Genomic DNA, 230,686 nt, shown 5'->3' with positions numbered 1-230,686 from the left:
GAATCTAGGTGACCCATCCCCAACTTGTTTCACCCCCTCCCGTCACGTCACCGGAAAAGTTGTTACCTTGGTTACTTGTACGTTAACGAGATGCGTTATTTAGAAAGGTGTCGAGATGACCTCCAAGAACCCGAACCTGAACCCGAACGACCCGAACAAGCTGCCGCACGACGCGAACAACCTGCCGACCGAGCGCATCGGTAACGCTGAGGACCGCATCGGCCGCGGCGAGCCGATCGACGAAACCCGCGTCAGCGAGTCCCGCATCGTCCCGGACGAGGAGAACACCGCCCGCACCGAGACCACCGCTGCGGCAAACCGTCCGGCGACCACGACCGGTGGCTCCACCGCCGCTCAGGAGACCGAGAACGGCGGCGGCAACTGGTGGAAGTGGCTGCTGGGTCTGCTCGCCCTGCTGCTGCTCGGCTGGCTGATCTACGCTCTGGTTTCCGGCAACGGCGACGAGGGCGACGCTGACCCGTCCACCACCACCGTTGGCACCACCACCGTCGACGAGACCACCACCGAGGCTCCGGCTGGCGAGGCTAGCCCGGCTGAGGGTGCTGAGGACGCTGCCGGCGATGCTGGTGACGCCGCAGGCGACGCTGCTGATAGCGCTGGCGATGCCGCTGGTGACGCTGCCGACACCGCAGGCGACGCTGCTGATGAGGCTGAGGACGCTGCCGGTGACGCCGTAGAGAACGCCACCAACTAAGCGCGAAAGGCTTCTGCCCCGCTCCCCTGTCGTTGGGGAGCGGGGCGTTGTCGTATCTGAAACCCAAAGAAAACTGACAAACAAATATGAGCTCCCCTACCGGGGAGCTCATTGTCGTCGAGAAGCGATTTACTGCGCCGTGTCTGTCAGGGGGTTCTTGACCCAGCTCATCATGTCGCGCAGCTTAGCGCCGGTCGTCTCGATCGGGTGCTGTGCGATCTGGTCGCGCAGGCCCTCGAGCTCCTTATTGCCGCCGTCGACGTTGGCGACAAGGCGGCGGGTGAATTCGCCGGACTGGATGTCCTTGAGCACCTCACGCATACGGTCCTTAGCCCCCTCGTCCACGACGCGCGGGCCGGAGAGGTAGCCGCCGAACTCGGCAGTGTCCGAAACGGAGTAGTTCATGTTTCCGATGCCGCCTTCGTAGATCAGATCAACGATCAGCTTCAGTTCGTGCAGGCACTCGAAGTACGCCATCTCCGGCTCGTAGCCAGCCTCGGTCAGGACGTCGAAGCCGTTCATGATCAGCTCCTCCAGGCCACCACACAGCACAGCCTGCTCGCCGAAGAGGTCGGTGACGGTCTCAGCTTCGAAGGTGGTCGGGATGACGCCCGCACGTGCGCCACCAATCGCGGCTGCGTACGACAGGGCCAGCTCACGGCCGTTGCCGTTCGGGTCCTGCTCGACGGCGATCAAGCAGGGCACGCCCTTGCCGTCGACGAAGGTGCGGCGGACCAGGTGACCCGGGCCCTTCGGCGCGACCATGCCGATGGTGATGTTCTCTGCCGGCTCGATGAGCTTGAAGTGAATGTTCAAGCCGTGGCCGAAGAACAAAGCGTCCCCCTCGTTGAGGTTCGGCTCAATGTCGTTTTTGAAGATCTCAGCCTGGGAGGTGTCCGGGGCCAGCAGCATGATGACGTCAGCCCAAGCAGCTGCGTCCGCGTTGGACTTGACCTCGAAACCAGCTTCCTTTGCCTTCTCAGCGGACTTGGAGCCGTCGCGCAGACCGATGACGACCTCGACACCAGACTCGCGCAGGTTCTGAGCGTGCGCGTGACCCTGGGAGCCGTAGCCGATGATAGCGACCTTGCGGCCCTGGATGATGGACAGATCGGCATCGTCGTCGTAGAAGACCTCAATAGCCATGGTGAGAAACCTTTCGTCGGGATATGTGCCTATCCCACTATACGGGAGGGGCGTTTCAAATTTACTTAGAGGGTGCCAGCGTCTTCGCGCCGCGGTTGAGCGCAACACGTCCAGACTGAACCAGTTCGCGGATACCGAAGGGCTCGAGCACCTCAAGCAGAGCCTTCAGCTTGCTCGACGTACCGGTCGCCTCGATGACCACCGAATCCGGCGACACATCCACCACGCGGGCGCGGAAAATATTCGCGGCATCGACAACCTGCGGTCGGTTGCTGTTGTTCGCGTTGACCTTCACCAGCATCAGGGAGCGCGCGATGAACTTGTCCTCTTCCAGGCGGATCACCTTGATCACGTGGATCAGCTTGTGCAGCTGCTTCGTGATCTGCTCCACGGCATGTTCGGAGGCGTCCACAACCACCGTGATGCGGTTGATCCCCTCAGTCTCCGTCTTGGCTGTGGCCAAGGAGACCAGGTTGAAGCCGCGGCGGGTGAACATGGCGGTGACGCGGGTGATGATTCCGTCGACATCCTGAACCAGCACAGACAGGACGCTGCGGGTCACATCGTCATAAAGATCGTTGGTAGTCATTGCTAGTTCTCCTCGTTCACTTCTTGCACGGTTTCGTGGATGTCGGCGGGTGATTCACCGGCGGAGATTTCTTCGTCGAAAAGCGGGCGCAGATCACGCGCGTACTGGATCTCAGAGTTCGAGCTACCGGCGGAAATCATCGGCCACACCTGAGCGTCCTCGCCCACCACAAAGTCGATGACCACCGGACGGTCATTGATCTCGCGGGCGCGCTGGATCGCGGGCAGCACCTCATCCTCCGTGGTCACACGGATCGCTTCAGCACCGAGCGCAGACGCGAGACCCAGGAAATCCGGCACGTACGTGGTGTCCTGGTGCAGCTTCGTGTGGGAGTAGTGGCCCTCGTAGAACAGCGTTTGCCACTGACGGACCATGCCCAGGTTGCCGTTGTTGATCAGGGCGACCTTGAACGGGAAGCCCTCCACCGCCGCAGTGGTGATCTCCTGGTTGGTCATCTGGAAACAACCGTCACCGTCGATCGCCCAGACTTCCTTGTCCGGGCACGCGGCTTTCGCACCGAGCGCTGCCGGAACAGAAAAGCCCATGGTGCCCAGGCCACCGGAGTTGAGCCAGGTCCGCGGGTGCTCGAAGTCGATGAACTGGGCAGCCCACATCTGGTGCTGGCCCACACCAGCAACGTAGATGGCTTCGGGCCCGACTTCCTTGGACAAAGTCTCAATGACGTACTGCGGGGACAGAGACCCGTCCGACTGCGGGTCGTATCCGCGCGGGAAGCGCTGCTTCATGTCGCCCAGGTAACCCTTCCACTCGTCGATCTTCGGAGCGGAAATCTTCTTCGATTTCTTGAAGACATCCGTGAACTCGGAGAGCACCTGGCGGGCATCGCCCACGATAGGCACGTCCACAGCCCGGATTTTGCCGATTTCGGCCGGGTCCACATCGGCGTGGATGACCTGCGCGTCGGGAGCGAAGCGGTCCGGGTCGCCGGTCACACGGTCGTCGAAACGCGCGCCGATAGTGATGAGCAGGTCAGCCTTCTGCAGCGCGGCTACCGCCGGAACGGTGCCGTGCATGCCCGGCATTCCCATGAACAGCTCATGGTGGGACGGGAAAGCCCCGAGAGCCATGAGCGTGGTGACAACCGGGACGCCGGTCAGTTCGGCGAATTCGCGCAGCTCCTTGTGTGCGCCCGCCTTGATGATGCCGCCGCCGGCATAGATCACCGGCTTCTTCGCCTCGGCGATCAGCTTCGCCGCCTGGGTGATCTGGCGCGAGTGCGGCTTTGTCGTGGGCTTGTAGCCCGGCAGGTCCACAGCCGGGGGCCAGGCAAAGTCGAGCTCCGCGTTCTGCACGTCCTTCGGAAAGTCGACCAGGACCGGGCCCGGGCGGCCGGTGCTGGCGAGGTGGAACGCTTCGGCGAGCGCACCCGGGATCTCGTCCGGGTGGCTCACCATGATGTTGTGCTTGGTGATCGGCATGGTGATCCCGCGGATGTCCGCCTCCTGGAAGGCGTCGGTGCCCAACAGCGAGGAACCGACCTGACCGGTGATGGCGACAAGCGGCACGGAGTCCAGGTACGCGTCCGCCAGCGCGGTGACGAGGTTGGTGGCACCCGGTCCTGACGTGGCCAGGCACACACCGACCTTGCCGGATGCCCAGGCGTAACCTTCTGCGGCGTGACCCGCGCCCTGTTCGTGCCGCACCAAAACGTGGCGCAGTTTCTCAGCGGAGAACAAAGCCTCGTACAGCGGCAGCACTGCTCCGCCCGGGATACCGAAGATGACTTCAGTGCCGAGCTCTTCGAGACTGCGGACGATCGCTTCCGCTCCCGTCATCCTCTCCGACTGTTTGCTTTGTGACGCTGCCACTTTTCTCGAACTCCTTTATGAGTTGTGCGGTGTCTACCAGAACAAAACCCCCGCTTTAGATTAGCGGGGGCGCTTGTCGTTTCCGACCTCAGGCAGTGACGTACTTCACGCGTAGGCCGAGCGCCGCGCTGGTACTACCACTAGGTCGAATGTGAACATGCCTAGATCATACACATCTCCCAGGTCTCTATAGGCAATAACGGGATAGGGTTAAAACTGCTATGCCGTTTCAACTAATTTTCAACCAGGTGTGGAGCTGGATCGCCGACACAGGCATCAACCTTGCGCTCCTGATCATCCTCGCGATGCTCGTGCCGCGTGCAGGGCGTTTGGCAAACCGGATCGTCGAGAAGCGGATCCAAGCTTCCCAGGACGAAGACGAGGGCAAGTCCTCGCTGGCAATTGCCGGAGTAGGCATTTACATCATCCAGATCATCGCCTACTTCCTCATCCTGGTTTTCCTCTTGCAGCAGATCGGGTTCTCGCTCGCCGGCGCTGCCATCCCCGCCACCGTGATCTCCGCCGCTGTCGGTTTCGGCTCGCAGCAGATCATCGCCGACTTCGTCGCAGGGTTCTTCATCCTGTCCGAGAAACAGTACGGCGTGGGCGACCTCGTCACCTTCCAGGGCAACGGCGTGGATCTCACGGGCACCGTCATCCAGATCACCATGCGCTCCACGCAGGTGCGCACGCTGGAGGAGTACACGGTGACCATCCCGAACTCCGCCGCCCAGGTGTGCATTAACAATTCCAACCACTGGTCGCGGGCGCTAGTCGTCGTCCCGGTCCCGCTGCTGGGTTCGCGCGACACCGAGGAAGTCATCGCACGCGCCGACAGCGCCGCCCGCCGCGCCATCGCCGACCCGGAGATCGAACCGCTCATCCGGGGCGAACTGCTCTCCCAACCGGGTTTGAACTTGAACGCTCCCACGACTGTGGGAATGCCGTGGACACTGGACATCCGGTATATGATCCGCTGCTCCCCTGGCGACCAGTTCCCCATCGAGCGAGCCATCAACGTCTATGTTCTCGAAGAGTTCTTCGATGAGTACGGTTCAGCTACCCCCGTCAGCGGCGAGACCACGGATGACCCTGACAACCCAAAGACGTCCGCCTTCGCACCCGCATTCGCGTCGAAACGCTACGCCTCGGACTGGGGCCTCGAAGGCGCTGAAGAGGCTCACACGACAGTGATCCCCGCGAACCGAACCGGCATCACCGCCGGTGACACGGAGATTCCGGAGGCAGACAACGACCCAGCTGCCCAAGATCAGACTCAACGCAGGCACGCGCTTGGCACACTCGGCGGACGCGTCCGCGCGTCCACCGGAGCGCTCATCACAGCCTTCATCGTGCTGCTCATCTTCCGCGGGTTGACCATGTCCGCTGCCGAAGATAGCGAAGCGCGATCCGGTGTTCTCGCCCCGCCACGGGTGAACCCGACATCAACTGTGCCGGAAGAATCAACAACGCCGACTGAAACGAAGCAGCCGCCGACTACGGAGCAGACACCGGCAACCGAGCAGACCCAGGCGCCGACGTCGGAGCAGCAGCAACAACGGCAGAACCAGCAACAGCCGGAGCAACAGCCGGCCACGACACCCGCGCAGCAGCCCACTCAGCAGCAGCCCAGCGAAGCCCCGTCCCAGCCGACGGGCGCTCCGCAAGAGGCAGAGCAGACCGAGCAGACGCAAAACTAGCTGACCCTACCGGTACTTGGCTGTGTTTTAGAGAGTGTCCGGGGCATTCGATAGCATGTCTCCCATGACTTCCGAAGGCCGCACCTTCACACCCGAACGCACCCACGTGCTCGCGGTCGGGCTCATCATGGGTATCGCTCTCATCGGCATTTCTTGGGCACCGCAGTACCTGGGCTGGCTGCTCATCTTCCCCATTCTGTTCTTGGCGTGGGTGTTCACCGCCAAGACTCATGTCAGTGACCACGGGCTGGAGTTGACGTACCTATTCAGGAAGAACGTCTCCATCGACTGGGACGATTTGGAGGGTGTCAGTTTCGAAGGTGCCGGTGCGAAAGCAACTGTGGCCGACGGCAGCCAGTACGCCATGCCAGGAGTAACGTTCAACTCACTGCCCGCGCTGTCAGAGGCCTCCGGCGGACGGATCACCGACGTGATCACCGAAGCCGCTGAAGCCGCAGACGGGATGGTCGAAGTTACAGACCAGGAAGGCAACTCGGTGCTCATCACGAAAGAGGAATACGAGCGCCGAGACAACGCACACGACAGCTAAAGGAGCAAGCACGTGTCTCACGCGATCCCCCTTCGTTCTCGGGTCACCACCGCTGGCCGTCAGGCCGCCGGTGCCCGTGCTCTGTGGAAAGCCACAGGCACGAAGGACAACGAGTTCGGCCGCCCCATCGTGGCCATTGTGAACTCTTATACCCAGTTTGTGCCCGGGCATGTGCACCTGAAGAACGTCGGTGACATCGTCGCTGAGGCGGTGCGTGAAGCTGGCGGTGTGCCCAAGGAATTCAACACCATCGCGGTGGACGACGGGATTGCCATGGGCCACGGCGGCATGCTCTACTCTCTGCCCAGCCGCGAGATCATCTCCGACTCCGTGGAGTACATGGTCAACGCCCACACTGTCGATGCGATGGTGTGCATTTCCAACTGCGACAAGATCACCCCAGGCATGCTCAACGCCGCCATGCGTTTGAACATACCCGCCGTGTTCGTCTCCGGCGGCCCGATGGAGGCCGGTAAGGCTGTCGTCATTGACGGCGTGGCGCAGTCCGGCAAGAAGACCAACCTTGTTGACGCGATCTCCTATTCGGCGAACGACGACATCTCCGATGAGGACTTGGACCGCATCGTGGAGTCCGCTTGTCCCACCTGCGGTTCTTGTTCGGGCATGTTCACCGCGAACTCGATGAACTGCCTGACCGAGGCTCTCGGCCTGTCCCTGCCGGGCAACGGCAGCACCTTGGCCACGCACACTGCCCGCCGCCAGCTCTTCGAACGCGCCGGCCGCACGATCATGGACATCACCCGTCAGTACTACGGCGAGGGCGATGAGTCGGTGCTGCCGCGCAGCATTGCTAACCGCGATGCTTTCCGCAACGCCATGGCACTGGACATGGCTATGGGTGGCTCCTCCAACACCATCCTGCACACCTTGGCCGCTGCTCAGGAGGGCGAGGTCAACTTCGACCTCAAGGACATCGACGAGTTGTCGCACGAGATTCCCTGCATCTCGAAGGTCGCCCCGAACGGCACCGCACACATGGAAGATGTCCACCGTGCAGGCGGCATCCCCGCCATCTTGGGTGAGCTCAACCGCGCCGGCAAATTGCACACCGACGTTCGCTCTGTCGTTTATGAGAACCTGCAGGACTGGCTCGACGACTGGGATATCCGCGGCGGCAAAGCGACCGACGAAGCTAAGGAACTCTTCCTCGCTGCCCCCGGCGGTGTGCGCTCCACCGAAGCGTTCTCCCAGTCCAACCGCTGGGACGAACTGGACACCGACTCGGTCAATGGCGTCATCCACGACTTCGACCACCCCTTCAGCGCTGATGGCGGACTGGTGGTCCTGCGCGGCAATCTCGCGGAGGACGGGGCGGTTTTGAAGACCGCTGGCGTGGAGGAGGAACTCTGGGAGTTCTCCGGCCCCGCCCGTGTCGTTGACTCGCAGGAACAGGCCGTCTCAATGATCCTGTCCCGCGAGGTTCAGCCGGGTGAAGTCGTGGTGATCCGCTACGAGGGTCCGGCGGGTGGCCCCGGCATGCAGGAAATGCTCCACCCGACGTCCTTCCTCAAGGGCGCTGGCTTGGGCAAGAAGTGCGCGCTGATCACCGACGGCCGCTTCTCCGGCGGCACGTCGGGGTTGTCCATCGGCCACATCTCCCCCGAGGCCGCGCACGGCGGATTGATCGGCTTGATTGAAAACGGTGACCAGATTTCCATCTCTGTGCGTGACCGCAAGCTGACTCTCGATGTTGACGAGGATGAGCTGGATCGCCGCCGCCAGGCCATGGAGGCTTCGGAGAACCCGTGGACACCTACTCGCACCCGGCACGTGACGAAGGCGCTGCGGGCGTACAGCAAGATGGCCACGTCTGCAGACAAGGGCGCTGTTCGGCGCGTCGATTAGCATGCCTGTAGTTTTCGTCCTGCTCGGCGCGCTCATCGGCGCAATCAACCTCGGGCACAGCTTTTACCTGGCGGCGAACGAGACGCTTCTCGACGTCGGTGTGTTCCGCGACGCCGGCAATGCGTTAGTCAACGGCGATCCGCTTTACGACGGTTTTCCCACCCGCTCGGGCTTCGCCTTCATCTACCCGCCGTTTGCCGCGTTGCTGTTCGTGCCGCTGACCTGGCTGCCCGAAGTAGCGATGGACATTGCCTGGAACACCGCGATCATTCTGGCCATCTTCGCCGTCATCGGGATGGCCTGCCACCGCCTCGGACTGGAGCGATGGTGGATGTGGGCGATCGGGCTGACGGGGTTGTCCACGCTGCTGGACACCGTGTACATGAACCTCTACTACGGCCAGATCAATGTGTTCTTGATCCTGCTGGTGGCAGCGGATGTGCTCGGGTACACCCCGAAGAAGATTCGCGGCATTGGCGTGGGCATCGCAGCCGGGATCAAGCTCACCCCGGCCGCGTACGGTGTCATTTTTCTGGTGCGCAAAGACTGGTGGTCTGTGGCGCGCTCCGCCGGGTTCTTCGCTCTCACGGCGCTGATCGGGTTCGCTCTACGGCCGAAGGAGTCCATCTACTTCTGGACGGAGCAGTTTTTCGCCACCGATCGTGGCGGCGACGTGTTCTACCCGCCCAACCAGGGTGTCGGCGGCATGCTCTCGCGCGGTTTACTCAGCGCAGGGACCGTCGAGTCGCTCGCGCCTTTCATTCTGCTGACATTCGCCTTGCTGTCGATCTTCATTGCGTACCGCCTCGAGCAGCGCGGCCGCAGTGTCGAAGCGCTCCTCGTCGTGGTGCTGGGCATTTCGCTGGGCGCACCGATCGCGGTTTCGCACCACTGGGTGGGAGTCATTCTCATCCTCCCGCTCATCTTCGCTGCCCGAGAGAAGAACCTGCGTGTCCTACTCGCGGTTGCAGCAGGTGCGCTGATCTCGCCGAGCTACACGATTATCGACGAGAGCGAGGCGCAGGTGTGGGCGTGGCCGCTGTGGCTCAACACCAACATCATCGGGTTGATGGGGTTGACGGTCTTCATCGCCTACTTGGCGGTAGCGCTACAGGAACCACCACATGAGGAACGCCGCAGCGACGCCGAAGGCGGCGCAGATCCAGGAACTGGTCATGGGGCGGCGGGCCCAGCTGCGGCCGAAGTCGACGCTGAACAGGCCCGGTCCGGTGAACTGGACGGACGCAGCCATGCCCAGAAGGGCGATCGCTAGCCACACAGCAGGGTTCCAGGTGAACGCGTTCGCACCGTTCTCCGACACCGTGATCAGGTGGAGGGATTCAAAACCAGTGGCAGCAATGGCAAGCATCGCGGCGACTGGAGTGAGCAGACCGAGTACCAGGAACACGCCCGCCGCCAACTGCAGCGTTGGCAAGGCGATGGCGAGGATGCTCGGATAGCTGTACCCGGCGAACTGCTCCTCTAGCCCCGGCAGACCTGGGTTGCCGCCCAGCTGGAAGAAGGTCTCCACGCCCGAGAGGATCAACAGGGCACCGAGGACGAGACGGAGAATCAACGCACCGACATCGATCGTGCCGCGGCCGACAGGTGCTTCGGCCGCGGGTTCTACAACCGCTGGAGCTGCAGGCACCGTGCCGACCGGAGCCGCGGGGCCGTTGACTTCAACGTCGACCGGCCGAGCCAAAGGCTCGCGGGCACCGATACTGACAGACTCGCCTACGGCGGGAGACGCTGCCACTGGCTCGCCCACTTGAGTTTCCGGCTGCGGCGTGGGTGCCGACGGAAACACCTCAGTGGGCGCGGCCTTGCCCGTCCGGTCATACACAGAGGGAGCCTCGGGAACGTCACCGAAGTCATCCAGCTCGTTCACGGGCTCGAGGTTCTTGCGGTAGGAGGTGCTGCCTGAATCAGTCATGCACTTCAATCTAGGCCAGCACTGGCCCCAAACCCGCGAAGCTAACCGCGTGTGCGTGAAGCTGTAGCGCCACCCCAGATGTTGATGGAAGTACCGTCGACGGTCGAGGAGATATCGTCGATAAGCGAAAGCTCCTCATCGCTGAACGCGAGATTATTCACCGCGTCGAGGTTGTCGTCGAGCTGCGCAACGCTGGACGCACCGATGAGCGTGCTGGTCACACTGCGTTCGCCTTGGTCGCGCAGAACCCAGGCAATAGCCATTTGTGCCAGCGTCTGGCCGCGCTTCTCAGCGATAGCGTTGAGCTTGCGCACCGCCTCGAGGTTGGACTCGGAAAGCATTCCGTCGCGAATGGATTTGCCCGCAGCCGCGCGGGAATCTTTCGGGATCCCGTCGAGGTAGCGGTCGGTGAGTAGACCCTGCGCCAGCGGCGAGAACGCGATCACGCCCAAACCATTCTCGGCGGCCGTGCCTAGCAAACCATCCTCCACCCAGCGGTTGAAGATGCTGTAGCTCGGTTGATGGATAAGCAGCGGGCACCCCTCCCCCGCCATCAACTCAGCGGCTTCCTCTGTCAGCTCGGGGCCGTAGGACGAAATGCCGACGTACAACGCTTTTCCAGACGCGACGATATCGCGCAGCGCATACATCGTCTCCGCCAGTGGCGTGTCCGGGTCCGGGCGGTGGTGGTAGAAGATGTCCACGTAGTCCAGCCCGAGACGCTCAAGCGACTGATCCAGCGACGACATGAGGTACTTGCGGGACCCGCCGAATCCATAGGGACCGTCCCACATGTTCCAGCCAGCTTTCGACGAGATGATCAACTCGTCGCGGTGACTGCTGAAATCCTCACGGAGGATCCTGCCGGCGTTGATCTCTGCGGAGCCGTTCGGCGGACCGTAGTTGTTGGCCAGATCGAAGTGGGTCACACCGCGGTCGAACGCGCGGCGCATAATGGCACGCTGCGTCTCTAGCGGTTTGTCATCGCCGAAGTTGTGCCAGAACCCCAGCGACACAGGCGGCAGTTTCAACCCAGAGTTGCCGCACCGCCTGAACCAGTTCTCGCCTCCGCGGGCATAGCGGTCAGGGTCTGCTGTGTAAGAACTCATGCTCACCAATTGTGCCAGACATCTGGTACTCTCGGACCGCTCGAATTCTCCCTCAAAATAAGGCTTTTCATGCAGAAATCATTCAAAATGGCGCTCGCCCTTGTCGGTCTGACTGTCGGAGCCGGCTTCGCCTCCGGACAAGAAGTCATCCAGTACTTCCTCTCTTTCGGCTACTGGGGCATCGTGGGTGCCGCCGTAGCCGGTGTGACCATCGCCGTCTTCAGTGCCTGGATCTACCAGCTCGGGTCCTACTACCTAGCGGAGGACCACAGTGCGGTCTTCCGCAGCGTCTCGCGCCCATGGGTGGCGCGCTACATGGACATCACCACAATGTTCACCTTGTTCTGCATCGGTTTCGTCATGGTGGCCGGTGCCGGCTCGAACATGGAGCAGCAGTTCGGCTTCCCCACCTGGGTCGGTTCCGCGATCATGGTGGTTTTGCTCTTGCTGTCGGGCCTGTTGGACATCGACAAGCTCACCAACGTGATCTCCTTCATCACCCCGCTGCTGATCATCTGTCTCCTCGGCGCGTTCGTGATCACCGTGATGAACATGCCGGACAACCTCAGCAGCATCAACGAGCTCGCGCAGCAGAACCAGCACGCTTCGGGAACCTTCGGTAACTGGCTTGTCACCGCACTCAACTACGCCACGCTGGTGCTCATCATGGACGCCTCCATGATGCTGGTGTTCGCCGGTTCCCACCTCAACCCGGCGCAGGCCGGCAAGGGCGGCCTGCTCGGCGGAATCATGTTCGCTGTGTTGCTGATGATCTTGGTGTTCGTGCTCTTCTTCAACATGGAGCACGTCATGGATGCGGACCTGCCGCTGCTAAAGGTCTTCGACTCCATGCACCCAACTGTTGGCACCGTGGTCTCCGTGGTCATCTACCTGATGATTTACAACACTGCCGTCGGTCTTTTCTACGCGCTCGGCCGTCGCCTCAGCCACGACAAACCGGCGAAGTTCCGCCCCTACTACTTCATCGTCGTGCTCATCGGTTTCGCCCTGTCCTTCATCGGCTTCGCGGACCTGGTCGGATGGGTCTACCCAGTCCTGGGGTACCTCGGTCTCATCCTGGCGATCATCATGGGTGTGGCGTGGTTCCGCGACCGCCAGAACATTAAGGATGAGGCTGGGCGCCGCGAGCGCCTCGCCGAGCTAGCGGAAACACAGCTCGACCCGGACTCGGACGACCTCACGCACGAGGAACGGGCCGAGGTCGAAGAACTGGCATCCGACTCCCATGTCGGCGACCAAGAATTGTGGCAGTCCGTGCAGGAAGAGGTCGCAGCTGATCTCGACGCGGATGACTCCAGCGACTTCGCACTAGCCGACGTCCCCGCTCTCGACCCGGAATCGGATGCCTACGACGGCGCGCCCGAGACCCCGGGCGATGAAATTCACTGGAAGTCCTACGAAGAGATGTACAAGACCGGCGAGTTCCCCGCGGTCAACCCCGACACGAGGTAGGAGGTCGACGTTTAGTCGGCCCTACCCTGGGTGCCACCGAAGTTACAGCCGCGGCCAGGGGCGCCACTTCTCGGGCACACCTGCCATACGGCGCTGCACATCTGCGAGCGTCTCGCGGTTGACCTGGGTGCTTGCCCAGCTGTCGCCGTCAGAAAAGACGTTAGTGCTTTCCATGCACCATGACGATCCCTGGTGTCGTAAACGCTCGGCAAAGCGCCCGCTGACCACGTGTCGTACGATCTCCTCGAGCTGATCAGCTGCCTCGTCCCACACCTCGTCGCAGGCGTCGCAACCGCAGGACGGGAAAGGCCAGCAGGAAACCGCGCCGGCGTGAAGATGAATGCCCGGTAGACCGGAATAGACGAAAGTCAACGGCGCGGTCTGCGGTGCCAACGGTGTCAAACGCACGGCACGCACCACGGTGGGAGCTGGCTGTTGATGAAGAGAATCCAGCAGGGGGTAGTGATCTACCGCCACGTTGTATTGAGCAATGAGGTAATCCACCAGAGCGTCAGCGACAGGGTGCAGCGGAGCGAACCGTTCCGGATGCGTCAGCAGCTCGTAGGATTCATCCGGCGGCGAACCCTCCCACCTACGTCCGTAGGGAATTACGCGCCCTGACTCATCGCGAATCTCGACAGGCCCGATGTACGGACGCTGGTAGCGTTCCACGGCTACGCGAGCTTCTTCGCGATGATCTCGTTGATCGACTTAGGGTCGGCCTTGCCCTGGGTCGCCTTCATGACCGCACCCACAATCGCGCCGGTGACCTTCGTGTTGCCGGCCTTGTACTTTTCCACGATATCCGGGTTCGCCGCGAGAGCTTCGTCGACTGCGGCTTCGATTGCGCCGTCGTCACGCACGACCTCGAGCCCGCGCTTGTCGACGACTTCGTCCACGCGGCCTTCACCCGCAATGACACCGTCAATGGTTTGACGGCCAAGCTTGGTGGTCAGCTTGCCTTCCTTCACCAGCTGCACCACCCGAGCCACATCGGCGGGCTCGACACCGAGGGAGTCCAAGTCGCGGCCAGCCTCGTTGGCCTTACCGGCGATGTAGGACACCCACCATGCGCGGGCTTCGTCCGGCGTCGTACCTGCCTCGACGGTGTCGACGATGAGATCGAGCGCGCCAGCATTGACCAGGTCGCGGAATTCCTTCTCCGGCAGCTGCCACTCCTCCTGGATGCGCGCGCGGCGCACCCACGGCAGCTCCGGCAGAGTCGCCCGGATCTCCTCGACCCACTCCGGCTTCGCAATCACCGGCGGCAGATCCGGGTCGTTGAAGTAGCGGTACTCGCTCGCCTCCTCCTTCGGGCGGCCCTTGGAGGTGGAGCCGTCAGTCTCCTGGTAGTGGCGGGTCTCCTGGACAATCTCTCCGCCGGCTTCGAGCACACCTGCGTGGCGCTGCATCTCGTAGCGCACCGCCTGCTCGACGGACTTGAGCGAGTTAATATTCTTCGTCTCGGTGCGGGTGCCGAATTCCTCCTGGCCCTTGGGGCGCAGGGAGACGTTCGCATCGCAGCGCATCGAGCCCTGGTCCATGCGCGCGTCGGACACGCCGAGCGCCTTGACCAGCTCGCGCAGCGCACCGACGTACGCACGGGCGACCTCTGGAGCGCGCTCCCCGGCGCCGACGATCGGCTTGGTCACGATCTCGATCAGCGGGATGCCCGCGCGGTTGCAGTCCACCAAAGACGCCGTCGCGCCGGAGATGCGGCCCGACGCGGAACCCAGGTGGGTCAGCTTGCCGGTGTCCTCCTCCATGTGGGCGCGCTCGATCTCGACGCGCCACTCGGTGCCGTCGTCGAGCACGACGTCGAGGTAGCCGTCGTACGCGATCGGTTCGTCGTACTGCGAGATCTGGTAGTTCTTCGGCTGGTCCGGGTAGAAGTAATTCTTGCGCGCGAAGCGGGACGACTCGGCGATCTTGCAATTGAGCGCCAGACCGATCTTGATGGCCCATTCCACGCCCTTGGCGTTGACCACCGGCAGAGCGCCCGGCAGACCGAGCGACACCGGGTCGATATTGGTATTCGGCTCCGCACCGAAGTGGGCCGAGGAGGTGGAGAACATCTTGGTCTCCGTGGACAGCTCCACGTGCACCTCGAGACCCATCACTGGGTCGTACTTTTCCAGGACGTCGCTGTAATCCATCAGGTCGTACGCAGTCATGGTTGCCAAGTGTAGTGCCCTTAGCCCTTCGCCGAGACGATAGCTCCTCTTACGCTTCCACCTGCGCCTTGTCTGGCTGCCCGGACTGCTCCTTTTTGTCCTTTGCGCGGAAAAGCAGCGCCAGGATCGCGCCGGAAATGTTGTGCCACACGGAGAACACCGCGCCCGGCAGCGCGGCCAGCGGGCTGAGATACGCCGCGGCGAGGGTGGCCGCCATACCCGAATTCTGCATGCCGACCTCCACGGCCATCGTGCGCGAGGATGCCTCCGGCTGGCCCGTCACCTTGCCGGTGACATAGCCGAGGATGTAGCCGAGACCGTTGTGCAGCACGACGGCGAGAAGCACGATGAGCCCCGCCTGCGCGAGCTTGTCGCGGGAGCCCGCCACGACGATGGCCACGATCGCCGCGATCGCCAACACGGAGACCCACGGCAGCGCCGGCAAGACCGCCGCGACAAATCGCGGTGCCAGCAAACGGACGAGCAGGCCGAGACCGACCGGCAGGATGACCATCTTCACGATCGACCACGCCATCGGCCCAGCGCTGACATCCATGTGCTCGCCCGCCAACCACAGGGTGAGCAGCGGCGTGAAGATCGGCGCGAGCAGCGTCGACACCGATGTCATGGTCACCGACAACGCGACATCGCCGCGCGCCAGGTAAGAGACCACATTCGACGAGGTTCCGCCCGGCGCGCAGCCGACCAGGATCACGCCCGCGGCGATCTCCGGCGGCAGGCGCAGCGCCCACGTCAGCGCGACAGCAGCAAGCGGCATGATCACGAACTGCGCCACCACGCCGATCACGACCGGCAGAGGCTTCTTGGCCACGAACACGAAGTCGTTGCCCGTCAGCGTCAGACCCATGCCGAACATGACCACGCCGAGCAGCCACGTCGTCCACCCGGAAATCGGTTCAACGACCCCGGGCGCGGCGAAGCCGATCACGCCGCCGGCGATCACCAGCAACGGGAAGCCGAGGGTGGCGACGAACGCCGAGCGCTCTTCCGCGCGCCGGCTCTGGGCAAGATTCATAGATTCCATACTGTGGACTATAGCGTCCATATAGCGGGATTCCTGCAACAGGGGGTCAAGCCGTTGCCTCCCACACCTCGCGGTAGCTCGCCGCAAGCGATTCGACGGTCTCATGCGCGTTCAGCCCGCTCGGATTCCCCACCACCCACACGGGCACGCCCGCGATCATCCCGCTTTGCAACCCGCGCTGCGCTTTCCTCCTCCCGAATGCGCCGCGGTACGCACCGATGCCCGCGAACATCACGGCGCCAGGGCGATGCTTATCGACGACAGCCTCAAGCCTCTCCCCTCCCTCCACCAACTCTTCTGTGGCCAGGTCGGACGCTTTCGGTGTCATACGGGCAACGAGGTTGGTGAAGCCGATCCCCCGCTCTGCGAGCATCTTTGCGTCCTGTTCCGACAACCCCTCGCTGGCGTACACCCGGTACGGGGTGATGCCCGCTTTGTCGAGCGCAGGCCAGAAGCGGTTGCCCGGGTGTGCGAACGGCGCGTCCACTTCCTCGGACAGCGTTCCGGGATTGATGCCCACGATGAGCAGACGGCAAGGATTGGGAATCCGGTCATGCATGTTTTCCGACCTTAGTGCGGCATTCCGTTATTTCACTGCGGCCATGAGCGCTACATTGAACATATGTGGACCGATGAAGTGCAAAAACTCAAGAAGGAACGAAACGCCGTTATTCTGGCGCATAACTACCAGATCCCGGAGATCCAGGACATCGCGGATTTCACCGGCGATTCCCTAGCGCTGTCCCGGATTGCGGCCGACACGGACGCCGATGTCATCGTCTTCTGCGGCGTGCACTTCATGGCGGAAAGCGCGAAGATCCTCAGCCCCGACAAGACCGTGCTCATCCCGGACGAAGCCGCCGGTTGTTCCCTCGCCGATTCGATCACCGCCGAGCAGCTGCGCGAGTGGAAGGCCGAGCACCCGGGCGCCGTGGTGGTCAGCTACGTCAACACCACAGCGGATGTGAAGGCCCTCACCGATGTGTGCTGCACGTCCTCCAATGCCGTCGACGTGGTCAATTCCATCGACCCCGACGCAGAGATCCTCTTCTGTCCGGATCAATTCCTCGGCGCGCACGTCAAACGGCAAACCGGCCGCGAGAATATCCGCATCTGGGCCGGCGAATGCCACGTGCACGCCGGCATCAACGGCAAGGAGCTCGCCGACCAGGCAGCCGCGCACCCGGATGCTCCCCTGTACATCCACCCGGAGTGCGGTTGCGCGAATTCAGCGATCTATCTCGCCAGCGAGGGCGTCATCGCCCCGGAGCGCGTGCACATGCTCTCCACCGGCGGCATGCTGGACCAGGCGGACCGGGACACTGAAGGCACAGTCCTCGTGGCTACCGAGGTGGGCATGCTCCACCAACTGCAGAAGAAATCCCCGCTGGCGGACTTCCAGCCCGTCAACCCCCAGGCCTCCTGCAAATACATGAAAATGATCACCCCGGAGAAACTCGTGGCCAGCCTTCGGGACATGCGCGACGAAGTCACTGTGCCCGAGGAGACCGCCGCGAAGGCGCGCCAGTCGCTGGAGCGCATGATCGCCATCGGCAACCCGGGCAGCGGAGAGTGACCCGCGGATGAGTGCACCACTGAATAAAGACGCCGCGCTGCGCCTCATCCGCCTCGGCCTCGAGGAAGATTTCACGCACGGCCCCGACGCCACGACCGAGGCGACTGTCGACGCCGACGCCCACCTCACCGCCATCGTCGTCCCACGCACACCCGGCGTGGTCGCGGGCCTGGACACCGTCGCGTGGACCATGCACGAAGTCAGCCCAGACATCGACGTGGCGGTCCACGCGGCCGACGGCGACCTAGTCGCGCCAGGCGACCGTCTCGCGACAGTCTCCGGCCCCGCGCGGTCGATCCTCTCTGCTGAACGCACGGCACTGAATCTGCTCACCTACGCCAGCGGCATCGCTACCCGCACGCACGAGTGGACCCGACAGCTCGCAGGAACCGGCACCAGAGTCCGCGATTCCCGCAAGACCTTGCCCGGATACCGCGACCTAGCTAAATACGCGGTGCGGTGCGGCGGCGGAGTCAACCACCGAATGAGCCTGGGCGACGCCGTTCTCATCAAGGACAATCACGTTGCCAGCGTCGGAACCGTGGCAGAAGCGTACCGGCGCACCACCGCCGCCTTCCCGGACCTGCCCCGCGAAGTTGAAGTCGACGACCTCGGCCAGCTTGAAGCAGTCCTGGCATTCACACCAGATCTGGTCATGCTGGATAATTTCGGCGTGGAGGCGACACGGGAAGCCGTCGATAAGCGCGATGCCCTGTCCCCCGGGACGAAGCTGGAATCCTCGGGCGGATTGACGCTCGACCGAGCCCGCGCCTACGCGGAGACCGGCGTGGATTTTCTCGCGGTCGGCGCGCTCACGCACTCGGTTGCCATCCTCGACATCGGACTGGACGCCGTATAGCAGTGATAGCCGCCGTTATGTAGCATGATCGGCGTTATGAATGATTTGAAATCCTCCCGGGCACCGATCGTGCTCGGGCTTATTCTTTTATTCCTCGTCGCCGCCGCGCTGGCCTTTCCGCGCGTTGTCGACGCCACCACGACACCCGAAGAGTCCCAGGTGCCCGACAACCCTGTGGAGTTGGGCAGCATTGGCGTGCCCGACGAGAACGGCGGGCAGCTTGTGTGCAGCAACCCGGCGGGCTTCGCGGAAAGCACGAAGGCGTGGGATTGCGATTCGACGCGCATTCTTGGCCGCTCCGAACCGGCACCCAACAACGCAGAGAAAGCCCTCGCCCGCTTCTACCGCAGAGTGACACTCGACCGGAACGTGGAAACCGGCAACGTCGGGTCCCCGCGTGAAGGCGTGCATGTGAAGCGCACCGAGGCAGACGCCGAACGCCATCTCGTGGCCGTCTCCATTGCCGACGGGCAGACCACCCGCTACTTCTCTTTCGGCGGGGACGACGCAGAAGAGCTCGCCCAACGTTTGATCGACTCCGCTGACGTGAACACTGATAGTTCCGCTGACGATTCCGAGGAAACGGAGGGCGACTAGTGACCGACAAAATGAACCTCATCCTCCGCATCGCAGGAATCCTGATCCTCCTCGCCTCCGCTGTCTGGTCGGTTATCTACTTCAGCCAGCTCCCCTTCAACGCAACGATCGCGGCAATGAGCGCATTGCTCGCGGCGCTGTGGTTACTGCTGGCGTGGCTTCTGCTGCGCAACCACCCGGGTCGCCCTGTTCATTCCTCTCCCGCCTTCATCTTCGCGGGGTTCGTCTCAGGTATGGCTCTGTGCGCCCCTTCAGTGACCACGAATGAATCCATCATCGCCTTCAAGGATTGGCTGGGCTTGGGCAGTTTGGGATTCGCTCTGCTGAGCCCCACAGCCGAGGAGCTATTCAAATTCGCCACGGTGTTCATCCTGAGCACCATGATCTTCCGCATCCGCCGCCCCATTGAGGCCGTGACCATCGCGATTGCCGTCGGTTTCGGCTTCGCGGCGCTGGAGAACGCCACCTACATCTTGAAAGCGGCGCTCGACAACCTCAACTCCGATGTCGAGGGCTCGCTCATGGGGTATGCCGCCCGGACCGTCCCTGGACCATGGGGCCACTCGCTCTACCTCGGTCTCTCGGCATGGGGCCTCGGCGTCTTCTTGTGCCGCACGGACAAATCTCTCGGCTGGCGCATCGGCCAACTGGTCATCTGGTACTTCCTCGGATTCGCCATTCACTCGATCTTCAACGCCTCAACCGAGCTACCCGGCGAGATCGTCCCGCTGGTGGCGTTGATCGCGGTCATTGCGTTCACCTGGATCGGCGGAATCTGGCTCTACCTACACACCCGCAAGATCGGCCGCCGAGACATCGCGGAGACGACTGAGGGGACTGAATCCGCCTCGCATGGAGCTTCCGCAGCGACTGTTGAGGAAGTTTCAGCCCGAGAAGCCAGGCAGCGGTCTTAAGCGCGCAGCCGCGCCTGAAGCGCGGTCTTAACCTCGGGCCACTCGGTGTCCAAGATGGAGTAGACGCACGTGTCGCGCACGAGGCCGCTTTTGAGGATCTTGTGGCGACGTAGTACCCCGTCGAGCTTGGCACCGAGGCTCTCGATCGCGGCGCGCGACTGCCGGTTCATGAAGTGCGTGCGGATCTCCACGCGCAGGCACCCCAGGTCCTCGAACGCGCGCTGCAGCATGAGGAGCTTCGCCGCTTTATTGAACGGCGCACCCTGAGCGTCTTTAGTGATCCACGTCGACCCGATCTCGATGCTTCGGTTCACGGGATCCGGGTGCAGGAACGTGGTCACGCCGATGGCGTTGTCGGCCGGGTCGACGATCGCCCACGGGGCGCGCTCGCCGCGCTCCTGATCGGCGAGGTTCTTCTCGATGTATTCCGGCACGCCGCCAGGCGTGGGAATGTGGTCCTGGTACCACAGGTCACACAAGTCCCCGACGGCTAACGCCAGAGCCGCCGCATGATCGAGGCTCAACGGTTCGAGAGTGACCCACTGGTTGCTCAGGGTGGGGTTGTCGCAAAAATTCACTGCGTCCTCCGGAAATAGTCGACGGTCCGTGCCACGCCTTCGTCGAGGCAGACGGTGGGCTCCCACCCGAGTATCTCCTTCGCGCGGGCGGCGGAGAGGGCGGAGCGGGGGACGTCGCCAAGCCGCGGCGGGAAATTCTGGGGCGCATCGGGCGCGCCCGCATGTTTGGCTACCAACGTGTGCAATTCGCGGTCAGTCGTCTCCACAGAGGTGCCGATATTGAAGCGCACCCCGTCGCCGCGCTCACCCGCCGCGAGGACGAATGCGCGCGCGACATCGCCCACGTAAACATAGTCGCGCGTGTTCGTGCCGCCGCCGAAAATCTTCGTCGGACGGCCATGCAAGAGGTTCTCCGAGAAAATCGCCACGACCCCGGCTTCGCCGTGCGGGTTCTGCCGCGGGCCGTACACATTCGCCGGCGCGATGAAACTCGCTTGCATTCCGTACAGATGGCGATAAATGCCCAGGTATTGCTCACCAGCGAGCTTCGACGCGGCATACGGCGAGTGCGGGTCGACCGGGAAGGACTCGTCGACGGGAAACTCGCTGGGTGTGCCGTAAATCGAGCCGCCCGACGAGGTGTGCACGATCTTGCGCACGCCAGCCTTCCGCGCGGCTTCCGCGACATTGATCGTGCCCAGAATATTCGCCTGCGCATCGAGGATCGGGTCTTCGACGGATTTGCGCACGTCGATCTGCGCGGCGAGGTGGAAGATCACTTCAGGAGCAAGCTTATCGACGACATCTGCTAGCCCCTTATCCCCCACGTCCCCCTCGACGAGCTCGACTGCAGTCTGGTGGCTGATGTTTTCGAGCCGACCGCTGCTCAAATTGTCCAGCACGGCGACCTCGTGGCCTGCCATGACGAGCTGATCGACGAGATGAGATCCAATGAAGCCGGCACCGCCGGTGACGAGAGTTCGCACGCGGTGATTCTAACTGACGGCTATCCGAACATGGACCGCGCCGTGCGGATACGGCGCTCCGGCACGCGCTTGAGGTTCTCCACCGCATCGCCGAGCGGGACGAGCGTGATGTCCTCGCCGCGCAGCGCGACCGTCGTGCCGAAATTGCCCTCGTGCGCCGCGCGCGCGGCGTGCACGCCGTAACGTGTCGCCAGCACCCGGTCGTAGGCCGTCGGCGTGCCGCCGCGCTGCGTGTGGCCGAGCACCGTCGTGCGCACGTCGTAGCCCAGGCGGCGGTGGATCTCGTCGCCGATGATCTGGCCCATGCCAGTGAATGTCTTGTGGCCGAATTCGTCTTCTTCGCCAAGTCCCGCGTCCATCGTGCCTTCCTTCGGCACGGCGCCCTCGGCGACGACGATGATGCCGTATTTCTCCCCCATCTGGAAGCGGCGCTCCATCGCCTTGCAGATGTCCTCGATATCGAAGGGGTCCTCAGGAATCACCGTGTAGTGCGCGCCGCCGGCCATACCCGCGTGCAGGGCGATCCAGCCGACGTGGCGGCCCATCACCTCGACGATGAGGATGCGGTTGTGCGATTCCGCCGTGGTGTGCAGACGGTCGATCGCGTCCGTGGCCACCGACACCGCGGTGTCGAAGCCGAAGGTGTAGTCGGTGGCGTTGACGTCGTTATCGATCGTCTTCGGCACGCCCACCACCGGAATGCCGTTGTCGGAGAGCCACTTGGCACCCTTGAGCGTGCCTTCGCCGCCGATCGGGATCAGCGCGTCGATGCCCGCGTCGTCGAGGTTCGCCTTGATCTGGTCGATGCCCGCCTTGAATTTATCCGGGTGGAGGCGGCCGGTGCCCAGGATCGTGCCGCCGCGCAGCAGGATAGAGTCGATGAACGCGTCGTCGTACAAGTCCGTGCGCAGGTCGTCCATGAGACCCACCCAGCCGTCCTGGTAACCGACGACCGTGGACCCGAATTCTGAGCTGGCGGTACGGACGATGGCACGGATGACAGCATTGAGGCCGGGGCAGTCGCCGCCGGAGGTGAGAGTGGCTAGGCGCATGCGCTCCACACTAGCGCGATTGCGCGGGGATGTCCGTACGAAGAAAGACCGACGCGGCCGCCCCGATGGCCAGCACGATCGCCGACAGCAAGATCGCAGGTCCAGCGGTAGAAGCGACCTGGCCGGAGGCAAGGACTGCGCCGGTCAACGCCACGCCGACGACGCTGCCGATCTGGCGCAGCGTGTTGTACACCCCGCTGGCCGCCCCGGCGGCGTAATCCGGCACATTGCGCATCGTCGTGGTGGCATTGGGCGCCCAGACGAAGGCGCTGCCAAGTCCCAACAGCGCGGTCACAAGCGCGAACCAACGGTAGTCGGCAGCAGAAACTGTGATGGACCAGGCGATGATGAGAGCGGCCACCATCGTCGCAAAGCCCGCAGTGCACAAAAGTCTGGCGCTGATTTTGTCTGACAGCGCTCCGGCCCACGGGGTGAGCAGCATGGCCACCACCGACATCGGGGCCGTGAGTAGGCCGGCGGTCTGTGCGCTGACACCTGCGACGGTTTGCAGCCAGTACATGACCGGGATGAACATCGCCGCGACCGCGAAACCCATGGCGACAATGGCAGAGGTGCCCAGGACGAAGTTGCGGTCACGGTAGAGCTCACGGGGAACAAATGAAGACGATCGCGCCAGGAAAAGCACCACGATCGCGCCCCCGACCAGCGGGATCCACGAGCCGAAGTGGATGCCGTACACCAACGCGCCAAGGCCGACGAAAGACATCGCCGCAGCGCCGACAGGGATGAGTGCGGAAGTTGGAGCGAGACGCGGAAGCCAGAAGGCGGCCAGGACGAGGCCGACCCCGGCAATGCCGGCCTGCAGGATGAAGGTTGAGCGCCAACCGAAACTGCCCACGAAAACTCCGCCAACAATAGGGCCGAGCAGCGATCCGACCGAGCCGACAACGCCCCAGAATCCGAATGCCTTACCCCTGCCGTCGGAAGGGAAAATGCGATTGATCAAGCCGAATGCCTGCGGCAGGAAAATCGCGGAACCAAGGCCTTGCAGCGCACGGGCTATCACAATGACCGGCCACGACCATGACACCGCCGCGAGCACCAGGCTGGCTGCGTACGTGCCCAACCCAGCGAGGTAGACAGCGCGCTGGCCGTACTTGTCCCCCAGCCTGCCGGTCACCGGCATCGGCACGACCGTGCACAACAGGTAGATGCTGGTGAGCCACACCGCGCCGGACACTTCAGCCGGAAGGTGCGGTGTGATCACCGGGATGAGGCCCTGATCGAACATGATCAGGAAATACCCGATCGTCAGCGCCGACAGCGCGAACCAGGGCCGCGAACCGTGCAAGAAACCTACGCCCTGCCGGCCTCAAAAGCGGCGCCGACGCGGTAGAGGCGCTCATCGGCGAAGGCTGGAGCAATGAGCTGGAGGCCCACCGGCAGCCCAGTGTCGGACGCCGTGCCGGCAGGCACGCTCATGCCGGGCAGGCCCGCGAGGTTGAGTGGCAGCGTGAACAGGTCGAAGTTGTACATCGCCAGCGGGTCATCCACCTTGTCACCGAGTTTGAAGGCCGTCGTCGGAGTGGCCGGGCCAGCAATGACGTCTACCTGTGCGAAGGCCTTCTGGAAGTCCTGCGCAACAAGGGTGCGAATGCGCTGGGCCTGCAGGTAGTAGGCGTCGTAGTAACCGACCGACAGTGCGTAGGTGCCCAGAATGATACGGCGCTTGACCTCGTCGCCGAAGCCGTCGCCGCGGGTGCGCGCCATGACCTCCTCGGCGGATCCTTCACCCTTGCGCTGGCCGTACCGCATGCCGTCGAAACGTGCCAGGTTCGACGAGACCTCGGAGGTCTGGATGATGTAGTACGCACCCATGACGTGCTCGAAATTCGGGCAGTCTACTTCGACAATCTCCGCGCCCTGCTTCTCCAGTTGAGCGAATGCTGCGTCGATAGCCTCGACGACGCCAGATTGAGTGCCCTCACCGCCGAACTGCTTCACGCGGCCCACCTTGACGCCAGACAGGTCGCCGGACGCACCCTGTTTCGCAGCTTCGACCACAGAGCTGACGGGGCGGTCCACGCTGGTCGCGTCGTACTCGTCGTGGCCGGCAATGACCTCGTGCAGCAGCGCCGCGTCGAGAACAGAGTTGGCGCATGGGCCGCACTGGTCCAGGGAGGAGGCATTGGCGATCATGCCGTACCGGGATACAGCACCGTAGGTCGGCTTCACACCGACAGTGCCGGTGAGCGACGCCGGCTGGCGGATCGAGCCGCCGGTGTCGGTGCCGATGCCCAGCGGAGCCTGGTTGGAAGCCAGCGCTGCAGCTGTGCCGCCGCCGGAACCGCCTGGAGTGCGCTCCAGGTCGTGCGGGTTGCGGGTGATCTTGTACGCGGAGTTCTCGGTCGAGGAGCCCATGGCGAACTCGTCGAGGTTCGTCTTGCCCAGGATCGGGATCTTTGCCTCGCGGATCTTGGTCACGATCGTGGCGTCGTACGGGCTCATGTAGCCCTCGAGCATCTTCGAGGCCGCAGTTGTGGGAGCGTCGGTGGTGACAAACAGGTCTTTCAGCGCCAGCGGCACGCCAGCCAGCGGGGAGGCAGGTTCTTTACCGGCGGCGACCTGCGCGTCGACCTCATCAGCGACCTGCAATGCTTCTTCTGCCCCGATGTGCAGGAAGGCGCCGATGTCGCCGTCGGTCTGAGCGATCTTGTCCAGGAACGCTTGCGTGACCTCGCGGGAGGTCACCTCACCAGCTTGGATCTTTTCTGCCAGTTCGTGTGCGGACAGTTCGGTCCAGTTCGCCATTGTTTACTCCTCCCCCAGAATCTGCGGAACCATGAAGCGGTCTTCTTCGACCTCTGGTGCCTGGTCGAGCGCCTGCTCTTGAGTCAGGGTGGGGCGCACAATGTCGGGGCGCATGCCCGCGTCAATGGAGTGCGGGTGGCTCATCGGCTCCACGCCCTCAGTGTCCACGGCCTGCACTGCTGACACGGCTTCCACAATGGTGTCCAGCTGGCCTGCTAGCTGATCCAGTTCTTCCTCGCTCACGGCGATGCGTGCCAGACGCGCGATGCCTGCGACCTCGTCGCGGGAAATTCCTGAGGCTTCAGCCACGTTGTCCCACCTTCTTCAATCTTCGGGTTGTGGTTAACGCGCCTTATCTTACGTCAAGCTGGGTTCATCATCCGCGAGCGGTAAGCCGCACCTTAAGCGATGCCCATCCGCCCACCGGGTGAACCTCCCGCTCCCCATCGCCGGCTGGCGAAAGCTCCGCCGCGGCGCACAGCTCCTCAGTCAACGCCTGTAGCTCAATCACCGAGAGCTCCTTGCCCGGGCAGGCGTGCGGGCCAGCACCCCACACCAGGTTCTCCCCCGCGTTCTTCTCCGGGTCGAAGCCGTCAACGTCCGGGAAAGTCTCAGGGTCGCGGTTCGCCGCTGTCCAGTGAATGCGCACCCGCTGCCCCTCGGGAAGATCGACCCCGCCAAGAGTCACGGGGCACGTGGTGACGCGGCGGTTGCTCACAAACGGGGAGTCTGCGCGAAGCATCTCATCGACCATCGCGGTGAACTCGACGCGAAAAACACCCTGACGCAGACGCTCCTGCAACTCTGGGCGTGCGAGGAGGGCCTCCACGATGACTCCTACGCAGTAGGCCATAGAGCTCAGATCCCCGGCCGTCCAGTTGCGGAGCACAGAGACGACCTCCTCGAACTCCAGCGGGCGCCCCAAACTCTCGTCGTGAACAAGGCGTGAGGTCACAGAATCATCGGGATTCTCTCGCAACGGTTCGACGACGGAACGAATAATGTCATCGAAACGCCGTGCGACTTCGGCCGTGCGCTCGAGTTGCCCGGAGCGGGTGGCAGCGTTGTTATCTGCCACCCATACGACGAGCTCGTCGTTGACTGCAGAAGGCCATCCAAGCCAGGCCGTCATCGCGCGCACTGCGTACTGCGTGCCCAGGTCTCCTACCGCATCTGCAGTGCCGTGCGCGAGCGCATCATTGATGATCTCGCGTGCGATCTCCCGCAGAACGGGTTCGAGCCCTTCGACTGCAGGGGCATCCAGGTAGCGCTCGATCATTTCGCGGACTTTAGCGTGCTGCTCGCCGTCGAGCCCGTTGGGCAGCTGCATGAAGCGCGACACTGCGGATGAGTAATGTTCGGGATTCTCAGCGACTTCGCGAGCGAGGTCGTGGCCGGCGACAACGACCTCATCGCCGTCCTTCGCCAATTTGTTCCCAGCACTGTGGAGGGCGTCTGCATATTGTCGGGGTTCGGTTCCTGCAAACGTCGATTCGTGCAGTTCGTGGGGCTGCATCTTGTACCTCTCATGCGGTTGGGGGTGTCTAAAACCCGATCGTACGCCCGCCCACGATTCTGCGAGTTGATATAAATAAGGCCATGTCCTACCTAATCCGCGTGGTTCTTCCTGACACCCCTGGCAGCCTTGGTGAGCTGGCAGAGGCTTTCGGCATGGCTGATGCGAACATCAAATCAGTGGATATCGTGGAGTCCACCTACGCGGACGGCCAGCCGGTGGTCACCGACGATATCGTCGTCGATCTGCCCACAGGCGGCATGGTCGACTCGATCATTACTGCCGCAGCTGCACTGGATGGCGTTGAGGTCGATTCGATCCGGCCATTCACCGGCCGCGTCGACCGCCGCGGTCAAGTGGAAATGCTTGCCCGGGTGGCTGGTCAAGTCCACAACCTTCCAAAAGCGATGGAGGAGCTTGTGTCAGTCATGCCCCAGGCGTTGACTTCTTCATGGGCAGTCGTACTGCGCGAGACCGGAGACGGCATCGAGCGCGTCGCAGCGTCGCAAGCAGCGCCAGCCGACGACGGCTCTGTGCCTGCGCTTATCGACGCACCCGAGGCCCGCATCCTCCGCGACGACATCGACACGTGGGTACCCGAATCCTGGTGGCTGCTGGACTCCACCTTGGCAATCACGCCGCTGGCATCGTCGGGCCTTTTCCTTGTCATCGGCCGCACTGGCGGGCCGGACTTCCTCGCCTCCGAGGTGACACACATTGGGGACCTGGGGGCGATTGTGGGCGCGCTCGTCCGCTAGCGCGAGCTACGTCTACTTAAGGCAGACGCCCGCCTTACCCCATCGCGAAGCTTGTATGCCGACGAGTACAGCGGACCACGCAGCCAGCAACCACCAAATGAACACTGGGACATCGCCATTCCAGCTCGCTCTTCGCGCCAAAAGACAGACGACGAGAATGACGCTGCTCATGGTCAGCAGGGAGATAACGCGGGAGCGGCGGACTTCGTAGCGACCGTCAAGCTTTGCGATCCAGCCAGTGTCATGAAGCGAGCCGACGTGGTGGTAGCCGGCACCGGCGGAACTAACGACGCAGGATCGCACCACGGACGGGATGCGTAATGGCGGCGATGCGTTCGACAGATTCGTCCCAACCGTGACCGATGAGTGAGTCAGCGCCGCGCTCCCACTGGTAGGAGCACTCGCGGCCCAAGACATACAGAACCCCCAAAGACGACGGAACCGAGGCTCGTTTCATTTGGCGCGTTGGACCGGTTCAAGGACTCGATGCCGTCCACGCCCCAGAAGTCTCCGGAGGACGTGTGACGGGGCGCAACTGATTCGAACGCGGCGACGCGTGTTTCGACTGCCTCTAAACGATCCCTCGGTTCTCGGCGTTCCACGCCAATAGAATCCGTTTCCGATCTGTCAGAATTTTGATGTTCCACACTCGACAAGTAAGGAATCGTCGCGTAACAATCAGCAAATAAACAAAAAGCGCGCCGAAGCGCGCTTGGAACTGCGGCGGACAGAAAACCACCGGGGCGAACGAGCACGTCCGCCCCGATCCCCCTTTGGGTAATGCCTTAGATGAAGCGGGCGATACCCGGCGCAAGTTCCGTCGCACCGGACTTCACGGATGCGATTTCCTGCCGGGGTGCCTCCGCCTGTGCCGGAGCCGGCGCTTCTGCGGGATGCTGTACAGGCTGTGCCGGCTGAAGCGCATCCGCAGGCGCGGGCGCTGGGGCATCTTCCGGAGCAGGCGCCGGGGCCTGCTCCGGAGCGGGTGCGGGCACCTCCTCGGGCGCAGGGGCCGGTGCTGGCTGCGGCAGCTGAGGCGGTTGCGGCAGCTGAGGCGGCTGCGGCGGCTCGAAGCCACCTTCAGAGCTCAAAGCGGCACCCGCGGCGAAGCTGGATCCAGCGAGAGCCAGGGCGCCGGCGGTGATACCAATGATTACACCAATGCGGCGAGAGTCGGCGTGACTCTCTGGAGCAGCAGCGACGTTTGCGACGCTACCCAGACACAAAGTGCAAGCGACGGTGGCGGCAACGAGTTTATTTCTCATCTCATTCCTTAATCCCTTAATCGGGCGTGCGTGATGTGGAAGGTTTCCTTTTAAACGATCCAGAATCTATCAGACGGTCAACAGCTCATCAACATTTACTCAGCGATTTGCAAGATTTCGCCAGAGTGCGTCGAGTGCGCCAGAAAGGCCAGGTACGGATAGTCCGGAGCCGGGCCTTTTAACTAACCTCGATACGGTTTAGATGTAGGCGGGAACCAAGGGGGTCTTCTCGGTCGCGCCAGATTGAACAGACTGCACGGGCTGACGCGGAGTTTCAATTGGCGCCGCAGGCTGAGCGGGGGCGACAGGCTGCTCGACAACGGGCTGCCCGACAGCGGGTTGCTCAACGGCAGGCTGTTCCTCGACCGGTTCCTCCGGCACCGGAGGCTGCTCGGGCTCTGGCTGCGGCGGCACCGCAGTGTTATCCATGGCGGACGAGGCAGCGACTCCCAATCCGACGACTGCGGCAGTTCCGGCAATGACAGCGAGGGCGATACCGAGGCTACTTTGAGCTTGGGCATCGGCTTCCGGAACCGAGACCGCTGCTCCAGTCGCGAGAGATCCAGCAATGACAAGGGAAAGCAACTTCTTCTTCATGCCCATGAAATTACCAGCCACTTGTCACTTCAACAACAGAAACACTTATTCGCCACAATTATTTACTCCTTGCTATTCTGCATCACCGGTCTCAAGGAGTGTCCGGAACTGATCTTCGTCGAGGATTGTGATGCCAAGGTCCCGCGCCTTTGTCTCCTTGGACCCCGCGTTCTCCCCGACCACTACGTAGTCAGTCTTCTTCGACACGGAGCCAGCCGCCTTGCCGCCGCGCGAGAGGATCGCTTCTTTCGCACCGTCGCGACTGAAGTTCTCCAGCGATCCGGTCACCACAACCGTCAACCCCTCGAGGGTCTGCTCGAGATCGGAGGCTTCGTCCTCCATGTTCACTCCGGCGGCCTCCCACTTGCGCACAATGTCGCAGTGCCAGTCGACCTCGAACCACTCCTTGAAGGACTCGGCGATGATGCTGCCCACGCCGTCAGTGCCGGCGAGGTCGTCGACGGAAGCGTCGAGAAGCTTTTCCATGCTTCCGTAGCGCGATGCGAGCGCCCGGGCAGCTGTCGGACCGACGTGGCGGATCGACAACGCGACGAGGACACGCCACAGCTCTTTTTCCTTGGCCTGCTCGAGATTGGCCAGCAGCTTCTTGCCGGAAGCGTTCACTGTGCCGGCCTTGGTGGTGTACACCGAGGACTTCTCAAGGTCGGATTCGGTGAGGGTGAAAAGGTCGCCTTCGTCGATAAGCACGCCCGAAGCGATGAGGTCTTGCGCACCCTTCTCGCCGAGAGCCTCAATGTCGAACGCGCCGCGGGACGCGAGGTACTCCAAGCGTTGGCCGAGCTGAGCGGGACACGAGCGGGTGTTCGGGCAGCGCCAGTCAGCATCGCCTTCCTTGGCGGGAGCAAGCTTCGTGCCACACACCGGGCAATTCTCCGGGAAGACGAACTCCTTCTCAGTGCCGTCACGCAGGTCGGCGACAGGGCCAAGGACCTCCGGGATGATCTCCCCAGCCTTGCGGACGACGACGGTGTCGCCGATCAGCACACCCTTGCGCTTGACCTCGTGCTGGTTGTGCAGCGTGGCCATGGATACCGTCGATCCGGACACAAACACCGGCTCGAGCACAGCGAACGGCGTCGCGCGGCCGGTGCGGCCGACAGAGACGGCGATGTCCTTGAGCTTCGTGGTCACCTCTTCCGGCGGGTATTTGTAGGCGATCGCCCAACGCGGGGCGCGGGAAGTAAATCCGAGCTGGCGCTGGGCAGCTAGATCGTCGACCTTGATCACCAAGCCGTCCATCTCGTGGATCGCGTCGTGGCGGTGATCGGCCCAGTACTCGACGGTTTTCTGCACTTCCTCGGCAGTCTCCGCTCGCTTGGTGTATTCACTGACGGGCAGACCCCACGCCGCGAGCTTCTCGTAGGCATCATGCTGCGAGGAGAACTCAACCCCCTCGCGGGCGCCGATGCCGTGGCAGATCATGCGCAGCTTACGGTTGCGGACCTTCTCCGGATCCTTCTGACGCAGGCCGCCGGCTGCCGTGTTGCGGGGGTTAGCAAAAGGCTTGCCGCCTTCCTTTTGGCGCAGCTCGTTGAGCTCCGGGAAGTCCTCCGGGCGGATGAACACCTCACCGCGGACCTCCAACAATGCCGGGAAGTCACCGGTGAGCTCGTGCGGAATGTCGTCGATGACGCGGGCGTTAGCGGTGATGTTCTCCCCCACCCTGCCATCGCCGCGAGTGGCAGCGCGGGTAAATTGGCCGTTTTCGTAGACCAAGTCAATGGACACACCGTCGATCTTCAGCTCAGTGAGATACGGCCCTGGGGTCTTGGTCAACCAGTCGGCCAATTCCTCAGCGGAGAACACATTGTCCAAGCTCATCATCGGCTCAAGGTGCTCGACATCCTCGAATGCCGTGCTCGTGGGTGCCGCGCCGACTTCCTTTGTTGGCGAGTCAGGCACAGCGAGCTCCGGGTGATCCTCCTCCAGCTGCTGCAACCGGCGGAACATCTCGTCGAACTCCGCGTCCGCGATCACGGGGGCGCCGTTGTAATAGAGGTCGCGGTGATGGCGGACCTCCTTCGCCAGCTCGTTCCACTGGCGCAGCAGGTCTTCACTAACTTGAGCTTCAGTCACGGAATTCAAGTGTAGAGATGACTCACCACTGAGGGTCGTTAACGTCAACGCCTTCCGCAGCAGCCTGCGCCTCGACCAGCTCGAGAAGAAAGTCCTGCGCGCCTGCGTAGGCGTCGTGGAAGCGTGCGTCGGCCACGTACATCCGCGCGAGGATGAGTTGGCGCGACGGTGTCGCCTCGTACCACTGGCCGATCATTGCCCGGTGTCGGTCGACGATCTGCCGCGCTTGCGCGGATCCCGGCGCGACCCCGCCATCGCGGGCGGCGACAAGGTCAGCTGCGAACTCTTCCTGCTCACGCTGCAGACGGGCGAAGTCCTCCTTCACCATGCCGGCCAGCACCTCCTGGGACTGAGCCCACTCGGCCGTGTCACCCCAGCGCTGCTCTGCCTCCTCCTGGTACTCCGGCATCTTCTCCCCGAGGTACGCCGTCATGGCGTCCATGTCGATGGTCCCGTTCTCAGATTGCGCAATCAACTTGTCCACTGCAGCGATCTGCTCACGCATGACGCTGAGCTGCCCACCCAGCACGTCACGATGTTTCAGGAGCGCAGTGTGAAGGGTGTGGGCAGGGGCGTCGATAAGCACTGCGATGCTCTCGAGCGCGATGCCGACACCGCGGTAGAGCGCGATTGCGGCCGCGCGTTCGATGTCCGCGTCGCAGTACTCGCGGTAGCCAGCGCTCGTGCGTTCTGGTGCCAGTAGGCCAAGGCTCTCCCAGTGGCGCAAGGCCTTCGCGCTCACACCCACAATGTCTGCGACTTCGCTGATGGAGTAGCTCATACGACAAGTGTGAACCTTGACCCTGGGGCAAGGTCAATGGGGTTGTCCGTGTGCTCATTAGAATGAGGGGCATGGCTGCCACCTTCAACGCCTCGCGCATGCTCTCCTTTGATTTGGAGACCACGTCCGCGAACCCGCGCGAAGCGAGAATTGTCACCTCAGCGCTGGTGCGTATCGACGGCTCTTCCATGACCGCCAACGAAACCCTCGCCGACCCAGGTGTAGACATCCCGGAGCAGGCGGCGCGCATCCACGGCATCACCACGGAAAAAGCACGCGCTGAGGGGCGGCCCCATGACGACGTGCTCCAGGAGACGGTAGCCGCGATCAAGCAAGCGTGGGATGAAGGCTTGACCTTGGTCGTCTTCAATGCGCCCTATGACCTGTCCGTGCTGCGCGCACTCACCGGCGATTTCACGGTGACGGGGCCGGTGTTCGACCCACTGCTCATTGACCGCGCGATGGACCGTTACCGCAAGGGCGGTAAGCGAAACTTGGGTGCGTTGTCGGAGTTCTACGGGGTGAGCTTAGACAACGCGCACGAGGCGACATCGGATGCTACCGCTGCCGCGCGCATCGCGTGGAAACAGGTGAACAAGGTCTGGCCGCAGCTGTCCCAGATGGAACTCGACGAACTCATGGAATTCCAGGCCGTGCAGCACTTCGAAATTCAAACGGAGTTCCGTAAATTCTGCGAATCCCGCGGGCGGGACACCACAGGCATCACCACAGCCTGGCCGATGCTCAACTAGGCGCAGTTCAGCTCAGCTAACCGAGGTACTGCTGCGCCTGGCCGACGAACTCACTGACGCCCTGTTCGTCACCGCCGTTTTCGACGTAGTCGCTCGTGCCGTCAGTGAACTCGAAAACCAGCGACCCAGACATCGGTTCCTGGGTGATCCGGGCGATGTCCTCCACCGGACGGGTCTTCTCCTCGCTACCGTTGCTGTAGCTCAAGGTTGTGGCATCGAGCCGCGCATAACGGGTAGAACCCAAGAAGAAGAACGGCAACGCAAAACCCATTGCGATGGGAAAAGCAATGATGTAGCTATCAAGCAACTCCCCGAAGACGAAAAATAGCGGCACCGCCATAAGCGCGAGCACCCACATGTGATTCTGGCTCTTTTCCCACGAAAGCTTTGCCTCGCTCATGGAAGTCAGACTACCCGTCAACGACGGAACCTGCCCGAGATCTAGATTGCATCATTGCCACGTCATGCAACTATGACCTGGTCTTTTACGACGTTTCCGCGGCGCCTATGTCAACTAGATCTTGGGGCCAGCGCCTCCACCATCTCCACCGCGGCGCGATAGTTGTGGGCAGTGGCCAGCAAGGTCGGGGCAGGCTCGGCGTACACGTCGAATCCGTGCTGCGCCGGGTCGAGCTGTATCCGGTCGAAGAGCGCGAAGACGTCGTTCGGTTCCATCACCGGGAACGCAGCCCGGGCACCGCGGTCGAGAGCTTCGCCCAGCCCGTCGGTATCCACCGCACGCCCGACGGTGAACCAATCCGCGCCGCACACTGGCCGCGACGCGTTGAGCAGGTGCGGACCGAACACCCCCAAGCGTTCGAGGACGTCGTCTTCACTCACCGGCGGGATGTCCTCATAGTCCGTCGTTCCCTGCAACGCACCGCGCACAACCGCGTCGAGCTTCGGCTCATCGAGCTGCAAGACAGTCGTTGCACCCATGCGCTTTTCGACGTCCCGTCTGTGCTCCCCCACAGCCTCCACCAGCGCGTCAGTGATGTCGCGGAGAGCCCCGTGATCCGTGATCATGCGGTGCCCGTTCGGCATCTCAATCTCAGCGGCAAGCGTCCATGGGCCAACCAGCTGGATTTTGAGCGCCGGCACTTTGCCCGCCCACAGTTCCTCAAGCAGGTCGAGATCGCGCATCCACTGGTCGCGAGCGCGCATGGTCGCAATCTGCGGGCGGGCGTGAATCTGCCAACTGCGCGGACCAATGTCGACGTTGAGGGGAAGCAACGCGGCAGTACGGCCGATGACATCAGATCCGGCTCCGCGCTCCGGGAGGTGGGGAATGTGCGGCAGCGGGCTTTCGGACAGCACCACGTCTGCCGCGGCGACGAGGTCGGTGCCGGGGACAGGGCCCAGTCCGAAGGCTGTGGGAGCGGCATCGGCAGGATCAGCCATGGATGCGCCTGTTCTGCTCCCGCAAGCCAGCTACGAAATCTTCGGCGCTGGGGCGGTGGCTGCCGACACCGATCTTGACGGTGCGCCCATCATGAAAGGAGAGCACGACGGCGCGGGTGGAGCGGTTGACGTCGACAAGCGTCGTCGACGCGTCGGGCGCGAGCGTCCCCCACGGCTTTGTCACGCGCTCATCTGCGGGGAGGTCTTCCACGCTCGCTCCCTTGATGCGGGTGAGCGGAATCTCGTCCTGGGGGCGCGGGTAGCGGCCGAACCGGAGCACATCCCCGTCGATGTGGAGGAAGGTGCCGATGCGGTGAACCACCGTGGTGACGACGGCGATGATAAGCAGAAGGAGGATGCCGATGACCGTTGGTAACCCCTGCGTTGCGATGAGTCCGATGACCCCGCCCGCGATGAGCACGAGTGCCCCGAGCAGGCCCAGGCGCCACGGAAGCGACAGGGGGTTGATCCAGATGAGGTGCTTGTCCACGTTAGTGAGGATAGCGGAGCTGAAGAGCAGCCCCGGACCTACTCGGTACCGCAGATCGTGCCGGACCCGAGCACGACATCGCCCTCGCCGTCGGGATCCGGCAGATAGAGCACGGCGGCCTGGCCGCGTGCCACGCCAGAGAGCGGCTCGGCCAGCTCGAGGGTCATCGTGTCAGCGTCCAGGTCAACATGGGCGGTGCAGGACACAACTCCCCCATGCGCGCGGATCTGCACGAGTGCCTCGAAGGTGCCGGCCATCGCCTCGTGCAGGATCTTGAGTCGGTCGGCGTGAATAGTGCGCACGTGGAGTGCGGCGCGCGGGCCGACAGTGACTGTGCCGGTCGCGGCGTCGATATCAGTGACGTAGCGCGGCTGGCCATCGGCAGCGGGAACACGGATGTTCAAGCCCTTGCGCTGGCCAATCGTGTACTGGAAAGCGCCGTCGTGCTCCTTGAGTTCCGCACCCGACTCGTCGACGATCATGCCGGGGCGCATGCCAATGGATCGGCCGAGGAAGGCCTGAGTGTTTCCGTCGGGGATGAAGCAGATGTCGTAGGAGTCGGGCTTTGCCGCCGTCGAAAAGCCGTGGGCGGCCGCTTCCTCGCGGATCTGGGGCTTCTCAGTGTCGCCGACCGGGAAGATGCAGCGGTCGAGCTCGTCGCGGGTCATCACGCCAAGCACGTAAGACTGATCTTTCTGCGGGTCGATGGAGCGGCGCAGGTTACCGGCGCCGTCGATCAACGCGTAGTGCCCTGTCGCGATCGCATCGAAGCCGAGCTGGAGTGCGCGCTCGAGAAGTGCTGCGAACTTGATTTTCTCGTTGCAGCGCAGGCACGGGTTCGGTGTCTCACCGCGGGCGTAACTGTCGACGAAATCGTCGATGACGTCTTCCTTGAAGCGGTCCGAGAAGTCCCACACGTAGAAAGGTATGCCCAGTTTGTCGCAGACCCGGCGCGCGTCAGCGGAGTCCTCGAGCGAGCAGCATCCGCGTGCGGACTCGCGGGTCTGCTGCGCGTCCTTGCTCAAGGCGAGGTGAACGCCGACGACGTCGTGCCCGGCACGCACAAGACGCGCCGCCGCCACAGAGGAATCGACGCCGCCGCTCATTGCTGCCAAAACTCGCACGGTGCGAGAGTGTAGTCGCCCACGTCGCGGAGACGAAACGGCTGAGCCGGCGCACATCCGTCTGTAGTCTCGACCTTCATGGCGCACGACAGCGAATTCCATGAGATCGACACCGGCGTCGCCGAGATCATTCACGAGCCGGACGGGTCGATGCTGCTCATGGTCAACGGGGTGCCCAGCTCGCATATAGTCCCCGGCGAGCCGGAGCGTCTCGATTTCGAGTACATGCGGTGGATCGCCGCGGCAGTGGAGACCCGGACTTGGGAGAAGCCGCGGCTGACGCACCTGGGCGGCGGGGGCTGCACACTCGCGCGCTACTTCGCGCACGTGTGGCCGCATTCGCGCAACACGGTCGTGGAATGGGACATGGACTTGGCGGTGCTAGCCCGGGACAAGTTCGACATCCCGCGCAAACCCGCAGTGAAAATCCGTGTCGGTGACGCACGCGAAGAGACCGACGGTTTCGTCGACGCCAGCCGCGACGTGATCATCCGCGACGTGTTCGAGTCCGCGACCACACCGCGCAGCTTGACGACGGTCGAGTTCTACCAGGCCTGCTCACGTTCCCTCTCCGCGGACGGCCTGTACGTGGCTAACTGCGGCTCCCACGGCGACCTGAAGGAAGCACGCGAAGAGCTTGCGGGAATGGCGGAGGTCTTCGAGCACCTGGCCGTGATCGCGGATCCGCCGATGCTCAAAGGCCGGCGGTACGGAAACATCGTGCTGCTCGGCTCAGCGGTGGAGATAGAAGAAACCCCCGAGCTGACCAAACGGTTGCTCGGGGGTGCCGTTCCTGCCCACTTCAAAGATGACTCGTGGGCGAGGAACCTCGCGTCTTCTGGTGTCGTTCGGCGGGACCCGCCTATTGCCTAGAACGCTGCTACGTATTGGCCTTTACTTGTTGGCGTTGTCTAGCAGGATGAGCAGGTCACCGACGGAGTACTCGCTGTCGAGCATCATTTTGTTCAGGTCCTCGACCGGCAGCTCGCCGTTCTCCAGCTGGATGCGGGCGGTGTCGGCGATGTTGCGAGCATCCTGCGGGTCGAAACCGAAGGTCTTCGCAGCTTCCTCCACCTGCTGGCTCTCCACAATCCCGGAGGTCAACCCCAGGATCGCGGCGACGAGCGCGGTGTTGTTCTTCTCCAGGACCTCCAGCGAGTCAGAGATCTCGCTTTCGATTTCGGTGTCCTGGAACTGTTCGAGCACACCGCCAGTGGCGTTCAATTCGCCGGCACTGAAACGGGCGAATTGGCCCTGGTTACCGTTGAACATATTCGTGTCCACCGGGGTGTTGATGCCGGAGATGCGGCCGTTGTCGGAGCGCTGCCAGATGTCCACCTTGTCCCAGCCGCCGACGGGGCGCGGTGCCTTGTTCTGCCAGGCCGCCAGCCACAGCGGGTAGTTGGAGAACTCGTCGGTGTCCCCCATCTTCTCTTCCCAGAAGTAGCGGTAGGTGTAGATGATCGGGGTGCGGCCGGTCTCACTCTCCACGATCTCCATAAAGGTGCGGGTCCAGTCCTGGAGTTCTTCCGGACTCAGATCTTCATCGACCTCGAGGTCCAGCACCGGCGGCAGCGCGGTCTGCGGGCCGGTGTTGACCACGTTGGAGAAGTGGTGCGCCTGCGCAGAAGCATCACGGGCCGGGCGGGCAAAGTGGTACGCGCCGACAGCCAGGCCGTTATCCGCTGCTTCTTGAACGAACTTGTGGAAGGACTTGTCAGTGAAGTCGGTTCCTTCAGTCGCCTTCACAAAGGCGAAGCGTTGATTGTCACCCTTGACGGCATCCCAATCGATAGGTGTTTCTCCCCCGGTGTTCTGGTGGTTGGAGACATCCACGCCGTTGACGAAGTTGGCGTCGGTGTTGGCGTTGACCGGGCCGGCCACGAGTGCTGTGGCAAACAGGGCAACGGCACCGAAAAGGGCAGCAGGGCGCAAGGATCGAGTCATCATAGGTGCAACGGTAAACCACAAACGTCACAAGATTCACATACGACACGCAAATTTACCTGTGACCCATGAATTAAAACGTGGCGCGCTCAATGACCTCCGGAAGAGCAGCCACCACAGCGTCTACATCCTCTCGCATTGTCGTCCGCCCAAGCGTGAACCGCAACGCGCCGTCAGATCCCACACCCATCGCCTCAAGCACGTGGCTGGGCTGGTTCACCCCGCTGTTGCAGGCGGAACCGGTGGAGGCTTCGATGCCGAGGCCGTCGAGAAGCATGATCATCGCATCGCCGTTCGCACCGGGGAACGTGAAGTGGGCGTGCCCTGGAAGGGCGGGCTCGGTCGTCGTCACGCGTGCGGTGCTTATCTCTGCCGTGACGCCGCTGATCAGTCGGTCTCGCAGTGAACTGACTCGCGCGCGTTCGCTTTCCATCTCCCCGACGGCTTCTTTCAGCGCCGCCGCGGTAGCGATGGCAGATGCTGCGTCGACGGTGCCGGGGCGGATCCCGCGTTCCTGTCCCCCGCCGTGGATGACAGGTTCGAGCTTCGGGCTGCGGCGGGCAAGCAGAAGACCCACGCCACGTGGCCCGCCGAATTTGTGGGCGGATGCCGCTAGCGTGCTGAATTGGTGCGCGTGAAAGTCGACGGGTATATGCCCCACGACTTGCACCGCGTCGACGTGCACAGGAGTGCCGGCGGCCGCGGCACACGCCGCGATGTCCTCTACAGGCTGGATTGCCCCGGTCTCGTTGTTCGCCCACATGCACGTCGCCAGGGCGGCGGGCTGATCGAGAATCTCGGTCGGCTCGACGTGACCGGAGACGCTTACCGGGAGTAGCTCGACCTCAGCGCCCGGCAGCTTTTCGACGGCTTCCCGCACCGCCGGATGCTCAATCCCCGTCGAGATGACGCGGTGGGACGGGCTGGCGTGGAACAACCCCTGAACGGCCAGGTTGTCTGCTTCCGTGCCGGATCCGGTGAAGATGACCTCGATCGGGTCAGCGCCGAGCAGCGCCGCGATAGTCTCCCGAGCCTCGGACAGGACAGCGTTCGCTGCGCGGCCGGAACCGTATTGCGAAGCCGGATTGAGTAGGTGGGCGTGCTCCGCCCAGGCATCCACCGCCACCTGACGGATGGGCGTGGTGGCGGCGTGGTCGAAGTACCTAACGGCGGTTCTCAAGGGCCTTGATGAGCTCGGGAACGAAATCCTCGATGTCGGCGACGACACCGATGTCCGCAATGGCGAAGATCGGCTCGTCGCGCTCCTGGTTCACAGCCACGATCGTTCCGGAAGTCTGCATACCGGAGGTGTGCTGGATCGCACCGGAGATGCCCAGGGCGATGTACAGGTCCGGGGACACAGTCGCACCGGTCTGGCCGATCTGCGTTTCGGGGGCGGCCCAGCCTAGGTCGACGATGTCGCGGGTGGAGCCGGTAGCGGCACCGAGAACGTCGGCAAGCTTCTCCACGTAGTCGCTATAGCCTTCCTCCGAGGCGACACCGCGGCCGCCGGAGACAACGGTCGACGCGGCGGTGAGCTCCGGGCGGTCAGCGCGAGCCTTCGGGGTGAAGCCCTTCACGGTCACATCGCGGTCGGTCTTGGCGGGCAACGGCATCGAGGCGAGCTCGCCTGCAGCCTCCTGGGGCTGGGCTTTCACGGAGCCAGGGCGCAGAGTGAAGATCGGGGTCTCTCCCCCGGCCACGGCAGTGGTGGTGTAGCTGCCGCCGAAAATCTCGTGGTGGCCCGCTTTGTTCGCCTCGATAACGGTGACATTGGCCAGCACACCGGCGCCAAGTCGCGCGCCGAGACGGCCGGCAATCTCGTTGCCGCTCACTGTCGCCGCGATGACGATCGGCGCGGGGTTGGCGGCACCGAGAGCCTGGAGCGCGTCGACCTCTGGGGTGATCAGACGCTCGTCATAATCCTCCGTAGATGCGTCGATGACCTGGGCGGCACCGAGGCGAGCGAGTTCTGGCGCAAGGTGCTCGGCGACGCCAGGTTTGCCAACGACCACGACGGACACGACCCCCAGGTCGCGGGCGGCGGTGATCAGCTCGCCGGTGATGGGACTGAGTTCACGGCCCGCTTCCGAGCCGGCGTGTTCTGCAAGTACGTACACGTGCATGATGTGGGCTCCTTAGATCAGGTTGCGGGCGGCCAGGTGCTCAACCACCTGAGCTGCGATGTCGTCGGCAGGGCCTTCCAGCAGCTCACCGGCAGTGCGCGGCGGCACCTCGGTCGCGCTGGTGACGGCGGTAGCGGACGGAACAGCCTCCAGGCCGATGTCGGCGGCGCTGTAGCGAGTGATCTCGTGCTTCTTGGCAGCCTTCATTCCCTTGAAGTTGGGGAAGCGCGGCTTGTCGGACTGCTCAGTGACGGCCACCACTGCCGGAAGCGCTGCTGCGACCTCCCAGGTTCCGCGCTCGTCATCGCGGGTGCCGTGGATCTGTTGTGCCTCGATGCGCAGGTTGTACGCCTGCGTCAGCGCCGGCACCTGGCGGTACTCGGCGAGCATGCCGGGCAGCACCCCGGTGGAGCCGTCGGAGGACTGGTTGCCCATGATCACTAGAGAGAGGTCCTCGATGGTGCTGAGCACACTGTTCAGGGCCCATGCAGTGGCGATGGCGTCGGAGCCGGCCAAGGAGTCGTCGATAAGCGAAATGGCGTCATCGGCGCCCATTGCGATCGCTTTGCGCAATGCTTCTTCGCAGCCCTCCGGCCCCATCGTGACGGCAACAACCTTGTAACCATCGTTGTCGTCGCGCAGGCGCAGGGCAGCCTCGACGGCGTATTCGCTGATCTCGTCGAGCACGTTGTCGGCGCTGGAGCGGTCGAGCGTGTTGTCGGCCGCGAGGGTCTTTGTCGACCACGTGTCGGGCACGTTTTTCACTAGAACGGCAATAGTGGACATGGGTGCGAGCCTAGCGCACCCGCGCATCACATAGATATGCAGTGGCCGTGTCGCCGATGCGCGCGATGACCACCGCCATCGGTGAGCTGCCTTTGAGTTTCATTTTGTTGCGCAGCTGGTCAGGGTCAACATCGACACCACGCACGAGAATCTCCAGTGCGCCCGCACCATGAGCCTGCAGGGCCGGTTTCAGCTTCTTCAGCGGCACTTCCTCGATGAATGGAAATCCGGAGTGGTGCTCCGGAACCGCGTCGCCCGTGAGGAACGCGATGTGCGGATCGAGCATCGCCAGATCGTGCTTGGCCGCCCAGTGGCGCACCAGGCCAGCGCGGATGACGGCACCGTCGGGCTCGATAATGAAGCGCCGCGGCGTACCGACGTCCACAGCCTCCCCGGCCCCATCCGTGATCCGTTCGGTGAACCCCGGCTGGATCACCACTGCTTCCCGTTTCGCGGGGTCAAGGCCGGGAGTGTAGAGACAGGCTTCCTTCACGGCCCCGTTCTCGCTGACGATACTGACCAGGCCGGGCCACTGCGAATAATCGATGCCGGGTGCGCACTTGACGGCCATTTCGGCGTAGGGATAGGCCTCAAGCAGGTCCGGCAGCGGCGGGATGAGCTTAGCCGGGTCGGTGATCCGGCGTCCGTCCTTGCGCCGGGCGGGATCGGCGACAATGACGCGTCCTGGACCAGAGCCACTGCACATCCGGCGCGTCGGGCCCGCACTGCTCGCGGGAGTGGTGACGGGATGCAGCGCATCAGCCACAGCCACATGCGGCCCCACGTTGTGGCGTGCCATGAGCACGCGCGAGAAGTCGATGTCTGTGCCCAGCCAATCCATGCCCTGCGCTGTGACTGCGGGGGCTTCGGTGCCGATGGAACACGTCACGTCGTGCACCAACGAGGCCCCGGCGCGGGCGATGCGTTCGGCGCGCACCTGGGCGACAGTGTGCGGGGTGGCCTGCTGAGCCGCATTCGTATCGGTCAGCCAGGATGCTGCGTTGGCTGCGGCGGGGAGCTTTGAGGCGAGCGCGCGCTGGGCGGTCACCAGTTCCATGACGGCGCGGGAGTGCTCGCCGAAGACAGGCTGGAGCCTCTGGCGGTCAGCAAGGACGGACTTCTTTGTCAGCTCCAACTCCCCCGCTGCGTCGGCGATCGCGTCGAGCCGGCTGGCGAGGAAGCGGACCTCCTCGGGGTTAAAGCTCAAATTTCTTGCCCATCCGGTTGACCGGGTGGGACTCGAACAGCTCCCGGTAGCGGGGAATGTCGACGGGGTCGCCGACAACCGCTTCGATCTCTTTGCCCTTGACGTTGTCCATGATTTCGTCGACGGAGGCGAATTCGGAGATGTCGTACAGCTGCGCCCACGTTGACGGTGCGAATCGGACAAGGCCTTGGCGCCACCCGTCGATGAGCAAGCTCGGCGGGAACCAGTTCGCATCACTTGCCTCACCTGTGGCTACGTCAGGCTCTTGACCGTGCGGAAGCTCGGCGACGAAGGTGAATGTGTCGAACCACGTGCCTTTCTCGCTCTTGCCCACCCAACGGCCGGAAGGTTTGAGCAAAGTCGCATCGACATCCAGGCCGGTTTCTTCCAGCACTTCTGTGAAGGAGAGTTCGTGGCTTTCCAACCGCTTGCGGATTTGGTGGAAGGGGCGGGCGTCTTGGAGGAGTTTGTCGTTGTCGTCGACAAGCAACAGCGTGCCTGTTTCCTCGAAAAGCTCACGCACAGCGGCGAACATGAGCGCATGGGCTTGGCGCGGCTTGACGTCGAGCTGCTTGGCCAAGTCGTGCACGCTACGGCCGGACCAGAGTTCTTTCGCGTCCTCCTTGTCGGCCGGGAAGTCGCGGATATCCACTCCACCGCCGGGAAAGACCGTCATACCAGGGTAATTGCGCATCGTGAGAACGCGCTCTTGCATCCAGACCTCTAAGCCCGCAATGCCGTCGCGCACGAGGATCACTGTGGCCGCCAAACGGCCGTAGTTGATCCCCTTCATGTCCTCCTCGTTGCGTGAGCCCATTATGCCCTCCGGTGCGCTCCAGCACGGCGGGTCCTGCGGGCGAAGAAACGGCCGTCTTCCTTCGTCAACGTGATCGGTTGGTGGTAGGCCTTCGTCAGGTTCTCACTGGTGAGAACGTCATCGACCAGCCCTTGTGCAACGACATCGCCTTCGCTGAGCAGCATCGCGTGGGTGAAGCCGTAGGGAATCTCCTCGACGTGGTGGGTGATCATCACGATCGCCGGGGCATCAGGGTCGAGCGCGAGATCACCCAAATACGCCACAAGATCCTCGCGGCCACCAAGGTCAAGTCCCGCTCCCGGCTCATCCATGATGAGCAACTCGGGGTTGACCATGATCGCGCGCGCAATGAGGACACGCTTCTTTTCACCGTCCGACAGTGTGCCCCAGCGGCGGCCCAGCAGGTGGAACGCGCCCGCGTGGTCGAGGGAGTCGTGGACCTGCTCATAGTCCACCTCGCCGTACTCCTCGCGCCAGCGGCCCACAACGGCGTAACCGCCGGAGAGCACGAGATCTTCCACCAGCTCGTCGGCGGGAACACGATCACCCAGCTCAGAGGTGGTCATTCCGATCACGGCGCGCAGATCGCGCATGTCCGTTCTGCCCAGCTGCTCCCCCAGCACGAAGGCGGTGCCTGAGGACGGATGCTCCTGGGCTGCCGCCATCCGGATCAACGACGTCTTTCCCGCGCCGTTGGGCCCGATGACGACCCACCGTTCATCCAGCTCAACTTTCCAGTCCACGGGCCCTACCAACACGTTGCCGCCGCGGCGGAAATCCACTCCGCGGAAGTCGATGAGCAGGTCTGGATCCGTCTGGGGTTCCTCTGGTCGATTCTGGGCAGTTTGATCAGTCACGCCCCCTATTGTGGCGTATTTTCCTGCCCGGTGGTGTGACCCTGACTTCGCTAGTGTGGGAGCCATGGCTATCGGACGCTTGGGTATCGACGATGTGAGGCCCCGCACCACCGACGGGGCACTACCGACGAAGGCAGTTGTTGGGGAGGTCGTGCCGATCTCCGCGCTGGTGTGGCGCGAGGGACACGACGCTATCGCGGCGACAGTGGTGATCACTGCCCCGGACGGTTCGTCCCGCTCCGTGCTTATGACACCGGAGGAAAACCGCCCCGACTACTGCCACGCGGTGTTCACTCCCGATATGGAAGGCCTGTGGCGCTTCCGGGTTGAGGCTTGGTCTGATCCGGTGGCAACGTGGCGCAACGCAGTGACCAAGAAGTCCGCAGCAGGCCAGTCCGCCGAAGAGATGTCGAACGACCTCATTCACGGCGTTGAGCTTTTCGAGCGTGCAGCGGCCGAGGGCGATTCCTCCCGGCGCGAATTGCTCACCGCTGCCGCAACAGCCTTGTCGTCCGATGCACCGTTGCGTGAGCGTCTTGCCCCGGCGCTTGCCGACGATGTTGCCCAGTCCCTCCACTCCCGCCCCGTCCGCGACCTGATCACCCAGGGCCCGGAGTGCGAAATCCTCGTCGAGCGCAGCAAGGCCCTGTTCAGCTCGTGGTACGAGCTCTTCCCCCGCTCCACCGGCGGGTGGGATGAACAAGGCCGCCCCGTCCACGGCACTTTCGCCACTACTGCGGAGGCTCTGCCGCGCGTCGCGGCGATGGGCTTTGACACCGTCTACTTCCCGCCGATCCACCCCATCGGCGAAGTCAACCGTAAGGGCCCGAACAACACTCTGGTGGCTGAGGACGGCGATGTGGGCTCCCCGTGGGCGATCGGTTCCGTATTGGGCGGCCACGACGCGGTCCACCCGGAGCTGGGTACGACCGAGGATCTGCGGGCGCTGTTGGACCGGGCTGAAGAGTTGGGCTTGGAAGTCGCGCTCGACTTCGCTCTCCAGGCCGCGCCCGACCACCCGTGGGCCAAGGAGCACCCTGACTTCTTCACCGTGCTGGCGGACGGCACCATCGCGTTTGCCGAGAACCCGCCCAAGAAGTACCAGGACATCTACCCCATCAACTTCGACAACGCCTCTGATGTCATCTACGAAGAGATCTACCGCGCGTTGATGACGTGGGTGGACCTGGGCATCACCACCTTCCGCGTGGACAACCCGCACACGAAACCGGTTGACTTCTGGCACTGGTTGATCGCCAAAGTCCACGAGACACACCCTGAGGTGATCTTCTTGGCCGAGGCGTTCACCCGCCCGCCGCGCCTGCTCGGCCTGGCCAAGGCCGGGTTCTCGCAGTCCTACACCTACTTCCCGTGGAAGACCACGAAAAAGGAGCTGACGGGCTTCGCACAAGACTGCGTGCGCTTCGCCGACATCTCTCGCCCGTCCTTCTGGGTGAACACCCCGGACATTCTCCAGGCCTTCATCCAGACCGGGAACCGGGCGGCATTTGCCATCCGTGCCACCCTGGCATCGACCTTGAGCCCGCTGTGGGGCATGTACTCCGGTTTCGAGCTGTACGAGCACGAGCCGGTCGCCCCGGGCAGCGAGGAATATCTCGACTCCGAGAAGTACCAGCTCCGCCCGCGCGACTTCGCTGGTGCTGAGGAGCGCGGAGACTCGCTTGCCCCCTACATCACTCTGCTCAACCAGATCCGCAAGGACCACCCTGCCCTGCAGCAGTTGCGCAACCTGCACTTCCACACCGCAGACAACGACCAGGTGATCGCGTACTCCAAGTTCGACGCAGCCACCGGCGACTGCATCCTCGTCGTGGTCAACCTCGACCCGACCTATCCGCAGGAGTGCAACGTCACGCTGAACATGGAGGCCCTCGGCTTGACACCCAGCGCCACGTTCCCGGTGCACGACCTCGTCTCTGGCGCCGACTACGAGTGGACCATGCGCAACTACGTGCGCTTGAGCCCGATGGAGAATGTCGCGCACATCTTCAGGCTCCCGCTTATCGATGCATCCCTGCGCGAGCGCCTCGCCTTCCGCGATCTCGCAGACGCTGACTACCGCCCCTAACGCTTTAAACCCCGACAAAGGACTACCATGACCTCCCCCGATCCGCAGCTGCTCATCCCCGAGGCAGACCGTCAGCGCCTGATCGAGTGCAAGCACCACGCTCCCCACGACTTCTACGGCTGGCACTCGACACCATCCGGCTCCGTGATCCGTGCCCGCGTGCTCGGCGCGACCGCAGTGGACGTGCTCATCCACAACCAAGGCCTGCCCATGACCCCCATCGGGGACGACATTTGGGTACTCGGGCTCGAAGATGACCTCGCGCCGGATTACCGCCTGCAGATCACCTACCCGGAGGGTGACCCGGTGATCACGGCGGACCCGTACCACTTCCTGCCCACGCTCACGTCGTTCGACCTGCACCTTCTCGGTGAGGGCCGCCACGAGCGCCTGTGGGAAGTCCTCGGCGCGAACCAGCACACCTACCACACCCCGATGGGCGATGTTTCCGGTACCTCGTTCGCTGTATGGGCCCCGAACGCACAGGGCGTTGCCGTCGTCGGTGACTTCTGCAACTGGAACCCGAACCAGTACCCGATGCGCACCCTGGGCTCGACGGGCGTGTGGGAGATCTTCATTCCGGACCTCGCGCCGGGCACCCAGTACAAGTTCACTGTCCAGGGTGTGGATGGTGTCGCACGCGACAAGGCCGACCCGCTGGCCAAGCAGACAATGACCCCGCCGGAGACGGTGTCGGTCATCGCCGGCGAGAGCACCTACGAGTGGCGCGATCACGAGTGGATGGCGGCCCGTCCGGGCATTGACGCTACGAACGCCCCGATGAGCGTCTACGAGTGCCACGTCGGCTCCTGGCGCGTCGGTTACGGCTACCGCGAGCTGGCCAAGGAGCTTGTCCCCTACTTGGTCGAGAACGGTTTCACCCATGTGGAGCTCCTGCCTGTCGCCGAGCACCCCTTCGGTGGATCCTGGGGGTACCAGGTCACCGGCTACTACGCACCGACCGCGCGCTGGGGCACCCCGGATGACTTCCGCTATCTCGTAGACACCCTCCACCAGGCCGGCATCGGCGTGATCGTTGACTGGGTGCCCGCGCACTTCCCGAAGGACGATTGGGCCCTGGGTCGTTTCGACGGTACCGCCCTCTACGAGCACCCGGACTGGCGCCGCGGCGAGCAGAAAGACTGGGGCACCTACGTCTTCGACTTCGGCCGCAACGAGGTGCGCAACTTCCTCGTGGCCAACGCTCTGTACTGGTTCGAGGAGTTCCACCTCGACGGCATGCGTGTCGATGCGGTGGCCTCGATGCTGTACCTGGACTACTCCCGCGAGCCGGGCGAGTGGCTGCCCAATGAGTTCGGCGGCCGCGAGAACCTCGACGCAGTTCAGTTCCTCCAGGAGTTCAACGCCACCGTGCACCGTTCCCACCCCGGTGTGCTCACCATCGCCGAAGAGTCCACTGCGTGGCCGGGTGTCACGGCGCAGACCTCTGCCGACGGCCTAGGTTTCTCCCTGAAGTGGAACATGGGTTGGATGAATGACACCCTCGAGTACTTCTCCCTCGACCCGATACACCGCTCCTTCCACCACAACGAGGTCACGTTCTCCCTCGTCTATGCCTTCTCCGAGAGCTACGTGCTCCCCTTCTCCCACGACGAGGTGGTCCACGGAAAGGGATCCCTGTGGGAGCGCATGCCGGGTGATGAGTGGAACAAGGCCGCCGGTGTGCGCACCCTGTTCGGCTACATGTTCTCCCACCCGGGCAAGCAGCTGATGTTCATGGGCTGCGAGTTCGGCCAGCAGACCGAATGGGCTGAAGCCGGCTCCGTCAACTGGGACAACTTGCAAGACTGGGGCGCCGAATACCACGAGGGCATCCGCACACTCGTCCGCGACCTCAACCACCTGTACAAGGACACCCCGGCACTGTTCAGCCAGGACAATACCCCCATGGGTTTCCAGTGGATCAAGGGCGACGACGCAGAGCACAACGTCCTGGCCTACATCCGCTGGGGCGTGGACTCTGTGCCGGTGCTGGCCGTGGTCAACCTGTCCGGCGCCCCGCAGACGGATTACCGCCTTGGTCTACCCCGCGCTGGCGAGTGGGAACTCATCCTCAATACCGACGACGCGAAGTACAAGGGTGCTGGTAATGAGCTGCCGGACACTGTCGCCACCGAGGACCGTGAATGGGACACCTTCGAGCAGTCCGCAACCTTCCACATCCCGGCTATGAGCGTGCAGTACTACACGCTGCGGTAAGCGCGGGTGAGGTAAGCAGGGCGAGGGACGTGAGTTAACCCTCGCCCAAATGCTTTTCGACGCTAGCCACCTTGCCCTCAATCTGCCCCGTGTACCCAGGGCGGATGTCGGCCTTGATCACCAGCGACACGCGCGGAGACACTTCCTGCACGGCTTCAGTGGCGCGTTTGACCACGTCCATCACCTCGTCCCACTCTCCTTCGACGAGCGTGAACATCGCGTTCGTCTCATTAGGCAGACCCGAATCGCGCACGATTTTCACCGCGCGTGAGACCGCCTCAGACATCGCGGCAGTGTTGTCGGGAGTTTCGGTCGGGGCAACGGAGAACGCGAGAATCATGGCCCTAAGCTTAGCGGGATCGCTTATCTACGCTCCCAGCAATGGCGGTGCCAATGCCTCCGGTCATCCCCTTGCCTGCCGGTGTCGCGCGGCCATGCGACGATATGCGCCACCCCGGGCGGAATGTTCTGATTGCAGCGGGGGCACACGTAGAACTTCGTCGCCGAAGCAGATCCGATCTGGCGCACCAAGTAGATGTCCCCGTGCGGGCCTTCTTCCTCCCGCGTGCCCCAATAGGTGCCGCCGTCGCGAGGGAGGCTGCGGCCCGGCATGTACGCTCCCCTGTCGCGCCGATTTCTCCGTGGCATGGGCTGCTTCCTACCTCGCGGTCCTAGAACAGGCGCAGTTCGTTGGATTCGATGCCGCGCAGTTCGTCATAGTCGAGCGTGACGCACCGGATTCCGCGGTCCTCGGCGAGTGTCTTCGCTTGCGGCTTGATCTCTTGCGCGGCGAACACGCCCTTGACCGGACCGACGAGGCTGTCGCGGCCGAGCATGTCCAAATAGCGGCTGAGCTGCTCGACGCCGTCGATGCCGCCGCGGCGCTTGACCTCAACGGCGACTGCCACACCCTCGCCGTCGCGGGCCATGATGTCCACCGGACCGAGCGGGGTTGGGTACTCGCGGCGGACCAGGGTGAAACCGTCGCCCAGTGTAGTGATGTGCTCTGCCAAAAGCTCCTGGAGATGCGCCTCCACGCCGTCCTTGACCAACCCCGGATCGGTGCCCAAGTCGTAGGACAAGTCCTCATGGATCTCTTCGAGAGTCACGCGCAGCTGCTCGCCCTTCGGGTTCTCCACCACCCACAACTGGGCCCCCGTGTCCTCGTCGTCGACGTCGAGAATCGGCTCTTCTGTAATCGTGCACGGCGGAGTCATCCAGTTCAGCGGCTTGTAGGCACGGTCGTCCGCGTGCACCGACAACGACCCGTCAGCTTTGATCATGATCAACCGGTCCGCCAAGGGCAAGTGTGCGTCGAGGCGGCCGACGTAGTCCACAGAGCAACGGGCAATAACGAGACGCATGGGTTCCAGCCTAGCGGGCTTAGGTCTGCGCCTTGAAAGCGCGGTTGCGCAGGTGCTCGATATCAGCACGCACATGGCGTTTATCCGGGGCAGACTCCAGCCATGAGATCAGCGCCATCGACGCATGGCACTCCGTGGCGAACTCGTAGTCGTTGCCATCCGCAGAAAAAAGAACAACCACCTCGACCCCGGGCATGAAATCCCGCTCGGTCTCAGTGGCTTTTCTGCGCCCGGTAATGGAAATGTCGTTGCGCGTGAGTACCTCATCCGCCCCGAAAGACAGGGAGCGCAGCTTGTAGAAGCGCATGTGGTCGCCGGAGTACGTGATCACGCCGTGGCGCCAACCGTGCGTCCCCTGCGCCGGTAGCACCCGGATCAGCGCCTGAGTGCCGTTGTTGCGCACCGTCAGAAACCGCCACACCGCCGCGCAGACGGCGATGACCGCCACCACGATAAGGAGGGACCCGACGATCTTCATAAAGAGCCAGTGTAACCGCCAGATTGTTCACAGTGAATAGACGAAAGTTTGACCACCCCCGCACGCAAAGGGTTAACCCCCGTCCAGACTGGCCTGGACGGGGGTTCAACCCGATAAATCGCGAGTGCGCGTACTACGCGCTGCCAATGCGGCGAAGAGCAGCCTGCTCAGAATCGTGGCGCGCCTTCTGGGCCGGATCCTCGTCGTCGAACTGCTCGTTGCTGTCCACCTCAGAGGCGAACTTCGCGGAGTCAGCCAAGACGGTGACCTTGTTTCCCACCACGGAAACGAACCCGCCCTGGACAGCGGCGACGACTTTGTCGCCGTCGGCCGGGCTGATGGTCACTACACCATCTTCTTTGAGCTGGCCAAGGAAAGGCTCGTGGCCGGGCATGAAGCCGATCTCACCATCGGTGGTCTGGACGGTGACAATGGATGCCTCGCCGGACCACAGCATGCGATCAACGGAGACCAGTTCTGCGGTGATTTCAGCCATGAGCTTCTCCTATTTCTCTTGCAGCTTCTTGTACTGAGCTTCGACGTCCTCGAGGCCACCAAGGTTGTTGAAGGCCTGCTCCGGGTAGTGGTCGAACTCGCCCTCAGCCAGCTTGTCAAAGGCCTCGATGGTCTCCTCGAGCGGGACGTACGAGCCCTCGTCGCCGGTGAACTTCTTCGCAACGAAGAAGTTCTGGCCGAGGAAGCGCTGGATCTTACGGGCGCGCATAACGGTGATCTTGTCCTCTTCGGACAGCTCGTCCATACCGAGGATGGCGATGATGTCCTGCAGCTCCTTGTTCTTCTGCAGGATGTTGATCACCTTCTGAGCGACACCGTAGTGGCGCTCGCCGACGATACCCGGCTCCAGGATGCGGGAGGTCGAGGTCAGCGGGTCCACAGCCGGGTAAATACCCTTCGAGGCGATGGAACGCGACAGCTCGGTCGTCGCATCCAGGTGGGCGAAGGTCGTCGCCGGGGCCGGGTCGGTGTAGTCATCCGCAGGCACGTAAACGGCCTGCAGGGACGTAATCGAACGGCCCTTGGTGGAGGTAATGCGCTCCTGGAGGACACCCATCTCGTCGGCAAGCGTCGGCTGGTAGCCCACAGCGGACGGCATGCGGCCGAGCAGCGTGGACACCTCAGAACCTGCCTGGGTGAAACGGAAGATGTTGTCGATGAACAGCAGCACGTCCTGGTTCTGCACATCGCGGAAGTACTCCGCCATGGTCAGGCCGGACAGGGCCACGCGCATACGAACCCCCGGCGGCTCATCCATCTGGCCGAAGACAAGGGCGGTATCCGGAAGGACGCCCATGTCCTCCATTTCCAGGAAGAGGTCCGTACCCTCACGGGTGCGCTCGCCGACACCGGCGAAGACCGACGTACCCGAGAACTCGCGAGCGATACGGGTAATCATCTCCTGGATCAGAACGGTCTTACCCACACCGGCACCGCCGAACAGGCCGATCTTTCCGCCCTTGACGTACGGGGTGAGCAGGTCGATGACCTTAATACCGGTCTCCAGGATCTCGGTCTTACCCTCGAGGTCCTTGAACTCCGGCGGCTCACGGTGGATACCCCAACGATCGCCGTCCTTGCCCACAGAAGGATCATCCAAGCACTCGCCGAGCGCGTTGAAGACGTGGCCCTTAACCTGGTCACCAACCGGAACCGAAATCGGGTTACCGGAGTCGCGGACCTGCGCGCCACGGACGAGGCCATCGGTCGGAGCCATGGCGATCGTGCGGACAAGGCCGTCGTTGAGGAACTGCGCCACCTCGAGGATGACAGTCTTAGCCACTGCATCGAGCTCAATGTCGACCTCGAGTGCGTTGTAGAGTTCAGGCAGCTCGCCGCGCGGGAACTCCACGTCGACGACTGCACCGATGACGCGGACGACGCGGCCGTTATCCGAACCAGCCGGCTTGCGCTCATCAGCGGAAGCCTGGTTGGCGGCACCGGAGGCTGCGACGTTGTCCTCAGCCCCGGTCGGCTCGTCGTTACGCTCATCGTGAGATAGAGCTGTAGTCATGATTTAGTCACTTTCTCCGCTACCGGACAACGCTCCAGCGCCGCCGATAATCTCGGTGATTTCCTGAGTAATTTTTGCCTGACGCAACTGGTTGGCTTCACGGGACAGCCCGTTAGCCAACTCCGTCGCGTTGTCCGTCGCATTCTTCATCGCGGTACGGCGCGATGCAGACTCCGCCGCCGACGCCTCCAGGAAGATCGAGTAGAGCGTCCTGGACACGTACGCTGGGAGAAGGCTCTCCATGAGCGTCTCAGCGTCCGGCTCGAACTCCATGTCCGGCATGGTCTCGCCTGACGTGGTGAACAAGTCCTCTTGCTCGAACTCTACGTCCTCGAAGACGGGCTCGATGGGCAGCAGCTGGTGAGCCGTTGCCTCTTGCGACAGCATGGAGACGAACTTGGTGTAAACCACGTGGACCTGGTCGAAGCCTCGGATGGCCTGGCCTTCCGGCGCGCGGATGCCCTCGCGCCACTTGACCTCACCTTCCGAGGTGGCTTCAAAACCGCCGACCATGTGGTGGCGCACGTCGTGCGTACCCTCCCACGTCGGGTCCTGGGACCAACCAGTCCACTCCCCCGCGATCTCCTGATCACGGAAGTCGTAGTGGGTCACACCCTTGCCGCCGGTGACGTAGCGGACAACCTCGTAGCCGGCGTCGCGGAGCATGCGCTCCAGCTCGCCAGCCTTCTTGAGCACGTTGTGGTTGTAACCGCCGGCCATACCGCGGTCAGAGGTGACCACCAGCATTGCGGCGACCTTGGCGTTTTCGCGCTGGCGAAGCATCGGGTGGTCCAGGTTGGTCGCAGCGACAAGCCGCTCCATGACATCCTGCATCTCGTTGGCGTACGGCTGAGCCGCCTCCACGCGACGCTGGGCCTTGGTAATGCGCGATGTTGCGATCAGTTCCTGGGCTTTGGTGATCTTCTTCGTCGAGTTGACCGACTTGATGCGGTCACGCAGTTCGCGAAGTGTTGCCATAGTGTGTGCTCCTCCTCTCTCTTAAGTCGTGTTTCTCTAGGTTCTTTAGCCCAGAACAGCGCGAGTCTGAACTAATCCTTCTTCTGCGACTTGCGAGAGACGTTGAGCTGCTGCTTCGAGATGTCGCTCTCGTCCATAGCATCAGCCTCCGGCTCGCGCACGACACGCTCGCCGCCGGAGGTCTGGAAGTTCTGGGCGAAGCTCTCGTTGACGCGGGCCAGGGTCTCCTTCGACTCGTCGGACAGGGCTGCGCCGCCGTCGACCTGCTCGTAGACCTCAGGGGCCTCAGCGCGGATCGTCTCGTGCAGCTCTGCCTCATAACGGCGGACATCTTCGACGGGAACGGAGTCGAATGCGCCCTCGTTAGCGAGGTGGATGGAGATGATCTGGAACTCGACCGGCTGGGGGGAGTTCTCCGGCTGCTTCAGCAGCTCGACGAGGCGCTGGCCGCGCTCGAGCTGGCGCTTGGAAGCGTCATCCAGGTCGGACGCGAACGCTGCGAAAGACTCGAGGTCGCGGTATGCGGCCAAGTCCAGACGGAGGTTACCCGCGACCTTCTTCATGCCCTTGGTCTGTGCGGCACCACCGACACGGGAGACGGAAATACCGACGTCAATGGCCGGGCGGACACCCTGGTTGAACAGGTCGGACTGCAGGAAGCACTGACCGTCCGTAATCGAGATGACGTTGGTCGGAATGAAGGCACCGACATCGTTCGCCTTGGTCTCGATGATCGGAAGGGCCGTCAGAGAGCCGGCGCCGAGCTCGTCGTTAAGCTTGGCAGCGCGCTCCAGCAGACGGGAGTGCAGGTAGAAGACGTCACCCGGGTATGCCTCGCGGCCCGGCGGGCGGCGCAGCAGCAGCGAGATGGCGCGGTAGGCCTCAGCCTGCTTGGTCAGGTCATCGTAGACCACCAGAACGTGGTTGCCCTGGTACATCCAGTGCTGGCCCAGAGCAGCACCGGCGAACGGTGCCAGCCACTTGAAGCCTGCGGAGTCGGATGCCGGAGCGGCAACGATGGTGGTGTACTCGAGTGCGCCGTGCTCCTCGAGGGTGCGGCGCACACCAGCAATGGTCGAGCCCTTCTGGCCGATGGCAACGTAGATGCAGCGGACCTGCTTCGTCTTATCACCGGTCTCCCAGTAGGCCTTCTGGTTGAGGATGGTGTCGATGCAGACCGCGGTCTTACCGGTCTTACGGTCACCAATGATCAGCTGGCGCTGGCCGCGGCCGATCGGCGTCATGGCGTCAATCGCCTTGATGCCAGTCTGCATCGGCTCCTCAACCGGCTGACGGTCGAGCACGCCTGCCGCCTGAAGCTCGAGCACACGCTCTTCGTCAGCCTCAATCGGACCCAGGCCGTCAATCGGCTGGCCCAGGGGGTTGATCACGCGGCCGAGGAATGCCTCCCCGACCGGGATGGACAGGACCTCACCGGTCCTGGAAACTTTGTCGCCTTCGTAGATCGTCTCGAAGTCACCCAGGACCACCACGCCGACGGTGTCGGTGTCGAGGTTCTGTGCGACGCCGATGACGCCGTTGGAGAACTCAAGCAGCTCGTTGGTCATGCAGCTCGGCAGCCCGGAAACCTGGGCAATACCATCTGCAGCCGACGTCACCACGCCGACCTCCTCACGGGAGGCCTCCGCGGAGTAGCTCGAGGTGTAGTTCGCTATCGCGCTACGGATCTCATCGGAGGAGATCGTCAGCTCCGCCATAATCTTTCCTGCTCTCGGTAGATTCTTCCAGCAATTTCGTTTTAGTAAGCCGTGTTGGCTGCCATGTCGGCACGCATGCGCTCAAGTTTTCCGCGCGTGGAGCCGTCAATGAGTTCATCGCCAACGCGGATGGTCACACCACCGAGGAGGCTGGGGTCAACCTCAGTGTGAATGGCCATCTCGCGGCCGTAAATCTGTCCAAGCTTTTCTGCCAGTGCCTCGCGCTGAGAATCAGTCAGCTCAGTTGCAGCGGTCACTGCCGCAAACTCCCGACCTGTCAGTTCGGCCGACGCGCGGGCGATGCCTGCGATGTCGTCGACCGGATTGTCCTCTGGGCGGCCGACCACCTGCAGCGCCAACGCTTCGGTGTACATAGACACCTTGCCGTAGAGCACGCTGGCCAAAAGCTGACGCTTCTGGTCCGTGGTGGCGGTGCGGTCAGACAGCAGCTGGGTGAGTTCGCTCTCGCGCTCAAAGAGACGAGACAGCTGGAAGAGCTCGGATTCGACCTCGCCCAACTTGTTCTCGCTCTCTGCGCCGCGCAGGAGTGCCCTGCGGCCCAAGTGCACGAGTCCCTCACGGAATTCGCGCGGGGCGGACCACTCGCGTGCGCTTGCCTCGCGCAGCACCTCAAGCGTTGCTTCAGCGACCTTGCCGCTGAAGATCTCGCTCATGATGCCAACACGCTGCTCTTCGGCGAGCGAAGAGTCAGCCACGGCGATGCGCAGCGCACGGTTCTTGTCCAGCTGGTCCACAACAAGGAACAGCTCGGTGCCCACCTGGGCTGCGACGGATACGGACTCGCCTGCGTCGGCTTTGTCGCGGATGATCGCGTCCAGTTTCTCTGCGACGGCCGACTGTGCTTCGCGGCTAGCTGCTCTCATCGACGCCTCACTTTCCGGATGCCGAGCGTGCGGACACGGTGTCCAGCTGGCTCAAGAAACTGTCGATGGTGTTGGAACGGCGGGTGGAATCCGACAGTTCCTCGCCGAGGAGCTCCTCTGCGAGGTTGATGGAGTTCTGGCCGATTTCGTTGCGCAGCTCAGCAATGACCTGCTCACGGGAGGCCATCAGCTGCTTCTCACCAGCTTCGACAATGCGACGGGACTCAGCCTCAGCGTTGGCGCGTGCCTGTGCTTCGATTTCCTTGCCCTTTTCGCGGGCAGCTTCGCGGATCTCGTTAGCTTCGGCGCGTGCCTGTGCCAGCTGAGCGTTGTTCTTCTCCAGAGCAGCCTTTGCCTGTGCCTGAGCGGACTCAGCCCGCTCGATACCGCCCTTGATCCTGTCTTCGCGCTCAGCCAGAACTTCCTGGAACTTCGGCAGAACGAATTTCCAGAAGAGGATGAAGACGACAATGAAGACGACGAGGGACCAGACGATGTCGTACGGCGCGGGGAGCAGAATGCTCGGAGAAGCACCAGCGGGATCTCCCTCGAGGTTCAGCTTCTCGCCGCCCTCAGCCGCAAGTAGGTGAATGACGTTCGTCATTGGTTACTCCTGATCTAAAAGGTCTTACAAACTTCTTTTGTGCGAAGTGTTCTTTTAGAACAGGAAGCCGGCGACCAGGCCGATCAGGGCCAGTGCCTCGACGAAGGCGATACCCAGGAACATCGTGGTGCGCAGCTGGCCAGCCATCTCCGGCTGACGTGCCATGCCCTCGACGGTCTTGCCGACGAGGATGCCGATGCCGAGGCCCGGGCCGATGGTGGCAATGCCGTAGCCGATGGTGCCGAGACCGGTCACGGTCTGCTCGTTTGCCTGGGCGAGGATGATGTCGTTCATGGAAAGTCGTTCCCTTTCTTGATGTCCGGCCCGTTGCTGGCCCGGACGGTGACGAAATGTGTGGGGTTATTCAGTTGGCCTGTCAGTCAGTTCGCGCCTGACTAGTGCGAATCTGCGTGCAGCGACAGCTCGATGTACACCGCGACCAGAAGGGCGAAGATGTACGCCTGCAGGAAGATGATGATCAGCTCGTACAGGGTGAACAACAGCGCTGCGATCACAGTCAGACCACTCACTGCCGTCCATGCGTTGAGCTGCCAGAAGAAGAAGTTCGTGGCGGAGTACAACAGGACGAGAATGATGTGGCCCGCAAGGAAGTTCGCCATGAGACGAAGAGCCAGCGTGACCGGACGCAGAATGAACGTCGAGAAGAACTCGATCGGCACCACCAGAAGGTGAAGAGCCGGCGGCAAGTTCGGAATCACAAGGGAGTGCTTCACGTACTTGCCAAAGCCGTGGCGGGCGGCACCCGCGTAGATCATGGCGATGTATCCCACCAGCGCCAGCACAATCGGCATGCCAATGCGAGAGTTCGGCGAGATGTTCAACCCCGGAATGATCGTGGCTACGTTCATGAATAGGACCGTGAAGAAGATGGTGGCGATAACCGGCAGGAACCGCTTCCCCTCCTTCTTGCCCAAGATGTCTTCGGCGATTTGCACGCGGACGAAGTCCACGGCGATCTCACCAAGGTTTTGCAGGCCCGACGGAACCAATTTGGGGTTCCGGAAGGCGACAGCAAAAAGGACCACAAGCACGAGCGCCATCAGAAGACGGACGATCATGATGCGGTCCAGCGCGAACCAACCACCGAGGAAGTTTTCCCCGATGATGTGTAGGCCCTCATTGTATGTTTGCCCCGGGAAAAATTCTGGGCCAAGTTCAGGCGCGTGGAAGCTACCCTTCATGGCCAAAGTTGTAACGCTCAGCGTTCTCTCCCGTTCTCGGGCCGCGAACCTGTCGGGATTCGCGGTGCGATGGACGTCTTGAAGTTCTGCCTACCGCGGCGGACTCCGTCGCACATCAGCTACCGCGGGACAGGGGTGAGACCCGCGATTAGCCTATCAGCAGGACCCCCAAAACGTGCATGTTGGGGGGAGGTAGTCTTCGCCGATTTACCTGCTGGCTCACAGCCGTCACATTATGGCAGGTGTAGGCGATTTTCATGCGCCTGTTACGTCAGTCACAGACGGAGCACAGGGGGCAGAACAGCTCCCCCGCGCGCTTGTCGACGCCCCGTGCGTCACCCCACATACGTCACGTTCGTAGTCATCACGCCCCATACTTCGGTGGCGAGAACGACAATGAGCGCGAGGATGACAGTCACACCGAGCGCAGCCGTGTCATAGAAGTCCATGGTGCGCAGCCACATGAGCGCCAGGATCAAGACGATGAGCTTGACCAACCAGCTGCCCAGGACGACCGCCATGGTTGTTGAGGGGGATGTACCCGACGTCGCCAGAACTGACGCGACGGTCAATAGGACGAACCCGCCGCCGATCGCCGCACCGATGAGCACGCCCCAAATGCCCGGCAGGTCCCGGATGCTCCCCCAGATCGCCAAAGAGATGATGGTCATCGCAATGAGCGCCCATCCGCCTGCTTTGAAAGCACGGATGAGCGGGCGGCGGTGGTCCTGGAACTCAGAAGTATCGTTCACGGCGTGGCCGGATGTTCGGGCGTCGGAAGTGTTCACGGACCCTGATACTACAGAAGGCCCAGTTGCTTCTCGACGCTCCGCTGCTAACGCCAGATAATCGGCTCCACGGTATTACCGGCATCGGCAACACCGGGAAGACCGTAGTCAAACGGGTACATCAACGTCGCCGGCCGCGCTGCATCTTTGCCGCCCAGTTCGACGGCGGCTACAGCAGCGCGCGCGTATGGGTAGTTCATAACCAAACCAGCTTGGGCCACCGGCACCCGCGATGCCGGGGGGATGCCGCAAGCGTCGTCCGCACCGCCGACAAGTCGCATTGTCGTTTCGCCTTCGGTGGTGCCGGGCAACAGTTCCGGGGGCACTACAGCCGCCCCGCTGATGTCACCCACTCCGGGGACGACATCATCGCGACCAGAAGCCTTGGCGACCGCGCCGAGGTACGCAATGTCGTAGGCGAAGCACACGTACTCCTTGTTGCCTTCGGCGGCCGTGGCCGGGGCCAGTGCGACCTGCTCAGGGGCAAGGTCAATTCCCTGGTACGGGGTCACGGACCAGACCAGCAGACGGCCTTCAGCATCAGCGCTCGCAACAATCGCGGGCTCACCGAAGGGCAATTCTGTCCCCGGTGGAGTCAGTCTCGTTTCCACACCGTTCGGGTAAAGAACCTCGGGGATCTTTGGCGCGGGCTCGTTCGACTGCTCAGCGCTGTCGCTCAACTCACCCTCGTTGTCGACGGGGCTTTCCTCAGATTGAGCTTCTCCACTCTTGCTACCGATGGGCTTCAGCGATTCTTTTCCGTCCCGCGCGGTCATGGGCTCTGGGTGTGCCCCGCTGCTACAGGCGGCAGCACTTAGCCCCACCCCGACGGCGGTGATCACCGAGAGGATAGCTCGTTGCGCCACGTGTCGTACGCGGCCCATTTCTTTAGTTTTCTTCATGTCACGGGTACCTCAATGTTGAAGGTTTATTCTCTAGGGTCGCTTTGCTCCGCATCTGTTGGGGTGTGGGTGTTCTCACCTGCAGCAGCCGGCGCCGCGGTGGAGCGGTCTTCGCTGACTGGCGCATTCTTCGGCACCAGTCGCTTACTCACGCCCTTGCACGTCTTAGAGATGATGCGCTCCAAGGGCCCCTGGCCGAATGCAAGATGCCAGAAGCTGGCGAAGATGAGGAAGAATATTACTTGGCCCAGGAACCATTCCGTCCGGTAGGCCTTGATCGAGTCGGTGAAGTAGGCGAATGAGACCAGGTGGGTGACATAAATGGTCAGCGTCATCGATCCAGCCGCGATCAGCGGGAACAGCACGTGGCGCAGTGCCTGCGAGATAACCAACGTGAGCCCGAGGAACAGCACCGCGAAGCCGAGTGATTTCACCAGCGAGAAAGGCGTGTTCGTGTGCGGGCCGTCAATGGCTAGCCACCATAACGTGTCGGTAGGAAGATGCTTCGAGGGACCGTAATCGATCGTGTCGATGATGTCTTCCGCGTCATAACCGTCGGTGTAGTAGTAGAGCGCCTCAAAGCCGCCAAGGTAGTCGATGAGAAACCACGACGTGATCGAACCAATGGCGATGAGCACAAGGCCCCAGAGAATGAGCCGCGCCTCAGTCAGCAACCAGCGCAGGTTCATCCGTCCTAGCGCCATGCCGACGCAGATGTAGGCCATCCACGTGATCACGGGATAAGTGCCTCCGGCAAGGAGTGTCAGAAGGGTTTCTACTGGCTGCGTGAACAAGGACGTGAAGTTCGGGTTTGCGGGGCCCTTGTAATCAACGAAGGAGTTCAACGCGAAAATCGCGAGCGGCCCGAGAACGATGAAGCCTCCGGCGGTGATCAAGAGACTGCGGATCCGCATCCCGGTGAGCAACACCGCTACCAAGAACATCAGACCGTAGTACGGCAAGATGTTGAAGACACGCAGGGGCAGCTCGCTGATGGCCAAGCCCAACAGCAAGATCAGGATCGCACGGGTAACAAGGGAAACCCTGCTACGCGTCATCCGCCGGCCCTGATGCGGGTTATTCGCGCCAGTAATCAGCGCTACGGAGATTCCCGCCAAGAGAGCGAACAGCGCAGCGGCATTACCCGCTAGGAGCTGCCAGACCACGGTCGGCCGCCCCGTATAGGGGCTGTACGCGGGCAGAATGTGCACCGCGATCATGCCAAGCAGCGCGAACCCGCGCGCGACATCGAGGCCGACGATGCGCTTCGGGTTGCCACTGGGCCCGAACGCCCGATCAGAGGTCCAACGTACCCTGGACGGCCCCAAAACTTCGGGGCTCGGACCATCCTCCGGTGGAGGTAGCGTCTCCTTTTGTCCATCCCAAATGGGCCGGACTCCCGCTGGTCCTGGGGTGGGGCGAGCTACGGATTCCTCAGTTGAGGGATTCACTGATGATGACATACTGCTGTTTTCCTACTTCATCAACTGCATCAAACGGCGGAATAGTGCGCATCTGAGAGAGTGACCTTGCCTGATTGATCGTCTGCCGGCGCTTCGTCTGCTGGCGCTTCTACGTGCGCGACCGGGTTGCCGGACCAGACAGTATCCGCGGGGATACCGTCGTTGCGCAAGACCAGGGAGCCCGGTTCGATCGTGGTTCGATCGCCTAGGGACGATCCTGGCAACATGAAGCTGTTCGGGCCGAGGGTGGCTCCCATGCCCAACTCGACGGTCTCCAAGGCCATCACTCTGTCGTGGAACAGGTGGGTCTGCAACACGGTTCCGCGGTTGACCGTGGAACGGTCGCCGAGCTTAATCAAGTCGAATTCAGGCAGCCACCACGATTCACACCAAACGTGCTTGCCAATATGGCAGCCCATCATGCGCAGCCACCAGTTGTGCATAGGGGAACCCAGCGACATCCGGATCAAAGACGGGATAGCAAGCAGCTCGGCGAAGTTGTCGACGAGCTCGCCGCGCCACACGAATGTGGAGAACAGCGTGTGGTCGCCTGGTTTGAACCGTCCGACCAGCAGCTACTTCGCAACAATGGGAACAATACTTGCAATGATTCCGGCGGCAAGCACAACCGGGAACACCCACAACAAGACGGCGTTGAATCCAGCCTGACCCATGCCTGCACGCATGTAGATCTCGGTGAGCACCCACACGATGAACAGATCGAGGTACGCCGTCACCATGATCGGCACGATGCGGAACGCCTCGACGACTGCGCGGGCCACCTTGAGATAACGCGGTGGCTTGAACGTGTGAGCCACGTCGGCTTCGACGTGGGCGCGGGGAATCTCACGGATGGAACGTCCGAGCCACGAGGTGCCTCGGCCCGGCCGGTATGGGGAAGAAGACAACACTGCGATGAGGGCGTCTTCGGGAAGATCGTGATCAGCACCGACAATTCCGGAGTTACCGACGAAGGAGCCGTCGCTCACCACCGTCGTTCCGAGGTGCACCCATCCGTTGCCTTGTCGTGCAGCACTGCACAGTGAGTGGTCCGCAAGGAAGCATCGGTCGCCGATGGAGGTCAGGTGCGGAATGGTCTCGACGGTTGAGATCTCGGTGTCCTCGCCAACACGAGCACCAAGGATGCGCAGGAATGCCGGGGTCAACCACCCTGCGTACATGAAGTAGGTGGAGGTCAATGTCTTCTGCAGGAGAGTGTGGGTCATCCACACCGCCCAGCCAGTAGTGCTTCGCTGCGGGAAGTACCCGGGCTGGATGAACACAGAGCAGAACCGCACACTGAGCACGACCAAAGCGAGCCATGTCACCATGACCAGAAGAATGAAGACTGGTGTCCATGCTGCGAGAATCGGAAACACATCTTGGTACCGGTCGCGGGACCACACTGTCGGATAGATCAGCAAGATGCCAGGCAGACTTGCCAAAACGGGCAGTAGCGTCATCCACGCCATTCCTGCACCGAAGTAGATACCGCGCTCGAAACGGTTCACCAGTGTCACAGAGCCGCGGCGTGCAGCTTCCTCCGGAGAAAGCTCCGGCCACGTCAATCCGGCTTCGCCGCGGTCTGCCAGTGGTGATCCACCGTAAAGGCGACCCGGAGCGACCTCACCGGAAACACACGAGCCCGAGAGGATTTCGGCGTTGGCACCGATGCGGGAGTTAGGCGTGACAAAGGTGCGAAGGCCGACACGGACCCCATCTTCGATATCGATGCTGCCAAGGATGAACGTGTCCCCTTCAATCCAGTGGCCCAAGATATCGACCTCTTGTTCCAGCGACACTCGATCGCCGATTGTGGCCAAACCGGTGACGGGTGGCATGGTCGCCAGTTCTCCGTCGCGTCCGACCGCGTTACCCAAGAGACGGAAGAACAGCGGAGCCATCGGGGTACCCAGAAGCGTCTCGAGCTTCAAGTACGTGACGTACCGCTCGGCAGCCCACACTCGCATGTGCGTCCACCCGCCGCGGAGGTACTCGCCTGGACGAATACCAATGGTGAGCAAACGTGAAACAAGCGTGGCTTGTGCCATCTTGCCGGGTAGCGAGAACAGGACGATCCAGCCAATGAGCAGCGGCCAGAAAGGAAGTGCCGGGACCCACGGGGCATCCAGGAATACGTCGAGCGCCCATACGACCAGTAACGCACCGACCACGTAGCGCGCCGCGTTGACGAGGTAGATTCCGCACACCCAAAGGAATTGGAATATGCCCGTCCACCAGGGAATCTTCTTCGGTGTCGGACGAGGTTCCAGCGTCGCATTCAAGGTCTCAAGGTAGGCGGCCATGTCCTCGAGAGTCGGGTTGTCGTACAACGCGCCGATATCGAGTGCCGGGTAGTCCGCTCGCAAGTCGACGGCGAGCTTGGCCAATGCGACCGACGACCCGCCATTCTCAAAGAAGTTGGCATCTGCTTCGAGCGGAACAGGACCCAGCTGGTCTGCCCACTTGCCTGCGAGCCAGTGCAGCTCAGGGGACAATCCAGCGGTCACTTCTCCGGAGTCTGGCAGCGGCCATGGCAAGGCACCCCTGTCCACCTTTCCCGACGTTTTCATCGGGAGCGAATCCATGACGCAGATCGACGGTGCGATGCCGCCCGGCAGCACTGTGGAAAGGTGAGCGCGAACCTCCTGGAGGTCAAGCTCACCCTCAGCAACGACGTAGCCGACGATGATGTCCGATCCGGCCGCAGTAGTCTTTTTCGCGGCCGCGGCAGCCGAAATGCCCGGCGTGCTGGCCAGGGCTCGGTCAATCTCACCGAGCTCCATTCGTCGACCACCGAACTTGATCTGATCATCGGTGCGCCCGGCGAAGATCAATCCGTCTCGCTCGGCGACGACGAGGTCTCCTGTGCGGTACGCACGGTCCCACCCAAGGGCAGGGATGGGAGCATACTTCTCTGCGTCCTTAGCAGGGTCGAGGTACCTACCAAGGCCGACTCCCGCGACAACCAGCTCGCCCGATTGTCCCCACTCGACCGGCTGCTCGGTCTCAGGATCGATCACCGCGAGTTCCCAGCCGGGTGTAGCTCGGCCGATTCGGACCGGTTCGTCGTTTTCAAGTCGTTCCATCTTGTGGCCCGAACAGATGACTGTCGTTTCGGTCGGCCCGTAGGTGTTCCACAATTCGCGTCCTGGCGCGACAAGGCGGTTCACAAGTTCCTTGGGTAGTGCTTCTCCACCGAAAATGAGGAGGCGAACCGCGCTGAGGGACTCGGTGGGCCAGAAAGACGCGAGCGTAGGAACAGTAGACACCGCAGTGATTTCGTGCTCAGTGATCCACTGCCCCAGGGCGTCTGCCGAGCGGACAATGTCGCGCGGAGCAGCGACCAGGGTCGCACCGTAGCGCCATGCCAGCCACATTTCCTCGCACGAGGCGTCGAAGGCAACGGACAGTCCGGCCATGACGCGGTCTTGCGGTCCAAGCGGAGCATCCACAAGGTACATCCGGGCTTCTGCGTCAACCAGGGCAGCTGCAGAGCGGTGGCTCACCGCAACGCCTTTCGGTTTACCGGTGGAACCGGAGGTGAAGATGATCCATGCGTCATCGCTGAGACCCGGGCGTCCGGGTTCTACCTGTGCGCCGACTTCACGGTGCATGGTGAGCATCAGGCGCGCGCCGTACACCGCCGCAACATTGGCTTCTTCCCACACAGTCGTGGCGCGTGAATCTGGGTCATCCCAGTCCACAGGCACGTAAGCAGCCCCGGCACAAATGGTTGCCAGAATTGCCACGTAGAGGTCGGTCGTTCCCGACGGCACGCGGATTCCAATTCGATCACCGACACCGATTCCGTAGCTTGCAAGAATCTCGACCTGTTCATCGATTCGCTCGGCAAGCTCCCGGTATGTCAGCGTGCCATCTGAACCGGACAGTGCCGGGGCATCTGGAAACTGATTGACAGTTTCCATAAAGATGTCGACCAATGTCCTGGGTTCAGGGACTTCCTCGACACCGTAGATAGCTAGTGACGGATCATCGAACTCGTCCGATGTCCGATTGTCCTCTGTATGCACCGCAAACCTCCTAGTGCAAGTTTCGATCGGCAGCAGTAGGCATCACAGTTGACTTCAAGCTAGGAAACGCTGAACCGTAACGGATGACTGCTACCTGATACATCAATTATTCAGCTCTTAGACTTCATTTAAGGAGTGCCTATTAAAGCAGTTTAATGTTGCGTTTATCAACTCATTGAGCATCGAGGGACCTTGCATGTCCACAAGATACCTCCAAATCATTAAAACTGCTTGGAAGAACCTTAGGCGAATGCCAGTTATTGATAAGATGCAGGTCCCTCGGGCGCACTATCCCTCAGATTGCGGGCCGATCTTTCCGCGCATCCACGGTACTGAGGTCGCCGCGATCGCTAACACGAGTGCGGTTCCCGTGAATGCCGCCGCATAGCGCGCAGGCACGATGGAGAAGCTCACGGTACCGAACGCGATAGCAGTCACCCACATATACAGGACGAGAACAGTGCGCCGGTGGGTGTGGCCGAGGGCGAGGAGTCGGTGGTGAATGTGCTGCCGGTCCGCCGAGAAAGGGCTCTTCCCTTGAGATACGCGGCGGATCACGGCCATGACTAGGTCGATGACAGGTAGCGCAATCGCGGCCACGACGACAATGAACGGGCTGATCAGCGCCACGAAGTCCGCGGTGCCATACAGAGACATGTTGATCTTGCCGGACGCAGAGATCGACGCTGCCGCCAACAGCAGGCCGATGAGCATTGCTCCGGTGTCCCCCATGAAGATCCGGGCAGGTTCAAAGTTGTGCGGAAGAATGCCGCCGCAGATGCCCACGAGACCGGCACAGATGATTGCCGGCGGGTATGCGGACACGGCGCCGCCTTGGTCGTGCAGGACAGTCAAGGAGAACACCAGAATCGCTGCCCCGGCGATGAGCCCCAGCCCAGCGGAGAGGCCGTCGATGCCGTCGACAAAGTTGAAGGCATTGATCAAAGTCACAGTGATTAGCGTGGACACAATGATGCCTTGCGTCTGGTCGAGGATGAGCGTGGTCCCACCGTCGAAAGGCAAGTAGATGACATTGAACGACAGCCCCAGTACCGCCATGGTCACGGCGGCGAGCACCTGGCCGGCGAACTTCGGCAAAGCCGCGAGCTCGTATAGGTCATCGATGACGCCTACCACGACGATGAGGAATGCGCCGATGACCACAGCCGTCATCTCCGGCGTGACCGGAGCGAATCCGCGGGTCAGAGCTGGCAGCTGCATGGCCAGGAATACCGCGGACAAGAACCCGGTGAACATCGCCACTCCCCCGAGGCTCGGAGTGGGTTGGGTATGCACGTCGCGCTCGCGGATCTCGGCCACTCGTCCGGTGCGCACGAGCATGGAGCGCACGGGGCCTGTAGCCAGGTAGGTGATCACCGCGGCCACGAGGATCACCAGACCCAGCTCGCGGAGCGGGACGCCAGCGCCTGACATTTAGCGGTCTTTCCGCCGGAGTTGTTCAGGCGTCATTCCCAGAACCCCGCCGATGCGTTCCGGCGAGATCGCGCCTTCGCGCAGAATGATTGGGCTCGGCCCTGAGATGTCGATGATGGTGGACGGCTCCCCCACCTCTGCCTTGCCGCCGTCCAAGTAGACCTGAACAGCTTCGCCGAACTGGTTGCGCGCACCCAGCGCTGTCACGGGCGGTGCTTCACCGGAAATGTTCGCACTGGACACCGCCATGGGGCCGGTCTCGCGCAGCAACTCAATTGCGACTGGTTGAAGCGGCATGCGCAGCAGCACAGTGCCGCGCGTGTCGCCCAGGTTCCACGGCAAGGAGGGCGCTTCCGGCACAACGATGGATAGGCCACCGGGCCAGAAAGCTTCCACAAGGGTCTTCGCGGTGTCGGTGAACTCGCGCACGAGGCCCTGAATCGTGGTCCACGACCCGACGAGCACAGGCACCGGCATGTCCGGTCCGCGGCGCTTGGTGGCCAGCAGTTTCGCGCAGGCATCCGGGTTGAAGGCGTCGGCACCGATGCCGTAGACCGTGTCGGTAGGAATGACCACGCACTGCCCCGCGCGCACAGCGTTCGTCGCGGCCTCAATGCCTTCCTTCCGGCCCTGCGGGTCGAGGCAGTCGTAGACTCTGCTCGGCATGTGCGAATCCCTTCTAGTCGATTTCTCGTAGTTTACTCGCCGTGACAAACCGATCCCTGCCGGTTAAGTCCGCAAGGTTCTCGACGCGCTCAAACGCCCCGTGCTTATCGACGAGCTCACGCGTGCGGCCCGCCGTCGAGTCGTCATGCTCAATCCCGAGCTTTCCCCCCGGTGCCAATAAACGCGCCGCCACGGGGATGAGACCCCGGATAGCGTCCATTCCGTCAGCACCAGAGAAGACGGCTTCAGGAGGGTCGTGATAGATCTCCGGCTGCAAAGCGCCGGACTCTTCGGGTTCAAACGGCACGTACGGCGGGTTCGCCACCACAAGGCCGACTTTGCCGGAGTACTCCTCCAGCAAGTGCGGGTCGGTCATGTCACCGGAGATGATCTGGATCTCAGCACCGCGACCACCATGCTCGTCTGCGTTGGCTCGGGCCGCGGCAAGCGCTACGGGAGATTTCTCCACTCCGATGATCAAATCCGCATCGACACGTTGCGCAATATAGATTGCCAACGCACCCGAGCCCGTACCTAAGTCGACGGCGACCGGCTGAAACTCAGGGGCATCAATCTCATCGTCGGAGAGACTGTCGAGGTACTCCGCGAACGCCGCCACCGCCCATTCCGCGAGGACTTCAGTTTCAGGCCGCGGAATGAACACCCCTGGGCCCACTTTCAGATCATGGTTCCCGAACGGTGCGGTGCCGATGATGTGCTGCAGCGGCTCACGTTTCTCTCGGCGCGAAACGGCTTCCTCGAATCGGGCGAAGAACCCGTCGGGGATCTCCGTGGGAGAGGTGAATGGTAAGGAGATGTGGCTGGATACGTCGAGAAGCGATGCGGCAATGAACCGCGCATCGTAGGACGGCGAGGCGACCCCTGCCTCGGTGAACCTGCGCTCAGCTGCCGACACTGCATTGGCGAGCTCTGACGAGTTCCAGCACACCTTGCGTCTCCTTACTGCTCTGCTTCGAGGCGCTCCTGGCGCTCGTGGGTCTGCAGCGCGGTGATGATGTCGTCCATGTTGCCGTCGAGCACCGCGTCCAAGTTGTTCGACTTGTAGTTGATGCGGTGGTCCGAGATGCGGTTCTCCGGCCAGTTGTAGGTGCGGATGCGCTCAGACCGGTCCATGGTGCGGACCTGGGATGCGCGACCTTCTGCCGCTTCGGCTTCCGCCTTCTCACGCTCAAGCTGATCCAGGCGGGCCTGGAGCACCTGCATCGCGCGAGCGCGGTTCTGGATCTGGGAACGCTCTTTCTGGCACGTCACCACAATGCCCGTGGGTAGGTGAGTGATGCGCACAGCGGAGTCAGTCGTGTTGACTCCCTGGCCGCCCTTACCGGAAGAACGGTAGACGTCAACGCGGAGGTCCTTCTCGTCGATGTCGACAGCTTCGACCTCTTCCGGCTCCGGGTAAACCAGCACGCCGGCTGCCGACGTCTGAATGCGTCCCTGTGACTCCGTCACCGGAATACGCTGCACGCGGTGGACACCGCCTTCGAACTTCAGCATCGACCATGCACCGTCGCGGGAGGGGTTCTTCGCCTTCACGGCGACAGTCATGTCCTTGACGCCGCCGAGATCGGACTCGGACAGGTCCAAAACGTCCCAGGACAAACCAGCTTTCTCCGCGTACTTCTGGTACATGCGCGCCAGATCGCCAGCAAACAACGCGGCTTCCTCGCCACCGGCGCCGGCTTTGATCTCCATGATCACGTCATCGGCGTCATGCTCGTCGCGGGGCGCGAGCAGGTCAGCCAGCTCCTCTTCGAGGCGGACAATCTCGCCCTCAAGGCGCGTGGCCTCCTCGGCGAACTCCTTGTCCTCGGCCGCCATCTCTTGAGCTGCCTCAAGGTCCTCGCGGGCCTGCGTCAGCTCGTTATTGACGTTGATAATCGGCTGGAGCTGCGCGTAGCGCTTCGACAGCTTGCGGAAGAGATCCTGGTCGCCGACAACGTCCGGGTCACCCATTTGGGCCTGGATGCCCTGGTATTCGGAAACGTAGTCGTCGACAAGCGAAACCTGCGTGTTAGCTGCCATTTACTGGTACTCCTCGGTTTCCGTGTCGGCGGCCATCGGCGCGGACTGCGCCACGCCGACGAGGAACTCGCCGTTGTTCTTCGTCTTCTTCAGCTGCTTGATCATAAGGTCGATCGCCGCTTGCGGGTCCAGCGCAGAAAGAATGCGGCGCAGCTTGTGCATGACGCGCGCTTCCTCCGGTGCGAGCAGCAGCTCGTCCTTGCGGGTGCCGGACGGGTTGACATCGACCGCTGGGAACACGCGGCGCTCGGCGATCTTGCGGTCGAGCTTGAGCTCAGCGTTGCCGGTGCCCTTGAACTCCTCGAAGATCACGGTGTCACCAGCGGACCCGGTCTCCACCATGGCGGTAGCGATGATGGTCAGCGATCCGCCGTCCTCGATGTTGCGCGCTGCACCCAGGAACCGCTTCGGCGGGTAGAGCGCGTTGGAGTCCACACCACCAGAGAGGATGCGGCCCGACGCCGGCGACGAGTTGTTGTACGCGCGGCCCAGGCGGGTGATGGAGTCCAGCAGGACCACAACGTCCTGGCCCATCTCCACCAGGCGCTTTGCACGCTCGATGGCCAGCTCGGCGACAGCGGTGTGCTCGCTTGGCGGACGGTCGAAGGTCGATGCGATGACCTCGCCCTTGACGGAGCGCTGCATGTCCGTGACTTCCTCCGGGCGCTCATCCACAAGCACGACCATGAGGTAGCACTCCGGGTTGTTGTGCGCGATCGCGTTCGCGATGTTCTGCAGAATCGTCGTCTTACCGGCCTTCGGCGGGGACACGATCAAGGCGCGCTGCCCCTTACCGATCGGCATGACCAGGTCGATCACGCGGGTGGTCAGGATGTTCGGCTCCGTCTCAAGGCGCAGACGCTGGTTCGGGTACAGCGGGGTGAGCTTGTGGAACTCAGCACGCTGCTTCGCGTCGTCCACTTCCATCCCGTTGACCGTGTCCACTCGCACCAGCTGGTTGTAGCGCTGACGGTTACGGCCAGAACCGTGCGTGTGGCCTTGGCCGTTAGCCCGGACCTGACCGATCACAGCGTCGCCCGAGCGCAGACCGCAGCGGCGGACCAAGTTGTTGTTGATGAAGACATCAGCCTGGCTAGCGCGGTAACCCGTGGTGCGGACAAACGCGGCATTGTTGTCGACGATGTCGACGATACCCGCGATCTCCTGCAGATCCTCCGGATCGAAGTCCTGGTTGTTGTTGCCGCCGCCCTGGTTGTTGTTACCGTCGCGGTTTCGGCGGTTCCGGCGGTTGCGGCGGCCCCGGCGGCCGCCACCCTCACCGTCGCGGTTGTTATCGCGGTTATTGTTCTGGCGGTTGTTGCCGCCCTGATTGTCACGGTTGTCCCGGTTGTCACGGTTGTCGCGGTTATCACCGTTGTCGCGGTTATCACCGTTGTCGCGGTTGTCACGCTGGCCGTGATCGTCGGACTGCTGCTCGTCCTGCTGGTCGTTGCGGTCGCCGCGCTGCTCGGCACGGTGCTCGTGCTTGGCGCGGTTGCGGCGTGCACGGCGCGCTGCGGAGCGGGACTCGTAGCGCTGCTCATCGGAATCTGCGCCATCGTTGTCAGAACCAGACTTCTCGGAGCCAGACTTCTCCCCCTGCTCCGGGTTGTTCTGCTCGTTCTGCTCGTTCTGTGTGGTCGGCTGCTCACCGGATGCCTCTGCGGCTGCCTGCTCGGAAGCGCGCTGCTTGGCGCGCTGCGGCACGGTGCCGGTGGTGATGGCTTCAATCAGTTCGCCCTTGCGCAGGGCGGAGGTCCCCCGAAGGCCTTTGTCAGCAGCGATCTTGCGTAGCTCAGGCAGCTTCAGCGAAGCAAGGTCTTGGCGGTCCTGGCCCGCTGCGTTGTCCGTATCGGTCACGGATGTCCTTTCGTCTTATTGTTCACCGCGTCGCATCACGCGGTGTGGACGTGGCTCGTTTTTCCGGGGGCTTCAAACGTCGATAAGCATTTGAAGGCGCACTTTGAAGTGACAGCCCAGAAAAGGATTGATCGGACGCACGGCCAAAAATGGCGGTATGGGGAGCGCAGAAAATGCCGCTCGGGTCGCGATCTGCCGTTTAGTGTAACCCACGCCCACCACAATCGGGCAACGTGGTCGCGCTAGAGTGTACAACATGCTCTCCACGATGCAGGAAGTGCCTTTTTCCATCGGACGGATCCTCGACTTTGGAGCGTCCGTGCACGGTGGCACCAAGGTGACCACATGGCGCTCAGGCGAAGCGGAGGAAACGACCTTCGAGCTCATTGGAGCGCGCGCCGCTGCGTTCGCACACGCGTTGGAAGACAAGCTGGGCATTGACGGGGATCAGCGCGTAGGCACGCTGATGTACAACTGCGCAGAGCACCTCGAAGTGATGTACTCCGTTGCCGCGAAGGGCTCGGTGTTCGTGCCGCTCAACCTGCAACTTCTAGAAGATCAAATCGCCTACATCATCAACCACTCCGAGATGGAAGTCATCGTCGCCGACCCGCGTTTGGCAGGCAAGTTGGGGCGCATTTTGCCGTCGTGCCCGACGGTGCGCGCGGTCTGCTTCACTGGCTTGGGCGACATCCCCGAACTCGACGGGGTCGAGGTGCACGCATACGAGGCGCTTCTCGACGGCTCGTCCACCATCTACACCTGGCCCTCCCTCCCCGAGAACACCGCGGCAGCTATTTGCTATTCGACGGCGACATCCGGCGCCCCGAAAGGCATCGCCTACTCGCACCGTTCTATCTGGCTGACCGCTACCAGTCTTCGGTCGACCGACTCGATGGGGATCGCGAACGGTGAGTCCTTCCTATGCTGCATCCCGATCTACCACGTACTCAGCTGGAGCGTGCCGTTCACCGCGTTCCTGGCCGGCACTCCCCTGGTCTTGCCTGACTCGGACGTGTCCGCGCCGACATTGGCGAAGCTCATCGCCGGCACCCACCCGCGTGTCGCCCACGGCGTGCCCACCCTGTGGATCCAGCTCATGGTCCACTACCTGCACAACCCGCCGGAGCGCATGTCCTTGACTGAGCTCTTCGTGGGCGGCTCCCCTGCCCCGCCCGCGCTGATCAAGGTGTGGGAGGAGCGCTACGGTGTGGACGTCATCCACGTCTGGGGCATGACCGAAACCTCCACTGTGGGCACGGTAGCCCGCCCACCGTCAGGCGTCGGTGGCGAGCGCCGCTGGGCCTACCGCATCTCCCAAGGCCGGTTCGCCCCCTGGCTGGAATACCGAGTGGTCAACGAAGGAAAGATCGTTTCCCGCACCGACCGCAACAACGGTGAAATCCAGGTCCGCGGCAACATGGTCGCCGCCTCCTACTACCAGCCCGCCAACCCGGAGGCGCTCGAGCGGGCACAGTCCTTCCGCGGTAAAGACGCCAACGACGATGAGGAGCACTTTACCGCGGACGGCTGGATGCGCACCGGTGACGTGGGCACGGTGACTTCCGACGGATTCATGACGCTCTATGACCGCTCCCGCGACGTCATCCGCTCCGGTGGCGAGTGGATCTACTCCGCCCAGTTGGAAAACCTGATCATGGAGGCCGACGAAGTCGTCGAATGCGCCGTCATCGGCTACCCCGACAAGAAATGGGGCGAGCGCCCCTTGGCAGTGACAGTCCTGCACGCCGACGTGACCCCGTCCGTCGACTTGGCCAAGAAGCTTCGCAAGGAACTCCACCAAGAGCTGCCGACGTGGATGGCGCCGGAGTACTGGACGTTCGTGGGCTCCATCGACAAAACCTCGGTGGGCAAATTCGACAAGGTGGATCTACGCGGCCACCTCTCACGTGACGAATTCGACATTATCGCTCTACCTGGGCCGGGAACCCGCAGTGCGGCAAGTTCTGAACAATCCGAAAACACAACCTTATAAGCCGGCGTAGCGTGGAGGCATGGCTACTACACCGGATATTTTCTCCAGCCCATCCCGCTACATCCAAGGCAAAGGTGCCATCCACGAACTGGGCACCCACCTGAAAAAGCTCGGCGATAACCCGCTGCTCGTCTCTGACGACACGGTGTGGGGCATCGTCGAAAAGCAGCTCACCGACGGCTTCAAAGAAGCAGACCTGCCGCTGACCCGCGTCGGGTTCGAGCGTTTCGCCACCGCCAAGGCGGTCGACGAACTGACCGAAAAGATCAAAGAGAACGACCACGACATCATCGTCGGTGTCGGCGGCGGTTCCGCTATCGACGCCGCGAAGGCCGCCGGCTACCTGGCCGACATCAAGTGGGCATCCGTTCCCACCGCCGCATCTTCCGACGCACCGACCTCGACACTGGCCGTGATCTACACCGAGGACGGCGCCTTCGACGAGTACCGCTTCTACCCGAAGAACCCGGACCTCGTTCTCATCGATACCCAGATCGTTGCTGGCGCACCCGTGGAATTCCTCATCGCCGGCATCGGCGACGCACTGGCCACCTGGGTCGAGGCCCGCGCCGCCGCCCGCGGCAACGGCACCACCATGAACGGCGGCCACCCGACCCGCGCTGGTGGCGCATTGGCAAAACTGTGCTGGGACATTCTCTGGGAGCACTCTTTCGCAGCAATCGACTCCGTCAAAGCTGACGTGGTCACCCCCGCCCTCGACGCAGTCGTCGAAGCCAACACCCTGCTCTCCGGCCTGGGCTTCGAGTCCGGCGGTCTCGCCGCAGCGCACGCCATCCACGACGGCCTGACCGCGGCCGATCAGACCCACGGTCTCACCCACGGCCAGAAGGTCAACGTGGGCACCTGCGCCCAGCTCATCATGGAGGGCGCTGATGCCGAGGAGATCGAGGACTTCATCGCCTTCACCACCAAGGTGGGCCTGCCGAACTCCCTGACCGAAGTCGGCCTCTCCCCCGACGACACCGAAGAGCTCGAGGCAGTGGCCAAGGCCGCCACCGCCGAGGACGAGACCATCCACAACATGCCATTCCCGGTCACCCCAGAACTGGTCGTCGATGCGCTCGTTTCCCTCGAGTCCATCTCCCGTCGCGTCCGCGAGGACCGCGGCCTGCCGGAGCCGGTCAAGTACGTGGCTGAGCACTAAAGCTGCTCGCCCCCGTTCATGGGTCGGGCATGAGTAAAGGGCCAAGGGCGTGATGCCCTCGGCCCTTTGGCATTCCCGGGTTTTTCGATCCGTGCACGAAGCGGTGCGGCCGGTGCGCGCGGCCGGTGCGGAAAAGTTGACAAACCGGATTTCCGCCTAGAACTGTCCACGCAGGTCAGAGAGTTGTTGGCCGTTTAGGCCGGATCGCGGATGTCAACTTTTCCGCAGCCTACGCGGACCCTGCGGGCCCACGCGGCCCTGCGCGCCTACGCTCGGGAGAACTCGGCCGTGACCGGCCCGGCGATCTCGAGGTCGAGGACGCGCAAACCGTCCGACTTCGCGGACTCGATAATTTTCGGGTCGATCGGGTCGCGGTGGAGCACCATCGCGGTCGGACCGGCGCCGGACAGGTACGCGGCGTAACCGCGGTTGCGCAGGCGGTTGACCCACTCAGCCGTGACCGGCAGAACGTCGGCGCGGTAGGGCTGGTGGAGGCGGTCGCGGGTGCCTTCCCACAGCAGCTCCGGGTGGTGCTGGACCGCCACCGTCATCACGGCGGTACGGGAAACGTTGAACCGCGCATCCGTATGGGTGACATGCGACGGGAGCACTTTGCGCACCGCGTTGGTGGACGCGTGGAAGCTCGGGACCAGCGCAGTCGCCTTGATGTCAGGGTGGACTGGAAGCTGAACGGCGCGGTAGACGGGATGCGATACACCATCGACAGGGATGTCGGTCCAGCTCACCACGGCCTGGCCCAACACACTGGCCGCGGCGTTATCCGGGTGCCCCTCAAACGAGGAGCTGATCTGGACGATTTCCTCGGTGTCCAGCACGTCGCCGGCGAGAGTATTGGCGGCAACCACACCAGCCACAGCCGCCGAGGCAGACGAACCAAGCCCGCGCGACTGCGGAATATTGTTCGTGCAGGTCACCTTCAACCCGGGCGCGTCGACATCAGCGGCCTTCAACCCCTGGCGAATCGCCTTGACTACCAGGTGGGAGTTATCGCGGGGCAAGTCGTCTGCGCCTTCGCCGAAGATCTCCACCTCAAGACCGGAAAAGGTTACTTCCACCTCGACGGTGTCGTAGATCCCCAAAGCCAACCCGAGAGTGTCAAAGCCGGGACCCAGGTTTGCCGAGCTACCGGGCACGGTCACGCGAGCACGCAAGCCCACCTCAAGATCGGTGCTCATGACTACTCGGCAGCGTCGGCGTCGAGGCGGATGACGGAGTTGACGGCCTTGACGTCGTCAAGCGTGGCCAGTTCTTCGACGATCGCCGCAAGCTTGCGCTCAATCGACATGTGCGTGACGACGATCAGGCGCGACGCATCACCGTGCTCTTCCTGACGAACAGCCGAAATGGAAATGCCTGCATCAGCGAAGCGGCGAGAAATATCCGCAAGGACACCTGTGCGGTCCTCGACCGACATGTCGATGTGGTAGCGCGTCGGCACATCGCCGAAGTCTGCCACCGGGTAGTGCGCGTAGGGGTTGTCCGCCGGGGCGCGGCCGCCGTGAATCTTGTTGCGGGCAGCGCCGACAAGGTCACCGAGCACAGCGGAAGCGGTGGGCGCGCCACCAGCGCCGTTACCGTAGAACATGAGACGGCCAGCGGCTTCAGCCTCAACGAAGACAGCGTTGTAGGACTTGTCGACGCTCGCCAGTGGGTGCTCGTTCGGCACCAGCGTCGGGTGGACGCGGGCGGCGACGGAAGTGGTGTTGCCGGCATCGTCGAAAAGCCGCTCGCAGATCGCCAGCAGCTTGATGGTGAAGCCGGCGTCCTTAGCTGCCTCGATGTCCTCGGCAGTGATGTTGGTGATGCCCTCCGCGTGCACGTCGTCGTAGGTCACGCGGGAGTGGAAGCCCATCGATGCCAAGATGGCGGCCTTAGAGGCGGCATCGTGGCCCTCGACGTCGGCGGTCGGGTCCGCCTCGGCGTACCCCAGGCGGGTGGCTTCCGCCAGTGCCTCGTCGTAGCTCATACCGGTCGACGCCATCGCGTCGAGGACGTAGTTGGTCGTGCCGTTGACAATGCCGGAGATGCGCTGGATCTGGTCGCCGGCGAGCGAACGGCGCAGCGTTCCCACGACGGGGATTGCGGCGGCAACGGCTGCTTCGTAGTAGAGGTCAACACCGGCCTCATTAGCGGCGTCGGAAAGCTCGTCGGCGTGCGCCGCGATGAGAGCCTTGTTCGCAGTGACCACGGACTTGCCGGCCTTGAGCGCGGCGAGAACGCACTGGCGCGGGTACTCGATGCCGCCAATGACCTCGACCACGACATCGATGTCGTCGCGGTCGATCAGCTCCAAGGCGTTGTCCGTGAGCGCGATGTCCGGGAAGAGATCGAGCACTTCGCGGCGCTTGCCCAAGTCAGACACAGCGACACCACGAACATCAATGGGGCCGCCGATGCGCTGCTCCAAATTGGAGGAGAACTCGCTAATCAGGCGGAGCACCTCAGTGCCCACCGTGCCCATTCCCAGAACAGCGACACCGACCGGCTGGCCGATGCCCTTGCCCGGGTAATTACCGTTGTGTCCCTCAGCGCTGTGAGTGGTCTGTGAAGTCATGGTTCTCGAGTCTACAAAACCTCTCGAGCGAGGATGTCCTCTACCGTCTCCCTACGCACCATCGGAGTGACTACGCCATCTTTGACGCTGACGACGGCCGGCCGGCCGAAGCAGTTGTAGTTCGATGCCATGGAATAGCAGTAGGCACCCGTCGCGGCGAGTGCGATGAGATCACCGCGGGCAATATCGTCCGGCCACAAGGCGTTATTGATGAGGATGTCGCCGGACTCGCAGTGCGCACCGACCATGCGGGTGGCCTGCGGAGTGCCGCCTGTGAGGCGGTTGACCACACGTGCGTCATAATCTGCGCCGTACAGGGCGGTGCGGATGTTGTCGCTCATACCGCCGTCGACGGCGATGTAGCGGCGCGTCGCCTCATCAGTCACGTGCACGTCCTTGACCGTGCCCACCGAGTACACAGTCACAGCGGCGGGGCCGGCAATGGCGCGGCCCGGCTCAACGATGACCTCCGGCGGGGTGATGCCAAGCTCCTCCGCCTTCTCGGCTACGGCTTTGAGCAAGTCCTTCGCCACGTCATCAACGGCGAGCGGCTGCTCCTCGTTGGTGTAGGCGATGCCGTAACCGCCGCCGAGGTCGAGGTAGCCGAGCTCCAGGCCCAGCTCGCGGTAGATCTGCGCATACAGCCCCAGTACACGCGCGGCGGCGAGCTTGAATCCCTCCGCGTCAAACACCTGGGAACCGACGTGGCAGTGCAGACCGGTCAGCCGGACGTTGTCCGCCTCACGGGCGGCCACGGCGGCGCGGTAGGCGGAGCCAGAAACCAGCGACAAACCGAACTTCTGGTCTTCGTGGCTGGTGGCGATGAACTCGTGCGTGTGCGCCTCCACACCGGGTTTGACGCGGATGAACACGTCCTGCACCGTGCCTTCCTCACCGGCGATGCGCTCAAGCTCCTCGAGCTCCTGGTGGGAGTCGATGACCACTTCGCCGACACCTTCGCGCACGCAGCGGCGCAGGAACGAATCGGGCTTGTTGTTGCCGTGCACTGTGATGCGCTCTGCCGGGAATCCCGCGTGCAGGGCAATGAGGAGCTCGTTCTCGCTCGCCACGTCGAGCGACAGTCCCTCCTCGTTGACCCAGCGGGCAATGTGAGTGGTCAGGAATGCCTTGGAGGCGTAGTGCACGTTCTCCGGTTTGCCGTAAGCGCGAACCATGTCGCGGCAGCGGGACCGGAAATCATCCTCATCGACAACCATCACAGGGGTGCCGTACTCAGCTGCAATGTCCGGCAGCGGCACGCCGGCGATAGTGACTGTACCGTCGTCAAGCCGCTGCGCGCTTCGTGGCCACACATGGGCGGGCAGGTCGTTGAAGCACCCGGCCTCATTGTGGCGCATGCGCAACAGGTCATCGCGCGACAGGTTGGCAGTGTTTAGAACGGGATCGAGCATCGGTCTACATCCTCTCCGGAGCGGTCACGCCGAGCAGGCGCAGAGCATTGGCCAGCACCTGGCGCGAGGCCGAGGCGAGCGTGAGACGGGCGGCGTGAATCGGCTGCGGGTCCTCCCCTGCCTTGGGCAGGATCTGGCAGGCGTCATAGAACTTGTGGAAGACGCTGGCCAGTTCCTCGGCGTAGCGTGCGATACGGTGCGGTTCGCGCAGCTCAGCCGCTGCCTTGACGACGGCAGGGAACTCGCCCAGCGTACGAATCAGGTCGCCTTCCTTCTCGTGGGTGAGCAAGGACAGATCAACCTCTTCATTGTCGTCCGAGCTTGCGAGGACGACACCGGCCTCGGCAGCCTTACGTGCGATCGACGCCAGGCGCGTGTGGCCGTACTGCACGTAGTAAACGGGGTTGTCATTGGACTGCTTCTCCCACAGGTCCAGGTCGATGTCCAGAGTGGAGTCGACCGAGGAGCGCACCATCGAATAACGCGCGGCATCCACGCCAATGACATCCACCAAGTCGTCGAGGGTGATCACGGTCCCGGCGCGCTTGGACATCTTCACCGGTTGGCCGTCGCGGACCAGGTTGACCATTTGGCCGATGAGGACCTCGACTGACTCCGGGTTGTAGCCCAGCGCCTGGGCTGCTGCGCGCAGGCGGGCGATGTAACCGTGGTGGTCCGCACCCAGCATGTAGATGGCCAGAGTGTGTCCGCGGTCGAACTTGTCTGCTACATACGCGATGTCGCCAGCTATGTATGCGGCATCACCGTCGGACTTGAGCACGACGCGGTCTTTGTCATCGCCGAAGTCGGTCGAGCGCAGCCACCACGCTCCATCGTTTTCATAGAGGTTGCCGTTGTCCTTCAGCGTCTGGATCGCACGGTCCACAGCTCCGGACTCGAACAGGGAGTTCTCGTGGAAGAAGACATCGAAGTCGGTGCCGAAGTCGTGCAGGGACTGTTTGATCTGCGCGAACATCTTCTCGACGCCCTCGCGCCGAAAAGCTTCTTGCACTACCGCTGCATCGCCCTCCAGGATGCCCGGGTTCTCCGCGACAACCGCGCTGGCAATGTCGGCGATGTACTCCCCGCCATAACCGTCCTCGGGGGTCGGCTCATTCTTGGCTGCAGCTACCAGGGAGCGGGCAAAGCGGTCGATCTGGCCGCCGTGGTCGTTGAAGTAGTACTCGCGGGTCACCTCCGCGCCGGAGAATTCCAGCACACGGCCCAACGAGTCACCGACGGCTGCCCATCGGGTGCCGCCCAGGTGGATCGGGCCAGTCGGGTTGGCGGAGACGAACTCCAGGTTGATTTTCTCCCCGTCGTAGATGTCCGAGCTGCCGTAGGCCTCCCCCTTCGCCAGGATGTCGGCCACAATGCCACCGGTGGCAGCAGCCCCAAGGCGCAGATTAATGAAGCCGGGGCCGGCAACATCTGCGGAATCGATCTCGGGGAGGGCGACAAGAGCGTCGATAAGCCAGCCGGCGAGCTCCCGCGGGTTCGTCCCTGCTTTCTTGGCCACCTGAAGTGCGACATTGGTGGCGTAATCGCCGTGCTCCGGGTTGCGGGGCCTCTCGACGGTGACCGTCTCCGGGACGACGGAGGAATCAAGCCCGTGGGCATCGAGCGTTTCGGTAGTAATGGCGCGGACAGTCGCGGCGAGGTCAGCAGGGGTCATGGGCAGCAAGTCTAGATCAGGGGCCGGACACCGGCAGAACTGGCAGGTGCGCTGCTCATCCTTTAATGAAACTGGGTGAAAATCTCCGTTTTCCTCCGGACACACGCGGCTACTGGAATACTTTGACTGCATTATTTTTGCCCGTGCAAAGTATTCGCAGAGGAGATGGTCAATGGGGACCTTTCAGATTCACACCGACGCAGTAGCGGGAAGCGTAGGACTATCCGCACTTGTGTCGGTCTTGCCGCTGTTGGCGTTCTTCGTCATGCTGCTGGGTTTCAAAGCGCGCGCTCACACGTCCGGTCTGGTTGCGCTGGGCGTGGCGCTGCTTGTTGCTGTGCTCGGCTTCAATATGCCGGTCGGCATGGCAGTATCGTCCGCGTTCCGCGGCGGGCTCTACGGACTCTTCCCTATTGTCTGGGTGATCCTCACCGCGATCTGGTTCTACCAGATCACCGTGGCAGCCGGCCGGTTCGAAGACCTTCGCAGGGTGTTCGACAAAATGGGCAACGGAGATGTGCGCATCCAGACGATGCTCATCGCCTTTTGTTTCGGTGGCCTGCTTGAAGCGCTCGCAGGATTCGGCGCACCGGTGGCCATTACCGCGACGATGATTCTCGCCCTCGGCATCCCCCCGCTGAAGGCGGCATCGATTGTGCTGATCGCCAACACCGCCCCCGTTGCGTTCGGCGCGGTGTCCATCCCGATCACCACTGCCGGTGAGGTCGGTGGCCGCACCCTCGAGCAGACAGAGAACATCGCTGCGATTGTCGGCCACCAAACCCCGTTCCTGGCGTTCTTCGTGCCGTTCATCATTGCCTTCCTGGTAGACGGCGGACGCGGCGTCCGCGAGACCATCCCCGCCGCCGTCACCATCGGCCTGTCCTTCGGTATTGCACAGTGGTGGACCTCCAACTACTTCGCTTACCAGCTCACCGACGTCATCGCCTGCATCGTCGCCCTTGGCGCGGCGTTTGTTCTGCTGCAGTTCTGGAAACCGGTCGGTGTGCCGGAGCTGCGTGAGCGCCTTGGCCTTGACCAGCCGGACGCAGACGTAGCACCGAACGCGGGGACAGGAACCCACGGCGACGATGCCGAGACCGAGGTAGCTGGTTCCACCGCGATCAAGACGCGCGCTGAAGCAGCAGATGAGAGCCTTCCCGGCAACCGCGTCTGGATGGCACTGATGCCCTATGCCGTCGTGGTGTTCATCTTCGGCATTGCCAACTTGGGCACGACGATCCCTGAATGGCTGAAGTCGTTCAAACTGGCCATTCCGTGGCCGGGGATTGAGACAGGCCGCATCCTCAGCTCTACCGGCACCGACGTCAAGACCGACTACACCTTCGCCTACCTGCACAACCCGGGCACCCTGCTGGTCATCTCCGGGCTCATCGTCGCGTTGGTCTACATCATCTTCGACGAGAACGGCCACTACCAGCTCAACTGGGCCCAGGTGGGCAAAGAATTCGTGGACACGGCCTACCGCATGCGCTGGTCCGCGCTGACCATCGTGGTGGTTCTCGCGCTGGCGTACGTGATGAACTACTCCGGCCAGACCGTGACCATTGGTTACTGGTTCGCAGGCCTCGGCCCCGCGTTTGCCTTTCTCGCTCCGATGCTGGGGTGGATCGGCGTGGCGGTCACCGGATCGGACACGTCCGCGAACGCGCTGTTCGCCAACCTTCAGGTCACGGCCGCCGAGCGCCTGGACCTCAACCCGGATCTCATGCTGGCGGCCAACACCACCGGCGGTGTCGTGGGCAAGATGATCTCCCCGCAGTCCCTCGCCATCGCCGCCACGGCGGTGAACATGGAGGGCAAAGAGTCGGAGCTTTTCAAGAAAGTCGTCGGCTGGTCCTTCGTCTTCTTGCTGGCTGTGTGCACCATGGTCTTCCTGCAGACGAACGTGCTCAGTGCCCTAGCGCCCGCTGTGGGCTAAAGGGGAGTAACCTCTACGCTGACTGGCCGGCAACCCACCCAGAAAGGAGCCACCAGTGCGTGTAGCCCTATTTTCCACCTGCATCGGGGACGCCCTGTTCCCCGATGCCCACAAGGCGTCTGCCTTGGTTTTGTCCCGCCTCGGATGCGAAGTCGTCTTCCCGAAAGAGCAGACCTGCTGCGGACAGATGCACATCAATACCGGGTATCAGAAGGAAGTGGTGCCCATTATTGAGAACTACGTTGACGCGTTCGCGGACGATTCGATCGATTACGTTGTCACCCCGTCCGGCTCCTGCACTGGTGCCGTCCGCGAGCAGCACGTGCGCATCGCTGACCGTTACGGTTCCAAGGGGCTTGTCGACGGTGCAACGCGCGCCGCAAACAAGACCCTGGACCTGTCCGAGTTCATCGTGGATGTCATGGGCACCACCGATGTGGGAGCGTTCTTCCCCCACCGCGTGACCTACCACTCCACCTGCCACTCCCGCCGCATGATCAAGGTCGGCAGCCGCCCGACGGATCTGCTGAAGAACGTCGAGGGCATCGACTTCGTCGAGCTGGACAACGTCGAAGAGTGCTGCGGTTTCGGCGGCACCTTCGCGGTGAAGAACGCCGACGTTTCGGCGGCGATGGTCAGCGACAAGGTACGCCACATTAAGGACACGGAGGCCGAGTACGTCACCGCTGGCGACTCGTCCTGCCTGATGAACATCGGCGGGGCTATGTCCCGCCAGCACTCCGGCATCCGCGCGATCCACATTGCGGAGATTCTCGCGTCCACCCGCGAGCACCCGTGGACGCCGACGTCGGCTGCATACTCGAAGGAGAAGATGCTGTGAAGGTCTCACTCGGCACCCCCACTACCCCGCCGCATGCCCCGCATGAGCCGGGTCACTTCCGCGAGTACGAGAAGTTCCAGAAGAACGCGAAGCACGAGCTGAACAACTCTACGCAGCGCCGGAATCTGCACCACGCGACTACTCAGATCCGTCTCAAGCGCCAGGGCGTTGTCGACGAGCTGGATGACTGGCAGCAGCTGCGTGAGGCAGGCTCGACCATCAAGCGCGACACGTTGGCTCGCCTGCCGGAGCTGCTCGAGCAGTTCGAGGAGAACGTCACCGCCCGCGGCGGCCACGTCCACTGGGCGCGCGACGCCCGCGAGGCTAACCAGATTGTCGCCGACCTGGTCAAAGCCACCGGTGAGACTGAAGTGGTCAAGGTCAAGTCCATGGCGACTGCAGAGATCGCGCTGAATGAGGTCCTCGCCGAAGACGGCATCCACGTTCAGGAGACCGACTTGGCGGAGCTCATCGTCCAGCTGGGCGAGGACTTCCCCTCCCACATCGTTGTGCCGGCCATCCACCGCAACCGCGCAGAGATCCGTGACATCTTCACCGAGAAGATGCCTGGCGCTCGCCAGGACCTCACTGAGGACCCTTCGGAGCTGGCGGACGCAGCGCGTTCCTTCCTGCGCGACCAGTTCATGAAGGCCAAGGTGGCTATCTCCGGCTGCAACTTCGGCATTGCAGAGACCGGCTCGGTCTCTATCGTGGAGTCTGAGGGCAACGGCCGCATGTGCGTGACCCTGCCGGAAACTTTGATCACGGTGATGGGCGTCGAAAAGCTCCTGCCTTCCTTCGACGACCTCGGCGTGTTCATGCAGCTTCTCCCCCGTTCTTCGACCGGTGAGCGCATGAACCCGTACACCTCGATTTGGTCGGGCGTGACCGCGGAAGATGGCCCGCAGGAGTTCCACATTGTCCTCATGGACAACGGCCGCACTGCCGCGCTGTCCAACGAGATCGGCCGTGAGGCTCTCAAGTGCATCCGCTGCTCTGCATGCCTGAACGTGTGCCCGGTCTACGAGCGCGCTGGCGGCCACTCCTACGGTTCGGTCTACCCCGGCCCGATCGGCGCAATCCTCACCCCGCAGCTGGCGGGCATGGATTCGACGGATGACGTCACCGCGTCGCTGCCATACGCGTCCTCGCTGTGCGGCCGCTGCGACGAGGTCTGCCCCGTTAAGATCCCGATCACCGATGTGCTGCTGGAGATGCGCCACCAGAAGGTGAAGAACCACCGTCCGGCACTCGAGGGTTCGATGTTCTCCTCCATTGGCTTTGTCATGGGCAACCAGAAGCTGTGGAACCAGGCGGTGCGCATGGCTGCTGCCGGCCGCATCCTCGGTGGTTTCAACGGCGTGATTGATTCGCTGCCGCTGTTCATGTCTGGCTGGTCCGACTACCGCGACACCGCGGTGCCGCCGAAGAAGTCCTTCCGTGAGTGGTTCGAGTCGGATGAGGCGCAGCAGTTGCTCGCGGATGCCCGCGCACAGGGTGCTGCCCGCAACACTGACCCGAATTCTGACTCCGTCGCAGCTGACACCATCGAGGACAACGCCTCGACCAACCAAGGGGAGGCCCGCAATGACGAGCGCTAAAGAGGAAATTCTCTCCCGCATCCGCGACGCGCAGAAGCTCGCAGACGCGCCTGCGAGCGTCGAGCACTCCCACGAGTACCGCACTGAGTCGTCGCTGGGCCGCGACGAGCTGCGTGAAATCCTCGTCGACAGGCTCGTGGACTACAAGGCCGATGTGATCCAGTGCTCCGCGGACGAGCTGCCGGGCAAGATCGTCGAGGTACTCCACGACCGCGAGTGCGACGACGTGCGCTACGCGCCGGGCCTGGAGAAGTCGCTTTTCGACGGTTTCTCCGGCACTGCTGCCCCGGACGAGTCTTCTGTGGACCCGCGCACCCTTGGGGACGCTGATGCGGTGGTCACCAGCTCTGTCGTGTCCGCTGCACAGACCGGCACGATCGTGCTGCAGTCCGACGTTCTAGAGGACGGCCCCGCCGTCTGCGGCCGTCGCTCCCTGTCCCTGGTGCCCGACCGCCACTTGTGCATCGTGCCCATGGACACCGTGGTCTACGGCGTGCCCGAGATGTTCGGCAAGATCGACCCGTACAAACCGGCCACGCTCATCTCTGGTCCGTCGGCAACGTCCGACATTGAGCTCGTGCGTGTGGAAGGCGTTCACGGCCCGCGCGACTTGATCGTGTTCGTGGTGGATTAATTACCGGCTGCAACCGCAGCCAGAACACAAATCGGCCCGCACCCTCCGAGTGGAAGGTGCGGGCCGATCTGCTGTCATTTCCCGTGCCGCGCTTTTCTCGCGCGCAAGATTTATTATGGGCGACATAGTTTTGAAAAGGATTCTTCTTACCTGGGAGGTATCGCAGTGTTCACCGTATTTTCCTTGAAGCGGGCGGCAACTGTCGTTGCGACAGTTGCCGCAGCCGCAACGATGGCCGTCATTCCGGCGGCCGGAGCTCAGCCCGCACCGAAGATTACGTGGGAAGACTGCCCCGCCACCGTTGACGTCGCCGGCGCTCAGTGCGGCCGGATTGATGTTCCGATGCGCTACGACCAGCCGGACGGCCGCACGATCTCGCTCGGCTTCCTGCAGATCAAGGCGCAGCAGCCAGCAGAGAAGCGCGGTGTACTCTTTGGTAACTCGGGCGGCCCTGGCGGCGATGCCTACACCTACTTCGGGTCGAAGAACGTCGGGTACAACTGGCCGCAAGAGATCCGCAACGAGTGGGACTTGGTCGCCGTGCAGCCACGCGGCTTGGCGCACTCCACTCCCCTAGAATGCCAAGACCCGGCGACCGGACAAGATCCGCTGGCGGTGGTGCGCGACACGGTCGACTCCGTGACCAACATGGGCGGATACGTCCGCCGCAGCTGCCAGACCGGCGGCCCCGGTTACCCGGAGTCCATCACCACGGACAACAACGCGCGCGACTGGAACATGGTCCGCCAGGCTCTGGGGTACGACAGGATCTCCATCATGGGCTTGTCATACGGTACGTTCCTCGGGTCTGTGTACGCCACGATGTACCCGGCCAACACTGACAAGGTCGTCCTGGATTCCGCAATGGATCCGAACATGGCGTGGAACGACGTCCTGGCGTCCCAGCAGGGAGGCTACGAGACGGTGTTGCACGAGTACTTCACCTGGCTGTCTATGAACGACGACAAGTACAAGATGGGTGATACCCCGCTCAAGGCCTACCAGTACTGGTCCCGCCAGATCGTCGCCGAGACCGGCACGAACCCGACGCTCGTTCCCCCGCCGGCGCGCGTGGGTGACCTGCCTCCGGGGCTTGCAAGCTCCGGCCAAGCTGGCGCAGACCTTTTGACCGCCACCGGCAAGGCCCGCGTGGAGGGCGAGAACGTGGTCAACATGATTCTCAACCCCGGCGCGAACCAGGCCAACTCCCAGTTGCTGCTCATGACCCGCCTGCTCATCCCGCAGCCGAGCCAGTGGCACCTGCTGGCCACCATGACCAACGGCACGGCTGGCCAGGTCGGTGAGGTTCCTCCGCCAGCAGTCGCTGAAGAGCTCAAGCTGTCACAAATGCACACCCAGCAGTTGCTCTCTGTGCAGACCTGCAACGAGAACATCACCCCGCCTGACTACTCGCTCATCCCGCAGGCTTTGTACACCAATTACATCTCCGGGGACATCTTCACCGCCATCAACGCCATGTACAAGAGCGGATTGATGTGCAACGGGGCTGCACCGGTCGTTGGACGCCCGCATCTCGACGGTTCCAAGCTGGCCGTGCGTCCCCTGCAGATCAACGCCACGCGCGATCCGCAGACTGTGTACGCTGGCCGCGGCACCCTGCACTCCACGATGGGCACGCAGTTGGTGACTGTGCACGGCCCGGGCCATGGCCACGTAGCGTTCGGCAACCCCGTTGTTGATCGCCTCGTGGTGGATTACCTGCGCACCGGCCAGGCAACCACCCTCAACGCGCCCGGCTACTTCGAAGCACAAGGACAATAGAATGAAGTTTCTCGCACTGTCGACCAGCGTCCACCGCTACCAGAGCTCCGGTATTCACACCGGAATGTGGCTCGGCGAATTCACGCACTTTTACGACGTCATGACCAAGGCCGGCCACGAGGTCGACCTTGCCAGCGTCGATGGCGGCGCTGTCCCCATTGACCCGGTGAGCCTGAAAACCCCGGTGATCCAGATGGGCGGCACGAACAAGCGTTACAAGGACCCGGAGTTCATGGCGCTTCTCGACGACACCCCCGCCGTCACCGACGTCGACCTCGACTCCTACGACGGGATCTACTTGATCGGCGGCCACGGCACGATGTTCGACTTCACTAACGAGGAAGTCACCGCCGCAGTCGCCCACTTCGCCGACGCCGACAAGATTGTGTCGGCTGTCTGCCACGGTCCGGTCGGTTTGCTCGACGTCACCCTCGCAGACGGTTCTTCGCTTCTCGACGGCCGTAACGTCACCGGCTACTCCTGGGCCGAGGAGAAACTGGCTCAGCGCACAGCCGAAGTCCCTTTCAGCCTCGAGGAGAAGCTGAAGGAGCAAGCCGGCGAGTACACCACCGCTAAGCTGCCCATGACGAAGCATGTCGTCGTGGACGGCAAGCTGGTCACCGGGCAGAACCCGATGAGCGCAGCCGGTGTCGGCGAGGCTGTGCTGGAGCTGCTGGACTCCTAAATCCCGCCTACAGGCGGTCGAGGATCATGCCCAGTGTTTCCTCGGCCGCCTTGATGTTTTCCTCGCTGGGATCATTGACGCTCAAGCTGACGAGCGTGCCGTTTTTCTCGGCCACAGTGTTGTAAGTGGACATCTGCTCCATTTCGGAGTCGGTCCGCTGGATGACGGCGTAGCCCCCATCCGCATCTGCAGTGAAGGGGAGCTCCTCAGCCGCGACGCTCATTACGCCTGCGGGCGACGTGAACGAGTAGTTTCCGCACTTTTCTAAGTCCGGCGTCGTTCTATCGCGCTCCGGATCCTTGGTCACGCTTAGGTCATAGGCAACCACTGCGAAACCGTCGGTTTGAACGTCACCCGCAGTGAAGGTCTCCGGCGAAACGTCTTCATCGTTGAAGTCGTCTTGGTTCCTCTGGAACTCCTCGCCGCACTCAGGGGGATCGAACTCGAACATATCCGCCGCTTGCACGTCCTTCATCACCTGGAGCAAGTCCTTGATCTGCTCCGGTGATTGCGTGACCACCTGCTCGCTCTTGAAGGTGACGCCATCGAACAACTGGGAGAGATCTTTCACCTCGGCCGACTCGGAGTTCTCAGCCGCCGTTTCTTCGGACGGGGCTGCTTCAGCACTCTCCCCCTGGGTTTCCGTGGCCGGCCCTTCTGCAGTGCCCTGCTCGTCCGAGCTGCACCCGGCCACTAGCAGCAGCGTGGACGCAGCGACGGACGCCCCAATCGTTTTCAGTGCGCGTGATGTCAACATGGTGCTTCCTTTTCGTGTGATTCGGTGTTCTTACAGCTCTGCGGGACGGGTAGTTCTCAATCTTAGATTGAGGCAAGCTTTTACAAAGAAGATTCCATTTAGCTACGCCGTTCTGGCACCGCTGGCCCCACTCACCCTAGGAGCACAGCCAGCGTGGTGAGCTGGATCAACGCATTATTTGCAACGTGCGCGATCAAGCCAGCCCATAAGGTGCCGTGCCAGCGGGTGACAAGGGCGCACCCGAGACCAAAGAAGGTCGTGTACAGAATTGCCGGTGGGCTTACGTGGGCGATCCCGAAGATCACCGAACTGAGGATCACGCTCAGCGCGGCAGGCATGAGCGTATCGAAGTACCCCATGAGAACCCGGCGGAAGACCAGCTCTTCCAGGAACGGCCCTACGAGCAAGTAGGCCGCCAAAGTGACAATGATGGGAAGAGCACGCCCGACACCCACTTCTTCCAAGACCGACGTGTCCTCTGCATTGTTCAGCCCAAGGAGCGGCCCCAAGATCGAAGTCACAATGCCGGCGCTGATGATGATGGCCGGCACCTGCCAAAGGAGGTGCCAACCGCGCTTGCCCAGTGGGAGAAACCCCGCTTCGATCCCGCGGTTGCGCAAGTAGCGCAGTAACAACCAGGCGGGAAGACCAAGCGCTATCACCATCATGAACGGCATAGCAACGATGAGGACACTTCTGTCGACGTCTAGTTTCCACAGCCCGACAGCCTGACCGATGAGCAGCGCGTACATCGAGACAATAGCTAACGCCGCAACGAGTGCGTCTTTGGCCCCCGGCGGCGTGAGGGTTTGCCAGTTCACCGATTTTTTCACCGAAAGCCCCTTAGTTCGAACTGGTTTCTAGTGCGCGTGTGCGACCTGCACCCTGGGATTGCCAGTGGGAGTTCCAGGGCCTTGCAGCATCGCCATGAATAGCGCGACTGTAACGACGAACAACCCGACAGTAATGAGAAAGACCAGCAGATTGATCGTCGGCAGTTCCGTACCTGCGGCTACTTCCTCCCAGGCGTAGAACGCGGTCGAGCCGAAGCCGAGCACAAGCAGAATTGCCCCGGTGACAGCGGTCTGCATAGCCGCGCCCTTGCCCTGTGAGATCTCCGGCCGATTGACGAGGTAGTACGTCAAGCCGATGATCCACAGCGTCGCTACAGTGTTGCCTAGCGCGATGATCGCTGAGGTAGTAGCTTGATTGGCCCCGTCCGGATCTGCCACGGAAAGCGCAGCTAGAACCGCGATTATGGGAAAGCTCACGGCGCCGAAAAGCAGCCCGCCGAGGACAGTGCATTGCTTCATAACCTGATAGTAGACCGTGAACTCTGTGATTTTACTGAACCCCGGCGTGTTTCCCTGACTTTTTCTGGCCGCTTCCGCATCACCCGCCCTGCGCGATGCGGTTGAGGGTTTCCAGGTGATGGCTGAGCGCCTCCCGCCCGGCCTTGGTGATGACAAACCGGGTCTGCGGCAGCTTGCCGACAAAGCCTTTCTTGGCTCGGACATACCCAGCGTCTTCGAGTGCAGTCGCATGCTTCGACAAGGTGGAGTCCGTCGTGTCCAGATGGTCGCGCAGATCCTTGAACGTCATCTCAACGACGTTGGAAAGAGAAGCGAGCAAGGAAAAGCGCAGCGGATTCGCCAGTACTGGGTCAAGCTCGTTTCGCAGGTGCGCCATGGATTATTTCATCCTCTGAACGCGCAGCGAGGCATAGTCCCACACCGGCCCCGCAAGGGCGAGACCAAGGTAAACGTAACTTTGCAGGACGAGTTGTCCGGAAGTGATGCTCGGACCCAAGAGGCTGAACCCCCACATGATTCCCCACAGTCCGATCATGACACCCCACCGAGCGCCAAAGCCTTTCGGTGCCGGGCCCGAAAGCGCCCCGAAGATAGCGGACGAGTTCATCCCAAAGAACACCCATGCCCCAATCACCGCCCACACGATCGGTGGTGGCGGGCCACCGCCATTGAAGTAGGAAGCGATGAGATACAGCGGCCCGGCTGCACAGAGCATGATATAGCCGATCCAGCTCAATGGGAATCGGGCGGCATTGCGGGACAGGGTATTTGCGCGAGCGAGCATCTCGCGCGCTTCAGAAGCTGACGGGTTCATGGTCATCTCTCCAGGGTCGTGAAGTACTTTCCAGTTTGGAAAGTACTGTCTCGGACGCTAGCCGTCAAGAGTTATCTCCAGAAGATCCGAAAACCCGGCCGGTAAGCACAAAAAGGCCCGCCACGAAAGTGGCGGGCGGAGGGCGGACGCTCGTCGATAAGCTACTGCTTGATCGCAGAACCCTCGATTTCGATGCCGACCTTCTCGCTCAGCATCATGCCGCCGGAGTTCAACGGAGCCTGGAAGTCGATGCCAAACTCACTGCGGTTGATCGTGGTGCGCGCCTCGAAGCCCATGCGGATGTTTCCGAACGGGTCTTCTTCCACACCGAACGTCTCAACCTCGAACGTGACGGGCTTCGTGGTGCCCTTGATGGTCAGGTCACCGGTGACGGTGCCGTTGCCGTTTGCGTCGACGTCGAAGCTGGTGGCGTTGAACGTCATCTCCGGGTACTGCTCGACGGCGAAGAAGTCCTCGCCACGCACGTGGGCATCGCGGTCCTCGTTGCGGGTGTCGATGCTCTCCGTGCGCACAGTGCCGCTAGCAGTGCTTGCCGACGGATCCTCCGCCACGGTAATGGACGCTTCGTAATCAGTGAACTCGCCGCGGACCTTCGTCACCATTGCGTGGCGCACGGTGAAGCCGATCGAAGAGTGGGCGGGGTCTAGGTTGTAGGTGCCGGTGAGTGTGCTCATGGGATCTCCTTTGGGAATGATGTTGACTCGTCCACTAAGTTGGACAAGGCCGACTGTAGACCCATGTGTAGCCGGCGGCAACGAACCTTTAGCAGCGAAACTTCATCGCGATTTTCATAACGCATCTAACAGCGCGTTCACGAAAGCCTCACCGGACACTAGTGGTAACGTCGAACGTCAGTCATCTTCCTTCACTGGCCCCTCAAGTGGCCGGCCGCGAAGGTTGCCGCTCCCCCGCTGCGACCCAACTTTCCACGTTTACTAATTCTCTGAGTCTGGTTGTGAATATCAGAAAAAAGGGAAAAGAAACTAACCCTGTCTGCTGCCTTCGCTTTCGCCCTAAGCCTCGCCGCTTGCGCTCAGGAGAGCAAAGAACAACCCGAAGAGGAACCCGGAGCTCAAGGGGAAGCACCCGAGGAGTCTGGCACTGAACTCGGCGATCGTTTCACTGGCACAGTCGGCGATTTCACCATTCGCGTCACAAACTTGGCCGATCCCTCGACGATCGTTGAGGTCGAAATGCCCGATTCCGAGGGCAGGAAGCAGGTTTCGGTCGCCGCGGACGTGACCAATAACGGAACCCGCGAAATCGACTTAGCGTGCGGACTCGAGCTCGACGCGAACATTCTCGCGAACGGTTCTTCTTGGGGAAACGTAGGCTACCTGGAGCGCGTCCCGGGAAACCCAGCGTGCGGTGAAATGCTCAAGCCGGGCGAGACTAAGCAGATGACCTGGGTGTCCCTTATGCCTGCGGACCAGCAGCCCACCGATCTGAGCATTGAGGACACAGCTCACCCAGACGACTACCTTCAGCTCAAAGTCCGCTAGCGTTCCGTACTTGCCATAAGAGGTACACAGGATAATCGAGGCAGCAAACTGGCTTGAGAGACCGGAGCGGGATTATTTGATCGGTAGAACGATTCGCGCGCAACTTGGATCTCGAGCTGGCGACGCTGTTTCACAACTCTACCGGAATCGCTGCCACTTCCACTGTCTCCTGAGCAGCACACGCGGCTACGCCACTACATCGGACCTGACATGTTCAGTGCTCGCTGTATATTTCATTACATGCTGACTATTGCTTCGCGTCTCGACGTGATGAACCGCCTGGGTCGTGCACTGGCCGACCCCACTCGATCCCGGATCATCTTGACCCTGCTCGACCATCCCGCTTACCCGGCGGAACTGGCTCGAGATCTGGACCTGACACGCCCGAACGTGTCCAACCACCTGGCATGCCTGCGCGATTGCGGGATCGTCGTCTCCGAGCCCGAGGGTCGTCGGACACGATACGAGATCGCCGATCCGCACCTGACGCAGGCGCTGACGACACTGGTCGATGCCACTCTGGCAGTAGACGAAGGCGCCCCGTGCATAGATCCCGCCTGCTCGCTTCCCGGATGCGATGTAGCTGGGGAGGGCGCATGATCCTCACCACGATCTTGCAGGCGATAGGCCTGTTCGCAGCTACCAACATCGACGACATCATCGTGCTCTCCCTCTTCTTCGCACGAGGGGCAGGCCAGCGCGGCACTACCGCCCGCATTATGGCCGGCCAGTACCTCGGATTCGCGGGCATCCTCGGTGCCGCGGTTCTGGTGACCGTCGGCGCCGGAGCATTCCTGCCCTCGACAGCCATCCCGTACTTCGGTCTCATCCCTCTGGGCCTCGGCCTCTGGGCCGCATGGCAGGCCTGGCGCGGAGACGATGACGACGATGACGACGAGGCCAAGGTTGCCGGCAAGAAGGTCGGCGTGGGGACTGTCGCAGGCGTCACCTTTGCCAACGGCGGCGACAACATCGGTGTCTACACCCCTGTCTTCCTCAGCGTGGAACCTCTCGCAGTAGTCGCTTACTGCATCATCTTCCTCGCGCTTGTCGCGGTCCTGGTGGCCCTGGCAAAGTTCGTCGCCACCCGCCCCCCGATCGCCGAAGTGCTCGAACGCTGGGAGCACATCCTCTTCCCCATTGTTCTCATCGGCCTCGGCATCGTGATCCTCGTCAGCGGCGGAGCCTTCGGACTCTGACGTAGCGGCAGCGATCTAAACGGCCCCGGCCGGGCGCACCCCTCTCGGTTCAGTCCGCGACACCTACCTGCAGCCAGTCCTGCGTGATCGCAGCAACAAGACCGCCATGGAGCGCTGCAAAACCCCGCCATCGAGCGAACGAAGCCACAGCCTCAGAGTGCACGCGCCCCCGCTGTACCCGTCGTTGACACGCCGGACACTCCGGCTATTCCGGGTGCGTTCTCCGGCACCGTGGTGTGGGATGAGGACCGCTCCAAGCACGTCAACGACGGAGACGAGCGCATTCCGGGCCTGGCGGTGCGGGCGCCGATGGGGCGGCGAACCCATCACAATGCTCTGCGTCGACAACCACGTCGACATCAAAATCACCGCCACTGGGGAACATATCGCGGCCTACACAATGAGCGACGACAAGATCTACTACAACCAAAAAGACAACGAACTCAACCCACTATGGGGCACCCACAAATGACGAAATCTCGAAACTCGACCGGAACGATGTCTCGAGACAACACATGGTGTCCCCGACAGGATTCGAACCTGCGACCTTCGGTACCGGAAACCGATGCTCTAATCCGCTGAGCTACGGAGACGTACTGCTTGAAGCAGCGCACCTGACTTTATCACCGCCGGTGATGAGAGACTTAATCGGGCATGAGCCTCACGCGCTCCCGCTAGATTAAAGAAGACAGACGCGAGTCCTACCTTCTCGGGAGAGACAATGAACCGGTTGTTGCCTGCAATCCTCGCGGGTGTTCTATGCGTGAGCGGGTGCAGCTCGGAGCAGAGCGAACCAGTCCAGGTCACCGCGACGGTCACCGCAACGCACACGACCACCACAAGTGAGACGGTTAGCTCTACAAGCTCTGCATCGGTGGCCGCAGAACCCGATACCGTCACCAGCGAAACCGAACCCTACGTAGTCGAGTGCCTCGTAGGAACGCCAGGCCCCGCATTATGGTCGGACGGAACGATCGAACACTCCGAGTACTGCTTCTACGCCAACGACGGGCCCGCCTATCTCGAGCAAGAAAGCCAGTCTGGTTTGCTCCCAGGAGGGGCAGCCGTGAACGGTTACGGGTACGACGAATACGGCAACCCCAACCCATCCAGCGGCGAATTGCAGGCTGAATGGGGCTGCCAACAGGGATACATCACAGACCCTGAGATCTGCTCGTACTTCGAATAGGACTGACTATGCAGGAATCCCCTACCCGTCCCAGCACCGGCAAGCTCGTCTTTTCCGCGCTCTTCACCGTCGCCGGGTTACTCCTGTGCGTACTCGCGTTCCTTCCGGCTGCGGGCATTTCGCAATGGCTCAGCACTCGGGTCGTGGTGGCTCAGGCTGTCTCCTTCCCCATTGCTTTCGGCATCGGGCTCGCGGTCATTGCGGCGGTGCTTGGGGCCTTCCGGTTTGTCGTGGCGCCGCTTGTCTGGGCTGTGGCCGCCGCCTGCTTCATCGCTGCGCCCGTGCCGCCGCTTCTGCCGGGCTCTCTTCACGCGCAGGAGATGTCCTCTGACAGTGGGGCGTCGGAAAGCTTTTCGACGCCCCGGGTGGTCACCTACAACAGCCAAAACACCCTGACTGCCGCAGACGTGCAGGACATCGTCGACCGTTTTGACCCGCACGTGGTTGTTCTTCCGGAGGCGAACAAGGACAAGGCGGTAGCGGCGTTCGCGGGGACGTCCTTCGCGGAGCGTGTCTTCACCTCGGAGCAGGGTCGCGGGATCGCACCAACGAGCATGGCGGTGCACCCTGACCTCGGAGAACTAGAACCCATTGATGCCCCGCCCACGACGTGGGGTTCGCTGGCGTTCCGGACCGCAGCCGGGCCAACAATCGTGGCCGTGCACACGACTGCCCCACTGCCCAGCATCATGGATCAATGGCGCGGGGACCTGCACAGTATCGCGGGCTGGGTCGATGCCAACGTCGATGAAAAGGCGATCATCGCCGGCGACTTCAACGCCACCATGCGCCACGGGCCGATGGCAGATTTGGCGCCGATGCAGGACTCGGCACGAATGTGCTCCCGCTACCCGGACGGCACATGGCCCACCGACGGTATCGCGGGTCTGCGCTCGCACATCGACCACGTGTTAATCCCCGCAGCCGGGGTGGACGGCTGTGCAACCGTCCGCGTGGGCAACGGGGACCACTTGGCGTATTTCGCTGAGATTAGTACAGCTCAGCGTTAGGGATGACGATCCAGCAGATGATGTAGATCAGCAGACCAGACATGCCCGCGAGGAACAGCGCGACGAAAACGAGGCGCACGAGCGTCGGGTCAATGTTGTAGGTCTCGGCGATGCCGCCGCACACGCCAGCGATGTAACGGTCGTTCATGGAACGCACGAGCTTCTTGTTGTTACGCGGCTGGGGGCTGGGCTGGTAGGTCATGATGGCGGTTCCTTTCTCGGGTGGGGGGTGGACGTTGTTGTTAACTGCTGTTCACGCTGACAACACCCATTCAACCCATTCGCGGCACCTGCGACAACGGGGATTTCCCTGATATTCACCCTGGGTTTTACCCTGAGGTCAGCTCCGGCCCGTCCGGGACCTGGCGCTTACCGCCGGGCACGTTCTCGACGTCCATGATTCCCTGGAAGAACCGCTCGAGTGCGGGAATGTCTTCGGTGTTGAGGTGGTCGAATACCACGCGCCGGACGCTTTCCACGTGGTCCGGCACTGCCCGGTAGAGCGCGTCCCGGCCGGTCTCCGTCAGGCGCACCAAGACACCGCGTGCGTCACCCGGGCTCTTTTCCTTCGACACCAATTCGCGGCGCTCCATGCGCGTGATCTGGTGGGACGTGCGGGAGCGGTCCCAATCCAGCTCGGTGCACAAGTCGCGCAGGCGCAGACTCTCCCCCTCAGCTTCGCTGAGAGCAACAAGTACTGCGTACTCGGACGTCGACAGCTGCGCACTGCAGAGCAGCGTGTCCTCCATGACACGGGAGACCTTGCGGGCGGCCTGCAGCATGAGACGCCACAGAACCTGTTCCTCGTCGGTAAGCCAGCGCTGTTCTGCCTTCATGGCGTTCTACATTAATACGAAAAACTATAAACTGTGATCCGGTTAAGAATTTCCCTTTGCGAACCTTTTCAATTCCTGGATGGACGCGGTCTTCGCCGCCGAGACGCGGTCGAAGCGGTGCGGGAAGCAGGTGAGCACGAAGACCTGGGCTGTTTCGCCCGCCTTGGTGAACACAGCGTTCATGGACTCCAGGCGTTTCGGGTCGGTCGCGCCGAGTGCATCGTCGATGACCACCGGCACAGGCGTTGTCCCCTGCTCCCCTGCGGCCACCAGGTCAGCGATAGCGAAGCGGGTGAGCAGCGCCATCTGCTCTTTGGCGCCGCCGGACAGTTCCGACAGATCCACTGTCGTGCCGTCGACGGTGCGGGCCTGCACCCGGAGCTGATCATCGAGGGTGAACTCGGTGCCGGGGCCGAACACGCGGCTCGCATGACGCTGCAGCGCCTGAGCGAACGGAGCGGCGTACTTCGCGCGCGCAGAGTCACGGTGAAAGACCATCGTGTCACGCAGCAGCTTCGCCGCGTTCGCTTTGCGGTGCAGCGCATCACGGCGCACGGTCGCGGTCTCCAGTTCAGCGCGGGCGCGGTCGAGGTTCTCTGCTTCACCGTCGGCGCTGGTGACAGTGCTCAGCAGCTGCAGACGACTTTCGTGGGCATGGCGGTGGCGCCGGTTCAGATTGTCCAAACGGTTGCGTTCACCCTGGAGGCGCTCCTCAGCGTGTTCTGGGTCGACCAGTTCGACTTGCTTCTTCAACTCGTTAGCCTCTGCCGCCGCGGCGGTCTGCGCAGCTGTCGCGGTATCGCGGTTGGTGGCCAACTGCTCGTCGGAAAGCTTCTCGCGTGCGGCGGCGAGCTGGGCGCGTGCGGCTTCGACATTGCCGCGCTGCACTTCAATGCGGGTCTCCAGTTCCGTCAGCGCCAGCGTGTGCGGTTTCGCGCGCAGCGGGGTCATCTTCGCGCCAAGGTCCGCCACGGTGTCGCGAGCTTCGGCATCGGCACGGCGGGCCGCGTCGAGTGCTTCTTGCGCTTCGTTGACAGGGGGGATCTCGCCGTCATGCGTCGCGACAGCTTCGCGCAGCCGGGTCAGCTCCTCGCGCAGCTCGTCAGCCTCAGCACCACCCAGGATGTCGGCGCGACGGGAACGGGCGGCCTCTAGAGCTGCCGCCAACTCGCGGTGCTCATCCCGCAGGCGGCGGGCACCGTCTAGGTCCTCGCAGCCGATCGTAGCGAGCAGGCGGTTGACGTCCGCTTCCACGTTGTCCAGATCCGTGGTGGCGGTCTCTGTCCCGGCGGCGGCGCGGAAGGTCAGGGTGATGTCGGAGATGCGGATCTCAGTGCCGTCGAAAAGCGCGACGGAGTCCGTGCCACCGCACGAGACCTCCTCACCGTTGACCGTGAATGCGGCGCCAGCCGGCCCGGCAATATCAAGCCGTGCTGCTGTCGACTCCACGATTCTGCGCTGCACGGTCAGGGTACTCGTGGCGTCCTCAAGCGCGCGGACGTCAGCATCTGTGACCCGGCGCTCCGGCTGCGCCTTGACCAAGCGGGCGATCTCTTGCTCGACAGCGTCCAGACGGGTTACAACTCCGTCGAGTTCCTCCACCCGTGCCCGTGCATTGGCCGCGGCAAGCGCTTGCTCAGCGGACCCGAGGTTGTCCCGCGCGGTGACTGCGTGCGCACGGGCCTGCTCGTGCGCTTTCTCCACCTCGGCCAGTGCCTTCCTTTCGGCGTCAGCCTTTTCACGGGTCGGCTCGTGCTGCTCCTTGAGGGTGTTGAGGGCGGCTTCGGCGTGTTCGACACCGGCGATGACAGCCTGGCGGGATTCGATGTCGTCGTTGGCGCGTGTGAGATCCTTTTCGGCACGGTCAGCCTTGTCCTGTGCAGCGGCGAGTGTGGCGGCGAGTTCGCGCGCAGCTTCGGCTTCGGCAGCACGGCGGGACAGCGCCTGCTCTGCCTCGGGAAGTTCGGCCTCGATGGCGGCCATGTCCACGCCGTGCTGGGCATACGCGTCGACCGCGGTCTCGTAGGCCCGCATGGGCTGCTCGGCGGCAGTGACCTTCTGCTCGGCGGCTTCAACCGCTGTCTCGGATTCCTTGAGGTCTTTGGTCGGCTTGCCGGATTTGGTGAAGTACCGCAGGTACTCCTCCTCCACGCGGCGCATGAGCCCGGAATCTTCCGCTTCTTGCGCAGACTGGCCACCGGCACCCTGGGACGTTCCCAGCGCACGGGTGAAGGTGGGGATCCCGGCTGCTTCGATCGCATCCGGCAGCGCGCCTTGGCGCAGGAACAGGGTGTCCATCAGCTGCTGGTCCACATGGTTCGCCAAGATCTCGTTCAGACGGTTATGCGCCTGCTCACCGGTGAGGTTCTCGGGCCGCGGGGAGAAGATCTTCAGCTCAGCTTTTCCCTTTGCCCCTTTGGCGAAGCGCTTGTAGATCTCGAACGTGTAGGGGCCGACAGTCGCGTTGAGACGCACCTCCGGCAGCTCGTCACGCCCGACCGGGTTGAGTTTCCGGATCTTCGTGGAGGTGTGCTTGATGTTCAGCACCGCGTCGAGCGCGTCCAGGATGGTCGACTTACCGGCCTCGTTGTCGCCGTGGATGAGGATGACGCCGGTATCTGGGATGTCAGTCAGCTCGAGGTGCTCCACGGCGCGCACATTGTCAATGATCAGGGAGTGAATGCGCATTATTTCGGCTCCTTGCTCAGACGGAACAGCAGGTTGACGGCGTCACGCGCGGTTTGGGGATCGCTCGTCTCGGCAGCGCCGAGCAATGCAGACATGGCATCCCGGGCGTACCCGGACAGCGGCAGGTTGGCCAGTTCCTCATCATTCGGTTCGAGGTGGAGGTCCATGAGCCGTTCGCGCTCATACAGTGCCCCGAACACATTGCGCTGCGCGGCCAGGCCTTCCTCGAGTTCCCGCGTCGCCTCCAAGCCGAGCGTGCCCGCCAAGGAATACTTCACCGCGGTGCGACTCTTGTGCGGGTACGCCTCCAGCTCCGCAATGACGCGGCGCACGTCCTCACCGTCGCTGACCTCCCAGTGCAACGCATCAAAGGTCCATTCGCCGACGGCATGCTCGTTGACATCGACGTCGACATCGGTCGCCGATCGCTTATCGACGCTCACCACCAACGCCTTCCCCGAGTTCACCTCATTCCCGGCCACATTGCCGCGCCGGTCGTGAAAGTCCGTGGTCTCCGGGGAACCGGAAAACCAGATCCGGCCGCTGGCACCCACTGGTCGGGCAGAATGGGTGTCGCCCAGTGCGACGTAGTCGACCACTCCGTTCGCCAGGGCTTGCTCCAGACCGGTCAGTGAGATCAGAGCTGGGTCATCCTCTCCCCTACCTTCAGCCTGGCCGTGAACCACGAGGATGCGGACGCTGTCAGTCGGTTCGAGCTGGGCAAGAGCACGGGCGGCCAAGTCCTCGTTGGCGTAGCGGGCCAGCAGCGGCGCGCCGACGATCTCCACGCCCGGGCGGACCTCGACAGGCGTGCTATCTGCCAGAACGGTGACATTGCTGAGCTGAGCGGCGTGTTCCAGCGCAGCGCCAGGCAGCAGCGGGTCATGGTTGCCCGGGAGCAGGAACACCGGCACGGGCAGCGAGCCGAGTACTTCGAGGGCGCGGCCCATCGTGCGTTCACTCAACGCGTTCGCGTCGAAGACGTCACCCGCAACGACGATGAACTCCGCACCGTGCTCCCGGGCCAGGTTTCCGAGTTTCTCCACCGCGCGCAGGCGGGAATCCTCAAAACGCGATTGAGCGTCGCTGTCTTCACCGTCGAGGAACCAGCGCGTCATTCCCCATTGAAAGTCCGAGGTGTGAATGAAGGTTACGTGTGTGGAGTCCTGTCCCGAGCCCATGCCTTAACAACTACCAAACGACCCGGACACCGCCACCACAACCCCCGAACATCCGTTCGGACGCACTGGCGAGCGGGGCGTTCACCTGCGCGTCATCTCGTCGTACAGATCCTCCAGATCAGACACCGCCCGCAACTGGTCGATGTTGGTGAAAGAAATCGTCTGCATCGCCTTGTGCAGCAGATCCAAGTCCGAATCCTCGATCATCGGGGCGGTCTTCGGTTGTGGCAGATCCGGCAACTCGTGGCCCGTCCAGAATTGCTCCGAGCCTTCAGCCGCAGATTGCTTTGCCCGCTCGCCAGCTGTTGTGCGCAGTTGCTGTTCCAAGGTGTTCAAGTCGAGGTTGCGCAGGCGAAAGATCAGGGTGGGATCAGCGTCGATAAGCTCCGCGGCTTTGATGGCCACCGCAACCCCGTGCTTGCACACGTCGTAATTATCCGGGCAGTCGCAGCGGAAGCGGATCTTCTCCCCGTCTCCAGCAACAAGGGCGTTAAGCAGCTCTTTATGGAAGCGTCCCGTGCGGGCGGCCTTGAGCGCGTTGGCATTGTGCGCCATGAGTTCCAGGGCTTGTTGGATCGCGTCCGCATCGCGGTACGGCAGCAAGATCATCGTCGTGAACGGCTCGTTTTGGCTGCCGGCGACAGAGCCGGTGAAGCGGCCGATCTCAGTGCGGACTTCGATGACATTGCCCTCATCGGCGTACTTGCGGCCGCGGCCGTAGCGCCCCTGGTCGGCACCGCGCTGAGCGGCTTGCAGAATGATCTCCGCTGCCGGGTTGAGCCGCAGCGAACGCGCGGTGCGCTTGAACGGCACCTCGACGGTCTCAGCACCGGCTTCAGCCTGTTCGCTGCGCGCTTCTTCCGCACTGGTCACCTTTTTGCGCTGCGCGAAGTTGACCCAGGTAACGTTTCCTTCTTGCGGGTGCGCCATGGTTTAGTCCTCCCCTGCTGTGCGGTAACTCATCAACGTGGCCAGCTCTTCGGTACCCAGCTCGGTGATCCAGCCTTCGCCTTCGCCCACGACAGCGCCGGCGAGTTTCAGCTTGCCGTCCAGAATGTCCTGGATCGATTCCTCCATGGTTCCCCGGGTGATCATCTTGTACACCTGCACGTTCCGGTTCTGCCCGATGCGGTAGGCGCGGTCGGTCGCCTGGTTCTCCACGGCCGGGTTCCACCAGCGGTCCATGTGAATCACCATCGACGCCGCGGTGAGGTTTAGGCCGGTGCCGCCGGCACGCAAAGACAGGATCATCGCGCGGGGCCCGTTCGGGTCCTGGAAGCGCTCCACCATCGTGTCGCGCTGCGTCTTGCTCAAGCCCCCGTGGAGGAAGGGGATCTCGTGGCCCAGCCGGTCGCTCAGGTACGGCTGGAGAATGTCGCCGAACGCCTTGTACTGGGTGAACACCAGCACCCGCTGATCGGTCTCAATCGCCTGGTCAAGCAGCTCCATGAGCATGGCCACCTTGCCGGAGCGGTGCTTGCCCTTGTCCGTCACTGGCGAGCCGTCCGCCTGGTAGTGCGCCGGATGGTTGCAGATCTGCTTGATCCGCGTGATCGTGGACAGCACCAACCCCTTGCGGGCCATGCCGGTGCGGCTTTCCAGCTCCTTCTGCATTGCGTTGACCAGCGCGGTGTACAGCGCGGCCTGTTCCGGAGTCATATCGACGGTGACCACTTGCTCGGTCTTTTCCGGCAAATCCTCGATGATCGCCGGATCCGTCTTCAGTCTGCGCAGCACGAACGGCCCAGTGAGCCGCTGCAGGCGCTCCTGCATGCTGTCGGCGAGTGCTTCATCCCGGCGCGACTCGATGACTTTGGAGAAGTGGTTCCGGAAGAACGCCTGCGAACCCAGAATCCCGGGATTGACAAAGTCGAGGATGCTGCGCAGTTCCGCCAGCCGGTTCTCCACCGGGGTGCCGGTCAGCGCAATGCGGTGGCGCGCCCCAATTGCCCGCACGCTTTTCGACGCCTGCGTCCCCGTATTCTTAATCGCCTGCGCCTCATCGAGCACAACGTGGTCCCATTCGACCAATCCGAGCGTCTTGTAGTCCCGCCCGGCAATGCCGTAGGAGGTGATCAGCACGTCGAGCTCACCGATCGCGTCCACGAGCTCCTGTCCTTTGAGGCGGCCAGAGCCGTGGTGAACGCCGACGCGCATGCCTGGCACGAAGCGCTCTGCCTCCCTGGCCCAGTTGCCCACCACAGAGGTCGGAGCCACCACCAGCGTAGGGCCGGTCTTGCGCCCCTGGTCTGCCTCCACGGCAAGCAAGGTGAGCAGTTGGAGGGTTTTGCCGAGGCCCATATCGTCGGCAAGCACCGCCCCCAGCTTGTTGCGCGACATGAAGTACAGCCAGTCCACGCCACGGCGCTGGTAATCGCGCAGCTCCGCGTGCACGGTGTCCGGAATGGGCTGGCGTTCCGGTGCGGGGCGGTCAGTGCCGCCGACGAGCGCGTGAAGCCAGCCCGGGGCGTCAACGTCCCCGGCGATCTCCAGCCCGCCGGCCTCCTGCTCTGCAGCAGACTCGAGGGCGAGCTGGCGCAGTTCGTCGGCAGTAATGAGGCCGTCTTCGACCTCCTTTTCCGTCAGCGACTCAATGTACTTGCGCGACTTGCGCAGGCTCGCTTGGTCCGCCAGCACCCACTGGCCCCGCAAACGGATCAACCCGGACTTGGAGGACACCAGCTGGGACATCTCCTCCGGGGTGAGCTCGGTGTCACCGACCGAGAGTTTCCAGTCGTAGGCGACCAGCTGGTCGAAGCTGAATCGGCTGACTTCACCCGGCTCTGATTCCGCAGGCTCTGTCACCGAGAGCTTCGCGGTGGTCTCCATCCGCTGCCACGCCCGCGGCAGCATGACCTTGATCCCGCGCCCACCGAGGACGTAGGCGGTTTGGCCGACGAGGTTCATGATCTCGTCGGTGCTGAGGTAGCTGTCCCAGTCACCGTCTTGGGGTGTGCGCGGGGTCTCGGGGTGGCGCGGGTGCAGCTCTGGGTCGAGCAAGGGCGTCACTTCGACGGCCTTGCGCAGCTGGGTGCGCAGGCTGGCCATGGTGGACATGTCCAACTCATCAAGGCGGATCGGCCGGGGCGCATCTGTGCCGGACCGGACTTGGGCGCGCACCGGCCACTGCACAGGCGCGGGTTGACCGTTAAGTTCCCCGCCCAATCCGTCAACCATCATGGCGGCATCAGACCACTGCGGGTCCGCCGGTTCCTCAACGATGAACACCAGCTGCACGTTCACCGCAGTGATCGAGCCGTTCCAGTGCGCAATCTGCTTGGACACGCTCGCCCCACCCCGCCGCAGCGGGGAGGACTTCAACAGCGCGTCGGCAAAATCGTGCCACGGGTAGGCGCGTTGTTCGCCACGCACATGCTCCAACAAGCCGGAGGCGATCCAGTGCACCAGGTTCGTGGAAACGTCCTCCGCGACGTTCAAGTTGTTCACCGTGATCACACCTGGGGCCGCGGCGATCATGTTCGCCAGCCAGCCGCGCTCCTCTAACCCGGTGCCCAACTGCCACTCGGGGAACCACATGCCGTCATCGGGGCGGACCCTAATGCTCACCCGCCCGGCGCGGACGAACCGGGTCAGACCGGTGTAGAGACGGATGATCCAGTACAGATCCGGGGCAATCGAGGCGCGCTGGGCCGCCGTCGCGGCCGGCGTCGGCTCATCCAGCATGGCCACCTGGCTCAAAAACCGCACCGTCTCCTCGGGCGAGAACGCAGCCGTGGGCACCTTCAATTGCACCTGCCGGCCCTTCGGTGTTTGCAAAGTGATCGGGTCGCGGCGGCGGAACCGTGAGTCGTCGATAAGCGACTCCACAACCTGGGGGAACGTGCCTTCCGGAACCTGCGAAGGCAAGAGAATCTTGTGCCCCTCCACACGCTCAACCCAGAGGTTGAGCCCTGAGGCGGGAAACCACAGGCCGTGGAGGAGGAATTTAGGCATAACCTCTTTTCTACCACCCTGGGCGACCAACAGAGCAGGCGCGAAAAGTTCAGGCACTCAGCTGTGTGTTATCCTATTCCAAGCTTTTTATCCGCTGCGAAACTTCATTCAAGGAGCGCACATGACTGAAAGTACGTGGATGATCATCGCTTTGGTGATCTACCTCGGCCTGATGCTCGCCATCGGTTACTACGGTTGGCGCCGCACCACCCAGTATGGCGACTACGTCATCGGCGGCCGCGACCTGCCGCCGTTCGTCGCCGGTATTTCTGCAGGCGCATCCGACATGTCCGGCTGGCTGCTCATGGGTCTGCCCGGTGCCTTGTTCGTCTCCGGCATGAGCGAGCTGTGGATCGTCATCGGCCTCTTTCTCGGTTCGTGGGCCAACTGGCAGTGGGTCGCTCCGCGCCTGCGCGCCTACTCGGAAGTGGCCAACAACTCGATCACCCTGCCGAGCTTCTTTGAAAACCGCACACACGATCAAACTCGCGTCCTGCGCGTCATCGCCGCGGTGATCATCATCTTCTTCTTCACGTTCTACGTCTCCTCCGGCATGGTCGCCGGCGGGCGTTACTTCGAGTCCACCTTCGACGGCGACTACATGACCGGCATGCTCATCGTCGGCGCCATCACGGTGATCTACACCTTCGTCGGCGGATTCTTCGCCGTGTCCTACACCGACGTCGCCCAGGGCCTGGTCATGTTCGCAGCACTGATCATCGTGCCGGTCATGGCCCTATTCGCCATCGACAACCCCGGCGGCATCTTCTCCTACCCGCTGGACAACCCCTACGGCCCGTGGGAAACCGGCAACCCGGACTACTTCAACTTTTTCACCGGTGTCTCCGCGGCCGCCATCATCGGCAACCTAGCGTGGAGTCTGGGTTACATGGGCCAGCCGCACATCATCACCCGCTTCATGGCGCTGCGCAGCCCGCACGAGGCACGATCAGGCCGCAACTCTGGCCTGATCTGGGTGGGCATCTGCTACATCGGCGCCGTTTTCACCGCGATCATCGGCGCATCCTTCTTCGGCCAGACGCAGCACTCCGTCACCGACCGCGAAGGCTTCGAGACGATCTTCCTGGACATGACCCGCGTCCTGTTCCACCCGCTGTTCGCCGGCCTGGTGCTCACCGCCGTCCTCGCCGCGATCATGTCCACCATGTCGTCCCAGCTGCTGGTCACCTCCTCCGCCCTTGTCGAGGACCTGTTCCGCGGCTTCACCAAACGCGAACTGCCCCAGCGCACCCTGCTCATCGCCTCCCGCGTCATGGTGGTCATCGTCGCTTTGGTGGCCATTCTCATGGCCGCCAACCCGTCCGACACCATCCTTGGCCTGGTCGGCTTCGCGTGGGCCGGTTTCGGTTCCGCATTCGGCCCGGTCATCATTGCGTCCCTGTTCTGGCGCCGTCTCACCGCGCCGGGTGCCATGGCCGGCATGATTGTCGGTGCACTGACTGTGTTCATCTGGGGTTCCGTCCCGGCCACCTCCGACCTGATCTACGAGATGGTTCCGGGCGTCATCCTGGCCACCCTCGTCATGGTCGCGGTCTCCCTGGCCACCAAGCCGAACCCCGCCGCTGAGGCCGAGTTCGACCGCGCAGGTGCCCTCACCGAATACGCCATGGCGCACCCGGAAGTCCCCTTCGACCAGGCGTTGAAGGACACTCAGGTGCGTGGGGATGCCGATGGGGTGCCCGGCCGCGCGTGATGTCACTGACGGTGTGTCGCCGGGTCAAACCCTGGCACCCAGCCTCCCCCTGGTCCATGAACCTCTGCCTATGAACTGAGTGGCCTCCCCCGCCCGCTGCCGTTTACTCGGTTCATAGGCAGAGGTTCATGGCGTCTGCGCCTCCCACGGAACCGATCGCCCCCGCCGCGCAGTCCAACAAGGTATGCCTTGGTTCCGCTTCTATCTCACCGTGCTCATCGCCGCCACAGTCGCCGTCGTTCCGTTCCCCACGCCGCGTTCGCTTATCGACGCCCCATCGACCCCCTCCCCTCGCCCCACCATCCTGGGCTATGACCGCGCCGCAGACTTCGGCGACTGGGGCATGCAGCCCACCGGGTGCACCACCCGCGAGGCTGTCATGGCCGATGCGTGGGACGTCGACTCATGCCGCACCCCATACCGCCAGTGGGCCCCGTCCGATACGGTGCCCTTCACGGACCCCTACACCGGCGCCCCGCTCGACCCGGCCGACGTGGAAATCGACCACATTTTCCCGTTGCGCGCCGCCTGGGACATGGGTGCGCACGCGTGGCCGGCGGAGAAGCGCGTCGCCTTCGCCAACGACCCGATCAACCTCGTGGTCACATCCTCCAAGGCCAACCAGGCGAAGTCCGACATGCTGCCCAGTGAGTGGGTTCCTGACAACCGCCGCGTGCGTTGCGCCTACGGGGAACGTCTCGCCGCCATTGCGCGCGGCTACGAGCTTCCCCTCCCCCGCGCCGATCTACGTGCTATCCGCCGGCACTGTTCTGGCCTGCAGGGACTCGTGTCAAATGTAGAAATGCCTGTGCATTCCGTAGAGTGAGGTGCCATGACCACATTCCTCATTTTCCTGCACGTTGCCGCCGCGATCATTCTCATCGGTCCGGTCATGGTAGCCACCTCCGCGTTCCCCGGCGCCGCCGCCAAGGCGCAAGCTGGTGGCGAGGAGACCCTCGGACGCGCCTCCATCTACCACCGCATCTCTTCCACCTACGGCATGATCTCCCTGCTGGTTCCGTTGCTCGGCGCTGCCGTGCTGGCCTTCGACTGGGATTCCTACCGCTCTAACTACTGGTTCCACACCGCGATCGTGCTGTCCGTCCTGGCGTGGGGTTTCCTGTTCGGCATGGTGATCCCGCAGCAGCGCAAGATCATGGGTTCCCTCGGCGCCCTCAACCCGGCCGAGGCCGACTCTCGCGACGTCACCCCGGACTTCGAGTCCTCCCGCGTCAAGGCAGCTGCCGGCGCAGGCATTTTCAACCTGCTGTGGTTCCTGACGCTGATTCTGATGTTCCTGCCATCCCCGGCTTAAACCCCTCTGCCCTCCACGGGCCCAACGCAAAACCCAGCTACCAAGAACAAGAGATTCGCTTTTCGACGAATCCTCGCCTCTCAGTAGCTGGGTTTTCTCATGCCCAGGCGCGCAACCTTAGTCGCGCCAGTCGCGCTTGCCCCGGCCACCGCCACGGCCACCGTGGCCGCCGCGCCCCCGGCCGCGGTCGCGGTCGTCGTCACGCTTGCGGTAGCCGCCGCGTCCACCACGGCCGCCCCTGTCACCACGGTCGCGCGGCGGGGCACCGGTGTCGCGCTGAATGTTGATCAGCTGGCCGGAGATGCGGGTGTCGGACAGGCGGTCGAGCACGCTCTTATCCATGTTCTTCGGCAGCTCGACGAGGGTGAAGTCGCCGCCAATGGTGATGCGGCCGAAGTCGCGGTTGGTCAGACCGCCCTCATTCGCCAGCGCGCCGACGATGGCACCCGGGTGAACATTCTGACGCTTGCCCACGTCTAGGCGGTAGGTGTCAAAGTTGACGTCGTCGTTGTGGAACCGGCCCTTGCCCCCGCGGTTGCCACGGTCCCGGCCGCGGCCACGATCCCCGCGGTCACGGTCGCGACGATCCTCACGGTCGAAGCGCTCGCGCTCGCGGCGGTCGCGCTTGTCCTTCGGGGGCTCCTTCATCAGGAACTCATCACCCTGCTGCTGTGCGGCAAGCGCGGCGGCGATGTCCTCCATTGGCACGTCGTGGTCGACCGAGTAGCTGCGCACGAGTCCGCGGAAGAGTTCCATTTGGTCGTTTTCGAGGGACTCGGTAATGGAGTCGGCGAACTTGTTCATGCGGGAGACATTGACCTCATCCACAGTGGGCAGGTCCATCTCCTCGATCTTCGCGCCGGTGACCTTCTCAATGGAACGCAGCATGCGGCGCTCACGCGGGGTAACGAACAGCAGCGCTTCACCGGTGCGTCCAGCACGGCCGGTGCGGCCGATGCGGTGGACGTAGCTCTCCGTGTCGTTCGGGATGTCGTAGTTGAGCACGTGGGAGATTCGCTCCACATCCAGGCCGCGCGCGGCGACGTCGGTGGCCACGAGGATGTCCAAGCGCCCGTCGCGAAGCATGTCGACGGTACGCTCGCGCTGTTGCTGAGCGATGTCGCCGTTGATCGCAGCCGCGGAGAACCCGCGTGCTCGCAGCTTCTCGGCGATCTCCTCGGTCTCCTGCTTGGTGCGGACGAAGACGATCATCGCGTCGAACTCAGTCACCTCAAGCACGCGCGTGATGGCGTCGAGCTTGTTGCGGTGCGCGGTGAACAGGTAGCGCTGCGTGATGTTGGTGTTCGTGCGGGTCTTGGACTTGACCGTGACCTCTTCAGGGTCGTTCAAGTAGTCATGCGAGATGCGGCGGATCGCGTTCGGCATCGTCGCGGAGAACAGCGCGACCTGCTTGTCTTCGGGGGTGTCCTCCAGAATGCGCTCCACGTCTTCCTGGAAGCCCATGTTGAGCATCTCGTCTGCCTCATCCAGCACGAGGAAGCGCAGGTTGGAAATGTCCAGCGACCCCTTCTCCAGGTGGTCGATCACGCGGCCCGGCGTGCCGACGATGATCTGCGCGCCCCTGCGCAGCCCCGACAGCTGAATGCCGTAGGCCTGGCCACCGTAGATCGGCAGCACGGAGATGTCGCCGAGGTGGTCAGCAAACGACTGGAAGGAGTCAGACACCTGCAGCGCCAGCTCGCGCGTCGGCGCGAGGACGAGGGCCTGCGGATAGCGTGCCGACGTATCGATACGCGCCAAGATCGGCAGCGCAAACGCCGCCGTCTTACCAGTACCGGTCTGGGCTAGGCCGACAACATCGCGGCCTTCCATCAACAGCGGGATCGTTTCTGCCTGGATTTGCGAGGGAGACTCGAACCCGACGCGCTTGATCGCGTCGAGCACGGGAGCTGGGAGGCCAAGGCCGTCGAAGCCCTCGGGCTTGGTCTCGGAATTCTCGGCGTTCTCGCCGTCCTGGTTCGGCTCGGAGTTTTCAGCGGGGGTCTCGGCTGGAGCCTCAGCCGGAGCTTCGGTGTTCTCTTCAGTCTGTGTGTTGTGGGTGTCAGGCTGCGTATCAGCCTCTGTGCCGGCAACCTCGCCGGCGGTGTCGGCCTGGTCCTCGGCCGCGAAGTCTTCTGTATTCATCACTGCCAAAGCCTACGTGAACACGCGATCTATAGCTATTTGCTGCGCTTTTGGCTTGCTTACCGTGTTCGAGCGCACCGGGCGCACAGTCCCCGCCGACTACTTTGCGCGTAGCGTGGTGTCATGACCGACAGGAACAGAAAGCCCATCCCCAAAGTCGCCTACGCTCCCATGCTGGGCCTTGAAACTTATGTCCGGGCACGGGTTGAGAAAGATTTCTCCCACCTGGTTCAACTCCGCGCGTCTGCGCTCAATCAGTGCGTCTACTGCCTGGCCATGCACCGTCGTGACGCACGCAAAGATGGGTGGTCTAAGGATAAGGTCTCCCAGGCTGAAGACTGGACGAACCACCGCGACGTCTTCTCGGACGCGGAACAAGCTGCGCTTGAGTTGACCGATGCTGTGACGCAGATCCACGGCGAAGAGTCGGTGCCGGACGAGCTGTGGGATCGCGTTGAGGCCCACCACGGCGAGAAGGGCGCGCGCAATCTCCTCATGGCGATTGTCACTATCAACGCGTGGAACCGGATCGGCATCACCACTCGGTTGGATCCCCGCAGCCTCGCCAACATGGATGCATTCGATCTCGGCGAGGAATAGCTCACCACTTCTGCCCCTCAGCCACCGCCATTCACTATCTTTAAAAGCATGAATTCACGCAGGTGGCGTTTAGGCGCTCTCATCATCGTTTCCACCGTGTCGCTCGCAGCATGCTCCGCCGAGGACACGAACGCAGCACCGGAAACCGAGGAAGCCACCGTGACAAGTGTGGCCACCGAAACTGCCGGCGAGAGCGCGACCACTCCCGCCGACGAGCGCCCCATCCCTGACGTGGTCCGCGAGGCCGTCGGCCCGCAATGCGGTGAGGCCACCCGCGACGGCGAGGCATACAACGTCATCGCCATCCAGGGCGGCGAGCGGTGCGACGAAGCAATGCAGGCCGTCACTGAGTTCACCTCCGAAGACTCCGAGGCTGTTGAGGAGTCTGAGGACACCTGGCAGGTCTCCAACGACTGGCGCTGCGGCCGCGGCACTCGCCTCGAGGGCGAACCCGAAGATGCCGAGGAATACACCGTGAACTGCTGGGACGCCGAGACGCGCGTGCTGCTATTACCCAAGCCGGAGTAACCCCATGGCAGCTTCACGACGCATCACCGCACTCCTCATCGCCTCCACCCTCACCCTCGTAGCGTGCGGCAGCGAGGAGCCCATCAAGGAACCACCAATCGTTCAAAGCTCCGAAGGCACGTCGCTTGACGATGCCCCCACCTCCCCCTCCGACACCGTCCCAAGCGAGGAAGAACCCTCCACGTCTGACGAGCCTTCCGAGGATGAGACCTCCACCGAAGAAGAGCAAACTTCCGCTGCCGGGACGGTCTGCGGCGAGGTGACCAACGCGACGGGCGGGACGTTGAGTGTCGTCGCTATGCAGGACGAGTTGACCTGCGAGGAAGCAATGAAAGTCTTCACCGACTACTTCTCTGACTCGCCGTCCGGTATGCCGCCGCAGGGTTCCGGCGCGTTCTGGACCGCCCCCAACGGATGGGGTTGCAGCGGAAGCGCTTACCTCATCCCGGGTGATGAGGACATTAAGTCCAACCACTACCCCGCCTGCGGCACGGAAGATACGAGGGGCGTCGCGTTCGTCGCCGTCGATCCGGAGCGGGTGAGCGAACTTCCTGTTTAACTAGACGACCAGCTAGCTGCTAGTTCGGCAGCCCTGGTGCAGTGGGCGTCGGTATACGTGCGTTTCACTCCCACGCAAATGAAGATGCCCCCATCAACGGCGGAGCCGATCATTGCCAGCAGCCCGGGAGCCAGAAGCACTATCCCAGCTTTTTGCCTCGTGCTCGCCTTTCGTTTACTTTCGAGGTATCTGGCACTGGTAGCTATCTGCTTTTCCAGACGTGTGCTACGTCAACCATTACGATGAATCCATGGCCGAAACCAAGTCCGCAATTGAAGTCACCGGTGCCGTGATCATTCGTAACGGCACCGTCTTCGCCGCCCAGCGCGGCCCAGGCAAAGCACTCGCTGGCAAGTGGGAGTTCCCCGGCGGCAAAATCGAGCCCGGTGAGACCCCCGAAGAATCCCTCGCGCGCGAGCTCAAAGAAGAATGGCTTATCGACGCCACCGTCGGCCCCCACATCACCACCACCAACCACAAGTACGACTTCGGCACCGTTCGCTTATCGACGTTTCAATGCGCCCTGACCGGTGACCAAGAACCCACGCTCACTGAGCACGCTGAATCCCGCTGGGTGCCTATCGACGAGCTCGATTCCCTTGACTGGGCCCCGGCGGATGTGCCGGCGGTGGAGATGATTGTTCAAGCTTGGGAACAGCTTTAAATCAGCAAGGAAAGACTCTTGGCCCAGAACGAAAGCAAGAATCATGGTGGATGGCTAAACGTCCTCCGCTCCCAAGGCCTTGTTCAGCCGCCTTCCTCACTCGCTGAGAAGGAACAATTTCTTCTGAAACGAGTGAGATCCTTCTTGCATATCTATGACAACGAAAGAGCTCGAGCTTACATCCATCGGTCAAGTCCCGGGTAGTGGTGTGGCCGTTTCTGCTTTCGGCTCGGTATGAAGTTTGGGTTTGGTTAGGCGGTTAGCTGGTGTTGGTCACCATGATCGTCTCGTGTGCGGTGCATGAGTTGTTTGGTTTGTTCGAGTGCGGAAAGTGACATGTAGCGTTTCTGTTGGATCCAGTCGTCATGCTGTTCGGCTAGGACCGCGCCGACAAACCGGATGATGGATTCGCGGTTCGGGAAGATGCCAACAACGTCGGTGCGCCGGCGGATCTCCCGGTTTAACCGTTCGGTGGGGTTGTTCGACCAGATCTTCGTCCATACCGGTTTCGGGGCTGCGGTAAACGCCAAGATCTCATCGAGGGATTCTTCCAAGTAGGCCGCCACGGTCGGGAACTTCGGTTCCAGCAGGTCGACGACTTCACGGGCTTGTGCCCAGGTGGATGTGGCATCAGGTTGCTGGAAGATGGTCTGGTACATCGCAGAGACCATCGGCCACTGTGTTTTCGGGACCTTTTCGTAGAGATTCTTCGCGAAGTGGGTGCGGCAGCGCTGCCAACCGGCAGCGGGCAGGACTTCAGATATGGCGTGTTGGATGCCCTCGTGCGCGTCACTGGTGATTAAGAACACCCCGGTAAGCCCGCGGGCTTTCAGGTCGGCGAAAAAGCCCTTCCACGACGCATTGGACTCCGTGGTGGCAACATGCATTCCGAGCATTTCCCGGTAGCCGTCGGCGTTGACACCGGTGGCGAGCGGGACTGCACATTTCACTACGCGCCCGCCTTCGCGCACTTTGATCGTCAAAGCGTCGCACGACAGATAGGCATACCCGCCGGGATCAAGGGGCCTGTTGCGGAAATCGGCGACCATATCGTCGAGTTCATCGGCCATGCGCGACACCTGGGATTTCGACAGGTTATTAATCCCCAATGTGGCCACCAGGTCGTTCATCCTGCGGGTGGAGACACCCTTGAGGTAGCAGGTGGCGATCACGGTCGATAGTGCGCGTTCTGCCCGCGTACGGCGCTCAAGCAGCCAGTCGGGGAAGAACGCGGGCGTGGCGCAGTTTCGGTACAGCCACATCGATTGTGCCCACACGTGTATCCAGGTCGCGGTGGCGGTAGCCGTTGCGGTGGTTGACGCACTGCTCAGAGGCGACACCGTAGTCGGCGCCGCAAACGGTGTCAGCTTGGGCAGACAAGATCTGGTTGATAAACCCTTGCAGCATCTGCCGCATCAGATCAGGGGATGCTTGAGCCAGCAGATCGTCCAGATAGGTTGTCGGGTCGATAGAATGCGGTGCAGCGGTCATCGTCCTGTGCCTTTCGGTGAGATGTGGTAGTTGAGTCGAAAGGTTAACTAGCGATGGCCGCCCCATCATTAGCTGGGCCCACCATCAGCAAGCGTTACACCACACTAAGGGACGCAACCGAAGTGCTCGCTTCTCTTTGTCACACTGGAGAAGGATAAACGCAATTTCAGCGCAGCGAGAAGATTCAAGGACTACCCAATTTCGCCGTCTAAATTTAGATGGGTTTCCCCAGCAAACTTGACACCCGATTCAAAACGCGGGAGTCGCCTGATCAACCACGACGATCTGAAAATCCGTGTTCTATTGGCTGCCCGTACCGCACGAGAGAACTCGATCGGCTATGCCCAGCCCTACTTACTGCTAGGTGATGTCAAACTAGAAAAATTCTGGGGCGAAAAACCTGTCCAAGTCGATTGGGACCTCCACCGGGCTATGCCTGCGAAATTCTTCGACGAACAGCGTGAGGCCCCCTAACTGACACTAGAAATCGTGTCTGCAATGCACTTCGCTATAAAATAACCGAGCAAGACCGGGACAGCATTCCCGATCATTTGCTCCTGGGTCGTTCTCGCCCCCAGCAAGCTAAATTCTTCCGGAAACGTTTGAATCTGTTTCCTTATCTCGATCGACAACGGACCGATTGATGGACGATCTGCGGCAGCTACGTCGAAACCAGGAACACAAGTGTCTTTAGGGTGCCATTGGTAAGTTTTCGGCATTGGGCGGTTCACTCCACGGATAGTGGGAGATGGCTCGCGGACACTGAACAAGCCTCTGCGATCATAGCTCCATGGGTGGCGATAGTATACGTCCGGCAAAATGCCCTCACCGAACCAATCAAGAAGAGTGACAGGCCCTTCAGCGGCTCTACTTCTAGCGAATGACTCCTCTTTTCGAACTATTGCTTCAAGAATGGCGTTGGTGATTCGGCCATCCTGAGTACCGATAGCGAACAGTCGCTTTCGACGTTGCGGTGTACCAATCACCGATGCATCGAGTACTCGAGTAAACAAATGATAACCAGCACGTTCCATCAACTGGAGGGCACGATTGTAAATTCCAAAATTTTTTGCGTTGGGCACGTTTTCCATCACAAAGAAAAACGGTTGAAATAAGCCCACTAATGCCGCAAACTGACTTGTCAAATCAGCGTTCGCATCCTCTAGCCTTTTCCCCGCGGTGGAAAAATCTTGACACGGCGGCCCACCAATAATCGCCGGGAACTCGCTGAGGGCTGAAAACTCCCCCAGACGACCCGCCGACTTATCGAAGTTTGCGAGATCCAGCATTTCGGCATGATGGCCGAAGTTAGAGTTGTAAGTCTCGATTGCCGGTTCCCAATGATCGAAGCCAGCCAAAACGTCAAAGCCTGCAGCCTGAAAACCTAGAGAGAGCCCTCCGCATCCCGAGAACAAGTCGACCACCCGGGAGCCTTGCCCGTCCAAGCGGTTAGCCGCAACACCCGCCGCCAATACGGACTCCCACTCGCGGCGAATCCCACCCTTCGATTTCAACCGGTGTGAATTGTCACTTCCAGCTAACGAAGGCGAAGGATCGCCACCAACGTAATTTTCGATCACCCTTCACCACTTTCAGTCGGCTCCTGATGTTATCACCGCTCAAAAGATGGCTGAAAAGTCCGTATCGCGGTCAGCCTAGGCGCTTACGAGTTTCAGCGATGAAGCTATCGACCAGAGCACGAGTTTCCGTCTCGTCTAGTGCAGCATCGTCCACATACGCCAAGTTTCTAAGCATCCTACGAGCGGAGTCCTCGAAGACTTCCCTCCGGTTCACCGCACCGGCATCCCTCAACTCGTTACTAATTGCAAGTAGCTCTCGGCCAAAGGCCGATACCAAAAAGGGGTTGGCACCTATGGTGTCCGCGCGTTCCAGAAGATGGTTGAAATCGTGCTCATTCAATCCATCAATAAGATTAGGGTCTGCTTCGAATTGCACGGAGCGCCACCAATACCTAGCCCAGGTATGTCTTGTTAAGTCAGACCCAATCCAGCGCGGCTTGTACCACTCCCCTTCCCGAGACCCGCGTTTTCGAGCTACTGCATGTTTCCACCTCCAGTGAGTGAGATCCGGCAATAGTGCTAATGAGAACCAGCTCCAGACTTCCCGACTTCCAGACTCAGCCCAACGCATGGGTGTCAAGTCTCTAAATGATGCCATGAACTCGCGGTCCAAAACTTTCGCAGCTGCTCGGTCCAAGAGTACTTCTTGCGAATATCCGTACCGCGGATTAAAACCGTACCTGGTGGCGATTCCAGTGAGTTCATCGCGGACATGAAGAAGGTCGTCTTGACGGACGCGCGAGCCTACGCCATCGAAGTCGAACGCACCTAGACTTAGGTCGATTTTCGGGCCTGCCGCGAGCCCCAGTTCTCCGAATCGCTCTTCCGCACCCGTACGTCCCATCCGAGGCCAAATTAGGAATTCGCTCATTGCATCAACCGTCCAACACCAAGCTCCCTGACTAAAGCTTCAAATTGCGTCCTAATCAATGGCAATCGTCCGGCCTCGGAAGAGATATCCACTGGAACATCTCCCGTTCGCTTAACAAGATTGGCCAGAACCTCACCAACCGACCCATATTCGTGCCCTTCGAGTTCGAGTTCTCCACTGCACCTCAAGGCGTAAGCAATTCGTAATGTCTCTGCTAAGACCTCGGAAATCAAGTTGTCTAAGAGCAGCGATTGCACTTTGTTAGGCTTATCTGCTTCGAGAGCAGCGATTAATGCTTTATCTTTTTCGTTTATTAGAACTTGGAAACTAGAGCTAAATCTAGAATCAAGTACCGTAGAGGACTCTAAGTGCCACGACGCTGCTGCGGGTAAGTGCGTAACCGAAAAATCCACAACCGCCATAGGAAAACCTGACGCGGCGCGATCAAGAGTAAACCTGAACCTTTCATCAAGAAGGACACTCCCTACTCTATTTGCAACCCAAGGAGCGCAATCTGCAACATCCCGATTGACTATCAGCGATGTCCGCAGCTCGATGCCGGCACTTATCTCGTCTCCGTTGAGATTGGCTACAACGTTAAGTGGGTGATCGTGGATTGGAGCGCGAAACACCCGACGCCGAATTTTCGTTGCGTCACTAAACCAGCTAACTACTATTGCAAGCTCCGCGTTTTCGGGCAACCCTGTCTGTTCGATGATCGTGTTTCGGTCTATTTCGATGTTCCTGGTTAACCGCAGAGGTGTACCCTGCGTCCAATTATCGAATTGTTTTGGAAGTCGGTGTCGCTCATCTCCCATTACGTAATGCCAGGCTTCAGCTGTAATCGTAGTAGGTTCCGGGGTTAGAAACGGAACGGTTTTTTGTCTAAACATGAACAATCTCGACTATCGTCTTGACTGCGGTGTCGGGAAGGAAATCAAATCTTGCCGCTATTTCACCGGTTCGTAGATCGAGCAGGGAAATTTTAGGTTCGGAACTAATGAGCTCTTCGTCATCTACCCGATACCACCCTCTGAAACTTGGGGTCTGCGCGCCGCTTGGGCGATTGTTAGGGTCTTCCCGGGCCCCGTTTGCCAGTAGAACGTAGGCTACAGCCCTGATATGAACATCTTCGTTCGCCATCACTTGAACACAGTGCTCTACGCAGGCTCGACCATCCACCAGGCGTAAAGGTGATTGACCAAGATCAATGAAAGTTTTCGTGCTTCGGGAAGCGCGAGCCGTTTGTCCTGCTTCCCGGGAATCTTCGTTGCCTACTAAAGCAGTGGGAGCCAAGTAACTGCCCAGTTCACTCGATACCTTCCCGAGCCCTTGAACCAAGCGCGAACGAGCCCCTGATTTCGCTGCCACCAGAGCATTTGTTTCGGACTCAATGAATCCTTTCGCACCGCGAACGATGCCTAGATTGGTTCCGGTTAATCCTGCTGTCGCCCAGACATCGTGCGTAGGAGGTTCGGATTCGGCGAAGGCCTCATCAGCGAAGGCACTAGCCCGAAACACCCCTACGTACCCAACGTCAGTGGTTTGCATAGGCGCAGTTGGCACATAGTCAACGACGAGCTCTGCTTGACGCATTCGAGCAACGTGACGGTACGGAGGATGGATGACCGCGTGATCAAGAATGCTCCGAATATTATCGTTCAGCGTGTGCGATGCCGCAGAAACAACATAATCTACAGCAAACTCGCCTAGCGAATTAGGACGATACTTTTTCAACTCATAGTCAATGCCTTCGCGCTTTGCAATATTGTCTAAGGCTCGAGCAAAATTTCTGATGACAGGCACTGAAGAAATCTTCGGGATTTCTAGCTCAGTTCCATTCACTGAGATTGAGAAGTCTATTCCACGAGGCCGCTGAGGGGTCATAAACTTCGGCCAAAGATGCCAATAGACATGACTGCGAATTCGGGTAGCGAGCGACAAGAGCGTTTCTGACTCATCCTCTAGCGTCAAGTCTGGGGCAAGTACGATAATGTCGGTCCCAGTTTCGTTGCGTTCAAAACCTGGGAGCCCTAGTGATGTAGCGAGCTGCTGCGCTTCTTCGTTCAGTAATGGATCAGGGATACCGTCATTGACCACGCCCCACCAATGCCGGCCGGTAAATCGCCGACCGTCCGGTGAGTTGAAAGCTTCTCCGAGCGCAGCCCCCATAAGGCGCCGTTGCGTATCCCCAGCCCCATTATTCTGGGAGTCGACAAGAATCATCGAAGCTTTACTAATCCTATAAAAGATTCCCTTCCCGTAACCGTACGTACCGCCTCCTAGTTCGGAATCCCGGGCTTCTCCAACATTCCTCATGAACTGCACGAAATTGGCTATCTCATCCGTCGTATTCACTCGATCCGACCTTATAGGGCCGCCTAACCCAGTAGTACCTCGATCTGAAATCACAAGAATGACAGTCTCTGGACCCAGAGTGTTCAGCACTGCTGCTTGTTCCTCTGGAAGATTGTCATCTTTAAGTACGCGCGACCACTCGACGCTATTCTCACCTAGCGTGCGAAGCTCTACACGAAACTTAACTCCAAGATCACTTAATCGCGCATCCCACGAGTTCTGAACCGCTTCGCGAATCAAAACTTCATACTCACCGAGCTGAGTGGGCTTTCCAAGTTGTTTCTTGATTCCGGATCCGGTGTTGTCTCCCTCCGGACGCATCGGCTGGGACCACCATCGAGCATCATTCATTGAAAACTCCACCCAAATCCTGGGGTTCGACTGCCGACATGAAGGGGAGCACTGCGTTCAATGAAATGTCGTAATGCACGTTTGTAATCCCCTTACATTCGATTGCCGAACCAGTGATTCGGGGAAACGGATCCTCCACCCAGCAAGTCATGGCACCTTTTACCACAAAGCGATCACTGTCCTCAGAACTGCCGAAAACCCCAGACATGGCGGCTCTTTGTCGTAATGCGTGTTCATCTACCCGCCCCGAAATCACACGATCGAGCAATTCACCGATTGCGAAACCGTCATCGTGAGCTTCGACAGTGATCATCACTAGAAGGAGCGGTTTGGAATCTGTCTGGTCTAACTGCCTTAAGCCATTGATACGGACACGGTTCTTGTCTTGCGAGAAGCCCTTGACTTCAATTGACAAATTAGAGAGTTCGAAATCGTGTGGCTCCCGTTGGGGACCGGTCCAACTTTCGGGTGAAAAATCCTCTCGGCTTCGAATGACACTCTCGAGCACAAAGATCTCAGCGAAAGCCCCAATCTTTTCTTCAACCGTAAGCTTGGATGCTTTTGCCAAGGTAGCGAAAAGAGTCCTCCACTTTGCCACCTCGAGTACAGCCTCTTCGGCACCATCAAGGCTTCCGTCCAGTCGCTCAAGTACAGCTAGCACCAAATGGTCAAACTGATCATTTAGATTTGGGTTCAAGCATGCAATGTCTACATAACGGCCATACTCAGTTGTATCGTCAAAGAACTTGAACGCTCTCTGCCCTACCTCGACGTTTAATTCGCCATTTGCTCTAAGAGAGTAGCGCTTCGTTTTCGCTGGAACCAATAAGTGTCGGAGTCCATGCACGTCAAGAGCCAGCAGAACCTGGTTCCCGTTTGCTGTCAAGCCGAGCCGGACCGCATTCCATTCATCCGAATTGGGCAACCCTGCAGCAAGGTTCCACGCTCGGTGCAGGTCAAAACGAGTTAGATTCATGGCGCTTCTTTGTAGAGTTCCCTGGACGTATCAACCTGCTCGGGAGATTCTGCAAGTTCTACTTCTACTTCGTTGGCCTCTACTGCTCCCAGATCAACATGCATGTGGGTAGTTTGCTTCTTGGTTCGCTCGCTCTCTGAGTAGTTGGCCCTTGGAAAGACAATCGCGACTCCCAGCACGTGGAGTGCGCTATTCATATCGGCACGCCTGCCGGCTTTTCTAGTGTCTGTACTCTCCCGGTCAATCGGGTAGAGAACCAAAAGCCCCTTGTCCTTCACCTCAGGAGATTCCCATCTCTTTTCTTTCATTCCGGATTCCTTGAGCCTTCGTGCCTCGGAATTCGGAATATCAAGGTCAATAACCAAATCTTGCGGGACCATCAATGTACCGATGTCAGCGCGTCCGCTCTTTGAATCCTTAAGAGGGGCGCGGTTGACTAATCTCACTTCGTGACCGGCGAAGTCTGTGACTTTTTCTTCCCGATCGCCACCGCGGATCGCCACGTTCCAGAGGCCCATTTGGGGATTATCGGCAGCTAGACGCCCTTGAATATAGCGTTTGATAGCATCAGTATCCACATCCGGTTGATCCGAAGAGACATGATATCTATCAAGAAACTCCAGCACAGGCTCAACCGGAACATCACGGTATACGATGTGTGTGCTTTGCACTTCTTCCGGAGTTGACCGCCGCTTGGCTGCATTTATTAGTGCTTCACCGGCATTCCAGTTCTTTTCAAGCGTCTCAGTATCGATTTCGTAATCACGAATTTGAAGTCGAGCACCATTGAATGATGTCTGAGCCGCTACTGCTGCACCCATCTTGGCCGTAATTCTCAAAGTTGGGTGAGTCCTAATCCGCACGGCTGCTTCCCTAGGTGTTAAAGATTGCCTTTCGTACACTTCCATATCCGACCTCATCTCTTGTTCAACCAAGGCGAGATGGCGGAAGGATCTTCGCAGTTGATCGGTCGTCCAGATTCGTGGGAGTTCCTCGTACCCTTCACGAAACCCAAACCATCGCCCCATCTGCATCAATGTGTCATAAGTGTTACTCGGTCGAATGAAGACACTGGAAACAAGGCCGAGAAGAGTGATGCCGCGGGACAGTGTGTTTCCGCCGACTGCAACGATCGTGTTATCTTGCTTTTTCTTATAGTCGAGTCTTTCTGCGCTGCCGCTATTTTCGATTACTACCCGTACATCTTTAAGGACGGCAGGCAGTTGAGCTAAAACTTCGTGGAAGGTTTCAATCTCCCGACCAAAGATCGACGAATCGACGGCAGCGGTTTCTCGAAGCCACTGTTCTCTAAGTTCATCCAGAACAGTTTCGTCTAAAGAAGTTACACTTTCGCTCAGTTGAGTAATTTCCTCTTTGAGCATTTCTTCGTAGCTCTGATGCACTTCGATCTGGTAAGATGTGTGGATCAACATAGAGCTGTTCACGAACTCATCGGGATGCTCCCGGTTCCACCGGGCAGCTGTGGCTAAGCAGAACCACCTCACCGCTTCTCGCAGTTCAGGTGTCATTGTCGGATTGAAGCTGGACACCTCGTTGCGCTTCCTAGGTCTGTAGAGGAACTCATCTTCCTCGGGAATCTCACGGATCATGTCATACCCGTCAAAATCTTCTCCACCGTCAAGCACATCTCGGCCAAAAAGCTTCTCCGGTCCGAAGTATCCTTCGGGGCGAGGTAGCGGGTATATGAAATCCTCCGGGTATAGATCGTCAGAGACATGCGGGTTAATAAATACGTTTGCGAACGGTGTCGCCGTGTACCCGATGTAGGTGCTCAATGGCATGAGCTGAAGGATCTCACGGATAAGAGGATTGATTGTATTTGTTTCAACGGAGGCTTGATCCGCCTCATCGTCGATTACGAGAACGTGATTCTCCTGGAGCTGCTTCTGGGCCGCATCTGTAGAGAGCCAGTCACGGAGCTTTCTCAGAACGACGTGATTCTTTTTAACAACAACGAGCAGAGTCTTTCCTGGGTTGTTGAGCAGAGATTCCGCATTGAAGGCGCTACCCTCCTCCTTAGCTTCCTCATCCAATCTCACGAGATCGAAATCCTGATTGCGTCTGGTGATTGGCTGCCATCGGCCGCGGTTCTCTTCTGGAGACAGGATCTCTTCCAAACGCGTTTGGGTCTGGCGGCGTAACGAATTATGAATTCCCGCGAGTACGATGACCATCCGATAATCCAAATCAGATGCTTTCGCGGCGACAGCCGTGAAGTTTGTTGTCTTACCGCTCTGAACAAAACCGACTACAAGACCCTTCCCCCTTCTCTTTCCTTCTCCTGCCTTAGTGTTAGGTGTCAACCCGATAATTTTATCGCTTGCCAGGTGAACTTCTTGGACCTGGTTTCCCCTGTTTTCCCTTTCCATTGACTTGACAAACTGACTCCAACTGGGATCAGTGGCCTGGGCACCCGCATACCAGCTTTCCTGCGCCCTTGCCATAACGGGCCCGCCGATACCTGCAACTCGCGCGATTCCAGTTGTGTACTTCTCTCGCATCGCCGCGATCTCATCTGCAGGCAAAATGTTGAGATTCGTCATTTGTTGCACCGCGGAGTCAAGCCCCTGCTGACGCGCGAGCGCAGTGAACATAACGTAGAAACCTTTATCGAATTCTGACACGAATAGCCTTTCTAGACTCAGTACCTGCAGCAATCGGAGATCATTCCGTAATAAATGCCCCTAAAGATTACCCGTTTTAAACGCTGCCCGGGGCCATTCCACCGACCACCAGACCAACTGTCTAGCGCAGAATAACCAGTTCGGTGCTTTCTCAACCCTTAGTCCTCCGCCCGGAGGTGCCTCAGCCGATCGAGTTCCGCGTCGCCGTTGGCGATGCGTGAGTGGATGCGGCAGGAGGCGTCGAAAAGCGCCCATGCTGCGTCAATGTCCGCGTTGCTGATGATGCGGGCGTTGGGCTCGCGCTCCCAGATGCCTTTGACATCGGCAACGGCGGTCCCACGGAAGAGCTCGGAGTCGGGGTCGAGGTTGATTGTGGTGAGTTCGCCCGAGCTGGAGACCTGGCCGAGCGCGACCATGACGGTGAGCAGGTCGTGAATCTGGGCTTGGTAGCCCTCCCCTACGTCCTCGTGGAATTCGAAGTAGAACCGCGTGATCGGCTCGAGATGCTCCGCGAGTGGTGAGCCGCTGAGCGCAGACACCAGGTCATCCAAGCGAGAGGGCGTAAGCAGCATCTGCTCGGTGACGTTGAGCGGGCAGACGGTGATGGGCACGGGCGCGGAATCGAAAACCTCCTTGGCCGCGTGCGGGTCCACCCAGAAGTTCCATTCGGCGGTGGGCGTGGTGTTGCCCGGGTAGTTGAATGCGCCGCCCATGACGGTGATGTGCTTGAGCTTTTTGTAGTGCTCCGGGTGGAGGCGTGCGAAGGCGGCAAGATTGGTCATCGGCCCGCTGACGATGAGATGGAGGTCGTCGGTGCCGCGCTCGATCGCATCTATCCAGAGCATGTCCCAGTCGCTCTCAATGTGACGCTCAGGGGCAGTCGCATATCCCAGGCCAGTGTCGCCGTGGGTGTCAGGCGTGGTGATCAGCTCCCAACCAAGCGGCTCCGGGATGCCCGCGGCCAGTGGAGTCCACGGGACATTGCACAGGGAGAGGATCCAAGCGGCGTTGCGGGCGCACTGGTCGGCCTCGACATTGCCGGCCGTAGTGGTCACGCACTCGAGTTCGAGCTGGCCGGTGTGGGCGGCGGCGGTGAGGTGGATCAGCGCGTAGGTGTCATCAATACCCGGGTCGCAGTCGAGGATGATTCTCATTGGTCAGCCTTCTCCGGGTGGGTTTCCTTGCCGACGACCGCCCAGACGACCTGTGCCAGTACTGCGATGGCACCGCAGATTCCGAACGCGACCGGGAAACCGAACTGACCGGCCGCCGCGCCGATCAGAATCGGCCCGATCACCTGGCCGGCATCCATGCACATCTGGAAGACAGACATAGTCTTGCCGCCGGAGCGGTCGTTACCGATGATGTCCGCCAGGCTCGCCTGCTGGCTGGGCACGAGCAGTCCCCCGCCCACACCAGCGATGACAGAGATCGCGATGAGCGGCCAGAAGCTCGTTGCAAAACCCATGACGGCTGTCGACAAGGCGGTGACAGCAAGGCCGGTAAGGATGAGGGGTTTGCGGCCGATGTCGTCGGCAAGCTTGCCCGAAAACTGCAGCGTGACGGCGTTCCCGAGCGCGAATGCCGCAAGCGCGAGACCGGCCTCCGCCGCACCATGCGGGAAAACCGAGGCAGCGAACAGCGGGAGGACCGCCACGCGCACGCCCATGTTCACCCAGCCGTTGGCAAAGGCGGAGGCGAGCAACGCGCGGTAACTGGGGTGGCCGAATGCCTCATCCAGGCGCATCGGTGGTCGCGCGGCGAAGTTCACGTCACGGTCAGACTTAGGCAAGCGCACCCAGACGACAACGGCCGCGGCAGCAACGGCAGCGCCGTAAATGACGAATGGCCAGCGCATACCCAGAAACGACAAGCCTGCACCAACAACCGGGCCGATGATGTTGCCCAGCAGGAACGCCGTGGCATAGGTCGAGCTCGCCCGCCCACGAATTCGCGGCGGCGCCACTTTCACGATGAGCGCCTGCGCCGAGATCGTGAACATCGTCGAGCCCAGCCCCGCGAGGAACCGCAGCACCAGCATGTGCCAATACTCCTGAGCCACTGCCACAAGTGCGGTGGTCACGGCCACAATCAGGAGACCTGTGATGTACACCTTGCGCGAGCCAAGCTTATCGACGAGCCATCCCGCCCCCGGCGCCCCCACCAACCGGGCGCCAGAGAATACCGAAACGACCGCAGCCGCAGCCGCCATCGAGACGCCGAAGCTCACCGCGAACTGCGGGATGATCGGCGCAATGAGCCCATACCCGAGCGCTATGAGGAAAGCGGCGGCGACAAGAACCCAAATCTCCTGGGGGATCTTGGGGAGCGCGGCATGTTCAGAGTTTTTCGGGGTGCTCATGGCGTGTTTGAGCCTACTGCGCCGGGACAGATTTAGGGATTCGGCCGAATATTGCGCCACATGAACCCGTGAAAGTGCAGGACTCCGGCCTGCAGTAGAACGCTTGTTCGAACCTCGATGAGGGAGTGTCCGGGGCACTTCATAGATTCTGAGCCATGACGTACATCAGCCACAGCTCCTACAGCCAAGAACTCGCCCGCCAGATCCGTTCCAGCCACGCACCGACCCTCGACCGCATTGAGTCGGTCATTCATCACCCGCGCTCCCTGGCGCGACCCAACCCCGACTGGCGGCCACCGACCCGTACTCTCCCCCGCATGGACGGAGGGCCTCAACTGAACGTGGCCATTACCCGGCGCCGCGTCGGCCCACGGGCACGCGCCCGCATCAAGGGCTTCGGCGAGCGCCATATCCCCGCCTACCTCATTGAGGTCCGCTTCACTGACGCCAGCGGCATCACCGTCGACCGCGACATCGCCGAGGCATGGGTGCGCGCGCTGGTTCCGTCCAGCATGGCCGGCGCCGTGCACGAGGTCTACTCCCCCACAGGCGCGACCTTCGTCTGGCTTGTCGACGGCACCTTCGCCCCCGTCTACTCCCCGCCCTCCATGTTCGAGGGTCTAGCGGCGGCCTAAGCGAGGGGCGTTAGATCTCGTCCTCTGTGTCGACGTCGTCAATGGGATCGAGGTCTTCCGCGTCGTCATCCTCGTCTTCGTCGTCTTCGCCGTCGTCAGCTCCGAAGATGTCGTAGACCTCGGGCTCGTCGAAGTCATCGTCGTCAAAGGGAAGCAGCTGGGATTCCCAATCCTCGGCTTGGTCGGCGGCGAGGCACAGGACGTCGAAAAGCCGGTCGAAGTCGGAGAAGGTGCCCAGGTCAAGGGACTCGGCATCGGCAGAGGCCTCGGCGTGAAGGGAGGCGAAAAGGCGCTCACGGTCCTCGTCCGTCAGCTCGGCATCGCCATCGGAATCCCAGAGTTCACCGATAGCGTCATCGAGCAGGTCGTCGTAGGTGTCCGGCAAAGCAACGAACGTGACTGCAGCGCACGGGGTGCCGTCTGCGACCTCCACCTGAACGTGGAGTTCTGCGTTCTCGCCGACCTCAGCGCGGACTACGTGTGGGTCGATCGGGTCCTGGAAAAATTCCAGGTCACCGATGCGCTCGTCAGTGCCCTCGAGCAGATCGCGCAGCACCGTGATGATCTGGTCGGTGGCCATGTGGCGGGCAACGGTATCCACAGCCCCCTCGACGGAGAAAACGACGGAAACGAGCACAGCCTCGAAGTCTTCATCATCCTCGTCGACGTCAGCGGCGGCGATGTAGACGTTCGCGGCCGGCAGGTGCGGGTCGATCTCGACGAAGTGGATCTCCACCTCGGAGGTAATGGGCACGAACATGGTGTCGTCGTGCACGCGCGATTCAATGCCCTCGCGGTCAAGACCTGCGGCGATGTCCTCGAAGAAGCTCATTGATCCGGTTCCCTTCCTTGGTTCCCGGGGTTAGTCGCGCCCGGACGACCCTAGCCTAGCTGCGCGGGTCGCAGCGCGCATGAGGATTCACGCTAGACGCCGATGAAGTCCGCGATGGACTCCAGCAGCTCAGGGCGGCCTGTGCCCCACTGGGTCATCTCAAAGCCTTCCCAGGCGCGGCGCTTGGCGGGTTTCGGGTCCCACACGATGGTTGGCTGAGTGCGAATGACGGCGGTGGCGCGGCCGGGGCGCTGGTCAGAACGGAAACCGTACTCCGGCCAGTCGTCGCCGGGGCGGCCGGTGTGGAAGAACAGGCCCCAGTGGTGCTGCATGCGCTCGCTCACGGCGGCGAAGTCATCGCGTTTGCCCAAACGGGTGAGCAAACCAGCGGGTGTGGCGAACTGGTCGCCGAAGATGGCCTCGAGGTCAGCGGTGTGGATCGCGCCCACTCCGAGTCGCTCTAGGGCGGGGACAACATAGTCGAAGTGGTACATCCACACTGGTGCCACCCGGCGGTGCTCCGTCGCGATGCGCACCGACGGCGCCCAGAACACGGCGTCGGCAACAAGCTCGGCGAAGTCGGCGCGCTCAGTGGCACAGTCGTAGGCCTCCAGGATCGCATCTGCGTGGTCGGGGTCATAGACCTCCAGCAGCCGACGCGCTGCCCGGCCGCGGGCCTTGCCGGAGACGAACATGGCTTTGGTGAAGCTGGCTTCGCCGGAGTTAGAGCCGATGAGCAGTGGAACCGGCGCCTCCTCATTGTCGGTGAAGGCATCGATGGGGTGCTTGGGCAAGACGTTCTCATCCACCGTGGGCATGAACGCCAGGTTGAGGTACTTCATCTCCCCTGAGCGGACGAGCAAGGAGTTACCTACGCGGACTAGTTCTTCTCCTTCGACCTCGCGGAGGTCGGAGAGGGTGGACAGGCGGGACATGCCCATGCCGTCGAGAAGCGAGCGCACCCACATGGCCGCCTGGACGCGCGAATGCACCGCACTCGCGGGATTCGACTGCGCGACTGCACCGTGGAACAGGCCGCGCGCTTGCGGGGAGCTCATCAAGGTGGTCACAGCGTTGGCGCCTGCGGATTCGCCCATGATGGTCACCCGGTTCGGGTCTCCACCGAAGAAGGCGATGTTGTCGCGCACCCAGTGCAGAGCGAGGATCTGGTCCAACGTGGCGGGGTTGGCCACGCAGTCCGGCCCGAGCGAGCGCATGTCCAAGTAGCCGAGCACACCGAGCCGGAAGTTCAGCGAGACGTAGACGATGTCCGCCGCCGCGGCCAGACCGTGGCCTTGCAGCACCTTCTCGTGGGAGGCGCCGGTGAGGAACGTGCCGCCGTGCATGTAGACGACGACGGGTAGAACATCGTCGGTGTCGGGGCGGACAATGTCGAGGGTGAGGCAGTCCTCGGTGCCAATGACTTTGTCGTTCCACCCGTAGGTGCCTTGCATGGCGGGCTGGCTGAACTCGGAGGCGTCGAATTCCCCGCGCCACGCCTCACGGGGGCGAGGAGCGTGGAAGCGGTGCTTCCCGCCGGTCGGCGCCCCGTACGGGATGCCGCGCCACGTGCGCATGCCCGAGCCAGGATCGACAACGCCGCGCACTGTCCCAGCATGGGTGTGCACGACGGGGTCAGTGGCGGAGACAGCTGCCATGCGGACAACTGTAGCCGTGTCATGTAATCCCGGCCTATGATGACGTGGCCGGGAACACGACACTAATGTTCCCCCAACCAACCCCCAAGGAGACGAGATCACCATGTTCGGCCGCAAGAAGAAGAACGATCAAGCCGTGGCCGAAAACGGCCCCCAGGGCGGTTACACGGACTCCGCACAGATCGAGGAGAACGCCTCTGCCATCGGCAAGGGCTTCATCAAAGCGCTTGATCGCGCGGTCCGGCTGCAGAGCGGGTTGATCGAGGCCTACGTGGACCGCCTGCGCCGCGCGAACCCGGAGGCCACTCCGCAGCAGATCCAGGAGATGATGGACAAGCACTTCCCCACTATCGCGGCCGGTTCTGGTGCCGGTGCGGGCGGTGCTGCCGCCATCCCCGGTGTCGGATTCGTCACCGGCACGGCGGCGATTGCCGGGGAGTCCCTCCTGTTTGTGGATCTGGCGGCTGTCTACACGGTCGGTTCCGCGTACCTGCGCGGTGCAGACATCTCCGATGAGGAACACCGCAAGGCGATCGTTCTCATGGTCTTGCTGGGCACGCAGGGCACGGCGATCGTCGATACGCTCATCGGGCCCGAGGCAGCACGAATGCCAGGACCGAAGATGCTGAAGAACTTCACCGGCCCCACCCTCAACCAGGCGAACTCGATGATGACGCGGGCGCTGAGGAAGTCGATCTCGAAGCGTCTGCGCCGGATGTGGATCGGCAAGCTGATGCCGTTCGGCATCGGTGCGGTGGCCGGCCTGTACGCCAACCGCAAGCTGGCGAAGGCCGTGGTGGACAACGTGTCGAACAACCTCGGTCACCCGCCGGCCCAGTTCCTTCAGGAGCTACCGCCGAAGACGGAGGTCGAGGAAGAGTTGGACAAGGCAGAGTCTGACAAGAATTCCCGCCTCGCGGCGATGATTTCCGTCTTCCGCAAAAACCGCGACAACGGCCCTGAGATCGAAGGCGACCCAGAGGCGAAGGGCATCCTGGAAAAGCTCGGCATCACCGGTAACGCTGACGAGCTGGAGGAAAACGCTCTGCGCAGCCGCTTCTCACGCGGCACGAAGGGTGAATCCGAATAAGTCCCCTGCTGACCCGCGCGCTGAAAGCGAATGCGGGATTCGCTGCACTTACCCTCATCACCGCTGTGATCGCGGCGGTCCTGCAAGTCGCTGTTCCCGGGTTGACTGGTGCAGCTGTTGACGTTGCCACCGGCACCCGCGAGGGATCCATCACCACGATCGCGTGGGCGATGGTGGGCATTGCGGCAGCCCAGTTCGCGTTCCAGGTGCTGCGCCGCTGGGCAGCCGGTTCACTGGCCACCCGCTCGCAGCATTGGGTGCGGGTGGAGCTGCTGAGAACTCTGCATCGCCTTGACGGTCCCGGTCAGGACGACATTGTCACCGGGCAGATCGTCTCGCGCTCGATTACGGACTTAGGGCAGCTGTTCTCGGTCTTCGCCATGGCGCCGCTCGCGGTCACCCGCCTCGTGCAATTGCTGCTCACGCTGGCGGTCATGCTCTCCCTCGACGTTCCGCTGACGCTGATGTCGCTGGGTTTCTTTCCGCTCATCGTGTGGGTCGGCGGCCGGTCGCGCAGATCCATGTATGCCGCCACGTGGGCGAACCAGCAGTCCGCAGCAGAGCTAGCCAGCCACGTCGAGCAAACCGTCTCCGGCGTCCGCGTGGTCAAAGCCTTTGGCCGCGCTGAACATGAGGTGTCCGTGCTCGACCGGCTCGCCCGCGACCTCTATGCGGTGAAAATGCGCGCCGCCAAGCTCACCGCCCGGTTCCAACCGACGTTGACCCAGCTCCCCAACATCGCGCTGGTGGTCACCATCGTCGCAGGCGGTCTCATCGCGCTCAGCGGCGGCATGACGGTCGGCGGATTCGTCGCCTTCACCGTTTATCTGACGTCACTGACGCAGTCGATGTCGATGCTGGCCAACACCTACGTCACTCTGCAGATGGGCATGAGCGGCATCGATCGGCTCGACGAAGTTCTCGCCCTCTCCCCGGAGCAACCCGCGCCCACTGCCCCAGCGCTGCCCAACGGCCCCACCGGCATCGACTTCGACCACGTCACCTTCACCACCGACGGACGCTGTGTGCTCGACGATGTCAGCTTCACCGTCTCCCCCGGCGAGCATGTCAGCGTCATCGGCCCCGCCGGCGCCGGCAAGTCCATGGCGGTCCAACTCGCAGGCGCGTTCTACACACCAGATTCGGGGAGTATTTCGCTTATCGACGCCTCCGGGCAACGGTTCCGCTACTCAGACCTTCCCGCCAGGGAGATCCGCAAAGCAGTCACCTGCGTCTTCGACGAGGCGTTCCTGTTCTCTGTTTCCATCCGGGACAACATCGCCATGGGTGCTGACGTCACCGACGCCGAGGTCGCCCACGCGGCACGGATGGCCTGCGCCGATGAATTCGTCGAGAACCTTCCTGACGGTTACGACACTGTCGTCGGCGAGCGCGGCCTGACGCTATCTGGCGGGCAGCGTCAACGCATTGCGCTCGCCCGCGCGCTTCTGTCTCAGCCGGCCGTGCTCGTGCTCGACGACGCTACCTCAGCTATTGATGCCACCACCGAATCCACCATCCTGCGCAACCTGCGCGAGAACCTCAAAGGTGTAACGCTCATCGCCGTGGCGCACCGGCAGTCGACTGTGGACCACACCGACCGGGTGATCATCCTCTCCCCTGCGGACGGTGAGGGCAGCGGCGGCAGCCGCGTTGTCGCTGACGGTCCGCGCGGGGAGATTGTGGAGACTGACCTCTACCGCGCGCTCATGGATCCGGACGTTCACCGTGCGCGCCGCCCCGAACCGACCCACGACCAACTTTGGCCCGAAGTCGCTGAGGAAACCCACGAGCACGTGCTCACCCAAGCAACAGGCGCCGGGGCCGGTTTCGGCGGTGGCGGTGGCCGCGGCGGCGGGGGCGGGGGTGCCGCCCGCGTGGTCACCGCGACACCGGAGTTGTTGGAGCGCCTCGAACACCTCCCTCCTGCCACGGAACAACCCACTGGCACCATCCCGGAGGGTGCGCGCGCGATGCTGCGCTCCGTGCGCTGGCTCATCCTCGCCGTCACTCTCTTACTCGTGGTCGGGGTGCTCACGGACTTGGCCTTCCCCACCCTGGTGCGCACCGCGATCGACCGCGGCATCCAGGCGGGCGACCCGGGCGCACTGTGGGCCGTCGGCGCGGCCGCCCTCGTCGTTGTAGTCATCGCTTGGGCTGCGAACGCAGCAATGACGGTACTGTCCTCACGCTCCGGCGAGCGGCTCCTCTACGGCTTGCGGGTCCGTAGTTATGACCACTTGCAGAAACTCGGTCTGAACTACTTCGAGTCGAATCTGTCGGGGCGGATCATGACGCGAATGACCACCGACATCGACACGCTGTCCAGTTTCCTGCAGACGGGATTGGCGCAGGCGGTGGTCTCCGTCGGCACGCTCATCGGTGTCACGGTCATGCTCGTCGCAACGGACGGTTCACTCGCACTCATTGCTCTGGCCGCAGTGCCGATCATCGCGGTGATCACGGTGGTGTTCCGCCATTACTCGAAGCGTTTCCACGCCCAAGCCCGTGCACAGATCTCGGCGGTCAACGGGGAGTTCGCGGAGCTCATCGGCGGCATCCGCAGTAGCCAGATGCACTTAATGGAGCCGGTCGCCGAAGCACGCTTCAGCGACGAAAGTGATACGTATCGGCGCTTGCGCATGCGTTCTCAGCTCCTCGTCGCCTTCTACTTCAACGGCATGCAGGCGATCACCCAGATCATGACGGCCGTTGTGGTCGGCGTGGGCGCGACCCGCGTCGCCGAAGGCACCCTGTCGGTCGGTGTGCTGGTCGCCTTCACCATGTACTTGAGCCTGCTGTACGGGCCGATCCAGCAGCTGGGCCAGATTTTCGACTCTTGGCAGCAAGCCACCGTCAGCTTCGACCGTATCCGCGAATTGCTCGACACTGAGACCACGGTTCCCGATACCGGTACTCACACGGGCGCTGCCTCGGCCGCACAAGGCGAGCTCGCCCTGGAGAACGTCACTTTCTCCTACACCGCCGACGGCCCCGATGTGCTTTCTGCTGTCGACATCACCGTCAAGCCAGGCCAGACTGTCGCCCTGGTGGGGCCGACGGGGGCGGGCAAATCAAGCGTCGTCAAGCTGTTGGCGCGTTTCTATGATCCCGTGACGGGCGCTGTGACCGCGAGCGGCGCGGACGTGCGTGACTTCCCGCTCGTGGATTGGCGGCGCGCGCTGGCGCAGGTGCCGCAAGAGTCCTACCTCTTTCCCGGGACTGTGGCCGACAACATCTCATATGGAGTCTCGGATGCCACCGCGGCCGAGATCGAGGATGCTGTCAGGCGTATCGGGGCGCTCGGCGTCATCGCTTCCATCCCCGGCGGGTTCAACCACCCCGTCGGGGAACGTGGTCGGGGCTTGAGTTCCGGCCAGCGCCAAATCATCGCGCTCGCCCGCGCGGAAATCCTCCACCCGCGCGTCGTGCTTCTCGACGAAGCCACCGCCACCCTCGACCCCGTGACCGAACGCGACGTGCTCGACGCGGCCGCGAAAACCACCCGCGGACGCACCTCCGTTATCGTCGCGCACCGCCTCGCTACGGCGCGGAGGGCCGACCGAATCCTCGTCATTGACGCTGGGCGGATCGTGGAGGACGGTTCCCACGAGGACCTGCTCGCCCAGGACGGACGGTACAGCCGGATGTGGGCCGCGAGTCGGTGACCCGTAACTCTTTTCCGTTCCGCCAGCAAGGTTAGGCACAGCTAGATGGGTGGGTGTCGGTCAGCCGACGGCTAAGCACGTAGTATGGGCTACGACTGGCTACAGCCGGATAAAACGATCCGAAGAAATCTACCCGAAGGAAGGCGAGCAACCGCCGTGAGCAGCGAAAACACGTTCGGCCAAAATGACTGGCTGGTGGACGAAATGTTCCAGCAGTACAAGGAGGACCCCAACTCCGTCGACGCAGAATGGCGCGAGTTGTTTGAGAAAGAGGGCACGGCGGGCGCCGACGCTAAGCCTGTCTCCGCCGCTGCCCCTGCGAAGAACGCAGCAACTAACGCAGCTAACGCCGAAGTAGACGACCGCCCGCACCGGGCCCGCACCGAAACCAAGGTCGCAGAGACCACCGGTGCCCCGTCCCAGGACGGCCGTGAAACCAAGGTGGACAAGGCGATTGAGACTACGGCCAAGTCCCAGCCTTCCGAGAAGAAGGCGGCTAAGAAGACCGTGAAGCCGTCGCCGATGGAAAAGGTCAAGCCGCTGCCTGAGGCTGGCGAGACCCAGCTGAAGGGCACCTTCAAGGCCATCGCTAAGAACATGGACGAGTCCCTGACCGTCCCGACGGCGACGACCGTGCGCGACATGCCGGTCAAGCTCATGTTCGAAAACCGTGCGCAGATCAACGACCACCTCAAGCGCACCCGCGGCGGCAAGATCTCGTTCACCCACATCATCGGCTGGGCCATTGTGAAGTCCGCCATGATCCACCCGGGCATGAACGTCAACTACACCGTCAAGGACGGCAAGCCGTTCGTGGTCACGCCGGAGCACATTAACCTCGGTCTGGCTATTGACCTCCCGCAGAAGGACGGCACCCGCGCGCTCGTGGTCGCCGCCATCAAGGAGTGCGAGACCCTCACCTTCGAGCAGTTTGTCCGGGCGTACGAGGACATTGTCGCCCGCGCCCGCGACAACAAGCTGAAGATCGACGACTTCCAGGGTGTCACCATTCAGCTGACCAACCCGGGCGGGATTGGCACCCGCCACTCCATCCCGCGCCTGACCAAGGGCCAGGGCACCATCGTCGGTGTCGGCGCGATGGACTACCCGGCTGAGTTCGCCGGTGCTTCTGAGGACCGTCTCGCCGAGCTCGGTGTGGGCAAGCTGACCACGCTGACCTCCACCTACGACCACCGCGTCATCCAGGGCGCGGAGTCCGGCGAGTTCCTGCGCGACATCTCCCAGTTGCTTATCGACGATAAATTCTGGGACGAAATCTTCGACGCCATGTCCATCCCGTACGCCCCGATGCGTTGGGCGCAGGACATCCCCAACACCGGTGTGGACAAGTCCACCCGTGTGATGAACCTGATTGAGGCCTACCGCTCCCGCGGCCACCTCCTCGCTGACACCAACCCGCTCAACTGGGAGCAGCCGGGCCTGCCCAAGCCGGACGTGTCCGACCTGCTGCTGGAGACCCACGGCCTGACCCTGTGGGACCTGGACCGCACATTCAACGTCGGCGGCTTCGGCGGCAAGGAGACCATGACGCTGCGCGAGGTGATTACCCGCCTGCGCGCCGCCTACACCCTCCACGTCGGTGCCGAGTACACCCACGTCCTCGACCGCGACGAGCGCGACTGGCTGCGTGACCGCCTCGAGGTGGGCATGCCCAAGCCGACCAACGCCGAGCAGAAGTACATCCTGCAGAAGCTCAACGCCGCTGAGGCCTTCGAGAACTTCCTGCAGACCAAGTACCTGGGTCAGAAGCGCTTCTCCCTCGAGGGCGCGGAAACGCTGATCCCGCTCATGGATGCCGTCATTGACACCGCTGCCGGCCAAGGCCTCGACGAGGTTGTCATTGGCATGCCGCACCGCGGCCGCCTCAACGTGCTGTTCAACATCGTGGGCAAGCCGGTCAAGACCATCTTCGGCGAGTTCGAGGGCAACCTGCAGCCCGCCCAGCAGGGCGGCTCCGGCGACGTGAAGTACCACCTCGGCTTCGAAGGCGAGCACATCCAGATGTTCGGCGACGGCGACATCAAGGTCTCCCTGGCCGCTAACCCGTCCCACCTGGAAGCTGTGGACCCGGTTCTGGTCGGTATCGCCCGCGCGAAGCAGGACATCATCAACCACGGCCAATCCGCCGACGACCACCCCATCGTCCCGATGATGCTCCACGGCGACGCCTCCTTCACCGGCCTGGGCGTGGTTCAGGAGACCCTGAACATGTCCAAGCTGACCGGTTATGACGTCGGTGGCACCGTCCACATCGTGGTGAACAACCAGGTCGGCTTCACCACCACCCCGGACCAGGGCCGTTCCACCTACTACGCCACTGACCTGGCCAAAGGCTTCGACTGCCCGGTCTTCCACGTCAACGGCGACGACCCCGAAGCGGCCGCTTGGGTGGGCCAGCTGGCCACCGAGTACCGCCGCGAATTCGGAAAAGACGTCTTCATCGACCTCATCTGCTACCGCCTGCGCGGCCACAACGAGGCTGATGACCCGTCGGTGACCCAGCCGATCATGTACGAGCGCATCGACTCCCACCCCTCTGTGCGTACCCGCTACACCAAGGACCTCATCGGCCGTGGCGACATCACCGAGGAAGAGGCCGAGATCGCCGCACAGGACTTCCACGACCAGCTGGACTCCGTCTTCAACGACGTCAAGGAAGGCGGCGGCTCCCCCGCCGAGCAGACCGGCATCACCGAGTCCCAGGAGCTCACCCGCGGCCTGGACACCTCCATCGATGAGAACCTGTTCAAGACGCTGGCCGATGCTTACGCCGACCTGCCGGACGACTTCACGCCGAACAAGCGCCTGAAGACCGTTCTGAAGGCCCGCGGCGGCTCCTTCGACGGTGGCGACATCGACTGGGCATGGGGCGAGCTGCTCGCCTTCGGCTCCCTGGCGCACGGCGGCAAGCTCGTCCGCCTCGCCGGCGAGGATTCCAAGCGCGGTACCTTCACCCAGCGCCACGGTGTCCTGTTCGACCCGAGCACCGCGGAACAGTACAACCCGCTCGACGCCATCGCCATCGAGGCTGGCAACGGCGGCCGCTTCCAGATCTACAACTCCGCTCTGACGGAGTTCGGCGGTCTGGGCTTCGAGTACGGCTACACCGTCGGCAACCCGGACGCCCTGGTTGCTTGGGAGGCCCAGTTCGGCGACTTCGCCAACGGCGGCCAGACCATCATCGACGAGTACATCTCCTCCGGTGAGACCAAGTGGGGCCAGCTTTCCAGCCTGATCATGCTGCTGCCGCACGGTTACGAGGGCCAGGGCCCGGACCACTCGTCGGCACGCATCGAGCGCTTCCTGCAGCTCGTTGCTGAGGGGTCCATGACCATCGCTCAGCCGTCCACCCCGGCTAACCACTTCCACCTGCTGCGCCGCCAGGCGCTCGGTGAAATGCGCCGCCCGCTGGTCATCTTCACCCCGAAGTCCATGCTGCGCAACAAGGCAGCTGTCTCGCAGCCGGCAGAATTCATCGAGACCACCGGGTTCCGTTCCGTCATCGATGACCCGCACCTCGTTGACGCGAACAACAAGGTCATCGGCGATGCCGAGAAGGTCAAGACGATCATGCTGTGCTCCGGCAAGATCTACTACGAGTTGGAGAAGCGCCGCCAGAAGGACGGGCGTGACGACGTCGCGATCATCCGCATCGAGATGCTCCACCCGATCCCCTTCAACCGCCTCTCCGACGCCTTCGCCAACTACCCGAACGCCGAAGAGATCCGCTTCGTCCAGGACGAACCTGCAAACCAGGGTCCGTGGCCGTTCTACAACGAGCACCTGGCCAACTACGTGGAGAACATGCCGCCGATGCGCCGCATCTCGCGCCGCTCCCAGTCCACGACTGCGACCGGCGTGTCCAAGGTGCACCAGCAAGAGGAGAAGGCGCTTCTCGACGAAGCTTTCGCCGACTAACCCTTCCCCTTAGACAGCCGAAAGCCCGCCACCTGGAGTTCAACCTCCGGGTGGCGGGCTTTCCGTCGTGCGTTGGGCTCTGCTTAGGAGTCCCGGGCTTCGCCTTCCTCGACGATGCGCTGAAGTTCAGCGCCCATACCGGTCTTCTCCATCATCCAATCATTCACAGCACGCGAGGGATCTCCCTCCGCCTTCGTCCGCTCAACCAGCTTTTGGAGATCCTCCGTGCTCAGCGCGCGGGTGGCCTTATGCATCGCTTGCCGGATACCACGATCAAACAATCCCACCTTGAAGACGGGCATGATGTTGCGTGGCAGAGTCTCCTGCTCGCTCGCCTCGGCGGGCGGTGCGTTCGTGGGTAGTGCGTCCGTTGGCGGTGCGTCCGTGGGTTGCCCTTCTGGGGGCTGTCCCTCCGGGATATCGTCCTTCGGTTTCGCGTTGTCCCCGCGTCTCGGTTCAACCCCGCGTGTGCTTTCCGGATTCTGCAAAGCACCGCCGTCGTCCTCGGGTTCGCACCCTTGAGCTGGCGAAGGATCCAACGTCATGAAGTCACCGGGGAGCGTGCCAGCAGCAGCATCGTAGGTCGCGTCCTGGACATCCAGGTCTTCTTCATTGGCGGTGGCGATCTGCGCGCGAAGTTTCGCCTCCTCACCGGGGTTCTGGCCTTCCACAAGGGTGCCGGAGCAGAAGACTCCCAGATTCGCTTCACCCGACTGGAGCATTTCCAGCTTGTCTGAGGCAGTTGCGAGTTCAACTCCGACGATCCCAACCGGGCGGCCGTCGAGTTCAATGACCTGCCGGTAGATCTCGGCAAGCACCCACTGCTCCGGATCGGAAGGATCGGCGGCAATGACCACCGGTTCAGAACCGTCCTGCGCGCAGGACGAAAGCGTCAGCGCAGTCGCCACTGCGAGGACGTTGACAGCGAGTTTTCTCCCCAGCACTTAACGCTCCGGGTGAGCCGGGTTGTCGGGGTCAATGTTGGTTTCAGCGTGGTCGCGCGGTTCAACGCGGTAGCTTTCCGACGCCTCCACCCCCACCGGCCGCCAGCGGAGCTCCTCCGGCTGAACCGGACGCTCGTGCGGTGCCGGTTCCGGCTGGGCGGGCTGGGGATGCGCCTGCGGTTCAAGCGGCTCATGCGGCTGGGCACCAACATGCGGCTCCCGCGGCTGCCCCTGCTGGATCTGCTCCCGCTGCGGCGCGGGCTGTCCCGGCTTGCCCATTTGGTTGATCATGTCCCTGGCGCGGGGGGCTTGGGAGGCTTCGCAGAGGACGTCGTAACGCCCGGCGACGATGGTGGTCATGGAGGAAAAGTCGCGCTTACCCTGCGTGAATGTGTAACCGGCGGCCGCGAAGATGAGGCCGAAGATGACACCGATAACGAGCGCGGTGAACAGCGAACCCCAGACGTTGGGGCTGAACATTGCGAACAGCAGACCGACGAACAGACCCAGCCACAGGCCCGACAGCGCACCGCCGCCCAGGACGCGCCCCCAAGTCAGCCGCCCGGTGACCTTCTCCACCTGCATCAGGTCCACACCGACGATGGTCAGGTTCTCGACGGGGAACTCTCGGTCGGACAGGCCGTCGACAGCAGCTTGCGCCTCGGCGTAGGTATTGAAGCTACCGACCGGCCACCCGGACGGGCGCTGCAACGCTTGCGGGCGGGCTTGCTGGTTATACGGCTGGGTCATGGCTGCTAATCCTCAATTCGGTAATAGATATCGCGTACTCCCATGATTGTAATGCCAGGCTAGGAGCAGGTTGAGCACTGACATATACTGTTCCCACGATGAGTGACACCGCACCAATTACCGAAGCAGCTGTCCGCAACGCCCTCGCGCGTGTCGACGACCCCGAGATCGGCAAACCGATCACCGACCTCGACATGGTCGAATCTGTCCGGATCGAAGGCCGCGATGTCGCCGTGGGCATCTATCTGACCATCGCGGCATGCCCGATGCGCGACACTATCCACGGCAACGTGCGCGCGGTGCTTGAGGAACTCGACGGCGTCGGCGAAGTCAGCGTGACCATGCACACCATGAGCGAGGAGCAGCGCCGCGCGTTGGCGCAGCGTCTCAAGGGTGACAAGTCCGATCCGGTCATTCCGTTCGCTCAGCCCGGTTCGACGACGCGCGTGTTCGCGGTCGCGTCGGGCAAGGGTGGTGTCGGCAAGTCCTCGATGACAGTCAACTTGGCGACGTCGCTCGCGGCCCAGGGGTTGACCGTGGGCATTCTCGACGCCGATATCTACGGCCACTCTGTGCCCGGCCTCATGGGCTCGGCCGGCCAAGGCCCCACGGTTGTCGACGAGATGCTCCTCCCCCCGATCGCCCACGACGTCCGCCACATCTCCATCGGCCAGTTCGTGGAAGGCAACGCTCCCGTTGTCTGGCGCGGCCCCATGCTCACCCGGGCTATTCAGCAGTTCCTCACCGATGTGTACTGGTCCGAGCTCGACGTCTTATTCATGGATTTACCGCCGGGAACCGGTGACATCGCCATCTCTGTGGCTCAGCTCGTGCCCAACGCAGAGCTGATCATTGTGACCACCCCGCAGGCCGCCGCCTCGGAGGTCGCCGAGCGAGCCGGCTCCATCTCCCAGCAGACCGGCCAGAAGATCGCCGGCGTCATCGAGAACATGTCCGCGATGGCCATGCCCGACGGCACCATGTTGGACATTTTCGGCACCGGCGGCGGCGAGCACGTGGCTGAGCGCCTCTCCGTCATCACCGGCGAGGACGTTCCCCTGCTCGGCTCCGTCCCGCTCGATCCCTCGCTGCGCGAGCATGGCGATGACGGCACACCCGTTGCCATCTCCGCCCCTGACTCCCCCTCGGCGCAGGCGATCAACGCTATCGCTGAGAAGCTCAAGGTGCGCCGAGAGTCCCTGGCGGGCAAGAACCTCAATCTCGGCGTAACGGGTAACTAGCGCGGTCCCACCCTACCTGGCGAGCCATTCGCGGGCTGCTGACTTGTTCAGTATTCTTGTGGCATTCATCCCGAATACGTCACGTTTCTCAGTGCGAAGGAGGAATCATGTCAGCACCAGTGTTCAAGGAGCTCAGTGAAGCTCAGCTCCGGGAGCAGCTCACCAGCGTCAAGAACGAAATGGCCCCCTACACCGTTGATGTGCTCCGCCGATTGAAAGACGCGGGTGCGATCAACTTCGAAGAAGAGCGTCTGCTCAACCGCTACGAATCTCTGAACTGGCTCATCGAGGGTTAGAATCCCTTGGACTCGCAGACTTTTAGTGCGAAAGTTCACCACTTCTCCTCGCAAAGCGAGGACCTACTTAACGACACTCTCGTCGGCAGAACCGAGTTGAGCGACTTTCTCATCTCCAAAGATAAAAACCGTGCAACCTTTAACCTGACAAAATCACTGGAAATTGAGCAGTCAGGGAGCGACCGTTTGAGCCTCCGCTGCGAATATCGTCTCTGCACGAGTTCCGATGGAACCCAGATAGCCATCGAAACGAGTAGTTACAAGGTGCAGTTCAAGGCTCTCCAGAAGTTCGTTCCGATCGTGCGGTTGAGTATGAACGCGATGCTCGAAACAAACCGTCTAGTCATTTTCAGTTTCATTCTGATTCGGTGCCGTTGGGCCTACTCCTCGCGCGAGCCGGAAAATACGATGCCGCAGCGCACCAGCAAGACGTTCACTTCCCGATGGGTCATCGACGATTCAGAGTTAGTCTTGAAGATGTCATCGAACTACTAGTCAAGGAGTTCGGAGCTAGGCCGCGGGACGGTTGGCAGCGCCACCTTGACGAAAGCCGCGATAAATTCTACGAACTACAAGCCAGCTCGGTTATCCGGGACAACATTCCAACTGCAATTTCGGTGCTAGAGGATCTGGGATACACAGTTAGCTCACCGTGATAAGCGGGTCGCGGCTCTAGGTCACGTCAGCCCAGGAGAATCCCCCGCCCGAAGCCTGCGGGGGCTGGGGCGGCTCCTGCTTCTTCACCCCCGGCTGACGGCGCCGCGGCCGCTGCGGCTGGCCCTGCCGCGCAGCAGTACCAGCAGCTGTGGACCCGGTCGCGTTGCTGGAGGATGCTAGCCGCGGATCCTCGTTCATCATTGTGCGCGGGTCGAATTGGTCGAGGTAGTCGCCTTCTTCGTCGAAAAGCACTTTGGCGATGGCGCGCTTGGGGCCCATCGCGGCGTACTCGGTGACGGTGTTGATCGGCTGGCGGAATTCCTCGAACTGGTCGAATTCGCCGTTCAGCTCGGCCTTGGCGTTGTTGATGGCGCGGCGGGCAGCGAAAATCGCGGCGCGGACATCCTCGATGACTCCAGGCAGGCGCTCAGGCCCGATGACGATGAGGCCCACGAGAATGACAACAAAGATCTCGAGCCAGCCAATGGAATCAAACACGCCTTTACTTTAACCCGCCGCGCAACTTCGACCACAGCGAGTGCGTTTCTTCGGCGGGGATCTCACCGTCCGTCATCAACGCGAGCTTTTCGACGAGCGAACGCGGCGCCCGCAAACACCCATCCCCATTGTGCAACCGCACTGCCGCAGCAGCCGCTTGCTGGCGCTGCGTTTCCTCCCGGCAGTCAGAGCATTCGGCGAGGTGCGAGTGGGCGCGTTGGGTGGCGGAGGGGGACAGTTCGCCGTCGATAAGCGCGGCGACAGCCTCGTAACTCAAGTGGTCGATGGAATCGAACTGGCGCATGCCGAGCCCCTTAGCGCGCGCGGATGAGCTCGCGGGCCCCCTCGTTGGTGCGGGCTTTCGCCTCGAGGGAGTCGCGCAGCTGGCTGCGGCCGCGGTGGATGCGGGAGCGGACGGTGCCCATCTTCACGCCGAGCGTCTTGGCGATCTCTTCGTAGCTCATGCCCACCACATCACACAGCACGACGGAGACACGGAATTCAGGGCTGAGCTCGTCGAGCGCCTCCTGCAGCGCAGGATCCAGGTTGGAGACGTTATATGCCTGCTCTGGCGTCATCGCGGTGCCCGGAACACGCTCATAATCCTCCGGCAGAGCCTCCATGCGGATCTTGCTGCGGTGGCGCACCATGTCCAGGAACAGGTTGGTGGTGATGCGGTGCAGCCAGCCCTCGAAGGTGCCCGCCTTGTAGGACTTCACGCTGCGGAACACGCGCATGAACGTTTCCTGCGTCAGATCTTCCGCGTCCTGCTGGTTACCGGAAAGACGAAACGCGAGACGGTAGACGCTGTCGGCGTGTTCCTCCACGAGCTCCGCCCAGGTCGGCATCGCAGAGTGCCCCGCGTCGAATGCGGCCGTGCCGCTTAGCTCTTGATCGGAGGACACCAAACTCATGGTGTTATTGTCCCCCATCCCCTTTCCGCACGCCATAACAGGTCCTGCCAAGTTGCTGACAGTCCCTGCCCCCGCGGCCCAGTAGGATGAGGCGCGTGAGCGATTCTGCATTTACTTCCCTGACTAGTTACATCGAATCCGCGCCGATGGACGCCAACCATGCCATCGCGCGTGCCGACGCCGCCGAGTACGGCCTCACCGCCCCCTCCCCCGCCCTCGGCAACCTGCTGGGCACCCTGGCTGCAGGCGCAGGTGCGGCGGGTTCTGGCGCGACGGGCGCGGTGGCGATCACCCCGGCCGCCGGTGTCGTCGGGCTGCACATCCTCCACGGCCTGCCCGAAAAATCCACATTGACCTGTATCGATCCGGAGGCGGATCACCAAAACCGCGCGAAAGCGCTGTTCCGCGAAGCGGGCTACCCCACCTCGCGCACCCGGTTCCTCCCCTCGCGCCCGGTCGACGTGCTGGGCCGCCTGGCCACGCAGGCGTACCACGTGGTTTACATGGACGTTGAGCCCGTCGACCTGCCGGCCGCGATCGAGGCCGCATGGCCACTGCTCAGCCCCGGCGGCACCCTCGTGGTCGTGGGATCGCTTCTCGACGGCACCATCGCCGACCCCTCCCGGAAAGACCGCGACACCCTCGCCGCCCGTGAAGCGGATGAGGTTGTGGAGGGGTTTGAGGGGGCCGTCGTCACGCGTCTGCCGCTGGATGCCGGCGTGACGCTGGTGACGCGAAAAGGCTAGTACACTACCTCGCCCTTGCCCACGACGGTGACCCCGCCGTCAGAGATCTTGAACTCGCGCTCCTCGTCGTGGGCACGGTTGATGCCCACCGTGCCGCCGTCGGACACGTAGACGTTCTTGTCCAGGATCGCGTGGCGGACAATGGCGCCCTTGCCCACGCGCACACCCGGCATGAGGACTGAAGATTCGACCGTCGCGCCGTCCTCGACGTGCACGTCAGTAGACAGCACCGAGTTGCGCACCGTCGCACCTGAAATGATCGAACCCGGCGCAATGATGGACTCCTGCGCAATACCGCCGGAGACGAACTTTGCCGGCGGCAGGTTCTCGTCCTCGGTCGAGTGAATCGGCCAGGACTTGTTGTAGAGGTTGAACACCGGGTGGATCGAGATGAGATCCATGTGCGCGTCGTAGAAATTGTCGATCGTACCGACATCACGCCAGTAGCCCTTATCGCGCTCGGTCGCGCCCGGAACCTCGTTGGAGGAGAAGTCGTAAACATTAGCTTGGCCTTTACGCACGAAGAACGGGATGATGTCGCCGCCCATGTCGTGCTCAGACGCCTCGTTGACATTGTCCTCGCGCAGAGCGGAGATGAGCGCCTCCGTGGAGAAGCAGTAGTTGCCCATCGACGCGTAGGTAACATCCGGGTCGTCCGGGGTGCCCGGAGGGTCAGCCGGCTTCTCCAGGAACTCGGTGATGGAGCCGTTCTCGTCAGCCTGGATGCACCCGAACGCCGTGGCCTCAGAACGCGGGACGCGGATGCCAGCAACCGTGCATTCCTTGCCGGACGCAATGTGGTCCTCCACCATCTGCGCCGGGTCCATGCGGTAGACGTGGTCGGCGCCGAAGACCAAAACGTAATCCGGAGACTCGTCGAAGATCAGGTTGAGCGACTGCAGCAGCGCGTCCGCCGACCCTTGGTACCAGCGCTTGCCCAGGCGCTGCTGCGCCGGCACGGACGCGATGTACTGGTGCGTCGGGCCGGAGAAGTTCCACGCGGTAGCCACGTGACGGTCCAACGAATGCGACTTGTACTGCGTCAACACAGCGATGCGCATATATCCGGCGTTGACCAGGTTGGACAGTACGAAATCGATGAGGCGGTAGTTACCGCCAAAGGGCACGGCAGGCTTGGCACGGTCGAGAGTCAGCGGGAAAAGGCGCTTGCCTTCACCGCCGGCGAGGACGATGGCGAGGACATTCGGCTGGCGACTGTTCATACTGCCCAGACTAGGGAAAATCCCATCCGTGCGCACGGTTTGAAATGTCACTAGTCTCGGAAAGCATGAGAGTCGGAATGATGACCCGCGAGTACCCGCCGGAAGTGTACGGCGGGGCAGGTGTCCACGTGACTGAACTGACCCGTTTTATGCGTGACATCGTCGACGTGGACGTCCACTGCATGGGCGAACCGCGCGAGGGCGAGAACATCTACGTCCACGGCGTCGACCCGGAACTGACCGAGGCCAACGGCGCGATCAAGACGCTGTCCACTGGTCTCCGGATGGCGCATGCCGCCGACAACGTCGACGTGGTCCACTCGCACACCTGGTACACCGGCCTAGGCGGCCACCTTGCTGGCCTCCTGCACGGTGTCCCCCACGTGGTCACCGCCCACTCGCTGGAACCGGACCGCCCGTGGAAGCGCGAGCAACTCGGCGGCGGCTACGACATCTCCTCCTGGTCCGAGAAGAACGCGATGGAAAACGCCGACGCGGTCATCGGCGTGTCCACCGGCATGAAGAAGGCAATCCTCGAGGCCTACCCGAACATCGACGAAGACAAAGTCCACGTCGTGCTCAACGGCATCGACACGGAAGACTGGCACCGCGTCGGACCCGGTGACGCGGAGAGCAACGGTGTCATCGAGCGTCTCGGCGTGGACACATCCAAGCCCATCGTCGCGTTCGTTGGCCGCATCACCCGCCAGAAGGGTGTCCCCCACTTGGTCAAGGCGGCCCAGGATTTCGACGAGGACATTCAGATCATTCTCTGTGCCGGTGCTCCGGATACGCCGGAGATTGCAGACGAGACGCAGGCGCTCGTCGATAAGCTACGCGAAGGCCGCGGCGGCGTGTACTGGGTCACCGACATGCTGCCGAAGGAAGAAATCCGAGAGATTTACTCCGTGGCCGACATCTTCGTCTGCCCGTCGGTGTACGAGCCGCTGGGCATCGTCAACCTCGAAGCCATGGCGTGCGAAACCGCCGTTGTCGCCTCCGACGTGGGCGGCATTCCGGAGGTCGTCGTCGACGGTGAGACAGGTACCCTGGTCCACTACGACAAAGATGACACAGAAACCTTCGAGAAGGATCTGGCCGAAGCCGTCAACGCGCTCGCCGCGGACACCGACCTGACCAAACGCTACGCGCAAGCAGGCCTGACGCGCGTGAAGAAAGAATTCACCTGGGACAAGATCGCCCAGGAGACCGTCGACATTTACAAGTCGCTGATCTAACAAAGGAGCACAGTTGAGCACCCTGAGACCGGAACTGCACGTCACTGCGGACAACGGCATCCTCGACGCCGCTGCCGGCATGCTTCGCGACGGCGACAACTGGCACCTGTTCTACCAGTACGAAACCGAACCGGGCGCACCCGCGCGCTGGGCGCACAAGTTCTCCGAGGGCAACCCGTTCGACTTCTACGAGTGCAACGACGTCATCGCGCCCGTCGGCGGCGAAACGCGCGTACTCGCCGGTTCTGTCGTCGCCGGGCCCGCAGGCACCGACCTCTACTTCACATCCGAGACCTCTGCGGGCACCACGATCCAGGTCGCGCGTATCGACGACATCGGTTCCCTCTGCGACAACATCGACGATTCCCACCAGGTCGACCCCGGTGTGCGCCGCATGGGCCCAGTGGTGAAAGACAAGGGCCGCTTCATCCGCTTCCGCTCCCCCTGCGTCGTGCCCGACTGGAGTGCCTCCGACGACCGCGAGCAGGGCCAGTCCGGCTGGCTCATGCTCGCCAGCACCGGCGAGGCCGACAGCCCCATGCCCGTCGTGCTCGAATCCGCCGAAGAGGACACCTGGACGCTCATCGGCCCGCTGCGCTTCGTCGGCGACACCGGCATTCCTTCGGACGTCCGCGTCGTCGCTCCCCGCATCTTCCGCCTGCGCGACGAGGTCGACGGATTCATCTACGACGTCCTCTTCCTCACCCAAGAGCTGGAAAAGTGGGACCTGTCCGGCTACCTGATCGGCGAGCTCAACGGCAACGAATTCACCGTCAAAGCACCATTTAGCCGCATCGACCACGGCCACGACTTCACTCGCCCCCGCACCACCAACTTCGTGCCCGGCACGCTTTCCGACGACGAGCGCTACGCCGAAGCCCGCATCTTCGGCCTCCTCGCAGAAACCGGCCGCGGCGGCGACCCGACATCCCAGCCGTCCTGGGCAGCGGAAGGCTGGGCCAACGCCCTGTCCCTGCCGCGCGTGGTCACCCTCGCCGGCGGGCAGCTCTACCAGACCCCCGCTCCGGGCCTGCCCGCCGCCGTCGACGCCACCGAGCACGCAATGCTGTGGACCGGCATGTGCGACATCCCCGCCGGTTCTGAGGTGAAGGTCGAGATTGTCGACGCAGCCGACAACGTCTGCGTGACCATCACCCACTCCGGCGACCAGATCACCGTGGACAGGCACGACGGTGACCCCGCCTCCGCCTCGCTCGACGACGAGGACGAGGACCACATCTCCGTGCTTATCGACGGCTCCGCCCTCGAAATCTTCGCCGGCGGCGGCGCCGTCACCTTCTCCAGCCGCTTCCGGCCCGAGGTCGGCGCGACGGGGTTGCGTGTGAGCACCTCCGGTGACGCGCAGATCCTCAACCAGTGGCGCCGCGGCGCTGCGCGCTAAACACTCCGCGCGCTAGGTCCTTCTCGCCTAGACCTTCCGCAGACGGGTGAGCTGCGCCCGCGCCGTCACCGTCATCGTCTCCGGTAGCGCGGCGACGCGCTCAGCGAGAACCTCCGGGGCGAGATGGCGTGCCGAGGGGCTCATGCCCACCTGGGCGGCGATCGATTCGCGGTCGAGCTTCATGGGAAACTCGACCAATTCGTGCGGGTCGTCGCCGACCGGTTCCAGGTAGCCGGCGGCCTGCTCAAGCATTCGCTCGACTTTGCCCTCCTCGACGCCGAGGATCCCCAGCGGCACGCGCAGTTCGTCGAGGTGGCCGGATTGCGGCGTGAGGATAATGGCCTCGCCTCCGCTGCCAAGCGCTCGGGCGAACTCGGCCGGGTTGCGCGGCGCGAAGATGACCGTGATCACATCGATGGACTGGTCACGCACCGGCAGCCCCTGCCACACATCGGCAACGATGGCGCCGACCCTCGGGTGCGACTTCGCCAGGTGCTTCGCCGCCGGAACCGAAATGTCCACACCGACCCCGCGTGCCCCGTCCACCGCATCGAGCGTGTGGGCCAAGTAGTAACCGGTGCCGGCACCGACTTCGAGGATGGTGGGGGCTGAAGCGGCGGAGGAATCGTCGATAAGCGCAAGGGCGTCGAGGACGCGTTCGGTGACTGTCTCCACGAACGGCGCGAAGTGCCCACGCGACAAGAACGCCTCGCGGGAAGCGACCATCGCCGGGCTGTCACCCTCGTGCGCGATGCCTGCGCCGGACGCGAGCGTGACATACCCCTGGCGTGCTACGTCGTAGGAATGCCCGGACTCAGACACCAGGCGTGCGAAATCATCTGCGCCGTGCAAAGGTGTGCCGTCGACGGGGTCAGCGAGAACGTCGACAATATCCCGCAGCATTTGGCTTACTCGCCTGCGACGCCGAGCAGCAGGTTGCCCAGCTCAGCCGCCTCTTCGTTGTTCAGCTCCACAACGAGACGGCCGCCACCGTCGGACGGAATGCGCATGACAATCTTGCGGCTTTCCTCCACAACCTCCATGGGACCATTTCCGGTACGTGGCTTCATTGCAGCCATGCAGTGTCACTCCTCGACATGTAGGTGAGAGGATCCTCGCTCAGAACCCTCGGTTAAGGTGTCTACAATCTTACGCTCATTCGGCGCGGCCGGAGCCAGCTCCGGGACCGCCCCAGGGGCTATCCCGCACTTGGCGACGAGCTGCTCCACGAGTGCATCCACCTGATCCTGGCGGTACCCGCGCGGGACGACTTCGAGCGCGATGTCGTCGATGCGGCCGCCCTCGACGGCGGCGCGGTTGGCTTGAATGACGTCGTGCGGCTCATCCATCGGCGGCAGCACTTCGCCGCGGCCGAAGATCGACGCGGACACCCATGCGCCGAACACGGCGATGGCGGCGATGACGAGGATGAGCAGCAACCAAGACAGCATGCTGGGGATATTACCGCACCCACGGCGGGCGCTCGGCGTGCGGCGCGAGCACCCCTGCGCGCGACAGAATGGTCCGCGCGACCGTTTCGGACATCTGCGTCAGCTCCGTCAACGGCCGGTTGCGGTGGGTTTTCAACCCGAGGTCCACTTGGGTGATGGATGCGGGGCCGTGGTGGGTGGTGACGTCGATAAGCAGGCCCGCCTCCACGCCATACCCCGCAGCGAACGGCAGGCGCAGGGCAGTCTCGCGGCGAATCGCGTACTCGCCGGCGAGTGGCTGGTCCAGCTGCGGCACGTCTGGAAAGAACAGGCGCAGCAGGGGTTTCGCGGTCAGTTCTGTGACGCGGCCGCCGTCGTTGGCGCGGCGGTACGCGGCCTTGACCAGGTGGATCGCCGGGTCCTCGAGCGGTGCGGCGAGCGTATCGACCCACCACGGTTCGACGGTGGTGACATCAGCGTCGAGAAACACCACGACATCGCCGCTCGCCGCCTTCACCCCGCGCCACAACGCCTCACCCTTGCCGGGGCGCACAGGCTGCGGGTCAATGTCGCGCCAGTTCAGCACGGTCGCGCCCGCCTCTGCCGCACGCTGCGCCGTGTCATCGCGCGAATCCGAGTCGATGACAAGCACTTCATCAGCGCCCGACGCACGCGCTTGCTTGACGACGCCCCCTACCGTCTCCCCCTCATCCAACGCCGGCACCACGACTGAAACGCGCATCAGCCCAGTCCTCTGACGGTGTCCCGGGGCGGTACAGTCCCCTGAATCGCGGCGGTCATGTAGAGCACGTCCATGGTGTCGGCGACCTCGTGGACGCGGAAAGCCGCGACACCCCGGGCAGCGCACCACGCCGTCGCGGCGAGCGTTCCGGTGACGCGCTCCCCGACGGGCTGGCCGTTCTTGCCCAGTGTCTCCCCAATGAAATCCTTGTTGGACAGAGCCATGAGGACGGGCCAACCGGTGGCGACGATCTCGTCGACACGCCGGAGAATCTCCAAGCCGTGAAAAGTGTTCTTGCCGAAGTCATGCGTGGGGTCGATGAAGACCTTGTCCTCCGGCACGCCGCAAGAAACTGCGCGCTCGGCCAGCGCGGTGGTTTCGGCGATGATGTCGGCGACCACGTCGTCATAATGCACCCGGTGCGGGCGTGTCCGCGGGGTGGCACCACCCGTGTGAGAGCAGACGTAGCCGACCTTGTGGGCGCCAGCGACCTCAACGAGCTCCGGCTCCCAGCCCGCCCACGTGTCGTTGATGATGGTGGCGCCCGCCGCAATCGCGGCTTCGGCGACCTCCGGGCGCCACGTGTCGGCGGAAATGTCGACGGTGCTTGCGGAGAATTCCTCGCGGACCGCAGCAATCAGCGGAACAATCCGGTCGATCTCCTCCGCCACACTGACGGAGTCGCCGGGACCAGCCTTGACACCTCCGACGTCGATAATGCTCGCGCCCTCGGCGACAATTCGGCGGGCTCGCTCAACGGCGCTGTCGAAGGCGAACGTCGCACCCTTGTCGTAGAAGGAGTCCGGGGTGCGGTTGAGGATGCCCATGATCCGGGCCATCTCACCCATCAGGCTTGGTGCGGCGTGTGAATGCTCCGCGGGTCGGTCATCTCGCGGTGGGACGCGCAAATGTACTCCACGGCTTCTTCGACGGAGTCGGTGACAAGGAAAAGCTCATCATCACCCGGAGAGATCAGGCCGCGGGCGAGCTGCTGACCGCGGATCCAGTCCACCAAGCCGGACCAGAACTCGGTGCCCAACAGGACCATCGGGAAATTGGTCACCTTGCCGGTCTGGATCATGCAGAGGACCTCGAAGACCTCGTCCATCGTGCCGTAGCCGCCGGGAAGCGAGATGAAGCCCTGGGAGTACTTCAAGAACATCGTCTTGCGGGCGAAGAAGTAGCGGAAGTTCAGACCCAGGTCGACCCAGTCGTTGAGGCCCTGCTCGAACGGCAGCTCAATACCCAGCCCGACGGACATGCCCTGTGCCTCGTGCGCGCCACGGTTCGGGCCTTCCATCAGGCCGGGGCCGCCGCCGGTGATGACGGCGTACCCAGCGTCAACAAGGGCCTTGCCCAGCTGGCGGGCCTGCTCGTACTCCGGGGTGCCCTCGCCCAGGCGTGCCGAGCCGAAGACAGTCACGGCCCAGCCCAGATCCTGCAGTGCATCAAAACCGGAGACGAACTCGCTGGTGATGCGCATGACGCGCCACGGATCGGCGTGTTTCCAATCGTGATCGGCGCGGCCCATCTCGAGCAGGCGCTGGTCATAGGTCGAGCTCCCGTCCTTATCTCTATTGCGCTTGAGAATCGGGCCGGACAGCGTGCGGTTTCTGTCCGGGCGGGGTGTGATCTGTGGGGCCACGGGGGAAACTTGCCTTTGCGTAGGGTGCGGGGGTGCTGAACTTATAAGGTGGCCGGCATCTGCCAGCTCTTACCTACTCTGCGGAGCGAGGAACTCGCGCAGAGAGTCGGCGACGGTGCGGATCTGGTCCACCGGGCACTGCTCATCAATCTTGTGGGCAAAGCCGGGGTCGCCGGGGCCGAAGTTCACGGCCGGAACCCCCAGACTAGAGAACCGCGACACATCCGTCCATCCGAACTTGGCACGGAAGTTCCCGCCGACGGCGCGCAGCAGACCCTTCGCGACGGGGTCGTCGAGACCCGGCAGAGCGCCGCCGACCGCATCGTCGTAGGTGAGTTCAAGGCTCTCGTCAATGTCTAGGACGGACTCAAGGTGCGCTTTGGCGTCCTCCAACGAGCGGTCCGGAGCGAAGCGGAAGTTCACCGTCAGCCGCGCCTCATCTGGGATGGTGTTGGTGGCCACTCCCCCGCTTATCCCCACGACGTTGAGGCCCTCGCGGTATTCGCACCCGGCGATGGTGACCGTGCGCGGCTCGTAGGCCGCCACGCGGCCGAGCACCCCGGCCAGGTCGTGAATAGCGTTGTGTCCCAGCCACGCGCGTGCCGAGTGGGCGCGCGTGCCGCGGGCGTCGACGAACACGCGGATCGTGCCCTGGCATCCGGCCTCGATAATCGCTCCTGACGGCTCGCCGAGCAGCGTCAAGTCGCCGTCGAGCAGCTCCGGGCAATCCCGCTCCAAGTGTGCCAGGCCGTTGTATTGGGCGGCGACCTCCTCGGCTTCGTAACAGATCAGGGTCAGGTCGGTGGTGAGGGAAGAAGCGTCGTAAAGCGTGGCGAACGCGTGCAAATAGCAGGCCAGGCCCGATTTCATGTCCACCGAGCCGCAGCCGAACAGCGTATCGCCCTCAACGCGGTGCGGGACGTTGTCCGCGATCGGCACCGTATCGATGTGCCCTGCCAGCACCACCCGCTGCCCCAACCCGCGGTGCGTGCGCGCGATGAGCGTGTGGCCGCGCCGGGTCACCTCCACGCCGTCCAACGCGCGCAGGGCCTCCTCGATCACATCGGCGATCTGCTCTTCCTCATGCGACGGCGACGGGATGTCGATCAGCGCTTTGGTCAGCTCAACAGGGTCCTGAAATAGATCTAACGTCACGTGGGCGATCTTAGCGCGCGGCCGCTGAGTCCCTTTCGTACGATGTGACGCATGGGTCAATCCGCACGCGCAGTAGGAATCGCCAACATCGCCGCCGACGGTACCGTGCTGGACAGCTGGTACCCCTCCGTGTCGCTTATCGACGACCCCGCCGACATCCTCGCCCCCTCCACCCGCCGCGTCAGCGCCAACGACCTTTCGCAGCGCCTGCTCAACCTCGTCGGAATGGACAGGGACCGCCGCGTCGAAGTGGTGCCCGTGCTCACCGAAATCGCCGACCTGGACGCTCCCGCCATCGACGCTCATGATGTCTACCTGCGCCTGCACCTGCTCTCCCACCGCAAAGTGCGGCCGCTGGAGATCAACATGACCGACTGCCTCGAGCACCTCGTGCCCGTGGCCTGGACCAACAAAGGCCCCTGCCTGCCCGACGACTTCGAGTACGTGCGCACCAACTTGCGCGCCCGCGGCACCATTCACGTCTACGGCATTGAGCGGCTGCCCCGCATGGTCGACTACGTCGTGCCCACCGGTGTGACCATCGCCGAGGCCGAGCGCGTCCGCCTTGGTGCCTACCTCGCCGAAGGCACCAGTGTGAACCGCGAAGGCTACGTCTCCTACAACTCCGGAACACTCGGCGCTGCCCGGATCGAAGGGCGACTGTCATCGGCGTGCGTCGTCGGCGGCGGCTCCGACCTGGGCCTGTCGTCGCTCGTCATGGCCGGCCGCTCCGGCGGATCCAACCGCACCCCGCTCCACATCGGTGCGGACTGCATCATCCACCCCTCCGCCGGCATCATTGACCTCGACCTGGGTGACCGCTGCGAAATCGGCGCCGGCGTCATGCTCGAACCGGGCACTATTCTCCATGACTCCCGCATCGGCACCGGCTTCGAATCCTACGTTCCCGCCCGCACCATCAACGGCCAGTCCGACATCACCATCACCAACGAAGCGCACAGCGCCACACCGGTGATCCGCGAGCGGCGCGCGCAATAACGCGAAATCCTCCCCTGATTTCTTGGTCAGCCCCCGCTATTCCTAGACTTGACATTTATGTCAACATCCCTGAACGCCGGGCTGAAAACCCGTCACCTGACCATGATGGGACTCGGCTCAGCTATCGGTGCCGGCCTGTTCCTGGGCACCGGGGTGGGTATTCAAGCCGCCGGCCCCGCTGTGCTCATCGCCTACATCATTGCTGGCGCCATCACCGTGTGCGTGATGCAGATGCTCGCCGAGATGGTCGCCGCGCGCCCGTCGTCGGGCACCTTCTCCACCTATGCCGAGGAAGCGTTCGGGCCCTGGGCTGGCTTCCTCATCGGCTGGCTGTATTGGTTCATGATGATCATGATCATGGCCGTGGAGATCACCGGTGCCTCCGCCATCATCGCCGCCTGGTTCAGCATCTCGCCATGGATTCCGGCGCTTGTGGCGATTGTCGTGTTCACGCTGATCAACTTCGCCGCCGTGCGCAACTTCGGCGAGTTCGAATTCTGGTTCGCACTAATCAAAGTCGTAGTCATCGTGGCGTTCCTGATTCTCGGCGTCGCGCTGTGGCTGGGACTGCTGCCGGGCACGTCGTTTGTCGGCCTGTCCAACGTCAGCGACATCGGCTTCATGCCCAACGGCTGGGGCGGCGTGGCTACCGCGCTGCTCGCCGTCGCGTTCGCCTTCGGCGGCATTGAGCTGGTCACCATCGCCGCCGCCGAATCCGAAGACCCCGAGGTCGCCGTCCACTCCGCAATCCGCACCATCATCTGGCGCATCTCCGTCTTCTACATCGGCTCCGTGCTGCTCATCGTGCTGCTGCTGCCGTTCAACCAGATCGGCGGCGCGTCCGACGCCTCCGAATCGCCCTTCACCGCCGTGCTGCGCCTGGCCAACATCCCCGGTGCCGTGGGCATCATGGAGGCGGTCATCGTCGTCGCGCTGCTGTCCGCGTGCAACACGCAGATCTACGGCTCCTCGCGCTTCCTGCACAACCTCTCCGTGCGCGGCGATGCCCCCCGCGCCTTTTCGCTTACCGACGCCCGCGGCGTCCCCCTGCGCGCCGTCATCGTCTCCGTCATCTTCGGATTCGTCGCCGTCGCCCTCCAATACTGGAACCCGCCGGGGCTGCTCGCCTTCCTGCTCAATGCCGTCGGAGGCTGCTTGATCGTGATCTGGTTCGCCATCGCGTTCTCGTTCCTGCGACTCCACCCGCGCCTGGAGGCCACCGGCCAGCTCACCGACGTCCGCATGTGGGCCCCGTCTGTCTTGCCGTGGGCAACCATTGCGCTGGCTGCTGGGATTGTTGTCCTCATGCTTACCGACGACGGCGGCCGCTTCCAGGTCATATCCGTCGCCGTCGTTGTCACCGTGATCACCGTCGCCGGGCTGATCTGGACCAACACCGGCGCGTTCAAGCGCCGCCGCGCTGATATTGCCGCGAACTCCCCCGCAGCACCCGCAGCGCTCGATGAAGCCACCGCAGACACCGACTCCACAACCGAAACCACCACCGAAGGACCCCGTCGATGACTACTGCCGCTAACACCTCCGGGCCGGACTCCGGCGCCAACCACGGCGCCACCACAACCGCCGCCGCGTCGACCGCGGACGCGAATTCTGAACTCGGCAGCGGCCTGAAGTCGCGCCACCTCACGCTCATGGGCCTGGGCACTGCCGTCGGTGCGGGCCTGTTCCTCGGCGTCGGCGTGGGCATCCGCGCGGCGGGACCGGCGATTTTGCTGGCTTACGTTATAGCCGGTGTCATCGTGATTTCCGTGATGCGCATGTTGGGTGAGATGGCGGCGGCGCGCCCGTCGTCAGGTTCTTTCGCGACGTACGGACGCCAAGCGTACGGCCACTGGGCGGGCTTCCTCCTCGGCTGGATCTACTGGTTCCTGCTCATCATGGCGTGCGGTGTGGAGATCACCGGCGCATCCGCCATCATGGCGGGCTGGTTCGGGGTGCCGCAGTGGATTCCGGCGCTCGTCGTCGTGGGCATTCTCACCGCCGTCAACCTCGCGCAGGTCAAGGGATTCGGCGAGTTCGAGTACTGGTTCGCCATGATCAAGGTCGCCGTCATCTTGCTCTTCCTGGTCATTGGTGCCGCCCTGTGGCTCGGCCTGTTGCCCGCCAACGGCTTCGTCGGGTTCTCCAACGTGACCGAATCCGGTTTCGCCCCCAACGGCATCGCCGGTATCGCCGCCGGCCTTCTCGCCGTCGCCTTCGCGTTCGGAGGCATCGAGGTGGTCACCATCGCCGCCGCCGAATCCGAGGACCCCGCCCGCAACGTGCGCAACGCCGTCAACTCCATCATCTGGCGTATCGCGCTATTTTACATCGGCTCGGTCATCGTGATCATCCTGCTGCTTCCCTACGCGCAGATCGACGGCGCGGACACCGCCGCAGAATCCCCCTTCACTCAGGTGCTGGACATGGCCAACATCCCGGGCGCGGCCGGCTTCATGGAGGCCGTCATCGTCTTGGCGCTGCTCTCGGCCTTCAACGCGCAGGTCTACGGCACGTCCCGCCTGGCCTACCAGCAGGCGCTCGAAGGTGACGCTCCGCGCTGGATGGCACGCACCAACGCCCACGGCGTGCCGATCAACTCGGTGCTCGTCTCCGTCTTCTTCGCCTTCGTGGCTGTCGGTCTGCAGTGGTGGAAACCGGCGGGCATGATCGACTTCATCATGAACGCCACCGGTGGCTGCCTCATCGTGGTGTGGATCATGATCACGCTGAGCTACATCAAGCTCAAGCCGGGCATCGCCGACTCCGCCGTCCAGGTCCGCGGCGCATCCTGGGTCCCGTGGGTCACGCTCGCCGCGCTCCTCGGCCTGGTCGTCCTGATGCTTTTCGACGCCTCCGCCCGCCCCCAAGTCATCTCCGTCACCATCCTCTCCCTCGTGCTGGTGGGCTTGTCTCTTCTCACCCCCGGTAGAAGCGTCAAAAACAACGGTGAAACCGCACCGGACGGGAACAAAACCTCTGCCTAATAGCGTTTCACGCGTGCCAAAGCTGAGATATCGCCCCCGATTCTCTAAGCTGGCTCACGGAAACAACGCGACGAGTCCCCCGTAGACACGTCGCATCACTGAGCAGAAAGAGCTGATACAGAGATGACCACCGCAATTGCTAAGGGCCTGGCCACCGTCACCCACGACGGAACCGTTCTGGATGTCTGGTACCCGGCCCCGAAGATTGGGGAGTCCGTCACCGAAGCCGGCACCACGCGCCTCGAAGAGACCCCGCAGCAGTTCGAAGACCTGGCCGGGCCGGATGAGGATCGTGGGGTGGCGCGTGTGGCAGTGGAGACGCGGATTGCGTCGATAAGCGATGCCCCCGCAGATGCGTACGACGCGTACCTGCGCCTCCACCTGCTGTCCCACCGCCTAGTCAAGCCGCACGAGGCTAACCTCGACGGGCTGTTTGGTCTGCTGGCCAACGTCGTGTGGACCAACTACGGTCCTTGCGAGGTGTCTGACTTCCAGGTCGTACGCGGTCGCCTGGCAGCCAGGGGCCCGGTCGTTGTCTACTCGGTAGACAAGTTCCCCCGCATGGTCGATTACGTTGTGCCGTCCGGCGTGCGCATCGGCGACGCCGACCGCATCCGCCTCGGTGCCCACCTGGCCGAAGGCACGACCGTCATGCACGAAGGCTTCGTGAACTTCAACGCCGGCACCCTCGGCGCCTCCATGGTCGAGGGCCGCATTTCCGCTGGCGTGGTCGTCGGCGACGGCACCGACATCGGCGGCGGCGCCTCCATCATGGGCACCCTGTCCGGCGGCGGCAAGGAAACCATCAAGATCGGCGAAGGCTGCCTGCTCGGCGCCAACGCCGGCATCGGCATCTCGCTCGGCGACAACTGCACCGTTGAGGCCGGCCTGTACGTCACCGCCGGCACCAAGGTCGTCATCACCGATAACATCGCCGCCGACCTGGGCCGCTCCGCCGGCGACGAAGTCAAGGCCGTCGAGCTGTCCGGCCACAACAACATCCTGTTCCGCCGCAACTCCCTGACCGGCGCCGTCGAGGCTTCCCGCGCACACGCCGTCGAGCTCAACGAAGAGCTGCACAAGAACTAACCCCTGTTGCACACTGCAGTGTGCACGCTCTTGCCCCGCCTTGTGCGGGGCTTTTAGCGTGTGAGGCATGGAAACTTTCGATGACCTTGTCAGCGCGTTCAGCGCCCCAAGGTTGGGGGCGTTGAAAGATTTCAACAAACAGCAAGCACTCAGCGCCGGCGTGGAGCCGTCGGTGGTGAACAACTGGAAACTTGTCCATGATGCCTACTTCGGCGATGGCTTATCTGCAGCCAAGCGCGAGAAAGCCTCGAAGAAAGCGATGCGCTTGGGCCTCTCCGTGGGCATGCTCGCAAAAATCGAGCGCTCCATCGCGCACATCAAGCATGCGACACGCCGCCACACCATGCGCCTGAAGCTTCTCGACGCCGCCAGCCGCACCACCCGCACCTTCAAAGCCTTGGGAGCACTGATCAAGAAGATCGTCCCGCCGAAAAACCCACCCGCGCGCCAGGAGCGCGCCACCATCAGTGAAGGCGACGACGACATGGCCACCCTGACCCTGACGACCGGTAAACGCTTCCTCGCCGACCTCAAGCACGTTCTTACGGCCGGCATGGGTGCCGACGTTTCTCCAGGGGCGCACATGGCGCGCAAGCTCATTGCCTTATTGCGTGGCGACGGCAGCGTCCCCGAAGCCTCACCCCGCCCCATGCTCCTTGTTCCCCTGCCGGAATGGACGCGTATTGTGCGCGGCGACGGCGACGATGTCATCCTCGGCTTGACCGACGGCACCACCATGACCGGCAAGGAATTCATGGACCGGTTCATCGCCACCGGCGACAACGAGCTGGAAGCCGCAGTGTTCCACCCCACCGAAGGCGCCGTGAATCTGTACCGCACTGAGCGTCTGGCCAACGCCAAGCAACGCGACCTGGCCAAGGCAGTCCAGCCGATGTGCGCCCACCCGGACTGCCACCATGCTGCCGACTTCTGCCAGGTCCATCACGCGGAAGCATGGGCGCGCGGCGGGGAGACTAACATCGCCAACCTGGTTCCGCTGTGCCGCTACCACAACCGTATTAACGACGACGCCCCAGACGTGCACCGCTCCCGAGGCCACATTGCAATCCGCGACGGCCGGCCAGTATGGGTCTCCCCGTACGGCACCGTGCGCACCAACCAGCGGCATAGGTTCGGCGCCATGGACGCTCTCTTCGGTCCTGCAGTTGCCGCCGCTTAGACTGCGGGAACTCGAAGGGCGGCGAGCTCGAGGGGCGGCGAAGCCGGTCTAGACGACAGCGAGGGGGCTTTTCGGTTTCCCGAACGTCCAGAGTTTATTGATGACGAAGTTGACCGGCATCGCCACCAGGGTCGAAATCGCGGCGGACCAGTAGAATTTTGTGCGGAAGCCGGTGGAGTTGTCGAAGATGTCGTCGGAAAGCGCGATGGGCGATGTCGGATTCATCAGCAACGTCGCCACGGTCTGACTTACGAGGAATGCGACAATGCCCGTGGTCATGAACGGGAAATAGCCGCGCAACCACGACTTCTTCGGCACATTGCGGAACGTCCACGACCGGTTGAGCTGGTAGTTCCACGTGTTTGCCACCACAAACGCAATGGTCATGATGACGTGGTACCAGCGGACGTTCCACCGCGTGCCGAACAAGTTCATGAAGACTTCGTTCTCGTGGATATCCCACCCGAGCTCGAGCGCCTTCTTGACTACATAAACCACCGCAAGGTTGACGAAGACCCCTGACCCGCCGACAATCCCGAATTTGATGAATTCTCGTGCGCCGTTAGCGAAGCGGACAGCGGTACTCCCGCCGCCCTCAGCTGGCCGTGGTTCGGCCGGTGTCACAGTGTCCGTCAATGAGCGTCCTTAGTCCTCAGTGGCGCCCGAATCGACGCGCAACTTCCCGGCAACATTACTCTGGTAGCGCGCGAACTCTGGGATTGTCGTGGCGTTATCTTGCTCACGAACCGGTCGAACCGCCCGTGGACGCGGCTGCGACGAACCAGAAGCGCTACTGCGCTAGGCGGGCGACTGCGGCATCGATGCGCTCGTCCGTCGCGGTCAGCGCAATGCGGACGTGCTGAGCGCCGGCAGGGCCGTAAAAATCGCCCGGTGCGGCGAGGATGCCGCGCTCGGCGAGCCAGTCGAGCGCCTCGCGGGAGTTCATGCCTTCGCGGCGCACCCAGAGGTAGAGGCCAGCGTCGGATGCATCGACCGTGAACCCAGCGCCGGGCAAAGCCTTCAGCAACTCGACGCGGCGGGTGGCGTACACCGACCGTTGCAGCTCCTCATGGAGGTCGCTACTCAGTGCTGCGGTCATTGCGTGCTGGATCGGGCCAGGCACGATCAGGCCGGCGTGTTTGCGCACCTCCAGCAGTTCTTGGACCAGGTTCTCGTCGCCGGAGATCATGCCGGTGCGGTAGGAGGCGAGATTCGAGGTCTTCGACAGCGAGTGCAGCGCGAGCAGCCCGGTGTTGTCCCCGTCAGTCACGGACGGGTGCAGGATGGACACTGGGTCGGTGGTCCAGCCGAGGTAGAGGTAGCACTCGTCGGAGGCCACGATCGCGCCGGTGTCGCGGGCAAACTCAACCCACGCTCGCAGCTGCTCCACCGATGCCAGGGCGCCGGTCGGGTTCGAGGGCGAGTTGATGAACACCAGGGCGGCGTCGCGGGGGGCGTCGGCGGGATCGTCGCAACGCACGATGTTGCACCCTGCGATGAGTGCCCCGACTTCGTAGGTGGGGTACGCCACTTCTGGGATGACCACGGTCTCGCCGCGCAGCCCGAGCAGCGTCGGCAGCCACGCGACGGCCTCTTTCAGGCCGATCGTCGGCAGAACCGATTTCTCGTTCAGCCCCGCGATGCCGAAGCGGCGCTCCAGAGCCGACACGATCGCCTCGCGCAGCTCCGGGGTGCCCATGGTCTGCGGGTATCCGGGCGCGGCAGCATTCTCTGCGAGGGCGAGCTGGATCGTCGGGGGCACCGGATCCACGGGCCCGCCCACGGACAGGTCAATCAAACCGTCCGGGTGGGAGGCCGCCTTCTTCTTGACGTCGAGGATCGTGTCCCACGGGAAGTCAGGCAGGGTCGAGGAGAGCGGGCTGCGCGACATTTAGGACTCCTGCATTGGCGGCAGCGCGGCCACGAATGGGTGGTCGAAGTCGTACTTGCCGGCGGCAGCCGCTCCGCCCGGGGAGCCGAGCTCGTCGAAAAATGCGACGTTGACGTCGTAGTAGTGGTTCCACTCCTCGGGCAGGTCGTCTTCGTAGAAGATGGCTTCGACCGGGCAGGCGGGCTCGCAGGCGCCGCAGTCCACGCACTCGTCGGGGTGGATGTAGAGCATGCGTTTGCCCTCGTAGATGCAGTCGACGGGGCATTCTTCGACGCATGCGCGGTCGAGCAGATCAACGCACGGTTCGGCGATGATGTAGGTCATTGTTGCTCCTCTGGGTTTTCCTGTTGCCCGTCAAGTATGTCACTTGCGCCGTAGGAGGGGCCAAACCCCTCCGAGGCAACCGGCGATTAACAGCGCGAGTGCGCGAATGGAATTGTTGTTCAGGATATCGCTGGTGACGTCGACGCCGAAATAGAGCATTGCAAAGCAGGCGGCCCACACGAGGGTCGGCACGAGCACGCGCACGCTTTTCGACGTCCACAACCGCCCCGTCCGCGTCACCACCCCCTGAAAGAGGAACGCGGTAGCGATAGACGGGATCCCCCACGCGGCGTTGATGGAGGTGACTTGCAGCAACACGGCGATCATGGCACCGATGCTGAGCCACGCGATGGCCCAGCGTGCTTCGGAGGGGCTGAAGTCAGTGCGGACCTGCGGCTCCCGGCGCATGGGTGGCTCGGGCGTCACAGCGCGATGCCACTGAGCAGGTCAGCACCGTGGTCCAGCGGCTGCCCAGCCCCGAGCTGGTAGTGTTCGCGGCGGATGACGGGCTGCGCAATGAGATTGGACAGCGCGTAGGTGGTCACGTCGGCGGAGGGGGCGCGGCCGAAGGCGGCGTGGGGGTTGGTGGTGGAGGTGGAGCCGTCGGCAATCCAGATCTGGGTGGCGTGGGCGCGCATGGCGTCGATCTTGGCGGCGTAGACGGTGTCGTTCATCTCCACCCAGGTGTCGCTAGTATCGACGGCATCGAGCTCGCCCGGCGCAGGACGGGTCCAGCCTGCGGGGACCACATCGGCGATTTCAGCTTCAAGCTCGCTGCGCAGGCGCGCGGCCCAGAGAATGCGCGGTAATCCCCCGATCTGGTCGGCGGCGGCGTGCGTGATCTCGTGGGCGCGGATGTGGTCGGGGTGGCCGTAACCGCCGTTGGGGTCGTATGTGAGCACGAGGTGGGGCCGTTCCCGTTCGAAGACGGCGGCAAGGTCGTCGATCGCGCGCTGCCCCGAGTTCACGAGTGCCCGCGCATTGCGTGACGCCAGCGACCCCGCCATCCCCGAATCCCTGTACTGCCCCGCCCCGCCGAGGAACTCGCCGCGCACGCCGAGGATGTCCAACGCGCGGGCCAGCTCGTGGATGCGGAAGCCGCCCAACTGGTTGGCGCCCCGGCCCTGGTCGTCGACGAGGCCCTGGTAGGTCTCGCCGATGACTTCGCCTTCCTCGCCGAGCGTGCAGGTCACAACGAGGACGTCGGCCCCGCGGCGAGACAGGTCAGCGAGGGCGCCGCCGGTGGAGATGGATTCATCGTCCGGGTGGGCGTGGACGGCGACGACGCGGTACCCAGTGAGGTCTCTACGATCAGCGTGCGCGTTGGGGCGGGGGTTACTCGGGTTCTGTGGTGCGTTGCTCATTGGCAGTTGTGTCCTCTTTCCATGTGTCGGCCCCGGCAAGGCCACGGTCCCATTCTTCCAAGTTCGGCGACGGGCCAATGATGCCTTGCCCCAGGACGATGATCCGGCGCTCGCGCAGTACCGGCACCCACACGGCTTCGATTGCGGTAGCGGCGGTGACCTGTTCGCGGGCTTGTTGGCTGGAGATGTCGCCGGCGAGAATTGCCTCGGCTAGTCGGTCCGTGTCCGGGGTGCATAATCCGCTCAGGTTGCCGGAGGCGTAGCGGTCAGCGCCCGCACCGCCTGCGTCGTTGCCGTTGGCCCCATCGCCGCCACTGTCCTGGGCGCCGCTGTCCCCGGCTTCCGTTGCGGCGGTGTAGGGGCATTGGACCTTGCTGGCCCACGCAGTCGAGCTGTTGGTGAACGACCAGCTCATCACCGCATCGATCTCACCGGCAGGCAGTCGCTCCGCAATATCGGTCATGTCGGCGGCGACGGTCTCCGCGGAGATCCCTTCGCCGTTGAGGATGTCCACGAGCGCTCTGGTGGCCGGCATCGACTCGTCATCGCGCGGGTCGGCGGCGATGCGCAACGGCCTGTGCTTATCGACGGCCGCGCGCAACTCTCCCGCTTCTCGACCCAACGCCGGAGTCGCTTCGGCGGCATCGACGTCGCGGGAGCGGGAGGAGGCGATGCGGGCGATGAGGGGGACGTCGATAAGCGAGCGCAGCTCCTCGCGTGCCGCAAGGTCATTGAGAACGGGCGAATCGACGCTCATGACCAGGCCTAGTTCTCGTGGTCCGCGCTCCGTGCGGACTTGGGTTCCGGGGATGAGGGAGTACGCGTCGGCCGATGTCTCCCCCGGCACGTGATCGACGAAGGCGAGCTGGCCGGCGCGCAGACGGTCGGCGACCTGCTCGGTGGAGCGCACCGAATTCAGCGTCAGAATGTCAATGCTCGCTGGGCTTTGCCCCCAGAACCTGTCATTGCGGTTCAGCGTGATGATGCCACTGCCGCGGTCGACTTGGTCGACCATGTAGCGGCCGGCCGAAGCTGGGATCGAGTCTGCGAGCGCCGCTGCGAAATCGGCTGCGGTCGAATCGAACAGGTGTGACGGCAGCAGGTTGCGGAACATTCCCTGCCAATCGCCGACCGGCTCGTCAAAAACGACGTCGACGATCTTGCCGCCTCCGCCCGAGACCCGCACGTCGCTCACGGCACGGTACGGGGCCGGGTCGACCGTGCCCGGCGTGGAGGTCATGCCGCGCCACAGGTAGGCGAAGTCGGCGCCGGTGATGGGGCTGCCGTCGGACCATTGGGCGGCGGGGCTGATCTCGTAGCGCACGGTCATTGCTGCGTCCTCGTCACCCTCGCCGTCGGGCAGCTCGCTTGCGCTGACGAGCAGATCAGTGTTCATCTTCCCGTCTAAGAACGCGCTGGGCAGGGTGAGCTCAGCAATATCCTGCACCGTCGAATTCTCATCGGCGATGAGGTGCGGGTTGAGCCCGTTGCGCAGCGGCTGCACCCCGACCTGGACTTGTGACCGCGTCGGGCCGGGCTGGACGGTCGTCGTCGCTGTCTCCGTGGTCACCGTCTCTTCGACGATCGGGGGCGGGCCCGGGTTGGCTGCGCACGAGGAGAGCAGGCTTATCGACGCGAGCGTGACCGTCGTCAAGCGAACTGCTTTCATGCGCGCTAATGCTACTTGTTCATCTGCTTGGCACGAGAACGTGCACGGCCGCGCTCGGTGGAATTGAGGATCACCTTGCGCACGCGCATGACCTCGGGCGTGACCTCGACGCACTCGTCGTCGTCGCAGAACTCGATGGCCTCATCCAGGGAGAGGGTCCTGGCCTTGGCCAGCGTGACCGTTGCGTCTGCGGTGGCAGAACGCATGTTGGTCAGCTTCTTCTCCTTGGTGATGTTGATGTCCATGTCCTCGTCGCGGCTGTTCGCGCCGACGACCATGCCCTCGTAGGTTTCCGCGCCGGGCTCGACGAAGAAATCGCCACGGTCTGCCAGCTGCGTCAACGCGTAGGCGGTGACCTGGCCGGAACGGTCGGCAACGAGCGAGCCAGTCGGGCGGCCCTTGATCTCCCCTGCCCACGGGCGGTGCTCGATGGAGTAGCTGTTGGCAATACCAGCGCCGCGGGTCTCGGTGAGGAACGTCGTGCGGAAGCCAATCAGGCCGCGGGACGGGACGTCGAACTCCATGCGGACCCAGTCACCGGCGCCAGAGTTGCCCATGGCGGTCATCTGGCCCTTGCGGTTGGCCATGAGCTGGGTGACAGCACCCTGGTGCTCGGACGGAGTGTCAATGACCATGTGGTCGTAGGGCTCATAGGTCTTGCCGTCGATCTCCTTGGTGACCACCTGCGGCTTGCCCACGGTCAGCTCGAAGCCTTCGCGGCGCATCGTCTCGATCAGAACGGTCAGGGCCATTTCGCCGCGGCCCTGGACCTCCCACGCGTCGGGGCGGTCGGTCGGCAGCACCTTGATGGAGACGTTACCAATCAGCTCCTGGTCCAGGCGCGCCTTGACCATGCGGGCGGTGAGCTTGTCGCCACCGCCGCGGCCGGCCATCGGGGAGGTGTTCACGCCGATGGTCATGGAGATTGCGGGATCGTCGATTTTGATGCGCTCGCGGGCCTCGACGTGCTCCGGGTCGCACAGGGTGTCGCCGATCATGATCTCGTCGATGCCGGACACCGCGGCGATGTCGCCGGCGACGACCTCGCCCTGGGCCGGAACACGCTCAAGACCTTCGGTGACCAGCAGTTCGGCGATCTTGACGTTCTTGACGTGCTCGTTGCCGTCAGAGTCGTAGTGGACCCAGGCGACGTTGTCGCCTTTCTTCACGCTGCCGCGGTACACGCGGATCAACGCGATACGGCCCAGGAAGGACGAGGAGTCTAGGTTGGTGACCTGCGCCTGGAACGGGGCATCGATGTCGGCGGAGGGTTCGGGGAGGACGTCGTAGATGACGTCGAAAAGCGGCTGCAGGTCGTCGTTGTCCGGCAGGCCGCCGTTACCCGGGTTGTTGAAGGAGGCACGGCCGGCGCGGCCGGAGGCGTAGAGCACCGGCAGCTCGAGCAGGTTCTCTGCGGCTTCAGCCGCATCCGGATCCTCCAATGACGCGCCGAGCTCGAGGAGCAGGTCCTGGGCCTCGTCGACGACTTCGTCGATACGCGCGTCCGGGCGGTCGGTCTTGTTCACGCAGATGATCACGGGTTTTTTCGCCTCGAGCGCTTTGCCCAGGACGAAGCGGGTTTGCGGGAGGGGTCCTTCGGAGGCGTCGATAAGCAGAACAACACCGTCGACCATGGACAGGCCGCGCTCCACCTCGCCGCCGAAGTCCGCGTGGCCCGGCGTGTCAATGACGTTGATAACTAGATCGCGGCCATCCTTGCCCGCGCCTTTGCGGCGGATGGATGTGTTCTTCGCCAGAATGGTGATGCCGCGCTCGGACTCGAGATCGCCGGAGTCCATGACGCGGTCCGCGACCTCGCCGTGGTCACCGAACACGCCGGACTGCTCCAGCATGCCGTTGACGAGGGTGGTCTTGCCGTGGTCAACGTGCGCGACGATAGCGACGTTGCGGAATTCGGGGTGCGACACTGCGGATCTGCTCCTTCTTGCTTTTGCGTGACGACGCCACCGCAACGGCAGCCCCGCTTGAACGGTTAAACCCTACCCGCATACGGTGGGTAACGCGATGTCGGGGCGCAGCCGAACTGAAGACAGAACCCAACAGAGAACTCAACACACGCGGAGCAGGACCCAGGAAACAACACGCAACGCCCGCCCCAATCCCGACATTGGGACGTAAGAATACTATTGATATTTATGTTGCAATTGTTTTCAAAGTAACTAAAGTGTCCTGTGATAATGCGTTACTTTCCCGACGCGAAGGACCCAACTCCCATGAAGCTGAAGAAGCTCCCCGCCCTGCCGGCCCTGCCAGTGCCGTCGCGCCCTGTGAAGGCTGCTGCTGCGGCGACCATGCTCGCCGCCGGGCTCGTGGCCGGTGCGGCCGCTCCCGCCTCCGCGCAGAGCGCTGCCCCGGGACTGCCGGATCTATCGAACGTCACGTCGTCGCAAATTATCGACGATCTCGGCCGCCCCACCCCGCAGGTCCAGCGCGCCGTGACCGATTTTGCTAGCCAGCCGTGGGTGCCGCCGCAGGTGCGCGACGCACTTCTGGCAGCGGTCGGGTTCACCGCCGGGAAGGGGCAGACCGGTGGACCGGCCCTGCCGACGAACGGCCCGGCGTTTCGCCAGGGGTACTGGCCAACGGTGTCGCTGAACTGCATGGGCCCGGGCCTGCACTCCACAGGGTCCGTTATCGCGGTGCCGGGACCGGCGAACTCTCCGCAGCCGGCGCCGAAGGCCGGGGAGAGCACGTTCGTCTTCACCGCCCTGGGCACGGGAGCTGCGGAGAAGCAGCAGGGCCAGATGAATGTGTACTGGGTGAATGTTGGCTCGCTGCGCAGCGGTGTAACGCCTCTGGGCAATAACGGGATTAATCCCACAGGACCGGCAACCTTGTCCGGGGTGGCCTCCACGGGCCCCGGACCCGTTCTGGCAGTGGTCGACGGTGCGGTGAAGACAGGCGGGAAGTCCTGCCGCTTCGCACCGGTGGCCCTGACGGCGACGGTGAAGTAGGACGCCGGATGTAGGAAAGGCGATCGAGATGACTGGCACAGGCCCCCAGGTAACCCCGGGCGCGGCAGATTCTGCCGTGGATCTCCACCCCGTCAAGCAGGAGACCTTCGACACGATGTCGAAGACGAACACGGACCCGAAGGGGTACCTGCGCGACGTGGACACGTTCACGGTGACGGATTTCGGCCTGTACATGGCCCGTGGGGCCAACCACCCGAAGTTCGGTTACCTGGAGAGCTGGTTGCTGCCGGAACTCAACTTGCGCGCCAACATCTTCCACTTCCGCGAGGGCGTGGATGTGGAGCAGGACTTCTACTTCGACATCGCCGCCATTGATCACGAGGGCGAAGTGTGGCGCACACGCGACTTGTACGTCGACCTCGTGGCCATCCAGGGCGAGGCGATCGACGTGCTCGACATCGACGAGCTTGCCGCGGCCACCTCAGCAGGCCTGATCAGCGCCGCGGAAGCGGAGAAGGCGATCGATGCCACGCTCAACGCTGTCGAGGGCATCACCCGACACGACGACGACGCGATGGAATGGCTCCGCGCCCAGGGCATCGAACTGACATGGGCTGAGGAAGTGGAGTTGGCGCCGGTGGGTTAGGCGCTGTCGCGCGAGAAACGTGCGACGGTCTCTCCCCCGCGTAGCCACTCGACGACGACATCGTCTTCGTTCGCGATGTGGATCAAGCGTGTGGCTACCTGACGTTCGGCCTCCTCAACGCCGTCACGGGGACCCTCGACGCTGAACATGAGCACGCCGTCGGTGCCGATGACATCGCACGTGGCGTCCGGGAATTTGAACAAGCCTTTGGAACCGTCGCTGTCCCACGTCGCGTCAATGGTCTGAGCGAAGTGGGCGGCCAGCCGCTTGCCGCACCGCCCTGGGCTGGACAAACGCACCCGGGCTGTCGATGTGACCGTTTCAGACATGCTCACACCATACATAACGGGGTAGGCTCTGCTCGTTCCCTACAGAAAGGCTCAAACAATGGCCGGTGGTTTGCTCGCACTGCTTGACGACGTCGCCCTGATCGCCCGCACCGCCGCATCCAGCATGGATGACGTGGCTGCCATGACGGCGAAAACGTCCGCTAAAGCTGCAGGTGTTGTAATCGACGATGCTGCAGTGACGCCGCAATATGTCACGGGGGTGACGCCGGCGCGCGAGTTGCCGATGATCTGGCGGATCACAAAGGGTTCGCTGCGCAACAAGCTGCTCATCATTCTGCCGATCGCGCTACTGCTCAACGCCGTCGCTCCGTGGGCTTTGGTGCCCATCCTCATGATTGGTGGTTCCTATCTGTGCTTTGAGGGTGCGGAGAAGATCGTCGATAAGCTTCTGCACGACGAGGATGAAGCAGCAGAGCGCGCCGTCAACCGCGATGCTGAAAGCGAAGACTCGCTGGTCCAGCGCGCTGTGACGACAGACCTAATTCTGTCTGCGGAGATCATGATCATCGCGCTCGACGAAGTCGCTGACCAGCCGCTGTGGATGGAATTCCTCGTGCTGGTGGCCGTGGCCATCTTCATCACGATCGCGGTCTACGGTGCGGTGGCGCTGCTGGTGAAAGTCGACGACATCGGTCTGGGCATGGTTGAGCGCGGCAATACGCCAAAGCTGGGCACTGCCCTGGTCAAGGGCATGCCGTACGTGCTCAAGGCGATCGGTGTGGTGGGCACGGTAGCCATGCTGTGGGTCGGCGGACACCTGATCATTCGTGGTTTCGACGAAGTCTTTGGCTGGCACTGGCCGCACGACATTCTCGCCCGCGGTGTGGAAGCAGTCGGCGGCGGCTTCGTCGGCTGGCTTGTGGATACTGCTGGGTCGCTGGTGATGGGTCTCATCGTCGGCTTCGCCGTCCTGGCTGTTGTGGAGCTGGTTCGAAAGATGCTGGGCAAGTCCCACCAAGCTGGATGATCCCTGCCAATCGAACCCAGCCATTCGTTCAGCCGTTGCCTAACGCGTAAAGTTTCGAGTCATGGAACCGACCCCGCGCTACCCCCTTGCGCCGACCGCCTTAGGCGACGGCATGCGCGTGCGCGTGGGCAACGTCATGCACGCCACGGTGCATGAGAGCCTCGGCACGGCTGGCGGTGCTGGGCAGGCAGGCCTCACAACGGTTGAACTGGAACCGCACCCGATCTCCGGCGGGTGGCGCGTGCGCTGGCCGCAGGCGCACGGCAGCGTCATCGGTGAGATCGCCGCCGCAGACCGCGACACGCTGTTCCCTATCGACATCGTGCACGACGCGGGCATGATCCCGACCGCGACCGCCACGCTAGACGTCGCACCAGGCACCGGTGTCTGCGACGTCACGGTCAACCTCGCACCGGCCGAATTTGTCATTCCGGGCAACAACCCGCTCCCCGGTTCGGTAATGCTGCCCGGCAGCTACGACGAAACCGTTTTCGTCGACATCTCCACGGGCGAGTTCAGCGCTTCCGACATCACGGACATGTCCCCCGGCCAGTGGCTCGTGGGGCTGCTGGTGCGCGGGCAAGACATTGTGGTCACATGCGACGGCCGCGTACTCGGCACATTGCCCCACCCCGAGGCCGACCTTTTGCGCTCGCTTATCGACGCCTCCCCCGCCCCCGTCATAGCCCGCGCCTTCGCCAACAACGGACGCATTGGCGTCGATGTCTCCCCTGTTTCTGGGGCGGGCGCAATCCAGCAACTTCCCGAGCTGCCTCTCGAGCCGGAAACCTCCGACGACCCCTGGCAGGTCTACGAATACGCCGACGGCACCCTAGCCATCACCGTCGAGCTCGATGCCGCCATCGACCCGGAGGACCAAGTCATCCCGTTCCCGGGTGCGCGGGAGATCTTCCTGGATTGGGAACCGAAATACCAGCCGCCAGCGCAGGACGAGACCCCGGAAGCAGCCCCGCGGGTGCGGGTGGAGCCAGTCTTCGAGCCGGTACCAGCGCCCGAGCCGGAACCAGAGCCTTTGCTGCCCCCAGAACCGGAGCAGGAGCCGTTGCTGCCACCGGAGCCGGAGCCGTTGCTGCCGCCGGAGCCGGAGCAGGAGCCGTTGCTGCCACCGGAGCCGGAGCCCGTGTTCGAGCCGGAGCCGGAACCAGAGCCGGAGCCCGCGCCGAGGCCAAAGCCCATGCCGGAGCCGGTGTTCGAGCCGGTGTTCAAGACGAAGCCCGAGCCGAAGCCCGAGCCGGAGCCGGTGCTCCCGCCAGAGCAGCCGTCCCCCGCGGAGCCACCAGCGCCGGAACCGCTGTTCCCGGCCGAACCGGCCGAGCGCCCCAAGCCGGAACCGCTGTTCCCGGCCGAACCGGCGGAGCGTCCGAAGCCGGAGCCACTGTTCCCGCCCGAGCCGGCTGCGAAACTGGAGCCGTTGTCCACCGCAGAGCCGAAGGCTCAGCCGGAGCCGCTGTTCCCGGCCGAACCGGAGGCTCGGCCAGCGTCCCGCGCGGGGCGAAGACCACTGTTCCCTGCAGAGCCTTCGTCGGAGCTGCACCGCCGAGCGCAGGCTCATGTGCCTACGCAGTCCTTCCCGGCTCCTATATCGTTCAACCCCGGCCGCAGCAGTACCTCGGCCGACCTCGCCGGCGAGAACACCTACTTGTCCGAGGTGGAAAAGGTGCGGTTGCGGCGTGCTACGCGTTCTCGGCGCGCGGCACAGGGCACGGGCCGGCACAGGCGCCCCGACGATACGTCCAGTGTCGGGCGCCACAGGAAGCCGGAATAAAGCACTCGCCCTTTGCTAGAGTCCAATCCGGTTGCATCACCGCCCCCGGATATCAAAGCGAGCTAGCCCCATGCATACCCCGCGTACCCCGCGTTTCCTTCGTCCCGGTCGTTCCCGTCGTTCCCCGCGCCCCCTGCGTTCAACGTCCTCCGCCGTCCTCGCTGGACTTGCCGCTGTATCCCTGATCAGCCCTGCGGTAGCGGACGCACAGAGCTCGTCTTCTTCCTCGAGCTCGTCGAGTTCGCCGAGTGACTTCAGCTCCGGGCTCTTCGGCACGCCGTTGGAGAAGCCAGCGGCAAAACCCGGAAACAACCCCTGGAGCCGGGTCAGCGAAGGCCTCGACGTCACGATGGTCGGTGACTTGCTGGGCACTCACCAAAACGACATTGGTGCCGGTGCGTTGGATCTGGGAATCATGGCGCCGCTGGGTATCGGGGAGGAATTCGCCATCGTCTTCGGCGACTCGTTCACCGGCCGCGGTTTTGGCCAGGGCGAGTGGCTCAGCCCCATCGGTGCAGTCGCTGAGATGGACGGGAACGGCCGGATCACTTTGAAGCGCCCGCTGAACAGTGGTGATTCTGTAAGACAGCTCATTAACTACCGTCACGACAACAACTTGACGTTGATTCCGTCTGATGTGATCAACATCAACGGGGTCTTGTACATGCAGGGCATGTGGAACGCGGGCCTGGGCAACATCGTGGAGACCCAGATCTGGAAGTCCACTGACAACGGCCGCACGTGGACGTCGGTGGGCACGACAAGCCCGCGCTATATGAGGGGTCTGGGCAACATGATCAGCTGGGAGATGGGGCCGGATGGTTACATCTACGTGGTGTCGTCCGATTTCCGTCGCCAAGACTCGGTGTATTTGTCCCGGTTCCGCGAGCAGGACATTGGCAACCGCGAAAGCTGGGAGATTTACGATCCCGCCACCGGCACGTGGGGTTCGAAGATGGGCAAGCCGATGCTCTCCAAGAACATGAAGGCCGGTGAGATGTCGTTGCGCTACATCGACGGCCACTGGGTGCTCGCAATGTTCAACGCTCATACCCGCTCCATCGAGGTGCGCGTGTCCGAGACCATCGCGCGCAACTGGGACGAGATTGCGCCGGCCCGCCCCGTCGTCGCTGGCGACGGCAATTGGCGCCAGCGCCAGGACGAGAACAACTTCACCCAGCTCTACGGCGGTTACATTGTTCCGGGTTCGACTCTGGACAATATGGACTTGGTTGTCTCGCAGTGGAACACGTCCAACAATGCCCGCTACATGTCCACCCAGTTCAACGTGAAAGGCCTGGACAAGTTCTTCGGCATCGCCCCGTCGAATGCCCCAGCCCAGGTCGACCGCGGTGCGGTGGGCGACCAGACCGTCCTCGACGTCAACGAGTCGGACATCACGCAGGACGCCTTGGACCGCCTGGACAAGGAGCAGGCGATGGAGGAAGCTACCGACGTCACACTCGTACCGCTGAACTAACCCTCGCCGCCAGACTCGCCGCCGTTTTCGTACTCGCGGACAATGCGCGCGGAGACGGCGGCGATCTCTTTCACTGCGTGGTAGAACCGCCCCATCTCGTTCCACACGCCGTCTTCGGACAGGACACCGAACTGCGCGTCGGGGTAGTTCTGCATGTCGCCGCTCCAGCCGGTTTCGTAGTACTCGATCAACGGCGCCAGCTCACCCCAGGCCTCCTCAAGCTGCTCGGGCAGGTTCTCGAGGGTGGCGTTGGTGCGGGTGATGCGGGCTAGTCGAGCGTCGTTAAGCGGGATGCGTTCGGGGAGATCCATGCCCAATGATTCTAGGTAGACTGAAGGTGCCTGATGTTCGCAACACAAAGGAGGAACAATGGCTGATCAAGGACCTAACCCGTACGTCGTTGACATTGAAAAGGCGACGGTGGATAACGAGGCCTTCCGTGACACCCTGTGGACCGGCAAGAACCTCCAGCTGACCGTGATGACTATCCCGCCGGGCGGCGAGATCGGCGCGGAGATCCACGACGACCACGACCAGTTCCTGCGCCTCGAGGCTGGCGAGCTGCGCGCGATGATCGGCGCGTCCGAGACCGACCTCGAGGTCGACCAGGTTGTCGGCGCTGACTGGGCGGCGTTCGTTCCGGCTGGCAAGTGGCACAACTTCACCAACGAGGGCTCGGAGCCCGCGAAGCTGTACTCCATCTACGCGCCGCCGGAGCACGACCACGGCACGCGCCACGAGACGAAGGCTGACGCGGACAACGACCCGCAGGAGACTGACGGCGTTTAAAGCTCGTCCTGCGGAGAGGCCCCGAACGTACTGGAGGTGCGTTGCGGGGCCTTTCGCTTGTCGACGCCCCCCTACACCAACGGCCACGGGAACTGGTACTGGTGGCGCGGAGCCGGGAACATGGGCAGCCCCGCAAGACGTAGGGCGCGTTCCTGCAGTGCCTCGACCTCTGCGGGCTCGAGCAGCTCGGCGATGTCGGCCGGAACGTCATGAATGAGCGGCGAAACGGCCTCGATGAGCGCCGAGTCGATGAACTCGCCTGCGAAGTCCCAGATCACGGTACGCAATTTGGGGTCCTGGTGAAAGCACAGGCCTTGATCGATACCCCACACGTGTTCGGGCCCGGACGGCCCCTCCCCGAGCAGCACATGGCCGGACTTCCGGTCGGTGTTATTGGTCAGCACGTCGAAGACGGCCATGCGGCGAAACTGGTCGTGCAGGTCCTCGCGCGTTTCGTAGAGCGGGAAGTAGTGGGAGCCGTCATTGTCGATGTACAGCTGCAGCGAACCGATCCCTAGCCCCTCGATGTCGCGCACGACAGTCGGCGGGACGAGGTGCCATCCAAGGTGTTCGCTGAGCAGGAACGCCGCGCGCTCCCTCCGCCATAAAGCGGGCGAGAAGTCGTGCAGGTACTGCTCCCCTGCTTCTGGCTTGAATACAGCCCATGCGTACTCACTGTCATCCTGGTCGCCGCCAGCGGTGATGTCGAAGACGAAGGTCATGTTCGACGACCCAGCCACCTGCCCCACGAAACCTAGTTCACCGTGGGTAAGCAGCTCGAGCTCCCGCGTGAACGGCGGCTGAAGCGTGTGGTCAGACAACGCGGCCCACTCCTTCGGCGAACTCAATGACGGTCACGGACGCCGGATCTGCTTTCGCTTTCTGGAATTCGTCCAGGTTCACACCGCGGTAGTGGGTAATGGCCGCCTTGATGGGATCTGCATGGCTGAAGCACGCGACAACGCCGCCCGGGAATTGAGCAGCTGCGCGCTCGATTCCGGCGACGACTCGGTCCTGCATCTCCACAAAGCTTTCCCCGCCGGGGAACCGGAACTGGCTAGGAGTCTTCTGCACGGTTTGCCACTCTGGCAACTTGCTCAAGTCGGTCAACTTCTGTCCCGTCCAGTCGCCGAAATCGCATTCAATGAATGCGTCGTCAACGACCGGCTCCAGCCCGAAAACGCGGGCGGTCGGCTCCGCGGTTTCGCGGGTACGTTCTAAGGGGGAGGTGAAGATGGCGTCGATAAGCGAAAAGCGTTCCTTGAGCTGCACAGCGACACGTTCCGCTTGCTGGCGGCCCGTCTCCGAAAGGTGCAAGCCCGCCGCCCGACCAGGCAGAACGACACCGGTGGTAGGGGTTTGACCGTGGCGGATGAGGAGAACGCGCGTAGTTGTCATCCCGGCCAGTGTATGGCGAGCCGGAGTAGTCTGGGGCGCATGACTTCAGCTCCGAATATCTCGACCCTCGGTGAACTGCGCGAAAGCGGGAATTACCCGTACCGGACAATCCGTGAAGAGCTGCGAGACAATCTTCTCGCAGCGCTGGCGGCAGGCGACAACCCGTGGGAGGGGCTGCACGGCCTGGAGAACACGGTCATTCCGCAAGTCGAGCGCGCGATCATTGCCGGCCACGACATCGTGCTGCTCGGCGAGCGCGGCCAGGGCAAGACACGTCTGCTGCGCACGTTGCCATCGCTTCTCGACGAATGGACCCCTGTCCTCACCAACTCCGAACTGCGCGAACACCCGCTGCACCCGATCACCGACGCTTCCCGGGCGCTGGTGTCTGAGAACGGCGACGCGACCCCGATCTCGTGGCTGCACCGCGACGAACGCTACTCCGAGAAGCTCGCCACCCCAGACACATCGGTGGCGGATCTGATCGGCGATGTGGACCCGATGCGTGTGGCCGAAGGCCGCAGGCTCGGTGACCCGGAGACCATCCACTACGGGCTCATCCCCCGCTCCAACCGTGGCATTGTGGCCATCAACGAGCTTCCTGACCTGGCTGAACGCATTCAGGTAGCCATGCTCAACGTCATGGAGGAAGCAGATATTCAAATCCGCGGGTACATGCTGCGCCTGCCCCTCGATGTGCTGGTCGTGGCGAGTGCTAACCCGGAGGATTACACGAACCGCGGACGCATCATCACCCCGCTCAAGGACCGCTTCGGCGCGGAGATCCGCACCCACTACCCGCTCGAGCTGGCCGCGGAAATGGCAGTCATCGAGCAGGAAGCGGATCTCACAGCCGAGATCCCGCCTGTGCTGCTCGAGGTCCTCGCACGGTTTACCCGCGCGCTGCGCGAATCCCCCGCCGTGAACCAGCGTGCAGGTGTTTCCGCACGCTTTGCCATTGCTGGCGCGGAAACGGTCGCCGCATCAGCTCGCCACCGCGCCGCTGTGTCAGGCGAGGACCCCGTTGCCCGCCTGGTGGACCTTGAAGCCGCCGTCGACGTGATGGGCGGCAAGGTCGAGTTCGAACCCGGCGAGGAAGGACGCGAATGGGAGTTGCTGGAGTACATCCTGCGCACCGCCATCGCCGGGGCCGTGCGTCGGTCGGTGCGCGAAATCGACTTCGCTCCGCTCATTGCCGCGCTGGACGGCACCCGGACAATCTCCACGGGTGAGCACGTCACTGCTGCTCAGTTCCTCGCCGGCCTGCCGGACCTTGACGGCGCAACGCTGTACGACGATTTGACCGCCGCCTTCGCACCCGAGAACGGCGCTGGTTCGGACGGCCACCGTGCCGCAGCCATTGAGCTCGGCATCGAATCCCTCTACTTGTCCCGGAAGATCTCGAAAGACTCTGGAGAAGGCGAAACAATCTATGGCTAGATCCCGCTACACCCGCTATACCGGCGGACGGGACCCCCTGGCTCCCCCGGCGGACCTGACGAAGGCACTGCGAGAAATTGGCAATGAGGTCATGGCCGGCTACTCCCCGGAACGCGCGCTGCGCGAATACCTCCGCCGCGGTGCTGACGGTTTCGAAGGCTACGACGATCTGGTCGCGCGCATTTCCGAGCGCCGCCGCAACCTGCTGCAGCGCCACAACTTGGGCAAGACGCTGCAGGACGTGAAGAAGCTTCTCGACGACGCTGTGCTCGCCGAACGCGGCCAACTCGCCCGCGACGTGCACATGGACGACATGGACCGGCAACTGCGGGAAATGCAGCTGGATAACCTACCCGGTTCCCCTGCCGGCGCAGTGAGCGAACTGGGCACATACGAGTGGGCATCCTCGGAGGCGCGCGAAAAGTTCGAGCAGATCAAGGACTTGCTCGGCCGGGAGATGCTCGACCAGCGATTCTCCGGAATGAAGGATGCACTTGAGAACGCGACGGACGAAGACCGCGCCGCAATTGCAGAAATGCTGCGGGACCTCAATATTTTGTTGGGCAAGCACCGCCTCGGCGAAGATACCGAGGAGGACTTCCGCGCCTTCATGGACAAGCACGGCGCGCAGTTCCCGGAGAACCCCAGCACGATCGACGAGCTCGTGGAGCTGCTAGCCAAGCGCTCTGCGGCCGCCCAGCGCATGCTCAACTCGATGACGGACGAGCAGCGCCGCGAACTCATGGAGCTGTCCGCGCAGGCTTTCGGCTCGCCGGAATTGATGAACCTGATGGGCGAGTTGGACGCGAACCTGCGCGGCATCCGGCCAGACCTCGACTGGCACGGCGGCGAACAGTTCGAAGGAGACGAGGGGCTGGGGCTGGGCGACGCAGCCCGCGCAATGGAGGACCTCGGTCGTCTCGACCAACTGGCCGATGATCTCTCCGGGCTCACCCCGTCGGATGCCGATCTCGAAGACATCGAAGATCTGCTCGGCCAAGACGCGGCCGTGTCCGCGCGCACACTCTCAGACTTGGAGAAGGCGCTGCGCGATGGCGGGCTTCTTCAAAAGGGTGACGACGGCAGCCTCAAACTCTCCCCGCAAGCCATGCGCCGACTCGGCCAGTCACTGCTGCAGGATGCCGCGCAGCACCTCTCCCCGCGGGAGGGGTCCCGGGATTCGTCGTCCGCCGGCCAGACCGGTGAACCGACCGGCTCGAGCCGCGCCTGGGAATTTGGCGACACCCAGCCGTGGGATACGACCCGCACGATCACCAATGCGATTCAGCGTCAAGCTGCAGAAGGATCCCTGAGTGCGGGCCCAGTGAACATCACGATCGGCGACGTAGAAGTCCAGGAAACGGAGGCCCGAACCCGTAATGCGGTGGCCCTGCTCGTGGACACGTCCTTCTCCATGGCAATGGAAGGGCGCTGGCTGCCGATGAAGCAGACCGCATTGGCCCTGCACCACCTCATCTCCACGCAGTTCCGCGGCGATGAGCTCGCACTGATCGGTTTCGGCCTTTACGCGCAGACGATGGACATCTCCGAGCTGACCGGCTTGCCGCCGTTGCAGGAAAAGGGCACGAACTTGCACCATGCGCTGCTGCTCGCGGACCAGTTCTTCTCCCGCCACCCGAACATGAACCGCACGCTGCTCATCGTCACCGACGGGGAGCCGACCTCCCACCTCACCCAGGACGGAGAGCCTGTCTTTTACTGGCCCACCACGCGCGAAACCCTCGCGCTGACCGTCACGCAGCTCGACACTGTCACCCGTCGGGGCGCGAATACCACATTCTTCCGCCTTGGAGATGACCCGAACCTCGTCGCGCTTCTCGACGCACTAGCCTCCCGCGCCGGCGGCCGCGTCGTCGCCCCCAACCTCGATGAGCTCGGTTCCGCGGTCGTCGGCGAGTTCCTCGGCGGCTTGTGGTGACACAGTGAACCTGAGTGGCTATTCGGGCATTCCTTAACGTTTCGGACATTCCAGCTTCACGTCGCCGCCACCTCGCTCACCTATTTTCGATTGCGGTTCTCTGTCTCGGCATGTGCCAGTAGCTGAGTACGGACCGACATTTTCCCCCAACCGCTTTCGAACCGAAAGGTGCCCACGCATGCGTAAGAACTTGCGCGCCACCATCGCTACCGCGACGATCAGCGCCCTGTCCGCATCCGCTCTGACCGTGCCGGTCGCATCCGCCGACGAGCAAACCGCCAAGATCTCCATCTCGAACATCACCGACTTCCACGGCCGTTTCGAGCACGACGAGAAGAACTCCATCCCCGGCGCCGAGCGCCTGAAGTGCGCCATCGACCAGGAGGCCGAACAGTTCGGCGACGCGCACATTTTCACCTCCTCCGGTGACAACATCGGCGCATCCCCGTTCTCGGCCATGCTGCTTGACGACGCTCCCACCATCGAGGTCCTCAACCAGATGGGCCTGAAAGTCTCTGCTGTGGGCAACCACGAATTCGACAAGGGCGCGGCAGACTTGTCCGACCGGGTCATCCCGGACGCTGCCTTCCCTTATCTTGCAGCGAACGCTGATTCCGTGAACGGCACGAAGCCGTACCACGTCGAGGAAGTCGACGGCGTGAAGGTCGCTTTCATCGGTACCGTCACCGCCGACATGCCGAACCTGGTCAGCCCGGACGGCATCGCGGGCATCACGTGGAACGACCCAGTCGCCACCACCAACACTCTGGCGAAGGATCTCAAAGACAAGGGCGAAGCCGACGTTGTGGTCGCCCTCGTCCACGCCGGCGGCATTGCCCCGGACAAGTTCTACGAGGCTGTCGACGTCGCATTCCTCGGCCACACCCACGTGGTTGTTAACCCGGATGCCTCCACCACCCCGGTTGTGGCGCAGGCCGGCCAGTACTCCCAGGGCTTCGCTAACGTTGACTTGAGCATCGACCGTGCAACCAAGCAGGTCACTGTCGATGAGGCGAAGGTCGTCGACAATGCCACCGTCCTCGCGTGTGACAAGGCGTACCCGGAGATTGCCACGACCGTCTCGACAGCCGCAGCGGAAGCCGAAGAGCAGGGCAAGCAGGTCGTGGCCAACACTCCGGTCGCGTTCACTCGCGGCAGGAACGAGGGCGCAGAATCCGGCACGAACCGCGGTGTTGAATCCTCCCTGAGCAACCTGCTCGCGGAGGCCGCTAAGTGGAGCGTGGCGGCGAACTCCAACGTCACGCCGGACATCGGCATTATGAACGCCGGCGGTGTCCGCGACGATCTCCCGACAGGTGACGTGACCTACAAGCAGGCGTTTTCCGTTCAGCCGTTCGGCAACGAGAATTCCTACAAGACCATCAAGGGCAAGGACTTCAAGGACGCCCTTGAGCAGCAGTGGAAGCCCGGTCAGGACCGCCCGCGTCTCGCGCTCGGCCTGTCCAACAACGTGTCCTACACCTACAACCCGGACGCGGAGCAGGGTCAGCGCATCACCTCCATCACCATTGACGGCAAGCCGATGGACATGGAGAAGGACTACGTCATCGCCGGTTCCACCTTCCTGCTCGGCGGTGGCGACAGCTTCGAGGCCCTGACCCGGGGGTCCGAGATGTCTAACATTGGCCTGCTCGATGTCGACGCATTCATCCAGTACCTCAAGAGCGACGAGGAACTCGCCCCGCGCGGCCAGTCCGCCGTGGGCGTGAAGCTGGACCAGCCGCTCAAGCCTGGAACGGACGCCACTATTGATCTGTCTTCCCTGATCTACACCATCGACGACCCGGCCAAGAAAGTCACTGTCTCACTCGAGAACGCTGGAGGCGACAAGCTCGCCGAGGCATCTACCGACATCGATCCGGACCTCGGCGAGCAGGGCTACGGCGAGGCCGGCAAGGCCACCGTCAAGCTGGCCGTCCCAACTGACGCTAAGGGCGATCTGGTCCTGCGCATCACCACCGACGCGAAGACCGACGTCACCATGCCGGTCAAGGTGGAGGGCAACAACGGCGACAGCGACACCGACGACAACAATGGCTCCGCCGCATCCTCTGCCGCCAAGGGAGTGCTGCGCTTCTTCCGTGCGCTGGCTGCCATCGCCGCGCTGATCGGTGCGCTCAATTTCTTCAACCCGAAGCTTTTCGAGGACACTCGGAAGCCTTTTCTCGGGAATGATGTCGTAACTGGGAACTGACACGACCACTGAATAGGCGCCGCTGGGGTTTCCCGGCGGCGCCTGAGCGTTTCTAGATTCTCAGTATCGCCTTTTACAGCGGAGCGAAAGCGTTTCTGCAGGTCAGATTTCGGACATGAACCTGAAAGGCGATACTGAAAAAGTAACTCCCGCCCGACCAACCCCGGAAGAGCCCGCCAGGAGTAGATTCGCCCAGGTGAGTACGTACGCCCAAGATCAGCGCTCGCCATGGCCGGCTTTGTGGTCGATGATGCTCGGATTCTTCATGATCCTCGTGGATTCCACCATCGTCGCCGTGGCCATCCCGGCGATTGCTGGAAGTTTGGACGCCTCGTACAACGAGGTCATCTGGGTCAACAGTGCTTATCTGCTGGCATACGCTGTCCCGCTGCTGATCACAGGACGGTTGGGCGACCGCTTCGGTCCGCGCAAGCTGTACCTAACAGGGCTCGCCCTGTTCAGCGTGTCCTCACTGGTCTGCGGGATGGCGGGCGCGGTCGGATCGGTCGGGGTGCTCATCGCCGCCCGCGCGTTCCAGGGTCTGGGCGGGGCGATGTTGTCCCCGCAGACGATGTCGGTGATGATCCGCACGTTTGCGCCGAACGAACGCGGCACCGCGATGGGCCTGTGGGGCGGCACGGCGGGTGTCGCCACAGTCGCAGGTCCGCTGCTGGGTGGCTTCCTCGTGGACCTCGGCGGCTGGGAGTGGATCTTCTACGTCAATGTGCCGGTGGGCATCATCGGCCTCATTCTCGCGTGGAAGCACGTCCCCCGACTGGAACTCACCGCGCGCAGTTTCGATTGGCTCGGTGTCGCGCTCAGTGCTGCGGGCATGTTCTGCTTGATCTTCGGGATTCAGGAGGGTGCGAACTTCAACTGGGACATTCGCGTGGTGGGCCTCATCGCGACAGGCGCAGTGCTGCTCGTGGCGTTTGTGTGGTGGCAGACGCGCACGTCGCGCGATGCGCTGGTTCCGCTTTCGCTTTTCGACGACAGGAATTTCGCTCTCGCCTCCCTCACCATCGCCACCGTTGGTTTCGCGGTATCGACCTTCACTATCCCGTGGATGATTTACGTCCAGAGCGTGAAGGTTCTCACGCCCACGCAGGCAGCTCTGCTGATCTTGCCCTCGGGCGTGGTGTCGGGAGCGTTGTCTGGGTTCATCGGCAAGCTGACCAATACGCGCGACCCGAAACCGATCGTGATCACCGGTTTGAGTGTGACTGCGTTGAGCATGGTGGCGGCGGCGGGGATCACACAGCCGTCGATAAGCAGTGCGTGGATGCTGCTCATCTCCGTCTTTTATGGTTTGGGGAACTCGATGATGTGGGGGCCGCTGTCGATGATTGCCACGCGCAATCTCGATCCGCGGCTGGCGGGGGCTGGGTCGAGTGTGTACAACACGGTGCGGCAGGTCGGTGCGGTCATCGGGTCGGCGAGCGTGGCCGCGATGATGTCGGCGCAGCTGGCCGCGCGTGTTGGTGACGGCGACTCGACGTTCGCTGGGCCACTCCCGGAGCCGCTGCACGAACCATTCGCCACAGCGATGGCCGCCACAATCCTGCTACCTGCCGGAGTCCTCGCTGCGGGCGCCGCACTGGCGCTGTTCTTCAATAAGACTCGGACGTGGAACGACAACTAGCGGATGTGTGCGCCGGGTCACAAATTTCTAGCCATTTCGCCCCCACGAACAGTTTTGCAGTTCTAAGGTGTATCTCATGTGGAACCCTTTAGCTAAGCCATTTCGCCATGACGAGAACGAAACCCCCTACGCGAAGCCGGAGGATTTTGTCGCCGATGCTTCGAGGCGTCCTGCGGCCTTCATTTCCGGTGGTGCATCCGGCATCGGTAAGGCAACGGCCCAGCGTCTGCTGAACATGGGCTGGACCGTCGGCTCCTATGACGTCAACGAGACCATCTGGGGCACAGACGACATCCCCGAAGGCCAGCTGATCACCGGCCACCTGGACGTCACCGACCGCGAGAACTGGGATGCGGCTCTTCAGGACTTCACCTCCAAGACCGGCGGCCGCCTGGACTTCCTCTTCAACAACGCCGGCATCATCATCGATGGCGAGGTTGTGGACCAGGATCCGGAGAAGGTCCAGTTGCTCACCGACATCAACTGCGTCGGCGTTGTCTACGGTGCGCAGGCCGCATACCCCTACCTCAAGGCGACGAAGGACGCGGTGATGATCTCCATGTCGTCGGCATCGGCGATCTTCGGCCAGCCGGAGATCTCCACGTATTCCGCATCGAAGTTCTTCGTCAACGGCATGACGGAGGCGCTGTCGGTCGAGTGGCGCAATGACGACATCCGCGTCCACGACATGATGCCCCTGTGGGCCGCCACCCAGGTGGCCAACGTGAAGGCCCAGTCGGTGAAGAACATGGGCGTCAACCTCACTCCCGGCGACATTGCGGATGAGACGATCAAGGTGCTCACTTCCAAGCAGCCGTGGATCAAGTGGGTGCAGCACCACTCGGTCAGCCTCTCCGACCGTGGCTTGAAGTGGCTGCGCAAGCCGTTCCCGGACCCGATCGCTCACGTCTTGATGCGTTTTGCCGCCGTCTGGTAGTCGCCCCCGCAGACGTCAGGACAAGCCACGCGCCAGGAAGTTCCGTCCCGCGGGCACCTACCCCATCGACACCGGGTCAGCGCGGATCATCACCGACCCGGAGCGCGATGGGGCGTACGTGTTGGAGGTCAACGGTGTGCCGTCGTCACGCATTGTGTTGGGTGCGCCGCGGGTGCTGGGCTTCGACTACATGGAGTGGATCGCCGCGTGCCTGCGCGAGCCGCGCACCGTCGTCCACCTCGGCGGTGCCGGGTGCTCTCTGCCGCGCTATTGCGCCGACGTCTGGCCGGAATCGCGCAACATCGTTGTGGAGATCGATGGCGCGTTGAGCGAACTCACCCGCTCGCTTTTCGACGTCCCCGCCCACTTCCACACCAGCGACGCCCGCACCTACGTGCACTCCCTATCCCCGGGCAGCGTCGACGCTGTCATCCGCGATGTTTTCGACGGGCCCACCACCCCACGCCACGTGACGACGGTCGAGTTCTACCGCGCCGTCGCACGCGCCCTGTCCCCCGGCGGGGTCTATGTGGCCAACATTGGAGACCGCGCAGGTCTCGCCGAAACACGCGCAGAGCTCGCCGGGATGGTGGAAGCGTTTCCGCACGTCGGCGCACTATCTACGCCTGGCATGCTCTCTGGGAACAGCTACGGCAACGTGGTCGTGTGGGGCAGCGACCGCGCTGTTGGACCGGGTGCGGTCAACGGCGTCAAGCAAGCGGACGCTGCGTGGGTTCGCACGATGACTGAGGGGATTGCACCCCGCCGCGACTAGGCTTGCAGGCGTTATGACAGTGCAAAGTAGAAGTGGCGAGCAAATCCGCGTCACCCGCTGGATCGCCGACCGTGGCGAGCGTCCCCTCATCCGCGGCTGGGCCCACCTGTTCGCGGCCCAAGCGGCCACCATCGCCGCCACCGTGCTGATCACCTTTTCCTGGATGACGCTCACCTGGCTGGAGGCGCTGAGCGTGACCATCTACGGTGCCGGCCTGATCGCACTGTTCTCGGTCTCGGCGACCTACCACCGCTTCCCGTGGCGCACCCAGCGCGGCGTCGAGGCGTGGAGGCGGGCCGACCACGCCATGATCGCCGTGTTCATCGCCTCCACGTACACCCCAATGTGCGTCATCGCGCTGCCGCCGCGGATGGCGGCGTGGACCCTGGCCATCGCATGGGTCGGTGCACTGGGCAACCTCGCGCTGAAATTGTTCTGGTCGGGCCACCCGCGCTGGCTCTCCCCCATCATCTACGTCGGGCTTGGCTGGATTATCGTCCCGCTCATCCCCTACCTATGGAACAACGCCAACCCGGCCGTGCTGTGGCTTCTTTTCGTCGGCGGTGTCGCCTACACCGTGGGTGCCGCGATCTACGGCTTCAAATGGCCTGGGCGTGAGGCCCGCTACTACGGATACCACGAGCACTTCCACTCCCTGACCATTGTTGCTGCGATCGTGCACCTGATCGCTGTGTGGATCCTCGTCGTCAACGCCGGATAAAGCCGGACGCGGCAGCAGCTAGCGGCTGAAGACCGACTGCAGCGGCTCCTCGCCTTCGCGGATCTCACGCTCGTAGATCTCGCGCTGGCGCGGGTTCTCGTTCGGATCGTCGATGTGGAGCGCCTTGCGGCGGGCGTTGTAAATCACGATGGATCCGGCGATCGCCAGCAGCGACACCACAACCAGGACGACCAGGCCGGTCCAGAACGCGCTGTCGTAGATGCCGTCGACAGTGCGGACGAACAGGTTGCGGGCGTGGCTCATCGGGTGGAACGGGTTCAGGGCCGCCAGCGGTGCCGGCAGTGTAGACAGCGGCCAGACGGAGCCGGAGGTGAACAGGCCCAGAGCGAAGAATCCGATATTGAACATCGCGCCCACCACGCGTCCGAACAGGATGCGGAAGAACTGGAAGACGGAGGTACCCATCACGTCGATCAGCAGCAGGGTCATGATCATGACGGGCCAGCTCACCGGGCGCCAGCCGAGGGTGATGGACACGAACGCCAGCAGTGCAGTCAGCGCGACGTTGACACCGAAGTTGCTCAACCACGCGGACAGGACCGGGCCGGTGGCGCCGGATGCCTTGTGGCGGCGGCCAATCGCATGCGGCAGCAGGATGGACATGACCGCCATGAGCATGAAGTTGATCACGATGAGGCCGATGATGGAGAAACCACTCGACGGCTCCTTCACGGTCGGGTCAGCCTCATCGACAACGAGCTGCGTCGGGTGCTCGTTCGCCTCCATGAAGGCGATCGGGACGGCGATCTGGTCGGAGGACTTGTCCATGTCTTTGACCTCGGGGGCGCGCTGTGCGCCGTCGCCAAGCTTGGTGGACAGCTCGGTGGAGCCGTCCTTGAGGCGGGTGGTGCCGTCTTGGAGCTGGGCGCCGCCGTCGACAAGCTGGGTGGTGCCGTCCTTGAGGCGGGTGGTGCCGTCGTGCAGGCGGTTCGCGCCGTCGGTCAGTCGGGTGACACCGCCGTTGAGCTGGTCGGTACCGTCAGCCAGCTGGTTGGAGCCGTCGATCAGGCGGTTGAGGCCGTCACGGTACGGCATGTTCGGGTCGGAGAGGTTCGCGTAGAGCTCGCCGGTACCGTCGCGCAGACGGTTGAGGTCGTTGACGACGTTCTGCGGATTCTCCGGGTCGAGCTGCTTCACAATGCCGTCAATCTTGTCGGCCTGCTCGTTCATGCCCACAGTGCGCAGCGTGTCCACGATCGGCTTGAGCTGGCCCACGCCACCCTGCACGTTCTGAAGCAGCGGGATGAGCATGTCGGTGAGCTTGTTGACGCCTTCGTCGATCTGGCGGGCACCGTCGGCGAGCTGGTCGGTACCGCCCTCGAGCTGCGTCAGGCCGTCGCGCAGCTGGTAGGCACCGTCCTTGAGGCGACCTGCACCGTCGCCGAGCTCACCGACACCTTCCTTGAGCTCTCCCGTACCGTCGTTGAGCTGCGTGGCACCGTCGTCAAGCTGGTTGATGCCGTCGACTGCCCGGCCGGTACCCTCCTTCAGCTGGCCGGCACCTTCGTCGAGCTGCTTGGAGCCGTCGGCTGCGGCGCGGATGCCGTCGCCAAGCTCGTTGATGCCGCCGAGAACCTCCTCGCCGTAGGTCTTAGCCACCTCGGCTTTGACCTCGGACTGGATCTGCGGGAGCAGGCCAGAGGTCAGCACCGCACCGTTGGTGCCGTTGTAGTCGTTGAGGTTGATCAGGATCTCCGCTTGCTGCGGCTCCGGGTCGATCACGCTGACGACCTTCTCAGAGAAGTCCTCCGGGATGGTCACGGTGAACAGGTACTTGCCCGTGAGCAGGCCCTGCTTCGCCTCTTCATCCGACACTTTGGAGAAGTCGAGGTAGTCGCGGCTGGTCAGACCTTCGACGACCTGGTCGCCGATATTCTCCATCCCGGCACCTTCACCGCGGTCAACGCCCTTGTCGTTGTTGACCACAGCCAGGCGCGTCTGCGGCACGGAGCCCGTCGGGTCCCACATGGACCACATGTACAGTCCGGCGAACAGCAGCGGCACGACCATCGCCAGGATGATCAGCGTGCGTGCGACCGCGGAAAACGGACGCCAGGTCAGAAGTCGCTCGAGCGGCCCCATGTTTTCCCGGGCCTGAGCCTGGGCGGAATCGCCCTGGCCTGTAATTTTGGTGCTCAACGGTAACCTCTCTCCGGTTCGACGCCCGCATCACATTGACTGGAAGCACAATATTTAGCGGACGTGATCAAAATTACTTTGTAGAGGAATATAGCTCTAATCGCCCAGGAATTCATAAGTTTTCAGCGTGAGTTTGTGCGCATTCCACAGAAATAACCGATATCCGCCCCCGGGCAGTACTGTGTTATCCCAGCTCAGGAGTCCAATCGACATCGCTGGGTTGCTTATCGTCGCGCCACCCTCGCCACACGGCGTGTCGCACTTTCCCGTCGCGCGTACGCCCCGCCAGCGCGACTTCCGCGACGTACGTCGGCTCCACCCACCATGCGTCCTCAGGCATTCCGCTTATCGACGGTTCCTTGCGCCTCACCCCTTCCAACCGCCGTTCAATCTCCTCGAGATCCTTGGCACTGAACCCTGTGCCGACGCGGCCGGCATACGTGAGCTCTCCATCCTCATCGGGCACAGCGACAAGGAGCGAGGCGATCCCGCGCTTGCCTTCACGCACACCGACGACCACGACTTCCTGATGGATCTGGAATTTGATCTTGATCCACGCTGTGCCCCGCTGGCCGGGGAGATACGTCGAGTCCGTCCGCTTCGCCACCACCCCTTCGAGCTTCAGCTCGCGGCTCACTGCGATCGCCTCCTCCAGGCTGCCTGTATGTGCGGGAGGAATGGCCACGTAGTCACCGCTGTCAAGAAGACTGCGCAGCAGCTCGCGACGCTTCTCGTACGGCTCGCGAATCAGAGAGCGCCCTTGTCCGCCCGGGGTGCCCATGTGGAGAATGTCGAAGACCATGTAGCGAATCGTCGCCTCATCACCACCCAGCTCGCCTTTTCTGTGCGCCTGCAGAAGGCCGAAGTCCGGCCGCCCTTGGGCATTGAGCGCGACTACTTCCCCATCGAGAACAGCGCCGCCAGAGTCGTCTCCGATGAGTTCCTGAAGTTCCGAGAGCTCCGGGAAGATGTCCGTGTAGTCCTTCCCGTTACGGCTGGAGAGCACTACTCCTCCCCCGTCGCGTGGATCACCGACACCGGCGATAATGCGGTAGCCGTCCCACTTCATCTCGAAGGCCCACGTCTCGCCGTCTTTCTTTCCCAGTCGGATGTCGGCCTCGCTGCCAGCGGTCGCGAGCATCGGCTCCGGTACGTCAGCGACGCTAAACGGCACGGATGCAGGTTCGGCGGGTGGCTCGAAGGCTGGCTCGGCAACTGGCTCAAGGGCGGGCTGTTTCTTCATGAACTTCATCAGCCACTGCTGTTGCTCAGAGCCCTCGCGGGATCCGGTGCGGATCATCGCATACCGGCGCGGCACTCCGCCCAAACCGCCGTCGGGACGGCCGCGAAGGACGACGATGACCTCCTTGCCGTCACGCCACTTCTCTACCTCGATCGTGCCGGTGTCCCAGATGCTCACCTCCCCGGCGCCGTACTGCCCCTTTGCGATGGTCCCTTCAAACGCGGCGTACTCGATCGGGTGGTCTTCTGTCTGGACCGCGAGCCGGTTCTCCGCCGGATCGAGCGGCGGGCCCTTCGGCACCGCCCAGGACACGAGCACCCCCTCGCGCTCGAAGCGGACATCCCAGTGCAACGACGAGGCGTGATGCTCCTGGATGACGAAGATGGGCTCCTCCCCGGCGCGGTCGGCCGGCGGTTCGGCGGGGACGGGTTCGGCGGTTTTGGAGGGGTTGCGCATGGAGCGGTACGTCGATAAGCGATCGGGGTGAAAGCCCAGGTGCGCGAGCGGGTCGAGTCCTTCCGCAAGCCGCTTCATGACCTCGGTGTACTCGAGCTGGCTCGGGTCTTCGAGCTCGTCCCACGTGCGTGGGGCGGCAACGGTCGGGCGTTCGCGGCCGCGCAACGAGTAGGGCGCCACGGTCGTCTTCGACCCGTTGTTCTGGCTCCAGTCGATGAAGACCTTCCCGGCGCGCTGATCCTTCTTCATCACATGCGTGACCTCATCCGGATTGTCCGCGGCGAGTGCGCGGGCCAGTTCCTTCGCCACCGCTGAAACCTGGTCCGCAGTGCTCGTGCCGTCGAGCGCGGCGTAGATGTGGATACCCTTCGACCCCGATGTCACAGGAACGGACTCCATACCCATGCCGTCGAGGATCTCCTTGCACCAGCGGGCCACTTCGGCGCACTCGGCAAGGCCCACGCCAGGACCAGGGTCGAGGTCGAGGACCATGCGGTCAGGGTTGGCGGGGTAACCGGTGTCGTCGAAACGCCACTGCGGGGTGTGCAGCTCCAACGCCGCGACGTGCGCGAACCAGGCCAACACAGCGGGCTCGTCGGCGAGCGGGTACCGGTTTGTCGACGTCTTGTGCGCGATGATGCCGAACGGGATCCACTCCGGCGCCGAATCTTCCAAGTCCTTGCGGAAGAAGGCTTCTCCCCCGACACCGTCCGGGAAACGCTTTCGCGTCACGGGGCGGCGGGCGATCTGCGGGATGAGCGCATCGGCGACCGTGAGGTAGTAGTGCATCACGTCCGCCTTCGTCACGGCCGGAGCATCATCCGTGGCCGGGTAAAGCACCTTGTCCAGGTTGCTCACGGCGAGAGTGCGCTCGCCGACCTGAAATTTCTTGCTGCGCGCCATGAACTGCCTTTCGCTTACTCTCCCACAGAACTTACATAACCCCCGTACACTGCGGGTATGCGCGCAATTTGGAGCGGTTCCATCACCTTCGGCCTCGTTAACGTCCCGGTCAAGGCCTACGGGGCGACCGAAGACCACGACATTTCTTTCCACCAGGTCCACGACGAGGACGGCGGCCGCATCCGTTATGAGCGCCGATGCGAGGTGTGCGGCGAGAAGGTCGAATACAAGAACATCGATAAGGCCTTCGAAGAAGACGGCGAGACAGTCGTGCTCACCGCCGACGATTTCGAGTCCCTGCCGGAGGCGAACAACAACGAGATCGAAGTCGTCCAGTTCGTTCCCGCCGATCAGATCGACCCGATCATGGCGGAGAAGGCCTATTACCTCGAGCCCGTCGGCAAGACGCCGAAGTCCTACCTTTTGCTGCGGGAAACACTCAAGAACACCGACCGTATGGCCGTGGTCAAGTACGCCCTGCGCAACAAGACCCGCCTGGGCGCGCTGCTCGTGCGTGACAAAACCCTCGTGTTGCAGGGCATGCTCTGGGCCGACGAGATCCGCGATGTGAACTTCAAGGGCGTCAATTCGCGTGCGAAGATCGGCGACAAGGAGCTTGAGCTCTCCGCCGCGCTCGTTGAGCAATATTCCTCAGACTTCACCCCGGATGAGTTCTCTGACGACTACCAGATCGAGCTGCGCAAGCTTATCGACGCGAAATTCGAGTCCGGCGACACCCTGGACACCTCGAAAACATTCGGCGAGGATGCCGACTCCGACTCCGACAGCAGCGACGACGGTGACGACGCTGACGTGGTCGACCTCATGGAGGCTCTGAAAGCCTCGCTAGACAGGAAGAAATCCGGCAAGTCCAGCAAGTCCGGGAAATCCGCTTAGGAACACCGGCTAGAGAGTGTGTGATGTTCAGCGCAGCCTTGTTCGCCGCAGCGGCGTTTCTCGTCTTCCTGGGTTACAGGGATTACAAGTCCCGCGAGCGCTTCGCGCAGAAGGGTGTGCGTGTCACAGGTCGCGTTGTTGACACCTACCTGCGGGAGACTCCCACTACAGATTTCAAAGGTCGCAGTAAAACCGACCGCAACATGATCGAGACCATCGAGTTTCACACTGTTGACGGAACCCCGATTCTCGGCCGGCCGTCTGATGGAGTCGGCGAACGCAACCGGATGGGTATGACTGTCCGGGTGATCTACGACCCAGACTCTCCGAACAATTTCTTGGCCCCGGCGTCCGAGGATGCAGAGATTAGTGTCATTGAGCCGTTTGTGACGATGGCCGCCGGCGGATTCTTCGCGTTGGTTGCCCTGATCTTCCTGTTTACCTAGCTCTTTTCAGACCAGTCCCGAACTTACCCCCTCCCCGGCGCGTTACACATGATGAATAGGCACCCAACACTGAAGCGTGGAACCAATGGATTACATTCTTCTCATCATGGCCGCAGTGGTCATTTTCAAAGGCATCTCTGACTACATGTCCCTCGAGAGACTCGCCTCGCATGGTGTGCGTGTGGAAGGCCGGGTCGTGGATTCGTTCATGCACGAAAAGCGCACCCAGGATAGAGGCAACCGTACGCGGGTGGAGCGCACCATGGTCGAAACGATTGAATTCACCACTGTCGACGGCCAGCCGCTTCTGGGGCAGCCGGCCCATTCTGATGTGGGGATGAACAACCGCATCGGCCAGATCGTGACGGTGATCTACGACCCGAACTACCCGCAGCACTTCACCGCCCCCGTCCACGGGAACGATGTCAACGTCGTGCTACCCGTCACGACAATGCTCATCGGTGGGCTCATGTTGCTGGTTGGCCTGATTGCGGCGTTCTAATCGCCCCGCGCGTCGACGACATTGAGAGCAAAGACCGCGTCAGCGTGTTCGCCGCCGGCCTGAAGGATCGGTTGCCGGGTGAGTATCCGGAGGTGGTGGCGGGAATCGTCGATAAGCTTGGGCCTGAACTCGCGGAGGGCGAGGGCTATTTCAACCACTCGTTCCACCTGTGGCCCGTCAGCCGCTACATCGAGGACTACGGTGCATTAGCCCCAGTACGTCTCGGCGATTTCGTTGCATATGCGCCGACCCGAAGCTGCAGTGTGAGAAGGCGGAATGAACCCTCGGTTTGCCAGGCAGCGAGCAAAATATAACCACTTGCACAATTCCGGTTCTTCATTTGACCATCGCCTACGCTCTGAGCACTGTAGCTTTGCGGACTAACGGCCGCGTTAGACTGACGAGCAACGTAACCCCCGAAGACCGTTGCGGGCCCCTATTCTCGCGGCCCGAGAGATAGCACCTACGCTTTGAGCCGGTTAGTTGCGACTGACGCGTTTCTTTACCCTCATCGGTCACCTAGGAATCGGCACGCCGACGGAAGGCGACCTGCGCATGAAAGACTGCATCGACCAGATCGTTTTAATGTTCTGTTCGAAGAGATTGCCCTGTTCCCACAGCTTCCGCACAGACCATGGGCACAATCCCTTGAGCAAAATGGTGCCCAACTTCATTAACCATCCGTTTCACTAGGTTCACTCATACTTCCGTTGAGTGCCGTGGACCACGCACGCTTCACTACATCAGGCCGACGGAAATGGCCGAATGACCAACAGCAGACAGCCCTCCGGCTCACAGGTTCGCATTTTCATTCTCAGTGACCCGTTATTTCTCTTTCCGGGGATCCCATGAATCGGCTCACTAACCTTTTTCGAGTGCCATCTCTAGAAAGGAAAGTTAAATGAAGGGGTACCGTAATGCTGAGCGTGCCTTGGCCATTTACCTGTCTTCGATCACGGGATTCGTGGACACCATCGGATTCATGTACCTCGGGGGGTACTTCCTCTCGTTCATGTCGGGCAACACCACCCGCTTGACCGCCGCAATGAGCGAGCGGCGCTGGGAAGTCGCCGGCCTCACCGGAAGCATCATGATCACGTTTCTCGTAGGTGTCGGCGTAGGCGCAGCCATTAGCCAGTTGGGACGTCGTATGCTCCCGCACACGCGCACGCGCGAAGCGGTTCTCCTGTTCATTTGCCTAACTTCAACGTTCGCATCAATTCTCATTACTGTCGATGCTCAGCTCGCGGCGATGTACATGCTTTCTTTCACCGTAGGTGCTATGAACTCGACGTTCGAGCGTGACGGTGAAGTCTCGATCGCTCTGACCTATATGACGGGGACCTTGGTGAAGATGTCCCAGCGCTTTGTGGGTGCGCTCTTCGGTGACCCCCACAAGCATTGGCTCGGACACTTCGCCTTGTGGGCGTCTCTGGCGTGCGGCGCCCTGCTTGGTGGTCGCGCATATGTGTTGTTCGGCACCGATGCCGTGTACATCGTTAACGCTCTGATTGTGTTCGGCGCTCTCGTTGCGATTATCAACCGGCAGCGCCTGCGCAACCGCGGTTTGCCGGTTTAGTCCTTCACCGCACGAAAACTGCATTGAGACAGCGTGATCAAACCCATCCTGACGTTTGCCTCAGACGCGTTCTTCGTGGTGGATGTGATGCTCTAGCCAGCTAGTTGCCGGGCCTCCTCGCTGGTAGGGGGCGAGCTGCGAACCGCCCGGTTAATCGAACGACTGTACAGTGGCTGCCATGAAGATGAAGTACTACTTCGGCGCAGACACCGCCCACAAGCTCGGCAAGCAGCTCGGGATCGACGCCGAGGAGTACGCCGCCTGGGTCGCCCCACGCGTCGACGACCTTGAGATCAAAGACCGCGTCAGCGTGTTCGCCGCCGGCCTGAAGGATCGGTTACCGGGTGAATATCCGGAGGTGGTGGCGGGAATCGTCGATAAGCTTGGGCCTGAACTCGCGGAGGGCGAGGGCTATTTCAACCACTCGTTCCACCTGTGGCCGGTCAGCCGCTACATCGAGGACTACGGGCTGGAGCATCCGGAGGTCTCGCTTGACGCGATTGAGGCACTGACCCGCGTGTTCACCGGCGAGTGGGCAGTGCGGCCGTTCCTGGCACGCTACCCGGAGGCCACGCTGGAGTGTGTCCACGTATGGTCGCGGTCGGATTCGCACAATGTCCGCCGCTTATCGACGGAAGGCATCCGCCCCCGCCTCCCCTGGGCCGCCGTCCACAGGCCGTTCACTGAAGATCCGTCACCCATCCTGCCGGTGCTCGACCGTCTCTACAACGACGAGTCGCTGTACGTGCGCACATCCGTGGCCAACAACCTCAATGACATCGCGAAGACGCACCCGGACCTCGCGGTGGCGACAGCGCGGCGGTGGCGCGAAGAAAACGACTCCCCCGAGGTCACCTGGGTGGTCGAACGCAGCCTGCGCGGCCTGGTGAAGCAGTCCCACCATGAAGCGCTCGACGTGGTCGGTTTCGCGCCGGACGCGGGCATTGAACTGCACTCGGTGGCATTCCCGGTTGCTGCAGCGATTGGGTCTAGCGTCGAACTCACCGCCACACTGGTCAACCACGGCGACACCGCGCGCGATGTCCTCGTGGATTACAAACTGCACTTCCTCAAAGCCAACGGTGGCCGCCGCCCCACTGTCTTCCGCTTCGGCCGTTTCACTCTCGCGCCGGGCGAGGAGCTTGAAATTTCCAAGACACACCCATTCCGCGTGACTGGGACCCGCACCTACTACCCCGGCACGCAGGCCGTGTCCGTCGTAGTCAACGGCATCGAGAGCGAGCCGATCGAGTTTGAGCTGGCGCCTTAGAGCTTGTCCTCGTGATCCCGCAAGAGCAGCGCGAGCCGGGTCCGGTCGTGCACCAAGAGTTTCCGCATGACAGCAGACACGTGATTCTTGACAGTTCCTTCGGCCAGCACGAGGTCGCCGGCAATTTCGCGGTTATTCCACCCGCGGGAGATGAGCGAGGCGACGCGTCTCTCAGTGGGAGTTAGCTGTTCCAGGAGCGCGTCCACGCTGATGCCGAAGCCGTTAGAATCTCCCGCCTCCCGAGCCGACGAGGATGCCGAGCTCTCCTTAGTCATGACCGTGCGCGCTACACGGGGATCGATGACCAAACCGCCGGAGACGGCCGCGCGCACCGCGCTGACGAGGTCATCTGTGGAACTGTCTTTCAACAAGAAGCCAGCCGCTCCCGCCGCTAAAGCGCCTTCAACGACAGGGGTGTCGTCAAACGTGGTGAGAATAATGACGGGTACACCGGGATGATGCCGTGCGCATTGGGCAGTCAGCTCAAGCCCGTCCATTCCGGGCATGCGTGCATCGGCGAGAACCACGTCGGGGTCTGTGCACTCGATGACGGTCAGTGCCTCCGCCCCGTCAGCCACCTCACCCACCACCTCAACCTCGCCCACGGTGCCTAACAGCATGCTCAGACCGCCTCGCATGAGCTGGTGATCGTCGACAAGCACAACCCGCACAGTAGCACTCACGACACCGCCGCCTCCTGGTATGGCAGCGTGAGGACGAGCCGCACTTGACCGTCCTCCGCATGCGCCATGACCGTCCCGCCAAGATCTTCCGCTCGCTCACGCAAGCTGCGCAATCCGAAGCCTTCGGGTAAGGGTCCGTCGTCAAGCTGCGTTACTTCTGGCGGAACGCGATTCGTCACTGCAACCTGGATAGTGTCCCCACACGCAGTGGCTTCGACCTCGATGACGCGGGCGTTCGAATGCCGCAACGCATTCGTCAATCCTTCCTGGACGAATCTGAGCACCAATAAGTCACCTGCATGGCCAAGGTTAGGGAAAGGCTCATCGACGTCCAGACCCACCACGACACCGGTACCGCGAAACGATTCCGCGATCGCGTCGAGAGCTTCACGGCCGCGCAGCTGGTCAGATCGCACAGGATTGAGCGCCCTGACCCATAGCCTCATTTCATCGAGTGCCTCCACCGTCAACGCGCGAGCCGAGCGAACCTGCTCCATCGCCCCTTCAGGGTCGCGGCCATGCATCCGGTCCGCGTACTCGAGCGACATCCCAACCAAGGTCAAGCTATGCCCCAAGCCGTCGTGAAGCTCCCGGGCCGCCCGCTGGCGCTCCTGTGCCAACACGAGCTCCTTCTCCACGACAGCGCCACGCTGCACCTCCGCAGCCAAGCTCGTCGCTTCAACACGGCGGCGTTCCAAATCCGCCAGAGCTGCCCCAAGCGCAATCCCGAAGCCCGTCAACAGCTGCGTTGAAACGAGATTGCCTAAAAGGCCTCCATCCTCAATCCCGAACCACCACCCCAAGACCAGCAAAAAGACTCCGAAAAGCACCCACGCAACGATCCCAGCGAGCAAAGAGACATCGACGATGAGCACGGTCAGCGCCATCATCATCAACGGCACAGCCATGACGTTCGCCACGATCATGGTCAAGCTGGCCAGGATGCACAACACCAACGCACCCCGAACGCGCGCGGTGCCGGCATCGACCCGTTGCCGAAGTACCACCAGCGCCGCAACACACAGCACGCCGGCGACCAAGACCGCCGACGCTCCCCTTCGGCCGGCAATGAAGAGTTCCACCGCCTGAAACACCGTGGCACCCAAGCTAGGCACGAACATCCAGCCGATCAGTTCATCTGCACCAAAACTATCGACGCTCCGGTCACGGCGCACCGCACCCGCCAACGCATCCTGCTCAGGCGATGAGGTGCGCTCAGGCGCAGGTAATCGTGTCATAGCATCATCCTAAAGCGGTCGCGGGTGCAAACCCCATGACCACGGTCATGACTTTTAGCGGCGAAAACCGTGACCGCAGCCCGATGTGGGGACGGCTCGTCTGGTCTTAATCTCACCGCATGCACTCTCAACAGAACTCGCCCATGCCCGACGACCACTCTCTCGAGCGCTCAACCACTGCCCCTCAAACTCAGGAGCCGGATGCCCGGCCCCGTCCAAGGGTTCCGCTGATCGCCCGGTGCGCGCTGACCGCCGTTGCCCTGTTCGTGGCCGCGCTCTCTAGTGTCCCCTTCGCTTTGATACCCGGAGTCAACAATGCGTTGAACGGTGACAACCCGTGGGCCGCATTGGCTGTGACTGCAGCGGCGACGACCATCATGTTGGCCACCTACCTATTTCTCACATGGGCGCTCACCCGCTTCATCGACGGTCGCCCCGCACGCGCCGCCGGGCTGGTGCTTGACCGCCGCGCGCTTCCGGCCATTCTTGCCGGTACCCTTCTCGCCGCGCTCATCACCCTGTTCTCCGCATGGCTCACCAATGCCTTTGGATTGACACATGCCACCACGGAATCCACCGGTGCCAATCCGAACCCGTGGGTTGTCGTGGTGCTCGATGTATTCCTCACCGCCTACGTGGCCCAAGGCATCGGTGAAGAATTCCTTTTCCGCGGTTACCTGTTGCAGAGCGCTCGGATGCGGCCGGTTCCTGCCCTCCTGCTCTCTGCGGCAGTGTTCGCGATCCTCCACCTGGTCTCTAGCGGCGGCCAGGACGGAATAGCACAACGATTCCTCTACCTTTTCCCCACTTTTGCTTTCGCACTGCTCGCCGGGGCTCTCGCGGTTCATTTTCGCTCAGTGTGGGCGGCCTGCGGTATTCACGGAGGTATGCATGTCGGCTCCACCCTCGCAATTGGCATGGGACTGGAAACGAGTACTCCCTGGAACTGGACAGTCGAGGGCGCGGTGTACCTGGTCGCGGCCGCCATTGCGATCGTGCTGATCCCGAAGAGCACCCGTTCGCAGATTCTCGACCCGTATGTCTAACCGCCGCTAGAGCTCGCGGAGGAAACACCACGCGCATGACCGCCGCCGTGAACGCCGGAAAATGGGACGTGGCCCTTATCGCTGGCAGCATCATGCTGACATTCTTGATCGGTGTCGCAGTCGGAACACTGATCAGCCAGCTGGGCCAGCGGTACCTGCCGCCGACACGCACCCGCGAAGCTATCCTCCTGTTCATTTGTCTCACGTCGACGGTGGCTTCGGGGTTGGTGGCGGGAGGCGTCGATAAGCTCGCGGTGTATGTGCTGTCCTTCACTGTGGGTGCCATGAACTCCACGTTCGAGCACGGCGGCGAAGTGAGCATCTCCCTGACCTACATGACGGGCACGCTGGTGAAAATGTCGCAACGGTTCGTCGGCGCGTTCTTCGGCGGCCTGCGCGCGGTGTGGGTGGTCAACGTCATGCTCGTCGCCGCGACAGCCGCAGCGTTAGTAAACAGGCAGCGGCGACGCGACCGCGGACTGCCGGTCTAAGGCCTACTTCCCCAACTCTTTGCGCCGCTGGTGCGCCAAGCGGAGACGCTCAGCGCGCTCCTTGTTGGCGTCTTCCATGATTTCTTCGAGCACCTCATCGTCTTCATCGCTGATCCCGTAGAAGGTGTACAAACCCGCTGTCAACACACCCGCGACGGGTAAGACGACCCAAAAGTAGTCCCAGCTGAACACGAACATGCCCAAGAAGAACATGGTCATCGTCGCTGCCCACAACACCGCCAAAGCGCTGTCGAGCTTGCGTTTACGGGCAATCATGTTCTCCAACTCGGCGTCAGAGTCACGGTGCGCTGGCGCCGGAGCCGGCCCCTCACTGACCTCAGGCAAATCTGTGAACAGCGCGCTAATTTCACCGCGGGTGCGCGCAGCCGCAGCCTGTCCGGAACGCTCCTCAAACTCCGCCGGCGTGAGATATCCATTGGCGAAGTGCTCCCCGAGCCGGTCCAACGCCGTCGAGCGCTCCGTATCCCCTACTCGAACATTGGGCGCTTCGTGCGACTCCGCCATTTCGTCCTCCTTGCTCAGTTTCCTCACAGCCTACCTCGCTGAGCAGTTTAGAATGAGGCCATGAACATCGATGCGACCATCGCCGTCGGGTTTCTTATCGTGTTCGTACTCGTGATTATTGCCGGAGCGCTGTTCTTTCACCTCGCAGAAGACGTCACAGAACCGGGCTATGGCTCCCCAACGCCCAACGGTGTCCCGTACCGTCCCTCCTCACTTCACCACCGGCACTCCTGGCGTTATCGCCCTGGCGACAGAACTGTCTCGCCGCCTCGCAGAAACCCCCTGCCGCGTGTTCACCACCCCGGACAGCGTGGTTATCGAATCCGCCCCGGACTCATTGCTCTACGGCCAATGGTTCACCATCACGCTCACGGAAACACCCACGGGATTCAAGCGCTGGGACCGTCAGTGAACTGGACGCAGAGGGCACTATAGCGAAGCCGTCCCCTTGACTAGCGTCCAATGGAGTACCCACCGTTCGTGGAGTATTGGCGCGTCTTGGAAACTGGAACGAGTGAACGGCAAATGGGTCAAACGCCGCACAGAGAAGCCCTTCGACCTAGACCACGAGATCCAGCAGTCCCTTCGTGCCATCGGGGCCACATAGCATTCTTGGCTTTTCGGCTTCACCGCCGGTTAGAGGTTAGGAAGACTCCGCTCCGCCGCATACGCCCCCCCGGGTCTCGGCGGATCTAGATTTTTAGTATCGCCTTTCAGTCAGTTGGCAAAGATCCCACCTGGGAAAACGTTACCGTGCCGCCGCGGAGGGCGATATTAAACATGTAGAACCGCCTTGATCCTCCCCTCCATCTACGATCCAACCCGACGGGCTTGATCCTGCTGCCTGCTGCGGGCTAAACTCGCCGACATGGAACGCAGTTATGAGTGGGAGCACGTCAGCGATCGCCGCATCCGAAACGAGGCAACAGTTCGGTTCGAAGTGGGCGGGCTGGCGGCCACTGGCACTCAGACCGGCTCCGACTACAAGGCGGAATGGCAGCTCGACGCGCGGGACAACTGGACGACTCAGCGGGTTGCCGTATCCGTTGTGGGCGAGGATTGGAAGCGGAGCTTGATCCTCTCCCGGTCCGCTACAGGAAAGTGGTCCTCCGAAACTGCGCTGGACGGTCAACAGCCGGCCGACATGGCCCCGCCAGGCATCGCCACGGGTGAGGATCTCACCCAAGCACTCGATTGCGACCTCGGTCTATGCCCGCTCACGAACACGATGCCGATACGCCGGTTAAGCTTGCTGCGCTCGGCAGTACCGGAAACGAAACTCATCATGGCGTGGATCGACATGCCGTCGCTCCAGGTGATCGCATCCGACCAGTACTACGCGTCGGTTGATTCTCAGACGGTGAGCTACGCCAGCGGCACGCGCGGAGTCGATGTCGAACTGCAGGTTGACGATGACGGAGTGGTGCTCCTCTACCCGGATATGGCGCGCAGGGTGTGACACCTCCACCGCTGAACAGAGTGGGCTAATTCGGTCTGGTCAGCTGCCGCATACCGCTACAATTCGCACCATGAATGGACGCGGCACTGACCTAGAATTCATCTCTGACGGCGAGGGACTCATCGTATTCGGCGACGATGAATCTCTCAGCGAACTTTCCCGCATTAAGGGCATTTCGGCATCTTCAGTTTCCCCGCAAGTGATGCACCGCGCACGCGACCTGTTCTCTGCCGTGGGTGTGATGCAGGCCAACTCGGGCCGCTACGTCAAGCTCAGCGATGAGTCTGCAAAGCTTATGAAAAAGCGCGTGTCAGAGGGGCCGATCAGAGGTGCATTCCGCCGGGGCGACCTTGATTTGCCGGGCAATTCGGGTCAGTTTTTCAAACAAATCGAGATCGAGGATGTCTTAACCCTTTCACCCGCGGTGGCAACTGCGGGAAGCGCCCTTGCTGCCCAAGCAGCGATAGAGGCGGCTTTGGCAGAGATCAAAGAATACCTCGAAGTTATAGACGAGAAATTGGACGAGCTCCTGCGGCAAAGCAAAATCGAAAACCTTGGTCAGCTCGGTGGAATTCAATACGAGATAGAGGAAGCGGATGAACTGTACCGCTCGAGCAACAGCGTGTCGAAGACCACTTGGTCGAAGGTGAATGGATTCGGTGGCGCGCTCAGCACTATCGAGGCCTCCGCACTCGAACATCTTGCAGACGTGACCAGAAAGCTTGAAGAGATCCAGGGTGACTCGAAAAAGGTCGCCGCGATACTCAACCGGCTTGACGACGAGCTTCCGTTCTGGCTCGGCATCCTCGCCCGAGCCATTTACCTACATGACCGGCTCTACGTCATAGAGATTGCGCACGTGAGTGAGTTTGAACCACAACACCTCGCGGCACACCGCGCGGCTATCGAAAACGCACGTCACAAACGGGTAGAGGCTACGACTCAGCGCTTACTAGCCATTAGGGCTGCCGTTCGCTCCTCTGCAGCTCTGAGCAATCTTGTCTGGATGTCCTACCACTCCCGTGCGCACCAGATCACGATGGCTGCGAACAAAGCTGAGGAAGCGATTGGAGCCTTCGCCGAGCACGTACAGCTCACGGTTGATTCGGAGGACCAACTTCAGACAAAGGGCTGGAGGGAGTCGGTTGTGGCGTGGGCTGGAGATACCATCGAGGCTGCGAACCGTGCCCGGCAAAGTGGTGTAGAACGCGCACAGAAAACGACGGAGAAGTTCCGCACCCGCAGCGACGATCGAGTTCTAGCGAAGGCCGCCGAGATCGAGAGAAAACGAGCAGAGCGAACTGATCCACAACGAGACACCGGAGGAGAAGCATCAATTAACACGCTCGAGTTGAATGCTCCTCAATCTGAGCCCGTTTCCGACACTGATACTGCAGCTCCAAAGAATTTGCCTTTCCGCCGTAGAAAAGACCGAGATGGTAAATAGGTGTCGATCATCCGATCGAGGCCCCGCGAACGAACGTTCTTCTATCCACTCACTCAAAGTTATGGATCAAAAGTGTTAGATCCAACGTCCATGAACTGCCCTTTTAAACGCGCTGAACGTCGAGATTGAAGTCCACTGACTCTCCAGCGAAAGCTACCTCAATCTAGCGGCGTATATGCTTTCCGTATTACGATTAGCGGCATGAAAACAATCAACGGCCAACCGGTCAACGAAGGGCAAATCGATAGCTGGGTAACCGAAGCCGAAAAGGGTTACGACGTGGAGACCCTGCGTCGCCGGGGAAGAAAACCTCGGGATGAAGATGCTGCAAAAGTTGTCTCCATTCGGCTCTCACCCGGCGAGATTTCTGAGCTTGATAGATATGCCGCTGCCCACGGATGGTCCAGGTCAGAGGCGATTCGTAAAGCCTTGAAAAACGCAATTTGAAGATGGAGGTTCGTCGGAGCGCCACCAAACACGGCATCAAGCCCGAGGATTCCGTCGCAGCAGCTACCTCGGGGTGCGCTTTTCAGATCTCCCCTGGATGAAGAAAACCCCATCCAACGCCCCGGATTATTGCAGGTGCGCTGCCCCGCGCCCACAATGGGGACCATGAGTGACATCACCTTCGGTATCCGCCAAATCACGTTCGACTGCCACGATCCTTCTAAGCTCGCCGAGTTCTGGTCAGCTGCAACTGGCTGCGGGATCTCTGCCGACTACGGTGACTTCGTCATGGTCGATTCCACTCCGGCTCTGGGGTTTCAGCGCGTTGAGGATCCCACGCCTGGGAAAAACCGCATGCATATCGATGGCGGCGGCGTTGAACGCGAGACTCTAGTGGAGCGTCTCAAGGGTTTGGGCGCCACCGAACTGGGCACCCACGAGGCGCCGGGGCTCGTATGGACAGTCATGCAGGATCCGGAAGGCAACGAGTTCTGCGTAGGCAACCCCGAAGCCTAGCTTGCTTCACTCGGACACTGATGCGGGTGCGACGGCCTCGCGCGTAGCGTTGTAGGCATGCGCATTTTCACTGTGGGCCACTCCAACCTCGAGTTCGAGGACTTTACCGAGATGATTAGGGCTGCCGGTGTGGAATCCATCGTGGATGTGCGCAAGCTGCCCGGGTCCAGGAAGTACCCGTGGTTCAACGACGACCACCTCGCCGAACACCTTCCCACGCACGGCATCACTTACAGCAGAAGCGAGGGCCTGACCGGGCGGCGCAACGTGTCTCACTCCGTACCGTTTGAGGTCAACGGCAACTGGCGTAACCGCAGCTTCCACAATTACGCCGACCATGCGCTTGGCGAGGAGTTCTCAGACGCGCTCACGCAGTTACGGGCGAGCGCCACCGAAACCCCCACAGCGATCATGTGCTCCGAGGCGGTGTGGTGGCGCTGCCACCGACGCATCATCGCCGACCACCTCCTCGCCCACGGCGACGAAGTTGAGCACATCATGGGGATGGGTGCTGATGGGGCTAAGGTGAGCAAGGCCACGCTCAACGACGGCGCCGTCATCGGCGACGACCTCCTCGTGTGCTACCCCGAGCGCGGCTAGCTCCCACACCAGCACCGAGCCTATACCAAAGCTGTGAGTATCCGCTTGTAGGGTGGGCAGCGTGAAAGATCTGACCATTGCGCCCGGCCCGGGGGTCCCCGGTGGTGTGGTCATCGCCGCCGCCGACCTGACGGAACGGTTCTCGAAGTCGTCGGGGCCGGGTGGTCAGGGCGTCAATACCACGGACAGCAAGGTGCAGCTCTCCCTCGATGTCGCTGCGTGCACATCGCTTTCCGACGCCCAACGTCGCCGCATCCTACGCAACCTCGAGCACCGCTTGGACGGCACCGTCCTCACCGTGGCCGCGTCGACCCAGCGGTCGCAGGCCCGCAACCGCGCCGAAGCCCGCGAGCGCATGGCCGCGCTGTTGCGCGAGGCGCTCGTCCCACCCCCTCCCCCGCGCCGCAAAACCAAACCGACGCAGGGCTCGGTGCGGCGACACCGCGAAGCGAAGAAGCGGCGTTCAGAGCTCAAGTCGATGCGGCGACGGCCGCAGATCCCCTAGTTCGGGCCTTTGACGATGCACTCAGGAGGGATTGTTGGCGGCTGGTTGACGACGACAATCCCGACCCGCCTGGTAGACGCTACCGTGCACGTCTCCCCCTTCCGTGCTGATCGTGTTAACTGAGTCGGCTCCTGCGGGTTCACCACATTGCTCGCAGAACCGTTGCTGGGTTTTGTGGTCGGCTCGCTGCTGGGCGACCCAGAGACGTGGATCACCCGTGCGCTGGTGGCCCTGGTCGCCGTGCGCGCTGTTTGGGGGTATCGGTCTGCACCTGGTCTGGGGTGGGCGCGGATTCTGGGGCAGTCTCGTCGTCGCCGGGTTCGGCACAGCTGGTCAGGGCCAAAGTGCCCAATGCTGCGACGAGAGCAAGTCGAGTTATCTTGGTCAGCTTGTTCATTTGTACTCCTGTCGTGCAACGCATCGCTGAATGTTTCAATCCATTGAGTTATACCCTATAGGGGTATAAGGTAGAAGGGGAGCGAATGATCGGTTTGAAACTGCCACCTAGCCCAACGACCTGAAGGGCCCGCAGGCTCTCGCGAGGCGCTACACGGTCCATGGGTTTCGCAGGTTCTCCGGGTACGAAAACAATCCATGATCACCTCCACGGAAAGGAATCTGGCATGGTTGATCGCGACCACCATCACCCGACACACCACACTGCGCATCAACAGGAGCGTGCTACTGAAACCGCCGTCCACCATGGGGATCATCAATCAAGTCAAGATCGCGCCATGGGCCACGACGGGAATGAGCATCACGAACACGCCCCAGGTGGGCACGGCCAGGAAGGCCAGCACCATTCCGGCCACGAGATGCACGGAGGCCATGCCGGACATGGCCACGGGGGCCACGGGGATCATGTCGGACAATTCCGGCGGTTATTTTGGATCATGTTGGTGCTGGGTATTCCAGTGGTCGCGTTCGATCCGATGTTCGCGGACCTTTTGAGCTATCAGTTACCTGACGCGGCGTGGGTGTGGTGGGTATCGCCGATCCTGGGTACGGTCATTTATTTCTGGGGCGGCCGGCCATTCCTGACTGGGGCAGTCTCCGAGATCCGGTCCCGGCAACCGGGCATGATGCTGCTTATCGGGTTAGCCATCACGGTGGCCTTCGTCGCCTCCTGGGGGGCGACCCTGGGCATCCTGGATCACGAGCTGAACTTCTGGTGGGAACTGGCCCTACTGGTGGTCATTATGTTGTTAGGCCACTGGATTGAAATGCGCTCCCTGGCCCAAACCTCCTCCGCCTTAGACTCGCTGGCCGCCTTGCTTCCGGATGAAGCCGAAAAGGTCGACGGCGATGATGTCGTCACCGTCACGCCGGCGGAGCTGGTCGTTGGGGATGTCGTCATTGTCCGGCCAGGGGCTGCGGTCCCAGCCGATGGTCAGATCATCGATGGTAGTGCGTCCATGGATGAATCCATGGTCACCGGGGAATCCAAAACCGTTCGACGCGGTCTGAACGACCACGTCGTGGCCGGCACTGTCGCCACAGATTCCGGGCTGCGGGTCAAAGTCACCGCCACTGGAGATGACACCGCACTGGCGGGTATCCAGAAACTGGTCGCCGATGCCCAAGCCTCCTCCTCCAAAGCCCAACGCATCGCCGATACCGCCGCCGGCTGGTTGTTCTGGTTCGCCTTCGGGGCTGCGGTAATTACCGCGCTGGCGTGGTCCATGCTGGGCATGCCCGACACCGCCGTAGTACGCACCATTACGGTGCTCGTCATTGCTTGTCCTCATGCCTTGGGTCTCGCCATTCCATTGGTGGTATCGATTGCCACCGAGCGTGCAGCTCGTGGCGGGGTGCTGATCAAAGATCGCTTGGCGCTGGAGTCGATGCGCACCGTGGATTCAGTGCTGTTCGATAAAACCGGCACGCTGACCAAAGGTGAACCCACCGTCACCGGGATCCACCCCGTCGGTGATCGGACCAAAGATGAGGTGTTAGCGTTGGCCGCTGCTGCTGAAGCCGATAGTGAACACCCCTTAGCGCAGGCCATTGTCGGCGCTGCCCGCGCTCGGAAACTCGATGTGCCAGGCGCCACTGATTTTTCCTCTTCCCCGGCTGTGGGCGTCAAAGCCACGGTCAATGACACGGCCATTGAAGTCGGGGGCCCCTACCTGTTAGACCATCACTCCCAAGATGAGTTAGGCATTGCTGAGCAGTGGCGCGAAGAAGGCGCGATCATTCTTCACGTGCTGGCCGATGGCCAGGTTATCGGCGCGCTGCGTCTAGCTGATGAAATCCGACCAGAATCCCGTGACACCGTGGATGCCCTGCATGCCAACGGGGTCCAAGTCGTGATGATCACCGGCGATGCCCAAGCCGTGGCCGAGACCGTGGCCAAAGAGCTGGGTATTGACCGGGTCTTTGCTGGGGTCCGACCCGAAGATAAATCCGCCAAGGTCGCCGAACTCCAGGCCGAGGGCCGTAAAGTGGCCATGGTCGGTGATGGGGTCAACGACGCCCCAGCTTTGGCTCAGGCCGATGTGGGCATTGCTATTGGTGCCGGCACCGATGTGGCCATCAGCTCGGCCGGGGTCATCCTGGCCTCCTCGGATCCCCGCTCGGTCTTATCCGTGTATGAGCTCTCCGAGGCCACTTACCGGAAAATGAAGCAGAACCTGTGGTGGGCGGCTGGCTACAACATCGCAGCCGTCCCCTTGGCCGCTGGAGTGCTGGCTCCGATCGGGTTCGTGCTGCCGATGAGCGTGGGTGCAATCCTGATGTCGGCCTCCACCGTGGTAGTAGCCCTCAACGCCCAGCTGCTGCGCCGCTTGGATCTAACCCCAGCTGCCAGTGCTGCCAGGTCCCTGGGCCGGACACCCGAAACCGTGGACGCCTAACATGAGACACTGCTGTGACAACTCTGATGCACGAAGAAAGCAGGCCCATGACCAATACCCCGCATGCTGATTCCGCTGACCACGGCTATATCAGTGACAAAGACCGCTACCTGGCCCGGTTGAAACGCATTGAAGGCCAAGCCCGCGGGATTCATCGCATGATCGATGAAGAGAAGTATTGCATCGATATCCTCACCCAAATCAGCTCCATCACCTCAGCTCTGAACAATGTCGCGCTGAGCCTGCTCGATGACCATATGCGCCACTGCGTCGTCCGTGCGGCTCAAACCGACGGGCCAGCAGCCGAAGAAAAACTCGTCGAAGCTGCCGACGCTATCGCCCGCCTCGTCCGCTCCTAAAACCCGGCACTCTTCAACCCGCCGCCAGCCGTGACAATCCTCATGCGAGGCATTACCCTGGTTGTTGATACGTCATTAAAGGTAGTGTTATCCGATGAAAGCGTTTGGATTCTTAAGCTTCGGACAGTATGCCTTCGGAGGTCAGCGCGGGCCGTCTGCAGAAAAGATCGCCAAGATCCACCTGGAGATCGCCCAGGCTGCGGACGAGATCGGAGTAAACAATGCCTCCTTCCGCGTCCACCACTTCGTGCCGCAGGCCTCCGCCCCGATGCCGCTGCTTGGTGCTGTCGCCGCCACCACCAAAAACATTGAGGTGGGCACCGGCGTCATCGACATGCGCTACGAAAACCCGCTCTACCTCGCCGAAGAAGCCGCCTCCCTGTATCAGCTCTCCGGCGGGCGTGTGGCCTTGGGCGTTTCCCGCGGTGCCCCCGAGGTTGCCGAGCGCGGCTGGGAGGCCTTCGGCTACAAGGGCGAGGCCCCCAACGGCGCGGACGTGGCGCGCTCCCATCTCGAGACCTTCATGGGCGCTGTCGACGGCAACGGGTTCGCCACCGCCGCACCGCTGGAGCGTCAGTACCCCCAACATGTTCCAGCCCGGCTCCGCCCTGCCCGTCTTCCCCATGGCACCCGAGCTGCGCAAGCACATTTTCTACGGCTCGGGCACCCACGCGTCTGCGGAGCAGACCGCGAAGGACGGGCTGAACCTGATGTCCTCCACCCTGGTGTCCGAGACCACCGCCGAGACTCTGGGCGAAATCCAGGCGGATCAGATCGGCCGCTACCGCGCCGCGTGGAAGGAGGCGGGCCACGCCTGGACGCCGCGCGTGTCGGTGTCCCGCTCCATCTTTCCCATCGTCGACGGCGCGGACATGCAGATGTTCGGCCCGCAGGCCTCCGGTTCCGACCAAGTAGGCGCGCTGCCTGATGTCGGCTCCACCACTTTCGGCCGCACCTACGCCGCCGAGCCCGACAAGCTCATTAGCAGCTCAAAGCCGACCCCGCCGTCATGTCCGCCGACCCCCTGTTCAACACCATCCCCACCGGCATGGGCGTGGACGTCAACGTGAAGATCTTGGGCAACTTCGCCACCCATGTCGCCCCCGCGTTGGGTTGGCAGCCGAACCGCGAAAGCCCAGTTACCGGCTACCCCATCGACTAATTTCTGCAGGTCGCAAGCTCTTCGCTTCAATGTCAGTTCAGTACGTATTGAATCGTTCAGTGAATACTGTATAGTTCAGCACATGCTGACTATTGCTTCACGCCTCGACGTCATGAACCGGCTCGGCCGGGCCATGGCGGATCCGACGCGCTCCCGAATCCTGATGACCCTACTCGACGGCCCGAGCTACCCAGCCGTGCTTGCGCGCGACCTGGACCTGACCCGCTCGAACGTCTCGAACCACCTGACCTGCTTGCGCGACTGCGGCATCATCGTCGCCGAGCCAGAGGGCCGCAAGACTCGCTACGAAATCGCCGATCCGCACCTCGCGGCAGCGCTCGACGCGCTGGTGAACGCGACGTTGGCTGTCGACGAAAACGCCCCGTGCATCGACCCTGAGTGCTCGGTGCCCGGCTGCGGCGAGAAGGGGGCGGACGCATGAGCTCGGCTTGTGGATGCGAACACGAACCAGCCACGGAGATCGAAGATCTCGATCGACCATGGTGGAAGGACCCCGAGTTGCTACTGCCGATCTTCTCCGGCGTAGCCCTCTGCATAGGCCTGGCACTGGGCTGGTCCGGGCTGGAGACACCCGCGACAGGACTGTTCTGGGTCAGCCTGCTGCTAGGCGCATACACGTTCGCGCCTGGAGCGATCCGGAACCTTGTCACGAAGCGCAAGCTCGGCATTGGCCTGCTGATGACGATCAGCGCGGTCGGCGCGGTGATCCTCGGCTTCGTCGGAGAGGCCGCGGCGCTAGCGTTCCTATACTCGATCGCCGAGGCGCTGGAAGACAAGGCGATGGACCGGGCCCAGGGCGGACTGCGGGCACTGTTGAAGTTGGTACCGCAGACCGCGACGGTGCTACGCGACGGCACGGCGGTCGAGGTCGCAGCGAAGGCCCTCGTGGCTGGCGAGCTGATGCTCGTGCGCCCCGGGGAGCGGATCGCCACGGACGGCATCATTCGGTCTGGGCGCTCCAGCCTTGACACCTCAGCGATCACCGGAGAATCCATTCCGGAGGAGGTCGCGCCCGGCGACGAGGTCCCCGCGGGAGCGATCAACTCCGCCGGTGTGCTGGAGGTCGAAACGACCGCAGCTGGAACAGACAACTCGCTGACCACACTCGTGGATCTGGTCGAGCAGGCGCAGGCGGAAAAGGGCGACCGCGCCCGGATCGCCGACCGGATTGCCCAACCCCTAGTGCCCGGGGTGATGATCCTGGCGGTGCTGGTCGGCGTGATCGGCTCGCTGCTGGGCGACCCAGAGACGTGGATCACCCGTGCGTTAGTGGTTCTGGTCGCAGCGTCGCCGTGCGCGCTGGCAATCTCCGTGCCGCTGACGGTCGTGGCCGCGATCGGCGCGGCCAGCCAGTTCGGAGTGGTCATCAAGTCCGGCGCGGCGTTCGAGCGACTCGGCGGTATCCGTCACTTGGCAGTGGACAAGACCGGAACCCTTACTCGCAACCAGCCTGAGGTTACCGGGGTGGTCCCGACAGACGGATTCGATCGGGCGCAGGTGCTTTCCTTCGCGGCGGCAGTTGAGCAGCAATCGACGCACCCCCTCGCCGCGGCGATCGCGGCAGCGGGGCCTGAAGCGCCCACCGCCTCGGACATCAGCGAGGAAGCCGGGCATGGCATCGGCGGCACCGTCGAAGGCCGACGGGTGCTGGTGGGCAGCCCCCGATGGATCGACGCCGGGCCACTGAAAGCGGACGTTGAGCGCATGGAGTCCGAGGGCCAGACCTGCGTCCTAGTCACCGTCGATGACGCTCTCGCTGGGGCGATCGGGGTCCGCGACGAGTTGCGGCCCGAGGTGCCCGAAGCCGTGCAGGCCCTGCACGCCAACGACGTGGAAGTAAGCATGCTCACCGGTGACAACACTCGCACCGCCCGGGCGCTGGCTGAAATCGCCGGGATCGACGACGTGCGCGCCGAGCTGCGCCCAGAGGACAAGGCAAGCATCGTCGCCGAACTCTCCTCCAAGACGCCGACGGCGATGATCGGCGACGGCATCAACGACGCTCCGGCACTGGCGGGCGCAACGGTGGGCATCGCGATGGGAGCGACCGGCTCTGACGCCGCGATCGAGTCCGCTGACGTCGCCTTCACCGGCCACGACCTCCGGCTGATCCCGCAGGCGCTGCAGCACGCCCGCCGAGGCAGCAGGATCATCAACCAGAACATCGTGCTGTCTCTGGCCATTATCATCGTGTTGATGCCGCTGGCGATCAGCGGCGTGCTGGGCCTGGCCGCCGTCGTGTTGGTTCACGAGGTCGCCGAAGTCATCGTGATCTTGAACGGCCTAAGGGCTGCGCAAGCGAAGCGCTGATGCTGTGATCGGCAAGTCTTATAGGGGTTAAACCACACGCCGAGCGGACACACCTTGGACCAGGCACGTCAGGTTCGTACTCGGCCACCTGGCCCTTCTCGATGCGTGCGGGCACGGGAGCTGTGGGCGATCCACCGCCCGGCACGTCCCCCCAGCTGGTCAAGGGCCTCCGAGCGCTCCGGGTCTCCAACGCGGATCTTGGAAGGATCGAACTGCTCAGGGACCAAGCGTCATTGCAAAACTCTTTCCGTCCCGCAACTTGAATAGTTCAGCGGCCTTGATACCGCGGACATTCATTCGGAGTCCTGCCGAGCTTCATCGACACGACCTGCGACTACCTGGGCAGTGTGTTTGGCAAAGGGCCCCACACCCATTAGAGTTGCCGAGCCCTCGCCGGTCCAGTTGCCGTAGCCGACGAGATGCAGATTCTTCACCGCGGTTTCGCGGCCACGCATGAGGTGGCGGAATGGGCCGAGGGCCGAACGGAAACCAGTGCACCAGATCAGGTGGTCGTGGTCGAGCTCACTCAAGCTATCGAAGATGGGGGTAGCAGTGAGCTGACCGGAGTTGCGGAGCTCACGTAGATGAGGAAGCGCGACAATGTCGCCCAGGTTCGGGCCGGAATCGCCGCCGAGAATCCGGCGGCGGCTGCGGAGAAAGAGATCGCGGCCATCGACATCATCAGGCATCCAGCGCGGCCGTTCAAGTGTGAACCATGTGACCTCCGACGTTCCGATGAGGTCCGCGGCGATCTGGGCACCCGAGTTCGCCCCACCGACTACCGCGACCTTCGCGCCGCGGAATGGTTCGGGACCGGGGTAGTTCGACGAGTGCCACTGGCGTCCGCGGAAGGTGCCGGGATAGTGGGGCACGAAGGGCGCGGACCACGTGCCTGTGGCCGCGACAACGTGTTCCGCCGTGAATTGACCGGCGGTCGAATCTAGGTCGAACATCCCTCCCTCATGGGACATGCTGCGAACGTGCACTGGGCGCCTAACCGGGAGGTCGTACCGTCGTTCGTAGCTTTCCAGATAGTCGATGACATGGCGTGCCGGCGGGTACCCCGGGTACTGCGGCATAGGCCAGCCGGGCAGATTGGAGAACTCCGCGGCGGAGAAAAGCGTCAGTGAAGGCCACGCGTGCAACCACGCTCCGCCGGGTTCGTCTTGGTTGTCTAGGACCAAGAACTCCACTTTGAAGCGCCGCAGGTAGTATGCCGTAGCTAGGCCGGACTGGCCACCACCGACGACGATGGCCGTGTGATGCTCAGCCAATCGATTATCCCTCCATAATCTCCCGGAAGCGCCGCTCAGTGTCGCTTAGGGCAAATGCCCACCCCAGTTATGTCTCCGCGACCTCCCCATCGAGAGTGGTCGGTTTCACGCGCATGCCACCATCTCGCAGTTGTTCAGCCATGCACGCTTTCAATTCCACGAGCTTACCCTTATCCAGCGGGCCAGCAAGCTGGATCGACTGTGAGTCCCTCGCTCGCACTCATGCCCGCGATTGAAAGGTCAGCAGTGTCAGCAGCAATCGCACGATTTCCGTGAACAATCTTATTAATCCTGCGAGGGAGAACGCCGATAGAAACAGCGAGCTTGTGCTGAGTAATGTCCATCTCCCAGGCGGGGGGCGACTGGGGGCCGAAGGGGCGTCGATAGGCGAAAGTGCGAAGGTGGCCACGAGCATGCCCGCAACGATCGTACCGACCTGGGCCGCGGGGTGCGGCACGAGTAGCACGATAAGGAAGGCGGCGAGCACGACGCCTGCGCGACGACTGCGACCGCCGCCGCCTTGAACCCCGCGAGCCAGCCGGCGTCCGAGATGTCGCCGAGGCGCGCCACCCCGAGCGCGAACGCGACCATGAGTACCACGCTCGGCAGCGTGAAACCCACAAACGCCGCGAACGTGCCACCGTCTCCCGCACGCTTCAGGCCGATTGCCATGCCGACCTGGCTCGACGCGGGGCCCAACATGAACTGACATAACGCGACGAGGTGCGCGTACTCGTCGTCTGAGAGTCACTTTCGCCTCTCGACGAATTCCTCACGGAAGTACCCCAAATGCGCCGTCGGTCCGCCAAACGACGTTAGGCCAAGGCGGGTGAATACGTGTAATACCTCAAGCACAAGATGTGAGGCTAGCGGTCGGCGCCATGCTGGGCAGGTGCCCGCGTGTGACCCGACGCGGCGCGGGGTAGCACTGCAATCACCACGGCGGAAGCCGCCGCAGCAGCCGCCAATGCCGCCACGACGCTCGCAGCCGAATTCGGGATTCCCAGGGCTTGGACCGAGCCGAAGGTGTTCCACGCCGCGTGCACCGCAACCGCGACCCAGAGGCTGTTGAACGTCCACACCAAAAGCGCGTAGAGCAGCGCGTCAAGGAAATAATGGGCGAAGGGGGCCGGGGAGCCGTACGCCTGCGGGTGCACCGCCACGAACGGGATTGCGGCGAGCGCCGCGCCCACGGCCGGGTGCTTGGTCCACGCCGTAAACGCTTGGAAGAACACGCCGCGAAACGCCATCTCCTCCGCGAGCGCGGCGAGCACAATAGCGACGAGCTCTAACGGAAAATCGCTCCGAATATCTCCGATAATTTGGTCCCAGGACGCGCCGTAGCCGACCACGCCGACCACGCCCATGACGGCGGCGATGACCACAAACGCCAACGCGTACGCGGCGAACGGCACCCAAGGTTTCGTTCCTGTTCGCGCTGTGAACACCGACGCAGCCGGCCTGCGCCCGATGAACCGGACTGCGACGAGCACCGCCAGGATCTCCACCACCACGGAGCCGTACCCGAAGTACTTGTCCGCCGCGCCGCTCGTCGTATCCACCCCCGCGACTTCAAGGGAAACACCAATCACCGCGACGAACGCGACGGTGAGCACGGCGACCGCGACGATTTCGGCGAGCGGCCTCCACCAGGCGTAGTTGGGTTGGTTTCTTGACGCGAACGCGTAATCCCCCGCGTGTGACACTGTGACGAAACTCCTTCTCACGGTTACAACAACCGGGCCATCATATGTCTGTCTGTTGATATGTGCACGGGTCGATCAGCCCCGGCGCGGCGCCCGCGCTAGACTCTGCCCGCGGAAAACCACAATCGAGCACGGATCGCGTATGGGGGTTCCCTGTTGCACCACTTCAGCCCGCTGTTTGAGATGGGTCCTGCCCGGCGCGACCACATCCCCGCCTTACGCGTCGCGCTCGGCGTGGCCATCCCGATGTTCACCCTGCTCGCGCTGGGTCGCATGGATCTGGCCATCTACGCGAACTTCGGCGCGTTCACGGGCGTGTACGGCAGACACATGACCCGCCAAGTGCGGCTGAAGCACCACGTCCTTGCAGGCATCGCCCTGACGACGTCGGTGACTGTGGGCGCCATCATGGCGTGGCTGGATCTTAGCCCGTGGGCGTTGATGCTGGTCACCTCACTGGTGTCGGCGGTGTGGGCGACTATCGCGCTGGCCGCGGACATGAAGCCGACCGGGTCGGTGTTTGCGATCTTCTCCGTCGCGGCGGTCGGTTCGTTAAACAATCCGGTCCATCCGGCGCTCGCCTTCGCGATCGCCGGTGCCGCCGCTCTTTTGTGCCTGGCGCTCGGCCAGATCTCCCACCTCATCGGCGAGGGGCCAGGCGGCGACGCGAAGGAACCGGAGCGCCCCTCCCGGGCGCCCGAGGCGGGGCGGGTGCCGTGGCGGCGCCTGCGGGTCGAAGCCAGCCGCTTCTTTTTCTCCCCGCTGCTCGCCGGCATCCTGGGGTTGATCTCCGTGACGATTTCCGACCCCCTCACCCACTCCTACTGGGCCATGGTCGCCGCCGTCGCGCCGCTGGTTAACTCCCGGTTCAAACTGCAGTACTACCGCGCCATCGAGCGCGTCCTGGGCACCCTCACCGGCATCGCGGTAGCCGGCTTTTTGCTGTCCCACCCGATGCAGGGCTGGCAGATCGTCGTGTGGATTGTGATTCTGCAGTACCTCACCGAGATGTACGTAACCCGCAATTACACCATCGCCACCAGCTTCATCACCCCGACCGCCCTGCTGATGGTGCAGACGGTCGAGGCCTCCCCCGTCTGGCCGATGCTGCTCGCCCGCACCGCAGAGACCGTCATCGGCGCATTCGCGGCGCTCGTCGTCATCGCGGTCGGCTACGTGCGCAAGTACCCCGAGGTCTTGCTGCCGCGACGCTAACGCACTTGCTTTGCGACGGGCTCCCGCTCTACCGCCCCCGTCCCATGGGTTCAGCGCATACGACCTGCATACGTAAGGTGGGCGGTATGAACGACCTGACCATCGCACCCGGCCCGGGCATCCCCGGCGGCCTCGTCATCGCCGCCGCGGATCTGACGGAGCGGTTCGCGAAGGCGTCGGGCCCGGGCGGCCAGGGCGTCAACACGACGGACAGCAAAGTGCAGCTCTCCATCGATATCGCGGAATGCGCATCGCTTTCCGACGCCCAACGCCGCCGCGCCCTGCGCAACCTAGAACACCGCCTGGACGGCACGGTGCTCACCGTGAGCGCGTCGACGCAGCGGTCTCAGGTCCGCAACCGTGCTGAGGCGCGCGAGCGCATGGCCACCCTATTGCGGGAGACGCTCGCCCCGCCGCCTCCCCCGCGGCGGAAGACGAAGCCGACGCGCGGCTCGGTGCGACGCCGTCTCGAAGCGAAAAAGCGGCGCTCGGAACTCAAGTCCACGCGACGGCGGCCCCAAATTCCCTAGTTCGAATCATCCGCGTGCATATCCTCACGCTGACGGACCTGGTTCGGGTAACCGCTACGCCGAGACAGCGTGAACCGGCTGAATTCGCTCGATCTCGGCGAGGATTTTGTCTTCTGCCACATCCAGGTCGTACTGGGTCTGCAACCCGAGCCAGAACTGGGGGCTCATCTCGAAAAACTTCGCTAGACGAAGAGCAGTGTCCGCGGTTACAGCGCGCTTACCGTGAACAATTTCGTTGATCCGGCGGGGCGGAACGCCGATGGAGACGGCGAGCGTGTGCTGGGTGATCCCCATTTCCTTGAGAAAGTCCTCCATGAGGATCTCACCGGGGTGAACCGGAGGGAGCTTGTCAGTGGTAGTCAACGATCTCAACCTCCTCTGGCCCCGCGGCGGACCACCGAAAACAGATCCGCCACTGGTCGTTGATTCGTATGCTGAACTGACCCCGCCGATCACCTTTTAACGCCTCGAGTCGGTTTCCCGGGGGAATCCGTAACTCATCAAGAGTCTGCGCGTACCCAAGCTGGCGAAGCTTGCGCAGCGCTACTGAGTGAATGCGGGAATCGATCGAGCGAACCCGCTCTCGATTCCACAGACGCTCAGTGTCCTTGTCAGCGAACGACTGGATCATGCTTCACCCTATCCCCCATAACGCGAAGCGTCAATAACGCTACACGTTAAATTTGAACTCCACGGTATGTCGTTGCAAAGTTACTCCCTCTCGTTAACACCATCAAAAGGAGTGTTATCCAATGAAAGCGTTCGGCTTCTTAAGCTTCGGGCATTACGCCTTCGGCAGCTAGTGCGGGCCATCTGCGGAAAAGATCGCCAAGACTCGTCTGGAGATCACCCAGGCTGCGGACGAAATCGGCGTGAACAACGCGTCCTTCCGAGTCCACCACTTCGCGCTGCAGGCCTCCGCCCCGATGCCGCTGCTGTGTGCTATCGCGGCCACCACCAAAATCATCGAGGTGGGCACCGGCGGCATCGACATGCGCTAGCGCATATCGGGGTTGTAGCGTTTGAGTCATTGACTCCCGCCGTCTACAAGTACCTACACACTTGATCGGTGCTGCACGTTTCAGGATCCGGGTGCGCGGCGTCCTGGCTAAGGTCCGCGATAGTGTCGCGCAGCACGGAGAGCTGCGCGATCTGCTGCTCGATCTCAGCGAGGCGCACGTCAAGCAGGTCGCGCACGTGCTCGCAGGGCGCATGGCCGCCGTCGCGGATGTCGAGGATCTGGCGGATCTGGGCGAGGGTGAGGCCCGCGGCCTGGCCGCGGTGGATGAAGTCGATCCGAGCGACCGTCTCGGGCGCGTAGTCGCGGTATCCGGACGGCGTGCGCTCGGTCGGGGGCAGAAGGCCCTGTTCCTCGTAGAAGCGAAGGGTCTTCGCGGTAGTGCCCGCCCTCTCGGCGAGTTCTCCGATCCACATTACTGTCTCCCTCCGTGGCCGCGCTTGACCTTCCCCTGCACTGGAAGGTCTAGTATGGCAGAGACAGAGCAGAAAGCCAAGAGTTGACAGGAGCAGCGATGCCTACGAAGTACGATCTCGCCATCATCGGATCGGGAGGTGGCGCGTTCGCCGCTGCGATCCGCGCCAGCACGCTCGGGAAGTCGGTGGTGATGATCGAGCGCGGGACGCTCGGCGGCACCTGCGTGAACACGGGCTGCGTCCCGTCGAAGGCGCTCATTGCCGCGGCCGGCGCGCGGCACGTCGCGGTCGACGCCGCAACCCGGTTCCCCGGGATCGCGACGACGGCGGATCCCGTCGACATGCCCGCGCTGATCGCTGGGAAGCAAGCGTTGGTGGAGTCGCTGCGCGGCGAGAAGTACGCCGACGTCGCCGACTCCTACGGCTGGCAGGTCCTCCGCGGCGACGCCTCGTTCGTGGGCACCCCTGATGCGCCGGTTCTCGATGTTGCCGGATCCGACGGAAGCGTCGAGACCATCGAGGCCCACCACTACCTGGTCGCGACTGGTTCTCGCCCGTGGGCACCGCCGATCGACGGCCTGGAGGAGACCGGATACCTGACCTCGACCACGGCGATGGAGCTGACGGAGGTCCCCGAGTCGCTGCTGGTGCTCGGCGGCGGCTACGTCGCCCTGGAGCAGGCGCAGCTGTTCGCCCGCCTCGGCTCGCAGGTCACGCTGCTCGTGCGGTCCCGGCTCGCCTCGAAGGAGGAGCCGGAGGTGTCGAAGGCGCTCCAGGAGGTGTTCGCCGACGAGGGCATCCGCGTCGTCAGCCGCGCAGTGCCCATCCGGGTCTCCCGCGCCACGGGAGGCGAGGCCGTCGTGACCGCCGCCTTGTCCGGCGGCTCGCAGGAGTTCCGCGCCGACCAGGTCCTGGTCGCCCTCGGACGCCGTCCCGTCACCGATGGCCTGAACCTCGATGCGGTCGGGGTGAATACCGGAGACTCCGGCGAGGTGGTCGTCTCCGACCGGCTGCAGTCCTCGAACCCGCGGGTCTGGGCCGCGGGCGACGTGACCGGGCACCCCGAGTTCGTCTACGTCGCCGCCCACCACGGCACCCTCGTCGCCGAGAACGCGTTCGCCGACGCCGACCGGTCCGTCGACTACGCCCGCCTGCCGCGGGTGACGTTCACCGGGCCCGCGATCGGCGCGGTCGGGATGACCGAGAAGGACGTCCTCGCCGCGGGGATCCGCTGCGACTGCCGCGTCCTGCCCCTGCACCACGTGCCCCGCGCCTTGGTGAACCGCGACACCCGCGGGTTCATCAAGATCGTCGTGAACGCCGAGACGAACGAGATCCTCGGCCTGACCGCCGTCGCCAAGGACGCCGGGGAGCTCGCCGCCGCAGGCGTCCACGTGCTCGGCAGGACCGTCGCCGAGGTCGCCAACGCCTGGGCCCCCTACCTGACCATGGCCGAGGGCATCCGGATCGCCGCGAAGGCCTTCACCACCGACCCGTCGCTGCTGTCGTGCTGCGCATGAACGGCAACACAGGCAATCGGGGAGATCTCATCCGGAAGAGGTGCAGACGATGAGCGCCGATCACGACCGCGACGAACGGCGCGCCGGTCCCATCGTCGCCGCAGGGACCGGGCTGCTCCTACTGGCATGCTGCGCGCTTCCGTTGCTGCTCTGCTGCGGCCTGCCGCTCATCGCGGCGGGCGGAGCACTCGCAGGCGTCGGAGGGCTCCTCGGCAATCCCTGGATCATCGGTGCCGGGATCGCCGTCGCGATGGCCGTCACGGCCGGGATGCTCGTCAGGCTACGGCGGCGGCACCGAGGCCGCAGGACTGGCTGCTGCGAAAATCCTTCGACCGCTGATCGGAACCGGTAGTTCGAGGGATCCAGCGATCACTGCCACCTACGGAGGCCGCTGAAATCGAAGCCCGACGGGAGAAGGAGGAGCAAAAAGCGTTCGAATCAACCGGTGACGAGGATAATACTGAGGCTGGATCCCGGCCGTCGCGACGCGGTCTCCGCTTCCGCCGAGACGAGAAAGGGTTGTGGGCACCTAGGCTGGGCGGCATGAACGACCTGACCATAGCGCCCGGCCCGGGGATCCCCGACGGCGCGGTCATCGCCGCCGATCTCGCGGAGCGTTTCGCGAAATCGTCGACTCCAGGCGGCCAGGGCGTCAACACGACGGACGGCAAAGTCCAGCTTTCCATCGATGTCGCCGAATGCGCATCGCTTACCGACGCCCAGCGTCACCGTATCTCGCGCAACCTCGAGCACCGCCTAGACGGCTCCGTCTTTACCGTGACTGCGTCGACTCAGCGGTCTGTGTTTCGCTCCTGGTCCTCTCGCTTGCACCTGCGACACAGCCTCGTGTCCCCGGGCCGTAGCGTTCGGGGGAGCACAATAGCCCCAGTCCTCATCACGTCCCGGGATCAAAGAGTTCATCGCAGAGGTTAAGCACTACACGTTGAACTTGAACTCCACGGAGTGGCGAAAGAAGGCTACCTCACTCAGTTGTAAGCGAATCGAGAAACCTGAAAAGTGTGCCGCAAGGCGTTTTCTGCTCGGAAAGGCAACCTCCGCAGGCTAGATCGCTCCCCGTCACGAAGAGCTAGCACCGCCGAAGTTGCCCTCAAGCCAGATTCGGACCCATTCTCCCACTCAGTCGCGGAACGAAAACCAACTGAGCACGGTCCCGACTGCAACTAAAACTGTTCCCGCCGAAACTAAATACCATCTTCTAACCGCTGGCGAAGCACGACTTCCTCTTCATCGCTGAGCCCAGCGAGTCTTTCCCCCTGCTGTTCTTCTTCGAATCGCAGCGCATCCGCCAATGTTTCTTTCAACGGGCGAATCTGCAGGCCAGCTTCGTAGGCTGTGGCGCAATCGAGTAGCGCGATGTTGCGAAACTGTTCACCTGGTACCCACAACGGCAACGATTTTGGGCCCATCCACGGGGTTACATCATTAGCGAGAAGCAGTTCATCAGAGCAAGGTCGCTCCGTAGCCTCCGATGCGGTTAACTCACGCGAAATCTTGAACACATCAGACAAGGAAGTAGCAAACCCCGTAGCGTTAAAGGTTCCGAAAGTCCCAACTTCTGCAGACTCAACTATCCAGTCTGCAAGGTCTTTCACATCAATCATAGCGACGGGAAACGCCGGGTCTGGGACGATCACGTTCTCACCCGTGGGATGCGCGAAGCGCCACGGATAGTAACCACTGCGCCCTGTTTCGTCGCCGTAGCCGGCGATCAGACCGGGTCGAACTACCATTACCGACCTATTTGTGCTGCGATAAATCGTTTCGCAAGCAGACTTTGCAGCTGGGTACTGCCCCATGTTCTCCATGTAGTCAATTTCAAGCGGAGTGACTATGGAATCAGACTCGGAAGAAATACTTCCTTGGTCCTCATATACGCTGCTCGAAGACACAAATATACGATGCTTGGCCTGGAGTTTCGCCGCCGCATCCCGCGCATGCTTCGGCTGACTCGTCAGATCCACAATGGTGTCCCAAGTTTTCCCCGCAACCTCATCGTACGCACCGTCACGGTCACGGTCTGAACTCACAAATTCGGCTCCGTTGGGAACCTTCCCGTTACCCCGCGCGAGGCAAGTAACTTGATGCCCTCGGTCGATTGCTGCAGCCGCAATGTGTCCTCCAAGGAAACCGGTACCACCGAGCAATAAAAAGTTCATGTCACTAGTTGTACACGAAACCTTCTCACACGTGACCAGTCCTAATCCCAGCGCATCCAAGCTGGAATAAGATGTCAGAGCAGGATTATCCCACCATCTGCCAGAGCTTCTTATGCGGCTAACCTACACATTGAACTTAAATTCAACGGAGTGTCGTCGATAAATAACTATTCGATGCGCAAAGTACAACGAAATACCGCTAGAAACAGACAACATATGGGGGTGCACAGAAACACATATAGGTTCTGCGGAAAACCTATAGGGTGCGTCGCTAAAAACCGCTGTGCGCGAAAAACATAAAGGGTTTACGGACCCGGTCCCAGACCCCTCAATACTCTGAGCCGGAAGAATGGAAAGTGGAAGGTTGATGTATCCCCACTATTTATTTTTTCCGTTTTTCGGAGTACATCGGGAGCTACAACTGCGGACCAGCTCTGTGTGAACTAGATGAGAAGGCGCAGCAGCGAATCATCGACGCTGGACAGTTGGTGCTGCGGGCACGCGAGCGGCACCCCCAGCGGTCACTCGCGGAGCACTACAACCCGTTATCGATGGACCCAATTCTGCTCAAGGCTCACAACAACTTGGACCGGGAAGTCGATAAGGCTTTCGATGTGGCACGCAAACTCACCAACGAGCGCCAGCGCCAGGAGCTACTGTTCGCCAGCTACGGGGAGTTGGCGAGGGGCTATGTCTCCTCGCTTTCATCAAAATCGAAACCACCAGCAGGGTCGTTCCCCGTGCGGGTGATTTTGATCGGTCCCGCTGCTGGGTGTAGAACCCTGTCGCTGGCAACGCCGGGAACTATGACTGTGCCCGACGAGAACACGTCACTGCCATAACGCGGCTCACGGTAGACGAACATGGGTCGTTCACTACTACTGGTGGATTTCGGTTTTGGTGGTGGGGGGATTACCGCCGCCGGCCTCGATTTTTCCGTTGAGGAGGGCGTTGACTACTTCCCGATTGTGAAATGGGCCGATGGCGCGGTGAAGAGGAACCAGTCACCTGGAAGAGATCGATCCAGTCGCTGGTGTGCAATCTGGGAGGTAGGGTTGCGGGGTCGATTCCTCGCGAGCGCAACCATGATTGTGTCTCTGAACGTGATGAAAACAACCCTGCCCTTCGGAGAATTTCCCCTATCCCGCGTCCCCGGGCGGTGAAAACGGTGTGCACCATCGCCTGAAAGGCTTTGCGTTGCTCTATCGGGATCTTCGGGTCACCCACCCGGCGGATCACTAAGATCCCCCCGTCAACGTTTGGCTGTGGCCGGAAAGCAGACCTTGGTACTCGGGAACCAAGGTGAAACGTGAACCATGGGGACCACTGAGCTGTCATCATCGTGCTTGCACCTACCCCGGCCCGGCGGCGAGCGACTTCCCACTGCATGAGGAGTACAGCGGCAGTCCATGCCGGCGCATGCAACAACTTTCGAAGAATGGCAGTGGTGAGGTGAAAGGGAATGTTTCCCACAATGACGCAGGGAGTGGCGGGTAACGGGAAGTTGAGGAAATCATCATGGACCACTTCGACCGACGCCGAGGCGGTCTTTTTTGTGAGTTTGGCAGCTAGTTTTGCGTCTACCTCAACTGCCGTTATTGCCCTCCCCAAGTGGGATATCGGGTGAGTGAGGGCACCGCTTCCTGGCCCGATCTCAATGATGGGGCCGGAGGTTTGTTTTACAAGATCGACGATGGAGTTGATGATCTTGTGGTCTGTGAGAAAATTTTGGCCATGTTCGTGACGGCCGTATCCGTATGTAGACATCAGGTGTGCTCCGTGGAGTTGAAACGGAGCCGGGCATGGCAAATGGCCGCCCGGCTAAAGGACCGGAGCGGTTTCTAACCTGCGGGAGGGAGAAAACCGCCTTAGCGGCTGGTGAGCGGCCGCATGAAAACGGAACCTGAAATCAACATGGGCCTATCGTATCCAATTAATTTCGCAGGGTCCAATACGGTGAGAAAGAAGACAACCGCACCGCAACAGTGCAAGACCTCTCTGGATTGGAATTTAATTGAACATGGGTTTGGGGTACGACGCGCCCTACTCGGAGTGGCACGGACACTACGGCTGCGCGCCCACACACAACAGTAAAGAGCTCGGCAATGCACAGACACGTAACGAGAGCGCCACAAATGTATGTACGTTTAAGTTACAGCATCGACACTGACGCTCCACATGGAGGGACGGCCGCAGCCCTGCAGCAAGCACACGGCAGGGTGTCTGCTTCGGGCGACGTGAAATTACGCAGAAAAATACGAAACACATCACCGCAGGTCACGGTAGGTATTTGCGGGTCATTTCGTAATCTCGTAAACGAAAAGAACAAAACTACGAAACACAAAAACATACGTTGAGCAGCGTAAATGGTTTTCGTTTCGTAATTTTTCCACTTTTTGAAGAAAATCTAAATAAGAAGAGACACCTTGATTGCGATTGTGTCCCGTGTCACATAGCTGCAACCCCTGCAGCGTGCCCTCAACGAGGACGCTCTGTGTCGTAGACATGTGCCTGCAATGCGTGTCTGTGTCTCTCTCTTAAAAGGTTTGGGTCGAAATACCGCAAAATTACGAAACACCGCCGAAATGTGACGTGTCTATGCAGGTCACAGCGTTATCGCGTGTTTCGTAGTTTTGTTCTTTTCGTTTGCGGAAATCACGAAACCGCAGGTAGAGCGTTTCGTAATTTTTTCGTATTTTGATCGGCAAATTACGAAACGAGGTCAAAACTACGAAACGAACACACAACACCTGTGTTGCGTGTCACACAACGGCGCGCCACGGACGTGTTGCAGCGTGGCAGTATCCCGGCCGTGTCACATAGCTGCAACCCCTGCAGCGTGCCCTCAACGAGGACGCTCTGTGTCGTAGACATGTGCCTGCAATGCGTGTCTGTGTCTCTCTCTTAAAAGGTTTGGGTCGAAATACCGCAAAATTACGAAACACCGCCGAAATGTGACGTGTCTATGCAGGTCACAGCGTTATCGCGTGTTTCGTAGTTTTGTTCTTTTCGTTTGCGGAAATCACGAAACCGCAGGTAGAGCGTTTCGTAGTTTTTTCGTATTTTGATCGGCAAATTACGAAACGAGGTCAAAACTACGAAACGAGCGCGCTACAGACGTGTCACAGGTCATAAAAAGGCGCGCCCCTTGCGTGTCACCGTGACGCAGCATCCCGGCCGTGTCACATAGCTACAACCCCTGCAGCGTGCCCTCAATGAGGACGGTCTATGTCGTAGACATGTGCCCGTAATGTGTGTCTGTGTCTCTCCCTTAAAAGGTTTGGGTCGAAATGCCGCAAAATTACGAAACATCCCCGAAATGTGACGTGTCTGTGCAGGTCACAGCGTTATCGCGTGTTTCGTAATTTGGTTTTCCGATTTTCGTAGTTCTACGAAACCGCAGGTAGAGCGTTTCGTAATTTTTTCGTATTTTGATCGGCAAATTACGAAACGAGGTCAAAACTACGAAACGAGCACACTATAGACGTGTCACAGGTCACAAAAAGGCGCGCCCCTTGCGTGTCACCATGCCGCCACACAACAGCTGCCCCACCACAACACCCCAGCCGTGCCACGTGGCGTGTAGAAACGTGCTCGGTTCGATTCGTAAAGATTAGGTCGCAGGCTATTGTGCGCGACGCATAAGTTCCGTACGATGGCCCCCAGACCGTATGTGGCGTTTTAATTCGTTTTTGGTTTAGCCAGCCGCATACGGGGGATAACCCCGAGGATAATTCATAAAGAGATAGCCTCTCGACCGTGATAGGCGCGGTTCCTCCGACGAGATAGACCGGTCGGCAACGGCATTGCCGACCACAAAAGCGGTCAGGTAGGGAGTAAGCGCTCCCGTAAAGCGATGGGACGGCAGACCACCGTTCTAGCGAGTTGAGCACGGCACTCCAAGCCGCCTGAATAGCAAGCCGGTAAAGCACCCCGCTCCGGGACAGATCAATCTGCCCAGGAGCGTTTTTCTATGTCCGAAAAGGACACGACTACCGCCGTCGCGCCACGCTTTTACACGCTGCAGGAACTCGCCGATCTCGGCGTCGGCTCCGAGTCCACGTTGCGAAAAGCTATTAAAGAGGGCCGTCTTTCATTCCACCGTTTCGGCACCGCCTATCGGATTCGCCAAGACGATCTCGACGCCTACCTCGCGGCCGCACGCCGCCCTGCCCCGCAGCTATTTGACGGCTTCGTCGATGCCGTCGTGGATGCAGCGCCCCAACTGACAGATGAGCAGCGCCAGCAGCTCGTCACGGTGCTGGGTGGTGCGAAGCACTAGTGCGGACAAACCCACCTACGACGAGATCCCGCCGCTTAGCTCAGCTAGCCAGGCTGGGTCTTGAGCTGAGTGCGAGGGCTGATGGGTGATGGTCGTGCTACAACACACGCGCGCTCCACCGTCGTGCCCCGAGCCCAAACAAAGAATTCACTCAATCAAGGAGAACAAACCATGTTTTTCAGAGACGATTACGCAGCCGCGCTCCGCGATGAGCAGCGAGCAAAAGATTCCGTGAACGAGGCGCGCCGTGCACACAAAGCAGCAAAGGAGCGTCTTGCGCAGTTGCGCAAGTACGCCAAAGAGTTCGAGGTGAAACTCGACGACGACAAGCCCGCCGGGACCGAAGATGACGGCGATACGCCGAAGAACGGTGACGGCAATACGCCTAAGAACGGTGATGGCAATATGCCTGAGAGCACCGAGGGCAGTAAGCCGAAGCGGCATCTAGAAGTTGTACCCGACTAACCCTTTAGCCGTACACGCAATCACCTCATGTGTGTACGGCCACGCGGCGTGACGACGTACAGCCGTCACGTTTGATGTCGCCACACACCCCGCTCGCAAGGGCGGGGTTTTCGCGTGTGTGCGGGTGGCTGCGGCACCGCTACACGTGACACTGTCACGATGCTTGCGCCGGTATCGGCGACGGGGCATATACACGTCTGCCCCGTCGCCTGGATCATCCGCCACATGGCTGGCGGTATGTCGCGCTGCTGTTATGCGCGGTTCTGGCCGGCATAGTCTTGTGTGGACTTGAAATATGCCGAAGACGGGGCCGTGGGTGCAGCAAAGACAGCAGCGTGGACAGAGCAGATTTCAGCAGCTGTGCTGCTGAAGATGCAACCGCGACGGCAGATGGTATGCGGCGCATGCCGCATAATGCCGCGTCGTGAGATACGCCAATATCCATCTCGGCAGGCTTGCCGTGATGGAGCGTTTCGTGATGACCCAAACACGACACATCGATGCTGGCATATCCGATTACATATCGACAAGATATATCGGATTGCCGGCAGTGTCGTGACGTACAGCATGGGTCATCACACAAGGTGCAGCGCCAGCTGCACTATTGGGCATCTTGACCGGAGCGCAAGCGGAGGGCAAGACAGCACCAGCCAGACCGAGCGAGCGAGGTCTGAGACTGGGGCTGTAGGGGGCGGCGCGCCAGCGCCGGGCAGCGGGTTATGCGAGCGCCAGCGAGTAGTAATACCCGGTGCAGTGCCTCGGCTATGCCGAGCGCCGGAGCGCAGCGGAGGCGTCGCACCCCCTTATGCCCTTTCCCCCTTCTACCCCTATAACGACAAACATATAGGGGTTTTGACACAGAAGGGGGCTGCGACCTGCGTGTTTCGGGTCTTAATGCGGTCTTCGACCCTTACCCGAAACGGCCCGTTGATGCGCGAAGCGCACATGGTGCCTACGCAAAACCTGCAGGTCGCCACGCTGTGCGCACCACATGCGGCTACGTCCGTTGTATGTCGGTCTTAAAGTAAGGGCCGATGACGGGTGGAAACGCCGCTTGCGGCGTCTTCCCGCGTCATCGAGACACCTGCAGCGAGCCTGCGAGCGCAAGGTGTCTAACCGAACGGCAAGACCGACATCGTTAACGTGGTGCGCACAGCCACACCCTGCACTCTGGCACCGCCGTCAGGCGGTCATTGCAGGGTGTTCCAAATCCCGCAGCGAGCCATCCGCCGCCAGGCGGTGTTGATGCTGCTGCGGGGGTCAACGACACGGGCTGAGTAACACACTCCATATCGGCCCGTGCTACAAGCACACTATCGGTGCAGACGTATCACGTTCGCGGCGGCCATATGCGCTTGAAGCGCATGTAACAGACACCGCCAGCGACGTGTGTTTCGCGAGCGCCCGCTCGCAGCAGATCCAGCGGCAGCTGTTGATGCAAATGTGTAGCGCCGCGACTCGATTGGTTCATCTTTGTGGCAGCGGCTGTACGGCCCTGTGGCGGCCGTAGACGCCTCGGATGGACGGAGTGCGCGTGCAGAAGAACAGTTTCGAGACGTCGCTGTTCGTCGTGTATCTGCCGAAGTCGATGTGCAAGGAGATCCCCGACTACTACACCAGTGAGGTGGACGGGCGCGAAGTGAAACGTCCGCGCTATGCAGCCCGCGACTACGAAGAAGCAATGATGTACCCCGAAGAGTCAATGCGTTGGCTCGCCGAGAACTTCATTCCCGGCGGTATCGACGCAGTCGCTGGCGGTGATATGAACTTCGACGAATCAACGCCACACATCCAGTTCCAGGCGGATACGTTCTCACCGAAGCCCGAAGATCCCGACAAGCTCCGTTGCCGCCCCGGCATCGCGTACAACACTGACACCTCAGTGCGGTACACATCCGGCCCGAAGAAGGGCAAGCAGATCTCGGGTAACCAGAAGTTCATCGACGCGCAACGGGGCCTGCGCGAACACATGCACTCGCTGGGCTATCCGGTGGAACTGGAAGTCTCCGAGCGGCATGACGAGTCGTTGAACCTCGGACGCTACGCAGAACAACAAGACCGGGAGCGCGACCTCGCCAAGCGCGAGGATGATGTGGAAGTCAAGAAGCGATCCGTGCAGCGCGATATGGACGCAATTGATCGTGACCGCGAGCAAACAGCAAAAGAACTTGAACAGGCAAAAGCTGCCAACGAAAAAGCGCAAGGTGTGTTGCAGCACGCCGAAGAACAGGCTCGCGCTGTTGCCGAGCGTGTGCTCAACGAGGCACGTGAGAAGGCAGAGCAAGAAGCCGAGCAGATCCGCAGTGACGCGCGCGAGAAGGCCAAGCAAGAAGCCGAGCAGACCATGGGCCTTGCCGAAGCGCAAGCAGACGAGCTGCTCGAACGAGCCGAAGAGACTGCACAGGCCAAGGCGGGCGAGATTACAGCCGCAGCCCGCAGCGAAGCGGAGTCGATCACACGCCAAGCCGACGAGGCCCGTAAGCAGGCTGAGCGCGACGCTGAGACGATCCGCAGCGAAGCACGAGATGAGGCCACAAGCATCCGCGACGAGGCCACGCGCGACGCTGCAGTAACGCGCACGGATGCCCGCGATGAGGCTGATCAGATCCGCCGCAACGCGCACACGGACGCCGAAGATGAAGCAGCCATCATCATCGAAGAAGCGGTGAAGTCAGGACAGCAGTTGGAGCATCTGGACAAGAAGTTCCTGGTGCAAGAACTGCATCGCAGCCCGGAGCTGCTTGAGCGCTACACGCTGTTCAAGCAGTCGCAGACCTCAGGCAAGAAGGGCGGGGCGCAGCAACGTGCGCGCGAGCGTATCGAGAAGCGCCGCCAGCAGCAACAGCAGCGTGATCGTGACGGCGGTATGGAGCTTTAGCAGCTCACCATGCGCTCTGCACGCCCGTCTGCGGGCCGTACAGGGCGCCGTCGGCGTCGTCGGTCATCTGCGGTATGAAACCGCTGAGATTCGGCGAAAATCGAAGAAATCTCGGCTAAGCGGGGCCAAGTGTCACTACGTTGCGCAGCGAATTGGCCGGTTAAGTGGCGGAGATATTGCGCAGCGCGTCGGTGTGTACGACGGCGCATGTGCTGCACAGCAAACATGCCAGCACACAGACCTGCAGAATGTCGTTGTCATCCTGTTGCGCAGTAAAGGTGTCAATAGGATGACAAACCACTTCACTGCCCAATTCACATGTCATTAAAGTGACAGGGCATTTGATTGCGCAGTAAACGTGTCGATGAAATGGGTGCCCAATACACAGTGCAACCTACGTGTTAATGAAATGTCACAGACACTACATAGTGCAGTGAGTTGCGCAGCAGAAACGCCAGTAAAAGCACCGCACCACTGCACCGTAAAACTGCACAAGTGATTCGCAGCAAATTGGCGTGTGAAATGGTTGAAAAAATAACCCCGCAGGTTTCCCTGCGGGGTTTCGTAGTTAGAACGGTACTTCTTCGCCCTCAGCGCCAGCCAGGGCGGCGGTCGCCGCCTCGCCTCCGCGACGGGCAGCGCGAGCAGCGGACTCCTTCTTGGAATCGATCAGCTGCACCGTGTCGATGCGCGCCACCAGCGGGTACTGCTTCACACCGTCCTTGTCGGTGTAGACGTCGGTCTTGAGCGAGTAGCTCACCGCAACGCGATCGCCGGAGCCGATGCAGCCGAACACACCGGGGTTCGCGGCGTCCTGGACGTAGCCGGTCAGCTCCACGATCTCGCTTTCCACCTTGCCGGTGGACTTGTTCTTGAAGGTGTTGCGCGCATAGACGCTGAGCTTCACCGTCGCGCCGCCGTTTGCGTGCTCGAACAGCTTGGGTGCGCGAGCTGCGTTGCCGACGATGGTGCCGTTGTTGAAGGGGTTGGACATGTTGGTTCTCCTTACGTGAGTGGGTGTGATTTGCCGTGCAATTTGGGTACTTAAGCAGCTGCTTTGCTGCTGCGGGGCGGTTGCGCTGTCGTTACAACACTGCCCAGGGCAGCGGTGTGCCTGCCGCCTCTAGGTCGCGCAGTTCTTGTGCTGCGCCCGGATCGGCGTCCTCGCCGTCGATGCCGTCGGCGAGCTGGTAGAGCAGTTCCAGGTCGGTGTGGGTGATGTCGCGCATCACGTGCCTCCTTGTTCGGATTGATGGTCAATCCGTCTGTTGGAGACAGCTCTGCTGTCTAGGGGTCGCTCCCCTGCCTCGTTGAGGTGTCTGTTGTCGCCAGCCACGGCCCCGCGAGAAAAAGAAACCCCGTTGCATCGCTGCAACGGGGTAGGTGGTGCTACTCGGTGAACAAGATGGTGCGGGTCTTCTCGGCGCCTTCGCGGACAAGCTCGACCATCCGCTCACCCTGGCCGATGTCGGTCAGCTTCGCCACCAACGACGGGAAGTTCTCGTCTGGCCCGATCTCGGTGGCTCGCTGCGCAGCCACGCCAGCTAGTCCCGGCTGGCCGGTGGCGTGCGCGAGCACTGCGACAGTGGCGGTGAGCTGGGCGCGCATCCCCGGCCAGCTGGTCGGGACAGCGCGCATAACCTTCTCTATGAGCGCAAGGCCCGCCTGCGGGTCATCGAGCAGCGCCGCGAGCAGCGTGTCTCGCAAGCGCGGCGTGGTGAAGCATTTCAGCGCCGATCGAACGGCACGAGTGCTCGGCTGGGTGATCCCTGCCGCCGCCTGCTCGTATTCACGCTGCAGCATGTCTGCGAACATGGGCGGGATATACGCCAGCGCGTCTTCGATGACGTCGGCGTGCTCGGCAGCGTCGATGCCGTGGTCGGTGCTGTTCAACCGTGCCTCGATGTCGTCTTTGCTCGGCTCCGGCAGCTCGCCGGTGTGCTCTAGCATCTGCTGAAGCGCCGCCGATGCGGCGACCTCGCCGACAACGCCGTGGCGTGGCTCGTTGATGAGCGGATGCTGGTAGACAGACCACCACGCCGCCCCGGTGACGATCTCGGGCACCTGCACTACCCCGAGCAGCGGCGGGAGGTGCACTGCCTCCCTGGTGAGGTACGTGGCCGTCTCGTCGAAGATCGGTTGCGCAATGTCATCGCTGATCATGTACGCGATAACAGCGTCGAGTTCGAGGTGGTGGACCCACGCTGCGAACCGCTCGCGGCTCTCGGTGAGCTTCTCCACTGCCTCGTCCAGGTCGAACCGTGCGACCGGGCCGAGGCGGACGGTGTCGACGCCCTCGTCGTCGACGAAGAACGCGAGGATCAGCGAGTTGTTCGGGTAAAACCCGAGGATGCCGGGGAGGTTCGCGAGGATCTCACCGTGGGATGCAAGCGTGTGGGAATGAGTGGACATGGCAGTGCTCCTTTGCACGAATACGGGGTGTACGTGGCCAATCCCGTATTCGGTCCGGCTCTGCCGGTCGCAGGCGTATCCCAGCAGTGCAGTGCCTCATGTGTGCCGAGCGTCGCTAGCGAAGCCTGTGCTTGGCTTACCGGGTGCGAGCGCTAGCGACGCAGCCTGTGCCTAAGCGTCGGCGTCGATGCGCTTGAGAGCGCGATAGATCGTCGGCCGCGAGACGTTGAATGTCCTGGCTACTGCGCTGATGGACTTGCCGCCGTCGATAAGCTCCTTGGCGATCTGGGCTTGCTCCTTGTCGAGCTTCGGCTTCGGGCCGGCAACTCTGCCCTGGGCGCGGGCGTGCGCTACTCCTTCACGGGTGCGCTGGACAAGCAGGTCACGCTCCCACTCGGCAAGACTTGCCATGACGTTGATGACCACCTTGTCGGTGGGTTTCGACGTATCGAGTGCTGGCTCCAGCACCTTGACGTTGATGTTGCGCTCGGCGAGGTCAGCGATGGTGTTCACAGTGTCCGCGAGGCTGCGGCCGAGCCTGTCCAAGCGCGTGACAACGAGCGTGTCGTCGGGGCGCATGTACGCCAGCGCGTCATCAAGACCAGGCCGTTGCCAGTTGGTGCCGGAGATGGTGTCTGAGTAGATGTGGTCCGGGTCGCAGCCAGAGCCTGAACGCTCAGATGACTTCGAGCCTGACTTCTAGCCTGGAACCGCTGGTAGAAGTAGCTGTATCTGAGGCAATGTCGAAAGAGCCTAAGAACCTGCACGAGGCAGCAGAAGCCTCTAAGAAGGCTCGCAGCGCTCTGCTCCAGGAGAAGGAGTCCAACGAAAAGCTGCTGGAGGAGATACGCGCAGAACGCAAGCAGTATAACGACGATATGGAAAAGTCGAACACGAACTTTATTAAGGCCTGCATGTCTGCCTCGTGGATTGCAGCCAGTGTTCTCTTCGTTGCTATTGCACTCGTTGCTGTCGGAGCCTTGGGGAAGGGGCTGCTAAGTATGCTCGGCATACCCGACGGCGTGTCTGCCTTGTGGGGTCACGTCCAGGAGGCCAACGGCATCGGCCCAACACTGGGCTGGTTGGCGTTAACACTTATCGTCATAGGGGTTCTTATAGCGCTTATGACCTGGATGCTGTCCCAGGCTGCGCCGGGTATTGCTCACTTAGTCGAGGAATACCGTCGCAATCACCCGAGGAAAGAAACGAACCACTAACTAGAACACGTGCACCGTAAAAAGTAAAAATCCCCACAACACAGCGTAGCGGTTAACCGCTACGCTTCTTTTATGCTCTTCCTATGCCCCAACTTTGCAACAGCACCAATAAACTGGCGCCCCGGTTATAAGTTGGGGCGCCAAGTCGATGTGCTCGAGTCGGGGGATGTTAGTGGCCGGTGCCAAGCCGGCCAGACAGGCGGTTCAGCCGGTCCTGACTGGGACCGTCGAGCCCGATAATGGACACGGTTTTGCCCCTGTCCTGGAACTTCTGCGTAATCGCGTCAAAGGTCGCGACCGTGGAGGCATCCCAGATCTCCGCCTCAGTGAGATCAATAGTGATATGACGGGCAGAATCGGTGTAATCAAAGCGATAAACCAGGTCATTGCTTGATGCCCAAAACAACTGGCCATGCACCCGGTAGGTACGAGTATCAATCTCGCCATCGCCGTCGCCGTCGATCTCGGAGACCTTTTCAATGGAAGCGATATGTGCCATCCGACGGGCGAACATGATCATCGCGGTGACCACACCCAACACCACACCAATGGCCAGGTTGCTGGTGGCTAGGGTGGCAATAATCGTCACGGCCATAACAATGGTCTCAGAGACCGGCATGAGTTTAAGGGTGCGTGGATGCACCGAGTGCCAGTCGATGGTGCCGACCGAGACCATGATCATGATTGCCACCAGCGCAGCCATCGGGATCATGCCAACGATGTCGCCCAGTGCCAGGACCAGGACCAGCAGGAACACACCGGCTAACAGGGTGGATAGGCGGGTACGTGCCCCGGATTCGCGGACGTTGATCATGGTTTGACCGATCATCGCGCAGCCACCCATGCCGCCGAAGAAACCGGAGGCAATATTAGCCACCCCCTGCCCCCAGGATTCGCGAGTTTTATCGGAATGAGTGTCGGTGATGTCATCGACGAGCTTGGCGGTCATCAACGATTCCATGAGACCGACCACGGCCATGGCCAGGGCATAAGGCGCGATGATCTGCAGGGTCTCCAACGTCCACGGCACGTTCGGAATAAACAGGGACGGTAAGGTCTCCGGCATCTTGCCCATGTCCGAGACCGTCGGGACAGTCAAACCGGCGGCAATGACCAAACCGGTGAGCACGATAATCGTGACCAGCGGGGCGGGGATCACACTGGTGAGCTTGGGGAAGAAAATCATGATCACCACACCCAAGCCGACGAGTGGGTAGACCATCCAAGGCACATCAATGAGGTGTTCGAGTTGGGCGGTGAAAATCATAATGCCCAGTGCATTGACGAAACCCAGCATCACCGATCGGGGGATAAAACGCTGAAGTTTCGCCACACCGAGGGCTCCGAGCACGATTTGTAGGACACCGCCCAACAAGACGGTGGCGATGAAATAATCCATCCCGTAACCACGCGCCACAGGAGCAATGACTAGGGCAATAGCCCCGGTGGCGCCGGTGATCATTGCCGGGCGGCCACCGGTAAAGGCGATCGCAATGGCCATGACTACCGAGGAAAACAGACCCATGGCTGGGTCAACACCGGCAAGGATGGAAAAGGCAATGGCCTCAGGGATCAGCGCCAGGGATACCGCCAGTCCGGCCAGAATCTCTATACGGATACGGGCGGGGGAAGAAAATGCGTAACGGAAGGATGCGATGATCCCGGTAGGGGCATCAGCGCCGTCTGAGCTCAGGAGGGGGTGGGGGGCCGCCGTGCTAGTTTCAGTCATAGATGTCCAATCTTTGAGGGGATAGGTAACTGGGCGAACGCCCGAAAGGAATCCAACCCTCTAGTAACTTTAGGTTTGGTGATGGTGGTCATGGTAGCGGGAGTTTTACTCAACCGCCAACCCAGGCACAGGAACCCGTGGGCAACATCACCGTGAAGGAGAACAGGCAATGCAAAACAGTAATTTCAAGATCGGCGAGGTCGTTGACCAGACGGGGTTGTCGATTCCCACCTTGCGTTATTATGACAACGTCGGCCTGATTACCCCATCGGGGCGTAGCCCTGGTGGGTTCAGGCTTTATAGTGAGGCTGATGTACGTCGTGTTTTGCTGGTGCGACGGATGAAACCGCTGGGGTTTACTCTGGATCAGATGCGGGAATTCCTGGAAGCTGCGGAGATTCTTCATAGTTCAGATGGCGGGCAGGACAGTGATACCGCACAGCAGGCACGGAGTAATGCCAAGGCCACCCTTGCCGACATTCGTGAGGAGACGCGCACCCGCTACGAAAAGCTACGCAAGCAAATTGCCTACGCTGAGGAATTCCTCGATCTGGTCAACACCCTGGTACCCTAAACTGCCCCCATCCTTCGCAGGGAGAAAAAGACCATCGTATTGAATGCGCTCTGTCGAATCGCGTTCCAGATGAAGTGGACGAACGCCCGCGGCCTCTCCGGAGTGGATGGCGATAGTACAGAGGACTTCTGAAATCCGTGCAGACGACTCCTCAAAACGACACAGTCATCCAAGGTCACAAAATCGAAAATTGTCACTTAACCCCATCACTTCCAAACCGGCTTAAGTGACAAAAGGGGATGCGGACGGAATCTTGGAGGATTCCATCATGAACCGCTCATACACCAAGGAGCAGCGACGCAGAGCTCTGCA

The 230,686-nt window shown here is 62.3% G+C and carries 212 protein-coding genes, 1 tRNA gene and 9 pseudogenes; 96 read left to right on the top strand and 126 right to left on the bottom strand.

Features of this window, described 5'->3' with window-relative positions:
- The first annotated feature begins 115 nt into the window (after window positions 1-115).
- The gene (locus KBX07_RS01095; RefSeq protein ID WP_005290430.1) at window positions 116-715 is read left to right on the top strand and encodes a hypothetical protein; all 600 of its coding nucleotides are present in this window, start codon (window positions 116-118) and stop codon (window positions 713-715) included.
- 129 nt (window positions 716-844) lie between these two features.
- Here the strand turns inward: KBX07_RS01095 and ilvC are convergent, their stop codons facing one another.
- From ilvC to KBX07_RS01080, 3 genes are all read right to left on the bottom strand, one after another.
- Window positions 845-1,861: a ketol-acid reductoisomerase gene (gene ilvC, locus KBX07_RS01090; RefSeq protein ID WP_256022639.1), complete on the bottom strand. Its 1,017-nt coding sequence runs from the start codon at window positions 1,859-1,861 to the stop codon at window positions 845-847.
- Between the two features lie 61 nt (window positions 1,862-1,922).
- On the bottom strand, window positions 1,923-2,450 hold the full coding sequence (gene ilvN / locus KBX07_RS01085) for an acetolactate synthase small subunit (protein WP_005290434.1): 528 nt from the start codon (window positions 2,448-2,450) through the stop codon (window positions 1,923-1,925).
- Window positions 2,451-2,452: 2 nt separating this feature from the next.
- Entirely contained in the window at window positions 2,453-4,246 is a 1,794-nt protein-coding gene (locus KBX07_RS01080) for an acetolactate synthase large subunit (RefSeq protein ID WP_370686990.1), read from the bottom strand.
- Between the two features lie 254 nt (window positions 4,247-4,500).
- Between KBX07_RS01080 and KBX07_RS01075 the strand changes: the two genes are divergently transcribed.
- The 4 genes and pseudogenes from KBX07_RS01075 to KBX07_RS01060 form a co-directional block, all read left to right on the top strand.
- On the top strand, window positions 4,501-5,979 hold the full coding sequence (locus KBX07_RS01075; RefSeq protein ID WP_005290437.1) for a mechanosensitive ion channel family protein: 1,479 nt from the start codon (window positions 4,501-4,503) through the stop codon (window positions 5,977-5,979).
- Between the two features lie 64 nt (window positions 5,980-6,043).
- Entirely contained in the window at window positions 6,044-6,529 is a 486-nt protein-coding gene (locus KBX07_RS01070; RefSeq protein ID WP_005290439.1) for a PH domain-containing protein, read from the top strand.
- Window positions 6,530-6,541: 12 nt separating this feature from the next.
- Window positions 6,542-8,395 carry a dihydroxy-acid dehydratase gene (gene ilvD / locus KBX07_RS01065; protein ID WP_005290441.1) on the top strand — a complete coding sequence of 618 codons (1,854 nt, stop codon included), beginning with the start codon at window positions 6,542-6,544 and terminating at the stop codon, window positions 8,393-8,395.
- Window position 8,396: 1 nt separating this feature from the next.
- Window positions 8,397-9,239, top strand: a pseudogene (locus KBX07_RS01060) (glycosyltransferase 87 family protein); the annotation flags it as partial.
- Between the two features lie 264 nt (window positions 9,240-9,503).
- Here KBX07_RS01060 and KBX07_RS01055 read toward each other — a convergent pair.
- Together KBX07_RS01055 and mgrA are read right to left on the bottom strand one after the other, a co-directional pair.
- Window positions 9,504-10,331, bottom strand: coding sequence for a DoxX family protein (locus KBX07_RS01055; protein ID WP_256022637.1), 828 nt, complete (start codon window positions 10,329-10,331; stop codon window positions 9,504-9,506).
- Window positions 10,332-10,372: 41 nt separating this feature from the next.
- Window positions 10,373-11,440 carry an L-glyceraldehyde 3-phosphate reductase gene (mgrA, locus tag KBX07_RS01050; protein ID WP_255997364.1) on the bottom strand — a complete coding sequence of 356 codons (1,068 nt, stop codon included), beginning with the start codon at window positions 11,438-11,440 and terminating at the stop codon, window positions 10,373-10,375.
- Window positions 11,441-11,509: 69 nt separating this feature from the next.
- On the opposite strand from mgrA, the gene KBX07_RS01045 reads away from it, so the two are divergent.
- On the top strand, window positions 11,510-12,913 hold the full coding sequence (locus KBX07_RS01045; RefSeq protein ID WP_255997362.1) for a hypothetical protein: 1,404 nt from the start codon (window positions 11,510-11,512) through the stop codon (window positions 12,911-12,913).
- A 42-nt stretch (window positions 12,914-12,955) separates the two neighbouring features.
- Here the strand turns inward: KBX07_RS01045 and KBX07_RS01040 are convergent, their stop codons facing one another.
- Genes KBX07_RS01040 through KBX07_RS01025 form a run of 4 tightly spaced genes read right to left on the bottom strand, consistent with a single transcriptional unit; the run spans window position 12,956 to window position 16,691 of the window.
- Window positions 12,956-13,585 carry a DUF6226 family protein gene (locus KBX07_RS01040; protein WP_255997360.1) on the bottom strand — a complete coding sequence of 210 codons (630 nt, stop codon included), beginning with the start codon at window positions 13,583-13,585 and terminating at the stop codon, window positions 12,956-12,958.
- A 2-nt stretch (window positions 13,586-13,587) separates the two neighbouring features.
- Window positions 13,588-15,087, bottom strand: a complete 1,500-nt coding sequence (gatB, locus tag KBX07_RS01035) for an Asp-tRNA(Asn)/Glu-tRNA(Gln) amidotransferase subunit GatB (protein WP_256022636.1) — start codon at window positions 15,085-15,087, stop codon at window positions 13,588-13,590.
- A 49-nt stretch (window positions 15,088-15,136) separates the two neighbouring features.
- Entirely contained in the window at window positions 15,137-16,132 is a 996-nt protein-coding gene (locus KBX07_RS01030; protein WP_050748818.1) for a bile acid:sodium symporter family protein, read from the bottom strand.
- Between the two features lie 46 nt (window positions 16,133-16,178).
- Entirely contained in the window at window positions 16,179-16,691 is a 513-nt protein-coding gene (locus KBX07_RS01025; RefSeq protein WP_005290455.1) for a mismatch-specific DNA-glycosylase, read from the bottom strand.
- Window positions 16,692-16,754: 63 nt separating this feature from the next.
- On the opposite strand from KBX07_RS01025, the gene nadA reads away from it, so the two are divergent.
- From nadA to KBX07_RS01005, 4 genes are read left to right on the top strand one after another with little or no spacing between them, the layout of a single operon-like run.
- Window positions 16,755-17,708 (top strand): quinolinate synthase NadA, encoded by a 954-nt coding sequence (gene nadA / locus KBX07_RS01020; RefSeq protein WP_255995169.1) that lies wholly within the window; start codon window positions 16,755-16,757, stop codon window positions 17,706-17,708.
- 7 nt (window positions 17,709-17,715) lie between these two features.
- A complete protein-coding gene (nadC, locus tag KBX07_RS01015) occupies window positions 17,716-18,567 on the top strand; it encodes a carboxylating nicotinate-nucleotide diphosphorylase (RefSeq protein WP_005290458.1) in 852 nt (283 codons plus the stop codon).
- A gap of 36 nt (window positions 18,568-18,603) precedes the next feature.
- The gene (locus KBX07_RS01010; RefSeq protein ID WP_156774835.1) at window positions 18,604-19,164 is read left to right on the top strand and encodes a hypothetical protein; all 561 of its coding nucleotides are present in this window, start codon (window positions 18,604-18,606) and stop codon (window positions 19,162-19,164) included.
- Window positions 19,164-20,078: a PrsW family glutamic-type intramembrane protease gene (locus KBX07_RS01005; RefSeq protein WP_005290463.1), complete on the top strand. Its 915-nt coding sequence runs from the start codon at window positions 19,164-19,166 to the stop codon at window positions 20,076-20,078. The genes KBX07_RS01010 and KBX07_RS01005 overlap by 1 nt, the downstream gene beginning before the upstream one ends.
- On the opposite strand, the gene KBX07_RS01000 is transcribed toward KBX07_RS01005, so the two are convergent.
- From KBX07_RS01000 to KBX07_RS00970, 7 genes are all read right to left on the bottom strand, one after another.
- The gene (locus tag KBX07_RS01000; RefSeq protein WP_256022634.1) at window positions 20,075-20,656 is read right to left on the bottom strand and encodes a GNAT family N-acetyltransferase; all 582 of its coding nucleotides are present in this window, start codon (window positions 20,654-20,656) and stop codon (window positions 20,075-20,077) included. The genes KBX07_RS01005 and KBX07_RS01000 overlap by 4 nt on opposite strands.
- Window positions 20,653-21,582 (bottom strand): NAD-dependent epimerase/dehydratase family protein, encoded by a 930-nt coding sequence (locus KBX07_RS00995; RefSeq protein ID WP_256022632.1) that lies wholly within the window; start codon window positions 21,580-21,582, stop codon window positions 20,653-20,655. The genes KBX07_RS01000 and KBX07_RS00995 overlap by 4 nt, the downstream gene beginning before the upstream one ends.
- A gap of 20 nt (window positions 21,583-21,602) precedes the next feature.
- Window positions 21,603-22,634 (bottom strand): 6-phosphofructokinase, encoded by a 1,032-nt coding sequence (locus KBX07_RS00990; protein ID WP_255995166.1) that lies wholly within the window; start codon window positions 22,632-22,634, stop codon window positions 21,603-21,605.
- A 10-nt stretch (window positions 22,635-22,644) separates the two neighbouring features.
- A complete protein-coding gene (locus KBX07_RS00985) occupies window positions 22,645-23,946 on the bottom strand; it encodes an MFS transporter (RefSeq protein WP_256022631.1) in 1,302 nt (433 codons plus the stop codon).
- Between the two features lie 5 nt (window positions 23,947-23,951).
- Window positions 23,952-25,406 (bottom strand): Asp-tRNA(Asn)/Glu-tRNA(Gln) amidotransferase subunit GatA, encoded by a 1,455-nt coding sequence (gatA, locus tag KBX07_RS00980; RefSeq protein ID WP_256022630.1) that lies wholly within the window; start codon window positions 25,404-25,406, stop codon window positions 23,952-23,954.
- Between the two features lie 3 nt (window positions 25,407-25,409).
- Entirely contained in the window at window positions 25,410-25,715 is a 306-nt protein-coding gene (gene gatC, locus KBX07_RS00975; RefSeq protein ID WP_255995163.1) for an Asp-tRNA(Asn)/Glu-tRNA(Gln) amidotransferase subunit GatC, read from the bottom strand.
- A gap of 67 nt (window positions 25,716-25,782) precedes the next feature.
- Window positions 25,783-26,922: a cytochrome P450 gene (locus tag KBX07_RS00970; RefSeq protein WP_256022628.1), complete on the bottom strand. Its 1,140-nt coding sequence runs from the start codon at window positions 26,920-26,922 to the stop codon at window positions 25,783-25,785.
- 83 nt (window positions 26,923-27,005) lie between these two features.
- On the opposite strand from KBX07_RS00970, the gene KBX07_RS00965 reads away from it, so the two are divergent.
- Entirely contained in the window at window positions 27,006-27,680 is a 675-nt protein-coding gene (locus tag KBX07_RS00965; protein WP_256022627.1) for an amino acid-binding ACT domain protein, read from the top strand.
- 283 nt (window positions 27,681-27,963) lie between these two features.
- Here the strand turns inward: KBX07_RS00965 and KBX07_RS00960 are convergent, their stop codons facing one another.
- The 5 genes from KBX07_RS00960 to KBX07_RS00940 all read right to left on the bottom strand — a co-directional run bounded on the left by KBX07_RS00960 (window position 27,964) and on the right by KBX07_RS00940 (window position 32,420).
- Complete coding sequence (locus KBX07_RS00960) at window positions 27,964-28,137, bottom strand: hypothetical protein (RefSeq protein ID WP_156774837.1); 174 nt, start codon at window positions 28,135-28,137, stop codon at window positions 27,964-27,966.
- A 328-nt stretch (window positions 28,138-28,465) separates the two neighbouring features.
- Window positions 28,466-28,945, bottom strand: coding sequence for a hypothetical protein (locus KBX07_RS00955; protein WP_255995158.1), 480 nt, complete (start codon window positions 28,943-28,945; stop codon window positions 28,466-28,468).
- A gap of 198 nt (window positions 28,946-29,143) precedes the next feature.
- Window positions 29,144-29,542, bottom strand: a complete 399-nt coding sequence (locus KBX07_RS00950) for a hypothetical protein (protein WP_156774838.1) — start codon at window positions 29,540-29,542, stop codon at window positions 29,144-29,146.
- Window positions 29,543-29,614: 72 nt separating this feature from the next.
- The gene (gene ligA, locus KBX07_RS00945; RefSeq protein WP_256022625.1) at window positions 29,615-31,639 is read right to left on the bottom strand and encodes an NAD-dependent DNA ligase LigA; all 2,025 of its coding nucleotides are present in this window, start codon (window positions 31,637-31,639) and stop codon (window positions 29,615-29,617) included.
- 22 nt (window positions 31,640-31,661) lie between these two features.
- On the bottom strand, window positions 31,662-32,420 hold the full coding sequence (locus tag KBX07_RS00940; protein WP_256022624.1) for a TipAS antibiotic-recognition domain-containing protein: 759 nt from the start codon (window positions 32,418-32,420) through the stop codon (window positions 31,662-31,664).
- A gap of 71 nt (window positions 32,421-32,491) precedes the next feature.
- Between KBX07_RS00940 and KBX07_RS00935 the strand changes: the two genes are divergently transcribed.
- Window positions 32,492-33,172, top strand: coding sequence for a 3'-5' exonuclease (locus tag KBX07_RS00935; RefSeq protein ID WP_256022622.1), 681 nt, complete (start codon window positions 32,492-32,494; stop codon window positions 33,170-33,172).
- A 16-nt stretch (window positions 33,173-33,188) separates the two neighbouring features.
- Here the strand turns inward: KBX07_RS00935 and KBX07_RS00930 are convergent, their stop codons facing one another.
- The 4 genes from KBX07_RS00930 to mnmA form a co-directional block, all read right to left on the bottom strand.
- A complete protein-coding gene (locus tag KBX07_RS00930; RefSeq protein WP_256022620.1) occupies window positions 33,189-33,572 on the bottom strand; it encodes a hypothetical protein in 384 nt (127 codons plus the stop codon).
- Window positions 33,573-33,682: 110 nt separating this feature from the next.
- On the bottom strand, window positions 33,683-34,573 hold the full coding sequence (locus KBX07_RS00925; protein ID WP_256022618.1) for a methionine synthase: 891 nt from the start codon (window positions 34,571-34,573) through the stop codon (window positions 33,683-33,685).
- Window positions 34,566-35,063: a hypothetical protein gene (locus tag KBX07_RS00920; protein ID WP_256022616.1), complete on the bottom strand. Its 498-nt coding sequence runs from the start codon at window positions 35,061-35,063 to the stop codon at window positions 34,566-34,568. The genes KBX07_RS00925 and KBX07_RS00920 overlap by 8 nt, the downstream gene beginning before the upstream one ends.
- A gap of 38 nt (window positions 35,064-35,101) precedes the next feature.
- The gene (mnmA, locus tag KBX07_RS00915; protein WP_256022615.1) at window positions 35,102-36,187 is read right to left on the bottom strand and encodes a tRNA 2-thiouridine(34) synthase MnmA; all 1,086 of its coding nucleotides are present in this window, start codon (window positions 36,185-36,187) and stop codon (window positions 35,102-35,104) included.
- A gap of 78 nt (window positions 36,188-36,265) precedes the next feature.
- Here mnmA and KBX07_RS00910 point away from each other — a divergent pair, with 78 nt between their 5' ends.
- Window positions 36,266-37,060, top strand: coding sequence for a spermidine synthase (locus KBX07_RS00910; protein WP_256022613.1), 795 nt, complete (start codon window positions 36,266-36,268; stop codon window positions 37,058-37,060).
- Window positions 37,061-37,081: 21 nt separating this feature from the next.
- Here KBX07_RS00910 and KBX07_RS00905 read toward each other — a convergent pair whose 3' ends face one another.
- The 7 genes from KBX07_RS00905 to KBX07_RS00875 all read right to left on the bottom strand — a co-directional run bounded on the left by KBX07_RS00905 (window position 37,082) and on the right by KBX07_RS00875 (window position 43,927).
- A complete protein-coding gene (locus KBX07_RS00905; RefSeq protein ID WP_256022611.1) occupies window positions 37,082-38,137 on the bottom strand; it encodes a glycoside hydrolase family 25 protein in 1,056 nt (351 codons plus the stop codon).
- Between the two features lie 70 nt (window positions 38,138-38,207).
- Complete coding sequence (locus KBX07_RS00900; protein WP_256022609.1) at window positions 38,208-39,314, bottom strand: cysteine desulfurase family protein; 1,107 nt, start codon at window positions 39,312-39,314, stop codon at window positions 38,208-38,210.
- Window positions 39,298-40,263, bottom strand: coding sequence for an electron transfer flavoprotein subunit alpha/FixB family protein (locus tag KBX07_RS00895; protein ID WP_370687263.1), 966 nt, complete (start codon window positions 40,261-40,263; stop codon window positions 39,298-39,300). The genes KBX07_RS00900 and KBX07_RS00895 overlap by 17 nt, the downstream gene beginning before the upstream one ends.
- Before the next feature lie 9 nt (window positions 40,264-40,272).
- A complete protein-coding gene (locus KBX07_RS00890; RefSeq protein WP_256002845.1) occupies window positions 40,273-41,046 on the bottom strand; it encodes an electron transfer flavoprotein subunit beta/FixA family protein in 774 nt (257 codons plus the stop codon).
- 10 nt (window positions 41,047-41,056) lie between these two features.
- On the bottom strand, window positions 41,057-42,253 hold the full coding sequence (locus tag KBX07_RS00885; RefSeq protein WP_256002847.1) for an SAM-dependent methyltransferase: 1,197 nt from the start codon (window positions 42,251-42,253) through the stop codon (window positions 41,057-41,059).
- On the bottom strand, window positions 42,243-43,046 hold the full coding sequence (locus KBX07_RS00880; RefSeq protein ID WP_256002849.1) for an NUDIX hydrolase: 804 nt from the start codon (window positions 43,044-43,046) through the stop codon (window positions 42,243-42,245). The genes KBX07_RS00885 and KBX07_RS00880 overlap by 11 nt, the downstream gene beginning before the upstream one ends.
- Before the next feature lie 23 nt (window positions 43,047-43,069).
- Window positions 43,070-43,927, bottom strand: a complete 858-nt coding sequence (locus KBX07_RS00875) for an ABC transporter ATP-binding protein (RefSeq protein ID WP_256002850.1) — start codon at window positions 43,925-43,927, stop codon at window positions 43,070-43,072.
- Between the two features lie 64 nt (window positions 43,928-43,991).
- Here KBX07_RS00875 and KBX07_RS00870 point away from each other — a divergent pair, with 64 nt between their 5' ends.
- Window positions 43,992-46,016: a maltotransferase domain-containing protein gene (locus KBX07_RS00870; protein ID WP_256022606.1), complete on the top strand. Its 2,025-nt coding sequence runs from the start codon at window positions 43,992-43,994 to the stop codon at window positions 46,014-46,016.
- A 27-nt stretch (window positions 46,017-46,043) separates the two neighbouring features.
- Window positions 46,044-48,236, top strand: a complete 2,193-nt coding sequence (glgB, locus tag KBX07_RS00865; RefSeq protein WP_256022605.1) for a 1,4-alpha-glucan branching protein GlgB — start codon at window positions 46,044-46,046, stop codon at window positions 48,234-48,236.
- 34 nt (window positions 48,237-48,270) lie between these two features.
- Here glgB and KBX07_RS00860 read toward each other — a convergent pair whose 3' ends face one another.
- From KBX07_RS00860 to rho, 21 genes and pseudogenes are all read right to left on the bottom strand, one after another.
- A complete protein-coding gene (locus KBX07_RS00860) occupies window positions 48,271-48,576 on the bottom strand; it encodes a thiamine-binding protein (protein ID WP_005290533.1) in 306 nt (101 codons plus the stop codon).
- 23 nt (window positions 48,577-48,599) lie between these two features.
- Entirely contained in the window at window positions 48,600-48,884 is a 285-nt protein-coding gene (locus KBX07_RS00855; protein ID WP_083770313.1) for a hypothetical protein, read from the bottom strand.
- Between the two features lie 23 nt (window positions 48,885-48,907).
- Window positions 48,908-49,600, bottom strand: a complete 693-nt coding sequence (gene nucS, locus KBX07_RS00850) for an endonuclease NucS (protein WP_256019138.1) — start codon at window positions 49,598-49,600, stop codon at window positions 48,908-48,910.
- Window positions 49,601-49,619: 19 nt separating this feature from the next.
- On the bottom strand, window positions 49,620-50,078 hold the full coding sequence (locus KBX07_RS00845; RefSeq protein ID WP_256019139.1) for a DUF2550 domain-containing protein: 459 nt from the start codon (window positions 50,076-50,078) through the stop codon (window positions 49,620-49,622).
- A gap of 133 nt (window positions 50,079-50,211) precedes the next feature.
- Entirely contained in the window at window positions 50,212-50,574 is a 363-nt protein-coding gene (locus tag KBX07_RS00840) for a F0F1 ATP synthase subunit epsilon (RefSeq protein ID WP_256019141.1), read from the bottom strand.
- Between the two features lie 9 nt (window positions 50,575-50,583).
- Window positions 50,584-52,107, bottom strand: coding sequence for a F0F1 ATP synthase subunit beta (gene atpD, locus KBX07_RS00835; RefSeq protein WP_005290540.1), 1,524 nt, complete (start codon window positions 52,105-52,107; stop codon window positions 50,584-50,586).
- 3 nt (window positions 52,108-52,110) lie between these two features.
- Window positions 52,111-53,085: a F0F1 ATP synthase subunit gamma gene (locus KBX07_RS00830; protein ID WP_005290542.1), complete on the bottom strand. Its 975-nt coding sequence runs from the start codon at window positions 53,083-53,085 to the stop codon at window positions 52,111-52,113.
- Window positions 53,086-53,156: 71 nt separating this feature from the next.
- Complete coding sequence (atpA, locus tag KBX07_RS00825; RefSeq protein WP_256022603.1) at window positions 53,157-54,803, bottom strand: F0F1 ATP synthase subunit alpha; 1,647 nt, start codon at window positions 54,801-54,803, stop codon at window positions 53,157-53,159.
- Between the two features lie 41 nt (window positions 54,804-54,844).
- Window positions 54,845-55,687 (bottom strand): F0F1 ATP synthase subunit delta, encoded by an 843-nt coding sequence (locus KBX07_RS00820; RefSeq protein WP_255996142.1) that lies wholly within the window; start codon window positions 55,685-55,687, stop codon window positions 54,845-54,847.
- A gap of 7 nt (window positions 55,688-55,694) precedes the next feature.
- On the bottom strand, window positions 55,695-56,291 hold the full coding sequence (locus KBX07_RS00815) for a F0F1 ATP synthase subunit B (protein WP_255996140.1): 597 nt from the start codon (window positions 56,289-56,291) through the stop codon (window positions 55,695-55,697).
- A gap of 54 nt (window positions 56,292-56,345) precedes the next feature.
- Window positions 56,346-56,585, bottom strand: a complete 240-nt coding sequence (locus KBX07_RS00810) for an ATP synthase F0 subunit C (RefSeq protein ID WP_005290550.1) — start codon at window positions 56,583-56,585, stop codon at window positions 56,346-56,348.
- A gap of 101 nt (window positions 56,586-56,686) precedes the next feature.
- Window positions 56,687-57,493 (bottom strand): F0F1 ATP synthase subunit A, encoded by an 807-nt coding sequence (atpB, locus tag KBX07_RS00805; RefSeq protein ID WP_005290553.1) that lies wholly within the window; start codon window positions 57,491-57,493, stop codon window positions 56,687-56,689.
- A 335-nt stretch (window positions 57,494-57,828) separates the two neighbouring features.
- Window positions 57,829-58,281: a hypothetical protein gene (locus KBX07_RS00800; protein ID WP_255996137.1), complete on the bottom strand. Its 453-nt coding sequence runs from the start codon at window positions 58,279-58,281 to the stop codon at window positions 57,829-57,831.
- 47 nt (window positions 58,282-58,328) lie between these two features.
- A complete protein-coding gene (locus KBX07_RS00795) occupies window positions 58,329-59,057 on the bottom strand; it encodes a hypothetical protein (protein ID WP_050748819.1) in 729 nt (242 codons plus the stop codon).
- Window positions 59,058-59,209: 152 nt separating this feature from the next.
- Window positions 59,210-60,511: a heparan-alpha-glucosaminide N-acetyltransferase domain-containing protein gene (locus KBX07_RS00790; RefSeq protein ID WP_005290560.1), complete on the bottom strand. Its 1,302-nt coding sequence runs from the start codon at window positions 60,509-60,511 to the stop codon at window positions 59,210-59,212.
- Between the two features lie 164 nt (window positions 60,512-60,675).
- Window positions 60,676-64,680: pseudogene (locus tag KBX07_RS00785) on the bottom strand (Pls/PosA family non-ribosomal peptide synthetase).
- 288 nt (window positions 64,681-64,968) lie between these two features.
- Entirely contained in the window at window positions 64,969-66,114 is a 1,146-nt protein-coding gene (locus tag KBX07_RS00780; RefSeq protein WP_256002864.1) for an MraY family glycosyltransferase, read from the bottom strand.
- On the bottom strand, window positions 66,115-66,780 hold the full coding sequence (locus KBX07_RS00775) for an L-threonylcarbamoyladenylate synthase (protein ID WP_255995955.1): 666 nt from the start codon (window positions 66,778-66,780) through the stop codon (window positions 66,115-66,117).
- Between the two features lie 13 nt (window positions 66,781-66,793).
- Entirely contained in the window at window positions 66,794-67,729 is a 936-nt protein-coding gene (locus tag KBX07_RS00770; RefSeq protein ID WP_256022601.1) for a HemK/PrmC family methyltransferase, read from the bottom strand.
- 11 nt (window positions 67,730-67,740) lie between these two features.
- A complete protein-coding gene (gene prfA, locus KBX07_RS00765; protein ID WP_005290571.1) occupies window positions 67,741-68,823 on the bottom strand; it encodes a peptide chain release factor 1 in 1,083 nt (360 codons plus the stop codon).
- The gene (gene rho / locus KBX07_RS00760) at window positions 68,824-70,683 is read right to left on the bottom strand and encodes a transcription termination factor Rho (protein WP_256022600.1); all 1,860 of its coding nucleotides are present in this window, start codon (window positions 70,681-70,683) and stop codon (window positions 68,824-68,826) included.
- A gap of 256 nt (window positions 70,684-70,939) precedes the next feature.
- Between rho and KBX07_RS00755 the strand changes: the two genes are divergently transcribed.
- Window positions 70,940-72,679 carry a long-chain fatty-acid--CoA ligase gene (locus tag KBX07_RS00755; protein ID WP_256022599.1) on the top strand — a complete coding sequence of 580 codons (1,740 nt, stop codon included), beginning with the start codon at window positions 70,940-70,942 and terminating at the stop codon, window positions 72,677-72,679.
- A 19-nt stretch (window positions 72,680-72,698) separates the two neighbouring features.
- The gene (locus KBX07_RS00750; RefSeq protein ID WP_256022598.1) at window positions 72,699-73,844 is read left to right on the top strand and encodes a glycerol dehydrogenase; all 1,146 of its coding nucleotides are present in this window, start codon (window positions 72,699-72,701) and stop codon (window positions 73,842-73,844) included.
- A 266-nt stretch (window positions 73,845-74,110) separates the two neighbouring features.
- On the opposite strand, the gene thrB is transcribed toward KBX07_RS00750, so the two are convergent.
- From thrB to argS, 4 genes are read right to left on the bottom strand one after another with little or no spacing between them, the layout of a single operon-like run.
- A complete protein-coding gene (gene thrB / locus KBX07_RS00745) occupies window positions 74,111-75,040 on the bottom strand; it encodes a homoserine kinase (protein ID WP_256019739.1) in 930 nt (309 codons plus the stop codon).
- A 2-nt stretch (window positions 75,041-75,042) separates the two neighbouring features.
- Entirely contained in the window at window positions 75,043-76,419 is a 1,377-nt protein-coding gene (locus tag KBX07_RS00740; protein ID WP_256022597.1) for a homoserine dehydrogenase, read from the bottom strand.
- Window positions 76,420-76,430: 11 nt separating this feature from the next.
- A complete protein-coding gene (gene lysA / locus KBX07_RS00735) occupies window positions 76,431-77,777 on the bottom strand; it encodes a diaminopimelate decarboxylase (protein WP_256022893.1) in 1,347 nt (448 codons plus the stop codon).
- Window positions 77,778-77,835: 58 nt separating this feature from the next.
- On the bottom strand, window positions 77,836-79,506 hold the full coding sequence (gene argS, locus KBX07_RS00730; protein WP_256022596.1) for an arginine--tRNA ligase: 1,671 nt from the start codon (window positions 79,504-79,506) through the stop codon (window positions 77,836-77,838).
- 172 nt (window positions 79,507-79,678) lie between these two features.
- Here argS and KBX07_RS00725 point away from each other — a divergent pair, with 172 nt between their 5' ends.
- The 6 genes from KBX07_RS00725 to KBX07_RS00700 all read left to right on the top strand — a co-directional run bounded on the left by KBX07_RS00725 (window position 79,679) and on the right by KBX07_RS00700 (window position 86,991).
- Entirely contained in the window at window positions 79,679-81,448 is a 1,770-nt protein-coding gene (locus KBX07_RS00725) for an L-lactate permease (RefSeq protein ID WP_256022595.1), read from the top strand.
- 55 nt (window positions 81,449-81,503) lie between these two features.
- Window positions 81,504-82,289 (top strand): (Fe-S)-binding protein, encoded by a 786-nt coding sequence (locus KBX07_RS00720; protein ID WP_255995938.1) that lies wholly within the window; start codon window positions 81,504-81,506, stop codon window positions 82,287-82,289.
- The gene (locus KBX07_RS00715; protein ID WP_256022594.1) at window positions 82,286-83,890 is read left to right on the top strand and encodes a LutB/LldF family L-lactate oxidation iron-sulfur protein; all 1,605 of its coding nucleotides are present in this window, start codon (window positions 82,286-82,288) and stop codon (window positions 83,888-83,890) included. The genes KBX07_RS00720 and KBX07_RS00715 overlap by 4 nt, the downstream gene beginning before the upstream one ends.
- Window positions 83,877-84,524 (top strand): LUD domain-containing protein, encoded by a 648-nt coding sequence (locus KBX07_RS00710; RefSeq protein ID WP_255997291.1) that lies wholly within the window; start codon window positions 83,877-83,879, stop codon window positions 84,522-84,524. Before KBX07_RS00715 ends, KBX07_RS00710 begins: the two co-directional genes overlap by 14 nt.
- A gap of 165 nt (window positions 84,525-84,689) precedes the next feature.
- Window positions 84,690-86,306, top strand: coding sequence for an alpha/beta fold hydrolase (locus tag KBX07_RS00705; RefSeq protein WP_256002881.1), 1,617 nt, complete (start codon window positions 84,690-84,692; stop codon window positions 86,304-86,306).
- Between the two features lies 1 nt (window position 86,307).
- Window positions 86,308-86,991 carry a type 1 glutamine amidotransferase domain-containing protein gene (locus tag KBX07_RS00700; protein WP_256022593.1) on the top strand — a complete coding sequence of 228 codons (684 nt, stop codon included), beginning with the start codon at window positions 86,308-86,310 and terminating at the stop codon, window positions 86,989-86,991.
- A 7-nt stretch (window positions 86,992-86,998) separates the two neighbouring features.
- On the opposite strand, the gene KBX07_RS00695 is transcribed toward KBX07_RS00700, so the two are convergent.
- The 6 genes from KBX07_RS00695 to KBX07_RS00670 all read right to left on the bottom strand — a co-directional run bounded on the left by KBX07_RS00695 (window position 86,999) and on the right by KBX07_RS00670 (window position 90,570).
- Window positions 86,999-87,748, bottom strand: a complete 750-nt coding sequence (locus KBX07_RS00695) for a hypothetical protein (RefSeq protein WP_256022592.1) — start codon at window positions 87,746-87,748, stop codon at window positions 86,999-87,001.
- Window positions 87,749-87,879: 131 nt separating this feature from the next.
- Entirely contained in the window at window positions 87,880-88,581 is a 702-nt protein-coding gene (locus KBX07_RS00690; RefSeq protein WP_256022591.1) for a CPBP family intramembrane glutamic endopeptidase, read from the bottom strand.
- Between the two features lie 27 nt (window positions 88,582-88,608).
- Window positions 88,609-89,061, bottom strand: a complete 453-nt coding sequence (locus tag KBX07_RS00685; protein ID WP_256022590.1) for a hypothetical protein — start codon at window positions 89,059-89,061, stop codon at window positions 88,609-88,611.
- A gap of 79 nt (window positions 89,062-89,140) precedes the next feature.
- Window positions 89,141-89,437, bottom strand: coding sequence for a transcriptional regulator (locus KBX07_RS00680; protein WP_255995926.1), 297 nt, complete (start codon window positions 89,435-89,437; stop codon window positions 89,141-89,143).
- A gap of 3 nt (window positions 89,438-89,440) precedes the next feature.
- Window positions 89,441-89,881 carry a hypothetical protein gene (locus KBX07_RS00675; protein ID WP_005290626.1) on the bottom strand — a complete coding sequence of 147 codons (441 nt, stop codon included), beginning with the start codon at window positions 89,879-89,881 and terminating at the stop codon, window positions 89,441-89,443.
- Window positions 89,882-90,036: 155 nt separating this feature from the next.
- Window positions 90,037-90,570 carry a YceI family protein gene (locus KBX07_RS00670; protein WP_256022588.1) on the bottom strand — a complete coding sequence of 178 codons (534 nt, stop codon included), beginning with the start codon at window positions 90,568-90,570 and terminating at the stop codon, window positions 90,037-90,039.
- Window positions 90,571-91,056: 486 nt separating this feature from the next.
- Here KBX07_RS00670 and KBX07_RS00665 point away from each other — a divergent pair, with 486 nt between their 5' ends.
- The 4 genes and pseudogenes from KBX07_RS00665 to KBX07_RS00650 form a co-directional block, all read left to right on the top strand.
- Window positions 91,057-91,398 (top strand): hypothetical protein, encoded by a 342-nt coding sequence (locus tag KBX07_RS00665; RefSeq protein ID WP_256002897.1) that lies wholly within the window; start codon window positions 91,057-91,059, stop codon window positions 91,396-91,398.
- 240 nt (window positions 91,399-91,638) lie between these two features.
- On the top strand, window positions 91,639-91,998 hold the full coding sequence (locus tag KBX07_RS00660) for a helix-turn-helix transcriptional regulator (RefSeq protein WP_256022587.1): 360 nt from the start codon (window positions 91,639-91,641) through the stop codon (window positions 91,996-91,998).
- Entirely contained in the window at window positions 91,995-92,597 is a 603-nt protein-coding gene (locus KBX07_RS00655) for a cadmium resistance transporter (RefSeq protein ID WP_256022585.1), read from the top strand. Before KBX07_RS00660 ends, KBX07_RS00655 begins: the two co-directional genes overlap by 4 nt.
- 301 nt (window positions 92,598-92,898) lie before the next feature.
- Window positions 92,899-93,069, top strand: a pseudogene (locus tag KBX07_RS00650) (IS481 family transposase); the annotation flags it as partial.
- A gap of 44 nt (window positions 93,070-93,113) precedes the next feature.
- Here KBX07_RS00650 and KBX07_RS00645 read toward each other — a convergent pair.
- A tRNA-Arg gene (locus tag KBX07_RS00645) sits at window positions 93,114-93,190 on the bottom strand.
- Window positions 93,191-93,471: 281 nt separating this feature from the next.
- On the opposite strand from KBX07_RS00645, the gene KBX07_RS00640 reads away from it, so the two are divergent.
- Window positions 93,472-93,786, top strand: coding sequence for a hypothetical protein (locus tag KBX07_RS00640; RefSeq protein ID WP_156774839.1), 315 nt, complete (start codon window positions 93,472-93,474; stop codon window positions 93,784-93,786).
- Between the two features lie 8 nt (window positions 93,787-93,794).
- Window positions 93,795-94,796 (top strand): endonuclease/exonuclease/phosphatase family protein, encoded by a 1,002-nt coding sequence (locus KBX07_RS00635; RefSeq protein WP_256022583.1) that lies wholly within the window; start codon window positions 93,795-93,797, stop codon window positions 94,794-94,796.
- Here the strand turns inward: KBX07_RS00635 and KBX07_RS00630 are convergent.
- The 6 genes from KBX07_RS00630 to KBX07_RS00605 form a co-directional block, all read right to left on the bottom strand.
- Window positions 94,777-94,998 (bottom strand): PspC domain-containing protein, encoded by a 222-nt coding sequence (locus tag KBX07_RS00630; protein WP_005290651.1) that lies wholly within the window; start codon window positions 94,996-94,998, stop codon window positions 94,777-94,779. The genes KBX07_RS00635 and KBX07_RS00630 overlap by 20 nt on opposite strands.
- Before the next feature lie 127 nt (window positions 94,999-95,125).
- A complete protein-coding gene (locus tag KBX07_RS00625) occupies window positions 95,126-95,632 on the bottom strand; it encodes a MarR family winged helix-turn-helix transcriptional regulator (protein ID WP_256022582.1) in 507 nt (168 codons plus the stop codon).
- 42 nt (window positions 95,633-95,674) lie between these two features.
- Window positions 95,675-98,320 carry an AAA family ATPase gene (locus KBX07_RS00620; RefSeq protein WP_256022580.1) on the bottom strand — a complete coding sequence of 882 codons (2,646 nt, stop codon included), beginning with the start codon at window positions 98,318-98,320 and terminating at the stop codon, window positions 95,675-95,677.
- A complete protein-coding gene (locus KBX07_RS00615) occupies window positions 98,320-99,501 on the bottom strand; it encodes an exonuclease SbcCD subunit D (RefSeq protein WP_256019881.1) in 1,182 nt (393 codons plus the stop codon). Before KBX07_RS00615 ends, KBX07_RS00620 begins: the two co-directional genes overlap by 1 nt.
- An 81-nt stretch (window positions 99,502-99,582) precedes the next feature.
- Window positions 99,583-100,431 carry a hypothetical protein gene (locus tag KBX07_RS00610; protein WP_256019884.1) on the bottom strand — a complete coding sequence of 283 codons (849 nt, stop codon included), beginning with the start codon at window positions 100,429-100,431 and terminating at the stop codon, window positions 99,583-99,585.
- Window positions 100,432-100,434: 3 nt separating this feature from the next.
- Window positions 100,435-103,455: a DEAD/DEAH box helicase gene (locus tag KBX07_RS00605; protein ID WP_256022578.1), complete on the bottom strand. Its 3,021-nt coding sequence runs from the start codon at window positions 103,453-103,455 to the stop codon at window positions 100,435-100,437.
- 121 nt (window positions 103,456-103,576) lie between these two features.
- Between KBX07_RS00605 and putP the strand changes: the two genes are divergently transcribed.
- The 3 genes from putP (at window position 103,577) to KBX07_RS00590 (ending at window position 106,484) form a co-directional block, all read left to right on the top strand.
- The gene (gene putP / locus KBX07_RS00600) at window positions 103,577-105,169 is read left to right on the top strand and encodes a sodium/proline symporter PutP (RefSeq protein ID WP_256022577.1); all 1,593 of its coding nucleotides are present in this window, start codon (window positions 103,577-103,579) and stop codon (window positions 105,167-105,169) included.
- A 184-nt stretch (window positions 105,170-105,353) separates the two neighbouring features.
- Entirely contained in the window at window positions 105,354-105,995 is a 642-nt protein-coding gene (locus tag KBX07_RS00595; protein ID WP_255996221.1) for a DUF1524 domain-containing protein, read from the top strand.
- 6 nt (window positions 105,996-106,001) lie between these two features.
- Window positions 106,002-106,484, top strand: coding sequence for a hypothetical protein (locus KBX07_RS00590; RefSeq protein WP_005290671.1), 483 nt, complete (start codon window positions 106,002-106,004; stop codon window positions 106,482-106,484).
- Window positions 106,485-106,601: 117 nt separating this feature from the next.
- On the opposite strand, the gene KBX07_RS00585 is transcribed toward KBX07_RS00590, so the two are convergent.
- The gene (locus tag KBX07_RS00585; protein WP_256022891.1) at window positions 106,602-108,629 is read right to left on the bottom strand and encodes a DEAD/DEAH box helicase; all 2,028 of its coding nucleotides are present in this window, start codon (window positions 108,627-108,629) and stop codon (window positions 106,602-106,604) included.
- Window positions 108,630-108,752: 123 nt separating this feature from the next.
- Here KBX07_RS00585 and KBX07_RS00580 point away from each other — a divergent pair, with 123 nt between their 5' ends.
- The 4 genes from KBX07_RS00580 to KBX07_RS00565 all read left to right on the top strand — a co-directional run bounded on the left by KBX07_RS00580 (window position 108,753) and on the right by KBX07_RS00565 (window position 110,980).
- Window positions 108,753-109,229, top strand: coding sequence for a carboxymuconolactone decarboxylase family protein (locus KBX07_RS00580; RefSeq protein ID WP_256022575.1), 477 nt, complete (start codon window positions 108,753-108,755; stop codon window positions 109,227-109,229).
- Window positions 109,230-109,277: 48 nt separating this feature from the next.
- Window positions 109,278-109,757, top strand: coding sequence for a hypothetical protein (locus KBX07_RS00575; RefSeq protein WP_005290685.1), 480 nt, complete (start codon window positions 109,278-109,280; stop codon window positions 109,755-109,757).
- A 4-nt stretch (window positions 109,758-109,761) separates the two neighbouring features.
- Window positions 109,762-110,316, top strand: coding sequence for a hypothetical protein (locus KBX07_RS00570; protein WP_256022573.1), 555 nt, complete (start codon window positions 109,762-109,764; stop codon window positions 110,314-110,316).
- A gap of 250 nt (window positions 110,317-110,566) precedes the next feature.
- Entirely contained in the window at window positions 110,567-110,980 is a 414-nt protein-coding gene (locus KBX07_RS00565) for a (deoxy)nucleoside triphosphate pyrophosphohydrolase (RefSeq protein ID WP_256022572.1), read from the top strand.
- A gap of 251 nt (window positions 110,981-111,231) precedes the next feature.
- Here the strand turns inward: KBX07_RS00565 and KBX07_RS00560 are convergent.
- Window positions 111,232-112,471 (bottom strand): annotated as a pseudogene (locus tag KBX07_RS00560) (IS256 family transposase).
- 141 nt (window positions 112,472-112,612) lie between these two features.
- On the opposite strand from KBX07_RS00560, the pseudogene KBX07_RS11425 reads away from it, so the two are divergent.
- Window positions 112,613-112,945, top strand: a pseudogene (locus tag KBX07_RS11425) (DUF3427 domain-containing protein); the annotation flags it as partial.
- Here KBX07_RS11425 and KBX07_RS00555 read toward each other — a convergent pair.
- From KBX07_RS00555 to KBX07_RS00525, 7 genes are all read right to left on the bottom strand, one after another.
- Window positions 112,942-114,051, bottom strand: a complete 1,110-nt coding sequence (locus KBX07_RS00555; protein ID WP_256022570.1) for a DNA (cytosine-5-)-methyltransferase — start codon at window positions 114,049-114,051, stop codon at window positions 112,942-112,944. The pseudogene KBX07_RS11425 and the gene KBX07_RS00555 overlap by 4 nt on opposite strands.
- Before the next feature lie 867 nt (window positions 114,052-114,918).
- Entirely contained in the window at window positions 114,919-115,740 is an 822-nt protein-coding gene (locus KBX07_RS00550; protein ID WP_156774840.1) for a hypothetical protein, read from the bottom strand.
- A gap of 67 nt (window positions 115,741-115,807) precedes the next feature.
- Window positions 115,808-117,631, bottom strand: coding sequence for a hypothetical protein (locus KBX07_RS00545; protein WP_005290710.1), 1,824 nt, complete (start codon window positions 117,629-117,631; stop codon window positions 115,808-115,810).
- On the bottom strand, window positions 117,624-118,607 hold the full coding sequence (locus KBX07_RS00540) for a PD-(D/E)XK motif protein (RefSeq protein WP_005290713.1): 984 nt from the start codon (window positions 118,605-118,607) through the stop codon (window positions 117,624-117,626). The genes KBX07_RS00545 and KBX07_RS00540 overlap by 8 nt, the downstream gene beginning before the upstream one ends.
- Window positions 118,604-121,252: a Z1 domain-containing protein gene (locus KBX07_RS00535; RefSeq protein ID WP_256022568.1), complete on the bottom strand. Its 2,649-nt coding sequence runs from the start codon at window positions 121,250-121,252 to the stop codon at window positions 118,604-118,606. Before KBX07_RS00535 ends, KBX07_RS00540 begins: the two co-directional genes overlap by 4 nt.
- Window positions 121,253-121,410: 158 nt before the next feature.
- Complete coding sequence (locus tag KBX07_RS00530; protein ID WP_256022566.1) at window positions 121,411-122,406, bottom strand: nucleoside hydrolase; 996 nt, start codon at window positions 122,404-122,406, stop codon at window positions 121,411-121,413.
- On the bottom strand, window positions 122,403-123,614 hold the full coding sequence (locus KBX07_RS00525) for an MFS transporter (protein ID WP_256022564.1): 1,212 nt from the start codon (window positions 123,612-123,614) through the stop codon (window positions 122,403-122,405). The genes KBX07_RS00530 and KBX07_RS00525 overlap by 4 nt, the downstream gene beginning before the upstream one ends.
- A gap of 155 nt (window positions 123,615-123,769) precedes the next feature.
- Here KBX07_RS00525 and KBX07_RS00520 point away from each other — a divergent pair, with 155 nt between their 5' ends.
- Window positions 123,770-124,249, top strand: coding sequence for a hypothetical protein (locus KBX07_RS00520; protein WP_256022563.1), 480 nt, complete (start codon window positions 123,770-123,772; stop codon window positions 124,247-124,249).
- A gap of 10 nt (window positions 124,250-124,259) precedes the next feature.
- Here the strand turns inward: KBX07_RS00520 and KBX07_RS00515 are convergent, their stop codons facing one another.
- Together KBX07_RS00515 and KBX07_RS00510 are read right to left on the bottom strand one after the other, a co-directional pair.
- Window positions 124,260-125,081 carry a hypothetical protein gene (locus KBX07_RS00515; protein WP_256022561.1) on the bottom strand — a complete coding sequence of 274 codons (822 nt, stop codon included), beginning with the start codon at window positions 125,079-125,081 and terminating at the stop codon, window positions 124,260-124,262.
- A 92-nt stretch (window positions 125,082-125,173) separates the two neighbouring features.
- Entirely contained in the window at window positions 125,174-126,739 is a 1,566-nt protein-coding gene (locus KBX07_RS00510; RefSeq protein ID WP_256022560.1) for a carboxylesterase/lipase family protein, read from the bottom strand.
- A 103-nt stretch (window positions 126,740-126,842) separates the two neighbouring features.
- Between KBX07_RS00510 and KBX07_RS00505 the strand changes: the two genes are divergently transcribed.
- The 3 genes from KBX07_RS00505 (at window position 126,843) to KBX07_RS00495 (ending at window position 135,436) form a co-directional block, all read left to right on the top strand.
- Window positions 126,843-127,829 (top strand): hypothetical protein, encoded by a 987-nt coding sequence (locus tag KBX07_RS00505; protein WP_256022558.1) that lies wholly within the window; start codon window positions 126,843-126,845, stop codon window positions 127,827-127,829.
- Window positions 127,826-131,497, top strand: a complete 3,672-nt coding sequence (locus KBX07_RS00500; RefSeq protein ID WP_370687262.1) for an ABC transporter ATP-binding protein — start codon at window positions 127,826-127,828, stop codon at window positions 131,495-131,497. The genes KBX07_RS00505 and KBX07_RS00500 overlap by 4 nt, the downstream gene beginning before the upstream one ends.
- 156 nt (window positions 131,498-131,653) lie before the next feature.
- Window positions 131,654-135,436: a multifunctional oxoglutarate decarboxylase/oxoglutarate dehydrogenase thiamine pyrophosphate-binding subunit/dihydrolipoyllysine-residue succinyltransferase subunit gene (locus KBX07_RS00495; RefSeq protein ID WP_256022556.1), complete on the top strand. Its 3,783-nt coding sequence runs from the start codon at window positions 131,654-131,656 to the stop codon at window positions 135,434-135,436.
- 83 nt (window positions 135,437-135,519) lie between these two features.
- Here the strand turns inward: KBX07_RS00495 and KBX07_RS00490 are convergent, their stop codons facing one another.
- Together KBX07_RS00490 and KBX07_RS00485 are read right to left on the bottom strand one after the other, a co-directional pair.
- Entirely contained in the window at window positions 135,520-136,380 is an 861-nt protein-coding gene (locus KBX07_RS00490; protein WP_256022554.1) for a hypothetical protein, read from the bottom strand.
- On the bottom strand, window positions 136,381-137,130 hold the full coding sequence (locus KBX07_RS00485; RefSeq protein ID WP_256004525.1) for a general stress protein: 750 nt from the start codon (window positions 137,128-137,130) through the stop codon (window positions 136,381-136,383).
- Window positions 137,131-137,228: 98 nt separating this feature from the next.
- Here KBX07_RS00485 and KBX07_RS00480 point away from each other — a divergent pair, with 98 nt between their 5' ends.
- From KBX07_RS00480 to KBX07_RS00470, 3 genes are all read left to right on the top strand, one after another.
- Window positions 137,229-138,371 carry an Mrp/NBP35 family ATP-binding protein gene (locus tag KBX07_RS00480; protein WP_005290749.1) on the top strand — a complete coding sequence of 381 codons (1,143 nt, stop codon included), beginning with the start codon at window positions 137,229-137,231 and terminating at the stop codon, window positions 138,369-138,371.
- A gap of 107 nt (window positions 138,372-138,478) precedes the next feature.
- Entirely contained in the window at window positions 138,479-138,667 is a 189-nt protein-coding gene (locus tag KBX07_RS00475; RefSeq protein ID WP_040423784.1) for a hypothetical protein, read from the top strand.
- Window positions 138,668-138,673: 6 nt separating this feature from the next.
- Window positions 138,674-139,162: a hypothetical protein gene (locus tag KBX07_RS00470; protein ID WP_005290755.1), complete on the top strand. Its 489-nt coding sequence runs from the start codon at window positions 138,674-138,676 to the stop codon at window positions 139,160-139,162.
- Between the two features lie 177 nt (window positions 139,163-139,339).
- On the opposite strand, the gene tatB is transcribed toward KBX07_RS00470, so the two are convergent.
- The 3 genes from tatB to sigE are packed head-to-tail and all read right to left on the bottom strand — an operon-like array spanning window position 139,340 to window position 140,736.
- A complete protein-coding gene (gene tatB, locus KBX07_RS00465; protein WP_005290758.1) occupies window positions 139,340-139,822 on the bottom strand; it encodes a Sec-independent protein translocase protein TatB in 483 nt (160 codons plus the stop codon).
- Window positions 139,823-139,826: 4 nt separating this feature from the next.
- Window positions 139,827-140,126 carry a zf-HC2 domain-containing protein gene (locus KBX07_RS00460; protein ID WP_005290762.1) on the bottom strand — a complete coding sequence of 100 codons (300 nt, stop codon included), beginning with the start codon at window positions 140,124-140,126 and terminating at the stop codon, window positions 139,827-139,829.
- A 10-nt stretch (window positions 140,127-140,136) separates the two neighbouring features.
- The gene (gene sigE, locus KBX07_RS00455) at window positions 140,137-140,736 is read right to left on the bottom strand and encodes an RNA polymerase sigma factor SigE (protein ID WP_370687255.1); all 600 of its coding nucleotides are present in this window, start codon (window positions 140,734-140,736) and stop codon (window positions 140,137-140,139) included.
- An 86-nt stretch (window positions 140,737-140,822) separates the two neighbouring features.
- On the opposite strand from sigE, the gene KBX07_RS00450 reads away from it, so the two are divergent.
- Window positions 140,823-141,482 (top strand): O-methyltransferase, encoded by a 660-nt coding sequence (locus tag KBX07_RS00450; protein ID WP_040423786.1) that lies wholly within the window; start codon window positions 140,823-140,825, stop codon window positions 141,480-141,482.
- Here the strand turns inward: KBX07_RS00450 and glgC are convergent.
- Window positions 141,479-142,705 (bottom strand): glucose-1-phosphate adenylyltransferase, encoded by a 1,227-nt coding sequence (gene glgC, locus KBX07_RS00445; protein WP_005290771.1) that lies wholly within the window; start codon window positions 142,703-142,705, stop codon window positions 141,479-141,481. The genes KBX07_RS00450 and glgC overlap by 4 nt on opposite strands.
- A gap of 65 nt (window positions 142,706-142,770) precedes the next feature.
- Between glgC and glgA the strand changes: the two genes are divergently transcribed.
- Together glgA and KBX07_RS00435 are read left to right on the top strand one after the other, a co-directional pair.
- Entirely contained in the window at window positions 142,771-143,943 is a 1,173-nt protein-coding gene (glgA, locus tag KBX07_RS00440; RefSeq protein WP_256022553.1) for a glycogen synthase, read from the top strand.
- A 13-nt stretch (window positions 143,944-143,956) separates the two neighbouring features.
- A complete protein-coding gene (locus KBX07_RS00435; protein WP_255997013.1) occupies window positions 143,957-145,345 on the top strand; it encodes a GH32 C-terminal domain-containing protein in 1,389 nt (462 codons plus the stop codon).
- 27 nt (window positions 145,346-145,372) lie between these two features.
- On the opposite strand, the gene KBX07_RS00430 is transcribed toward KBX07_RS00435, so the two are convergent.
- The 7 genes from KBX07_RS00430 to dapE all read right to left on the bottom strand — a co-directional run bounded on the left by KBX07_RS00430 (window position 145,373) and on the right by dapE (window position 150,317).
- Window positions 145,373-146,248 carry a methyltransferase domain-containing protein gene (locus KBX07_RS00430; protein WP_255997014.1) on the bottom strand — a complete coding sequence of 292 codons (876 nt, stop codon included), beginning with the start codon at window positions 146,246-146,248 and terminating at the stop codon, window positions 145,373-145,375.
- A 5-nt stretch (window positions 146,249-146,253) separates the two neighbouring features.
- Window positions 146,254-146,424 carry a DUF3117 domain-containing protein gene (locus tag KBX07_RS00425; protein ID WP_083770323.1) on the bottom strand — a complete coding sequence of 57 codons (171 nt, stop codon included), beginning with the start codon at window positions 146,422-146,424 and terminating at the stop codon, window positions 146,254-146,256.
- 6 nt (window positions 146,425-146,430) lie between these two features.
- Entirely contained in the window at window positions 146,431-146,796 is a 366-nt protein-coding gene (locus tag KBX07_RS00420; protein WP_255995269.1) for a cell division protein DivIVA, read from the bottom strand.
- A gap of 10 nt (window positions 146,797-146,806) precedes the next feature.
- A complete protein-coding gene (locus KBX07_RS00415; RefSeq protein WP_256022551.1) occupies window positions 146,807-147,517 on the bottom strand; it encodes a glucosyl-3-phosphoglycerate synthase in 711 nt (236 codons plus the stop codon).
- Window positions 147,517-148,356 (bottom strand): dihydropteroate synthase, encoded by an 840-nt coding sequence (gene folP, locus KBX07_RS00410; RefSeq protein WP_256022549.1) that lies wholly within the window; start codon window positions 148,354-148,356, stop codon window positions 147,517-147,519. The genes KBX07_RS00415 and folP overlap by 1 nt, the downstream gene beginning before the upstream one ends.
- An 8-nt stretch (window positions 148,357-148,364) precedes the next feature.
- Complete coding sequence (locus KBX07_RS00405; protein WP_256022547.1) at window positions 148,365-149,162, bottom strand: TIGR00730 family Rossman fold protein; 798 nt, start codon at window positions 149,160-149,162, stop codon at window positions 148,365-148,367.
- 69 nt (window positions 149,163-149,231) lie between these two features.
- On the bottom strand, window positions 149,232-150,317 hold the full coding sequence (gene dapE, locus KBX07_RS00400; RefSeq protein ID WP_256004506.1) for a succinyl-diaminopimelate desuccinylase: 1,086 nt from the start codon (window positions 150,315-150,317) through the stop codon (window positions 149,232-149,234).
- 51 nt (window positions 150,318-150,368) lie between these two features.
- Here dapE and KBX07_RS00395 point away from each other — a divergent pair, with 51 nt between their 5' ends.
- The 5 genes from KBX07_RS00395 to KBX07_RS00375 all read left to right on the top strand — a co-directional run bounded on the left by KBX07_RS00395 (window position 150,369) and on the right by KBX07_RS00375 (window position 156,572).
- On the top strand, window positions 150,369-151,316 hold the full coding sequence (locus KBX07_RS00395; RefSeq protein WP_255997016.1) for a succinyltransferase: 948 nt from the start codon (window positions 150,369-150,371) through the stop codon (window positions 151,314-151,316).
- Window positions 151,317-151,373: 57 nt separating this feature from the next.
- A complete protein-coding gene (locus KBX07_RS00390) occupies window positions 151,374-152,840 on the top strand; it encodes an amino acid permease (protein ID WP_305083292.1) in 1,467 nt (488 codons plus the stop codon).
- Between the two features lie 128 nt (window positions 152,841-152,968).
- Entirely contained in the window at window positions 152,969-154,303 is a 1,335-nt protein-coding gene (locus KBX07_RS00385) for an amino acid permease (protein ID WP_256004541.1), read from the top strand.
- A gap of 123 nt (window positions 154,304-154,426) precedes the next feature.
- Entirely contained in the window at window positions 154,427-155,392 is a 966-nt protein-coding gene (gene dapD / locus KBX07_RS00380) for a 2,3,4,5-tetrahydropyridine-2,6-dicarboxylate N-succinyltransferase (RefSeq protein WP_005290811.1), read from the top strand.
- 67 nt (window positions 155,393-155,459) lie between these two features.
- Window positions 155,460-156,572: an HNH endonuclease signature motif containing protein gene (locus KBX07_RS00375; RefSeq protein WP_255997017.1), complete on the top strand. Its 1,113-nt coding sequence runs from the start codon at window positions 155,460-155,462 to the stop codon at window positions 156,570-156,572.
- A 48-nt stretch (window positions 156,573-156,620) separates the two neighbouring features.
- On the opposite strand, the gene KBX07_RS00370 is transcribed toward KBX07_RS00375, so the two are convergent.
- The 7 genes from KBX07_RS00370 to typA form a co-directional block, all read right to left on the bottom strand.
- Entirely contained in the window at window positions 156,621-157,196 is a 576-nt protein-coding gene (locus KBX07_RS00370; protein ID WP_156774926.1) for a GtrA family protein, read from the bottom strand.
- A 166-nt stretch (window positions 157,197-157,362) separates the two neighbouring features.
- On the bottom strand, window positions 157,363-158,463 hold the full coding sequence (dapC, locus tag KBX07_RS00365; protein ID WP_256022545.1) for a succinyldiaminopimelate transaminase: 1,101 nt from the start codon (window positions 158,461-158,463) through the stop codon (window positions 157,363-157,365).
- Window positions 158,464-158,787 (bottom strand): ferredoxin, encoded by a 324-nt coding sequence (gene fdxA / locus KBX07_RS00360; protein WP_256022542.1) that lies wholly within the window; start codon window positions 158,785-158,787, stop codon window positions 158,464-158,466.
- Between the two features lie 39 nt (window positions 158,788-158,826).
- Complete coding sequence (locus KBX07_RS00355; RefSeq protein WP_256022541.1) at window positions 158,827-159,213, bottom strand: hypothetical protein; 387 nt, start codon at window positions 159,211-159,213, stop codon at window positions 158,827-158,829.
- Window positions 159,210-160,151: an N-acetyl-1-D-myo-inositol-2-amino-2-deoxy-alpha-D-glucopyranoside deacetylase gene (mshB, locus tag KBX07_RS00350; protein WP_005290826.1), complete on the bottom strand. Its 942-nt coding sequence runs from the start codon at window positions 160,149-160,151 to the stop codon at window positions 159,210-159,212. Before mshB ends, KBX07_RS00355 begins: the two co-directional genes overlap by 4 nt.
- On the bottom strand, window positions 160,123-161,820 hold the full coding sequence (locus tag KBX07_RS00345; RefSeq protein ID WP_256022539.1) for an ABC transporter family substrate-binding protein: 1,698 nt from the start codon (window positions 161,818-161,820) through the stop codon (window positions 160,123-160,125). The genes mshB and KBX07_RS00345 overlap by 29 nt, the downstream gene beginning before the upstream one ends.
- Window positions 161,821-161,831: 11 nt before the next feature.
- Entirely contained in the window at window positions 161,832-163,748 is a 1,917-nt protein-coding gene (typA, locus tag KBX07_RS00340; protein WP_005290834.1) for a translational GTPase TypA, read from the bottom strand.
- 306 nt (window positions 163,749-164,054) lie between these two features.
- On the opposite strand from typA, the gene KBX07_RS00335 reads away from it, so the two are divergent.
- The gene (locus tag KBX07_RS00335; RefSeq protein ID WP_232210301.1) at window positions 164,055-164,795 is read left to right on the top strand and encodes a hypothetical protein; all 741 of its coding nucleotides are present in this window, start codon (window positions 164,055-164,057) and stop codon (window positions 164,793-164,795) included.
- 28 nt (window positions 164,796-164,823) lie between these two features.
- Window positions 164,824-165,402: a DUF402 domain-containing protein gene (locus KBX07_RS00330; protein ID WP_005290838.1), complete on the top strand. Its 579-nt coding sequence runs from the start codon at window positions 164,824-164,826 to the stop codon at window positions 165,400-165,402.
- Here the strand turns inward: KBX07_RS00330 and KBX07_RS00325 are convergent.
- Window positions 165,399-165,731 carry a DUF2218 domain-containing protein gene (locus tag KBX07_RS00325; RefSeq protein WP_040423787.1) on the bottom strand — a complete coding sequence of 111 codons (333 nt, stop codon included), beginning with the start codon at window positions 165,729-165,731 and terminating at the stop codon, window positions 165,399-165,401. The genes KBX07_RS00330 and KBX07_RS00325 overlap by 4 nt on opposite strands.
- 58 nt (window positions 165,732-165,789) lie before the next feature.
- Here KBX07_RS00325 and KBX07_RS00320 point away from each other — a divergent pair, with 58 nt between their 5' ends.
- The 3 genes from KBX07_RS00320 (at window position 165,790) to KBX07_RS00310 (ending at window position 169,985) form a co-directional block, all read left to right on the top strand.
- Complete coding sequence (locus KBX07_RS00320) at window positions 165,790-166,719, top strand: DUF808 domain-containing protein (protein WP_005290844.1); 930 nt, start codon at window positions 165,790-165,792, stop codon at window positions 166,717-166,719.
- A 61-nt stretch (window positions 166,720-166,780) separates the two neighbouring features.
- A complete protein-coding gene (locus KBX07_RS00315) occupies window positions 166,781-168,505 on the top strand; it encodes a hypothetical protein (RefSeq protein ID WP_005290847.1) in 1,725 nt (574 codons plus the stop codon).
- A gap of 133 nt (window positions 168,506-168,638) precedes the next feature.
- Window positions 168,639-169,985, top strand: a complete 1,347-nt coding sequence (locus tag KBX07_RS00310) for a DUF4185 domain-containing protein (RefSeq protein WP_370687261.1) — start codon at window positions 168,639-168,641, stop codon at window positions 169,983-169,985.
- Here KBX07_RS00310 and KBX07_RS00305 read toward each other — a convergent pair.
- Window positions 169,982-170,296, bottom strand: a complete 315-nt coding sequence (locus KBX07_RS00305) for a DUF4298 domain-containing protein (RefSeq protein ID WP_256022537.1) — start codon at window positions 170,294-170,296, stop codon at window positions 169,982-169,984. The genes KBX07_RS00310 and KBX07_RS00305 overlap by 4 nt on opposite strands.
- Before the next feature lie 58 nt (window positions 170,297-170,354).
- On the opposite strand from KBX07_RS00305, the gene KBX07_RS00300 reads away from it, so the two are divergent.
- Window positions 170,355-170,774 carry a cupin domain-containing protein gene (locus KBX07_RS00300; protein WP_256004490.1) on the top strand — a complete coding sequence of 140 codons (420 nt, stop codon included), beginning with the start codon at window positions 170,355-170,357 and terminating at the stop codon, window positions 170,772-170,774.
- A gap of 71 nt (window positions 170,775-170,845) precedes the next feature.
- On the opposite strand, the gene KBX07_RS00295 is transcribed toward KBX07_RS00300, so the two are convergent.
- Together KBX07_RS00295 and KBX07_RS00290 are read right to left on the bottom strand one after the other, a co-directional pair.
- A complete protein-coding gene (locus KBX07_RS00295) occupies window positions 170,846-171,595 on the bottom strand; it encodes an SCO1664 family protein (RefSeq protein WP_005290859.1) in 750 nt (249 codons plus the stop codon).
- A complete protein-coding gene (locus KBX07_RS00290; RefSeq protein WP_005290862.1) occupies window positions 171,588-172,172 on the bottom strand; it encodes a histidine phosphatase family protein in 585 nt (194 codons plus the stop codon). Before KBX07_RS00290 ends, KBX07_RS00295 begins: the two co-directional genes overlap by 8 nt.
- A gap of 39 nt (window positions 172,173-172,211) precedes the next feature.
- Between KBX07_RS00290 and KBX07_RS00285 the strand changes: the two genes are divergently transcribed.
- The 7 genes from KBX07_RS00285 to KBX07_RS00255 all read left to right on the top strand — a co-directional run bounded on the left by KBX07_RS00285 (window position 172,212) and on the right by KBX07_RS00255 (window position 181,841).
- The gene (locus KBX07_RS00285) at window positions 172,212-173,612 is read left to right on the top strand and encodes a magnesium chelatase (protein WP_005290865.1); all 1,401 of its coding nucleotides are present in this window, start codon (window positions 172,212-172,214) and stop codon (window positions 173,610-173,612) included.
- Entirely contained in the window at window positions 173,605-175,551 is a 1,947-nt protein-coding gene (locus KBX07_RS00280) for a VWA domain-containing protein (protein ID WP_256022535.1), read from the top strand. The genes KBX07_RS00285 and KBX07_RS00280 overlap by 8 nt, the downstream gene beginning before the upstream one ends.
- Before the next feature lie 178 nt (window positions 175,552-175,729).
- Entirely contained in the window at window positions 175,730-177,766 is a 2,037-nt protein-coding gene (locus KBX07_RS00275) for a bifunctional UDP-sugar hydrolase/5'-nucleotidase (RefSeq protein WP_256022534.1), read from the top strand.
- Between the two features lie 196 nt (window positions 177,767-177,962).
- Window positions 177,963-179,408: a DHA2 family efflux MFS transporter permease subunit gene (locus KBX07_RS00270; RefSeq protein WP_005290874.1), complete on the top strand. Its 1,446-nt coding sequence runs from the start codon at window positions 177,963-177,965 to the stop codon at window positions 179,406-179,408.
- A gap of 76 nt (window positions 179,409-179,484) precedes the next feature.
- Window positions 179,485-180,345, top strand: a complete 861-nt coding sequence (locus KBX07_RS00265) for an SDR family oxidoreductase (protein WP_005290877.1) — start codon at window positions 179,485-179,487, stop codon at window positions 180,343-180,345.
- A complete protein-coding gene (locus KBX07_RS00260) occupies window positions 180,329-181,120 on the top strand; it encodes a spermidine synthase (RefSeq protein ID WP_256022532.1) in 792 nt (263 codons plus the stop codon). Before KBX07_RS00265 ends, KBX07_RS00260 begins: the two co-directional genes overlap by 17 nt.
- Window positions 181,121-181,133: 13 nt before the next feature.
- Window positions 181,134-181,841 carry a hemolysin III family protein gene (locus KBX07_RS00255; RefSeq protein ID WP_256019248.1) on the top strand — a complete coding sequence of 236 codons (708 nt, stop codon included), beginning with the start codon at window positions 181,134-181,136 and terminating at the stop codon, window positions 181,839-181,841.
- Window positions 181,842-181,859: 18 nt separating this feature from the next.
- On the opposite strand, the gene KBX07_RS00250 is transcribed toward KBX07_RS00255, so the two are convergent.
- Window positions 181,860-184,001 carry a YhgE/Pip family protein gene (locus KBX07_RS00250; RefSeq protein WP_256022531.1) on the bottom strand — a complete coding sequence of 714 codons (2,142 nt, stop codon included), beginning with the start codon at window positions 183,999-184,001 and terminating at the stop codon, window positions 181,860-181,862.
- Between the two features lie 184 nt (window positions 184,002-184,185).
- Window positions 184,186-186,603, bottom strand: coding sequence for an ATP-dependent DNA ligase (locus tag KBX07_RS00245; protein WP_256022529.1), 2,418 nt, complete (start codon window positions 186,601-186,603; stop codon window positions 184,186-184,188).
- A gap of 57 nt (window positions 186,604-186,660) precedes the next feature.
- Between KBX07_RS00245 and KBX07_RS00240 the strand changes: the two genes are divergently transcribed.
- The 3 genes from KBX07_RS00240 (at window position 186,661) to KBX07_RS00230 (ending at window position 188,448) form a co-directional block, all read left to right on the top strand.
- Window positions 186,661-187,500, top strand: coding sequence for a Ku protein (locus KBX07_RS00240; RefSeq protein ID WP_256022527.1), 840 nt, complete (start codon window positions 186,661-186,663; stop codon window positions 187,498-187,500).
- A 23-nt stretch (window positions 187,501-187,523) separates the two neighbouring features.
- A complete protein-coding gene (locus tag KBX07_RS00235) occupies window positions 187,524-187,946 on the top strand; it encodes a DUF3592 domain-containing protein (RefSeq protein WP_255995236.1) in 423 nt (140 codons plus the stop codon).
- 85 nt (window positions 187,947-188,031) lie between these two features.
- Window positions 188,032-188,448 carry a DUF3592 domain-containing protein gene (locus tag KBX07_RS00230; protein WP_255995235.1) on the top strand — a complete coding sequence of 139 codons (417 nt, stop codon included), beginning with the start codon at window positions 188,032-188,034 and terminating at the stop codon, window positions 188,446-188,448.
- Here the strand turns inward: KBX07_RS00230 and KBX07_RS00225 are convergent.
- Window positions 188,445-188,606, bottom strand: coding sequence for a hypothetical protein (locus KBX07_RS00225; RefSeq protein ID WP_256019256.1), 162 nt, complete (start codon window positions 188,604-188,606; stop codon window positions 188,445-188,447). The two genes, KBX07_RS00230 and KBX07_RS00225, sit on opposite strands and share 4 nt — an antisense overlap.
- Window positions 188,607-189,349: 743 nt before the next feature.
- On the opposite strand from KBX07_RS00225, the gene KBX07_RS00220 reads away from it, so the two are divergent.
- Entirely contained in the window at window positions 189,350-190,027 is a 678-nt protein-coding gene (locus KBX07_RS00220; RefSeq protein ID WP_005290893.1) for a YoaK family protein, read from the top strand.
- Window positions 190,028-190,205: 178 nt separating this feature from the next.
- Window positions 190,206-191,297: a hypothetical protein gene (locus KBX07_RS00215; protein WP_005290896.1), complete on the top strand. Its 1,092-nt coding sequence runs from the start codon at window positions 190,206-190,208 to the stop codon at window positions 191,295-191,297.
- Here KBX07_RS00215 and KBX07_RS11420 read toward each other — a convergent pair.
- The gene (locus KBX07_RS11420) at window positions 191,294-191,980 is read right to left on the bottom strand and encodes a response regulator transcription factor (protein WP_256004472.1); all 687 of its coding nucleotides are present in this window, start codon (window positions 191,978-191,980) and stop codon (window positions 191,294-191,296) included. The genes KBX07_RS00215 and KBX07_RS11420 overlap by 4 nt on opposite strands.
- Entirely contained in the window at window positions 191,977-193,218 is a 1,242-nt protein-coding gene (locus KBX07_RS00205; RefSeq protein WP_083770326.1) for a sensor histidine kinase, read from the bottom strand. Before KBX07_RS00205 ends, KBX07_RS11420 begins: the two co-directional genes overlap by 4 nt.
- 119 nt (window positions 193,219-193,337) lie before the next feature.
- Here KBX07_RS00205 and KBX07_RS00200 point away from each other — a divergent pair, with 119 nt between their 5' ends.
- Both KBX07_RS00200 and KBX07_RS00195 read left to right on the top strand, forming a co-directional pair.
- The gene (locus KBX07_RS00200; protein ID WP_256022525.1) at window positions 193,338-194,264 is read left to right on the top strand and encodes a CPBP family intramembrane glutamic endopeptidase; all 927 of its coding nucleotides are present in this window, start codon (window positions 193,338-193,340) and stop codon (window positions 194,262-194,264) included.
- Complete coding sequence (locus KBX07_RS00195; protein ID WP_256022885.1) at window positions 194,159-194,755, top strand: YoaK family protein; 597 nt, start codon at window positions 194,159-194,161, stop codon at window positions 194,753-194,755. The genes KBX07_RS00200 and KBX07_RS00195 overlap by 106 nt, the downstream gene beginning before the upstream one ends.
- 3 nt (window positions 194,756-194,758) lie before the next feature.
- On the opposite strand, the gene KBX07_RS00190 is transcribed toward KBX07_RS00195, so the two are convergent.
- Entirely contained in the window at window positions 194,759-195,280 is a 522-nt protein-coding gene (locus tag KBX07_RS00190) for a DUF1707 domain-containing protein (protein WP_256019263.1), read from the bottom strand.
- Window positions 195,281-195,449: 169 nt separating this feature from the next.
- Here KBX07_RS00190 and KBX07_RS00185 point away from each other — a divergent pair, with 169 nt between their 5' ends.
- From KBX07_RS00185 to arfB (KBX07_RS00155), 7 genes are all read left to right on the top strand, one after another.
- Window positions 195,450-195,692 (top strand): hypothetical protein, encoded by a 243-nt coding sequence (locus KBX07_RS00185; protein ID WP_256022524.1) that lies wholly within the window; start codon window positions 195,450-195,452, stop codon window positions 195,690-195,692.
- Between the two features lie 456 nt (window positions 195,693-196,148).
- Complete coding sequence (locus KBX07_RS00180; RefSeq protein WP_256022522.1) at window positions 196,149-196,739, top strand: putative glycolipid-binding domain-containing protein; 591 nt, start codon at window positions 196,149-196,151, stop codon at window positions 196,737-196,739.
- Window positions 196,740-196,809: 70 nt separating this feature from the next.
- Window positions 196,810-198,186, top strand: a complete 1,377-nt coding sequence (locus tag KBX07_RS00175) for a hypothetical protein (RefSeq protein WP_256022520.1) — start codon at window positions 196,810-196,812, stop codon at window positions 198,184-198,186.
- A gap of 201 nt (window positions 198,187-198,387) precedes the next feature.
- Complete coding sequence (locus KBX07_RS00170) at window positions 198,388-198,633, top strand: ribbon-helix-helix domain-containing protein (protein WP_256022519.1); 246 nt, start codon at window positions 198,388-198,390, stop codon at window positions 198,631-198,633.
- A 165-nt stretch (window positions 198,634-198,798) separates the two neighbouring features.
- The gene (locus KBX07_RS00165; RefSeq protein WP_255995224.1) at window positions 198,799-199,149 is read left to right on the top strand and encodes a VOC family protein; all 351 of its coding nucleotides are present in this window, start codon (window positions 198,799-198,801) and stop codon (window positions 199,147-199,149) included.
- 57 nt (window positions 199,150-199,206) lie between these two features.
- Window positions 199,207-199,749 carry a DUF488 family protein gene (locus tag KBX07_RS00160; protein ID WP_256022517.1) on the top strand — a complete coding sequence of 181 codons (543 nt, stop codon included), beginning with the start codon at window positions 199,207-199,209 and terminating at the stop codon, window positions 199,747-199,749.
- Between the two features lie 61 nt (window positions 199,750-199,810).
- Window positions 199,811-200,254: an alternative ribosome rescue aminoacyl-tRNA hydrolase ArfB gene (gene arfB / locus KBX07_RS00155; RefSeq protein WP_256019268.1), complete on the top strand. Its 444-nt coding sequence runs from the start codon at window positions 199,811-199,813 to the stop codon at window positions 200,252-200,254.
- A gap of 716 nt (window positions 200,255-200,970) precedes the next feature.
- Here arfB (KBX07_RS00155) and KBX07_RS11415 read toward each other — a convergent pair.
- Window positions 200,971-201,117, bottom strand: a complete 147-nt coding sequence (locus tag KBX07_RS11415) for a hypothetical protein (RefSeq protein WP_256019286.1) — start codon at window positions 201,115-201,117, stop codon at window positions 200,971-200,973.
- Between the two features lie 30 nt (window positions 201,118-201,147).
- Between KBX07_RS11415 and KBX07_RS00150 the strand changes: the two genes are divergently transcribed.
- The 5 genes and pseudogenes from KBX07_RS00150 to KBX07_RS00130 all read left to right on the top strand — a co-directional run bounded on the left by KBX07_RS00150 (window position 201,148) and on the right by KBX07_RS00130 (window position 206,961).
- Window positions 201,148-203,109 (top strand): heavy metal translocating P-type ATPase, encoded by a 1,962-nt coding sequence (locus KBX07_RS00150; RefSeq protein ID WP_370687254.1) that lies wholly within the window; start codon window positions 201,148-201,150, stop codon window positions 203,107-203,109.
- 26 nt (window positions 203,110-203,135) lie between these two features.
- Window positions 203,136-203,468 carry a metal-sensitive transcriptional regulator gene (locus tag KBX07_RS00145; RefSeq protein WP_370687260.1) on the top strand — a complete coding sequence of 111 codons (333 nt, stop codon included), beginning with the start codon at window positions 203,136-203,138 and terminating at the stop codon, window positions 203,466-203,468.
- Between the two features lie 94 nt (window positions 203,469-203,562).
- A pseudogene (locus KBX07_RS00140) lies at window positions 203,563-204,630 on the top strand (LLM class flavin-dependent oxidoreductase).
- Window positions 204,631-204,712: 82 nt separating this feature from the next.
- Window positions 204,713-205,072, top strand: coding sequence for a helix-turn-helix transcriptional regulator (locus KBX07_RS00135; protein ID WP_076600005.1), 360 nt, complete (start codon window positions 204,713-204,715; stop codon window positions 205,070-205,072).
- The gene (locus KBX07_RS00130) at window positions 205,069-206,961 is read left to right on the top strand and encodes a cation-translocating P-type ATPase (protein WP_256019271.1); all 1,893 of its coding nucleotides are present in this window, start codon (window positions 205,069-205,071) and stop codon (window positions 206,959-206,961) included. Before KBX07_RS00135 ends, KBX07_RS00130 begins: the two co-directional genes overlap by 4 nt.
- A gap of 293 nt (window positions 206,962-207,254) precedes the next feature.
- On the opposite strand, the gene KBX07_RS00125 is transcribed toward KBX07_RS00130, so the two are convergent.
- From KBX07_RS00125 to KBX07_RS11405, 4 genes and pseudogenes are all read right to left on the bottom strand, one after another.
- Window positions 207,255-208,235, bottom strand: a complete 981-nt coding sequence (locus KBX07_RS00125; RefSeq protein ID WP_256022513.1) for an NAD(P)-binding domain-containing protein — start codon at window positions 208,233-208,235, stop codon at window positions 207,255-207,257.
- Between the two features lie 242 nt (window positions 208,236-208,477).
- A pseudogene (locus KBX07_RS00120) lies at window positions 208,478-208,546 on the bottom strand (addiction module antidote protein, HigA family); the annotation flags it as partial.
- Window positions 208,521-209,090, bottom strand: a pseudogene (locus KBX07_RS11410) (chromate transporter). The pseudogenes KBX07_RS00120 and KBX07_RS11410, both read right to left, overlap by 26 nt.
- An 11-nt stretch (window positions 209,091-209,101) precedes the next feature.
- The gene (locus KBX07_RS11405) at window positions 209,102-209,941 is read right to left on the bottom strand and encodes a type II CAAX endopeptidase family protein (RefSeq protein ID WP_256022512.1); all 840 of its coding nucleotides are present in this window, start codon (window positions 209,939-209,941) and stop codon (window positions 209,102-209,104) included.
- Between the two features lie 156 nt (window positions 209,942-210,097).
- Between KBX07_RS11405 and KBX07_RS00105 the strand changes: the two genes are divergently transcribed.
- Both KBX07_RS00105 and arfB (KBX07_RS00100) read left to right on the top strand, forming a co-directional pair.
- Window positions 210,098-211,156 (top strand): FUSC family protein, encoded by a 1,059-nt coding sequence (locus KBX07_RS00105; RefSeq protein WP_256022510.1) that lies wholly within the window; start codon window positions 210,098-210,100, stop codon window positions 211,154-211,156.
- 86 nt (window positions 211,157-211,242) lie between these two features.
- Window positions 211,243-211,686: an alternative ribosome rescue aminoacyl-tRNA hydrolase ArfB gene (arfB, locus tag KBX07_RS00100; RefSeq protein ID WP_256022882.1), complete on the top strand. Its 444-nt coding sequence runs from the start codon at window positions 211,243-211,245 to the stop codon at window positions 211,684-211,686.
- 54 nt (window positions 211,687-211,740) lie between these two features.
- Here the strand turns inward: arfB (KBX07_RS00100) and KBX07_RS00095 are convergent, their stop codons facing one another.
- Window positions 211,741-212,001: a HigA family addiction module antitoxin gene (locus tag KBX07_RS00095; protein WP_256022880.1), complete on the bottom strand. Its 261-nt coding sequence runs from the start codon at window positions 211,999-212,001 to the stop codon at window positions 211,741-211,743.
- A gap of 34 nt (window positions 212,002-212,035) precedes the next feature.
- Window positions 212,036-212,317, bottom strand: a complete 282-nt coding sequence (locus KBX07_RS00090) for a type II toxin-antitoxin system RelE/ParE family toxin (protein ID WP_005290974.1) — start codon at window positions 212,315-212,317, stop codon at window positions 212,036-212,038.
- 121 nt (window positions 212,318-212,438) lie between these two features.
- Between KBX07_RS00090 and KBX07_RS11340 the strand changes: the two are divergent.
- Window positions 212,439-212,684: pseudogene (locus tag KBX07_RS11340) on the top strand (alkane 1-monooxygenase); the annotation flags it as partial.
- 46 nt (window positions 212,685-212,730) lie between these two features.
- Here the strand turns inward: KBX07_RS11340 and KBX07_RS00080 are convergent.
- Window positions 212,731-213,120, bottom strand: a complete 390-nt coding sequence (locus KBX07_RS00080) for a heavy metal-responsive transcriptional regulator (protein WP_005290994.1) — start codon at window positions 213,118-213,120, stop codon at window positions 212,731-212,733.
- A gap of 98 nt (window positions 213,121-213,218) precedes the next feature.
- Here KBX07_RS00080 and merA point away from each other — a divergent pair, with 98 nt between their 5' ends.
- From merA to KBX07_RS00065, 3 genes are all read left to right on the top strand, one after another.
- Complete coding sequence (merA, locus tag KBX07_RS00075; protein ID WP_256022508.1) at window positions 213,219-214,640, top strand: mercury(II) reductase; 1,422 nt, start codon at window positions 213,219-213,221, stop codon at window positions 214,638-214,640.
- A 49-nt stretch (window positions 214,641-214,689) separates the two neighbouring features.
- Window positions 214,690-214,992 carry a hypothetical protein gene (locus KBX07_RS00070; RefSeq protein WP_081275423.1) on the top strand — a complete coding sequence of 101 codons (303 nt, stop codon included), beginning with the start codon at window positions 214,690-214,692 and terminating at the stop codon, window positions 214,990-214,992.
- Window positions 214,993-215,183: 191 nt separating this feature from the next.
- Window positions 215,184-215,573, top strand: coding sequence for a class I peptide chain release factor (locus KBX07_RS00065; RefSeq protein ID WP_015381421.1), 390 nt, complete (start codon window positions 215,184-215,186; stop codon window positions 215,571-215,573).
- 269 nt (window positions 215,574-215,842) lie between these two features.
- On the opposite strand, the gene KBX07_RS00060 is transcribed toward KBX07_RS00065, so the two are convergent.
- The gene (locus tag KBX07_RS00060) at window positions 215,843-216,817 is read right to left on the bottom strand and encodes an NAD-dependent epimerase/dehydratase family protein (RefSeq protein ID WP_070726273.1); all 975 of its coding nucleotides are present in this window, start codon (window positions 216,815-216,817) and stop codon (window positions 215,843-215,845) included.
- Window positions 216,818-217,305: 488 nt separating this feature from the next.
- On the opposite strand from KBX07_RS00060, the gene KBX07_RS11400 reads away from it, so the two are divergent.
- Window positions 217,306-217,659, top strand: coding sequence for a type IIL restriction-modification enzyme MmeI (locus KBX07_RS11400; RefSeq protein ID WP_016423158.1), 354 nt, complete (start codon window positions 217,306-217,308; stop codon window positions 217,657-217,659).
- 70 nt (window positions 217,660-217,729) lie between these two features.
- On the opposite strand, the gene erm is transcribed toward KBX07_RS11400, so the two are convergent.
- The gene (gene erm, locus KBX07_RS00055; protein ID WP_016456425.1) at window positions 217,730-218,584 is read right to left on the bottom strand and encodes a 23S ribosomal RNA methyltransferase Erm; all 855 of its coding nucleotides are present in this window, start codon (window positions 218,582-218,584) and stop codon (window positions 217,730-217,732) included.
- A 2,206-nt stretch (window positions 218,585-220,790) separates the two neighbouring features.
- On the opposite strand from erm, the gene KBX07_RS00050 reads away from it, so the two are divergent.
- The 3 genes from KBX07_RS00050 (at window position 220,791) to KBX07_RS00040 (ending at window position 224,442) form a co-directional block, all read left to right on the top strand.
- On the top strand, window positions 220,791-221,099 hold the full coding sequence (locus KBX07_RS00050) for a helix-turn-helix domain-containing protein (RefSeq protein WP_070725705.1): 309 nt from the start codon (window positions 220,791-220,793) through the stop codon (window positions 221,097-221,099).
- Between the two features lie 171 nt (window positions 221,100-221,270).
- Window positions 221,271-221,564 carry a hypothetical protein gene (locus tag KBX07_RS00045; RefSeq protein WP_070725707.1) on the top strand — a complete coding sequence of 98 codons (294 nt, stop codon included), beginning with the start codon at window positions 221,271-221,273 and terminating at the stop codon, window positions 221,562-221,564.
- A 1,534-nt stretch (window positions 221,565-223,098) separates the two neighbouring features.
- Entirely contained in the window at window positions 223,099-224,442 is a 1,344-nt protein-coding gene (locus KBX07_RS00040; protein ID WP_231699088.1) for a hypothetical protein, read from the top strand.
- A gap of 568 nt (window positions 224,443-225,010) precedes the next feature.
- Here KBX07_RS00040 and KBX07_RS00035 read toward each other — a convergent pair.
- The 4 genes from KBX07_RS00035 to KBX07_RS00020 form a co-directional block, all read right to left on the bottom strand.
- Window positions 225,011-225,436: a single-stranded DNA-binding protein gene (locus KBX07_RS00035; RefSeq protein ID WP_016456430.1), complete on the bottom strand. Its 426-nt coding sequence runs from the start codon at window positions 225,434-225,436 to the stop codon at window positions 225,011-225,013.
- Between the two features lie 91 nt (window positions 225,437-225,527).
- A complete protein-coding gene (locus tag KBX07_RS00030; RefSeq protein WP_016456431.1) occupies window positions 225,528-225,671 on the bottom strand; it encodes a hypothetical protein in 144 nt (47 codons plus the stop codon).
- A 160-nt stretch (window positions 225,672-225,831) separates the two neighbouring features.
- On the bottom strand, window positions 225,832-226,854 hold the full coding sequence (locus KBX07_RS00025) for a DUF4192 domain-containing protein (RefSeq protein ID WP_256022502.1): 1,023 nt from the start codon (window positions 226,852-226,854) through the stop codon (window positions 225,832-225,834).
- A gap of 171 nt (window positions 226,855-227,025) precedes the next feature.
- The gene (locus tag KBX07_RS00020) at window positions 227,026-227,499 is read right to left on the bottom strand and encodes a recombinase family protein (protein ID WP_256022878.1); all 474 of its coding nucleotides are present in this window, start codon (window positions 227,497-227,499) and stop codon (window positions 227,026-227,028) included.
- A gap of 35 nt (window positions 227,500-227,534) precedes the next feature.
- On the opposite strand from KBX07_RS00020, the gene KBX07_RS00015 reads away from it, so the two are divergent.
- Window positions 227,535-228,071, top strand: a complete 537-nt coding sequence (locus tag KBX07_RS00015) for a hypothetical protein (protein ID WP_256022500.1) — start codon at window positions 227,535-227,537, stop codon at window positions 228,069-228,071.
- A 169-nt stretch (window positions 228,072-228,240) separates the two neighbouring features.
- Here the strand turns inward: KBX07_RS00015 and KBX07_RS00010 are convergent, their stop codons facing one another.
- Window positions 228,241-229,800, bottom strand: a complete 1,560-nt coding sequence (locus KBX07_RS00010) for a SulP family inorganic anion transporter (protein WP_256022499.1) — start codon at window positions 229,798-229,800, stop codon at window positions 228,241-228,243.
- Between the two features lie 169 nt (window positions 229,801-229,969).
- Between KBX07_RS00010 and KBX07_RS00005 the strand changes: the two genes are divergently transcribed.
- Entirely contained in the window at window positions 229,970-230,374 is a 405-nt protein-coding gene (locus KBX07_RS00005; RefSeq protein ID WP_048733850.1) for a MerR family transcriptional regulator, read from the top strand.
- The last annotated feature ends 312 nt before the right edge of the window (window positions 230,375-230,686 follow it).

The sequence above is a fragment of the Corynebacterium sp. CCUG 70398 genome (assembly GCF_024454055.1).
GTDB classification, from domain to species: Bacteria; Actinomycetota; Actinomycetes; order Mycobacteriales; family Mycobacteriaceae; genus Corynebacterium; species Corynebacterium genitalium.
Note: the sequence above shows the minus strand (reverse complement) of the source record. Positions and strands in the feature narration are given on the sequence as shown.

Coding starts and splice junctions, on each gene's coding strand:
- KBX07_RS00025 (WP_256022502.1), bottom strand. CDS start 226,854: ATGTCCACTCATTCCCACACGCTTGCATCCCACGGTGAGATCCTCGCG.
- KBX07_RS01030 (WP_050748818.1), bottom strand. CDS start 16,132: ATGGAATCTATGAATCTTGCCCAGAGCCGGCGCGCGGAAGAGCGCTCG.
- KBX07_RS00390 (WP_305083292.1), top strand. CDS start 151,374: ATGTCAACATCCCTGAACGCCGGGCTGAAAACCCGTCACCTGACCATG.
- KBX07_RS00050 (WP_070725705.1), top strand. CDS start 220,791: ATGTCCGAAAAGGACACGACTACCGCCGTCGCGCCACGCTTTTACACG.
- KBX07_RS00485 (WP_256004525.1), bottom strand. CDS start 137,130: ATGACCCAGCCGTATAACCAGCAAGCCCGCCCGCAAGCGTTGCAGCGC.
- glgB (WP_256022605.1), top strand. CDS start 46,044: ATGACCTCCCCCGATCCGCAGCTGCTCATCCCCGAGGCAGACCGTCAG.
- KBX07_RS00480 (WP_005290749.1), top strand. CDS start 137,229: ATGAGTGACACCGCACCAATTACCGAAGCAGCTGTCCGCAACGCCCTC.
- KBX07_RS00335 (WP_232210301.1), top strand. CDS start 164,055: ATGAAGCTGAAGAAGCTCCCCGCCCTGCCGGCCCTGCCAGTGCCGTCG.
- glgC (WP_005290771.1), bottom strand. CDS start 142,705: ATGAACAGTCGCCAGCCGAATGTCCTCGCCATCGTCCTCGCCGGCGGT.
- ilvC (WP_256022639.1), bottom strand. CDS start 1,861: ATGGCTATTGAGGTCTTCTACGACGACGATGCCGATCTGTCCATCATC.
- KBX07_RS00230 (WP_255995235.1), top strand. CDS start 188,032: ATGGATTACATTCTTCTCATCATGGCCGCAGTGGTCATTTTCAAAGGC.
- KBX07_RS00290 (WP_005290862.1), bottom strand. CDS start 172,172: ATGACAACTACGCGCGTTCTCCTCATCCGCCACGGTCAAACCCCTACC.
- nadC (WP_005290458.1), top strand. CDS start 17,716: ATGAGTGCACCACTGAATAAAGACGCCGCGCTGCGCCTCATCCGCCTC.
- KBX07_RS00475 (WP_040423784.1), top strand. CDS start 138,479: ATGTCAGCACCAGTGTTCAAGGAGCTCAGTGAAGCTCAGCTCCGGGAG.
- KBX07_RS00160 (WP_256022517.1), top strand. CDS start 199,207: ATGCGCATTTTCACTGTGGGCCACTCCAACCTCGAGTTCGAGGACTTT.
- KBX07_RS00810 (WP_005290550.1), bottom strand. CDS start 56,585: ATGAACGACATCATCCTCGCCCAGGCAAACGAGCAGACCGTGACCGGT.
- KBX07_RS00245 (WP_256022529.1), bottom strand. CDS start 186,603: ATGGCGCGCAGCAAGAAATTTCAGGTCGGCGAGCGCACTCTCGCCGTG.
- KBX07_RS00700 (WP_256022593.1), top strand. CDS start 86,308: ATGAAGTTTCTCGCACTGTCGACCAGCGTCCACCGCTACCAGAGCTCC.
- KBX07_RS00255 (WP_256019248.1), top strand. CDS start 181,134: ATGACAGTGCAAAGTAGAAGTGGCGAGCAAATCCGCGTCACCCGCTGG.
- KBX07_RS00595 (WP_255996221.1), top strand. CDS start 105,354: ATGCCTTGGTTCCGCTTCTATCTCACCGTGCTCATCGCCGCCACAGTC.
- KBX07_RS00450 (WP_040423786.1), top strand. CDS start 140,823: ATGAGGCGCGTGAGCGATTCTGCATTTACTTCCCTGACTAGTTACATC.
- KBX07_RS00375 (WP_255997017.1), top strand. CDS start 155,460: ATGGAAACTTTCGATGACCTTGTCAGCGCGTTCAGCGCCCCAAGGTTG.
- folP (WP_256022549.1), bottom strand. CDS start 148,356: ATGGCCCGGATCATGGGCATCCTCAACCGCACCCCGGACTCCTTCTAC.
- KBX07_RS00420 (WP_255995269.1), bottom strand. CDS start 146,796: ATGCTGTCTTGGTTGCTGCTCATCCTCGTCATCGCCGCCATCGCCGTG.
- KBX07_RS00580 (WP_256022575.1), top strand. CDS start 108,753: ATGACCGACAGGAACAGAAAGCCCATCCCCAAAGTCGCCTACGCTCCC.
- KBX07_RS00625 (WP_256022582.1), bottom strand. CDS start 95,632: ATGAAGGCAGAACAGCGCTGGCTTACCGACGAGGAACAGGTTCTGTGG.
- KBX07_RS00960 (WP_156774837.1), bottom strand. CDS start 28,137: ATGAAACGAGCCTCGGTTCCGTCGTCTTTGGGGGTTCTGTATGTCTTG.
- KBX07_RS00305 (WP_256022537.1), bottom strand. CDS start 170,296: ATGGATCTCCCCGAACGCATCCCGCTTAACGACGCTCGACTAGCCCGC.
- KBX07_RS00955 (WP_255995158.1), bottom strand. CDS start 28,945: ATGAGAAATAAACTCGTTGCCGCCACCGTCGCTTGCACTTTGTGTCTG.
- putP (WP_256022577.1), top strand. CDS start 103,577: ATGACTGAAAGTACGTGGATGATCATCGCTTTGGTGATCTACCTCGGC.
- KBX07_RS00970 (WP_256022628.1), bottom strand. CDS start 26,922: ATGCAGCCCCACGAACTGCACGAATCGACGTTTGCAGGAACCGAACCC.
- glgA (WP_256022553.1), top strand. CDS start 142,771: ATGAGAGTCGGAATGATGACCCGCGAGTACCCGCCGGAAGTGTACGGC.
- KBX07_RS00860 (WP_005290533.1), bottom strand. CDS start 48,576: ATGATTCTCGCGTTCTCCGTTGCCCCGACCGAAACTCCCGACAACACT.
- KBX07_RS00670 (WP_256022588.1), bottom strand. CDS start 90,570: ATGAGCACACTCACCGGCACCTACAACCTAGACCCCGCCCACTCTTCG.
- KBX07_RS00755 (WP_256022599.1), top strand. CDS start 70,940: ATGCTCTCCACGATGCAGGAAGTGCCTTTTTCCATCGGACGGATCCTC.
- KBX07_RS00795 (WP_050748819.1), bottom strand. CDS start 59,057: ATGACCGCGCGGGACGGAAAAGAATCGCTGAAGCCCATCGGTAGCAAG.
- nucS (WP_256019138.1), bottom strand. CDS start 49,600: ATGCGTCTCGTTATTGCCCGTTGCTCTGTGGACTACGTCGGCCGCCTC.
- KBX07_RS00525 (WP_256022564.1), bottom strand. CDS start 123,614: ATGAGCACCCCGAAAAACTCTGAACATGCCGCGCTCCCCAAGATCCCC.
- KBX07_RS00655 (WP_256022585.1), top strand. CDS start 91,995: ATGATCCTCACCACGATCTTGCAGGCGATAGGCCTGTTCGCAGCTACC.
- KBX07_RS00565 (WP_256022572.1), top strand. CDS start 110,567: ATGGCCGAAACCAAGTCCGCAATTGAAGTCACCGGTGCCGTGATCATT.
- KBX07_RS00515 (WP_256022561.1), bottom strand. CDS start 125,081: ATGAGCTTCTTCGAGGACATCGCCGCAGGTCTTGACCGCGAGGGCATT.
- KBX07_RS00905 (WP_256022611.1), bottom strand. CDS start 38,137: ATGATGACTCGATCCTTGCGCCCTGCTGCCCTTTTCGGTGCCGTTGCC.
- KBX07_RS00030 (WP_016456431.1), bottom strand. CDS start 225,671: ATGCGCGACATCACCCACACCGACCTGGAACTGCTCTACCAGCTCGCC.
- KBX07_RS00095 (WP_256022880.1), bottom strand. CDS start 212,001: ATGGAGGACTTTCTCAAGGAAATGGGGATCACCCAGCACACGCTCGCC.
- gatB (WP_256022636.1), bottom strand. CDS start 15,087: ATGACTGCGTACGACCTGATGGATTACAGCGACGTCCTGGAAAAGTAC.
- KBX07_RS00590 (WP_005290671.1), top strand. CDS start 106,002: ATGACCACATTCCTCATTTTCCTGCACGTTGCCGCCGCGATCATTCTC.
- erm (WP_016456425.1), bottom strand. CDS start 218,584: ATGTCTACATACGGATACGGCCGTCACGAACATGGCCAAAATTTTCTC.
- KBX07_RS01095 (WP_005290430.1), top strand. CDS start 116: ATGACCTCCAAGAACCCGAACCTGAACCCGAACGACCCGAACAAGCTG.
- KBX07_RS00280 (WP_256022535.1), top strand. CDS start 173,605: ATGGCTAGATCCCGCTACACCCGCTATACCGGCGGACGGGACCCCCTG.
- KBX07_RS00940 (WP_256022624.1), bottom strand. CDS start 32,420: ATGAGCTACTCCATCAGCGAAGTCGCAGACATTGTGGGTGTGAGCGCG.
- atpA (WP_256022603.1), bottom strand. CDS start 54,803: ATGGCGGAGCTGACGATCTCCTCCGATGAGATCCGTAGCGCGATAGCG.
- KBX07_RS01045 (WP_255997362.1), top strand. CDS start 11,510: ATGCAGAAATCATTCAAAATGGCGCTCGCCCTTGTCGGTCTGACTGTC.
- ilvN (WP_005290434.1), bottom strand. CDS start 2,450: ATGACTACCAACGATCTTTATGACGATGTGACCCGCAGCGTCCTGTCT.
- mshB (WP_005290826.1), bottom strand. CDS start 160,151: ATGAGCAACGCACCACAGAACCCGAGTAACCCCCGCCCCAACGCGCAC.
- KBX07_RS00545 (WP_005290710.1), bottom strand. CDS start 117,631: ATGAATGATGCTCGATGGTGGTCCCAGCCGATGCGTCCGGAGGGAGAC.
- KBX07_RS00240 (WP_256022527.1), top strand. CDS start 186,661: ATGCGCGCAATTTGGAGCGGTTCCATCACCTTCGGCCTCGTTAACGTC.
- lysA (WP_256022893.1), bottom strand. CDS start 77,777: ATGCGCCACAATGAGGCCGGGTGCTTCAACGACCTGCCCGCCCATGTG.
- KBX07_RS00830 (WP_005290542.1), bottom strand. CDS start 53,085: ATGGCAACACTTCGCGAACTGCGTGACCGCATCAAGTCGGTCAACTCG.
- KBX07_RS00045 (WP_070725707.1), top strand. CDS start 221,271: ATGTTTTTCAGAGACGATTACGCAGCCGCGCTCCGCGATGAGCAGCGA.
- KBX07_RS00015 (WP_256022500.1), top strand. CDS start 227,535: ATGACTTCGAGCCTGACTTCTAGCCTGGAACCGCTGGTAGAAGTAGCT.
- KBX07_RS00740 (WP_256022597.1), bottom strand. CDS start 76,419: ATGACTTCACAGACCACTCACAGCGCTGAGGGACACAACGGTAATTAC.
- KBX07_RS00415 (WP_256022551.1), bottom strand. CDS start 147,517: ATGCGCGTTTCAGTCGTGGTGCCGGCGTTGGATGAGGGGGAGACGGTA.
- KBX07_RS00275 (WP_256022534.1), top strand. CDS start 175,730: ATGCGTAAGAACTTGCGCGCCACCATCGCTACCGCGACGATCAGCGCC.
- KBX07_RS00820 (WP_255996142.1), bottom strand. CDS start 55,687: ATGAGAGCAGCTAGCCGCGAAGCACAGTCGGCCGTCGCAGAGAAACTG.
- KBX07_RS00320 (WP_005290844.1), top strand. CDS start 165,790: ATGGCCGGTGGTTTGCTCGCACTGCTTGACGACGTCGCCCTGATCGCC.
- KBX07_RS00935 (WP_256022622.1), top strand. CDS start 32,492: ATGGCTGCCACCTTCAACGCCTCGCGCATGCTCTCCTTTGATTTGGAG.
- KBX07_RS00190 (WP_256019263.1), bottom strand. CDS start 195,280: ATGGCGGAGTCGCACGAAGCGCCCAATGTTCGAGTAGGGGATACGGAG.
- KBX07_RS00585 (WP_256022891.1), bottom strand. CDS start 108,629: ATGAATACAGAAGACTTCGCGGCCGAGGACCAGGCCGACACCGCCGGC.
- KBX07_RS00540 (WP_005290713.1), bottom strand. CDS start 118,607: ATGAATCTAACTCGTTTTGACCTGCACCGAGCGTGGAACCTTGCTGCA.
- KBX07_RS00430 (WP_255997014.1), bottom strand. CDS start 146,248: ATGCTGCGGGATATTGTCGACGTTCTCGCTGACCCCGTCGACGGCACA.
- KBX07_RS00080 (WP_005290994.1), bottom strand. CDS start 213,120: ATGTGGATCGGAGAACTCGCCGAGAGGGCGGGCACTACCGCGAAGACC.
- nadA (WP_255995169.1), top strand. CDS start 16,755: ATGTGGACCGATGAAGTGCAAAAACTCAAGAAGGAACGAAACGCCGTT.
- KBX07_RS00060 (WP_070726273.1), bottom strand. CDS start 216,817: ATGAACTTTTTATTGCTCGGTGGTACCGGTTTCCTTGGAGGACACATT.
- KBX07_RS00950 (WP_156774838.1), bottom strand. CDS start 29,542: ATGAAGAAGAAGTTGCTTTCCCTTGTCATTGCTGGATCTCTCGCGACT.
- KBX07_RS00145 (WP_370687260.1), top strand. CDS start 203,136: ATGCACGAAGAAAGCAGGCCCATGACCAATACCCCGCATGCTGATTCC.
- KBX07_RS00165 (WP_255995224.1), top strand. CDS start 198,799: ATGAGTGACATCACCTTCGGTATCCGCCAAATCACGTTCGACTGCCAC.
- KBX07_RS01055 (WP_256022637.1), bottom strand. CDS start 10,331: ATGACTGATTCAGGCAGCACCTCCTACCGCAAGAACCTCGAGCCCGTG.
- KBX07_RS00880 (WP_256002849.1), bottom strand. CDS start 43,046: ATGAAGGGGATCAACTACGGCCGTTTGGCGGCCACAGTGATCCTCGTG.
- KBX07_RS00605 (WP_256022578.1), bottom strand. CDS start 103,455: ATGCCTAAATTCCTCCTCCACGGCCTGTGGTTTCCCGCCTCAGGGCTC.
- KBX07_RS01075 (WP_005290437.1), top strand. CDS start 4,501: ATGCCGTTTCAACTAATTTTCAACCAGGTGTGGAGCTGGATCGCCGAC.
- KBX07_RS00695 (WP_256022592.1), bottom strand. CDS start 87,748: ATGTTGACATCACGCGCACTGAAAACGATTGGGGCGTCCGTCGCTGCG.
- KBX07_RS00010 (WP_256022499.1), bottom strand. CDS start 229,800: ATGACTGAAACTAGCACGGCGGCCCCCCACCCCCTCCTGAGCTCAGAC.
- KBX07_RS01070 (WP_005290439.1), top strand. CDS start 6,044: ATGACTTCCGAAGGCCGCACCTTCACACCCGAACGCACCCACGTGCTC.
- thrB (WP_256019739.1), bottom strand. CDS start 75,040: ATGAGCACCGATCTTGAGGTGGGCTTGCGTGCTCGCGTGACCGTGCCC.
- KBX07_RS00575 (WP_005290685.1), top strand. CDS start 109,278: ATGAATTCACGCAGGTGGCGTTTAGGCGCTCTCATCATCGTTTCCACC.
- KBX07_RS00550 (WP_156774840.1), bottom strand. CDS start 115,740: ATGGGAGATGAGCGACACCGACTTCCAAAACAATTCGATAATTGGACG.
- KBX07_RS00520 (WP_256022563.1), top strand. CDS start 123,770: ATGACGTACATCAGCCACAGCTCCTACAGCCAAGAACTCGCCCGCCAG.
- KBX07_RS00385 (WP_256004541.1), top strand. CDS start 152,969: ATGGGCCTGGGCACTGCCGTCGGTGCGGGCCTGTTCCTCGGCGTCGGC.
- KBX07_RS00725 (WP_256022595.1), top strand. CDS start 79,679: ATGGGGACCTTTCAGATTCACACCGACGCAGTAGCGGGAAGCGTAGGA.
- gatA (WP_256022630.1), bottom strand. CDS start 25,406: ATGGCGAACTGGACCGAACTGTCCGCACACGAACTGGCAGAAAAGATC.
- KBX07_RS00345 (WP_256022539.1), bottom strand. CDS start 161,820: ATGAAAGCAGTTCGCTTGACGACGGTCACGCTCGCGTCGATAAGCCTG.
- KBX07_RS00325 (WP_040423787.1), bottom strand. CDS start 165,731: ATGTCTGAAACGGTCACATCGACAGCCCGGGTGCGTTTGTCCAGCCCA.
- atpB (WP_005290553.1), bottom strand. CDS start 57,493: ATGAAGGGTAGCTTCCACGCGCCTGAACTTGGCCCAGAATTTTTCCCG.
- KBX07_RS00205 (WP_083770326.1), bottom strand. CDS start 193,218: ATGACACGATTACCTGCGCCTGAGCGCACCTCATCGCCTGAGCAGGAT.
- KBX07_RS00285 (WP_005290865.1), top strand. CDS start 172,212: ATGACTTCAGCTCCGAATATCTCGACCCTCGGTGAACTGCGCGAAAGC.
- KBX07_RS00035 (WP_016456430.1), bottom strand. CDS start 225,436: ATGTCCAACCCCTTCAACAACGGCACCATCGTCGGCAACGCAGCTCGC.
- KBX07_RS00990 (WP_255995166.1), bottom strand. CDS start 22,634: ATGCGCCTAGCCACTCTCACCTCCGGCGGCGACTGCCCCGGCCTCAAT.
- KBX07_RS00330 (WP_005290838.1), top strand. CDS start 164,824: ATGACTGGCACAGGCCCCCAGGTAACCCCGGGCGCGGCAGATTCTGCC.
- KBX07_RS00845 (WP_256019139.1), bottom strand. CDS start 50,078: ATGAAGATCGTCGGGTCCCTCCTTATCGTGGTGGCGGTCATCGCCGTC.
- mgrA (WP_255997364.1), bottom strand. CDS start 11,440: ATGAGTTCTTACACAGCAGACCCTGACCGCTATGCCCGCGGAGGCGAG.
- KBX07_RS00660 (WP_256022587.1), top strand. CDS start 91,639: ATGCTGACTATTGCTTCGCGTCTCGACGTGATGAACCGCCTGGGTCGT.
- prfA (WP_005290571.1), bottom strand. CDS start 68,823: ATGGCAGCTAACACGCAGGTTTCGCTTGTCGACGACTACGTTTCCGAA.
- KBX07_RS00775 (WP_255995955.1), bottom strand. CDS start 66,780: ATGCCGAGCAGAGTCTACGACTGCCTCGACCCGCAGGGCCGGAAGGAA.
- KBX07_RS00315 (WP_005290847.1), top strand. CDS start 166,781: ATGGAACCGACCCCGCGCTACCCCCTTGCGCCGACCGCCTTAGGCGAC.
- KBX07_RS00180 (WP_256022522.1), top strand. CDS start 196,149: ATGGAACGCAGTTATGAGTGGGAGCACGTCAGCGATCGCCGCATCCGA.
- KBX07_RS00300 (WP_256004490.1), top strand. CDS start 170,355: ATGGCTGATCAAGGACCTAACCCGTACGTCGTTGACATTGAAAAGGCG.
- KBX07_RS00615 (WP_256019881.1), bottom strand. CDS start 99,501: ATGGGCTCGGGACAGGACTCCACACACGTAACCTTCATTCACACCTCG.
- dapD (WP_005290811.1), top strand. CDS start 154,427: ATGACCACCGCAATTGCTAAGGGCCTGGCCACCGTCACCCACGACGGA.
- KBX07_RS00530 (WP_256022566.1), bottom strand. CDS start 122,406: ATGAGAATCATCCTCGACTGCGACCCGGGTATTGATGACACCTACGCG.
- KBX07_RS11415 (WP_256019286.1), bottom strand. CDS start 201,117: ATGATCCCCGTGGCCCCCGTGGCCATGTCCGGCATGGCCTCCGTGCAT.
- KBX07_RS00220 (WP_005290893.1), top strand. CDS start 189,350: ATGAAGGGGTACCGTAATGCTGAGCGTGCCTTGGCCATTTACCTGTCT.
- KBX07_RS00710 (WP_255997291.1), top strand. CDS start 83,877: ATGACGAGCGCTAAAGAGGAAATTCTCTCCCGCATCCGCGACGCGCAG.
- KBX07_RS00185 (WP_256022524.1), top strand. CDS start 195,450: ATGGCTCCCCAACGCCCAACGGTGTCCCGTACCGTCCCTCCTCACTTC.
- KBX07_RS00910 (WP_256022613.1), top strand. CDS start 36,266: ATGGCGCACGACAGCGAATTCCATGAGATCGACACCGGCGTCGCCGAG.
- KBX07_RS00610 (WP_256019884.1), bottom strand. CDS start 100,431: ATGGCGCACCCGCAAGAAGGAAACGTTACCTGGGTCAACTTCGCGCAG.
- KBX07_RS00200 (WP_256022525.1), top strand. CDS start 193,338: ATGCACTCTCAACAGAACTCGCCCATGCCCGACGACCACTCTCTCGAG.
- KBX07_RS00265 (WP_005290877.1), top strand. CDS start 179,485: ATGTGGAACCCTTTAGCTAAGCCATTTCGCCATGACGAGAACGAAACC.
- KBX07_RS00505 (WP_256022558.1), top strand. CDS start 126,843: ATGTTCGGCCGCAAGAAGAAGAACGATCAAGCCGTGGCCGAAAACGGC.
- KBX07_RS00175 (WP_256022520.1), top strand. CDS start 196,810: ATGAATGGACGCGGCACTGACCTAGAATTCATCTCTGACGGCGAGGGA.
- KBX07_RS00570 (WP_256022573.1), top strand. CDS start 109,762: ATGGCAGCTTCACGACGCATCACCGCACTCCTCATCGCCTCCACCCTC.
- KBX07_RS00090 (WP_005290974.1), bottom strand. CDS start 212,317: ATGATCCAGTCGTTCGCTGACAAGGACACTGAGCGTCTGTGGAATCGA.
- KBX07_RS00675 (WP_005290626.1), bottom strand. CDS start 89,881: ATGACCATGAACCCGTCAGCTTCTGAAGCGCGCGAGATGCTCGCTCGC.
- sigE (WP_370687255.1), bottom strand. CDS start 140,736: ATGAGTTTGGTGTCCTCCGATCAAGAGCTAAGCGGCACGGCCGCATTC.
- KBX07_RS00630 (WP_005290651.1), bottom strand. CDS start 94,998: ATGACCTACCAGCCCAGCCCCCAGCCGCGTAACAACAAGAAGCTCGTG.
- KBX07_RS00135 (WP_076600005.1), top strand. CDS start 204,713: ATGCTGACTATTGCTTCACGCCTCGACGTCATGAACCGGCTCGGCCGG.
- KBX07_RS00395 (WP_255997016.1), top strand. CDS start 150,369: ATGGGTCAATCCGCACGCGCAGTAGGAATCGCCAACATCGCCGCCGAC.
- KBX07_RS00425 (WP_083770323.1), bottom strand. CDS start 146,424: ATGGCTGCAATGAAGCCACGTACCGGAAATGGTCCCATGGAGGTTGTG.
- KBX07_RS00965 (WP_256022627.1), top strand. CDS start 27,006: ATGTCCTACCTAATCCGCGTGGTTCTTCCTGACACCCCTGGCAGCCTT.
- KBX07_RS00620 (WP_256022580.1), bottom strand. CDS start 98,320: ATGCGCATTCACTCCCTGATCATTGACAATGTGCGCGCCGTGGAGCAC.
- KBX07_RS00855 (WP_083770313.1), bottom strand. CDS start 48,884: ATGCCACGGAGAAATCGGCGCGACAGGGGAGCGTACATGCCGGGCCGC.
- KBX07_RS00870 (WP_256022606.1), top strand. CDS start 43,992: ATGGCTATCGGACGCTTGGGTATCGACGATGTGAGGCCCCGCACCACC.
- atpD (WP_005290540.1), bottom strand. CDS start 52,107: ATGACTACAGCTCTATCTCACGATGAGCGTAACGACGAGCCGACCGGG.
- KBX07_RS00680 (WP_255995926.1), bottom strand. CDS start 89,437: ATGGCGCACCTGCGAAACGAGCTTGACCCAGTACTGGCGAATCCGCTG.
- KBX07_RS00930 (WP_256022620.1), bottom strand. CDS start 33,572: ATGAGCGAGGCAAAGCTTTCGTGGGAAAAGAGCCAGAATCACATGTGG.
- dapC (WP_256022545.1), bottom strand. CDS start 158,463: ATGTCGCGCAGCCCGCTCTCCTCGACCCTGCCTGACTTCCCGTGGGAC.
- KBX07_RS00685 (WP_256022590.1), bottom strand. CDS start 89,061: ATGAAGCAATGCACTGTCCTCGGCGGGCTGCTTTTCGGCGCCGTGAGC.
- fdxA (WP_256022542.1), bottom strand. CDS start 158,787: ATGACCTACATCATCGCCGAACCGTGCGTTGATCTGCTCGACCGCGCA.
- KBX07_RS01080 (WP_370686990.1), bottom strand. CDS start 4,246: ATGACGGGAGCGGAAGCGATCGTCCGCAGTCTCGAAGAGCTCGGCACT.
- KBX07_RS00070 (WP_081275423.1), top strand. CDS start 214,690: ATGAGCGCCGATCACGACCGCGACGAACGGCGCGCCGGTCCCATCGTC.
- merA (WP_256022508.1), top strand. CDS start 213,219: ATGCCTACGAAGTACGATCTCGCCATCATCGGATCGGGAGGTGGCGCG.
- KBX07_RS00510 (WP_256022560.1), bottom strand. CDS start 126,739: ATGGCAGCTGTCTCCGCCACTGACCCCGTCGTGCACACCCATGCTGGG.
- KBX07_RS00130 (WP_256019271.1), top strand. CDS start 205,069: ATGAGCTCGGCTTGTGGATGCGAACACGAACCAGCCACGGAGATCGAA.
- KBX07_RS00780 (WP_256002864.1), bottom strand. CDS start 66,114: ATGTCAGGCGCTGGCGTCCCGCTCCGCGAGCTGGGTCTGGTGATCCTC.
- KBX07_RS00215 (WP_005290896.1), top strand. CDS start 190,206: ATGAAGATGAAGTACTACTTCGGCGCAGACACCGCCCACAAGCTCGGC.
- KBX07_RS00840 (WP_256019141.1), bottom strand. CDS start 50,574: ATGGCTGAAATCACCGCAGAACTGGTCTCCGTTGATCGCATGCTGTGG.
- KBX07_RS00170 (WP_256022519.1), top strand. CDS start 198,388: ATGAAAACAATCAACGGCCAACCGGTCAACGAAGGGCAAATCGATAGC.
- KBX07_RS00150 (WP_370687254.1), top strand. CDS start 201,148: ATGTTGGTGCTGGGTATTCCAGTGGTCGCGTTCGATCCGATGTTCGCG.
- KBX07_RS00005 (WP_048733850.1), top strand. CDS start 229,970: ATGCAAAACAGTAATTTCAAGATCGGCGAGGTCGTTGACCAGACGGGG.
- KBX07_RS00235 (WP_255995236.1), top strand. CDS start 187,524: ATGTTCAGCGCAGCCTTGTTCGCCGCAGCGGCGTTTCTCGTCTTCCTG.
- KBX07_RS00925 (WP_256022618.1), bottom strand. CDS start 34,573: ATGGCTGATCCTGCCGATGCCGCTCCCACAGCCTTCGGACTGGGCCCT.
- KBX07_RS00460 (WP_005290762.1), bottom strand. CDS start 140,126: ATGCGCCAGTTCGATTCCATCGACCACTTGAGTTACGAGGCTGTCGCC.
- KBX07_RS00065 (WP_015381421.1), top strand. CDS start 215,184: ATGAACGACCTGACCATAGCGCCCGGCCCGGGGATCCCCGACGGCGCG.
- arfB (WP_256022882.1), top strand. CDS start 211,243: ATGAACGACCTGACCATCGCACCCGGCCCGGGCATCCCCGGCGGCCTC.
- argS (WP_256022596.1), bottom strand. CDS start 79,506: ATGACCCCTGCTGACCTCGCCGCGACTGTCCGCGCCATTACTACCGAA.
- KBX07_RS01010 (WP_156774835.1), top strand. CDS start 18,604: ATGAATGATTTGAAATCCTCCCGGGCACCGATCGTGCTCGGGCTTATT.
- KBX07_RS01025 (WP_005290455.1), bottom strand. CDS start 16,691: ATGCATGACCGGATTCCCAATCCTTGCCGTCTGCTCATCGTGGGCATC.
- KBX07_RS00890 (WP_256002845.1), bottom strand. CDS start 41,046: ATGTCCACTATTGCCGTTCTAGTGAAAAACGTGCCCGACACGTGGTCG.
- KBX07_RS00815 (WP_255996140.1), bottom strand. CDS start 56,291: ATGACGAACGTCATTCACCTACTTGCGGCTGAGGGCGGCGAGAAGCTG.
- KBX07_RS00750 (WP_256022598.1), top strand. CDS start 72,699: ATGGCTACTACACCGGATATTTTCTCCAGCCCATCCCGCTACATCCAA.
- KBX07_RS00635 (WP_256022583.1), top strand. CDS start 93,795: ATGCAGGAATCCCCTACCCGTCCCAGCACCGGCAAGCTCGTCTTTTCC.